This window comes from Devosia sp. 1566, from assembly GCF_004005995.1.
GTDB lineage: Bacteria > Pseudomonadota > Alphaproteobacteria > Rhizobiales > Devosiaceae > Devosia.
The window spans coordinates 2,838,062-3,068,747 of record NZ_CP034767.1; the positions used below are offsets into that span (position 1 = coordinate 2,838,062).

Annotated in this window: 203 protein-coding genes and 4 pseudogenes (2 of these 207 cut by a window edge); 93 read left to right on the plus strand and 114 right to left on the minus strand. The window is 63.1% G+C overall.

The genetic code is table 11. The features are described 5' to 3' along the window. From gltB to hpt, 4 genes are all read left to right on the plus strand, one after another. A protein-coding gene (gene gltB / locus ELX51_RS13685; RefSeq protein WP_348983132.1) for a glutamate synthase large subunit crosses the window boundary here: on the plus strand, positions 1-1,417 show its 3' portion. 3,269 nt of this gene lie to the left of the window's left edge; 1,417 of the gene's 4,686 nt are visible here — the last part of the coding sequence; its start codon lies off the left edge, out of view; the stop codon is at positions 1,415-1,417. A 12-nt stretch (positions 1,418-1,429) separates the two neighbouring features. Next, positions 1,430-1,738, plus strand: a complete 309-nt coding sequence (locus ELX51_RS13690) for a hypothetical protein (RefSeq protein WP_127754047.1) — start codon at positions 1,430-1,432, stop codon at positions 1,736-1,738. 73 nt (positions 1,739-1,811) lie between these two features. Further along, positions 1,812-3,239, plus strand: coding sequence for a glutamate synthase subunit beta (locus ELX51_RS13695; RefSeq protein ID WP_127754048.1), 1,428 nt, complete (start codon positions 1,812-1,814; stop codon positions 3,237-3,239). 52 nt (positions 3,240-3,291) lie between these two features. Continuing rightward, positions 3,292-3,831 (plus strand): hypoxanthine phosphoribosyltransferase, encoded by a 540-nt coding sequence (hpt, locus tag ELX51_RS13700; RefSeq protein WP_127754049.1) that lies wholly within the window; start codon positions 3,292-3,294, stop codon positions 3,829-3,831. 26 nt (positions 3,832-3,857) lie between these two features. Here hpt and ELX51_RS13705 read toward each other — a convergent pair whose 3' ends face one another. The 3 genes from ELX51_RS13705 to galE form a co-directional block, all read right to left on the minus strand. Then, positions 3,858-5,048, minus strand: coding sequence for a DUF459 domain-containing protein (locus ELX51_RS13705; protein ID WP_206524629.1), 1,191 nt, complete (start codon positions 5,046-5,048; stop codon positions 3,858-3,860). 98 nt (positions 5,049-5,146) lie between these two features. Continuing rightward, the gene (locus ELX51_RS13710; RefSeq protein WP_127754051.1) at positions 5,147-6,358 is read right to left on the minus strand and encodes a lytic murein transglycosylase; all 1,212 of its coding nucleotides are present in this window, start codon (positions 6,356-6,358) and stop codon (positions 5,147-5,149) included. Between the two features lie 13 nt (positions 6,359-6,371). Continuing rightward, the gene (gene galE, locus ELX51_RS13715; RefSeq protein ID WP_127754052.1) at positions 6,372-7,358 is read right to left on the minus strand and encodes a UDP-glucose 4-epimerase GalE; all 987 of its coding nucleotides are present in this window, start codon (positions 7,356-7,358) and stop codon (positions 6,372-6,374) included. Positions 7,359-7,410: 52 nt separating this feature from the next. Here galE and galU point away from each other — a divergent pair, with 52 nt between their 5' ends. Then, positions 7,411-8,340, plus strand: coding sequence for a UTP--glucose-1-phosphate uridylyltransferase GalU (gene galU / locus ELX51_RS13720; protein ID WP_127754053.1), 930 nt, complete (start codon positions 7,411-7,413; stop codon positions 8,338-8,340). A 3-nt stretch (positions 8,341-8,343) separates the two neighbouring features. On the opposite strand, the gene ELX51_RS13725 is transcribed toward galU, so the two are convergent. The 3 genes from ELX51_RS13725 to ELX51_RS13735 form a co-directional block, all read right to left on the minus strand. Next, entirely contained in the window at positions 8,344-9,549 is a 1,206-nt protein-coding gene (locus ELX51_RS13725) for an outer membrane beta-barrel protein (RefSeq protein ID WP_164854872.1), read from the minus strand. A 198-nt stretch (positions 9,550-9,747) separates the two neighbouring features. Continuing rightward, positions 9,748-10,224, minus strand: a complete 477-nt coding sequence (locus tag ELX51_RS13730; RefSeq protein WP_127754055.1) for an NfeD family protein — start codon at positions 10,222-10,224, stop codon at positions 9,748-9,750. A gap of 10 nt (positions 10,225-10,234) precedes the next feature. After that, positions 10,235-11,212, minus strand: a complete 978-nt coding sequence (locus ELX51_RS13735) for an SPFH domain-containing protein (RefSeq protein ID WP_127754056.1) — start codon at positions 11,210-11,212, stop codon at positions 10,235-10,237. Positions 11,213-11,350: 138 nt separating this feature from the next. Here ELX51_RS13735 and ELX51_RS13740 point away from each other — a divergent pair, with 138 nt between their 5' ends. Further along, positions 11,351-12,256, plus strand: a complete 906-nt coding sequence (locus tag ELX51_RS13740) for a Ku protein (protein WP_127754057.1) — start codon at positions 11,351-11,353, stop codon at positions 12,254-12,256. A 3-nt stretch (positions 12,257-12,259) separates the two neighbouring features. After that, positions 12,260-14,944: a DNA ligase D gene (gene ligD, locus ELX51_RS13745; RefSeq protein WP_127754058.1), complete on the plus strand. Its 2,685-nt coding sequence runs from the start codon at positions 12,260-12,262 to the stop codon at positions 14,942-14,944. Here ligD and modB read toward each other — a convergent pair. The 5 genes from modB to ELX51_RS13770 all read right to left on the minus strand — a co-directional run bounded on the left by modB (position 14,941) and on the right by ELX51_RS13770 (position 18,671). Next, complete coding sequence (gene modB / locus ELX51_RS13750; RefSeq protein ID WP_127754059.1) at positions 14,941-15,621, minus strand: molybdate ABC transporter permease subunit; 681 nt, start codon at positions 15,619-15,621, stop codon at positions 14,941-14,943. The genes ligD and modB overlap by 4 nt on opposite strands. A gap of 7 nt (positions 15,622-15,628) precedes the next feature. Then, on the minus strand, positions 15,629-16,363 hold the full coding sequence (gene modA / locus ELX51_RS13755) for a molybdate ABC transporter substrate-binding protein (protein WP_127754060.1): 735 nt from the start codon (positions 16,361-16,363) through the stop codon (positions 15,629-15,631). A 27-nt stretch (positions 16,364-16,390) separates the two neighbouring features. Further along, the gene (eda, locus tag ELX51_RS13760) at positions 16,391-17,026 is read right to left on the minus strand and encodes a bifunctional 4-hydroxy-2-oxoglutarate aldolase/2-dehydro-3-deoxy-phosphogluconate aldolase (protein ID WP_127754061.1); all 636 of its coding nucleotides are present in this window, start codon (positions 17,024-17,026) and stop codon (positions 16,391-16,393) included. A gap of 93 nt (positions 17,027-17,119) precedes the next feature. Continuing rightward, positions 17,120-17,626, minus strand: coding sequence for a hypothetical protein (locus ELX51_RS13765; protein ID WP_127754062.1), 507 nt, complete (start codon positions 17,624-17,626; stop codon positions 17,120-17,122). A gap of 64 nt (positions 17,627-17,690) precedes the next feature. Then, complete coding sequence (locus ELX51_RS13770; protein ID WP_127754063.1) at positions 17,691-18,671, minus strand: carbohydrate kinase; 981 nt, start codon at positions 18,669-18,671, stop codon at positions 17,691-17,693. Positions 18,672-18,886: 215 nt separating this feature from the next. On the opposite strand from ELX51_RS13770, the gene ELX51_RS13775 reads away from it, so the two are divergent. Both ELX51_RS13775 and ELX51_RS13780 read left to right on the plus strand, forming a co-directional pair. Further along, a complete protein-coding gene (locus ELX51_RS13775) occupies positions 18,887-19,435 on the plus strand; it encodes a TRAP transporter small permease subunit (protein ID WP_248305121.1) in 549 nt (182 codons plus the stop codon). After that, complete coding sequence (locus ELX51_RS13780; protein WP_127754065.1) at positions 19,435-20,823, plus strand: TRAP transporter large permease subunit; 1,389 nt, start codon at positions 19,435-19,437, stop codon at positions 20,821-20,823. Before ELX51_RS13775 ends, ELX51_RS13780 begins: the two co-directional genes overlap by 1 nt. Before the next feature lie 77 nt (positions 20,824-20,900). On the opposite strand, the gene ELX51_RS13785 is transcribed toward ELX51_RS13780, so the two are convergent. Further along, positions 20,901-22,001: a TRAP transporter substrate-binding protein gene (locus ELX51_RS13785; RefSeq protein WP_127754066.1), complete on the minus strand. Its 1,101-nt coding sequence runs from the start codon at positions 21,999-22,001 to the stop codon at positions 20,901-20,903. Positions 22,002-22,252: 251 nt separating this feature from the next. On the opposite strand from ELX51_RS13785, the gene ELX51_RS13790 reads away from it, so the two are divergent. Genes ELX51_RS13790 through ELX51_RS13800 form a run of 3 tightly spaced genes read left to right on the plus strand, consistent with a single transcriptional unit; the run spans position 22,253 to position 23,967 of the window. Continuing rightward, positions 22,253-22,645: a hypothetical protein gene (locus ELX51_RS13790; protein ID WP_127754067.1), complete on the plus strand. Its 393-nt coding sequence runs from the start codon at positions 22,253-22,255 to the stop codon at positions 22,643-22,645. Positions 22,646-22,663: 18 nt separating this feature from the next. Continuing rightward, positions 22,664-23,170: a sigma-70 family RNA polymerase sigma factor gene (locus ELX51_RS13795; protein WP_127754068.1), complete on the plus strand. Its 507-nt coding sequence runs from the start codon at positions 22,664-22,666 to the stop codon at positions 23,168-23,170. Beyond that, the gene (locus tag ELX51_RS13800) at positions 23,167-23,967 is read left to right on the plus strand and encodes an anti-sigma factor (protein WP_127754069.1); all 801 of its coding nucleotides are present in this window, start codon (positions 23,167-23,169) and stop codon (positions 23,965-23,967) included. The genes ELX51_RS13795 and ELX51_RS13800 overlap by 4 nt, the downstream gene beginning before the upstream one ends. A gap of 6 nt (positions 23,968-23,973) precedes the next feature. On the opposite strand, the gene ELX51_RS13805 is transcribed toward ELX51_RS13800, so the two are convergent. Both ELX51_RS13805 and ELX51_RS13810 read right to left on the minus strand, forming a co-directional pair. Continuing rightward, entirely contained in the window at positions 23,974-25,161 is a 1,188-nt protein-coding gene (locus ELX51_RS13805; RefSeq protein WP_127754070.1) for an alpha-hydroxy acid oxidase, read from the minus strand. Between the two features lie 105 nt (positions 25,162-25,266). Next, positions 25,267-26,817: an altronate dehydratase family protein gene (locus tag ELX51_RS13810; protein ID WP_248305122.1), complete on the minus strand. Its 1,551-nt coding sequence runs from the start codon at positions 26,815-26,817 to the stop codon at positions 25,267-25,269. A 124-nt stretch (positions 26,818-26,941) separates the two neighbouring features. Between ELX51_RS13810 and ELX51_RS13815 the strand changes: the two genes are divergently transcribed. Both ELX51_RS13815 and ELX51_RS13820 read left to right on the plus strand, forming a co-directional pair. Next, positions 26,942-27,691 carry a GntR family transcriptional regulator gene (locus tag ELX51_RS13815; RefSeq protein ID WP_127754071.1) on the plus strand — a complete coding sequence of 250 codons (750 nt, stop codon included), beginning with the start codon at positions 26,942-26,944 and terminating at the stop codon, positions 27,689-27,691. Positions 27,692-27,733: 42 nt separating this feature from the next. Further along, a complete protein-coding gene (locus tag ELX51_RS13820; RefSeq protein WP_127754072.1) occupies positions 27,734-28,582 on the plus strand; it encodes a fumarylacetoacetate hydrolase family protein in 849 nt (282 codons plus the stop codon). 110 nt (positions 28,583-28,692) lie between these two features. Here ELX51_RS13820 and ELX51_RS13825 read toward each other — a convergent pair whose 3' ends face one another. Further along, positions 28,693-29,067, minus strand: coding sequence for a RidA family protein (locus ELX51_RS13825; RefSeq protein ID WP_127755291.1), 375 nt, complete (start codon positions 29,065-29,067; stop codon positions 28,693-28,695). Between the two features lie 117 nt (positions 29,068-29,184). On the opposite strand from ELX51_RS13825, the gene ELX51_RS13830 reads away from it, so the two are divergent. Continuing rightward, entirely contained in the window at positions 29,185-29,481 is a 297-nt protein-coding gene (locus ELX51_RS13830) for a GNAT family N-acetyltransferase (RefSeq protein WP_248305123.1), read from the plus strand. 3 nt (positions 29,482-29,484) lie between these two features. Here ELX51_RS13830 and ELX51_RS13835 read toward each other — a convergent pair whose 3' ends face one another. Then, entirely contained in the window at positions 29,485-30,525 is a 1,041-nt protein-coding gene (locus ELX51_RS13835) for a DUF3298 domain-containing protein (protein WP_164854873.1), read from the minus strand. A 96-nt stretch (positions 30,526-30,621) separates the two neighbouring features. After that, positions 30,622-31,242 (minus strand): alpha/beta hydrolase, encoded by a 621-nt coding sequence (locus tag ELX51_RS13840; RefSeq protein ID WP_127754075.1) that lies wholly within the window; start codon positions 31,240-31,242, stop codon positions 30,622-30,624. A 97-nt stretch (positions 31,243-31,339) separates the two neighbouring features. On the opposite strand from ELX51_RS13840, the gene crtY reads away from it, so the two are divergent. The 3 genes from crtY to ELX51_RS13855 are packed head-to-tail and all read left to right on the plus strand — an operon-like array spanning position 31,340 to position 35,072. Beyond that, a complete protein-coding gene (crtY, locus tag ELX51_RS13845; RefSeq protein ID WP_248305124.1) occupies positions 31,340-32,659 on the plus strand; it encodes a lycopene beta-cyclase CrtY in 1,320 nt (439 codons plus the stop codon). Next, on the plus strand, positions 32,656-34,152 hold the full coding sequence (locus ELX51_RS13850; protein ID WP_127754076.1) for a phytoene desaturase: 1,497 nt from the start codon (positions 32,656-32,658) through the stop codon (positions 34,150-34,152). The genes crtY and ELX51_RS13850 overlap by 4 nt, the downstream gene beginning before the upstream one ends. Beyond that, a complete protein-coding gene (locus tag ELX51_RS13855; protein ID WP_127754077.1) occupies positions 34,149-35,072 on the plus strand; it encodes a phytoene/squalene synthase family protein in 924 nt (307 codons plus the stop codon). Before ELX51_RS13850 ends, ELX51_RS13855 begins: the two co-directional genes overlap by 4 nt. Here ELX51_RS13855 and ELX51_RS13860 read toward each other — a convergent pair. From ELX51_RS13860 to ELX51_RS13885, 6 genes are all read right to left on the minus strand, one after another. Further along, the gene (locus ELX51_RS13860; RefSeq protein ID WP_127754078.1) at positions 35,069-35,593 is read right to left on the minus strand and encodes a sterol desaturase family protein; all 525 of its coding nucleotides are present in this window, start codon (positions 35,591-35,593) and stop codon (positions 35,069-35,071) included. The two genes, ELX51_RS13855 and ELX51_RS13860, sit on opposite strands and share 4 nt — an antisense overlap. A gap of 80 nt (positions 35,594-35,673) precedes the next feature. Further along, positions 35,674-36,876: an ABC transporter permease gene (locus ELX51_RS13865; RefSeq protein ID WP_127754079.1), complete on the minus strand. Its 1,203-nt coding sequence runs from the start codon at positions 36,874-36,876 to the stop codon at positions 35,674-35,676. Next, entirely contained in the window at positions 36,873-37,829 is a 957-nt protein-coding gene (locus tag ELX51_RS13870; protein ID WP_127754080.1) for an ABC transporter ATP-binding protein, read from the minus strand. Before ELX51_RS13870 ends, ELX51_RS13865 begins: the two co-directional genes overlap by 4 nt. Further along, positions 37,826-38,725 carry a polyprenyl synthetase family protein gene (locus ELX51_RS13875; RefSeq protein WP_164854874.1) on the minus strand — a complete coding sequence of 300 codons (900 nt, stop codon included), beginning with the start codon at positions 38,723-38,725 and terminating at the stop codon, positions 37,826-37,828. Before ELX51_RS13875 ends, ELX51_RS13870 begins: the two co-directional genes overlap by 4 nt. A gap of 325 nt (positions 38,726-39,050) precedes the next feature. Then, the gene (locus ELX51_RS13880) at positions 39,051-40,040 is read right to left on the minus strand and encodes a sulfate ABC transporter substrate-binding protein (protein WP_206524751.1); all 990 of its coding nucleotides are present in this window, start codon (positions 40,038-40,040) and stop codon (positions 39,051-39,053) included. A gap of 219 nt (positions 40,041-40,259) precedes the next feature. Continuing rightward, entirely contained in the window at positions 40,260-41,048 is a 789-nt protein-coding gene (locus ELX51_RS13885; protein ID WP_127754083.1) for a sugar transferase, read from the minus strand. Positions 41,049-41,366: 318 nt separating this feature from the next. Between ELX51_RS13885 and ELX51_RS13890 the strand changes: the two genes are divergently transcribed. The 4 genes from ELX51_RS13890 (at position 41,367) to ELX51_RS13905 (ending at position 46,949) form a co-directional block, all read left to right on the plus strand. Beyond that, on the plus strand, positions 41,367-42,161 hold the full coding sequence (locus tag ELX51_RS13890; RefSeq protein ID WP_164854875.1) for a metallophosphoesterase family protein: 795 nt from the start codon (positions 41,367-41,369) through the stop codon (positions 42,159-42,161). Between the two features lie 179 nt (positions 42,162-42,340). Then, on the plus strand, positions 42,341-44,347 hold the full coding sequence (locus tag ELX51_RS13895) for a sulfotransferase (RefSeq protein ID WP_127754085.1): 2,007 nt from the start codon (positions 42,341-42,343) through the stop codon (positions 44,345-44,347). After that, positions 44,347-45,510 carry a glycosyltransferase family A protein gene (locus ELX51_RS13900; protein WP_127754086.1) on the plus strand — a complete coding sequence of 388 codons (1,164 nt, stop codon included), beginning with the start codon at positions 44,347-44,349 and terminating at the stop codon, positions 45,508-45,510. Before ELX51_RS13895 ends, ELX51_RS13900 begins: the two co-directional genes overlap by 1 nt. Further along, complete coding sequence (locus ELX51_RS13905) at positions 45,507-46,949, plus strand: hypothetical protein (RefSeq protein WP_127754087.1); 1,443 nt, start codon at positions 45,507-45,509, stop codon at positions 46,947-46,949. Before ELX51_RS13900 ends, ELX51_RS13905 begins: the two co-directional genes overlap by 4 nt. Here ELX51_RS13905 and ELX51_RS13910 read toward each other — a convergent pair. Then, positions 46,900-47,880, minus strand: coding sequence for a glycosyltransferase family 2 protein (locus ELX51_RS13910; protein WP_127754088.1), 981 nt, complete (start codon positions 47,878-47,880; stop codon positions 46,900-46,902). The genes ELX51_RS13905 and ELX51_RS13910 overlap by 50 nt on opposite strands. 210 nt (positions 47,881-48,090) lie before the next feature. On the opposite strand from ELX51_RS13910, the gene glf reads away from it, so the two are divergent. Further along, complete coding sequence (glf, locus tag ELX51_RS13915) at positions 48,091-49,242, plus strand: UDP-galactopyranose mutase (protein WP_127754089.1); 1,152 nt, start codon at positions 48,091-48,093, stop codon at positions 49,240-49,242. Positions 49,243-49,253: 11 nt separating this feature from the next. Here the strand turns inward: glf and ELX51_RS13920 are convergent, their stop codons facing one another. Together ELX51_RS13920 and ELX51_RS13925 are read right to left on the minus strand one after the other, a co-directional pair. Next, entirely contained in the window at positions 49,254-51,032 is a 1,779-nt protein-coding gene (locus tag ELX51_RS13920) for a glycosyltransferase (RefSeq protein ID WP_164854876.1), read from the minus strand. After that, the gene (locus ELX51_RS13925; protein WP_206524631.1) at positions 51,016-52,698 is read right to left on the minus strand and encodes a glycosyltransferase; all 1,683 of its coding nucleotides are present in this window, start codon (positions 52,696-52,698) and stop codon (positions 51,016-51,018) included. The genes ELX51_RS13920 and ELX51_RS13925 overlap by 17 nt, the downstream gene beginning before the upstream one ends. Positions 52,699-52,789: 91 nt before the next feature. On the opposite strand from ELX51_RS13925, the gene ELX51_RS13930 reads away from it, so the two are divergent. Continuing rightward, positions 52,790-53,734, plus strand: coding sequence for a glycosyltransferase (locus ELX51_RS13930; protein ID WP_127754092.1), 945 nt, complete (start codon positions 52,790-52,792; stop codon positions 53,732-53,734). Here ELX51_RS13930 and ELX51_RS13935 read toward each other — a convergent pair. Beyond that, a complete protein-coding gene (locus ELX51_RS13935) occupies positions 53,731-54,948 on the minus strand; it encodes a glycosyltransferase family 4 protein (protein WP_127754093.1) in 1,218 nt (405 codons plus the stop codon). The genes ELX51_RS13930 and ELX51_RS13935 overlap by 4 nt on opposite strands. A gap of 66 nt (positions 54,949-55,014) precedes the next feature. Here ELX51_RS13935 and ELX51_RS13940 point away from each other — a divergent pair, with 66 nt between their 5' ends. Then, the gene (locus ELX51_RS13940) at positions 55,015-56,187 is read left to right on the plus strand and encodes a nucleotide disphospho-sugar-binding domain-containing protein (RefSeq protein WP_127754094.1); all 1,173 of its coding nucleotides are present in this window, start codon (positions 55,015-55,017) and stop codon (positions 56,185-56,187) included. Here ELX51_RS13940 and ELX51_RS13945 read toward each other — a convergent pair. Next, positions 56,184-57,038: a sulfatase-like hydrolase/transferase gene (locus ELX51_RS13945; protein WP_127754095.1), complete on the minus strand. Its 855-nt coding sequence runs from the start codon at positions 57,036-57,038 to the stop codon at positions 56,184-56,186. The genes ELX51_RS13940 and ELX51_RS13945 overlap by 4 nt on opposite strands. A gap of 71 nt (positions 57,039-57,109) precedes the next feature. After that, positions 57,110-59,269, minus strand: a complete 2,160-nt coding sequence (locus tag ELX51_RS13950; protein WP_127754096.1) for a calcium-binding protein — start codon at positions 59,267-59,269, stop codon at positions 57,110-57,112. A gap of 416 nt (positions 59,270-59,685) precedes the next feature. Here ELX51_RS13950 and ELX51_RS13955 point away from each other — a divergent pair, with 416 nt between their 5' ends. The 3 genes from ELX51_RS13955 (at position 59,686) to ELX51_RS13970 (ending at position 63,300) form a co-directional block, all read left to right on the plus strand. Then, on the plus strand, positions 59,686-61,299 hold the full coding sequence (locus ELX51_RS13955) for an AMP-binding protein (RefSeq protein WP_164854877.1): 1,614 nt from the start codon (positions 59,686-59,688) through the stop codon (positions 61,297-61,299). Between the two features lie 415 nt (positions 61,300-61,714). Further along, positions 61,715-62,362 (plus strand): alpha/beta fold hydrolase, encoded by a 648-nt coding sequence (locus ELX51_RS13965; protein ID WP_164854878.1) that lies wholly within the window; start codon positions 61,715-61,717, stop codon positions 62,360-62,362. A gap of 83 nt (positions 62,363-62,445) precedes the next feature. After that, positions 62,446-63,300 (plus strand): calcium-binding protein, encoded by an 855-nt coding sequence (locus ELX51_RS13970; protein WP_127754100.1) that lies wholly within the window; start codon positions 62,446-62,448, stop codon positions 63,298-63,300. Between the two features lie 54 nt (positions 63,301-63,354). On the opposite strand, the gene ELX51_RS13975 is transcribed toward ELX51_RS13970, so the two are convergent. Continuing rightward, on the minus strand, positions 63,355-64,680 hold the full coding sequence (locus tag ELX51_RS13975; protein ID WP_127754101.1) for an HlyD family type I secretion periplasmic adaptor subunit: 1,326 nt from the start codon (positions 64,678-64,680) through the stop codon (positions 63,355-63,357). A 21-nt stretch (positions 64,681-64,701) separates the two neighbouring features. Then, positions 64,702-66,480 (minus strand): type I secretion system permease/ATPase, encoded by a 1,779-nt coding sequence (locus ELX51_RS13980; RefSeq protein WP_127754102.1) that lies wholly within the window; start codon positions 66,478-66,480, stop codon positions 64,702-64,704. A gap of 268 nt (positions 66,481-66,748) precedes the next feature. Here ELX51_RS13980 and ELX51_RS13985 point away from each other — a divergent pair, with 268 nt between their 5' ends. From ELX51_RS13985 to ELX51_RS14000, 4 genes are read left to right on the plus strand one after another with little or no spacing between them, the layout of a single operon-like run. Continuing rightward, positions 66,749-67,534 (plus strand): ABC transporter permease, encoded by a 786-nt coding sequence (locus ELX51_RS13985; protein WP_127754103.1) that lies wholly within the window; start codon positions 66,749-66,751, stop codon positions 67,532-67,534. After that, a complete protein-coding gene (locus tag ELX51_RS13990; protein WP_206524632.1) occupies positions 67,531-68,295 on the plus strand; it encodes an ABC transporter ATP-binding protein in 765 nt (254 codons plus the stop codon). The genes ELX51_RS13985 and ELX51_RS13990 overlap by 4 nt, the downstream gene beginning before the upstream one ends. After that, positions 68,292-69,200 carry an NAD-dependent epimerase/dehydratase family protein gene (locus ELX51_RS13995; protein WP_127754104.1) on the plus strand — a complete coding sequence of 303 codons (909 nt, stop codon included), beginning with the start codon at positions 68,292-68,294 and terminating at the stop codon, positions 69,198-69,200. The genes ELX51_RS13990 and ELX51_RS13995 overlap by 4 nt, the downstream gene beginning before the upstream one ends. A 32-nt stretch (positions 69,201-69,232) precedes the next feature. Further along, a complete protein-coding gene (locus ELX51_RS14000) occupies positions 69,233-70,588 on the plus strand; it encodes a phenylacetate--CoA ligase family protein (RefSeq protein WP_127754105.1) in 1,356 nt (451 codons plus the stop codon). 129 nt (positions 70,589-70,717) lie between these two features. On the opposite strand, the gene ELX51_RS14005 is transcribed toward ELX51_RS14000, so the two are convergent. Further along, positions 70,718-73,891, minus strand: a complete 3,174-nt coding sequence (locus ELX51_RS14005; RefSeq protein WP_248305125.1) for a calcium-binding protein — start codon at positions 73,889-73,891, stop codon at positions 70,718-70,720. Between the two features lie 532 nt (positions 73,892-74,423). On the opposite strand from ELX51_RS14005, the gene ELX51_RS14010 reads away from it, so the two are divergent. The 8 genes from ELX51_RS14010 to cysN all read left to right on the plus strand — a co-directional run bounded on the left by ELX51_RS14010 (position 74,424) and on the right by cysN (position 83,098). Further along, a complete protein-coding gene (locus ELX51_RS14010) occupies positions 74,424-75,461 on the plus strand; it encodes a glycosyltransferase (RefSeq protein WP_127754107.1) in 1,038 nt (345 codons plus the stop codon). Positions 75,462-75,704: 243 nt separating this feature from the next. After that, positions 75,705-76,577 (plus strand): glucose-1-phosphate thymidylyltransferase RfbA, encoded by an 873-nt coding sequence (gene rfbA / locus ELX51_RS14015; protein ID WP_127754108.1) that lies wholly within the window; start codon positions 75,705-75,707, stop codon positions 76,575-76,577. Between the two features lie 11 nt (positions 76,578-76,588). Continuing rightward, entirely contained in the window at positions 76,589-77,140 is a 552-nt protein-coding gene (gene rfbC, locus ELX51_RS14020) for a dTDP-4-dehydrorhamnose 3,5-epimerase (RefSeq protein ID WP_127754109.1), read from the plus strand. A gap of 29 nt (positions 77,141-77,169) precedes the next feature. Next, positions 77,170-78,228, plus strand: coding sequence for a dTDP-glucose 4,6-dehydratase (gene rfbB, locus ELX51_RS14025; RefSeq protein ID WP_127754110.1), 1,059 nt, complete (start codon positions 77,170-77,172; stop codon positions 78,226-78,228). 3 nt (positions 78,229-78,231) lie between these two features. After that, positions 78,232-79,113, plus strand: a complete 882-nt coding sequence (gene rfbD / locus ELX51_RS14030) for a dTDP-4-dehydrorhamnose reductase (protein WP_127754111.1) — start codon at positions 78,232-78,234, stop codon at positions 79,111-79,113. Positions 79,114-79,438: 325 nt separating this feature from the next. Beyond that, a complete protein-coding gene (gene cysQ, locus ELX51_RS14035; protein ID WP_127754112.1) occupies positions 79,439-80,263 on the plus strand; it encodes a 3'(2'),5'-bisphosphate nucleotidase CysQ in 825 nt (274 codons plus the stop codon). A gap of 28 nt (positions 80,264-80,291) precedes the next feature. Further along, positions 80,292-81,200 (plus strand): sulfate adenylyltransferase subunit CysD, encoded by a 909-nt coding sequence (gene cysD / locus ELX51_RS14040; protein WP_282567557.1) that lies wholly within the window; start codon positions 80,292-80,294, stop codon positions 81,198-81,200. Then, a complete protein-coding gene (cysN, locus tag ELX51_RS14045) occupies positions 81,200-83,098 on the plus strand; it encodes a sulfate adenylyltransferase subunit CysN (RefSeq protein WP_127754113.1) in 1,899 nt (632 codons plus the stop codon). The genes cysD and cysN overlap by 1 nt, the downstream gene beginning before the upstream one ends. Before the next feature lie 913 nt (positions 83,099-84,011). Here the strand turns inward: cysN and ELX51_RS14050 are convergent. The 7 genes from ELX51_RS14050 to ELX51_RS14080 are packed head-to-tail and all read right to left on the minus strand — an operon-like array spanning position 84,012 to position 92,817. Further along, on the minus strand, positions 84,012-86,102 hold the full coding sequence (locus ELX51_RS14050) for a hypothetical protein (protein WP_127754114.1): 2,091 nt from the start codon (positions 86,100-86,102) through the stop codon (positions 84,012-84,014). A 13-nt stretch (positions 86,103-86,115) separates the two neighbouring features. Beyond that, entirely contained in the window at positions 86,116-88,317 is a 2,202-nt protein-coding gene (locus tag ELX51_RS14055; RefSeq protein ID WP_127754115.1) for a hypothetical protein, read from the minus strand. Next, entirely contained in the window at positions 88,314-88,880 is a 567-nt protein-coding gene (locus ELX51_RS14060) for an HAD family phosphatase (RefSeq protein ID WP_127754116.1), read from the minus strand. The genes ELX51_RS14055 and ELX51_RS14060 overlap by 4 nt, the downstream gene beginning before the upstream one ends. Next, positions 88,877-90,790, minus strand: a complete 1,914-nt coding sequence (locus tag ELX51_RS14065; protein WP_127754117.1) for a lysylphosphatidylglycerol synthase transmembrane domain-containing protein — start codon at positions 90,788-90,790, stop codon at positions 88,877-88,879. The genes ELX51_RS14060 and ELX51_RS14065 overlap by 4 nt, the downstream gene beginning before the upstream one ends. Continuing rightward, positions 90,790-91,554 carry an NTP transferase domain-containing protein gene (locus ELX51_RS14070; RefSeq protein WP_127754118.1) on the minus strand — a complete coding sequence of 255 codons (765 nt, stop codon included), beginning with the start codon at positions 91,552-91,554 and terminating at the stop codon, positions 90,790-90,792. Before ELX51_RS14070 ends, ELX51_RS14065 begins: the two co-directional genes overlap by 1 nt. Then, on the minus strand, positions 91,541-92,434 hold the full coding sequence (locus ELX51_RS14075; RefSeq protein WP_127754119.1) for a glycosyltransferase family 2 protein: 894 nt from the start codon (positions 92,432-92,434) through the stop codon (positions 91,541-91,543). The genes ELX51_RS14070 and ELX51_RS14075 overlap by 14 nt, the downstream gene beginning before the upstream one ends. Continuing rightward, positions 92,365-92,817, minus strand: coding sequence for a GtrA family protein (locus tag ELX51_RS14080; protein ID WP_127754120.1), 453 nt, complete (start codon positions 92,815-92,817; stop codon positions 92,365-92,367). The genes ELX51_RS14075 and ELX51_RS14080 overlap by 70 nt, the downstream gene beginning before the upstream one ends. Before the next feature lie 181 nt (positions 92,818-92,998). Here ELX51_RS14080 and ELX51_RS14085 point away from each other — a divergent pair, with 181 nt between their 5' ends. Then, positions 92,999-94,039: a glycosyl transferase family 4 gene (locus ELX51_RS14085; protein WP_127754121.1), complete on the plus strand. Its 1,041-nt coding sequence runs from the start codon at positions 92,999-93,001 to the stop codon at positions 94,037-94,039. Here the strand turns inward: ELX51_RS14085 and ELX51_RS14090 are convergent. The 12 genes and pseudogenes from ELX51_RS14090 to ELX51_RS14140 all read right to left on the minus strand — a co-directional run bounded on the left by ELX51_RS14090 (position 94,036) and on the right by ELX51_RS14140 (position 108,653). Next, on the minus strand, positions 94,036-95,889 hold the full coding sequence (locus ELX51_RS14090) for a nucleoside-diphosphate sugar epimerase/dehydratase (protein WP_127754122.1): 1,854 nt from the start codon (positions 95,887-95,889) through the stop codon (positions 94,036-94,038). The two genes, ELX51_RS14085 and ELX51_RS14090, sit on opposite strands and share 4 nt — an antisense overlap. A gap of 236 nt (positions 95,890-96,125) precedes the next feature. Continuing rightward, positions 96,126-96,902, minus strand: coding sequence for an SDR family oxidoreductase (locus ELX51_RS14095; protein WP_127754123.1), 777 nt, complete (start codon positions 96,900-96,902; stop codon positions 96,126-96,128). Positions 96,903-97,079: 177 nt separating this feature from the next. Further along, positions 97,080-98,309, minus strand: a complete 1,230-nt coding sequence (locus ELX51_RS14100; RefSeq protein ID WP_127754124.1) for an OpgC domain-containing protein — start codon at positions 98,307-98,309, stop codon at positions 97,080-97,082. After that, positions 98,296-100,053 carry a glucans biosynthesis glucosyltransferase MdoH gene (gene mdoH / locus ELX51_RS14105; protein WP_127754125.1) on the minus strand — a complete coding sequence of 586 codons (1,758 nt, stop codon included), beginning with the start codon at positions 100,051-100,053 and terminating at the stop codon, positions 98,296-98,298. Before mdoH ends, ELX51_RS14100 begins: the two co-directional genes overlap by 14 nt. A 41-nt stretch (positions 100,054-100,094) precedes the next feature. Next, positions 100,095-100,232, minus strand: a complete 138-nt coding sequence (locus ELX51_RS20080; protein WP_164854880.1) for a hypothetical protein — start codon at positions 100,230-100,232, stop codon at positions 100,095-100,097. Next, entirely contained in the window at positions 100,222-101,829 is a 1,608-nt protein-coding gene (locus ELX51_RS14110; RefSeq protein WP_206524633.1) for a glucan biosynthesis protein G, read from the minus strand. The genes ELX51_RS20080 and ELX51_RS14110 overlap by 11 nt, the downstream gene beginning before the upstream one ends. 186 nt (positions 101,830-102,015) lie before the next feature. Then, positions 102,016-103,083, minus strand: coding sequence for a glycosyltransferase (locus tag ELX51_RS14115; protein WP_127754126.1), 1,068 nt, complete (start codon positions 103,081-103,083; stop codon positions 102,016-102,018). Beyond that, positions 103,080-104,171, minus strand: coding sequence for a glycosyltransferase (locus tag ELX51_RS14120; protein ID WP_127754127.1), 1,092 nt, complete (start codon positions 104,169-104,171; stop codon positions 103,080-103,082). Before ELX51_RS14120 ends, ELX51_RS14115 begins: the two co-directional genes overlap by 4 nt. Then, entirely contained in the window at positions 104,168-105,298 is a 1,131-nt protein-coding gene (locus ELX51_RS14125) for a glycosyltransferase (RefSeq protein ID WP_127754128.1), read from the minus strand. The genes ELX51_RS14120 and ELX51_RS14125 overlap by 4 nt, the downstream gene beginning before the upstream one ends. Before the next feature lie 9 nt (positions 105,299-105,307). After that, entirely contained in the window at positions 105,308-106,441 is a 1,134-nt protein-coding gene (locus ELX51_RS14130) for a glycosyltransferase family 4 protein (RefSeq protein ID WP_127754129.1), read from the minus strand. Positions 106,442-106,518: 77 nt separating this feature from the next. Then, positions 106,519-107,490: pseudogene (locus ELX51_RS14135) on the minus strand (NAD-dependent epimerase/dehydratase family protein); the annotation flags it as partial. A 56-nt stretch (positions 107,491-107,546) separates the two neighbouring features. Beyond that, positions 107,547-108,653 carry an SDR family NAD(P)-dependent oxidoreductase gene (locus ELX51_RS14140; protein WP_127754130.1) on the minus strand — a complete coding sequence of 369 codons (1,107 nt, stop codon included), beginning with the start codon at positions 108,651-108,653 and terminating at the stop codon, positions 107,547-107,549. Between the two features lie 770 nt (positions 108,654-109,423). Here ELX51_RS14140 and ELX51_RS14145 point away from each other — a divergent pair. Beyond that, positions 109,424-110,410: a zinc-binding dehydrogenase gene (locus ELX51_RS14145; RefSeq protein WP_248305127.1), complete on the plus strand. Its 987-nt coding sequence runs from the start codon at positions 109,424-109,426 to the stop codon at positions 110,408-110,410. 42 nt (positions 110,411-110,452) lie between these two features. Here the strand turns inward: ELX51_RS14145 and ELX51_RS14150 are convergent, their stop codons facing one another. Both ELX51_RS14150 and guaD read right to left on the minus strand, forming a co-directional pair. After that, the gene (locus ELX51_RS14150) at positions 110,453-111,379 is read right to left on the minus strand and encodes a Ku protein (RefSeq protein ID WP_127754131.1); all 927 of its coding nucleotides are present in this window, start codon (positions 111,377-111,379) and stop codon (positions 110,453-110,455) included. An 89-nt stretch (positions 111,380-111,468) separates the two neighbouring features. Further along, complete coding sequence (guaD, locus tag ELX51_RS14155; protein ID WP_127754132.1) at positions 111,469-112,869, minus strand: guanine deaminase; 1,401 nt, start codon at positions 112,867-112,869, stop codon at positions 111,469-111,471. A 70-nt stretch (positions 112,870-112,939) separates the two neighbouring features. Between guaD and ELX51_RS14160 the strand changes: the two genes are divergently transcribed. Next, a complete protein-coding gene (locus ELX51_RS14160; RefSeq protein ID WP_127754133.1) occupies positions 112,940-113,197 on the plus strand; it encodes a hypothetical protein in 258 nt (85 codons plus the stop codon). 12 nt (positions 113,198-113,209) lie between these two features. Here the strand turns inward: ELX51_RS14160 and denD are convergent, their stop codons facing one another. The 5 genes from denD to ELX51_RS14185 all read right to left on the minus strand — a co-directional run bounded on the left by denD (position 113,210) and on the right by ELX51_RS14185 (position 119,565). After that, a complete protein-coding gene (denD, locus tag ELX51_RS14165; RefSeq protein WP_127754134.1) occupies positions 113,210-114,196 on the minus strand; it encodes a D-erythronate dehydrogenase in 987 nt (328 codons plus the stop codon). Positions 114,197-114,285: 89 nt separating this feature from the next. Continuing rightward, positions 114,286-115,041 carry a glucosamine-6-phosphate deaminase gene (locus ELX51_RS14170; RefSeq protein ID WP_248305128.1) on the minus strand — a complete coding sequence of 252 codons (756 nt, stop codon included), beginning with the start codon at positions 115,039-115,041 and terminating at the stop codon, positions 114,286-114,288. Between the two features lie 109 nt (positions 115,042-115,150). Further along, complete coding sequence (locus tag ELX51_RS14175; protein WP_127754135.1) at positions 115,151-116,962, minus strand: ABC transporter ATP-binding protein; 1,812 nt, start codon at positions 116,960-116,962, stop codon at positions 115,151-115,153. 21 nt (positions 116,963-116,983) lie between these two features. After that, the gene (locus ELX51_RS14180; protein WP_127754136.1) at positions 116,984-118,429 is read right to left on the minus strand and encodes a M81 family metallopeptidase; all 1,446 of its coding nucleotides are present in this window, start codon (positions 118,427-118,429) and stop codon (positions 116,984-116,986) included. Between the two features lie 14 nt (positions 118,430-118,443). Beyond that, positions 118,444-119,565, minus strand: coding sequence for an ROK family transcriptional regulator (locus ELX51_RS14185; RefSeq protein ID WP_127754137.1), 1,122 nt, complete (start codon positions 119,563-119,565; stop codon positions 118,444-118,446). A gap of 104 nt (positions 119,566-119,669) precedes the next feature. Between ELX51_RS14185 and ELX51_RS14190 the strand changes: the two genes are divergently transcribed. From ELX51_RS14190 to ELX51_RS14215, 6 genes are read left to right on the plus strand one after another with little or no spacing between them, the layout of a single operon-like run. Continuing rightward, complete coding sequence (locus tag ELX51_RS14190) at positions 119,670-121,211, plus strand: ABC transporter substrate-binding protein (RefSeq protein ID WP_172124394.1); 1,542 nt, start codon at positions 119,670-119,672, stop codon at positions 121,209-121,211. Positions 121,212-121,268: 57 nt separating this feature from the next. After that, complete coding sequence (locus tag ELX51_RS14195) at positions 121,269-122,189, plus strand: ABC transporter permease (protein WP_127754138.1); 921 nt, start codon at positions 121,269-121,271, stop codon at positions 122,187-122,189. Further along, positions 122,190-123,056: an ABC transporter permease gene (locus tag ELX51_RS14200; RefSeq protein ID WP_127754139.1), complete on the plus strand. Its 867-nt coding sequence runs from the start codon at positions 122,190-122,192 to the stop codon at positions 123,054-123,056. It abuts the gene before it with no gap. After that, positions 123,053-124,027: an ROK family protein gene (locus tag ELX51_RS14205; protein WP_127754140.1), complete on the plus strand. Its 975-nt coding sequence runs from the start codon at positions 123,053-123,055 to the stop codon at positions 124,025-124,027. The genes ELX51_RS14200 and ELX51_RS14205 overlap by 4 nt, the downstream gene beginning before the upstream one ends. A 4-nt stretch (positions 124,028-124,031) precedes the next feature. Then, positions 124,032-124,757 carry a copper homeostasis protein CutC gene (locus ELX51_RS14210; protein WP_248305129.1) on the plus strand — a complete coding sequence of 242 codons (726 nt, stop codon included), beginning with the start codon at positions 124,032-124,034 and terminating at the stop codon, positions 124,755-124,757. A gap of 11 nt (positions 124,758-124,768) precedes the next feature. Next, positions 124,769-126,196, plus strand: coding sequence for an amidohydrolase (locus tag ELX51_RS14215; RefSeq protein ID WP_127754142.1), 1,428 nt, complete (start codon positions 124,769-124,771; stop codon positions 126,194-126,196). Positions 126,197-126,233: 37 nt separating this feature from the next. Here ELX51_RS14215 and ELX51_RS14220 read toward each other — a convergent pair whose 3' ends face one another. The 4 genes from ELX51_RS14220 to ELX51_RS14235 form a co-directional block, all read right to left on the minus strand. Then, positions 126,234-127,022 carry an aspartate dehydrogenase gene (locus tag ELX51_RS14220; RefSeq protein ID WP_348983117.1) on the minus strand — a complete coding sequence of 263 codons (789 nt, stop codon included), beginning with the start codon at positions 127,020-127,022 and terminating at the stop codon, positions 126,234-126,236. Between the two features lie 70 nt (positions 127,023-127,092). Further along, on the minus strand, positions 127,093-127,443 hold the full coding sequence (locus tag ELX51_RS14225) for a DUF2200 domain-containing protein (RefSeq protein WP_127754144.1): 351 nt from the start codon (positions 127,441-127,443) through the stop codon (positions 127,093-127,095). A gap of 60 nt (positions 127,444-127,503) precedes the next feature. Further along, positions 127,504-129,126: an ABC-F family ATP-binding cassette domain-containing protein gene (locus tag ELX51_RS14230; protein WP_127754145.1), complete on the minus strand. Its 1,623-nt coding sequence runs from the start codon at positions 129,124-129,126 to the stop codon at positions 127,504-127,506. Between the two features lie 159 nt (positions 129,127-129,285). Further along, a complete protein-coding gene (locus ELX51_RS14235; protein ID WP_127754146.1) occupies positions 129,286-130,146 on the minus strand; it encodes an alpha/beta hydrolase in 861 nt (286 codons plus the stop codon). 153 nt (positions 130,147-130,299) lie between these two features. Between ELX51_RS14235 and ELX51_RS14240 the strand changes: the two genes are divergently transcribed. Then, positions 130,300-130,881, plus strand: a complete 582-nt coding sequence (locus tag ELX51_RS14240; protein WP_127754147.1) for an isoprenylcysteine carboxylmethyltransferase family protein — start codon at positions 130,300-130,302, stop codon at positions 130,879-130,881. Positions 130,882-130,908: 27 nt separating this feature from the next. On the opposite strand, the gene ELX51_RS14245 is transcribed toward ELX51_RS14240, so the two are convergent. The 3 genes from ELX51_RS14245 to ELX51_RS14255 are packed head-to-tail and all read right to left on the minus strand — an operon-like array spanning position 130,909 to position 134,652. Next, entirely contained in the window at positions 130,909-132,381 is a 1,473-nt protein-coding gene (locus ELX51_RS14245; RefSeq protein WP_127754148.1) for an NAD-dependent succinate-semialdehyde dehydrogenase, read from the minus strand. Positions 132,382-132,397: 16 nt separating this feature from the next. Next, positions 132,398-133,621: an iron-containing alcohol dehydrogenase gene (locus tag ELX51_RS14250; protein WP_127754149.1), complete on the minus strand. Its 1,224-nt coding sequence runs from the start codon at positions 133,619-133,621 to the stop codon at positions 132,398-132,400. After that, positions 133,618-134,652 (minus strand): Ldh family oxidoreductase, encoded by a 1,035-nt coding sequence (locus ELX51_RS14255; protein WP_127754150.1) that lies wholly within the window; start codon positions 134,650-134,652, stop codon positions 133,618-133,620. Before ELX51_RS14255 ends, ELX51_RS14250 begins: the two co-directional genes overlap by 4 nt. Positions 134,653-134,807: 155 nt before the next feature. On the opposite strand from ELX51_RS14255, the gene ELX51_RS14260 reads away from it, so the two are divergent. The 3 genes from ELX51_RS14260 (at position 134,808) to ELX51_RS14270 (ending at position 138,070) form a co-directional block, all read left to right on the plus strand. Continuing rightward, a complete protein-coding gene (locus ELX51_RS14260; protein ID WP_127754151.1) occupies positions 134,808-135,998 on the plus strand; it encodes a pyridoxal phosphate-dependent aminotransferase in 1,191 nt (396 codons plus the stop codon). Between the two features lie 42 nt (positions 135,999-136,040). Then, entirely contained in the window at positions 136,041-136,919 is an 879-nt protein-coding gene (locus ELX51_RS20430; RefSeq protein WP_127754152.1) for an extensin family protein, read from the plus strand. Between the two features lie 68 nt (positions 136,920-136,987). Next, positions 136,988-138,070 carry a L,D-transpeptidase family protein gene (locus tag ELX51_RS14270; protein WP_127754153.1) on the plus strand — a complete coding sequence of 361 codons (1,083 nt, stop codon included), beginning with the start codon at positions 136,988-136,990 and terminating at the stop codon, positions 138,068-138,070. A gap of 68 nt (positions 138,071-138,138) precedes the next feature. Here ELX51_RS14270 and ELX51_RS14275 read toward each other — a convergent pair whose 3' ends face one another. Beyond that, positions 138,139-138,987, minus strand: coding sequence for a helix-turn-helix domain-containing protein (locus ELX51_RS14275; RefSeq protein ID WP_248305130.1), 849 nt, complete (start codon positions 138,985-138,987; stop codon positions 138,139-138,141). Positions 138,988-139,140: 153 nt separating this feature from the next. Here ELX51_RS14275 and ELX51_RS14280 point away from each other — a divergent pair, with 153 nt between their 5' ends. The 5 genes from ELX51_RS14280 (at position 139,141) to ELX51_RS14300 (ending at position 145,323) form a co-directional block, all read left to right on the plus strand. After that, complete coding sequence (locus tag ELX51_RS14280) at positions 139,141-140,418, plus strand: ABC transporter substrate-binding protein (RefSeq protein ID WP_127754154.1); 1,278 nt, start codon at positions 139,141-139,143, stop codon at positions 140,416-140,418. Positions 140,419-140,495: 77 nt separating this feature from the next. After that, positions 140,496-141,356 (plus strand): sugar ABC transporter permease, encoded by an 861-nt coding sequence (locus tag ELX51_RS14285; protein ID WP_127754155.1) that lies wholly within the window; start codon positions 140,496-140,498, stop codon positions 141,354-141,356. Then, complete coding sequence (locus ELX51_RS14290) at positions 141,353-142,186, plus strand: carbohydrate ABC transporter permease (RefSeq protein WP_127754156.1); 834 nt, start codon at positions 141,353-141,355, stop codon at positions 142,184-142,186. The genes ELX51_RS14285 and ELX51_RS14290 overlap by 4 nt, the downstream gene beginning before the upstream one ends. Positions 142,187-142,196: 10 nt before the next feature. Then, on the plus strand, positions 142,197-143,285 hold the full coding sequence (ugpC, locus tag ELX51_RS14295; RefSeq protein ID WP_127754157.1) for a sn-glycerol-3-phosphate ABC transporter ATP-binding protein UgpC: 1,089 nt from the start codon (positions 142,197-142,199) through the stop codon (positions 143,283-143,285). Between the two features lie 25 nt (positions 143,286-143,310). After that, positions 143,311-145,323, plus strand: coding sequence for an aldo/keto reductase (locus ELX51_RS14300; protein WP_127754158.1), 2,013 nt, complete (start codon positions 143,311-143,313; stop codon positions 145,321-145,323). A gap of 40 nt (positions 145,324-145,363) precedes the next feature. Here the strand turns inward: ELX51_RS14300 and ELX51_RS14305 are convergent. The 5 genes and pseudogenes from ELX51_RS14305 to ELX51_RS14325 form a co-directional block, all read right to left on the minus strand. Next, positions 145,364-146,482, minus strand: a pseudogene (locus ELX51_RS14305) (glycosyl transferase family 1); the annotation flags it as partial. 280 nt (positions 146,483-146,762) lie between these two features. After that, positions 146,763-147,770 (minus strand): annotated as a pseudogene (locus ELX51_RS14310) (glycosyltransferase); the annotation flags it as partial. Positions 147,771-148,293: 523 nt separating this feature from the next. After that, positions 148,294-151,416: an efflux RND transporter permease subunit gene (locus ELX51_RS14315; RefSeq protein ID WP_127754160.1), complete on the minus strand. Its 3,123-nt coding sequence runs from the start codon at positions 151,414-151,416 to the stop codon at positions 148,294-148,296. Further along, positions 151,417-152,625, minus strand: coding sequence for an efflux RND transporter periplasmic adaptor subunit (locus ELX51_RS14320; RefSeq protein WP_127754161.1), 1,209 nt, complete (start codon positions 152,623-152,625; stop codon positions 151,417-151,419). It lies immediately after the preceding gene. 320 nt (positions 152,626-152,945) lie between these two features. Further along, complete coding sequence (locus ELX51_RS14325; protein WP_206524634.1) at positions 152,946-154,724, minus strand: hypothetical protein; 1,779 nt, start codon at positions 154,722-154,724, stop codon at positions 152,946-152,948. Between the two features lie 149 nt (positions 154,725-154,873). Between ELX51_RS14325 and ELX51_RS14330 the strand changes: the two genes are divergently transcribed. Genes ELX51_RS14330 through ELX51_RS14345 form a run of 4 tightly spaced genes read left to right on the plus strand, consistent with a single transcriptional unit; the run spans position 154,874 to position 158,310 of the window. Next, the gene (locus ELX51_RS14330) at positions 154,874-155,977 is read left to right on the plus strand and encodes an inositol-3-phosphate synthase (protein ID WP_127754162.1); all 1,104 of its coding nucleotides are present in this window, start codon (positions 154,874-154,876) and stop codon (positions 155,975-155,977) included. Further along, positions 155,974-156,570 (plus strand): histidine phosphatase family protein, encoded by a 597-nt coding sequence (locus ELX51_RS14335; RefSeq protein WP_127754163.1) that lies wholly within the window; start codon positions 155,974-155,976, stop codon positions 156,568-156,570. Before ELX51_RS14330 ends, ELX51_RS14335 begins: the two co-directional genes overlap by 4 nt. Positions 156,571-156,619: 49 nt before the next feature. After that, complete coding sequence (locus ELX51_RS14340; RefSeq protein WP_127754164.1) at positions 156,620-157,378, plus strand: TIGR04290 family methyltransferase; 759 nt, start codon at positions 156,620-156,622, stop codon at positions 157,376-157,378. Further along, complete coding sequence (locus ELX51_RS14345; RefSeq protein WP_127754165.1) at positions 157,375-158,310, plus strand: beta-xylosidase; 936 nt, start codon at positions 157,375-157,377, stop codon at positions 158,308-158,310. Before ELX51_RS14340 ends, ELX51_RS14345 begins: the two co-directional genes overlap by 4 nt. Positions 158,311-158,327: 17 nt before the next feature. Here ELX51_RS14345 and ELX51_RS14350 read toward each other — a convergent pair whose 3' ends face one another. The 4 genes from ELX51_RS14350 to ELX51_RS14365 all read right to left on the minus strand — a co-directional run bounded on the left by ELX51_RS14350 (position 158,328) and on the right by ELX51_RS14365 (position 162,781). Beyond that, on the minus strand, positions 158,328-159,749 hold the full coding sequence (locus ELX51_RS14350) for a Coenzyme F420 hydrogenase/dehydrogenase, beta subunit C-terminal domain (RefSeq protein ID WP_127755302.1): 1,422 nt from the start codon (positions 159,747-159,749) through the stop codon (positions 158,328-158,330). Continuing rightward, complete coding sequence (locus ELX51_RS14355) at positions 159,736-160,800, minus strand: polysaccharide pyruvyl transferase family protein (RefSeq protein ID WP_127754166.1); 1,065 nt, start codon at positions 160,798-160,800, stop codon at positions 159,736-159,738. The genes ELX51_RS14350 and ELX51_RS14355 overlap by 14 nt, the downstream gene beginning before the upstream one ends. Positions 160,801-160,923: 123 nt before the next feature. Beyond that, entirely contained in the window at positions 160,924-161,715 is a 792-nt protein-coding gene (locus tag ELX51_RS14360) for a ZIP family metal transporter (RefSeq protein WP_127754167.1), read from the minus strand. Positions 161,716-161,719: 4 nt separating this feature from the next. After that, positions 161,720-162,781, minus strand: a complete 1,062-nt coding sequence (locus tag ELX51_RS14365) for an ATP-dependent DNA ligase (RefSeq protein ID WP_127754168.1) — start codon at positions 162,779-162,781, stop codon at positions 161,720-161,722. A gap of 89 nt (positions 162,782-162,870) precedes the next feature. Between ELX51_RS14365 and ELX51_RS14370 the strand changes: the two genes are divergently transcribed. Next, complete coding sequence (locus ELX51_RS14370; protein WP_127754169.1) at positions 162,871-164,274, plus strand: dipeptidase; 1,404 nt, start codon at positions 162,871-162,873, stop codon at positions 164,272-164,274. 22 nt (positions 164,275-164,296) lie between these two features. On the opposite strand, the gene ELX51_RS14375 is transcribed toward ELX51_RS14370, so the two are convergent. Beyond that, complete coding sequence (locus ELX51_RS14375) at positions 164,297-165,181, minus strand: PfkB family carbohydrate kinase (RefSeq protein WP_127754170.1); 885 nt, start codon at positions 165,179-165,181, stop codon at positions 164,297-164,299. Then, positions 165,178-166,125: a pseudouridine-5'-phosphate glycosidase gene (locus ELX51_RS14380; protein ID WP_127754171.1), complete on the minus strand. Its 948-nt coding sequence runs from the start codon at positions 166,123-166,125 to the stop codon at positions 165,178-165,180. The genes ELX51_RS14375 and ELX51_RS14380 overlap by 4 nt, the downstream gene beginning before the upstream one ends. A 401-nt stretch (positions 166,126-166,526) precedes the next feature. Between ELX51_RS14380 and ELX51_RS14385 the strand changes: the two genes are divergently transcribed. The 4 genes from ELX51_RS14385 (at position 166,527) to ELX51_RS14400 (ending at position 170,850) form a co-directional block, all read left to right on the plus strand. Further along, positions 166,527-167,618 (plus strand): polyamine ABC transporter substrate-binding protein, encoded by a 1,092-nt coding sequence (locus ELX51_RS14385; protein WP_127754172.1) that lies wholly within the window; start codon positions 166,527-166,529, stop codon positions 167,616-167,618. Positions 167,619-167,678: 60 nt separating this feature from the next. After that, a complete protein-coding gene (gene potA, locus ELX51_RS14390) occupies positions 167,679-168,827 on the plus strand; it encodes a polyamine ABC transporter ATP-binding protein (RefSeq protein ID WP_127754173.1) in 1,149 nt (382 codons plus the stop codon). A 261-nt stretch (positions 168,828-169,088) separates the two neighbouring features. Beyond that, complete coding sequence (locus ELX51_RS14395) at positions 169,089-170,039, plus strand: ABC transporter permease subunit (RefSeq protein WP_127754174.1); 951 nt, start codon at positions 169,089-169,091, stop codon at positions 170,037-170,039. Position 170,040: 1 nt separating this feature from the next. Beyond that, positions 170,041-170,850, plus strand: coding sequence for an ABC transporter permease subunit (locus ELX51_RS14400; RefSeq protein ID WP_127754175.1), 810 nt, complete (start codon positions 170,041-170,043; stop codon positions 170,848-170,850). 236 nt (positions 170,851-171,086) lie between these two features. Here ELX51_RS14400 and ELX51_RS14405 read toward each other — a convergent pair whose 3' ends face one another. Both ELX51_RS14405 and ELX51_RS14410 read right to left on the minus strand, forming a co-directional pair. Beyond that, positions 171,087-171,515, minus strand: coding sequence for an Rrf2 family transcriptional regulator (locus ELX51_RS14405; RefSeq protein ID WP_127754176.1), 429 nt, complete (start codon positions 171,513-171,515; stop codon positions 171,087-171,089). 861 nt (positions 171,516-172,376) lie between these two features. Then, a pseudogene (locus ELX51_RS14410) lies at positions 172,377-174,158 on the minus strand (cation:proton antiporter); the annotation flags it as partial. Between the two features lie 298 nt (positions 174,159-174,456). Here ELX51_RS14410 and ELX51_RS14415 point away from each other — a divergent pair. Beyond that, on the plus strand, positions 174,457-175,296 hold the full coding sequence (locus ELX51_RS14415; RefSeq protein WP_127754177.1) for a transglutaminase family protein: 840 nt from the start codon (positions 174,457-174,459) through the stop codon (positions 175,294-175,296). 26 nt (positions 175,297-175,322) lie between these two features. Here the strand turns inward: ELX51_RS14415 and ELX51_RS14420 are convergent, their stop codons facing one another. Genes ELX51_RS14420 through ELX51_RS14435 form a run of 4 tightly spaced genes read right to left on the minus strand, consistent with a single transcriptional unit; the run spans position 175,323 to position 179,035 of the window. Next, positions 175,323-176,213, minus strand: coding sequence for a transglutaminase family protein (locus ELX51_RS14420; RefSeq protein WP_127754178.1), 891 nt, complete (start codon positions 176,211-176,213; stop codon positions 175,323-175,325). Continuing rightward, entirely contained in the window at positions 176,210-177,298 is a 1,089-nt protein-coding gene (locus ELX51_RS14425) for an AAA family ATPase (RefSeq protein WP_127754179.1), read from the minus strand. Before ELX51_RS14425 ends, ELX51_RS14420 begins: the two co-directional genes overlap by 4 nt. Beyond that, the gene (locus ELX51_RS14430; protein ID WP_127754180.1) at positions 177,298-177,981 is read right to left on the minus strand and encodes a fumarylacetoacetate hydrolase family protein; all 684 of its coding nucleotides are present in this window, start codon (positions 177,979-177,981) and stop codon (positions 177,298-177,300) included. The genes ELX51_RS14425 and ELX51_RS14430 overlap by 1 nt, the downstream gene beginning before the upstream one ends. Continuing rightward, entirely contained in the window at positions 177,974-179,035 is a 1,062-nt protein-coding gene (locus ELX51_RS14435) for an aldo/keto reductase (protein WP_127754181.1), read from the minus strand. The genes ELX51_RS14430 and ELX51_RS14435 overlap by 8 nt, the downstream gene beginning before the upstream one ends. A 122-nt stretch (positions 179,036-179,157) precedes the next feature. Between ELX51_RS14435 and ELX51_RS14440 the strand changes: the two genes are divergently transcribed. The 3 genes from ELX51_RS14440 to ELX51_RS14450 all read left to right on the plus strand — a co-directional run bounded on the left by ELX51_RS14440 (position 179,158) and on the right by ELX51_RS14450 (position 181,755). Beyond that, complete coding sequence (locus ELX51_RS14440; protein WP_248305131.1) at positions 179,158-180,021, plus strand: EamA family transporter; 864 nt, start codon at positions 179,158-179,160, stop codon at positions 180,019-180,021. A 73-nt stretch (positions 180,022-180,094) separates the two neighbouring features. Then, a complete protein-coding gene (locus tag ELX51_RS14445; RefSeq protein ID WP_127754182.1) occupies positions 180,095-180,472 on the plus strand; it encodes a YciI family protein in 378 nt (125 codons plus the stop codon). Beyond that, entirely contained in the window at positions 180,469-181,755 is a 1,287-nt protein-coding gene (locus ELX51_RS14450) for an RNA polymerase sigma factor (protein WP_127754183.1), read from the plus strand. The genes ELX51_RS14445 and ELX51_RS14450 overlap by 4 nt, the downstream gene beginning before the upstream one ends. Before the next feature lie 66 nt (positions 181,756-181,821). Here the strand turns inward: ELX51_RS14450 and ELX51_RS14455 are convergent, their stop codons facing one another. The 5 genes from ELX51_RS14455 to ELX51_RS14475 all read right to left on the minus strand — a co-directional run bounded on the left by ELX51_RS14455 (position 181,822) and on the right by ELX51_RS14475 (position 183,559). Then, positions 181,822-182,169 carry a DUF2934 domain-containing protein gene (locus ELX51_RS14455; protein WP_127754184.1) on the minus strand — a complete coding sequence of 116 codons (348 nt, stop codon included), beginning with the start codon at positions 182,167-182,169 and terminating at the stop codon, positions 181,822-181,824. 45 nt (positions 182,170-182,214) lie between these two features. Then, complete coding sequence (locus ELX51_RS14460) at positions 182,215-182,418, minus strand: hypothetical protein (RefSeq protein ID WP_127754185.1); 204 nt, start codon at positions 182,416-182,418, stop codon at positions 182,215-182,217. A 5-nt stretch (positions 182,419-182,423) separates the two neighbouring features. After that, positions 182,424-182,612: a hypothetical protein gene (locus ELX51_RS14465; protein WP_127754186.1), complete on the minus strand. Its 189-nt coding sequence runs from the start codon at positions 182,610-182,612 to the stop codon at positions 182,424-182,426. A gap of 77 nt (positions 182,613-182,689) precedes the next feature. Further along, complete coding sequence (locus ELX51_RS14470; RefSeq protein ID WP_127754187.1) at positions 182,690-183,208, minus strand: metallophosphoesterase family protein; 519 nt, start codon at positions 183,206-183,208, stop codon at positions 182,690-182,692. A gap of 45 nt (positions 183,209-183,253) precedes the next feature. After that, a complete protein-coding gene (locus tag ELX51_RS14475) occupies positions 183,254-183,559 on the minus strand; it encodes a hypothetical protein (RefSeq protein ID WP_127754188.1) in 306 nt (101 codons plus the stop codon). Positions 183,560-183,690: 131 nt separating this feature from the next. On the opposite strand from ELX51_RS14475, the gene ELX51_RS14480 reads away from it, so the two are divergent. The 4 genes from ELX51_RS14480 to ELX51_RS14495 all read left to right on the plus strand — a co-directional run bounded on the left by ELX51_RS14480 (position 183,691) and on the right by ELX51_RS14495 (position 186,663). Beyond that, a complete protein-coding gene (locus ELX51_RS14480; RefSeq protein WP_127754189.1) occupies positions 183,691-183,978 on the plus strand; it encodes a hypothetical protein in 288 nt (95 codons plus the stop codon). Positions 183,979-184,087: 109 nt separating this feature from the next. Further along, positions 184,088-185,461, plus strand: a complete 1,374-nt coding sequence (locus tag ELX51_RS14485; RefSeq protein ID WP_127754190.1) for a hypothetical protein — start codon at positions 184,088-184,090, stop codon at positions 185,459-185,461. Beyond that, on the plus strand, positions 185,458-186,336 hold the full coding sequence (locus tag ELX51_RS14490; RefSeq protein WP_127754191.1) for an ATP-dependent Clp protease proteolytic subunit: 879 nt from the start codon (positions 185,458-185,460) through the stop codon (positions 186,334-186,336). The genes ELX51_RS14485 and ELX51_RS14490 overlap by 4 nt, the downstream gene beginning before the upstream one ends. A 30-nt stretch (positions 186,337-186,366) precedes the next feature. Continuing rightward, entirely contained in the window at positions 186,367-186,663 is a 297-nt protein-coding gene (locus tag ELX51_RS14495) for a hypothetical protein (protein WP_127754192.1), read from the plus strand. Between the two features lie 3 nt (positions 186,664-186,666). Here the strand turns inward: ELX51_RS14495 and ELX51_RS14500 are convergent, their stop codons facing one another. Further along, positions 186,667-187,677 carry an LLM class flavin-dependent oxidoreductase gene (locus tag ELX51_RS14500; protein WP_127754193.1) on the minus strand — a complete coding sequence of 337 codons (1,011 nt, stop codon included), beginning with the start codon at positions 187,675-187,677 and terminating at the stop codon, positions 186,667-186,669. A gap of 196 nt (positions 187,678-187,873) precedes the next feature. Here ELX51_RS14500 and ELX51_RS14505 point away from each other — a divergent pair, with 196 nt between their 5' ends. Together ELX51_RS14505 and ELX51_RS14510 are read left to right on the plus strand one after the other, a co-directional pair. Continuing rightward, positions 187,874-188,479 carry an acyloxyacyl hydrolase gene (locus ELX51_RS14505; RefSeq protein WP_127754194.1) on the plus strand — a complete coding sequence of 202 codons (606 nt, stop codon included), beginning with the start codon at positions 187,874-187,876 and terminating at the stop codon, positions 188,477-188,479. Between the two features lie 83 nt (positions 188,480-188,562). Beyond that, positions 188,563-189,099, plus strand: coding sequence for an acyloxyacyl hydrolase (locus ELX51_RS14510; protein WP_127754195.1), 537 nt, complete (start codon positions 188,563-188,565; stop codon positions 189,097-189,099). A gap of 2 nt (positions 189,100-189,101) precedes the next feature. Here the strand turns inward: ELX51_RS14510 and ELX51_RS14515 are convergent, their stop codons facing one another. After that, complete coding sequence (locus tag ELX51_RS14515; protein ID WP_127754196.1) at positions 189,102-190,292, minus strand: NAD(P)/FAD-dependent oxidoreductase; 1,191 nt, start codon at positions 190,290-190,292, stop codon at positions 189,102-189,104. Between the two features lie 421 nt (positions 190,293-190,713). On the opposite strand from ELX51_RS14515, the gene ELX51_RS14520 reads away from it, so the two are divergent. Both ELX51_RS14520 and ELX51_RS14525 read left to right on the plus strand, forming a co-directional pair. Further along, entirely contained in the window at positions 190,714-191,757 is a 1,044-nt protein-coding gene (locus ELX51_RS14520) for an aspartate-semialdehyde dehydrogenase (RefSeq protein ID WP_127754197.1), read from the plus strand. Between the two features lie 92 nt (positions 191,758-191,849). Then, positions 191,850-192,743, plus strand: a complete 894-nt coding sequence (locus ELX51_RS14525) for an EamA family transporter (protein WP_127754198.1) — start codon at positions 191,850-191,852, stop codon at positions 192,741-192,743. On the opposite strand, the gene ELX51_RS14530 is transcribed toward ELX51_RS14525, so the two are convergent. Then, entirely contained in the window at positions 192,724-193,365 is a 642-nt protein-coding gene (locus ELX51_RS14530; protein ID WP_127754199.1) for a carbonic anhydrase, read from the minus strand. The genes ELX51_RS14525 and ELX51_RS14530 overlap by 20 nt on opposite strands. Before the next feature lie 72 nt (positions 193,366-193,437). On the opposite strand from ELX51_RS14530, the gene ELX51_RS14535 reads away from it, so the two are divergent. Next, the gene (locus tag ELX51_RS14535) at positions 193,438-193,644 is read left to right on the plus strand and encodes a DUF1737 domain-containing protein (protein ID WP_127754200.1); all 207 of its coding nucleotides are present in this window, start codon (positions 193,438-193,440) and stop codon (positions 193,642-193,644) included. Here ELX51_RS14535 and ELX51_RS14540 read toward each other — a convergent pair. Then, complete coding sequence (locus tag ELX51_RS14540; protein WP_127754201.1) at positions 193,641-194,210, minus strand: NUDIX domain-containing protein; 570 nt, start codon at positions 194,208-194,210, stop codon at positions 193,641-193,643. The two genes, ELX51_RS14535 and ELX51_RS14540, sit on opposite strands and share 4 nt — an antisense overlap. 209 nt (positions 194,211-194,419) lie before the next feature. Between ELX51_RS14540 and sdhC the strand changes: the two genes are divergently transcribed. The 4 genes from sdhC to ELX51_RS14560 all read left to right on the plus strand — a co-directional run bounded on the left by sdhC (position 194,420) and on the right by ELX51_RS14560 (position 197,880). After that, a complete protein-coding gene (sdhC, locus tag ELX51_RS14545; protein WP_127755304.1) occupies positions 194,420-194,809 on the plus strand; it encodes a succinate dehydrogenase, cytochrome b556 subunit in 390 nt (129 codons plus the stop codon). Further along, entirely contained in the window at positions 194,809-195,201 is a 393-nt protein-coding gene (sdhD, locus tag ELX51_RS14550; protein WP_127754202.1) for a succinate dehydrogenase, hydrophobic membrane anchor protein, read from the plus strand. Before sdhC ends, sdhD begins: the two co-directional genes overlap by 1 nt. A 6-nt stretch (positions 195,202-195,207) precedes the next feature. After that, on the plus strand, positions 195,208-197,010 hold the full coding sequence (gene sdhA, locus ELX51_RS14555; protein WP_127754203.1) for a succinate dehydrogenase flavoprotein subunit: 1,803 nt from the start codon (positions 195,208-195,210) through the stop codon (positions 197,008-197,010). 87 nt (positions 197,011-197,097) lie between these two features. Further along, positions 197,098-197,880, plus strand: coding sequence for a succinate dehydrogenase iron-sulfur subunit (locus ELX51_RS14560; protein WP_127754204.1), 783 nt, complete (start codon positions 197,098-197,100; stop codon positions 197,878-197,880). Between the two features lie 62 nt (positions 197,881-197,942). Here the strand turns inward: ELX51_RS14560 and ELX51_RS14565 are convergent, their stop codons facing one another. Both ELX51_RS14565 and ELX51_RS14570 read right to left on the minus strand, forming a co-directional pair. Further along, positions 197,943-198,857 carry a hypothetical protein gene (locus ELX51_RS14565; RefSeq protein ID WP_127754205.1) on the minus strand — a complete coding sequence of 305 codons (915 nt, stop codon included), beginning with the start codon at positions 198,855-198,857 and terminating at the stop codon, positions 197,943-197,945. A gap of 92 nt (positions 198,858-198,949) precedes the next feature. Then, the gene (locus ELX51_RS14570; protein ID WP_127754206.1) at positions 198,950-199,879 is read right to left on the minus strand and encodes a tyrosine recombinase XerC; all 930 of its coding nucleotides are present in this window, start codon (positions 199,877-199,879) and stop codon (positions 198,950-198,952) included. 96 nt (positions 199,880-199,975) lie between these two features. On the opposite strand from ELX51_RS14570, the gene ELX51_RS14575 reads away from it, so the two are divergent. The 6 genes from ELX51_RS14575 to ELX51_RS14600 all read left to right on the plus strand — a co-directional run bounded on the left by ELX51_RS14575 (position 199,976) and on the right by ELX51_RS14600 (position 207,391). Further along, positions 199,976-202,144: a primosomal protein N' gene (locus ELX51_RS14575; protein WP_127754207.1), complete on the plus strand. Its 2,169-nt coding sequence runs from the start codon at positions 199,976-199,978 to the stop codon at positions 202,142-202,144. Positions 202,145-202,405: 261 nt separating this feature from the next. Beyond that, positions 202,406-202,966: a F0F1 ATP synthase subunit delta gene (locus ELX51_RS14580; protein ID WP_127754208.1), complete on the plus strand. Its 561-nt coding sequence runs from the start codon at positions 202,406-202,408 to the stop codon at positions 202,964-202,966. Then, positions 202,967-204,502 (plus strand): F0F1 ATP synthase subunit alpha, encoded by a 1,536-nt coding sequence (atpA, locus tag ELX51_RS14585; protein ID WP_127754209.1) that lies wholly within the window; start codon positions 202,967-202,969, stop codon positions 204,500-204,502. 24 nt (positions 204,503-204,526) lie between these two features. Continuing rightward, the gene (locus tag ELX51_RS14590) at positions 204,527-205,417 is read left to right on the plus strand and encodes a F0F1 ATP synthase subunit gamma (protein ID WP_127754210.1); all 891 of its coding nucleotides are present in this window, start codon (positions 204,527-204,529) and stop codon (positions 205,415-205,417) included. Between the two features lie 21 nt (positions 205,418-205,438). Next, positions 205,439-206,878, plus strand: coding sequence for a F0F1 ATP synthase subunit beta (gene atpD / locus ELX51_RS14595; RefSeq protein ID WP_127754211.1), 1,440 nt, complete (start codon positions 205,439-205,441; stop codon positions 206,876-206,878). A gap of 87 nt (positions 206,879-206,965) precedes the next feature. Beyond that, positions 206,966-207,391, plus strand: a complete 426-nt coding sequence (locus ELX51_RS14600) for a F0F1 ATP synthase subunit epsilon (RefSeq protein WP_127754212.1) — start codon at positions 206,966-206,968, stop codon at positions 207,389-207,391. A 46-nt stretch (positions 207,392-207,437) separates the two neighbouring features. Here ELX51_RS14600 and ELX51_RS14605 read toward each other — a convergent pair whose 3' ends face one another. From ELX51_RS14605 to ELX51_RS14690, 17 genes are all read right to left on the minus strand, one after another. Then, positions 207,438-208,127 carry an aspartate/glutamate racemase family protein gene (locus tag ELX51_RS14605; RefSeq protein WP_127754213.1) on the minus strand — a complete coding sequence of 230 codons (690 nt, stop codon included), beginning with the start codon at positions 208,125-208,127 and terminating at the stop codon, positions 207,438-207,440. 6 nt (positions 208,128-208,133) lie between these two features. Next, positions 208,134-208,670 carry an RNA pyrophosphohydrolase gene (locus ELX51_RS14610; protein ID WP_127754214.1) on the minus strand — a complete coding sequence of 179 codons (537 nt, stop codon included), beginning with the start codon at positions 208,668-208,670 and terminating at the stop codon, positions 208,134-208,136. 9 nt (positions 208,671-208,679) lie between these two features. Further along, positions 208,680-209,792 (minus strand): divergent polysaccharide deacetylase family protein, encoded by a 1,113-nt coding sequence (locus ELX51_RS14615; RefSeq protein ID WP_164854881.1) that lies wholly within the window; start codon positions 209,790-209,792, stop codon positions 208,680-208,682. Between the two features lie 73 nt (positions 209,793-209,865). Next, complete coding sequence (locus ELX51_RS14620; RefSeq protein WP_282567558.1) at positions 209,866-211,329, minus strand: S41 family peptidase; 1,464 nt, start codon at positions 211,327-211,329, stop codon at positions 209,866-209,868. 7 nt (positions 211,330-211,336) lie between these two features. Then, positions 211,337-212,809: a peptidoglycan DD-metalloendopeptidase family protein gene (locus ELX51_RS20435; RefSeq protein ID WP_127754216.1), complete on the minus strand. Its 1,473-nt coding sequence runs from the start codon at positions 212,807-212,809 to the stop codon at positions 211,337-211,339. A 101-nt stretch (positions 212,810-212,910) separates the two neighbouring features. Next, complete coding sequence (gene rlmH / locus ELX51_RS14635) at positions 212,911-213,393, minus strand: 23S rRNA (pseudouridine(1915)-N(3))-methyltransferase RlmH (protein WP_127754217.1); 483 nt, start codon at positions 213,391-213,393, stop codon at positions 212,911-212,913. 210 nt (positions 213,394-213,603) lie between these two features. Beyond that, positions 213,604-213,996 (minus strand): ribosome silencing factor, encoded by a 393-nt coding sequence (gene rsfS / locus ELX51_RS14640; RefSeq protein WP_127754218.1) that lies wholly within the window; start codon positions 213,994-213,996, stop codon positions 213,604-213,606. Between the two features lie 182 nt (positions 213,997-214,178). Beyond that, positions 214,179-214,817 (minus strand): nicotinate-nucleotide adenylyltransferase, encoded by a 639-nt coding sequence (locus tag ELX51_RS14645; RefSeq protein ID WP_282567559.1) that lies wholly within the window; start codon positions 214,815-214,817, stop codon positions 214,179-214,181. A gap of 157 nt (positions 214,818-214,974) precedes the next feature. After that, on the minus strand, positions 214,975-216,255 hold the full coding sequence (locus ELX51_RS14650; protein WP_127754220.1) for a glutamate-5-semialdehyde dehydrogenase: 1,281 nt from the start codon (positions 216,253-216,255) through the stop codon (positions 214,975-214,977). After that, on the minus strand, positions 216,242-217,384 hold the full coding sequence (gene proB, locus ELX51_RS14655) for a glutamate 5-kinase (RefSeq protein WP_248305133.1): 1,143 nt from the start codon (positions 217,382-217,384) through the stop codon (positions 216,242-216,244). The genes ELX51_RS14650 and proB overlap by 14 nt, the downstream gene beginning before the upstream one ends. 102 nt (positions 217,385-217,486) lie before the next feature. Next, entirely contained in the window at positions 217,487-218,530 is a 1,044-nt protein-coding gene (gene obgE / locus ELX51_RS14660; protein ID WP_127754222.1) for a GTPase ObgE, read from the minus strand. Beyond that, on the minus strand, positions 218,527-219,063 hold the full coding sequence (locus tag ELX51_RS14665; protein WP_127754223.1) for a GNAT family N-acetyltransferase: 537 nt from the start codon (positions 219,061-219,063) through the stop codon (positions 218,527-218,529). The genes obgE and ELX51_RS14665 overlap by 4 nt, the downstream gene beginning before the upstream one ends. A 28-nt stretch (positions 219,064-219,091) precedes the next feature. Next, positions 219,092-219,619: a GNAT family N-acetyltransferase gene (locus tag ELX51_RS14670; protein ID WP_127754224.1), complete on the minus strand. Its 528-nt coding sequence runs from the start codon at positions 219,617-219,619 to the stop codon at positions 219,092-219,094. A gap of 116 nt (positions 219,620-219,735) precedes the next feature. Next, on the minus strand, positions 219,736-220,002 hold the full coding sequence (rpmA, locus tag ELX51_RS14675; RefSeq protein WP_127754225.1) for a 50S ribosomal protein L27: 267 nt from the start codon (positions 220,000-220,002) through the stop codon (positions 219,736-219,738). A gap of 12 nt (positions 220,003-220,014) precedes the next feature. Continuing rightward, positions 220,015-220,578 carry a 50S ribosomal protein L21 gene (gene rplU, locus ELX51_RS14680; RefSeq protein ID WP_127754226.1) on the minus strand — a complete coding sequence of 188 codons (564 nt, stop codon included), beginning with the start codon at positions 220,576-220,578 and terminating at the stop codon, positions 220,015-220,017. Positions 220,579-220,814: 236 nt separating this feature from the next. Continuing rightward, a complete protein-coding gene (locus ELX51_RS14685; RefSeq protein WP_127754227.1) occupies positions 220,815-221,603 on the minus strand; it encodes an MBL fold metallo-hydrolase in 789 nt (262 codons plus the stop codon). Between the two features lie 117 nt (positions 221,604-221,720). Further along, positions 221,721-223,349 carry a Na+/H+ antiporter gene (locus tag ELX51_RS14690; RefSeq protein WP_127754228.1) on the minus strand — a complete coding sequence of 543 codons (1,629 nt, stop codon included), beginning with the start codon at positions 223,347-223,349 and terminating at the stop codon, positions 221,721-221,723. Between the two features lie 268 nt (positions 223,350-223,617). Between ELX51_RS14690 and ELX51_RS14695 the strand changes: the two genes are divergently transcribed. The 3 genes from ELX51_RS14695 to ELX51_RS14705 all read left to right on the plus strand — a co-directional run bounded on the left by ELX51_RS14695 (position 223,618) and on the right by ELX51_RS14705 (position 227,222). Further along, the gene (locus ELX51_RS14695; protein WP_127754229.1) at positions 223,618-224,562 is read left to right on the plus strand and encodes a substrate-binding domain-containing protein; all 945 of its coding nucleotides are present in this window, start codon (positions 223,618-223,620) and stop codon (positions 224,560-224,562) included. Between the two features lie 72 nt (positions 224,563-224,634). Next, the gene (locus ELX51_RS14700; RefSeq protein WP_127754230.1) at positions 224,635-226,209 is read left to right on the plus strand and encodes a sugar ABC transporter ATP-binding protein; all 1,575 of its coding nucleotides are present in this window, start codon (positions 224,635-224,637) and stop codon (positions 226,207-226,209) included. Beyond that, positions 226,206-227,222, plus strand: coding sequence for an ABC transporter permease (locus ELX51_RS14705; protein WP_127754231.1), 1,017 nt, complete (start codon positions 226,206-226,208; stop codon positions 227,220-227,222). The genes ELX51_RS14700 and ELX51_RS14705 overlap by 4 nt, the downstream gene beginning before the upstream one ends. Positions 227,223-227,228: 6 nt before the next feature. Here the strand turns inward: ELX51_RS14705 and dinB are convergent, their stop codons facing one another. The 3 genes from dinB to ELX51_RS14720 form a co-directional block, all read right to left on the minus strand. Further along, complete coding sequence (gene dinB, locus ELX51_RS14710; RefSeq protein ID WP_282567560.1) at positions 227,229-228,308, minus strand: DNA polymerase IV; 1,080 nt, start codon at positions 228,306-228,308, stop codon at positions 227,229-227,231. A gap of 71 nt (positions 228,309-228,379) precedes the next feature. Next, entirely contained in the window at positions 228,380-230,449 is a 2,070-nt protein-coding gene (locus ELX51_RS14715; protein WP_248305134.1) for an ATP-dependent helicase, read from the minus strand. Positions 230,450-230,546: 97 nt separating this feature from the next. Next, positions 230,547-230,686 carry the final stretch of a DUF3224 domain-containing protein gene (locus tag ELX51_RS14720; RefSeq protein ID WP_127754233.1) on the minus strand. Its footprint extends 265 nt past the window's final position, so only the last 140 of its 405 coding nucleotides appear in the window; its start codon lies beyond the right edge, outside the window; it ends in the stop codon at positions 230,547-230,549.

Here is a 230,686-nt window from a genome sequence, read left to right on the forward strand (position 1 = left end):
CGGTCCGTGGGAGATCGGCCTCGCTGAAACCCACCAGACCCTGGTGCTCAACCGCTTGCGCGCCCGCGTCAAGCTGCAGGTCGATGGCGGCCTCAAGACCGGCCGCGATGTGCTGGTGGGTGCCCTGCTTGGCGCCGACGAGTTCGGCTTTTCTACCGCACCACTGATCGCCGCTGGCTGCATCATGATGCGCAAGTGCCATCTCAACACCTGCCCGGTTGGCGTTGCCACGCAGGATCCCGTGTTGCGCAAGCGCTTCAAGGGCACGCCTGAGCACGTCATCAACTACTTCTTCTTCATCGCCGAAGAACTGCGCGGCCTGATGGCACAGCTGGGCGCCCGTACGCTGAACGAGTTGGTCGGCCGCTCCGACCTCATTGTGCAAAAGCCTATGCCCGAGCACTGGAAGAGCGAAGGCGTCGACCTGTCGCGCCTCCTGTTCAAGCCCGAGCCGCTTGGTGGCGACACGCTGTTCCAATCCGAACGCCAGGATCACCACCTTGAAGCCGTGCTCGATCGCAAGCTGGTCGAACTGGCCCAGCCAGCTCTCGAACATGGCAAGGCTGTCCAGATCGAGCTGCCGATCCGCTCGCGCGACCGCTCGGCCGGCGCCATGCTGTCGGGTGCCGTTGCCAAGCGCTATGGCCATGAAGGCTTGCCGGAGGACACCATCTCCATCAAGCTCAACGGCACCGCCGGCCAAGCCTTTGGCGCCTTCCTCGCCCATGGCATTTCGATCGATCTCGTGGGCGATGCCAATGACTATGTCGGCAAGGGTCTTTCGGGCGGGCGCATCGTCGTGCGTCCATCCCCGACCACGGGCATCATCCCGGAGAAGTCGATCATCGTGGGCAACACGGTGCTTTACGGTGCCATCTCGGGCGAATGCTACTTCCGTGGCGTCGCCGGCGAGCGCTTTGCGGTCCGCAACTCCGGCGCCCTTGCCGTCGTGGAAGGTACGGGCGATCATGGCTGCGAATACATGACCGGCGGCGTGGTCGTGGTGATCGGCCAAACCGGGCGCAATTTTGCGGCTGGCATGTCGGGCGGCGTGGCCTATGTGCTCGATGAGGACGAAACCTTCCGCTCGCGCTGCAATCTGGCAATGGTCGAACTAGAGCCGGTGCCCGAGGAAGAATCCCTGATGCAGCGCCTGCACCACCACGGCGGCGATCTGGAATGGCATGGCCGCGTCGACATCTCGGGCGATATAACCAAGCATGACGATGAGCGCCTGCACCAGCTCATCTCCAACCACCTGCACTATACCGGCTCGACCCGCGCCAAATATGTGCTGGACCACTGGGCCGAGATGCGGCCGAAATTCGTCAAGGTGATGCCGGTGGAATATCGCCGCGCCATCCTTGAAATGGAAAAGCGCCGCGCCGGCACCAACACCGTCGTGGCAGCGGAATAAGGCACAAGGATCATGTTAAGAATCGTTGTACTCGCCGCTTCCCTCTGCTTGACCACCTGGCCCGTCGCCGCTGCAGAAAAGGAAATCGCCATTGTCGCTCAGTTCTTGTCGCCCGATGGCGAGCAGCGCATCGAGCTGACCTTTGGTCGACCCGGACTTAGTTTGGCGGATTGCCGACGCGACTACTACGCATCCCTGCGTTCGATCAAAAGCCAGATTGCCAACGGCTTTGTGCATCCTAATCTGCGCCGTTTCACCTATGTTGACGGCAGCTGCCAGGACGTAACCGGCCAGGGACGCGGATCGCCAGCAGTACGCTAGGGCAGGTTCGGCAGCGTCAACGGCGACATCCACTTCTGACGACCATCGATAGACGGTCAGCTAAGGCTTAATAATGGGCAAGGTTACAGGCTTTCTTGAGATCGAACGCGAAGAACCGCGTTACGAGCCGGCATCCGATCGGGTGCGCCATTTTGGTGAGTTCACCATCCCGATGACCGAAGGGCGCGTTGCCGATCAGGCCGCGCGCTGCATGGATTGCGGCATTCCGTTCTGCCACGGCGATACGGGCTGCCCGGTGCACAACCAGATCCCGGATTTCAACGACCTCGTTTACCACGGGGATTGGGAGGAAGCCTCGCGCAACCTCCACTCCACCAACAACTTCCCCGAGTTCACCGGCCGCATCTGCCCGGCGCCTTGCGAGGAGGCTTGCACCCTCAATCTCGAGGACACCCCGGTCACCATCAAGACCGTGGAACAGGCCATCGCCGACAAGGCCATCCGCTCGGGTTGGGTCAAGCCACAGGTCGCGGCCATCAAGACCGGCAAGTCGGTCGCCGTGGTCGGCAGTGGCCCGGCCGGCATGGCCGCGGCCCAGCAACTGGCCCGCGCCGGTCACGATGTGCATCTTTATGAGCGCGAGCCCAAGGCCGGCGGCCTGATGCGCTACGGCATCCCCGACTTCAAGATGGAAAAGGACCATATCGACTTCCGCGTCGAGCAGATGACCGCCGAAGGCGTCACCTTCCACTATGGCGAGAATATCGGGATTAGCCGACCCTTATCCGACCTGCAGGCGCGTCACGACGCAATCCTGCTGTGCGGTGGCGCCGAAAAGCCGCGTGACGTCTCTGCTGAAGGCGTTGAACTCAATGGCGTGCACTTTGCCATGCCTTTCCTCGTGCAACAGAACCGGCGCCTGGGTGGCGAGCCCATCCCCGAGGACGCTGTGCTGAGTGCCGCGGGCAAGCATGTGGTCGTTGTGGGCGGCGGCGACACCGCTTCGGACTGCGTGGGCACATCCTTCCGCCAGGGCGCCATTGCGGTGACCCAGCTTGATGTGCGCCCCATGCCGCCGGAAATGGAAAACAAGCTGACCAACTGGCCCAACTGGGCGGTCAAGATGCGCACCTCTTCGTCCCAGGCTGAAGGCGCCATTCGGGAATTTGCCGCTGGGACGATGAAGATCATCGGCAATGCCAAGGGCCAGGTCACCGGCGTTGAATGCGCCCGCGTTGATCGCGCGCGCCAGCCGATTCCCGGCACAGAATTCGTGATCAAGGCTGATCTGGTCTTGCTGGCGATCGGCTTTGCCGGTCCGGTCCAGGAGGGTATGCTGACCCAACTGGGCGCGCAGCTCGACAAGCGCGGCAACCTGTTTGCCGATACGTTCAGCTACAAAACCAGCGTCGACAAGGTTTACACCGCCGGCGATATGCGGCGTGGTCAGTCCCTCGTGGTCTGGGCGATTCGCGAGGGTCGTCAGGCCGCTCGCGCCATCGATCTCGATCTCATGGGCAAGACCGCCCTGCCCCGCTAAACTCTGGTGGGCGGGAGCGATCCCGCCTCATCAACCTGCTTCGGACCTGCCAATGACTTCCCCGGCCTATGTTGTCGATGAACTGATTTCCGCCAAGGCCATCGCTGCCCGGGTGGAAGCCCTCGCCAAGGAAATCTCGGCCTATTTCGCCGACACCGACAAGCTTGTGGTCGTGGGTCTGCTCCGCGGATCGTTCATCTTCATCGCCGATCTCGTGCGCGAGCTCGACCTGCCGGTGGAAGTGGATTTTCTCGAGGCCTCCTCCTATGGCAACTCCACCCAGTCGAGCCGGGAAGTGCGCATCCTCAAGGATCTGCGCGGTGAGATTGCCGGCCGCGACGTGCTGGTCGTCGAGGACATCGTCGATACCGGTCACACGCTCAAGCATGTGCTCGAAATCCTGCAAACGCGCCATCCCCGGCGCGTCGAGGTTTGTGCCCTGCTCAACAAACAGAGCCGTCGCGAAACCGATGTGCACGCCAAATGGATCGGCTTCGACATCCCGGACAAATTCGTTGTCGGCTACGGCATCGATTATGCGCAACGCAATCGCAACCTGCCCTATATCGGCGCGGTGCGTTTCCTCGATTAGATCAGGCCTGCTCTGAAGTGGCGATCCTAGAGCGGGCTTGCGCCATTATCGGCTGGTACTGCTTCCGGATCGATGCCCACGCCGAACGCATCCACCCGCCCCATCGGGGCATTCATCAACTGATCGAGCGTGAACGCTGGCGCGGGGCTCGGCGCACCGGTTGCCGTTAACAGATCGCCGGCGCGAGCCGGGGCGCGGTTAAGCGGGATAATGGCCCCTGCCACTTCAAGCAGCCGGATTTGCCCCAAGCCCTGAAACGGAGGCCGCAGCATCGCCGCGGCATCGGTGCCGGCGAGCGGATCGGCAACCGCCACGCTCACTCCACCACCCCGGTAAAAGGTGCGCAGTGACTGGCTGACGTAAAAGGCCAGCTTGTCCGCTCCTGCCGAGGAGAAATGGATGCCGTCATCCCGGCGCATGCGGGCGTTCTGTCCGTTCACATCTGGACCATAGGTGGCGTACTTGCCGTCCTCACCCACAAACCGTTCATAGATGTCGAGGAACTCGGCGCCGCCCGAGAAACTGGCCAGCCGCTGAATGGCATTGATCTGGCTGATCGCGGTTGAATAATCGTTCTTGGACATCGGTGGCAGTCCCACCCACAGGACCGGCTTGCGCGCTGCACGCAGCTTTTGCAGGAACTCGGTAATCCGCCCTTGGTAGAGGCGGCTCCACTGCTCGCTGAGCGGCTCCAGCGTCTCCCCTTCCGCCTTGATCTCCTGGCGGTCATTGAGCCCGATAATCACCACCGCCAGATCGAAGCTGCCCTCGGCGATCTCCTCTTCGACCTCTGCCGTCCAGTTGAAATGATCCTGTCGCACAAAGCCGGAATCACCCACACCCTGATCGATCACCACCAGGTTTGGGTCTTCGGCGTAGAAGCGCTCCAGCGCCTTGGCGAGATCAACAGCCATGGAGTCGCCGAACACGGCCAGCTTGGTGGCATCCGCCGCTTTCTCGACGGTGGGTTTCGGCGGTGGCGCAGCTGCCGCGGGCGCCTCGCGACGCCTTTGCTGCTGCTGTGGCTCCTGGCGCGGCTGCTGGCGTTGCTCCTGCTGGCGCGGCTGCACCCGGCGCGGTTGCTCGACCGGGGGAGCAGCCTGAGGCTCCTCGCCAAACAACAGGTCAAACAAGGTGCGTCGCTTTTGCTGCTGGGCGACTAAGATGTCGGGCACAGGTTGTGCCAAGGCCGGCGCCACGTCCACGAAGATGAACATGGCGATCCACAGGGCCACAGCAACACGGACAAAAGGAGCCTTGATACGCATGGCGCTATATTAGCCCAGGCGCAGTGTCAAAACCATGGCCCTCGATGTCAGCGTTCTGCAGACACCAAGGCTTGATAAGCAGCGCGCGTGATGAAGCCGTCCGCCACCTCACCGCGGCTCGCCTGAAAGCGCGCATAAGCCTCCTGCGTGATCGGCCCTAGTCGTCCGTCCACCGCCCCGTCATAGAGCCCCAGGGCCTTGAGCGCCGCCTGCACCGCCTCGCGCTGCTGCAGATTGGGGAACACCGTGTCGCGCGGCCAGGCTGCCGCAAAGGCGCCTCCTCCCTTGAGGCGATCGGTGAGATGCGCTACCGCCAAAGCATAGCTATCGGAAAAGTTATAGCCCTTGAGCACCAGATAATTCTGCGTCAGCAAAAACTTGGGCCCGTTCTGCCCTGCCGGCACATACAAAAACACCGGCAGGCTCGGATTGGCGAAGGCCCGCCCACCGGCCCGGGTAATCCCCCGTTCAGCGAAAAACGCGATGGGCCGCATCTGGGTGCGCGACGCCAGCAAATAGTCGAAGCCCTGTGGCACCTCGACCTCAAAGCCCCAGTCTACTCCCGGCTGGTAACCCAGCCCGCGCAGATAAACCGCACTGGTCGCAAGCGCATCGGTCAGCGAGTTGTGCAGATCCACCCGGCCATCGCCGTCCCCATCCGTGCCGAACTTCACGACATTGGATGGGTTCACCTGCAGGTGCCCGATCGCCCCCGCCCAGGAGCCAACAAGGCGCTGTGCATCCAACGGTCCGCGCTGCACCAGCAGCAGCGCCGCAATCAAATCGCCCTCATCTTCCAAAAGCCGCGAGCGACGCTGGTGCACAAGGGTCGCGAGCGAGCGCACCACCGGCCGGATCAGTGAGTTGTTGCCCAGCACCGTGCCATAATCGGTTTCCATGCCCCAAATGGCGCCAAGCAGATAGGGATCAACCCCGTATTGCTGCCCCACTGCACCGAACAGCGCCGCGTTGCGCTCGACCGCCGAGCGGCCACGCGCCACCCGCTCGCCGGTCACCCGTCCATCAATATAGTCCCAGATGGGGGTAGCAAACTCGGGCTGGCTGGTGACCAGACCAGGCGTACGCGGGTCGGGCGAGAGCCCGTCCATGGCCGCCGCGTAGGTTTGAGCACTTACGCCGGCAGCCAGTGCCTTGGCGCGAAAGCTCGCCACAAAGCTGTCAAAGCTCTCCGCCGGCTGCCCCCATGCCGTGGACAGCCACGCCAAGCTCAACACCAGAACCGCCAGCAGTCGCTTCATCTTTGTTCCGATCCTAGCGATTGCGCATCATCAGGTGCTTTTCCCAGTCATAGGCCGTCCGCACGATTTCGGTGAGATCGTCGTGCTGCGGCGTCCAGCCCAGCAGCGAGCGCACCTTCTCGCCCGTTGCGGTAATGGAGGCCGGATCGCCCGGACGGCGCGGCCCCTCCTCCACCTTAAAGTCTACGCCCGACACCGATTTGACAGTGTCCACCACTTGCCGAACCGAATAGCCTTGCCCATAAGCGCAGTTCAGCGTCGTGCTCTCGCCACCCCCGCGCAGATGCTCCAGCAGCAGCGCATGGGCCTCGATCAGGTCGGTGACATGAATATAGTCGCGCACGCAGGTCCCATCGGGCGTTTCATAATCGGTCCCGAAGATGTCCATCTTGGCCCGCTGCCCCAATGCAGTCTGGCAGGCAACCTTGATCAGGTGGGTCGCGAGCGGCGTCGACTGGCCCGAACGCTTCTCGGGGTCGGCGCCAGCGACATTGAAGTAGCGCAACACGCCATGGGTCATCGGATGGGCCGCCGCCACGTCCTGCAGCATCCACTCGGTCATGAGCTTGGAGCGGCCATAAGGCGACATCGGGTTGAGTGGAGTGGTTTCCACAACTGGCGCCAGTCCGGTCATGCCGTAAACTGCCGCCGTCGAGGAGAAAATGAAGTGCTTGACCCCGCCCGCAACCGCAGCCTCGATCAGATCGCGCGAGGCGGCGGTGTTGTTGGCGTAATACTTCAGTGGATTGCTCACCGATTCCGGCACCACAATCGAGCCGGCAAAATGCACGATCTCGGTTATGCCATGATCGGCGAGTATCCGACCGACCAGTTCTTGGTCGGAGGCGGAGCCTTGCACGAAACTGGCACGCCCATCGATGGCCCAGTCAAAGCCGGTAACCAGATTGTCCAGCACCACGACGGCTTCGCCAGCATCGGCAAGCTTGAGAACCATATGGCTGCCGATATATCCGGCGCCTCCCGTTACCAGAACGGCCATAGATTAACTCCTGTTGGGCAACCCACTGTTGCACGATGGGGTTATGTGGCAGATGTTGCCACCCCTTCATAGCCTTTACCCTTTCGGGAGTGAACGATTGCACAAGCGCGTACGAACAGCGGTTTTTCCGGTTGCAGGTTTGGGGACCCGGTTCCTGCCGGCAACCAAAGCTCTCCCCAAGGAGATGCTCACAGTGGTAGACCGGCCGCTGATCCAGTATGCGGTTGATGAAGCACGCGAGGCCGGCATCGAGCATTTCGTCTTTGTTACCGGGCGCAACAAGGGCGTGATCGAAGACCATTTCGACCGCCAGTTCGAGCTCGAAACGACCCTTGAGCTGCGCGGCAAATCCGCCGCGCTCGACGAGTTGCGCAAGGACCTGCCTTCGGCGGGCCACACCAGCTTCACCCGCCAGCAGGAGCCTTTGGGCCTTGGTCACGCGGTGTGGTGTGCCCGTGACATCGTCGGGAACAATCCCTTCGCCCTTCTGCTGCCCGACATGCTGTTCAAAGGCACGCCCGGCGTGCTCAAGCAGATGATGGATGCCTATGAGGAAACAGGGGGCAATGTCATCGCCGTCGAGGAAGTGCCCCATGAGGAGGTTTCCTCCTATGGCGTCGTTGCCCGTGGCCCAGGGGAGGATAATGGCTTCCGCATCACCCAGATGGTCGAAAAGCCCAAGCCCGCCGATGCCCCGTCCAACCTCATCATTTCCGGGCGCTATATCCTGCAGCCCGAAATCTTCTCGCTACTCGCCGAACAAACCAAGGGTGCGGGTGGTGAAATCCAGATCACCGATGCCATGCAGACGCTCATGCAGGGCCAGCAGTTCACCGGCGTGAAGTATGAGGGCAAGTCCTTCGATTGCGGATCCAAGAACGGCTTCCTGATGGCCAACATCGTCTACGCCCTTGACCGCCCCGACATCCGCGACGGCTTCCTCAAGGAATTGCGCAAGCTCGACCTGTCCGATCAGCTCTGAGCCTTAGCGGCGCAGGGTGACACCCAGGCTGAGCTGATGGCTGCGATCGCGGCCATCGGCAGTGCTGTCCGTCCTTGCATAGCCATAATCGACGCTTGCGGCAGTATGCGCGTTTACCCGATAATCTGCTCCGGCACCGAGACCATAACCGGTTTCCGTGTCGGCGCTCCCCTCGAAGCGGGCCGTGTGCCATCCCGCTAGCGCGCGCAGAGCCAGCCATGAATTGACGGTGTAACCCAGATCGGCGCTGGCGCTATATTGCACCCGGGTCGTGCCGCCATTGTCCGGTCCCGATGGCTGCACATCGGTGGTCAGAGCCCCTGTCAAGCGCCAGGTGGAATCGGGCCGGTAGGTGACAGCAGCTTCAAACAATTGCGCCGTCACTTCCTCCAGGTTCTCATCATCGAAACGCCGTAACGCCAAACCGGTCGAGGCGGAGGCCTCAAGGGTTTCGTTCCAGCGCCCCACCACCCCGACACTGACTGAACTATCGGTGGCATCGCGCGTCGGCATGCCAGTCTGACGTGCAAACAAGTCGCGGCCGAGATTGCCCTCCCCGAAGACTTCAAGAATCGGCGTGGCTTGGAAGCCGAGGCGCAACCCGCCATCGAGCGTCCAGTAGTTGTCGTCCTCGTTGTCCTCGACTGTCCGGTCCACCAACTCGGTGGGACCATAAAGATACCGGGCTACTGCGCCGGTGACGCCGATATTGAACCTGCCGAACTGCCGTGTGGCGCCACCATTGAGGCTGCCCACCAGCGTTGCGGCGGGCTCGGCAATATCATTGGCGAGCCCCGGCGTGCTTGCCGGCTCCTGCGCGTAGGACAGGTCGGCGGCCCCGCTCAGCGCCGTAACGCTGTCCAGCGCGTAACCGCCCTCAAGGTTAAGCCGCAACCCGCTAACATCCACCTCGTCGGTATCGGAGGGCCGGATAAGCTCCAGCTCTCCCGAGGCTCCGAGCTGGGATCTCGACCCCTCATGCTCGAGCGCGAAGCTCGGGACGAACCGGATATCGAAAGTCTCGTCATCCGTAGACTTGGTATAGGTTCCCCGCAGCGCAGTTGCCCAATCCACGTCGAAAAACGGATGCGCGGGTTCAGCTAGCCCCGCACTGCTCGCCAGCACCGGCTCGGCTGGATAAACATTGGGTAGCAGCCGCTCATTGCTGGTCTCGGAGCCATCGCCGGTGGCATGGTCAGACGCAGCCATGACCGGTCCGGCAGCCAACAGCACGCCAAGCAAGCATGCTCCTGCTGATCGCCGCCGCTGCATTTTGAACCGCACGCTCAAATCCCGCTCCACCCGCCTGTTCGCGGCGCCCGAGGGTTGTCGCTGCGGCCAACCTGTCAGTGTATGGTTAAAAAACCGTTCGGCGCGGCGTGTCGGCAACAGGTTGAAAGCGGGCGTCTATGCGTTGGTTGAGGGGGCAACCTGGTCGGCTGGCACTACCCGCAGCACCGGACCATTGCTGCCGGTCACCCGCACCCGTGTGCCCTGCGGCAAATCGGGGCCGGACACCCGCCACACACTATCGCCAAGGGCTACGCGCCCGAACCCGCCCTCAATCGGGGCCTGGAGCGCCACGACCTGCCCCACCAGGCTTTCGGCGCGCTCGTTCAATTGCGGGTGGTCGTTTTCAGGCGGGCGCGAGCGGCTCCAGCGCACCCAGACAAAGATCGCGATCAGGGACAGGCTCCCGAACAGCAGCCATTGCAGCGGCCCGGAAATCGGCTGGAAAAACAGCATCAGCCCGGTGACGATACCGGCAATGCCCATCCAGACCAGGAACCCGCCCGGCACCACCAGTTCCAGCGCCAGCAGCACCAGTCCCGCGACGATCCAGGACCATGGTCCATAGCTCGCGATAAAAGCGATGACTTGCATGGCCTGTTTCTCAGCTCTGGCCGGCGCTAGGCGGCCGTGCTGACCGCGGCGGTGCTGCCGGCGCACCAAAAGTCTCGCGGGCGATTTCCGCAATGCCGCCAATAGAGCCGATGACGCTCGCGGCCTCCACCGGCAACATCAACACCTTCTGGTTGGGTGAAGTCGCGATCTTGCCTAGTGCTTCGATGTAGTTGTTGGCCACGAAATAGTTGATCGCCTGCACGCTGCCCGAAGCGATGGCATCACTGACCATCTGGGTGGCCTTGGCCTCTGCTTCAGCGGACCGCTCGCGAGCCTCCGCGTCCCTAAACGCGGCTTCCTTGCGCCCCTCAGCTTCCAGAACCTGCGCCTGCTTGGCGCCTTCGGCCTGAAGGATCGCGCTTTGCCGCCGCCCTTCTGCCTCGAGAATGGCCGCGCGCTTCTCGCGCTCCGCCTTCATCTGCCGGCCCATGGATTCCACCAGATCCTTGGGCGGATCGATATCCTTAATCTCGATGCGGGTGATCTTGACGCCCCAGGGCGACACAGCCGTATCCACCACCCGTAGCAGACGCTCATTGATCTCGTCGCGATGGCTCAACAATTCGTCGAGATCCATCGAGCCCATCACCGTGCGGATATTGGTCATGGTGAGGTTGAGAATAGCGTTTTGCAGGTCGGTGACTTCATAGGCAGCCGCCGCCGCATCCAGGATCTGGTAGAAGGTGACGCCGTTCGCCGTCACCGTGGCGTTGTCACGGGTGATCACTTCCTGATGGGGAACATCAAGCACTTGCTCCATGACATTGATCCGTTTCCCCACGCCATCAATGAACGGCACGATGAGGTTTAGACCCGGCTTGAGCGTGCGGGTATACTTCCCGAACCGCTCGATGGTGTAGTTGTACCCTTGGGGTACCGTCTTTGCCCCGGCGAACAGCACGAGCAGGGCCAGGATGCCCAGGACGATCAGTGTGATGCTGAGCCCATCAAGCGCAAATCCGTCCATCGATCCCATCCTTGGTTCCGCCTCGTCTCTCGGTCATGGACCTTAGGGGGCGCACCGGCGTGACGCAATTGGGTGGGCGGGAACAAAGCCCATCACCGACTCGTTTACCGCCAAAGTTTCCCCGCGCGCGAGTATCCCATGGCAGCGTCACGTCCCGTCTGGAAAGGTCAGCTTCGTTTGTCGCTCGTGTCGATTGCCGTCGAGCTCTATACGGCCACCAAGAGCAACGCCAAGCCATCCTTCCATCAGATCCATGAGCCGACCGGCCAGCGCATCCACTATGAAAAAGTGGTCGAAGGCGTGGGCCCGGTCGATCCCGACGAGATCATGAAGGGCTTTGAATACGAAAAGGGCGACTATGTCCTCCTCACCGACGAGGAGATCGACGCCGTCAAGCTCGACACGCGCAAGACGCTGGAGCTGACCCAGTTCGTTGGTGCCTGCGAGATCGACCCCATCTATTTCGACAAGCCCTACTTCGTGGTCCCGGCCGACGACCTGGCCGAGGATGCCTTCCGCGTCATCCGCGATGCGCTGCGCGAAAGCCAGAAGGTCGGGCTCGGTCAACTCGCTCTGCGCGGCAAGGAATATCTCGTCGCCATCAAGCCCACCGGCACGGGCCTCCTCATGGAAACGCTTCACTACGAAGAGGAAATCCGCAAGGCCGACCCGTTCTTCGCCGAAATTTCCGCCAAGAAGGCCGACCCGGACCTGCTCGAGGTCGCGACCGCCCTTATCGACAAGAAAACCGCCAAGTTCGACGCGGGCGTGTTCAAGGATCACTATCAGGCGGCGCTCCGCGATCTGATCGCGCAAAAGCTCAAGTCCAAGGGCAAGAAGGTCGAGGCCAGCGATGACGCGCCCGACGACAAGCCGAATACCTCCAATGTGGTTGATCTGATGGCCGCGCTCAAAAGCAGCCTTGAGGGGAGCAACGGCTCGGACAAGGCTCCGGCCAAAGCGACGGCAAAGGCGCCGGCCAAGACCAGCAAGTCACGCTCTACGGCGGAAAAACCCGCAGCCTCTCGCAAAAAGGCGAGCTAACCAATGGCTACCAAGTCCGACACGCTGCTCAAGGACTACCGCGCCAAGCGTGACTTCGCCAAAACGCAGGAGCCATCCGGCGAAAGTGCCGCCAAGCAGGAGCAGGCCGGCGCCCCCCTGAGCTTTGTCGTGCAAAAGCACGATGCCACCCGCCTCCACTACGATTTCCGTATCGAGCTCGATGGCGTGCTCAAGAGCTGGGCCGTCACCAAGGGACCATCGGACAATCCTGCCGACAAGCGGCTGGCTGTCCATGTGGAAGATCATCCGCTCGACTATGGCACTTTCGAGGGCACGATCCCAGAAGGCGAATATGGCGGCGGCACCGTGATGCTCTGGGACGAAGGCACCTGGGAGCCGATCGGCGATCCCCATGAGGGCCTCGAAAACGGCGACCTCAAAATGCGCATAAACGGCAAGCGCATGAAGGGCGAATGGGTGCTCGTGCACATGAAAGGGCGCGATACCGCCCGCAAATCCGGCCCGGCGCGCGAGAACTGGCTGCTGATCAAGCACAAGGACGACTACGCCAAGCCCGAGGAAACCCTCACCACCCGTTTCACCACCTCCGTCTCGACCGGTCGCGACCTTGCCGGCATTGCCAAAGGGCTTAAGCCCAAGAAAGCCAGTGCCACACCGGCGGACGCCGTCTGGCATTCCAACCGCGAACCCACCCCCGACGCGGCACCAAAAGCCAAGCCGACCAAAACCGCCAAGCCCGCGCGCAAATCATCCGCCAAATCGCTCGCCCTGCCCGAGTTCCGGCCGCCCCAACTCGCCACCCTGGTTGACGAGGTGCCGCAGACCAATGGCTGGGTGTTCGAGATGAAATATGACGGCTACCGGTGTCTCGCCGCGCTGTCAGCCGACCAGGTGCGGCTCTACACCCGCAACGCCAATGACTGGACGACCCAGTTCGCTGCCATCGTTCCAGCACTCAGCCAGGTCACCTCCGGCTCGGCTCTCATTGATGGAGAACTCTGCGCCTTGGACGATAAGGGCCGCACCGATTTTTCGACCCTCAAAAACGCGCTGTCCACCGGCGAGTCCCTGGTTTACTTCGCCTTCGACCTGCTTGAGCAGGACGGCGAGGATCTCACCGCGCTCCCGCTGACCGAGCGCAAGACCCGTCTGCAGGCGCTGCTCGGAGAAACCGGGCCCGATAGTCCCATTCAGTTCTCCACCCACGTCGTCGGCAACGGCCTGCGCGTGTTCCAGAGCATCTGCAGCGCCGGCCATGAAGGCGTGATCGCCAAGCAGGCCGACGCGCCCTATCGCGGCGAGCGCTCCCGCTCCTGGCTCAAGGTGAAATGCTCCAAGCGGCAGGAATTCGTCATTGCCGGCTGGAGCACCTCGACCAAGAAGAAATCCTTTGCGTCCCTGCTGCTAGGCACTTGGGAAGACGGCAAGCTGATCTATCGCGGCCGCGTCGGCACCGGCTTCACCCGCGACGAAGCCCAGGCCCTGCAGCAACAGCTCGATGCCCGTGCCAGCAAGACCAACCCCTTCAGCAATATCCCCCGGGCGGCCACCCGCGGCGCCAATTGGGTCAAGCCCGAGCTGGTGGGCGAAGTTGCCTTCACCGAATTCACTCCCGATGGCGTTTTGCGTCACCCCTCCTTCATGGGCCTGCGCGAAGACAAGCCGGCCAGCGAAGTTGTCATCGAAGCCCCCGCCGCGCTGCCGGCCGAGGCGAGCAAACGCAGCGCGGCCAAATCGGCACCGGCGGCCAAAGCCGAGGCTCAAGAGCCCGCTGAGCCCGCCAAACTCGATCGCGAGGCGGGCCTTGCCGCCGCCGAAAAGGCCGGGCTGCACATCACCTCGCCCGATCGCGTCATCTATCCCGGCCAAGGCGTGACCAAAGCCGATCTGCTCGCCTATTACGCCGCGGTCGCCGATCGCATGCTGCCCTATATTGCCGATCGCCCGCTCAGCCTCGTGCGCTGCCCGCAGGGACGCGCCAAATACTGCTTTTTCCAGAAGCACGATTCCGGCGGCTTTCCCGATGCGATGAAATCGGTGTTGCTGACTGAAAAGGATGGCAGCGAAGAAGATTACTTCTATATCGACTCGGTCGCGGGCCTGCTCGCCGGCACGCAAATGAACGTCATGGAGTGGCATCTCTGGGGCGCCCGCAAGGACGACGTGGAGCGGCCCGAACGCATCATCTTCGACATCGACCCCGATGAAGGCCTGGCCTTTGCCGATGTGCGCGCCGCCGCCCGGGACATCGCCAAACTACTGGAAGAGCTGGGCCTCAAGACCTATCCGCTGGTCAGTGGCGGCAAGGGCATCCATGTGATCGCCCCGCTGACCCCAAAGGCGCAGTGGCCCGAGGTCAAGGCCTTCTGCAAGCGTGTGGCACAAGTGCTGTCCGAGCGCGAACCCGAACGGTTCATCGCCAATATGAGCAAGGCCAAGCGCAAGGGGAAATTCTTCGTCGACTATCTGCGTAATGAGCGGGGCTCGACGGCCGTGTCGCCCTGGTCCAGCCGCTCGCGTGAAGGAGCTCCTGCAGCGGTGCCTGTCACTTGGGACGAACTGGAAACCGTTGAAGCTGCCAACCAGTTCACCCTGGCGCTGGCAGCGCAACGGGCGAAACGGCCCGATCCCTGGACGGGTTATTTCGACGTGGACCAGGCCATCACCCCGGCCATGCGCAAGGAGGTCGGCACCCCCGACGCTTAGGGGGCGGTTTGCGCCCGAACGCGCCCAAGCGTCGTGGTGAGCACGATCGCGACAAAAGCGAACACCACCATACCCGCCGCCAAGAGGTGGGCGGTGTTCCAGTCGAGCCGCTCGACATAGTCATAGATGGCGATGGACAACACCTTGGTCTGCCCGGGAATATTGCCCCCGATCATCAGCACGACCCCGAATTCTCCCACCGTATGGGCAAAGCTGAGCACGGCTCCCGCCACATAGCCCGGCCGCGCCAATGGCACCGCCACCCACCAAAAACGCTGCCACGGACTGGCGCCCAGGCACAGCGCCGACTCCAGCGGCTCACTGCCGATCGCGGCGAAGGCCCCACGCAGGGGCGCAATCATGAACGGCAGCGACGACAGCACCGATCCGATCACAAGCCCGGTAAACGAAAAGGCGAGCGTCCGCCCACCCCAAAGGGCGGCGAGGCTCCCGCCTGGCCCCTTGGGCCCCAGCGCCAGCAACAGGTAAAATCCCAGAACTGTCGGCGGCAGCACCAGCGGCAGGGTCAAGAGCGCCGCTACGGGCTCCACCCAGCGCTTGCGGCTGCGCGCCAGCCACCAGGCTATTGGCGTGCCGGCAACGAGGAGGATGGCGGTTGTCACCGTCGCCAGCGCCAGGCTCAACCCGACCGGTTGCAGGATCTCGGCCCCGTTCATCGCCGGCTCACTGCTCGATACGGTAGCCCGCCGCCTCGATCAGCGCCACAGCTTCATCGCTGCGCAGGAACTCGAGAAACGCCGTTGCTGCCGGATTGTCGGCACCCGGCTTGAGCAACACGGCGCCTTGGCGGATCGGCGTATACAACTCGCTCGGAACAATCCACACGCCGGACTGGCCCCGCACCTGGCTCAAACCCACAAAGCCAAGCTCGGCATTGCCGGTTTGAATGAACTGCAGGGTTTGGCTGATGTTCTCGCCCACAACGAGCTTGGGCCGGAGCGCGTCATAGATGCCCAAGGACGTCAGGGTTTCAACCGCCGCTTGCCCATAGGGCGCCGCCTGCGGATCGGCTATGGCGAGCTTTTCAAAGCCACCGCCCAGCCCCGCTAGGCCGTCCGTCACATCGAGCGTCGTACTGTAAAGCGCCAGCACACCGGCCGCATAGGTAAAGACGCTGCCCTCAACGCCAAAGCCTTCATCCACCGCGCGTGCTGGCCGCTCGTCATCGGCCGCCAAGAACAGGTCGAAGGGCGCACCTTGCGTAATCTGGCCGTACAACAAGCCCGTAGCGCCAAAGCTGAACTGCACTTGGTGCCCCGTTTGCGCGGCAAACACCGGGGCCAATTGTTCGGCAACGCCGGTGAAGTTGGCCGCAACAGCGATCCGGGCCAACTCGGCCTGGGCCGGGCCGGCCAACAGCGCTCCCCAGGCGGCGACAACCAGCACCATCCGCTTCATTGCCGCCGCTCCCGTTCTTGGTGCTGCTTAGCCGCGCAGTGCCGAGGCTTCGCGGGCCAGCGCTTCGATCCGGCCAAAATCATTGGCGGCCAGCGCATCCGCGGGCATGATCCAGGAGCCCCCGACGCAGATCACATTGGGCAGCCCGAGATAAACCTTGGCCTTGGCCGGATCGATGCCGCCTGTTGGGCAAAAGGTGATGTCGGGGAGCGGCGAAGCGAAGGCCTTGAGCACCGGCGCGCCACCCAGCGCCTCGGCCGGGAAAAACTTCAGGAAGCTATAGCCGCGTTCTGCCGCCGTCATGGCTTCACTCGGGGTGCCAATGCCGGGCAACAGCGGAATACCCATATCGTCGGCCGCATCCAGAATACGCGGCGAGATGCCCGGCGAAACCATGAAGCGACACCCGGCATCCACCGACTGCTTCATGTGCTGCGCGGTTCGCACCGTGCCCGAGCCGACAATGGCGCCAGTAACCTTGCCCATTTCCTCGATCACCTTGAGCGCATTGGGCGTGCGCAGGGTGACTTCGAGAATGGGCAGTCCACCCGCTACCAGCGCTTCGGCCAGGGGCCGCGCCAGCGCCACATCATCGAGGATGATGACCGGCACCACGGGCGCGAGCGACAAAATGGAGCGCATGGCTTGTGCGTCTTGCGGCATGGGAACTCTCACGGCAAAGGAACGATAGCACAGGGTTATGAGCTTGCCGGCCCGCCTGCAACCCCGTTGCGCAGCAAACGAGGGCGATTCGACCTATCGCGCCGCAGCTCGCAAAAAAACCTGCATCCGGTGAAATGCCAAACCTTCGGGATCGGGAGCCGCCTCGGGGTCACTGGGCAAGGCGAGCCGGCCATCGGGATTGAGCCTGGTCAGCAATTCACGATCTAGCCGGCTGAGATCAACAATGATCTCGTAGCCCGGCCCAATGGTCAGATGCCCCGCTTCAAAGGCCCGATGCGCCTCCGTGCTGAGGCAAAGGAAATTGCTGGCCTGCAAACTGCCGCCGGCGTCGCGCGGCCGCAGGGGCGTAACCTCCAACCGAGAATGGGCACTCTCTGGCCCCGCTGCGAGTCCGGTCAGCGCGCAATGATGACCGTAATGGGCGAGCACGCTCTGGAAGAGGCCGGCATAGCTCTCTAGCGACTCAGCTTCGAAGCCATCAAAGGGCACCGCAGCCTCTTCAAGCCCGCGCAGCCAGTAGGCCGGGTTGCCGGGATCATCGATCCCTCCATTGCTGTCATCATCGCCGCCGTCAACCACGTACCGAGCTTTCCGGATTGGATTGCCGGAGCTTATACGTAATTAGCCGAAGCTAAAAGGCGGATCAGAATTGTGCCTCTGCGAGCACCCGGTCCACCTGGCTGCGAACCGGCGGCCGGCAGCCTTTTTCGGCGCAGTTGAGACCGGCCACCACTGCGCCAAAGCGCAGCGTGGTTGCGAGCGCCGCATCATCGAGCCCCTGCAACGCGCCTGCCCGCAGGGCGCCGGTTTCGTCCAGCCAGGTCAGGATACCTGCCATCAAGCTGTCCCCTGCCCCCACCGTGTCGCCAAACACCGGCGGCGCATAAATCCCGACCTGCGCGGTGCCAGATGCCGTAAAGGCGCGCGATCCCTTTTCGCCTAGGGTGACCACCACCAGCTCGCAATTGGGCCGCGCCAACAACTCGGCGCCATGCGCCTCGATGCTCTTGCCGGCATCCAGCGCTTCCAGATCCTCTTCCGAAACCTTGATCACGTGGGCAAGATCGAGAAAGGACGACAGCCGCTGCTTGTAGCTTTCAAAGTCATCCACCAGCGATGGGCGGACATTGGGGTCGATCGAGATTGTCGCCCCCTTGGCCACAGCCGCCTGCACCACCTTGATCCAGGCTGCCGCGTCCTCGGGCAGGATCGGGCAGAAACCGCCGATCTGATACAGCGACAAGTCTTCAGGCAGGGCCGCGATCATCCCTTCCGCAGTAAAGGCCCGGTCCGCGCCGCGGTAAAACTCATATTGCGCCTTGCCCTGTGCATCGAGGGTCACCACCGCCAGCGTCGTCGGCGCAGCCACCCGCTCTTGTAGCAGGGTCTCGACCCCAGCCTCGGCCAAGGGCTCGAGCAGGTAGGAGCCGAAGCCGTCCTTCGAGATCGGGCACAGATAGCCCGTCGAATTGCCTAGCTTCGCCAGCGCAATCGCGCAGTTATAGGGTGATCCGCCCGGATGCGCCTGCATTCGGATCCCCTCGCCGCCCTGCCGCGGCTCGGATACGAGATCGATCAGGCTTTCCCCACCCACAACAAACATGCGCACTCCTTTGCCGGCCATTGGCTGCCGCTCTGTAGCGCCATAGCATTTGAGGCGGTCTTGTCACCAGCAGAGTGCAGTTTTGCCCGCACTATCGTTTACTTACAAGTTGACGCAAAGCGCTGATGCTGTTCAATCGCTCCACCAAAATTTCCGTACCCGGCAACGAGTTGGATCCCCAAGATCCACAGCCGAGCGGAAACTCTGCTGGGGGAAATCGATTGCAAGTGCTCGCCATGCTCGTCAGGGGCATCAGCGCCATCAATTGGCTTGTGGGACAAATCCTGTCCTGGCTCGCCTTGGCCTGTGTCCTCGTTTGTTTCACCGTCGTGGTGCAACGTTATTTTTTCAATACCTCCACCCTCTGGGTGCAGGATCTCTATGTCTGGGTGAGCGGGGCCATGTTCACGGGCGTCGCCGGCTTTGCCCTGCTGCGTGACGATCATGTGCGCGTCGATATCTTTTATCGCCCCGCTTCGGTGCGCTGGAAGGCGGCCGCCGATTTGTTCGGCGTGGTCTTTTTCCTGCTGCCCTTCATGTATGTCGTGCTGGCCTACACCTATCCCGCCGTCGCGCGCTCCTGGGGCTACCATGAGGGCTCCAGCAATATCGGCGGCATGCCGGGCCTCTTCATTCTCAAGAGCTTTGTGATTGTCTTCGCGGTTCTGGTGGGGCTGCAGGGGATCGCCATGGCCCTGCGCTCGATCCTCGTTTTGACCAACAACGAGAACCTCCTGCCACCCGACCTGCGCTACGGCGCCAACGACGTCAAGGAAGCGCATTGATGGACCCTGTTCTTATCGGGGAGATTCTCTCCGCCTTGATGTTCGTGGGCGTTGTCGGCGTCCTGATGCTCGGCTTTCCAGTGGCCTTTTCGCTCGCCGGCACCGCGCTGATCTTTGGCCTTGTCGGTTGGTGGCTGGGTGTTTATGACCCCTCCAACTACGGCTCCCTCGCTGGCCGCTATTTCGGCCTGATGACCAGCGAAACGCTGGTGGCGGTGCCACTCTTTGTGTTCATGGGCGTCATGCTCGAGCGCTCCGGTATTGCTGAGCAATTGCTCCTCACCATGGGCAAGCTGTTCGGCAATCTGCGCGGCGGCCTCGCCCTTTCGGTGATCGTGGTTGGTGCCCTCCTCGCAGCTTCCACCGGCGTGGTCGGCGCAACCGTTGTCACCATGGGCCTGATCTCCCTGCCCGCCATGCTGCGCGCCGGCTATGATCCCAAGCTGGCCACCGGCGTGATTTGCGCTTCCGGCACACTGGGCCAGATCATCCCGCCCTCGACCGTCCTGATTTTCATGGGCGACATGCTCTCGGGCATCAATGCCCAGGTGCAGATGGAAAAGGGCAATTTTGCCCCCGAGCCGGTTTCGGTCGGCGCCTTGTTCGCCGGCGCCATTCTACCTGGCCTGCTGCTGGTCGGGCTTTACGCTATTTGGGTCATCATCAAGGCAATCATCGATCCAAAGTCGGCGCCGGCTACGCCCGTGCCCGAAGATGAGAAAAAGCATCTGCTGCGCGAAGTCTTTGTCGCCCTGGTGCCGCCGCTCCTGCTGATCATCGCGGTTCTGGGCTCGATCCTGGCCGGTATGGCGACCCCTACCGAAGCGGCATCGGTCGGCTCCGTCGGTGCCATGATCCTGGCGGCAATGCGGTGGCGCTTGAGCTTCTCGGTCCTCAAGCAGGCGGTGATCTCGACCGCCACCATCACCTCGATGGTGTTCATCATCCTGTTTGGCGCGGCAGTGTTCTCCGTCGTGTTCCGCATGATGGGCGGTGACAATTTGGTGCATGAATTCCTGTCCAACATGCCGGGGGGCGCAATCGGCGCCACCATCATCGTCATGTTGATCATGTTCATGCTCGGGTTCATTCTCGATACCTTCGAGATCATCTTCATCGTGATCCCGATCACAGCGCCAGTGCTGCTGGCCTTGGGTGTGGATCCGATCTGGCTCGGCGTCATGGTTGGCGTGAACCTGCAAACCAGCTTCCTGACCCCGCCCTTCGGCTTTGCCTTGTTCTATCTGCGCGGCGTGGCCCCACCGCGGGTCAGCACCGGCATGATCTATCGCGGCATCATCCCCTTCGTGCTGCTACAGATTTTGGCGCTGTTTATCCTGTTCTTCTTCCCCCAACTGATCACCTGGTTGCCCAGCATGCTGTATTAACCTGTGGTCGATCACTGACCCACAAACAAAAAGCCCGGGCAAATTGCCCGGGCTTTTCTGCATCCAACCGATGCCGCTTAGCTGTACTGGACGTATTTTTCGCGCGCTACGAGATAAGGCATGTCGGTGTTCTCGGTGCGGGTGCGCAGCAGGTTGAACGCGGCGATAAAGCTCTCCGCCGTCTTCTTGGTCAGCGGGTCGCCGCCTTCACGGATTTCGGTCAGCAGTTCAACCGACGCCTTGGCACCAGCCTCGACGATCTCCTCGGGGAAAGCGCGGACCTGAACGCCATGTTCGCTGACCAGCGCCGCGAGCGAGCGAGGCTCATTGGCATACATGTCCGAAGCAACGTCGTCGTAAGCCGCCTGGGCGCAGGTGGCGACGAGTTCCTGCAGGTCTTCCGGCAGTTCGGCGAGCTTGGACTTGGACACCACCAGTTCAGTGGCAAGGCCCGGCTCAACGAAGCTGGGGAAGTAGTAGTTCTTGGCGATCTGGTAGAGCCCCAGCGCCATGTCGTTATAGGGCCCGACGAACTCGGCAGCATCAAGCGTACCCGACTGGAGGGCGGCAAAGATTTCGCCTGCCGCCAGATTGGTCACCGAAGCGCCCAGCTTGGCCCAGACCTGACCACCGAGGCCCGGCGTGCGGAAACGCAGGCCCTGCACATCGGCAACCCCGGTCAACTCATTGCGGAACCAGCCACCGGCCTGCGTGCCGGTATCGCCCGACATGAAGCCCTTGACGCCGAACTGGTCGTAGATCTCGTCCCAGATTTCCTGGCCGCCGAGATAGCGCATCCAGGCGGTGTGCTCGCGGCTGGTCAGCCCGAACGGCACGCCGGTAAAGAACGACAGGCCCTGGCTCTTGTTCTGCCAGTAATAGGGCGTGCCATGCATCATCTCGGCCGAGCCATCGATCACGGCGTCCAGCGCCTGTAGGCCCGGCACCATTTCGCCGGCGGCGAAAACCTGAACGTTGAGCCGTCCGCCTGAAGCGCGGCCGATCCGGTCCGCCAGCCTTTGCGCGCCGACACCCAGGCCCGGAAAGTTCTTGGGCCAGGTGGTGACCATGCGCCAGTTGATCGTGCCCTGCGCAATGGCGGGCGCAGCCAGCGTCGTTGCCGCTGCGGCACCGATCGTCGCCACTGATGCGGACTTGAAAAACTCACGTCTCTTCATGCACTTCCTCCCCATAGGTGCAGCTTTGCTGCACAAATACCGTTGTCGCGCCGAGGCCAGCCTTTGGTCGCGTCCGTGACAAGTTGAAGTAAAAAATCAGCCGGCACGCCGCCTGTCCAGTATCTTGTTGCAATCCCAGCAAGATCGTCTCTGCAAAGGTTTTTTTGGCCCACCGGGATTAAACCGCTTCGGGCGGTGTTGACGCTGCTGAGGGCCGCTTTGCCGCCCCGCCAAACAGGAAGGAAAACTCCATGTCGATCCGCATGTTTGTTGCCACCGCCTCCGCGCTCGCCTTGTTCGCCACTCCTCTTGCCGCCGCTGAATATCTGGGCGGCGCCGTTCAATCCACCGATATCGGGGGCAAGATGGTCCTGACCGATGCCGACGGCATGACCCTTTATATCTTCGATAAGGACGAGCCCGGCGTCACCAATTGCTATGAGAAATGCGCCACCAACTGGCCCCCGCTTATGGCCGAGGACGGCGCCACGCCTGAGGGCGAGTTCACTCTGGTCGATCGCACCGATGGCGGCCAGATGTGGGCCTATAAAGGCTGGCCGCTCTACTACTGGAAGGACGACATGGAGCCCGGCGACATCACCGGTGACGGCGTCGGCGGCGTCTGGCATCTTGCTGTTGAATAAGGACGGCGGAAGCCTGGGGTGACCGAGTTCCTCGACGATGTCGAAGCCTGCGTGCCAGCTCTCCGGCGTTATGCCCGGGCGCTGACGCGCAGTGCCGACCTCGCCGACGACCTGGTGCAGGATTGCCTCGAGCGCGCCATTTCGCGCCGTGGCCTGTTCCGCCCTACCGGCCCGATGCGGGCCTGGCTGTTCACCATTCTGCTCAACCTGTACCGCAATGACCTGCGCACCCGGCACCGCCAGGGTGCGATGATGCCGCTCGATGCCATTGCCGAACCCGCGACCGCGGCGCCCCAACCCGGCCATCTAGCCCTGGCCGAAATGGCCAGGGCCATTGAAACCCTCCCGCCCGAACAAAAGGAAGCCTTGCTGTTGATTGCCCTTGAAGGCCTCTCCTATGCCGAGGCCGCTGCTGTCCTTGGAGTTCCGCTTGGCACGCTGATGTCTCGCCTCGGCCGCGCCCGCGCCGCCCTGCGCCTTCTGACCGGCACCCCGGCCGAGCCGCATCTGAGGACGGTGAAATGAACGCCCCCAGCCGCGATACGCTGATGGGCTTTGCCGACGGGCAGCTCGATCCCACAACGCGCGAGCAGGTCGAAGCCTATCTGGCCGCCAATCCTGACGTCGCGGCTGAAGTCTCAAATTGGGCTCGCCAGAACGACGCCATTCGCACCTTATTCGAGCCAGCAGGGGCGGAGCCGGTACCGGTGAGGCTGCATCCCCGGCGGATGGCCGCCGAGCTCACCACCCGCCGCCACCGCCTCTGGCGGCAGGCCGTCGCCGCCGTCCTCCTTGTGGGTTTGGGCCTGGGCGCCGGCTGGTTCGCCCGTGCCTGGTCGCCTGCCCCGCAGCCCAGCACTGTGCTGATCGCCGATGCCGTGCGCGCCCATGACGTGTTTGTGGCTGAGAACCGCCACGCCGTGGAGGTCGCCGCCAGCGAAGAGGATCACCTGACTTCCTGGCTTTCCAACCGGCTGGAAACGCCCCTCGCCGCGCCCGACCTCGCGGCCGAAGGTTTCACCTTGGTGGGTGGCCGTCTGCTGCCCGGCACGGCCGCGGCCGGCGGTCGCGCCGCTCAGTTGATGTACGAAAATGCTGGGCGTGACCGGGTAACCATCTATGTCACCGCAGCCCTGCCCGACCGCGAACACGCCTACGAATTCGCCAGCCTGGAAGGGGCGGAAGCCTTTTACTGGGCCAATGCCCGCATCACCTGCACCGTAGTGGGCACCCTGCCCGAGCCACAGATGCAAATCGTCTCGCAGGCGATCTACCGGCAACTGACCGGTGACGGCGAACCTGAAGAACACTATCGCAGCTAGCGGCGGTCAGCCATTCGCCCCTAGGGGCGAATTACGGGGCGGCAGGTCGATGGAATAGATATTGTGCAGCCCCACCGCCTTGATATCCCGTTCCCCGCAAAGGGCCATGGTGATGTCGAGCTCGCGCCGGATGATCTCGAGCGCCCGCGTCACCCCGGCCTCGCCGCCCGCCCCCAGCCCCCACAGGAACGCGCGGCCGATAAAGGTGCCCTTGGCCCCCAGCGCCATGGCCTTGAGCACATCCTGGCCCGAGCGAATGCCGCCATCGACATACACATCGGTGCTGTTGCCAACGGCATCGACAATTTCGGGCAGCACGCGGATCGAGGATGGTGCGCCATCGAGCTGGCGCCCGCCGTGATTGGACACGATGATCCCGTCGGCTCCATGCGCCACCGCCTGGCGCGCATCCTCGGGGTCGAGAATGCCCTTGACGATCACCGGCCCGCCGAAGCGCTCCTTGACCCAGGCGATCTCCTTCCAACTCAGCGCCGGATCGAATTGCGACGCCGTCCAGGCCGACAGCTTGGAGAGATCCCCCGCCGCATCCACATGCCCCACAATATTGCGGAAGGTGTGCCGCTTGGTGCCCAGCATCTGCATGGCCCATTGCGGCTTGCGCGCCATTTCAAAGACGAACCGCGGTGTGAATTTCGGGGGCGCCGACATGCCGTTGCGCAAGTCCTTGTGCCGCTGCCCAAGGATCTGCAAATCCATGGTCAGCACCAGCGCCGAGCATTTGGCCGCCTTGGCCCGGTCGATCAGCCGCTCGATAAACCCGCGGTCCCGCATCATGTAAAGCTGAAACCAGAACGGCTTGCCCGTGTTCTCCGCCACATCCTCGATCGAGCAGATGCTCATGGTCGATAGCGTAAACGGCACGCCGAACTTCTCGGCCGCCCGCGCCGCCTTGATTTCCCCGTCGGCGCTCTGCATCCCGGTAAAGCCGGTGGGGGCCAGCGCCACCGGCATCGAGGCCTGCTCGCCGCAAATCGTGGTGGCGAGGGTGCGCCCTTCCATGTTCACGGCCACCCGCTGGCGCAACTTGATCTGGCTGAAATCCTCGCTATTGGCCCGATAGGTCCCCTCGGTCCAGGAACCGGAATCGGCATAGTCGAAGAACTGCTTGGGCACCCGCCGCTTGGCGATTGCCATCAGTTCATTGATGGTAAGGGCTTTGTCGAGGGCGGACATGGGTAAAAGCTCCGGGCGAGCGGCGTGGCCGAGCAACTTGGATTTCGGGTGGTTCATCAAGGCCGTCCGGCTAGGGGCGGCTACTAGGGGGGACGCAGCGCGCCCCTACATGGTCGCGCCGACCTGCCAGGGCACGAACTCGTTGTCGCCATAACCCAGCTGTTCGGACTTGCTCTTTTCGCCCGAAGCGATGCGCAGCAGCAGATCAAAGATTTGCTGCCCCTTCTCTTCGATCGAGACGCCCTCGATGATATCGCCGCAATTGATGTCCATGTCCTCGGTCATGCGGGCATAAACATCCGAATTGGTGGCCAGCTTGATCGAAGGCACCGGCTTGCAGCCATAGGCCGAACCACGCCCCGTGGTGAAAGCGAGGATATTGGCGCCACCGGCTACCTGTCCCGTTGCCGAAACAGGGTCAAAGCCGGGCGTGTCCATGAACACAAAGCCCTTTTCGCGCACCTGCTCGGCATATTCATAGACGGCCGTTAGCGGCGTGGTGCCGCCCTTGGCGGTGGCACCCAGCGATTTTTCGAGGATGGTGGTCAACCCGCCCAACTTGTTGCCCGGCGAAGGATTGTTGTTCATCTCCCCGCCGCTGCGCTTGGTGTAATCCTCCCACCAATGGATGCGCTCGATCAGCTTTTCGCCCACCTCACGCGAAACGGCACGGCGCGTGAGCATGTGCTCGGCCCCATAAACCTCAGGCGTTTCGGACAGGATCGCCGTGCCGCCCTGCTGCACCAGCAGATCGACCGCATAACCAAGCGCCGGATTAGCGGTGATGCCCGAATAACCGTCCGAGCCACCGCATTGCAGCGCCAGCATCAGCTCGGATGCATCCACCGTTTCGCGCTGCGCCCGCGCCGCCACGGGCAGCATTTCCTTGATCCGCTCGACGCCCCAATCGACCATTTTGCGGGTACCGCCGATCTCCTGGATCGTCATGGTCTGGAAGGTGTCGGTTTCGCTCAGCCCGTAGCTTTCCTTCATCTTGCCGATCTGGAACGCCTCGCAGCCCAGCCCCACCAGCAGCGCTGCGCCCAGGTTCGGGTTGGCAGTATAGCCCCATTGGGTGCGCCGGAAGATCTGATAGCCCTCGCCCTGGATATCCATGGCGCAGCCCGTGCCATGCACGAACGGGATCACACCATCGATATTGGGGTAGTCGGCCAGAATGCCCGAGCGATTGATCTCCTCGGCCATGAACTTGGCGACGGTCGCCGAACAGTTCACCGAGGTCAGGATGCCGATATAATTGCGCGTTCCCACCCGCCCATTGGCGCGGCGGAAGCCCTGGAAGGTCGCCCGCTCGGCCACCGGCACCATCTCGGGCGCCACCGCCCCCTCGGCAAAAGCGTAGTCGTGATGCAGCGTGCCATCGGCGCCACCCATCCCGCAATTGTGCTCATGCACCCAGTCGCCCGCCGCGATCGCGTCCTTGGCAAAGCCGATGATCTGCCCGAACTTGGTGACGGCCTCGCCGGCGCGGATCGGCCGCACCGCGAATTTGTGCCCCTTAGGCACGCGCTTGCCGATCACCACGCCCTGCGGCGTCACCGTCCCGGCTTCCAGATTGGACAGCGCCACGGCCGTGTTGTCGCGAGGGTTCAGCACCAGGGTCCTGGCTTCCGGACGAATCATGGTCTCAGACATAATTGGCTCCACTCATGGGTCTCTGGGCGCTCTCGCCTGCGGACTTGCCGCCAGACTGCGGCACGGGAAAACCGCTCCGCGCGTTGGATTTGCCAGGAACCTCGACTGCGACTAACATGTTAGCATGAGTTCGGAAGCCCGTCCCTACCAATTTCTGCAGCGAAGCCATGCCCCAGCGCGTGGCAGCGTCACCCTTGATGTGACCAATTCGCTGCGCCAGGCGATTGTCTCGCTGCAACTGGCTCCCGGCGAAACTCTCGACAAGGCAGCCATCTGCGAAGAACTGGGCGTTTCGCGCTTTCCGGTCAGCGAAGCCCTGGGCCGCTTGCAGATCGAGGGCCTCGTTGAAATTGCCCCGCAACGCGGCTCCACCGTGTCCCTCGTACGTATTGCCGATGTCCGGGAATACATGCTGATCCGCAAGGGCCTCGAAAGCGAAGCCCTGCGCGTGCTGATCGGCAATCACGACGCCGAAGTAATCGAGGCGCTGCACGCCAATATGGCGGCACAACGTGCCGCCGCCCTCGAGGAAGACAGCGAGCGCTTCCATGGGCTCGACATTGATTTCCACGACATCATCTTCCGCTCCATGCGGTTCACCAAGATCAAGGGCATCATCGATTCGGCCCGCGCCAATCTCGACCGCGCCCGCCGCCTCATCATCACCCCGCGTCGCCTCGCCCTCACCATTGCCGAGCACCAGGCGATCTTTGATGGCATCCTGTCGGCCGACCAGAAGGGGGCCACATCAGCCATCCGCGCCCATATCGATGCGGTCATGGTTGAACTCTTCGCCTTTGCCCGCGAATACCCACACCTCTTCGCCGACAGCGACGAGAGTGCCGACACCCCCGACACCTTTCCCTATGGCTGAACGCAATCCGCGCAAAGCCACTTACAACCATGGAGTTCGCCGATGAAACTGCTGCGCGTTGGGCCCAAGGGCGCCGAAAAGCCCGCCATTCTGGCCGAAGACGGCACGGTTCGTGACCTGACCGGCGTTGTGGCCGATATTGGCGGGCAAACCCTGTCCGATGAAGGGCTGGCGCGTATCCGTGCGGCTGACATCAACGCCCTGCCCCAGCTGCAAAGCGATCGTATCGGCCCTTGCGTCGCCAATGTGGGCAAGTTCATCTGCATCGGCCTCAACTATGCCGACCATGCCGCCGAAACCGGCGCGGCCATTCCCGAAGAGCCCATCATCTTCATGAAGGCCACCAGCGCCATCATCGGCCCCAATGACGACGTCATCATTCCCAAGAACTCGATCAAGCCCGATTGGGAAGTGGAACTGGCCGTCGTGATCGGCAAGGAAGCCCGCTACGTCGAAGAAGCCGATGCCATGGACTATGTCGCCGGCTATTGCGTCTGCAACGACGTGTCCGAGCGCCACTTCCAGACCGAGCGTGGCGGCACCTGGGACAAGGGCAAGGGTGCTGACACCTTCGGCCCCATCGGCCCTTGGCTCGTGACCAAGGACGAAGTTGCCGATCCGCAAAACCTCAAGATGTGGCTCGAAGTGGACGGCAAGCGCTACCAGGACGGCTCTACCAAGACCATGATCTTCGGCGTCGCCCATGTGGTCAGCTATGTCAGCCAGTTCATGAGCCTGCAGCCCGGCGACATCATCACCACCGGCACCCCTCCCGGCGTCGGCATGGGCATCAAGCCCGAGCCCGTCTGGCTCAAGCCCGGCAACGTCATGCGCCTCGGCATCGAAGGCCTCGGCGAGCAGCAGCAGACCGTCAAAGCCTATACCGCCTAAGCCCACCGGACCCGCAGTCGACACCCTCCCCCTAGCGGGGAGGGATCAAGGGTGGGGGACGAGAGCCCCGACGCAAGGCACTCTTCACCGATGCCCCGCCAACCAACGTCCTAAGGCCGCCGTGCCACCAGATCGATCTCGACCAGCGCCCCCACCGCGAGTGCCGTCACCCCCACCGTGGTGCGCGCCGGCAGTTTCCCGGCCTCGAAAAATGTCGGCCACAGCGCATTGAGTGCTGCGTAATCCCGCTCGAACTGGGTGAGGTAAATCCGCGCCATGGTGACATGCTCGAGTCCCAGCCCGACCCCGGCCAGCACCACCCGCAAATTCTCCACCACGCGACGCGTCTGCGCCTCGATGCCCTCCGGCAGCGGTGCATCGGGCGCCGCCGGGTCGGTCGGCATTTGCCCGGTGACGAACACCCAGCCATCGGCCTCCACCGCATGGGAAAACGGCGCCACCGGTTGCGGGCCGGCGGCAATCATGTGGTGAATAGGCATGGACATCTGCATCTCCAGTTTCTCGCGGCCACCCCGCCGGCAACTTGCCGGCGCCCCGCGGCGTTTTATGATCCGAGCCCAATCCAACCAAGGACGAGCCCCTTGAGCGACACCCAATACACAGTGGAACGTGAAGATGGTCCCAAGAGCGGGCGCTACCTCGTGCGCCTCGACGGCGGGGCAGAGGCGGAAATGACCTACCGCACCGGACCCGATGGCTCCATGGTCATCGACCATACCGGCGTGCCACCGCAATTCGAAGGCCGCGGCATTGCCGCCCGCCTCGTCAATGCGGCGATCAGCGATGCGCGCGCCGAGGGCTTCAAGATCACCCCGCTATGCTCTTATGTGGTGGCACAGTTCCGCCGCCATCCCGAATGGGCCGACCTGCGCGCCTGAGCCTCAGGAGCCGTAGCGCACCGCATTGGCATTGGGGCCGAGCAGGTCCTCGAGCTTGTCCCAGCCGATCGTGACCGTCGGGGCGCCATAGGCGTAGGCGGCCACCTCATAGGGCTCGAACTGCATGGTGAGCCCGCGGTCATTCTCAAAGCTCCACCGGCTGGGATCGATCACTACCTCGGCCAGGTCCTGCGGCCCCTCGAGCTGCAGGTTTTCGCCATGCTCTTGTTGCAGCTGCTGCCAGACCAGGTCGAGCAGCTTGCCCCGCCAGCCCTCACCCGTGAACAAGTCGCTGGCCTCCAGCGCGCGGTTCTCGGGCACATAGTAATGCAGATAGGTGGTCGCCCAATTGCCGTGCGCCGCGCCATGCCCATACCAGAAGGTCGACACATCAAGGCTGATCCGGCTGGGCGTGACCTCCTGGACCGTAATCGCGACATCGCTGTCGCTGCTGGTTTCCAGCGCTTCGGCTTCCCCCTCATCCACCAGCGTGCGCAGCGGCGTCAGCTCATTGGCTTGCGCAACCACGAACTCATTGAACCCCGCGGCCAGGGGATCGTCGCTGTCCAGCAGGGGCAGGGCCAGCGAATGGGTGGCCACCTTCCAAAAGGAATCCGGATCGCCTGCCGCTTCCGGATCGGGCAGCACCGCGTAGTTGCTCGTCGGATAGAACCGCTTGCCACCCAGCATGCGGCTGCCTTCCAGAACCTTGCCCCGGTTCTCGAACAGGGTGCGCAGGCACGAGACCCCTTCTTCGTCATAGCTCCCCGTGGTCAAGGGCTGCGCATCATCGCTGCAGGCGCGCTGGGCAAAGTCGAGCCAGCTCCGCTGGTCGGCGCGCAGGGCATCCGTTGCTTGGGTGGTCAGCCCACCGGTCGCCGTGGCAAAGCTCTTGGCAAGGGTCTCGTCGGCGCGCGACAGTTCGGGGTTCTCGCAAATGGCGCGCTCGAAAGGCGTGCTCGCCTTGCTGCAATCAAAGCTGGCGGCCGATGCCGGCACGGCCAGCACGGCGATGGTCAAGGCTGTAACAGCGATACGGCTCATCGAAGTCCTCCCCCGGATCGTCATGTGCTAGCACGACAATCCGGTCCGGCAAATCCGGGCCTTTGACAAGCTTAATCGGGCGGCTTAGGGCGTCGCTCAGGCCTCCCGGGGCGCGAAAGGGCTGAGAAAATCCCGGGCTTCCAGCAGTTCTTCCTGCCGCAGCTCGTGGCCGCCTTCGTGCCAGAAGAGGCGTGTCTGCGCGCCCTGCCCGGCGAAATACTGCTCCAGCGCCTCGGTCGCCCCGGCCGGCACCATCGGGTCACGCCGGCCCGCCGTCAGCAACACCTGCCGCCCCGCCAGACCGGGGTTCGGTTCCGGCGCAAACGGGATCAGCGGGTGCATCAGCACGCTGGCATCAAACAGGTCGGGCCGGACAAACTGCAGCGCCGCGAGGATATTGGCGCCATTGGAATAACCCAGCCCGACGAGCTTGCTCGGCTGGCTTTCCGCCCGTCGCGCCTCGATAAACGCGGCCATATCAGCCACCCGTGCCCAAAGATCGTCCATGTCATAGACGCCCTCTCCAGTGCGGCGGAAAAAGCGCAGCGCCCCGCTTTCACTGACATCGCCCCGAGGCGTGACCACCCGCGCACCCGGCAGCAGCTGGCTCCCAAGCGCGAAGAACTGGTTCTCGTCCCCGCCCGTGCCATGAAACAGCACAAACAGCGGCGCCTCCGCTCCCGCACCCGGCGCATCCCGATAATGTTCGATAGCCATGGCCACACTCCTTCTTTTCTGGGCCTGAATATCGGCTACCGACCCGCGGCGGCGCAACAGCGCGATGGCGCTACACTCTGTTGCCCCAGCGGCAACGATGGCTGAACTCCGGCAGCTCTGCGGCTCCTGCGCCTTCGCGCTCGAAGATGTTAGCGCCGCTGCAACGAAGCTTGATGACTTTGCCCGCCAATCCCCTATTGTCCGCCCGCAACACCGAGCGGACCCCACCATCTTCATGCAGCATGGCACCACCACCGATCCGCTGATTCTCGTTGGTGCGGGACTGGCCGGCGGCTTGATTGCGCAACGGCTCGCCAAGACGCCCAATCCCCCGCCCATCGTCATGCTCGAAGCCAGTGACCAGCCCTTTGGCGAACATACCTGGTCGTTCCACACCGGGGATGTCAGCGCTGCCGACCTGCATTGGCTGTCCCCGCTCATCGCCCATCGCTGGGCTGGCCAGTCCGTCCGCTTCCAGGCCTTTTCACGCGATCTCCGCTCCGGCTATGCGAGCCTGTCCTCGGCCTCGGTGGCCGCGGCCATGCAAGCTCTTCCCAACCTGACGATCCGCAGTGCCGCCCCCGTGGCCGATCTGCGCCCGGAGGGAGTGACCCTCGCCAGCGGCGAAGAGCTGCGGGCCCAATGCGTCATCGACACCAGCGGCTTCACCCCCAGCCCCGCGCTGGCGCTCGGTTTCCAAAAATTCGTCGGGCAGGAAGTTGAAACCACCGAGCCGCACGGGATCAAACTCCCTGTGATCATGGATGCCTCGGTCGACCAGCGCGACGGCTACCGCTTTGTCTATCTCCTGCCCTTTTCGCCCACGCGCATCCTCATCGAGGACACCAGATATTCGGATGGCGACAACCTCGATCGCGATGAACTTGCCCGCGACATAGCTGGCTACGCCCAGGCGCAGGGCTGGACCATCGCCAGCGTGGTGCGCGAGGAACATGGCGTCCTGCCGATCGCGCTCGCCTATGATGCCGAGCAATTCTGGGCCGATCGTCCTCGCGACATCCCGCAGGCGGGCATGCGGGCCGCGCTGTTTCATCCCACTACCGGCTATAGCCTCCCCGAAGCGGTGCGCGTTGCCAATCTGGTGGCCGAGACCTGGCCGTCCGCCAGCCCCGAACTGGCCGCACGCATCCGCGCCCACGCCATTGCACGCGCCCGTGCGCAAAAGTTCTACCGCCTGCTGAACCGCATGCTGTTCCGCGCCGCCAGGCCCGAGCGCCGCCACCTCGTCCTGCAGCGGTTCTATCGCCTCGGCGAACCGCTGATCGAGCGCTTCTATGCCGGCCAGACCACGCCGGCCGACATGGCGCGCATCCTGATGGGCAAGCCGCCCGTCCCCATTCATCGCGCCCTGCCCTGTCTGCGGGAAGCGCCCTTCTTGTCCCAGGAGCCCTCGTGAGCACCAAGCCCAATCAAACCGCGGCAGTGATCGGAGCTGGCTTTGGCGGGCTGGCCCTTGCCATTCGCCTGCAAAGCGCCGGCATTGCCACGACCCTCTATGAAAAGCGCGACAAGCCCGGTGGGCGCGCCTATGTCTATACCGACGATGGCTTCACCTTCGATGCCGGCCCCACCGTCATCACCGATCCCGACTGCCTTGAGCAGCTCTGGGCGCTGAGCGGACGCAAGCTCTCGGACTATGTCACCCTTTTGCCCGTAACCCCATTCTACCAGCTCTGCTGGGAGGACGGCTATCGCTTCGACTACGCCAATGATCAGGCCGATATCGATCGCCAGATCGCCGCCAAGTCCCCCGAGGACGTGGCTGGCTACCACCGCTTCCTGCGCTATTCCGAAGACCTGTATCGCGAGGGCTACGAGAAGCTGGGCACCGTGCCGTTCCTCAACTTCTGGTCGATGATCAAGGCCGCCCCCCAGTTGGTGCGCCTCGAAAGTCATCGCAGCGTTTATTCCAAGGTCGCCCAGTTCATCAAGGACGACCAACTGCGCCAGGCCTTCAGCTTCCATTCGCTCCTGGTTGGCGGCAATCCCTTCGAGACCTCTTCCATCTATGCCCTGATCCACGCCCTTGAACGCAAGGGCGGCGTCTGGTTTGCTCAAGGGGGCACGGGCGCCCTGATCGCGGGCATGGTGCGCCTCTTCGAGGATCTGGGCGGCAAGGTCCATCTCAACGCCGCCATCGACCGCATCGAAGCCGAGGGCGACCGCGTCACCGGTGTATCACTCGCAGATGGCACCACCCAGCGCTTCGACATGGTCGCCTCCAATGCCGATGTGGTGCACACCTATAAGCACATGCTGCGCGCCACCCAGCGCGGGCCCGCCCAAGCCAAGGCGCTCGAAAAGAAGCGCTTCTCCATGTCGCTCTTCGTGATCTATTTCGGCCTCAAGACCGAACATCCTGAACTGCGCCACCACATGGTGCTGTTCGGGCCCCGCTATCGCGAACTGATCTCGGAAATCTTCAAGGCCGATGGCCTCGCCGATGATTTCTCGCTTTATCTGCACGCCCCGTCAGTCACCGACCCCAGCCTCGCCCCGGCCGGCTCCAGCGCCTATTACGTGCTCTCGCCCGTACCCCATCTGGGCACTGCCGATATTGACTGGGACGTGCAGGGGCCGATCTATCGCGACCGCATCCTCCAATACCTCAACGATCACTACATCCCCGATCTCCTCAAGGATCTGGTGACGGTTCGCCACTTCACCCCCTTCGACTTCCGCGACGAACTCAACGCCCATCTCGGTTCCGCCTTTTCGGTCGAGCCGATCCTGACCCAGAGCGCCTGGTTCCGGCCCCACAACCGCGACGACAACTTCGCCAATCTCTATATCGTGGGCGCCGGCACCCATCCCGGCGCTGGTATTCCCGGCGTGGTCGGTTCGGCCAAGGCCACCGCCGGCCTGATGATTGCGGATGCTGCCCCATGAGCGATGCGGTCGTTACCCAAAGCGAAACCGCCATTGCCCAGGGCTCCAAGAGCTTTGCCGCCGCCGCGCGCCTGTTCGATCGGCAAACCCGCGACGACGCCGTCATGCTCTATGCCTGGTGCCGCCACTGCGATGACGTCATAGACGGGCAGACCCTGGGCCATGCGCAGGACCCCGAATTCCGGCGCGGCCAAGCCGAGCGGCTGCATCAGCTGCAGGAACAGACCGCCGCCGCACTGCGGGGCGAAACGGGAAACGATCCAATCTTTGAAGCGCTGCGCCGCGTCGTCGAGCGCAACCAAATCCCGGCGCGCCACCCCCAGGAACTGCTGGCCGGCTTCGCCATGGATACCGCCGAGCGCCATTACGCTACCATCAACGACACCCTCGATTATTGCTACCACGTGGCTGGCGTCGTTGGCGTGATGATGGCCATGATCATGGGCGCCCGCGACAGCCGCGTGCTGGATCGTGCCTCGGACCTCGGCATCGCTTTCCAGCTCACCAATATCGCCCGCGATGTAGTTGAAGACGCCCGCGCCGGCCGGGTTTACCTCCCCGCCGACCTGCTCGCGCGCCATGGCATCACCACCATCGAGGCCGATAATGCCGAACAGCGCCCGGCGCTGCATCGTGCGGCTCTTGAACTGCTGGACCTGGCCGAGCGCTATTATGCGTCCGCAGGATCGGGAATGGCGGCGCTGCCGCCCCGTTCGGCCTGGGCCATTGCTGCCGCGCGCCGGGTTTATCGCGCCATCGGCACCCAATTGCGCCAGGGCGGCCCCAAGGCTTGGGACGCCCGGGTCTCGACCTCCGGCACCCGCAAAGCCCTGCTGGTTCTCGCGAGCCTCGCCGATGTGGCCGCCTCCCGCCTGCCCCGTCCCCAGGCCGATCGCGACGGGCTCTGGCAGCGCCCTTAGGCGGTGGGACGTTCTTCGTCCTTGAGCGCCTCGGCATCGAATGGCCGGCGCCCCGTGTTGAGCTTCTTGACCAGCTTGTCGACCGGTTCGGCATAAACAAAGCCGAATGAAACACATCCGTCCTTGCCCTGCACGGCATGGTGAAGGCGATGGGCCTGGTAGACCCGCTTCAGATAGCCTTTGCGGGGCACATGCTTGAACGGCCAGCGCTGGTGCACCAGCCCGTCATGCATGAAAAAGTACAACGCGCCGTAGATGGTGATGCCCAGCGCAATCCAGGTCAGTGGCCACCAGACAAAAGCCCCCAGCGCGAACAAGGCGATGGCAAAGCCGGCAAACACGACCGCAAAGAGATCGTTCTTTTCCAGCGCGTCGTCGTGCGGCTCGTGGTGTGACTGATGCCAGCCCCAACCCCAGCCATGCATGATGTGCTCATGCGACCAGGATGCGAACCATTCCATGAAGGCGGTGGTTGCCACCACCAGCACGGTCGGCACAAGAAAGTGGAGAAGCGTGTCCATGTTCAAACTCGATCAGGCGCCTGTGTCTAGTCTAGCATAGCCCAGAACGCGGCTGAAGTGAGGGCAAGAGCTCGCGCGGCCTAAAAGCGCAGCCGCAACCGCGAGATCCCCACCGCCAACGACACCCCGACCAGCCCGGTCCCGACCAGAACGGCGAGGCTCGGCGCCAATGCCGCTAGGGCGTCCCCCCGCCACATCGCACCCTGATACGCCTCGATGGCCCAGGCATTGGGGGTGAACCAGCCCAGTTCCTGCAGCCAGGGCGGCATCATGAACCGAGGCACCATCGAGCCACCCACCGCCGAACACACCAGCACGAGGAAGGTCGCGATGGTCTGAGCCTGCTGCTTGCTGGTGCAAAATGCGGCTACGGCCAGCCCTAGGCCCGCCGCCGCCACGGCCGCGGCAACAGTGGTCAGCAACCAGGGCCACCAATGCTGCAGCACCGGCACCTGGTAAAGCAGGATGGCGAGCCCGAAGATCAAGCCGGCCTGCACCACGCCCTGCCCGATCAGGAACAGGAACTTGCCGATCACGACGACATCGGTTCCCGCCGGCCCCACCGCCAATCGATCGACAATGCCCGAATTGCGCTCCTCGATCAGCGTCGCCGCCCCTTGCATGGCCGAAAACAGCAGAAACAGGATCGCGACGGCACCCGCATAATAGGTGACCGCGGCGCTGCCATCGCTGGCCTCACCCACGGTATGGATCTCGCTGAGCTCGGCGCTCGCACCGCCCTCCGCCGGCCCTGCGGCCAGCGCGTTGAGAGCCGCGGTGAGACGCTGGGATTGTTCTGGTGAAAAGCCGCCCACGAGCTCACCCACCAGGGGTGCCGTTCTCGACACCGCGACATCGGGCAGATCCTGGGCCAGGATGCGCTGCACATGGCCCATCAATATGGCCGGGGCCATGCTCTTGGCGGGGTCGGCAAAGATCACCACTGGTGCGGCATCGGTGCGTGCCAGCCCATCACGCAGAAACAGCCCCACATCGGCGTGGCCTGCCTGCACCAATGCCTGCATCTCGGCTTCCGAGCCAATGCTGCCCTCCAGCACCCGTAGCGCGGGGATTTCACGTAACGCCGCCTCGAACCGGGGATCGACGGACGCAGCATCAGCCACCCCGAACCCCACCTGGAGGCGCATTTCCTCCCCCCCGGTCCCTGCAAAAATTGCGGCAAAGATCACAAAGATCATCGGCGGCAGCACAAAGGCCATCGCCAGCGCACCGCGATCGCGCACAAGACTGAGCACCATGACGCGCAGCATGGCCAGGATCACGCGGCTGCCCCCGGCACTGCTTGCCCTTGCCGCGACAGGTGGAGAAAAAGACTGTCCAACCCTGGCTCCCGCAGCCGCAATTCACGCGTTTCGATGCCGGCATTGGCCAGCCATTTCGCCAGGTCTGCAGCCGGTATCGGCGTCGCCCCGCTCATGCGCGACCAGATCATCGCTGCCTGCACCGGCTCAAACCCACGCTGATTGAGGAAGTCGATCTGCTCTGGTGTTGGGGCGCGCCGCAACTCGACAATGATCTGTTGGCGCCCTTGAAACACCTCATCCACCAGCGCCCGCGTCGCGCCCTGCGGCCCGATCACTCCGCCGCGCAAAAAGCCCACCCGGGAACAAATGGTTTCGGCCTGATCGAGATCGTGGGTCGCCAGCAGCACTCCCATGCCCGCACCCGCCAATTCGGCAATCACTTCGTGCAGATGGTTACGTGCTTCCACATCGACGCCGACGGTTGGCTCATCGAGGATTAGCAGCGCCGGGCGATGCAGAATAGCCGCCGCGATATTGACGCGGCGCTTCCAGCCACCTGACAGGATCCCCACCTGATCGGCCAGTCGTGCCTCGATATGGGTGGCAGCACTCGCCCAGACCACAGCGGCCTTGGCCTCGGCGGCCGAAAGCCCCATCAAGCGCCCGAATACCAGCAGGTTTTCGCGCGCGGTGAGATGGGGATAAAGCGCGATCTCCTGCGGCACGAGGCCGATTTGGCGGCGCACATCCCTGCCCCGGCCCACTTTGCCGGCGATGGAGATCTGCCCCGCATCGGGTTTGCAGCGCCCGCAGATCGACCGGATCAACGTTGTCTTGCCCGCGCCATTGGGCCCAAGCAAGCCGAAGATCTCGCCCGCGTTCACCACGAGGTCGACCCCGTTAAGGACCTGTCTTTTGCCATAGCTGATGCGCAGCGCCTGGACTTGTAGTGCCGCTGGCTGCGAGATCACGGCGTCGGGGTCTCGCGTCGTTCAAACAGGCGCGCGATCATGGCCATCAATGGCGGGGCATTGACCCGCGTCTGCAACAGCGCAGCTTCCGCCTTGTCCAAATGCTCGCGATAGCTGAGCAGCGCCGCCTGTTCGCCAAACAAGGTCACGAGCGTGGTCTTGTTGCCATCCTTGCCGACATCCTTGCCTGCCTCGTCGGCCGTCGCATTGCTGTCGAGCAGGTCGTCGGCAGTTTGAAACGCCAGTCCCAAATGGGAAGCAAACAAGCCAACGGCCTCCACCTCCTCATCGGGCAGGCCGCGCAGCATGGCGCCCATCCGGGCGGCTGCGACAAACAACACGCCTGTCTTGAGCCAATTCAGCCGCTCGATTCCATCCACGGCAACAATACTGGCGCGCTCATTGACGTCGAGCTCCTGGCCCGCCACCAAGCCGGTCCAGCCTACCGCCGCCGACAACTCCGCCGCCAGTCGGGTCTTGGTGGCATCGTCAACGCCGGCAAGCGCCGCCAATATCCCAAAGGCCTGGCTCAAGAGGGCAATAGCCGCCAGAATGGCGGTCGCCTGCCCAAACGCCATATGCGTTGTCGGGCGTTGCCGGCGCATCACCGCATCGTCCATGCAGGGCAAATCATCCAGAATGAGCGAGGCGGTGTGGACCATCTCCACCGCGCACCCCAGGTCGAGCGCGCCGGCAATCTGCGCGTCCTGGGGCTCCACCACATGATAAACCAGCAAGGGCCGGATGCGTTTGCTGGGGGCAAGCAGCGCATGACGCAACGCCGCGCTCAAATTGGGCGGCACACCTGTTGGACTGGCAAGCAACTGCTCCAGCCGACCCTCGATTGCGTCCCGTGCGGAAAGCATCCCTGCGAGTTGCTGATCAGGGAGCGGCATGCTGTGTCTGTTCCCGGCCGCGCTCATGCTTGCTCCCGCTTGGCCCGCGGGCCCACTGCGACAAGGCTACGGCTGTCGGCTACTGGGAGGCTGGCGCAGTAAGCCGATGGCCGATCGGCAATTACGAATGATTCCTCGGGCACTCCCGTGCCGACGCCGCCGTCTTTGATCATGCTCTTCGCCTTCTCGCCCGACGCTTATGCGCGAGATACCTTAGTCGGGCATAGTGACGCAAGCGAATGGATAGACCCGCACCACCTCGGGATGGGCGAAAAAGGGATCAACAAGGCGGGGATCGGCCGGCTGCCCGGCCGATCCTCCAAAACTACTGTGTAGGGCCTGAGTAAATTTGGTCGAAGATGCCCCCATCGGCAAAGAACGCCGGCTGCGCCTCGCGCCAGCCGCCGAACTCCTCGATAGTCACAAGATTGACCTCACCAAACCGCGCAACATCCTCGGGAGCCGCAGCCTCGGGGCGGAATGGGCGATAATAGTTCGCAGCGGCGATGGCCTGCCCTTCGTCTGAATAAAGATATTGCAGATATGCCTCCGCAACGTCCCGCGTCCCCTTGCGGTCCACATTGCCTTCCACCAGGGCGACGGGCGGCTCGGCCAGGATCGAAACGGAGGGGGTCACGATATCGAACGCATCAGGGCCAAGCTCCTCCATCGCGAGGTAGGCCTCGTTCTCCCAGGCCAGCAACACATCGCCGATGCCGCGTTGCACAAAGGTCGTGGTCGCGCCACGCGCGCCGGTGTCGAGCACGGGCACATGCCGGTAAAGTTCGGTGATGAAGGCCTTCGCCGTTTCGTCGCTCCCGCCCTCCTGGGCGCGCGCCCAGGCCCATCCAGCCAGAAGATTCCAGCGGGCGCCGCCCGAAGTCTTGGGATTGGGCGTAATCACTTCCACCCCCTCCTTGATCAGGTCACCCCAATCAACGATGCCGTCCGGATTGCCCTTGCGCACCAGGAACACGATTGTGGACGTATAGGGTGCGCTGTTGTTCTCGAACCGCTCGCGCCAGTCGTCGGGGATGAGATCGGTTCCGTCGGCGATGGCATTGATGTCGCTCTCGAGGGCCAGGGTGACCACATCGGCCTCAAGCCCGTCGATCACCGTGCGTGCCTGTGAGCCCGAACCGCCATGGGTCACCTGTACGGCAATGTTTTCGCCCGTGGTTTCCTGCCAATGGCGCACAAAGGCTTCATTGAACTGCCGGTACAGCTCACGCGTCGGATCATACGAGACATTGATGATGGTCCGATCCTGCCCATGCGCCGTAACGGCAAAGCCCAGCACCAGAGAAGCGCCCAAGGCGCCATAGGCAAGCAGTCTGGCTGTCGTTCTCAATCTGAGTCTCCCTGAAGACGTTGCGCGCAATACTCTAGCAGGAGAGTAGAGTTAAACGAGATCGTCGCGTGGCGCGCGCAGCAGCCCGGGTAAAATTTCTTGCCCTTGGCTGGCCCTCGCACGCACACCAACTGCTCTCACCGCTCCGCCACGATGAGGTCACCCCCGCCATTCACCACCAGCTTAGTGGCCGGACCCGGTCAAAAACTGGTTTCGCAGGGTAAGACCCAGTATCTTGAGATCAAGCCACACGGACAAGTTCTGCATATAGGCCAGGTCGAACTCGATGCGGGACCGTGCCGCCTCCGCATCACCCGTCGGCCCGCGCAGGCCATTGGCTTGTGCCCAGCCAGTGATCCCCGGCCGCACGGCAAGCCGACAATCGTAATAGGGCACCAGATCCTTGTAGGGCATGCCGCCGGCAAACATGCCCGGCACATGCGGACGAGGCCCGACCAGGGACATCTCTCCTCGCAGCACATTGAGCAATTGCGGCAGCTCATCAATGCTGGTCCGGCGGATAAAGGCGCCAAAAGGCGTGAGCCGCGGATCATTCCGCCTGGTTTGCTGCAACCCGCTCTTGTCACAGCGATCCACCGGCATGGATCGGAACTTCAATGTCCAGAACAAGCGCCCACCCAGCCCTTCGCGCCGCTGCCTGAACAGGATCGGGCCCGGGCTGGTGGCGGCCACAAGGACTGCGACAAGGAGCAAGAGCGGAGCCAGCCCAAGAAGCGCTGCGAGGGCGAGGGTTACATCGACCACTCGCTTGATCTGCAACTGGGACGAGCTCGGAACAGCCGCGACGGGACAGCCGTCTTCCCAGAGCAGCGGCAGGCCTCCATGTTCCGTTTGTACGGGCAGTTCATTGTCGTTTTCCGGAACCACTTGAACAAGAGCACCCTGAGCGCCCGCATCCTCCAGCAAAAGTTCGGTAATGTACTTTGCTGTCTGGGTATCAAGAGGACGCATGACATTGTTCATGGCAGGCCTGATAGCTCGCGTGGTAAACAGAGTATTGCGTATGTAGAACTCCTAGCCAACTTGAATCTTCAAGACTCTGCTGTTCCAGTTAATCTTGCGCGCTTGCACTGCTAAATGTGAGCCAGCGGGTGACCGCATCGCCGTCGGCACGATGTGATAAACAGTCCTGCCCGATTTTGAATCATCGCGTCGGCACGATCTCCTTGGCAGCCTTTGCTGCAATACTGGTGTTACAAGAGAACTGGCTCACCCAAGCCGGACCGCCCCCGACCCAAGCCGGCACTTGTGCCGCGGATGGTGCACAAGATGAAGTTCCTGCAGCGGCTGCTCGATCGATCTGCACTCACCGCCGAAGGGGAGCGGCCAAGGCTGCGCGCTTCAACTGATCCGGCAGTCGTCTATGCCGTGGGCGATGTTCACGGCTGTCTTGATCTGCTCGAGCAACTGGAAGGCATGATCCTTGCTGACGCCGCATCATATGCGGGCGAGAAATGGCTCGTGATGTTGGGAGACTATGTTGATCGCGGTCCCCGCTCCGCCGGCGTGATCGAGCATCTGCTCGCGCCCCCGCCGGATGGCTTCACGCGGCTGGCCCTGGCAGGCAACCACGAAGCCATGATGCTTGATTTCCTGGCCGCCCCTTCCGAGCGGCACCATTGGCTGGGGCTTGGCGGGACGCAAACACTGCAGTCCTACGGGCTGACTGCCGGTGCGCTTCGCGGCCTATCCGGCAAAGGCGCCCGCGCCATATTGGAAAGCTCTATTCCCTCGGCTCACCGACGGTTTATCGAAGCCGCCCCCAGCGTGATCGAAACACCGACCACCATCTTCGTGCATGCAGGCTTGCGCCCCGGCCTGCCCCTCGAGCAGCAAAGCGAAGACGACCTGCTCTGGTACCGCCCAGACGCCGCCACCGATTACACCGCCTTCGGCAAGGTCGTGGTGCATGGCCACACTCCGCTCCCAACTCCCCTCCTCTTACCCTCCCACATCAATATCGACACCGGAGCCTTCGCCACCGCCCGCCTCACCGCCGTCCGGCTCGTGGTGGGCCATCCCCCAGTCACGCTGACTGCAACGGGAGCCTATCGTCATAGCTAAGCAGACTAGGCCGAAGGGATGACGAAGGTTGTCTTAAGGCAATCTTGGTCTTACAAGCGCTAGTTCGTCGCCAGCGCTCGCACCCCCATAAATGAGGCTCCGGCCCATGCTGAATTTTGAACGAGCGACGCAAAGCAGCATAGTCGCTGCAGTCTTGCTGTAGAGGAGAGCAAACCAGCATGCGCACCTGCATTCTTGTTCTTGGAATGCATCGTTCTGGAACCAGTGCGCTTACGCGTATCTTGAACCTTTTGGGCGCCCAGCTACCCACAAACCTGCTTGGGGCCCAATTGGGCAATGACGCGGGACATTGGGAGCCCAGAAAACTGCTGGCTCTCCATGACGAGTTGCTGGAAGCCGCAGGGAGCCGCTGGGACGACTTAGGTCCACTCGATCTTTCGCGTTTGGGGCTACGCAGGCTCGATGAGTTTAAGACGCGCGTTAAGACGCTGTTGCTTGAAGAATACGGCAATGCCCCCGTCTTCATCGTCAAGGACCCGCGAATCTGCCGTTTCGTACCCTTTTTCATCGAATTGCTATCTGAGATGGACGTCTCTGTACGGATCGCGCTGACCTTGCGCAATCCGCTGTCGGTCGCCGCCTCGCTGGTACACCGTAACGGCTTCTCCGAGGGTTTCGCCTCCCTGCTTTGGCTACGCCACCAATTGGATGCAGAAGCACACAGCCGTAGCTTCAAGCCGTTCCATGTGGAGTTCGAGCAACTGCTAGCTGAGCCCGCAGCACATATCGGCCACTTGCGAAGCTGGATGGAGGAGGCGCGTATCACCTCTAGCACTCCTGATGCTGAAATTGTTGCTTCGCTGCGGTCCGATCTGGCTCACTTCAATTACGCCCCCGAAGATCTGGCACGCTTGCCCGGTCCGGTCAGTGACGCTTATCTCGCCAGCAGATTGCTGAGCGACATAGGGCAGCGCCCTCAGGCTCAGCATCGATTGAGCGAAATTCGGGCGCAATTTGATCCTGCATCAGCCCTGCTTGGGCCTGTGCTCGCCGAGGAAGCGACCGCCCGCCTGAAAGTTGCAGCCGATGAGGCAAGTCGTCGCGAAATTGCGTTGGGGGAGGAAGTGGAAACAGCACGCCGGCAAGTCCATGAGCTTTCCATCCGCGCCGAGCGTGCCGAGCGTGAACTAGCGCAGATGCGCGCGAGCACCTCTTGGCGCCTCACGGCACCCGTGCGGCAGCTTAAGCTTGGCCTCGTGCGCACCGGGCAGGCTCTAAAAACCGGCAAAGGATCCAGCACGGCTGCGGAGCATCAGAAACCCGAGCGCTGCCTTGTTGCCACGACGGCGCATGCGCTTTTCACCGCTGAGCTTATCGCAAGGAACCTCCGGCAGGCGGGCTTCGCGGTCGACATGGTTCGTGATCGCGTCGGGGACCCCAGCCCGTACCGAGCCGTGTTCGTGGTCTGCCCGCAAAACTTCCCCGATCTGCCGGACGGGTATTACGCCGTGCAGATGGAACAGCACGTGGCTAGTCGCTGGTTCACATCAGGTTACTTCCGGTTGCTCTCACGCGCCGAACTTATTCTCGACTATTCCCAACAGAACATTGCCTACCTGGAGGCACAAGGCGTCCCTGCTCAACAGCTTGCCTTCATGCCGCTAGACACCAACCCGGAATTACTGCTCGACACCGCTCAGCAAAAAGACATCGATGTTTTGTTCTACGGCAACGAAAACTGCCCTCGAAGAATCCGAATACTCGAGACGCTCGGACGGCGCTTCAACGTGACGATCATCAATGATCTCTTTGATGATGCCATGCGCGACACAATCCGGCGCGCCAAGCTGGTGCTCAACATCCACTTCTACGAGAACGGTCTGCTTGAAACCAATCGGCTGCTAGAGGCTCTTTCGCTCGGCACGCCGGTGATCAGTGAAGTGGGAGCAGACCAAGCGGAGCATGGTACCTTGGCCGGTATCGTCGACTTCGTGCAACTCGGCGATGTAGATGCGATGGCCCAGGCCATTGAGCCACTGCTGAACGATGCGGCGCATTATGCCACGAGGGAAGCTGCCATTCGCCAGTTTGTGGCGCACAAGGACAATCGGTTTGAGCGCGCCATGAGCGGCATTCTTCAAGCGCAGGGCCTCATGCCCGTAAGCTCCAAATCGATCAAGACCAAAGACACTTCCACTCTGTTCGAAGGAACTGTTACCGGCTAATGGCGGATCTAAGCTTCATCGTTCCCGCACGCAATCTGAGCGGCTATATCGAAGCCTGCCTTGCCAGCGTCACGGCTCCCATGGTCATCTCAAGCGAAATCATCGTTGTGGATGATGCATCCGCCGATGATACGGCGCTCAAGGTGCAAACCTTTGCCGCCGCTCATCCTAATGCAAATATTCGTCTGCTGAACACTGGCTCGATGGAGCCAAAAGGGCCCGGCTTTGCCCGCAATTTGGGCTTAAAACACGCCACGGCGCCTAGGATCGCCTTTGTGGATGGCGATGATTGGATAAACGCGGCTGCCTACGCCAATCTCGTGATACTGATGGATCGGCACAAAGCCGACTTCGGTTGGCTCCGAGCGGTTGTCTTCCATGAACGCAAAACCGAGTTCTGGCCCTTTTATGATGAGGGCATTAGAGCAGCCGTGCTGAACGGGCGGCAACTGGCGGTTACCAACATTGAGGCACACCCCATCTTGGGTGGTATGGAGCCGCAGTGCTGCAACAGAGTTTATTCAAGTGCCTTCCTGCGCGAGAGGGTGGCACGCTTTCCCGAAGGCATCGTCTACGAGGATCTGCCATTTCACTTCGACGCCTTGTTTGCTGCAGACCGCATGGTGCTTACTGGCGAGACCGGCTACTTCTATCGAACCCAACGACAGGGCAAGATCACCGACCGCAACGACCTGAGCCGCTTTGACCTGGTGCGGTCGATGGCAATCATGAATGAGGGGGTGTTCGCAGAACATCGTCACTCCCTCGCCGGCGTTCATGCTGTGTCATTCCTCGCCCAATTCGCCCTTTGGTGCGCCGTGTCGGTGCCGCCGGTTCTGCGCACCAACTTGGTGGCACTACTTGGCGACCAGTTCGAAAAGCTGCCCGATGAGTGGATAGCGGCCGCTCTGCAACCAGGGGCGCTGCCAACTGACCGTGCCTTTATGACATGGCTGTTCCTGCAAAAAGATGCTGCACGTCTTGAGCAGGTTCACTCCCGCACCGCCGAGCCGGAAACTCAGGCTGACTTCATGATCGCGACACACCGCCGCGAGCCCGAGCAAGTTGAGCCGGAAATTGCTTTAGGCCCGGAGAACCGCGCTGGGACGAGCCGACTGCTACAGCGTGCCCTCACGCGTGCGCGGCAATGGAGCCGTCCATGACCGCCCTTTCCGATCATCTGCCCGCCCTTTCCTCCCATTCTGCCCGTAGCTTGTGGTTGCCGGAACAGCTAACTGCACGGGTTCATGACGCCACCAGTTCGATGGCGGTTTCTTACAATGGTGAGGCATTCCTGGACGCGAGTGCCGCCCAAATTCTCGTCCATCTTGGCCCCGCAGGCGCGGAACGAGCCATAAACTTTGTCCATGCGCGTCCAGGCTCGCAGGCACTGCTATTCCACCCAAGCCCCTATGTAAGGGCTGAGCAGCGCTCCTACCTTGAGGCAATTCCGGGAATTACGATATTGGGGAGCCTTTCCGAGCTAGAAGCCTTCAAGAACAAGCTGGTCAACGTCTATATCGATGAGAGCTGCTTCGATTTGGCCATGGTGGAAGAGATTGCGGCGCACACCACCATTGATTGGCTGATTGGGGCTTTTGAGTCGCTCCGCTACCCGACAGGCGGTATTTACCCGCGCCTGAAGTCCCTCGCGCGCCACTTCCGCCTCCGCGATGCAAGCCTGCACACCTTGATCCATGCCGGGCCCGCTGACGCGATCGACATCTCGTTGATCCTACCCGCTGCAAACGCCGACAGTCTTCTGGCTCTCGAAGACGAGCCGACCGCCTTCACCGTCGAGCTGGTTCTTGCTGCAACTGATCTCAACCAGGAAACCCGGAGCCGGCTGGAATCTCGTGCGTCCGAACGCCTCAAGATCGTGATTGCAGAAGCGCCGACAACGGCCGAAGCGCTGGCTAAGGCCGTCCCGCTCGCCAGCGGCCGATATCTTGGTTTTGGGATGTTGGCACACCATCTCTCCCTGCCGCTAACAGCGCGACTGTTCGAGGCTGCGATCATCGGCAATGCGGATCTTGCGGTCCTTGGCACCGCTCAGGGCAAGGAGCATCTTGTCGTGGATGTTCAACGCAGTGCAGCCGAGAGCCTGTGCACCGAGCCGTTAGTCCGACCAGCGCTGTTCCGCCGCTCCTTTTTGGAGTTCCACAATCTGGAGCCTGACCTCGGCAACGCCGAGAGCGCCGCGCCAGCACTGCTTGCGGAAACCTTGCTCTTGAACCCCGAAGTCGTGCGAGTAAGGCGCAAAGGGGAAGAGCCGTCCCACCGCCCCATGTCCGGCAATGAACTGGCAACAACAGCTGCGGCCGTATCTCGGCGAGCACTACAACTGGGTACGCGTTTCTGCGATGACTGCTGCCTGCGCCTGATCCTAAGCTCACTCCTGGCAAGCCGTCCCGATCCTGGAGACGCCGCCTTCTCCGCCTATGACAATGAGGCGAGCAGCATTCTGCAGAGCTTACCCGACAGAATTAGTGACGGGGGGTCGCTGATCGAGGATCTACCGGAAAGTCTTCGGCTCTATGCCCAAGCCCTACTCACTGAGCCCGGGAAGAAGGCGTCTGCTGATGAGCAAGTTGAGGCATAGGCCGCCAGTTTTTCTCCCGGCGAATCCGTCGCGCCGCTCGCCAGCCCCGCCACAAGGGAATGACCCCTTCGGCCCGCCGTTCGATCGCCACAATGCGCGTCAGCTCCTTGAACGCTGTCAGCATAGTTCCCAGGGCAAAGCCAAAGGGCCTGAACACGCCAGCTTGCGCAAAATAGTTGGCTACATATGCGCGGTTGCGCATCACGTGGAAGCGCGACAAGTCGCTGCTATCGTTAAGATGCCTTATGCCTAGGCTGATCTGCCGCTGCTGCCGAAGGCGTTTCAGCACGAAGTCGTTGACCAGGACGACAGGTGTGATCCTGGACGCGAGCCATCCATAAACCGCGTCATCCCAAGTGATAAAGAACCGGGGATCAGGCAGCCCGACCTGCTCCACTACGGTCCGGTGAACGAACATGCCCTCAAAACACCCGGCATTGATGGTGATGTGGTCGGCGTCGGCGAATGGATCGCCAAGCCGCGGCAATGGCACGCCGAGCCATTCGCTGAAAACTGGCTGAAAGAAGAAGGGCTGGCCGTTCGCATCGTAGCGCCGCCCATGGATGCATTTGAACCGCTCGCCCCAGTTGAGCAGCACTTCCACTGCCGAGGGAAGCGCCTCCACATCATCATCCATCAACCAAAGCCAGTCGGCTCCGAGCTCGACGGCCTTGCTCACCCCCACTGAGAACCCGCCTGCCCCGCCGATATTGGCGGGTTGAGGCAGCGAGACGATTGGCGTCCTGCTCCCCTCTGCCGCCGCAGCCGCAGCCGCAACGACCTCCGGAGTATGGTCAGAACTAGCATTGTCAACCACGATGATCCATCGTGGCGCCACGGACTGAGCCTGCAGCGAGGCCAGCAACTGACGGAGGAAATCGGGCCTATTGTAGGTGACAACCACAATGGCGACGTTGGCGGTAGGCTGCATGGTAGGCTCTGCGCCGCTCCGTGTTTCGCCGATGGAGTACGCTATTTGCGCTGCGACGTCAAAACCGCCAGCCCCTGCGACTTGCCAAGCTCAAGTGGCCCCTGTATCGCAACTTACGTGGCGCAACCGCCGCTTTGTTCTTTGTCAGTGCGCCTCACCGCCAACTTAGCTCGGCCCGTGGCGCCTCCCCAATCCAACAGTCGGTTATAAATGGCTCCTCACTTCTATGATATCCTTGTGGTCGGCGCGGGTTTTTACGGCGCGACCATCGCTGAGCGCGTCGCCAATGTTCTGGGCAAACGGGTGCTGGTGATCGACCGGCGCGACCATATCGGGGGCAACGCTTATTCCGAGATCAACCCCGAAACCGGGATCGAGGTGCACCGCTATGGCGCCCATCTGTTCCATACGCCCAACAAGCTCGTATGGGATTATCTGAACGGCTTTACTGCCTTCACTGGCTACCAGCACCGGGTGTTCACCTCCTTCAAGGGGCAGGTCTACCCTATGCCCATCAATCTCGCGACCATCTGCCAGTATTTCGGCAAGCAGATGTCGCCCGACGAAGCGCGGGCGCTGGTGCGCGAACAATCGGCCGAGCTCGGCGACGCTGCCCCGCGCAATCTCGAGGAAAAGGCGATCTCGCTGATTGGCCGGCCGCTTTATGAGGCGTTCATCCGCGGCTACACCGCCAAGCAATGGCAGACCGATCCCACCTTGCTCCCCGAAAGCATCATCAGCCGATTGCCGGTCCGCTATAATTTCAACAACCGTTATTTCAGCGACAAGTATGAAGGCCTGCCGGTTGACGGCTACACCGCCATCTTCGAGCGCATGCTCGACAATCCCCTGATCGAGATCCAGACCGGGGTCGATTATTTCGCCATCAAGGACACCATCCCCAAGGACAAGCTCGTTGTGTTCACCGGACCGATCGATCGTTACTTCGATTACCGGGCGGGCGAGTTGAGCTGGCGCACCATCGATTTCGAACCCGAGATCGTGGGTGTCGGTGACTACCAGGGCACGGCAGTGATGAACTATGCCGACGAGGATATCCCCTTTACCCGCATCCTCGAGTTCCGCCACTTCAATCCCGAGCGGAATTACCAAACCGAAAAGAGCTATATCGTGCGCGAATATTCCCGCTTCGCGCGGCACGAGGACGAGCCCTATTATCCCATCGATACGCCCGAGGATAAAAAGGTCTACCAGGCTTATCGTAGCCTCGCTGAAGGCGAAGAGAACGTGATCTTTGGCGGTCGCCTCGGGACGTATCGTTATCTCGACATGCACCAGGCGATCGGCGCGGCGCTCAAGGCCTTCGACACCGAAGTGCAGCCCCGGCTTAGCCGGGCCTAGGCCTTGCGAGGTCAGGCGGCCCGCTGGAACGTCTGATCCCACCAAGCCTTGGTGCCGAAGCGGCCGATCGCCGCTCGGTACTCCTTGCGCAACCGGTCATAGGAGAACACCAGTCGCGTGAGCAGAATGGTCAGGCGGACCATGAGCTCCAAAGCCCGCGCAGTGTCCTTGACGGCTAGGAACACCTTGCCCTGATGCTCGTCCACATAGCGCACCTGCTTGCGCCCGAAGGCAAAACGAGGCTGCGGCGCGTCGACGCGAGGAAGGCTGACTTCCTCGGTGACGCTAGTCCCGACCAGACCTCGCGGCAGCAGATGCCCGTTCAACGTCAATAGCCGGAGAGCCGTCTTGGTCCGCCGTTCCGGGCGTGATGCGCGCGCCAGCACGTGCTCGCCCGCATCTGGCAGCGGTTGCAGGATTTCGGCCTTGACCATTCCCCTCAACTCCCCAAGCCGCTTGCCCAATGCTGCGTTCTCGGCCCAGAACTCGGGGCCCTTGAGCACATCGCTGATGGCTTCGCAGTTGAGTTCAGCCCGATCGTAGCAATAGCCGAAGATGTTGCGCAGAGCCCAACGGCCAAAGAACCGCGCCGTCGCGAGCGGATTGGGTGGATCGCGCAAGATCAGTTCGGCAACAAGGAACGCCTTGGTTGCGAGATATTGTTCTCCCGGGCTGATCTTGCCTTCGAACCCCTCTTGCCAGGAAGCGACCCCGAGCATGGTCTCGAGGCTGAAATTGTTGAGGTAGGAGAACAGCCAATCATCGCCACGCACGAACATGGGGTACGGAAAGACCAGTTCACCCCGGATGGGAAACGCGAAGAACCACCAGCCGCCATAGCTGAAGGGTTCTTGCCGCAGTGCCTCGGCTAGGTGTTCGCGCTTGAGCAGATCAAGCCCGTTTTTGCGGGAGATGATCCGGTGATTCTCGCCCCATTCGAACAAGGCACCTTGTTCATGCATCATGAAGCTGGTTTCCGCGCGCAGCATAGCTGAACTCACCGCGGTCCGCTCGTTCTGGGCATAGGCGAGAAGGCGTCGAGTACGCAGCAGACACTCGTCCTCAGTCGCCGCGTCATCATCCATGAAGCAAACATGGGTGGTCGCCGATGTATCGACGTAATGGGAGAGCCCGCGTGCGAACCCGCCTGCTCCACCTAGATTGGCATTCGGCAGCACCGTGGCGCCAGGATAGGATGCTGCATCAAGCTCACGGCCGTTGTCGACCACAAGCAGCGAGAACGCACCCAATTCCGGCTCGGGATCACGCTCGATGAAGTGCGTAAGCTTGTCGATGGTTTGCGCCACCATGGCTGCGCGCCCGAACGTGGTAATGGAAAGGCCTAGCTCGACGCGACGCCGTGGGGCGTCCTTCGTCACGAAAGCCGCCCTGCGGAGCGAAACATCGGAACGGGCAACGATTTCCAGGTAAACGCCTTCCGCCTCGGCTTGGGCAAGCACCCCGGACACGTCGATCATCCCGGATCCGAGCTCGATGTTGAGCTCCAGCAGCACCGGATCTTCTGCTGCTGCGGGATCGAGTGCCCGCAGCAGCAGCGTAGCTGCCCCCTCGCCCATCACGACGATGCCATAGCTGCGCAAGGCAGCTACTCTGCGCCATTGTGCCAGAGGAAATAACCCAAAATAGGTGTCGCCTCGCACACCTTGTCCCGGCTCCAGCGCAATCGCTTCCCCTTGCAAGTCGGGAACCCGATCACCAATCGGCCGCAGGTAAAGTGCTTCCGCCTTGTCGGTGTTGTGGGGAAAAGCGAGCTTATGAAGCGGATACATCAAGGGCTTTCGGTGAGGTGACGCTGTTGTAAAAGGCGAGGCAAACCTCGGTCCCTGTGGGCTGATCGAGATTGGCTTTGAGCAGTTCGTCCTGCTGAGCCAGGATACGGGCGGCATCTCGCCGGCCCTGAACGATCTCGCCGATCAACTTGACGGTCTGTGATACACAGGAAATCGGATGCCGCGGCACCAGCATCTCTGGCGCAACGATCTCGCGCTGCGCGCCAACATCGGTCGAGATAATGACTGCCTGTGCGCGAGCGGCCTCGAAGCCGACCAGCGTCAGCCCTTCGTTGTCCGAGCAGATCACCAAAACATGCGCACGCCCGAGCACATCCGCGACCGGCGTTCCGGCCGGCAGAAAGGAGATGGCATCGGCAACGCCAAGCTTTTGCGCCAGCGCCCGCACTGATGGACCAAGAAGTCCCTCTCCGACCGCCTCGAACACGAACTGCTGCCGGCCGAAGCGCTTGATCAGCTGCTGCACCATCTGCACGAAGAGATAGGGCCGTTTTTGCTGCGTGAAGCGCCCCACGAACGAAACATGCAGCGGCGTCATACTGTCCCACTTGCCCGGGGCCGGGGCAAAATTGCGCGACATGTCGTGCAATTTGCCTAGCCGTACCTGGTCCGCGGGAATAGCGGCCCTCTGGGTCATGGCGTGCTGTAGATCGGCGCTGATGACATGGTGCTGGTCGATATAGGGTGAATAACGGATCGATTCTGAGACGAAATCGCCAAAACGGTATTCAAGAATATGAGTGCTGTCGATCACCGCCTCTACCAGGCGCAGGGCGCGCAAAGCGGGCAGTAAGCGGTACAACACCCAGGAATGATGAATGTGAATTACGTTTGGCTGATGCTTGCGGATGATCCGTAACATCGCCTGTTCCTTGCTGCCTCCGAACTGGCAAGTACCCAGCAGGTAGACGGCATCAGCAAACTGTGCGGCCTGCTCGATCACTCGGTGACGCCCGGCTTCATCGCAGGTAACGACCACCGTGTAGCCTGCAGCCTTTGCTGCCTGCATCATCTTGAGTGCGAACGCCTCGGCACCGCCGAAGTCCAGCCAATACAGTGAAAATAGTATCGTTCGGCCCTCACCCTCGGCGGATGCCGGCGACCCCGCGTTGAACGACACTGGTGCTACTGACCCGCGCAAACCCGGAAGCTCGGCCATCTTGGCCGCGTGCTTGCGATCAGCCATCCGCTGGCGGGCCTCATCCATCAGCCAAGGATAACGTTCGAACGCCAGTGCCTTGACGCCCGTGTAAAGGGCGAGATTTTCCGGCTCCGCCACGCTTGGATCATCGATCCACAGCAAAATCGGGTCGATTCCGAGCATTTGCGAACTCGAGGGAAGCGGGGCAATTTCCAGTGTGGCAATCTGATTGTTGCCGATCTGGCGCGCAACGCCTTCGACCAACATATTGGCAGCATGCCGAGGCTGCCCATCAGTAGCGAGCGCAAAAACGACGCTCTGCGGCGCGCCCCCGGTGTAGATCAGCAATGTGCGCAAAGCAGATTCGAACTGCGCCACAACGGCAGCCATTACGCGGGCGCTAGGCTCGCCACGCAGTCCGATCTGATCCGCCACCATTCCCCACGTTAGGGTTACGCCGAACTCGCGGGCAATCGGGTCTAGCCGTTCCTGAACGGCCTGCATGCTCACCATCTGCTTTCCCTTTCCTGGTCGGTCATGTAACCAACCTTGCCGGCGCTCCCTAACCGATGACAGACCGCGCGGAAAGGGCTGAATGGCTGAAAAGGAAGGAGTGTGCGCCGTGTCGCATGATAATGAAAACGGGTCAACAAAGCCTCATTCCGTTGCTGCGGCCCTGCTGACCAATAACCGCCCCGAGGACCTTGTCCGCGCCCTGCAAGCCCTCTCGAGACAGTCAGTGCCCCTGCAGGACATCATCGTTGTAGACACCGCCGCGACCCCTCAAGCCGAAGAGATCTGCAGTCGCCATGGCCAAGTCCGATACGTGCCGTCCCTCAGCAATCTGGGGGGAGCCGGTGGCTTTTCTTTGGCTATGTTGCTGGCGATCGCGACGGGGGCAGAACATATCTGGATCATGGACGACGATGCGTGCCCCGAGGGTCCAGACTGCCTGGCGACCCTCCTCGCAGCGATGTCGGAGCGAGAGCTTCAGGCCGTATCGCCGATCATCGTGGCGCCTGTCGATTCGAGCCGGCTGGCCTTCCCTTACCCCCAGGCGGGCGGGCCAACTTACGATCGCAAGGAAATCGAACAAACGCCGTTCATCCCCAGCTTCGCCCAACTCTTTAATGGCCTGCTGATCCACAAGGACGTGTTCTTCACCGTCGGCCTGCCGGATATGAAATTATTTATCCGCGGCGACGAAGTGGACTTTCTGCTCCGCATGCGACGGGCGGGGATTCGGTTTGGGACTGTTACCGGTGCGGCGATGAGCCATCCTCCGGGGTGGGGAGAGGTCCACAAAGTCACCAAGGGCATGCAAGCCCTTGTTCCGGAAGGCGAATTCAAGCGCTACTACTTTTTCCGCAATCGGGGATACCTAGCGAGAAGGCACCGGCGAATCCGCAGCCTTTTGGTAGATTTGGTCGGCTATCCCATTGTTTTCGTTGTAGTTCGTGGCGGGGATTACTCGGGTTTGCGGCAGTGGTGGGGGGCGTTTTGGGATGGGTTGAATTACCGGTTTGGACCGCCGCGCTAGTGGGTCATAGAGGACAGTAACGCTTTTTGGCGTGGCAGGCAGACGCGGTGGAGGTCGTAATGATCCACAATGGTCTGGCGGGCGGCGCGGCGGATTTCGGTGTATTGATCGGGGTGGGTGAGAGCATCGGTCACGGATTTTACTAGCGCGTTGTGGTCGAAGAAGTCGACCAACATGCCGTTGACACCATGCTGGATCACTTCTTCTACCGGCGGGGTGGCGGAGCCGATGACGAGACATTGGCAAGACATGGCTTCGAGCATCGACCAGGACAGAACGAAGGGGTAGGTCAGGTAGATATGCGCACTGGAGATCTGCAGGATCTTCTTGAAGACGTCATATTCCACCCGGCCCATGATATGGACGCGCGACAAGTCTCCCTTGAATTTGGCAAGTTCCTGATCCTTGTAGGACTTGCCATCTGCGGGCTTCGCTCCATAGCTTACGCCTTCCGCGCCAACAACAACTACATGGGCATCGGGATTTTGCTCGAGGATTCCCGGCAGCGCCTGCATGAAGATATGAAATCCTCTATACGGCTCGAGGTTTCGCGCCACATAGGTGACCACTTTACTTGCGGCCGAAAGGGTCAAATCCGGCGACACCGCAACCGTTGCCGTGTTGTCGCCACAAAGATGAACGGTGTCTACGCCTTCATGAACGACATTCATCTTGCCTTGGAACACCTTTGGAACCTGGCTCTGCTGCCACCAGGTCGGCGCCAATCCCTGATCGGTTGATTCGAGGCAGGACAGGGTCACCTGATTGCGCAGACGCAGCTTGAAGGCGATCTCCGGGTCGCCGGGATAAGCGGGGTCGAAATTGACGTCCGAGCCGAAGGTGTGGAAGTAAAATTCAAAATAGCTCAGCAGCGGCACATCGGGAAAGATGTCCTTGGCAAAGAGCGTTTCCCCCCAGCCGGAATGGCCGATGATGAGGTCAGGAGTTATCCCCTGCTGCTTGAGCTGGAGGAGAATGCGCGCAACGGCTTGACCATGCAGGACATTGTCCTCCACCGGGCGCAAATAGGCATGGGTGTCAGGCTTGACTTGGCGATGGGGCTTATAGGTGAGGAGCTTGACGCCTGGGATACGGTTGGCATTGGGTTTACTGATGAAGTAGACGCTGTTTTCGCGCACCAGAGTACGGACCAGATGCTTGAACTGGCCGGGAAAATTCTGGTGAATGAACAGCAGCGTCTTGTTCTTGAGCATCACAACATAGCCTTTAAGTGCAGGCCCTGCTTAGCGGGCATACTCGGATTTGCCTAGGAGGGTCTTTTGGCTGGTAAGCGCATATTGTTAGCTTGGGAAAATGGTGCCGGGCTCGGCCACGCCAAGCGCTTGCTGCGCATGGCTGTGGCGCTGCGTGACAACGGTTTTGACCCCGTCGTGGCCGCGCGCGATATCAGCGCGGCGCAACGGGATTACCGCGACGCTGGAATACCGATCCTGCAGGCGCCGCGTCACCGTGGATTTCAAGGCGACCCCAAGACGTGGAACGCCCAGAGCTATGCCGACCTGATGGCCAGTTGTGCCTGGGACGATGCTGAAGCGCTTGAGCAAACCGTATTTGCCTGGGACGGACTGCTTGATCTGCTGCGCCCAGCTTTGGTGATTGCGGATTTCTGCCCGATCCTGCCCCTGGCAACCTTGGGCCGCATCCCCACCTTGGTGGTAGGCGACGGATTTGTGGTCCCCCCGCGCGAAGGCGAAGTTCTGCCAGTCATTCGCGACACCAAGGCGCCTCGTGCAGATGATGCAAACCTACGCGCCAATGGCGAAGCGGTACTGGTTCGGCGGGGTCGGCCGCGCCATCTACCGTCGCTCGGCGCCCTGATGAACGCCGATCGAAGCATTGTCTGCACTTATCCTGAACTCGATGTTTATGCCGATTACCGGAACAAGCCAGCCTCCGGCTCACTGGAAACCGCGTTCCCCCTGCCCCCGCCGAAGGGACAGAGCCTCTTCGTTTATCTGGCCGCCGATTACCAGGACACCGAGAAGGCCCTCGATGGGGCCAGCTTGGCGGGGATGCCGATACGGGCTTTCGTGCGCAGCGCGCGGCCAGCCCAGCGTGATGCCTGGCGCGCCCGCGGTATGTTCATCCACGATGAGGCGCCACCTCTGCTTGAGGAACTGCACCAGGCCAGCGCCATCATGCATCACGGCGGCATCGGCACGGCCGAACTGGCGCTGGCGACGGGAAGAGCCCAGCTGCTGGTGCCCCGTCACCTGGAGCAAACGCTCAATGCAAAGCGACTTGGCACCCAGGGCGTCGCAGCGCGACTTGCGGCTCCATTCAAGCCAGAAGATGCAACGGCCGCCGTGCGGCATGTATGTGGCTCCACCCGCCTGCACGCTAAGGTGACAGAGGTAGCCGAACAAATCGCCGCGCGGCCCGGCTCGGTGCTCAGCGAGATCGTCGCAACGGCGAGCGAAATGGTCCGCTAGCGGGCAAGCGTTCGCCGCAGGCGGGACCACATGCCGGCTGCCGCTCGCGCGGGAGTGTGACGGGCAACCGGCTCGCCCTTGAAGCGTATCAGCAGCGGAACGGTCGTGGTCATCGGGTGGGCGATGCCGTGCTCCCATAGCCCGTCCTCGCCCCAGCAATCGCCATGGTCGCCGCACACCAGGATCGTCCCCTCCCTGTGGCGCTCAAGCAGCGGGCCGAGCTGCGCATCTACCCATTCCAGGCACGCCCGCTGACGGGAGCGACAATCGGCTGATCGGTCCACCGTCTGGTACGGCACACAGGGATTGTCCTCCGCCGACCATGGGGCGCCTTCATGCCAATAGGGCACATGGGTTTCCCCCACATTGAGAAAGGTGAAGGTGGGTCCGCTGGCCTCGGCGAGGCGCTGCTCGATCCAGTTCAACTGCTGGCGGAGATGGTAGGGCCCCGGAATAAAGAAGTGGTCGAAGCTCTCGCTCAAATGCTTGCCGGTTGGGGTATTTGGATCGAACCAGCCCATGGCCCCGGCCCCGATTGTCGTAAAGCCGGCATTGCGGAAGCCCTCGATGATGTTGCGGCCCTGCAGGGTATAGCCCTCGGTGCCCTTGCCGGCGTGCCCGCCGGCCGTGAGCTTGAACAGCTTGCCGTATTTTGGATCGAGGAAGGATTGCGCGCTGCCGGCAATGCCAGGCGTGAAGCCGACGAACATGGCCGAATGGGAGCCATAAGTGAAGTAACTGGGCGCCTGGGCGCAATGTAGCGGCGCAACGCGGGTCAGGTTGGGCGCCTGAGCAGCGGCAAAGGTGTCGAACCGACAGGAGTCCAGGGTGATGAAGAGGACGTTTTGCATGGCGGCTGTGTGCCACAAAAGCAAAGGGGGGGCTAGTGCCCCCCCTTCGACCATCTGAGATCAGACTTTGATTAGACGGGGATGTCAGAAGTGCCGACCAGATTGCCACCCACGATGGTGATGTCGCCATCAAAGTCGTTGATGTCGATCAGGTTGCCTTCGAAAGCGACGTAGGTGCCGCTCGCTGCACCGGTGACCGTGATCACCGAGGCGAAACCTTCAACCGTCGAGGCAAAGGCTTCCACTTCCGCAAAAGTATCGGCCTCGCCGCCAGCGATGGTGACCACGCCGGTGACATCATTGAGGAAGTCAATGGTGTCGTCGCCCGTGCCGAAGTCGGTGATCAAGTCAACCGAGTCATCACCCACGCTCGAGGCTGATACCGAACGATAAACAAACGTGTCGTCTCCGGCACCGCCCGTCAGCTCGTCGGCGCCTTGGCCACCAACAATGATGTCGTCGCCTGCACCACCATAGATCACGTCATCGCCCAGATTGCCGTAGAGCGCGTCGTCGCCATCGTCGCCGACGATAGTGTCGTTGCCCTGACCACCATAGACTACGTCGTCACCGGCACCACCATAGATGGTGTCGTCGCCGCCATTGCCGTAGATCAGCTCATCGCCGGCGCCGCCGGTGATCGAGTCAGCTTCGTCGTCAGCCGAAGCGTCGGAGCTGCCGCCATAGATGGTGACCGCATCGTCTGCAACACTGTTGCTGATGATCGTATCCCCACCGCGGCCGCCGTAAACAACGCTCTCGTCGCCGGCGACGGTGATGCTGTCACTACCCTGGCCACCATAGACGATGTCCTCACCGGTGCCGCTGACAATGATGTCATCGCCAGCATTGCCATAGATTACGTCATCGCTGGCGCCGCCGGTGATGCTGTCAGCATCGTCCGCGGAGTCGGCTTCACCATTGCCGCCATAGATGGTGACGGAACTGCCAGCAACAGCCGCAATAGCCGAGATCGTGTCGGAGCCAAGGCCGCCGAACACGAGAGCCTCGTCTTCCGCAGCAGTCGCAGCAAGCGTGATCGAGTCATCGCCAGCACCACCATACACGGTGTCCGCGCCGCCAAAGCCCAAGATGACGTCATCGCCGCCATTGCCGTAGATCAGGTCATCGCCCAGGCTGCCGGTGATGAAGTCTACGCCATCGGTAGCAGCAACATCGCCATTGCCGCCATAGATGGTTACGCCTTCGCCAGCAGCGCCAGCCGCTGCAGTGATGACTTCGCCTTCGCCGTCAGCGGCATTGAGCCCGCCATAAACAACCGAGCCTGCACCGAAGCCGGTGATGGAGTCATCGCCAGCGCCGCCATAGATAACGTCCGCGCCGCCATACCCGTCGATGACGTCATCGCCGCCATTGCCGTAGATCAGGTCGTCACCCAGGCTACCGGTGATGGTGTCTGCGCCATCGGTAGCAGCAACATCGCCATTGCCACCATAAATGGTGACGCCTTCGCCAGCCACGCCAGTGGCTGCAGTGATGACTTCGCCTTCGCCGTCAGCGGCGTTAAGCCCGCCATACACCACCGAACCGGCAGCAAAGCCGATGATGGTATCGTCGCCAGCGCCGCCATAGATGGTGTCCACACCGCCATTGCCGTCGATGGAATCATCGCCAGCATTGCCGTAGATCAGGTCATCGCCCTCGCTGCCGGTGATGTCGTCGTCACCGTCTGCAGCACCCGCAACACCGCTGCCGCCATAGATGGTCACGCCGTCTGCGTCTGCTGCGGCAGTGATTTCATCACCGTCCACGCCGCCGTAAACAACCGAACCAGTGCTGAAGCCAGAAATGGTATCGCTACCCTGGCCGCCGAACAGCTGCAGATCGTCCAAACCGTCACCATTGATAGTATCGTCACCTTCATTGCCGTAGATGATTGCAAAATCACCAGCGGCAGTCAGGTTGTCATCGCCAGCCTTGCCGACGGCGATGTTGGCAGTCTCGGTATCACCCTCACCATCACCAAAGAAGAACTCCACGCCTTCGCCGGTGGGCGATTCAACGAGGTTAGGTGGGGTCAGGTCGGTCAGCGCAACACCGCCAAGGAACAGCTCGGCACCGCTCCGCAAGGTCAGCGTGACGCCCGACTCATCCTGAGTGAACGATGCAACGTCCTCGCCGGTGAACCCATCAACAACCACGGTATCGTCCGTGATGCTGAACTCTTCAATCGACAGATCTTCCGATCCGTTAAATACGTAAGTAGCCATTTTGCCTCCTTAGGGGGTCGCGCATGCTGGATTGCAACCTGCGCAGCGCAGACCCAGCCATTCGCGACATAATGCATTTTTGACTCGGCGAAACAATCGCCTTCCGCATACACATAAATAACAATGGAGCTTGCGCAGAGATTTTGTGGCTTTGCAGCAACGACTCACTCCGTTTGGCCTGGCTGGTCTTAAGCTGCGTTAACGCAACGGAACCCTGCTGGGCAAAGCGTCCCGCGGCGGTTCAAGGTTTACTTCGGCTATGCGGCCGCGGAAGTTCTCGCAAGATGGGCCCGGATTGTTATGCGCCGCAATTGCCTTCTGAATGCTCTGCACAGTTTGGCTTCCGGGAGCTTGTACTTACCTCAAGCTTTGGATAGCAGTTGTTTGGTCTTGGGGCGATGAGGAGCGGCGCGAGTATGATGGAGCGACAGGCAACACCATTGCTCACCTGGCTTAGCGGCCCGGCTCGCGCTCCTGATGCGCTCCACCGTCCAGGTTTCCAGCCCTTTGATCTAGATTGGACCGACCAGGACCTTTTCGCAGCGGCGGCAGCAATTGCGCAGGCGCGGCCCAACGACATCTTTGCCGATGATGGCGCCCAGCAGCTCAGCTTTGGCCAGCTCTGGACAGCGGTTCTGGCGCTGGCCGCCGATATCAGGGCCAGCGTGCCACCGAATGCCTTTGTGTTTAATCTGTGCAGCAACACTATATACCTGCCCATCATCACGCTGGGCGTGCTGTTGTCTGGACGGGTACTGGTGCGCCAGGATGCCGGCACTGATGCGCTTAAATTGCGCGCGGTGCTCGCCCAGGTGCCGGTTGCCGCTGTGCTGCTGCCCGAAAACAGCCTTCTCGACGAAACATTGGCAGAGCTGGGGCTGCCCCAAATCACCGTTCGCGCCTTCCCGCCAGGTGCCGGGATGCTTGCCCCTGTCCCCTCCGATGTTTCCGATCTGGCTGCGGTCCAGTTCACCTCAGGCAGCACCGGCCTGCCAAAAGGATTGGGCATTTCCCGCTCCTTGTTTGGCGGGGTGCTTGTCGGTTCGGTGAACGCCATCGAGCCCGACCGCGACGATGTGGTGCTCGCTCTGGCGGCGGCCAGCGGCATTGGCAGCCTTGACGTCGTTGTCGCACTCCTCGCCGGCGCCCGCCTTCACCTGGTGGACCTCAGAACGGGAGGCCTGCAGGAAGCCTTTCGCATCATGAAGGAGAAGCGGATCACCCTGTTCCGCTTCGTGCCTAGTGTTGTGCGCTCCATGATGCAGCTGCCAGGCGCCAAGCAGGCCTTTGCCCATCTGCGCGTCCTTTCGCTGATCGGGGAACCGATGAGCCGGGACGACGTGGCTCTGTTCCGCTCGGTGCTGCCGCCCGGCTGCCAGATCAACTTCTCACTCGGATCGACCGAAGCGGGCGGACTCACCCGCTGGTTCGTGCGCGAGGAGATGATCACCGGCCTCCGCGCACCAATTGGCTTTGTGGCGCCGGGACGCCGAATCGCCATCGTGAACGAGGCCGGCAACTCCGTCGCTTCTGGAGAAACGGGGGAGATGATCATCTCCGATGCTTTCGTCGCATTGGGCGATTGGCGCAACAACAAAGTCGATGCCGGCCGTTTTCCCACCGACCCGGATACCGGATGGCGCCTCTACAGCAGCGGCGACCTTGTGCGTGAGCGCGCCGACGGGCTGATCGAGTTTGTTGGACGGCGCGACCGCATGGTCAAGATCCGCGGTTTGCGAGTTGAACTGGGCGAGGTCGAAACTGCGATACGGGCCGCCCCTGGGGTAGCCGACGCTGTTGTGGTTGCCAAGGACCGCGAGGATGACCACACTACCCTGGCGGCGTTTGTGGTGCCAATGCTAGGCGCGACCGTCAGCAATGCCGATCTGCGCGCATATGTGAGCACTTATGCATCACCACAAGCGGTGCCAACCGAGTTCGCAATTGTCCCCAGCATCCCAAGGCTGTCGAACGGCAAACCAGACCTGATGCAGCTGCGCCAGCGGACTAGCCCCCAAGGGGTCCCATGAACACAGCGCTAACACTCGACGATTACCTTGTTATCGTTGCGCAAGCCTGGCGCGAAACCCTGCCAGAGGTTGAATTTAGGGCCGACCGAAGTTGGGCTGACGGCGGCGCCGATTCGCTTAAGTCGCTACAACTGATCATGCGACTGGAAGACAGTCTCTGCATGAGCATTCCCCTCGATCTCTTGCGACCGGAAACTACCCCTGCCATGCTATCCACTCTCTTGCATTCCAGCGGTCAGGGATAGCGGCCTAGCTGTGTCAGCACCATGGAGTTCTGCCAATGACCAACGCCAGCACAGCTACACCGCCGGTTGTGAGCTCTGGCCCGCCGCTTGCCAGATCCGGATCAGCAACGGGAAAGGCCCGCCGGCTCGTTCCCGTTAGAACAGCAGGGGATCGACCCGTCGTACTAGCCGTGCACGGACTGCTGTGCGACCCAGGCTTTGCGTCCATTCTCGGCCGCGCGCTTCCGCATGACCAGCCAGTCTACACCTTTCAGCCCGTTGGCATCGACGGCGCCGAAGAGCCCCTGCTGACGATCGAGGAAATCGCTCAGCATTATGTAAACGCCGCACGGAATGTCGTCGCCGACCGCCCGTTCTGCATCGCCGGTTATTGCGCGGGCGGCCTTATCGCCTTGGAAATGGCTCATCAGTTCACCGCCATTGGCTTGGCGCCACAGCGCCTCTTCATTCTCGATCTTGCGCGCCTGCCCGACACGCCGCGAGCCATGCAGTTGGCAGAAGCCTATGAGGCCAACCAGATCTCAACTGTGCACCGGCATATGCGGGACAATGAGTTTTTGGCGCAGAACTGGTCTGGCTGGCCGGCAACCGTCCGCGCCACCATCAGGGCCGCCAGAAGCTATCATATCCGCCCATATGCCGGGAGCACCTGCATATTCAGCAGCAAACAAATGCTGCCATTGGTGCGATCCAGCTTGTCCGGGTTTCAGGGACTGGTGCCCGAGGACACACCCATCATTGTGTCTGGAGCGACACGCGATGACCTGCTAGCCGGCGGGATGGCCAAGATCGGGCGCGTCATGGCAGGAACAGTGTAGTTTGAGTATCGAAGCGCCGGGCGGTAGCCGCCCGGACGGCGCCGTGGAAACCTGTGGGATAGCGAACTGGCTGGAAAAAGCTCATGCGCCTGTTGTTCGCCATCCCCCACTATTACAAAGCCCGTGAAGGGCTATACGGATCAGAGCGAGCCGACCCGGAGCCCAGAAGGCAAGCGCTCGCCGCTACCCTCCTCAGCCTGCATCAAACTTTTGGGCCCCTGCAGACTACGCTCGGGCATAAGGGAGAGCGCGCCAATGCGGGACAGGCAGCCGCCCTTGATATCGTAGTCTGTACCACCGTACAGGATCATATTCTTGCCTCTCTAGCGCCGGACCTTTACCTGCACGAGATTTGCACCAGCCATCCTCGCCTGCTCGGATACGAGTGCCACAGGGTTCTGCGGGACCGGCTTGGACGTTACGATTACTACTGCTTTCTTGAAGATGATATTGTAATCAGCGATGCCTTATTCTTTCGGAAGCTGGCCTGGTTCAGCGATGCGGCGGGCCAGGATTGCGTGCTGCAGCCCAACCGCTTCGAGGTGAGCGGCTCAGGGCCGGTCCGCAAGCTTTATGTCGACGGCCCGCTCAAGACCGGGCTGGTCGATCCGACGCTGCTCCAAAGCACAGGACGCCCAACCTTGCAGGCCCGGGTCATGGGTGAACCCATTCACTTCCAGCTGGCCCAAAATCCCCATTCCGGCTGCTTCTTCCTCAATGCCGGGCAGATGCAGCAGTGGGCTGACCAGCCCTATTTTCTCGACCGATCAACGGAATTCGTTGGCCCACTGGAAAGCGCCGCGAGTCTGGGCATCATGCGCAGCTTTTCTGTCTACAAACCCGCGCCGGGTAACGCAGGGTTCCTCGAGGTCGAGCACCACGACCGGCGGTTTCTGGAAGGCTTGGTCAAGTTCCCTGATGGCTTTCGGGTGCACTAAGCGTAGATCGGACGCACGAGGCCGACAGCAAACCCCGTCAACTGATAGGCTGGATTACTCCTCTCGCATGCCGCGGAACATGGCCTCGCTAAGCGGACGAGTGAAATAGTCCATCACCGTGCGCTCTCCCGTGGTCATCACCACCTCGGCGGGCATGCCAGGCTGCAGTTTGCCGCGGAACTCCGTTGGGATGGAGTCAGGGTCTACGTGCACCTTGGCCAGGTAGTACATATTTCCAGTCTGCTGGTCCGTGATCGCGTCCGCCGAAACTGATGCTACGGTGCCTAGTAGGATCGGAATGGAACGTGAGTGGAATGCCGGGAACTTTACCTCCGCAACCATGTCGGCGTGAATAGAGTCCACTGCTGTGGTGGGAACCTGAGCATTGACAATCAAATCATCCCCGATCGGTACGATTTCCATCACTGCGTCACCCGCCCCGATCACGCCGCCAATGGTGTGAACTGCTAGATTCTGGACGACGCCGTCCTGGGGCGCCTTGATCTCCAGCCGAGCCAACGCATCATCGGCTACAGTAAGTCGCTCGCGCAAATCGGTGACCTGCGGGCGCAAGGTCGCAAGCGCATCGGCCGCGCCGCGTCGATAATCCTGCTTGAGCTGGTCGATCTGCAAGCGCGATTCCTCAATGTTACCCTTGGCGGTCGCAAGGTTTGCCGTCGCCTCGCCAAGGCTGCCGCTCAGTGCTGAAAGCTGCCGCTCGGCGTTGCGCAGATCATTGGTGGCGTATAGGCCGCTTTCATTGAGGCCGGATAGCCCCGCAGTTTGCTCGGTGAGCGAATCGATCTGCTGGTTGAGCGCATTGATTTGCTGTTGCCAACCAATCACCTGCTGGTCGAGCTGAACAATGCGATTGTTGAGAATGGCGATCTGGTTGTTTAGGGATTGGCGCCCCTGCTCAAACACTTTTTCTTCATCCGCCATGATGCGAGCAGCTTGGGGATTGTTGACCGAGGCGGCAAGGAACGGGGGAAAGCTCACAACGGGCGCCTCGACTTGCTCGGCCTCGAGGCGCCCTTGGGCGCCCAGCATGGCAAATAGCTGCGCCCGGTAAAGATCAGCGGTCGCCTTAGCCTTGATCGGGTTAAGGCGGATCAAGACTTGGCCAGCCTTGACCGCATCGGCATCCCTGACCAGGATCTCATGGACTAGGCCGCCTTCAAGATGCTGCACAACCTTACGGCTAGACTCTACTGCCACCACTCCGCTGGCAAATACCGCCGACGAAATATTCGCATAGGCGGCAAAGGTGCCGGTAAACACCATCCCGACCAAGATAACGGCATAGCCGGCCCGCACGAAGAACCTGGGGCCTCCCCGCACCTGCGGAATACCCGGCGCTTTGAGTAATGCATTGCTCATGGCTGGTTTCTCCGAAGGATTTTATGCACTGGCTGACTGCGGCGTTGCCGCTGGGTTTGGGGCTGGTATTGGTTGCGGCTGCGTCCCGGGCGAGGGAACCGCTCGAGGCCCGGTGAACTTCTGCAGCACCTGATCGCGTGGGCCAAACGCTTGCACGCTACCATCCTGCAACACCAGCACCTTATCGGCATTGGCCAGCAGATTGCGCTTATGGGTAGAAACGATCACCGTCGAGCCTGCCTGCTTGATTGCACGGATCGCCGCGGCAAGTGCATCCTCCCCACTGGAATCAAGATTAGAGTTGGGCTCATCGAGCACCACAACGGCGGGCATATTGTAGAGGGCACGGGCCAGACCTACGCGCTGGCGCTGTCCTCCTGATAGGGTGCCGCCGCCCGCACCCATTACCGTATCATAGCCCTGCGGCAGGGACTGGATCAGTTGGTGCACACCCGCCAACTCGGCTGCCTGGACGACTTTAACCGGATCGGCCTCGGAAAACCGCGCTATGTTCTCGGCAATGCTGCCGGCAAAGAGCTCAACATCCTGCGGCAGATAACCAAGATGTTTGCCGAGTTGCTCCGAATCCCAGTGAGGCAACGCCGAGCCGTCTATGCGAATGGCACCACTGATTGTTGGCCAGACGCCTACAAGTGCGCGCAACAGGGTAGTTTTGCCTGAACCGCTCGGCCCGATGATTGCCAACACTTCCCCTGGCGCAACGGCAAAACTCACATTGCGCAAGGTCGCCTTGGGTGCACCTGGAGGCGCGACAAAGGCCGACTCGGCACTAACGGCACCCTTTGGGCTGGGTAGCGCCATGGCCTCGGTCTTGGTGGGAGTTGCCAAGAACAGATTGCTCAGTCGGCCATAGGCGTCACGAGCGGCAACAAAGCCCTTCCATTGACCAACGGCTTGCTCCACTGGTTGCAGCGCGCGCCCCATCAGCATGGAAGCTGCAATCATCGCGCCCGGAGAAATCTCCTGTCGAATCGCGAGCCACGCACCGGCGCCCAGGATTGCCGTCTGCAGCGCCATGCGCATAAATTTCGTCAAGGTGTGAAGCCCACCCGCCCGGTCACTCGCAGAAGCCTGCCAACCGATCACACCGCGATGCTGGCTGAGCCAGCGATCACGCACGGCGCCGCGCATGCCCATAGCATGGATGACTTCCTTATTGCGCAACGTCGCCGACACATATTGCGCGGCCGCGTTGGCAGCGTCTCCAGCGTTGCGAAGATGTTGGCGAGTCATCATCTCGTTGATGAGCGCCAACCCGAAAATCACGATCGCACCCACGAGCGCAACGGTGCCGAGCAGCGGGTGAAGAAAAAAGCCCAGCGCAATAAACAGGGGCGCCCATGGCGCATCGCACAGCGTGATGAGCCCTCCCCCCGTTAGGAACTCACGCACGGAGTCCATGTCGCGAACGGCCTGTACCGATTGACCTTGGGGGGAGTTGATCTCGGTGGAAATGGCGGCATCGAACAAAGGGCCTGATAGCACCTCATCAAACTGCATGCCCACCCGAACCAGCATGCGGGAGCGCACATACTCTAGCAACCCGTAGATCACCATGGCCATGACGGCGATCACCGAGATCATTACTAGGGTCGGCTCACTGCGGCTCGACAGCACCCGATCATAGATCTGCATCATATAAAGGGGCGTCACAAACAGCAAAATGTTGATCGCAAGACTGAACACCACGGCGGCGGTGAGCACCGGCCGGTAAGTGGCCAAAGCCTCCTTGAGCGGCTTAAGTCGCTGCGCGCGGGCACTACGATGGGGATCAGCCATAAGCAATCAACTCAAGGAGTAAAGTGTTGGACAGTGGGAACAGAAATGAACCCAAGTCCTGTGGATAATGGCCTTTAGCACAATTTTTGCCCCAAAGCATCAGCGTCTCGGCTTATTTCGCCCCATTGTGGCGGCAGGGTGTCCACGCGAACATGTGGCTCCATGGCTGAGCCTCGACGGTTGACACCGTGCAGCACCTTCGCCATTGACGGGGCCGGCGTTGCGTCGCCGGGCCACGAGAACACTATAACGAGTGAGTGGAGCATTCATGGCGGTTTCGCCGCTGCAAGATGTTTGGCAAGGCCTGCGCCAGCGGGAATTCTGGACGACCTTTGCGTGGAACGACGTCAAGGCGCGCTATCGGCGTTCGCGCATTGGCCAGTTCTGGATCACCATCAGCGTGGGCTTGTTCGTGCTGGGAGTAGGCCTCGTTTATAGCGGCATCTTCGGCATCCCGATGGCCGAATACATGCCGCGGGTCGCGGTGGCCTATGTGGTGTGGACCTTTATTTCCACCGTGATCATTGGCGGCTGTCGCACCTTCATCGATGCCTCCGCGATCATGCAGCAGCGGGTGTTTCCGTTTAGCGTGCACGCTTATCGGCTGGTCGCGCGCGAGCTGCTGATCCTCATGCACAACGCCCTTGTGGTCGTGGCGGTCTGGCTGGCGTTCGGCATCGGCCTCGGACCTGAGGCACTCTGGGTCATTCCGGGGCTGTTCCTGCTTGCCTATGTTTCGTTCTGGCTCTGCATGATCTTTGGCATTGTCAGCGCCCGCTATCGCGATGTCCCCCCCATTGTCCAATCGCTGGTGAGCGTCTTGTTCTTCGTCACCCCGGTATTATGGACCGGCGACCGGCTGGGCGACAATTCCGAGTTGATCCTCCATCTCAATCCCTTTGCTTATTTGATCGCCATTATCCGCGATCCCCTCCTGGGCCGCCCCTTTGATCCGGCGACCTGGCTCGTGGTACTGATGATCGCCGCTGTTGTCACCGCACTGGGCCTGCTGGCCATGCGAATGACCAGCAAGAAGCTGGCTTACTGGCTGTGAACACCTTCTCTTCGACTTCCCCGGCAAGCCTGTCGCTCGACAAGGTCTCGATCACCTTTCCTGTCTTTGATTATCAAAGCCGGTCGGTGCGCCAAACTGCTCTGCGTCTTGGCAGCGGCCGCTCGGCGGGGCCGGCTCATGTCCACGCCATCCGCGATTTGAGCCTTCAATTCCATCCGGGCGACCGGGTTGGCCTGATCGGCCATAATGGTTCGGGCAAATCCACGCTGCTGCGAGTCCTGGCGGGGGTTTATCCGCCCACAACCGGGGTCGTCCACTCGCGGGGCAGCAAGGCCAGCCTCTTCAACGTGCAGGCCGGCATGGACACCGAGGCCACCGGCATTGAAAATCTGGTGCTGCTCGGCGTTGCCGCAGGATTGTCGCGAGCCGAAATCGCGGCTTTCACGCCCGACATCGTCGCCTTCGCCGATCTGGGCGACGCACTTGCCCGTCCGGTGCGCACCTATTCCTCGGGCATGCAGTTGCGCCTAGCCTTTGCGGTGGCAACGGCGCGCCCCGCCGATATCTTGCTGATCGACGAAGTGATCGGCGTAGGCGACGCGGCGTTCCAGCGGCGGGCGCGAGTACGCATGCATGGACTGATGAGCCAGGCCGACCTTCTGGTCATGGCCAGCCACGACAACCAGGTGCTCAAGAGCAACTGCAATCGGGGCCTCGTCATGGGGGGGGGCGAAGTGCTATTCGACGGCCCCATCGCCGAAGCGGTGGAGTTTTCCAAGAAACCGCGGGCAACCTCATGAGCACCCCATCCCTGCCCGATCCCAGCATCTTCTTTAACGGCGCGCGAGTCGGCATTCTGGGCGCCACGAGCCCGGTCGCCCAGTTGCTGATCCCCCAGCTTAATGCCTGGGGCGCCGCCGTGATCGCCTTTTCGCGCCAGCCTCACGAAACCATCGAGAAAACGCTGCGCTGGCGCACCATGGACGAGATCTATCCGCCGCCCGAACGCCCGCCCATTCCCCTGTGGCTGAGCTTTGCGCCGGCTTACATCCTCACCAACCACCTTGATGCGCTCAGCGCCGCCAAGGCCGAGCGCGTGATCATGCTGTCCTCCACGACGCGTTTCACCAAGGTCAATTCGGGCGACCCCACAGAACGCCACGTGGCTCAATCGCTCGCTGTTGCCGAAGAGCGCTTGCATGCCTGGGGCGAAAGCGAAGGCATCGACACCCATGTGCTCTGGCCGACGCTGGTTTACGGCAATGGCCGGGACAAGAATGTCTCCCAGATTGCTCGCTGGATTGGCGAGCATGGCTTTTTCCCGCTTTACGGCGCCGGCTCGGGCTTGCGCCAGCCGGTGCATGCCCGCGACGTAGCCGACGCGGCGCTCGCCGCTCTCATGGCGCCAAGGCTCACCGAGCGCGGCTACGTGCTTTCGGGCGGAGAAACCCTGAGCTACCGCGCCATGGTGGAGCGCATCTTCGCCGCCATGGGCCGCCAGCCCAAGGTGGTGAGCATCCCGCCCCTTCTCTACCGTGCCGCCTTTGCTATCATGCGCCGTCGCGCCGGGTTTGAAAGGCTGTCCCTCGAGATGGCGCGTCGCATGAATGCCGACATGGTATTTCCCCATACCGAAGCGGCGCGCGACCTCGGCTTTACACCGCGCGGCTTCAACTTGGGCCCGCAAGACTTGCCACCCGCCTGACCCCGCTCGTTTCCTGATCAGGAGCATCTCCGATGGCTAATGTCCCACACGCCAACCCCGTGGTGGCGCCAGCAACCGGAGGTGGCTGGCCATATCAGCTTGATAACGGACTGGCTCGGCTGCTGGTGGACTGCCACATGATCGCGTTTCACGACCGTCAGTCCGGGGCAGCCATGCGTGACTACCAGTTCAAGTGCATTGCTCACCTCCTGGGCCACGCTCGCAAGCACTCTTCCTGGTGGCGCGAGCGCCTAACGGCGCTGGATAGCGGCTCACCTATTAACCTGATCGATCTGCCCCTGATGGGGCGTGCCGATTTCCGCGCCTCCCTACAAGCAGCCGGTGGGGCGCTGCCGGTGCCGCCGAGCCACGGCCAGGTGTCCTCGGCCTCCACATCCGGCTCCAGCGGCATTCCACTGACCTTCCACAGTACCGGTCTCGTAGCCCGGCTGAACCAGGCCCAATACTGGCAGGACCGTATCCGCCAGGGTGTTGATTCCAGCCGCACCATTGCTCGGTTCAGCGTGCATCTTGCCGACCATGATGGTGAGCATGTGACCGGCCGTCCCAATCCGGTCCTCGCGATGGGGGTGGAGTTGCAGCGCCGGGCGCAGCAATTCACCATCGAGCAACATGCACGCTGGATCAGCGAGGTGGCTCCGGCCTATATCATCTCCCATCCCACTGTCCTTGTGGGCGTCATGGAGGTCTTCGAGGACGGCAAGATAGCGCCGCCGCGGCTCGAAGCCCTGCTCACCTATGCTGAAAGCCTGCCGCCTGATTTTCGCGTCCGGGCGCGCCAGATCTTTGGGGCGAAGACTCTTGATCGCTACTCCAGCCAGGAAGTGGGGCCGATTGCCTTTCAATGCCCCAGCAGCGATGAGCACTACCATGTTGCGGGCAGCCACGTGCTGGTGGAGGTGCTCGACGAGAACGGCAAGCCCATGCCATCCGGGCAACTCGGCCGAGTTTACGTCACCAGCCTACACAACTTTGCCGGCCCGATCCTGCGCTACGAACTGGGGGACCTTGCCGCCTTGCTGCCCCGTTGCCCCTGCGGGCACGGCCAGCCTACCCTCACCAATATTCTCGGGCGTGAACGCTTCCTGATCCAACTCCCCAGCGGCGAGCGGGTTTATGTCAACTTCGGCGCAAGGCACTGGCTTAAGATTGCACCGGTCATGGAGCACCGATTGGTCCAAACCGAGCCCCTGGTTGTCGAAGCGGAATATGTAATGGATCGGGCGATGACGCCCCAGGAGGAGCAGGCCCTCCTCTCGCTGCTGCGCCACGAGATCAGCCCTGAGATAGCGTATGTGGTCAAGCGGCTGGACGCCATCCCGTGGGGCCCGTCCTATAAGCGCCAGGACGTCGTTAGTCTGGTCTGAGCGCAATTGAGGAGTGGTGATCTGCGCCCGAGGTGGCGCTCGGCCCACCGGGGATGCGATTGCCTCGGGCGTGATGCATAATAAAAAAGGCCCCGCCAAAGCGGGGCCTTCGTTTTGGTGCAATCTGACTTAGGCGAGGAAGGGGCCGTCGCTGTCCACGCCCACCAGGGTGATGGTGCCGCCATCGCCCAGGGTGATCAGCAGATCACTGCCCGAAGCGCTGGTGCTGAAATCCTGGCCGCCCAGATCCAGGCGGTCGCCCTCGTCGAAGCTGAAGCCTTCGATCCGGTCATTGCCGCCATTGGGAGCGAACACAAACAGATCGGAGCCAAGGCCACCATTCATCGTGTCGTTACCCACGCCGCCGACCAGGGTGTCATTGCCCTGACCGCCATGCATGAAGTCATTGCCCTGGCCACCAAAGATCAGGTCGTCGTCCTGGTTGCCGAACAAGGAGTCGTCATTGCCGTTACCATAGATGGTGTCGGCGCCAACGCCCCCATAAAGCAGGTCGCTACCGTCTTCAGGGCTCAATTGGCCGGTGCCGCCATAAATGACGTCGCCACCCTGGCCACCAAAGACCGTGTCGTCACCAGCGCCACCGAACAAGCGATCCGCGCCGCCATTGCCGTATAGGACGTCGTCGCCGACACCGCCGTAGAGGATGTCCGCGCGGTCGAGCCCGTCGGCACCGTTGCGACCGCCATAGATCACGTCATTGTCCTGGCCACCGTAAACGATGTCAGAACCGAGGCCGCCATAGACGACATCGGCGCCCTGATTGCCATAAACGGTGTCGTTGCCGGTGCCGCCATCAACGGTGTCGTTGCCTTCACCGGCAGTAACTTCGTCGTTGCCGGCTCCGGCTATAACTACGTTGGCGCCGTTGTCGCCGAAGATGACATCAGGACCTGCGGTGCCGCCGCCAGTCTCTGGGTTGCTAATGGTGCCGGTACCGGTGCTGTCCGTGATTGTAGCATCACCAGTGGCATTGCTAAGTTCGACCGTGAAGGTTTCGGGCGTGTTGTCTACCCGAGCCGCGAGGAGTGCGGCCGTTGCGACGTCCATATTTGCCTGCTGACGCAATAAATCGGCATCGGTCTCATCCGCTTCTTCCTCTGCCGCAACGGCATTGGCTTCTGCCGTGTTGGCGGCAGTGCGCAGCGCCACCGCATCGGTCTCGTCCGCCTCTTCCTCTGCCGCAACGGCATTGGCTTCTGCCGTGTTGGCGGCAGTGCGCAGCGCTACCGCATCGGTCTCGTCCGCTTCTTCCTCTGCCGCAACGGCATTGGCTTCTGCCGTGTTGGCGGCAGTACGCATCGCTACCGCATCGGTCTCGTCCGCTTCTTCCTCTGCCGCAACGGCATTGGCTTCTGCCGTGTTGGCGGTGTTGCGCAGCGCCACCGCATCGGTCTCGTCCGCTTTTTCCTCTGCCGCAACGGCATTGGCTTCTGCCGTGTTGGCGGCAGTACGCAGCGCTACCGCATCGGTCTCGTCCGCTTCTTCCTCTGCCGCAACGGCATTGGCTTCTGCCGTGTTGGCGGCAGTGCGCAGCGCCACCGCATCGGTCTCGTCCGCTTCTTCCTCTGCCGCAACGGCATTGGCTTCTGCCGTGTTGGCGGCAGTGCGCAGCGCTACCGCATCGGTCTCGTCCGCTTCTTCCTCTGCCGCAACGGCATTGGCTTCTGCCGTGTTGGCGGCAGTGCGCAGCGCTACCGCATCGGTCTCGTCCGCTTCTTCCTCTGCCGCAACGGCATTGGCTTCTGCCGTGTTGGCGGCAGTACGCAGCGCTACCGCATCGGTCTCGTCCGCTTCTTCCTCTGCCGCAACGGCATTGGCTTCTGCCGTGTTGGCGGTAGCGCGCAGCGCTACCGCATCGGTCTCGTCCGCTTCTTCCTCTGCCGCAACGGCATTGGCTTCTGCCGTGTTGGCGGTGTTGCGCAGCGCTACCGCATCGGTCTCGTCCGCTTCTTCCTCTGCCGCAAGGGCATTGGCTTCTGCCGTGTTGGCGGTGTTGCGCAGCGCCACCGCATCGGTCTCGTCCGCTTCTTCCTCTGCCGCAACGGCATTGGCTTCTGCCGTGTTGGCGGCAGTACGCAGCGCTACCGCATCGGTCTCATTGGCCGTCGCAACAGCAGCATCAGCAGCCTCGCGGTCTGCCTCAGCTTGCGCCCTAAGATCTGCTTCCTCAGGGGAGCCGGCAGCCGCGTCTGCCGCAGCCTCACTCTCTTCAGCAGTCGCTAGTGCTGCCTCTGCAGCCTGATCGTCCGCCTCGGCCTGGTCAGCAGCAGTGTCGGCTGCGGTTGCGGCATTGCGTGCCGTCACCGCAGCAGCATCGTCCGCCTCGGCAGCATCAGCAGCAGTGTCAGCTGCGGTTGCGGCATTGCGTGCCGTCACCGCAGCAGCATCGTCCGCCTCGGCAGCATCAGCAGCAGTGTCAGCTGCGGTTGCGGCATTGCGTGCCGTCACCGCAGCAGCATCGTCCGCCTCGGCAGCATCAGCAGCAGTATCAGCTGCGGTTGCGGCATTGCGTGCCGTCACCGCAGCAGCATCGTCCGCCTCGGCCTGGTCAGCAGCAGTATCAGCTGCGGTTGCGGCATTGCGTGCCGTCACCGCGGCAGCATCGTCCGCCTCGGCCTGGTCAGCAGCAGTATCAGCTGCGGTTGCGGCATTGCGTGCCGTCACCGCGGCAGCATCGTCCGCCTCGGCCTGGTCAGCAGCAGTGTCAGCTGCGGTTGCGGCATTGCGTGCCGTCACCGCGGCAGCATCGTCCGCCTCAGCCTGGTCAGCAGCAGTGTCGGCTGCGGTTGCGGCATTGCGTGCCGTCACCGCGGCAGCATCGTCCGCCTCAGCCTGGTCAGCAGCAGTGTCAGCTGCGGTTGCGGCATTGCGTGCCGTCACCGCAGCAGCATCGTCCGCCTCAGCCTGGTCAGCAGCAGTGTCAGCTGCGGTTGCGGCATTGCGTGCCGTCACCGCAGCAGCATCGTCCGCCTCAGCCTGGTCAGCAGCAGTGTCAGCTGCGGTTGCGGCATTGCGTGCCGTCACCGCAGCAGCATCGTCCGCCTCGGCAGCATCAGCAGCAGCATCGGCATCATTGGCGGCAGCGCGAGCCGTCACCGCAGCAGCATCGTCCGCCTCGGCAGCATCAGCAGCGGCATCGGCATCATTGGCGGCAGTGCGAGCCGTCACCGCAGCAGCATCATCAGCCTCCGCCTGATCCGCCGCAGCATCACTCGCCTCAGCAGCCTCAGCAGCCGCCGCCGCATCAGCAGCGGACGTTGCCGGCTCTGGAGTCGTCTGCACTGAAATAGTCCTTGTGGACTCGCCGGGAGCAAATGTCAGCGTCCCGCTGGTTGGGGTGTAATCTGCGCCCCCTGTGGCGGTGCCGTTTACCGTCGCAAAATCAACCGTCGACTCGGATGACAAGTCCCCCGTGCGGGTGACTGTAAATGTTGCAATGCCGCCCTCGGCTACCGAAACGTCGCTGATTGTGAAGCTGGATGGCATACCTATTCCCCAAAGAAATTGGCGAGCCGACCCGGGCCGCCCGCAGAACTAATCCAAACTATGTATCGCGAGACACAGATTAATGAAACGTGAGAAGAACGAGTTTGCTTGAATTTTTAATAACGTGCCGAGGAGCGCGACAAAACTGCAACATTCGCTTTGGCGGTTCTTGGCAGGAGCAAAGCGTGTAAGACAGCGCCAAATGAAAGCTCAGGGCGAAAGCTGCGTTCCGCCCATGATAACACCTGTCACGGAGCGGCTAAGTGGCGTGTGGCTCTAATCCCTCCGACGATCCTAAGTAAAAACTCGCTACTGCTGGAGCCAACTGATGCATGTCGCGCCACCAAGCAATCAGCCCCTCGTTTCCGTTATTATGCCGGCCTTCGACGCGCAGGACACCATCATCGAGGCTCTTGTTTCGGTCCGCGAAGGTGGCATCGGCTCCGACGATTTGCAGATTGTTGTTGTGGATGACGGTTCGACCACGCCGCTGAGGGATGTTCTGGCCCGATCGCCTGAGGCAGCCGGGGTAGAACTCATCACCCTGCCCTTCAACCACGGCGTGGCCACGGCGGGAAATGTCGCGCTGCGGCAGGCGAAAGGCCGCTATGTCGCCCGCATGGACGCCGACGACATCAGCCTGCCGGGGCGGCTGGCGCGGCAGATCGCCTTTTTGGAGGCGCGCCCGGACCTTGCCTTTTGCGGCACCCAGGCGCAGCTGTTCGGCGAGGCCGACGGCTGGGGCCGCGATGGCAAGGTTCCGACAAGCAAGCAGAGCTGCATCGCCGCCCTGCCGATCATGTGCCCTTTCTATAACCCGTCGGTGGTGTTCCACCGGGCGCGCTGCGGCTCGAGCCTGTTTTACGATCCGGGCATGATGACCTCGGATGACTACGAGTTGTGGGTGCGCCTGTTCGAAAACGGCAAGCTGGGTGAAAACCTGGATTGGGCAGGTATCAAGTACCGCATCCACCCAGACCAGATGACCTCGCGCCTGCGCGCCAAGTTCGTAGTCGATGATGTGCGCATCAAGGCACGCGCGCTCGCGAAGATCCTGCAGGATGACGGCGGCCTTGAGCACCTGGCCATCGCGGTGGTACTGGCGCTGCAAACCGGCATGCGCAAGAAGCTCGGCTATCGGTCCGCCATCCGCGACCTGTTGCAGCGCGCAATGGCTATGCCAGAGTATCGCGCCGAATGGTCGATCACCCGGGACACACTGCTCAGGAACTTTGCAGCAGTGCAAGCTGAACAAAGTGTATCCACCACTAATCTTGTTGCCGAACTGGTGCTGTGGTTTGGTCGAATGACAGCGGATGCCCGGGCTGGCGCGGAGCGCACAGTGCATTTTCAGCCCGGCGGTTGACGTTGCCCTTATGAACACGGATCCTCACGCCACCACGTGTTAGCTAGGCGCCGTCACTGGCCGCATCGCAGCAGCAGTGCCTAAACAAAACACCCTCCAAATGGACGATACCCATACTCCAAAAGGGTCGTTCCATCGGACCGACCAGTGAGGGCATCCTCGTAGCCGGTCTGCTTGCCTTGACCATCCAACCCCTGCGCCGTATCAGCTTTGTGGAAGGCGGGGACCGCCGAGGAGAAGGCGATGAAGGGCATTATTCTGGCTGGCGGCAGCGGTACCCGGCTTTATCCGGTGACCCAGGCCGTTTCCAAGCAGCTGATGCCCGTCTACGACAAGCCGATGATCTACTACCCGCTGGCCACCCTGATGCTGGCGGGCATTCGCGAGATCCTCCTCATCACCACCCCCGATGACCAGGCCAGCTTCCAGCGCCTCCTCGGCGATGGTGCGCAATGGGGCCTCTCACTCCATTACGCCGTCCAGCCGCAGCCCAATGGTCTCGCCGAAGCCTTTGTGATCGGTGCGCAGTTCCTCGCCGGTGGCCCCTCCGCCCTCGTGCTGGGCGACAACGTGTTCTACGGCCACGGTCTGCCCGAATTGCTGCGCTCCGCCGTGTCGCGGCCCGCTGGCGCCACGGTGTTTGCCTATCATGTGGCCGATCCCGAGCGTTACGGCGTGGTGGAATTCGATGGCGCCAAGCAGGCCCTTTCCATCGAGGAAAAGCCGCGCGCGCCCAAATCCAACTGGGCCGTTACCGGGCTTTATTTCTACGACAGCCAGGTGGTCGACATTGCCGCCAATCTTTCGCCCTCGCCCCGGGGCGAGCTCGAGATCACCGATGTCAACCGAGCCTATCTCGAGCGCGGCCAGCTCGCGGTCGAGCTGATGGGGCGCGGCTATGCCTGGCTCGATACCGGCACCCCCGATAGCCTCCTCGATGCCTCCCAATTCGTGGGCACGCTGGAAAAGCGCCAAGGGGTCAAGATTTCCTGCCCCGAGGAAGTGGCCTTTCGCATGGGCTATATCGATCGCTGCGGCCTTGAACGCCGCGCCCAAGCGCTGGGGAAGAGCGATTATGGGCGCTACCTGTTCAAGATCCTGGCCGAAGACAGCTGAGGCCGCATCCCATGCAGATCCAGAGCCTCGCCATCCCAGACGTCAAGATCATCACGCCCGTTCGCCATGCCGATGAGCGCGGCTTTTTCTCGGAAGTTTATAACAGCGCTGCGCTCCTCGCCCACGGCATCGACATTCCGTTTGTGCAGGACAACCAGTCCCTCTCAGTCCCCCAGGGCACGGTGCGGGGCCTGCATTTCCAGACCGCCCCCTTTGCCCAGGCCAAGCTCGTCCGGGTGCTGCGCGGCGCCATCTTCGATGTGGCGGTGGATCTGCGGCAGAACTCCCCGACATTTGGCCAGCATGTGAGCGCTGTTCTTACCGCTGCCGAGGGCAACCAGATCCTTGTGCCAATCGGCTTTGCCCATGGCTTTGCCACGCTCGAGCCGAACACCGAAATCCTCTACAAGGTCAGCGCGCCCTATTCGCGCGAGCATGACAAGGGCTTGTTGTGGAACGATGCGGCGCTGGGCATCGCCTGGCCCGTCGCGCCCGAGGCGGCGGTGCTGTCGGCCAAGGATCGGGCGCAACCGACCCTGACGCAAATCGGCAATCCGTTCTAGGGCGCCGCGGGCGCGAAGGAGGCAAGACCATGCGGGTTCTGGTAACGGGAGGAGCGGGCTTTATCGGCTCGGCCGTGGTGCGCCATCTGGTGCTCGATCGCGGATATGAGGTGCTCAATGTCGACAAGCTCACCTATGCCGGCAATCTGAGCTCCCTCCGCGCCGTCGAGGACCACCCCGGCTATCGCCTGTTGCGCGCCGATATTGCCGACCACGCCGCCATGGCTGACGCCTTCACGAGCTTTGCGCCCAACCGCGTCATGCACCTGGCCGCCGAAACCCATGTCGACCGCTCCATCACCGGGGCCGCCGATTTCATGCACACCAATGTCATGGGCACCTTTGCGCTGCTCGAGGCGGCGCGGGCATACTGGTCGGGGCTCGAGGGCGACGACAGAGAAAAATTCCGCTTCCTCCATGTCTCGACCGACGAGGTTTATGGCTCGCTCGGGCCTGAGGGCCTGTTCAGCGAAACCACGCCCTATGATCCCTCCTCCCCCTATTCCGCGTCAAAAGCCGCTTCCGATCACCTCGCCCACGCCTGGCATCGCACCTATGGCCTGCCGGTCGTCGTTTCCAACTGCTCCAACAATTACGGCCCGTTCCACTTCCCCGAAAAACTCATTCCCTTGACCATCCTCAAGGCGCTGCGCGGCGAACCCCTCCCGGTCTATGGCAAGGGCGAGAATGTGCGCGATTGGCTTTATGTGGAGGACCATGCCCGCGCCCTCGACCTCATCGCCGAGCATGGCCGCCCCGGCCAGACCTATAATGTCGGCGGGCGCAATGAGCGGCGCAATATCGATGTCGTCACCCGCATCTGCGTGGTGCTCGACACGCTGCGCCCCGAAACCGCACCCCATGGCGAGTTGATCCAGTTCGTCGAGGATCGTCCCGGCCACGACCAGCGCTATGCCATTGATGCCACCAAACTCGAAACCGAACTGGGTTGGCGGGCAGAGGAAACCTTCGACACCGGGATCGAAAAAACCGTGCGCTGGTATCTCGACAACAGCTGGTGGTGGCAGCCCCTTGAAAACCGCTATGCCGGCCAACGCCTTGGCGTCATCGCCGGCGGCAAGGCCTGAGCCATGCGCCTGCTTGTTACCGGCAGCAAAGGCCAGCTGGTCACGGCCCTGCTCGAGCGCGGCGCCGCCGCCGGGGTCGAGATTATCCCCGTCGGGCGTCCTCAGCTCGACCTCGCCGACCCCACCACCATCGCGCCCGCGATCGCCGCGGCAAAACCCGATGCCATCATCTCGGCCGCGGCCTATACCGCGGTTGACAAGGCGCAAAGCGAGCGCGAGCTGGCCTTTGCCGTTAATGCCATCGGGCCAGGTGCTGTTGCCGGAGCCGCTGCGCAGCTGAACCTGCCGGTGATCCATATCTCCACCGACTACGTCTTCAACGGCGCCGCACCCCGGCCCTGTCGGGAAACCGACCTTACCGCGCCGCTCGGCATTTATGGCGCTTCCAAGCTGGCCGGCGAACACGCCGTGGCCGCCGCCACCCCCAACCACGCCATCTTGCGCACCGCTTGGGTTTATTCCCCTTTTGGCGCCAATTTCCTCAAGACCATGCTCCGGCTCGCCGCCGAGCGCCCCGAAATCAATGTTGTCGCCGACCAGTTGGGCAACCCCACCGCCGCGCTCGATCTGGCTGATGCCATTCTCCGGGTCGCGGGCAATCTCGTCGCCAGCCCTGATGAGGCGCTGCGCGGGATCTTTCATTGCGCCGGCACGGGCGATGCCAGCTGGGCCGATTTCGCGACTGAAATCATGGCCATCTCGGAAGGCCTGGGCGGCCCCGCCGCCACCATCCACCCCATCCCTACCAGCGCCTATCCGACCCCGGCGCCCCGTCCCGCTAATTCACGTCTCGATTGCAGCAAGCTGCGCGCGACGCACGGCGTTGTCATGCCCCCCTGGCAGCAATCCACCCAGCACACCGTTGAGCGGCTCCTTCATGCCTGAACCATTCCTGCTCATCCCGCCATTGTTGCAGCGCGGCGCCACCGCGACCCCAATCCGCGCTCCGCACCAAATGGGGACAAGTTTCTACAGCTGGCGCCGGGGAGAGGCACAACCGGCCTCGGCCGCGCACCCGTTGTTCAGGCCCAGTGCGCCGCTCGCCCGGTCGCCGAAATTCCATGCCGCGCCGGAGTGGCAAACCAGGGCTCGGCGCTGCTCCGTCAACTTGACAGCCCCGCGGGGCAGGTCTTGATGCGGTCACGAACCTGCCTTGCGACCACCAGCTGCCGCCCCACTCCTGCCCCCTTGAGGGATCAACGATTGCGCCATGACTGAACCTAGCCTTGATGCCCTGCTCGATCTTGCCCTCGCCGCCGGGCGCGAGATCATGGCCGTTTATGGCGACGGCCCGATTGCGGTTGCCGGCAAGCCCGATGGCACGCCCGTCACCGAAGCCGACAAGCGCGCCGAAGCCGTGATCCTCGCCGGGCTCAAGCGTCTGGCGCCTTCCATCCCCGTGGTCGCGGAGGAAGAAGCCTCTGCCGGTCGCATTCCACCCACGGGCGAGACGTTCTTTCTGGTCGATCCGCTGGATGGCACCAGGGAGTTCATCGCCCGCAATGGCGAGTTCACCGTCAATATCGCCCTGATCGAACGGGGCATCCCGGTCCTGGGCGTGGTGTTCGCACCCGCCCTCGGGCTCATTTACGGCGGCGCCCATGCCGAGGCGATCGCCGGAACGGTGGTTGATTTCACCATCGCCGAGCGCCACCCCATCCGGGTGCGCCCGGCCAGTGGTCCCGCCATTGCCGTGGCCAGTCGCTCGCATGCGACACCCGAAACCGACCGATGGCTGGCCGGCCATGATGTGGCCTCCTATGTCACCCGCGGCTCCTCGCTCAAATTCTGCATGCTGGCCGCCGGCGAAGCCGACATCTATCCGCGCTTCGGGCGCACCATGGAATGGGACACTGCAGCGGGTGACGCCGTGCTGCGCGCCGCGGGCGGCATCGTCACCCGCCCCGATGGCAGCCCTTTTTTGTACAACAAGCGCAATCAGGCCGATGACGTCGATTTCGCCAATTGCCCTTTCATCGCCTTTGGCGATCCCAAACTTGTTGCCCGATCGGCCCTTGCCCCTTTGGGTCAGTGATCGGCGCCACCCGCCCCGGAGCTTTTACGTGTCCGACCCCAAAGTGACCCATCTCAAGCGGCTCGAAGACGAGTCCATCCACATCATGCGCGAGGTGGCGGCCGAGTTCGCCAACCCGGTGATGCTGTATTCGATCGGCAAGGACTCCTCGGTCATGCTGCATCTGGCGCAGAAGGCCTTCTTTCCTTCCCCGCCCCCATTTCCTCTGCTCCATGTCGATACGACTTGGAAGTTCCGCGAGATGATCCGCTTCCGCGACGAAGCGGCCGCCCGCGCCGGCATGAAGCTTATCGTCCACACCAATCAGGATGGCCTCGCCCAGGGGATCACCCCGTTCACTCACGGCTCCTCGCAATATACCGGGGTGATGAAGACCGACGCGCTCAAGCAGGCGCTGACGCTGCACAAATTTGACGCGGCCTTTGGCGGCGCCCGCCGCGACGAAGAGAAAAGCCGCGCCAAGGAGCGCATCTTTTCCTTTCGTACCGAAAACCACGGCTGGGATCCCAAGAACCAGCGCCCCGAGCTGTGGAACCTCTTCAATGCCCGCATCAAGCCGGGTGAATCGATCCGGGTATTTCCGCTCTCGAACTGGACCGAGCTCGACATCTGGCAATACATCCTCAAGGAAGCCATCCCCATCGTGCCGCTCTATTTCGCCGCCGAGCGCCCGGTGGTGGAGCGGGGCGGCCAGTGGATCATGGTCGATGACGAGCGCCTGCCGCTCGACGCTGGCGAACAGCCCCAGCTCAAGCGCGTCCGCTTTCGCACCCTTGGCTGCTACCCGCTGACCGCCGCCATGGAATCCGACGCCACCACTCTTCCCGACATTGTTGAGGAAATGCTGGTCGCGCGCACCTCGGAGCGCTCCGGCCGGCTGATCGATCATGACGAATCCGGCTCGATGGAAAAAAAGAAGCGCGAGGGCTATTTCTGATGAACGAGCTTGCAGTCCCCGGCAGCGATTTCGCGCAATACCTCACGCGCCACGAGGAAAAGGACCTGCTGCGCTTTTTGACCTGCGGCAGCGTCGATGATGGCAAGTCGACCCTGATCGGGCGGCTGCTCTTTGATACCAAGCTCCTGATGGAAGACCAACTCGCCACTCTCGAGCGCGACTCGCGCAAGCACGGCACCGTGGGCGAGGACATCGACTTCGCCCTCCTCGTCGACGGGCTCGAAGCCGAGCGCGAACAGGGCATCACCATCGATGTGGCCTACCGGTTCTTCGCCACCGACAAGCGCAAGTTCATTGTCGCCGACACCCCCGGCCACGAGCAATATACCCGCAACATGGCGACCGGCGCGTCCACCGCCGATCTGGCCGTGATCCTCATCGATGCGCGCAAGGGCGTTCTCACCCAGACCCGCCGTCATTCCTTCATCGCCTCGCTGCTCGGCATCCGCAACATCGTCCTGGCCGTCAACAAGATCGATCTGGTCGATTACTCACAGGACGTCTTCAACCGCATCGTCGCCGAATATCAGAGCTTCGCGGCCGGGCTCAACTTCGCCTCCATTGTCCCGATCCCGCTCTCCGCCCGCTTTGGCGACAATGTCCTGACGCGCAGCGCCAATCTTGGCTGGTACACCGGCCCTACACTGGTGGAGCATCTGGAAAGTGTACCGGTGAGTACGGCCGCCGCAGACGCGCCCTTCCGCATGCCGGTGCAGTGGGTCAATCGGCCCAATCTCAACTTCCGCGGTTTTGCCGGCACGATCTGTTCAGGTACCGTTCATCAAAATGGCGAGATTGTGGTTTGTGGCAGTGGTCGCACCTCCCGCATCCGCTCGATCGTCACTGCCAATGGCGAGTTGCCCAGTGCCTCTGCGGGCTCCGCCGTCACCCTGACCCTTGAAGACGAGGTCGATATCTCCCGCGGCGACGTGCTGGCAGATGCCACCCAACCCCCTGAAATCTCTGATCAATTTGCCGCCCACGTCATCTGGATGAGTGACGAGCAACTCAATCCCGGCCGCTCCTACTGGATCAAAATCGGCACCCGCACGGTCAGCGCCAGCTTCACCGAGATCAAGCACAAGATAGACGTCAACTATTTCAGCAAGTTAGCCGCCAAAACCCTCGAGCTCAACGAAGTCGGCCTTGTCAATCTCTCCACCCAGGAACCCATCCCCTTCGAGCCCTACGCCACCAACAAAACCATGGGCGGCTTCATCGTCATCGACCGGCTATCCAACCTGACGGTCGGCGCGGGGATGATCGAATTCGGCTTGCGCCGCGCCACCAATATCCACTGGCAAGCCCTTGACGTATCAAAGGAACTCCGCGCTTCCGCCAAGGGCCAAAAGCCAGTGGTACTGTGGTTCACCGGCCTCTCGGGCGCCGGCAAATCCACCATCGCCAACCTCGTCGAAAAGCGCCTCGCCTCCCTGGGCAAGCACACTTACCTCCTCGACGGCGACAATGTCCGCCACGGCCTCAACCGCGATCTTGGCTTCACCGAAGCCGACCGGGTGGAAAACATCCGCCGCGTCGCCGAAACCGCCAAGCTCATGGTCGACGCCGGCCTCGTCGTCCTCGCCTCCTTCATCTCCCCCTTCCGCGCCGAGCGCAACATGGCCCGCGAAGCGCTCGAGCCGGGCGAGTTCATCGAGATCTTTGTCGACACGCCGCTTGAAGTGGCAGAAAAGCGTGATCCCAAAGGCCTTTACGGCCGCGCCCGCGCCGGCCTGATCAAGAACTTCACCGGCATCGACAGCCCCTATGAAGCCCCCGAAAACCCCGAACTGGTCCTCGCCGGCGGCACACGCGACCCCAGCGACCTCGCCGAAGAAGTGGTCGCCCATCTGCAGGCGCAGGGCTATCTCGATTAAAGCAATTAAAGGGGGCGGACCACTCGGCTCTGCCTCACTTGTTCCAGCTAAGTCCTTGTCACATCAAGGCCCGATCGAGATCGGTATAGCCGCCATCCACGAACAGCCAGCTCGATCTAGGCCGTGACCAGGGCAACGCGCTGCAGCGCGAGAGTTCGATAGCCGCACTATAAGGGTGCGCCATTGATCAGGAAAATATCCGGCGGGCGGTCAGCGACGCGTCAGCATGCGTCTAAGAGCCCGGCCCCGTTGGTGGACGGGCTCTGCTCTGATGTTATGGCGCGGCTCCATTGGCCGCCTAAGATATTTTCCCTTTACGCAGTAGACACCTTGCTAAGGCAAGCCCGGCTAAATGCCCAGGAACGCTGGTGTGGCAGATCGAGTCAGCCTTAGCCCGAACTCATCGGCAACCATGGACACCGGCTACGTGGTGCGGTGGTTTGGTGGCGTATGTCGAACGGAATTATATCCGCCTTTACCAAGATCTCACCGTCCGCCCATGGTGTGTGCGGGCGTCTCGATCTCGTGACTGACCTGCGCCTTGTGAGCAAACCTGATGCAGCCATTTAAGACGCAAGCCGGCGTTGTTGCCTCCTAGCGGGCGCCGGTGGAAGGAAGGCCTTGGTGCTTCAAAGCTGCCAGGGCCTTTCCCATGAGAGCTGCGCCACGGTTAGCGTGGGCGCGGTGATAGACGCTTCGCGTAACCCCGACCCGCTAACCGACGCTTTTTCGCTCGAGGACGTGTTCCGCGTATAGCCCTGGATGCCGAAGAAATTGCAGCATTGGGGGAGTCCGAGATTGCTGACGAACTTGCCAGCATGACGATGGACATCCATCACCCCTACCTATGACCGCCTGGGTCTCGGCCATCACGTGCTGGCATTCGGCAGCTCTGGTCGGCACTGAGCCGGGGCTAAGCCCCGACTGGCTGAGGGGTGAGAACCAAAGTGCGCAGGCGGCTCTGCTCCCTTGCTAAAGCCAACTCTAGTGCCAGACAGGCTGGAAGCAATGTGCCCCAAACCGGAAGGATCAGGATATAGGCCCAATTCACCGTGGGAGACAGGGCGGTATTCGCCAGGGTGATCACGAGAATCGAGAGGCTGACCGCAGCGGCGAGTGGTGCTCGTCGTACCAGCGCAAACGAGAGCCCGATCAACATCAGCGAAGCAATCATCAAAGCGGAGGTATGTGACAGAGCCTTGTACAAGGCTATCATGGCGCGGTGAGCCCTCTCTAATAGAGGAAGATCATGCACCAGCCCGAAATTGTCCGCAGTTGGAACGGCAGCGCCGATATTGGGCTGGTTTTCGCGAACTTCATATTTGTCGTAGATCTGCCAGATTTGATCGCTGCCGAGCCTTTTGCCCCTGTTGAAGATCCGCACCAGAGTGGCGGTGGGATCCGCAAGAACCGCCGCGATGACTCCCGATCGCAACTCACGGGCCAAGCTGGCCGCTGCCTCATCGCTAAGTCGGCCTTCATGGCTCCAGAAGAACTGCTCGGCGCCTTTCTCGCAAAGCTCATTGACCGGCCCGAACTTGGCAATCACCCCCTGGAGTCGCCCGGGCTGTTCACGGCAGCCGGCATAGGGCCGGGCAACGTCAACCAAGCTCGAAAGCAGGTAGAGGCTGCGCTCTCGCGGCAGGTTGACGCCATGAGCAAGCGGGAGTGCCATGTTCAGGCCAAACGCGGCAATACCAGTGGCAATAACGATGGCCCCAAGTGAACGAAGTCCGCTCCAGTGCCGTCCTTGCCAAAGGCTGCAGGCAATCAGGATGAAGGCAACTACCAGAATAAGCACGTATTCGGTGCGAAGCAGAGCCGCGACGCCAATTACGCTAAGACCAAGCGCTGCGCCGAACCCCAGTCGGCGCTCAAGGAGCACCGGTCTTAGACCACTGAAAAGGATCGCCAGGCCAGCCATCGCGAGAAGGCCCGCGAGAAAGTAGCGCTGAACTGAGTAAGTAAGAACAAACAGCAGCGGGCTCAAGCCAATGCCGGCCAGCATCAGAGTGGAGACCAGCTTTCCTCGTTGCGGATAAGCGGTCTTTAGCTGCTGACCCAGATAAAGCACGGTGAGAAACACCAGCAGCACCGCGGGCAACTGAATTAGATCATAGCCGATGAAGTTGAACAAATAGAGATAAACAACATAGGCGCCCGAGAACCAGGTCGTGAAGCTATCCCCGCTGACACGCCAGATGATCAAGTCCGAAATGATCAAGGCTGGAAACACCAGAAGATAGGTGCCGCCAAACAGCAAGGTCGCGGCAAAGGCAAACAACTTTTGTTGGGTGAACAGGCACACCACGCTGCGCCATCTGCCGCTCAGTAGCAGCCATGTGCCCAGAAGCGCGGCCGCCACAGAGAAGGCTAGAGCGTAAGCGATGCGGATGCGCGACCATTGGCCGAACTGCTGGAATGATGCTCGCGTGGCTTCCCCAGCCTTGGCGGAAAATACGTCGAGACGTGTCACGCGATCATCAACAACGATCACCTCGAAATCGCCGGAGGTCCGGAACGCCACTTCCCCCGGGGCCCGGGAAGTCATCCCCACCATCACTGCGTTCTGAGTGGTCCAGCTGGTTAACCCATCACGCGATCGCGCAACCAGATAGCTTCCTGAGCGCACGGGCGTGCAGTTATGTTCAATGCAAGCCAAGTCTCCGGCCGTGACCTGGTAGACAGCATAATCGGCGTCTGCCTTGGTGAAGTGCGCGAGCGCTAGAAGAGGCTGATTTCCCCGCCGAAGCAAGAGCGGCCCCGCCCCTTCTCCATACATCCGGTCATGAACCTGCAGTTCGGATCCTGGATAACGGTCGAAAAACGAACCGAGCCATATCTGGGGATGATCGGCCCCTAGCGGGAACATGCGAACCAAGGGAATGCTTTTGGCTCCCCCTAAAGCCAGAAGAAAGCAGGCTCCGAAGATCAAGGAAAAAGTGATCAAGCCCTTCCAAAGCACCGCGCAAGAAACAGGGAGAAGGCGCATGCGCTGGGTCATGAAAGACGTAAGCCTACTGAGGAGATGGGAGGCGGCGTGTCCGCCGCCCTGGTCCGAACAGCCTCGGGTGGGCCAACGACACCCCCATGGCAAGCAATGCGCCCATAGCCGAGACCATCAGCCCCAGGGTCTGCCTCGGTGGCCAGAAGAACAGCTCAAGGGTGCCGGTAGCGCCTGGGGGCAGGTCTACGGCGACGAAGATCCCGTCCAGGGCACGCACGGGGATGAACTCCCCGTTGAACCGGGCGCGATAGCCGGGCCACCACAGACGGGCAAAAACTAGGGGGGCGCTTTGGGCAGTGCTGTTGCGGACGTTGAGTAGTTCCCCCCCGAGACGGGGCTGAGAAGCTTGCTCTGCCGTGGCGCCAGCCGGCAGCCATGACAAGGTGCCGGGCATTGTGGACAAATTTCGCTCGAAGCGCTGCCCGAACTGGCCGTCCTGGACCATGGTCCATTCACGTCCCAACAGGGGGCGCAGCTTCTCCAGATGTTGGTCCTTGGCTACGGTGATTTCATCCACGCGGAAGAGATCGAGGTAAGGTGCACCGGTCTCGGGCTCAGATTGGACGACGCGTACGGCACTTTCTGGACAGGTTTCCGCACGCCAGTTGAAGCACAAGATGGGATCAAGGCCCCGGTGCCCGATGCTGCTATAGCCATTGATCATGGCGAGGCCTGATTCAAGGAAAGTGTACCCGTTGGAGAACCGCTCGAGCCGTAGATCGCGCCCCTCATTCCCCTGCGCGCCCAAGGAAAGAGAATAGGTCTCGGGCGGTAGGGCTGAAAACGCCGCCATAGCTGTCGAGGTTTGCCGTGGCGTGTTGAGCTCGCCAAAATTTCCATGTCGCGTAATCAGCAGATGAGTGCCCACAAACAAAGCAAGCCCCACGCCCACCAGCACTGCGACAGCCCTGCCGGGGCGCCGGCGTGTGAGCAGAAACAGCCCAAGGCCCACACACGATATTACCGCGAAAGCCAGATGCACCAGAGCACGATTGGGCGTGACCTGCAGTGAGCCCACAAGTACCAACAAAAGCAGAAGGACGCTGATGAGAATCCGGCGCCGGGTGAACTCTAGTCCGGCCTGTTGCACCATGAGGCAGAAGACTAGGAGCATGGCCAAGTGCAAATAAGGCAGCCACCGCAGGAAGTAGCGGATCATCAGCAACTGCTCAGGACCCTGCATCACGAACAGCATGAAGCCTGAAAATGCCAGCAGGGCGGCAAGCGCGGGTCTGGTCCAATCGATCCGCCGCCAGTTAAGCAAGGCCATCATCGGCACAATGAACCACGCCAGGTAGAAGATTGGCACCTGCACCCGGCCAAAGCCGCCATAGATGTTCATGAAACCCAGATGCGATGCCGAACTGATCTGCAGCAAGTCGCGCAAATTGGGCGTGAGGAAATCGGCATTATAGATATGGTTCTGCCGGTCTCCCGCACCGCCAGTCCCCAGCACACCCAGCAGCGGCAAAGCGGCCAGCAGGGTCGCGGCCAAGACCGCTGCGGGCGCCGCCAGCGCGACGCGCCACCCTCTTTCCCGCCATTGCTCATAGATTGTGAGCAGGCACACGAAGCCGAGCATAAGGATCGTATGGGGAAAGCCGGAGCTGATGGTCAGATAGCTAAAGAGCACAGCGCCAAGAAAATGCAGCCGCGACCGCGGCGCCATTCGCAGTAAAGCCCAGGACCAAACCAGCCAGGCGCTTGAGGAAAAAATCGGAAACCAGTTGGAAGCCGCCCAGTAACTCAGGAAGTTGCTGCAAGCCATGGTAATGGCCACGAGCCACGCCCAACGCATTTCCAGCCCAAAGCTGCGGGCCAACACATAGGTGCCCGAGGTCAGCACTCCATAATAGAAGCAAGCCTGGAAGGCCGCTGCCGCTTCGAAGTCCTGAATGGAGGGCAGGATCGCGTACAGGGCTAAACTAACAGGATTGTAGATGGCGAACTGAAATTCCGCCGCGATATTGCTGCCCCACCAGCTGTGCAGCGTCAGATACGGGAACTCGCCCGCACGCAACAGTCTGCCAATATGGTAGAATATCGGCATAAACTGGAACTGCATGTCATCATTGTAGTAAAAACCGTGGCGGGTAAGAAACGGCACAATTCCGATTACCACGCCCACGGCAAACAGCAGGGGCAATACCAACCACAGGCGCTCGCCCGTGCCGCTGCCTGCTGTATTTCTATGTTCGAGGCGAACCGTCACGCCAGCACCACGCGAATAGCCTGCGCGCCGAAGGCGCTGGCGCTGGCCATGCCGATGTCAGAATCCTCAAAGATCAGGCAGTCCTCGGGCAGGACTTCAAGGCGTTCGGCGGCAAGTTGATAGGCTTGCGGGTCAGGCTTGTGGCGCTGCACGTCGCTACCCGTGACAATGGTATCGAACAGATCAACGAGGCCATGATGAGCCAGAATTGCGCCAGCGTTAGCGGCGGAGGCTGTGGTCACCAACGCCGTGCGGCAGAGTGCGCGATTGAGTTGTAACAGCCGCACGAGCGGGGTGTTGATGGCTACCATGTCCATCATACCTGCATAAAGCTGTGCCTTGCGCGCTGCGATCACCGCCGGATCGGAGCCTACGCCCGCTTCTTCCAGCATGACCGGAAGAAACTGGCGCCAGTTACGGCCAAAGCTGAGTGCGTGAAAGCGCTCCTGTTCAACTGCAACGCCATGCTCGGCTAACGCAGCGGCGTAGGCGGCGTGATTAGCCGCAGCGGTATCGGCGAGCGTGCCGTCGAGATCCACCAGAATGGCACGGATTGGCGTCACAGCGCCATCTCACGGTAGCGACGCAGCAGCAGGCAGGTGCAGGCGAAAAAGGTCAGCCCTTTAGCCGCGTCCTGGCGGATCTTGTAAGGGGTCAACCGCAGATAATGCATCAATTCATGGAAATACACTTCGCGCAGCCGCTCCGGCCCGCCCGCCCGCTCGAGGATGGCCTCGTAATGGCTGTGGAGCGCACTATAAGCATGCGACTTAGTCTGACCCAGGCTGATGCTGGCTCCGTTCACCGTGCACAGCACGCCCCGATTGAGGGTCTCATAGCCCAGGTGCAGCGACTGCATCAGCTTGGCCCAGTCGATCAACGGAGAGTCAAAGACGTTTTCGGGATTAGGATCGATAATGAACCAGCCTTCCGGGCGGTCGGGCGAAACAATTATGTTCTCGATCGTAAGATCACCATGAATGGTGCTGGTGCGCCGGTCGGTAACCTGTTGGGCCAGCCATCCGGGATCGAGCAGGCACTCCCACTCCCCCAGATCGTGGGGTGTGCCGTTGATCTCAAACTTCTCATCGGGGAGCATGGTGCGGACAAAATCCAGGATTTTGCGCGCGTTCTCGCTTCCCTTCTGCTCAAGATAGGCGGCAATCAGCTTGGGATCAGCATCAGGCCCGCTGTTGAGGTCATGAAAGGCTGCAACCCGAGCCGTGACTTGCTCGAGCAAGGCCTTGCTATTCGCGAGGGGGGTGGTGTGAATGGCGTCGTAAAGATCTGCCGTGGGCACGACCAAGGGCATGTCGTAGCGGTAAAAGCTTTCCCCATCGCGTTCACCAACCACATCCACCAATGAGAGCTGGTCGTGCCGGTGCGCTTTGAGCCAGTCGGCCTGCACCTTGAGCTTACGACCAGGCACTCCCAGCGCGAACTTCCGGATCAGCAAACGGTCATCCACTTCGACCAGGGCGGTGATGGCGTCGGAGCCGCCATTGAACAGCTTGTGCACCAGCCCGTCTTCCACGGCGCGCAAGCCAAAACCGGTGACCACGTGATCATCACCGCTGAACAGCGATGCCAGGAAGTATTCGTATTCCGCTTCCCGCTTGAACCGGTTGCGGCTTTGCGGCGGCGAGCGGTCGGCGGGTGTGCCACCATAAAAGCGTAGCGCCAGGACCAGACGGCGGATCACCGACCCCTGCCGCACCATGCCGTAGCCCAGAATGCCGAGCAGCGGCAGCACGGTAAACAGGAACATAGCCAGTTCGCGCCGATCGAGGCTGCCGTTCAAAAGATAATCGGCCAGCGAACGTAGCGGGGTTCCAAACACCGCATAAAGCGTACTGCCAATGTTTTCTCCGGCCACCGCGCCAAAAACGAGATAGGCGGCGCCATAAAGGATCCACATGCCAAGGGTTGCCAGCAGGAAGCGCGGCTTGAGCAGCGTCCCGGCGGCAATCAACTCGCTGAAGCTCCACACGAAATCCACAAGGGCGAAGCGCACCCGATCGTTGAAGGCCGAGGCAACCCACCAGACGAGGCGGCGCACATCGCGCGAAGCCCGCAACAGAAACGCAAAGGCCACCGCCAGCGCGCCAAAAGCCAGCATGCTGAACGCGACGGTGACGATCGGAACGCTCGGCTGCATTCCGGCGAGCCCGAGCACGGCAGCCACGATGCCAACTGCGAACAAATCGCTGACCCGCTCGGCCAGCACGGTGCCGCCGATATAGCCCAGCCGCACCTGCTCGCGCAGGCTGACATAATATGCTCGCAGCAATTCCCCGAGGCGAAACGGAATAAGTGCATTGACGGCGTAGCCGAGCCCCAACCCAACCAACAGGTTGAAACGCTTGACGTGATCGCGTGGAAACAACAGTCCCCAGCGCAGTGCGCGGGCAAAATGCCCCAACAGCAGCAAAACGCTGGCTGCAACCAGCAAAAGCGCATCAACCCCGCTCATCAAGACAATGATCGCCAGGCCATGTGGCGACGCAGCACCGCAATATCCACCCCCTCGAGTTCCTCGGGCGTGCCAAAACTGAGGTGCAGATCAAGATCAGTCTTGGTGATGCTGTCCCCGCTCTGCAGAATTGTGTTCATCAAGCCGCTGATAAAGAGCTCATCATAAGGGCAGGATGCGCGATAAGCTTCCATCGCGCCACTTGCCGTCTGCGGGCTCGCAAACAAATAGCACCCGGCGATCGCAAAGGGACTAACCACCTGCTTTTCCACCGTGTCGGCGACAAAGCCTTCGTCATCCATTCGCGCATAGGAATAGGCCGGACTATCGGAGCGGAAGCACACTAACCCGGCCGCAGCGTTGCTGCTCAAAGCTGCTACCGCGTCAGGCAGGCCCGAGCACAGGAAAGCGTGATCGCAATCATTGACGGCGAGGGGTCCAGTACCTGCAAGTTCTTCAATTCCCACCATCGCAGTTTCAGCGGCGCCCGCCGTAACCTCGGGGAGCCGCACTAGCTTGGCGTCAGGATAAAAAGCTGCGATCCGCTGATCGATGGCGAAATCACGACAATGCTCTTCGAGCACAACGAACACCATCTCGCCCACCGGCGCGGCGCGGCGCACGCTCTCGGTGGCCCACCAGAAAAATGGCATGCCATCAAGATCGATCAACGGCTTGGGCTGCAACTGCCCCGCCCGCGAAAACCGCGAACCCCGCCCCGCCATCGGCATCACGAGCGACAGCCCGTCCTTAGCGCTGCGCACTGAGCACCTGCGACTGGTTATCCAGCATCTCGAAACGGTATTCTGCAACGGGCGTCGCGCGATGGTCGGTATTGCGCATCACCTTGCGGCGAAAAACGTAGTCGAACAGGATCGTAAGGGTCTTAGTCGCCTGTGACATCATCTTGACGTTGGAAACCTGATCGTCCTCCCGCCAGCTGATCGGAAAGAACATCAGCTTGCGCCGGGCGTCAAATGCGCCCAGCAGCAGAAATACGTTAAACGGCAGATCATCGGAATACCTTGCGATCCGGGCATCATCGAAGAACGGGCGGGAAAAAATGTTGAGACCTGATCCCAGATCATAAACCGCCCTGCCCGAGCCAATGCTGAACAGCGTGTTGAAGACGTAGTTGCCAAAAATCCGGAACTTCGAATAGCCAGCAAGCTGGGAGCCCGCCATGAAGCGCGCGCCAAGGCAGGCATCATGCGAACGATGCGCGCCGCGCGCCAATATCGGCAGAAGATCCGCTATACTGCCCTGATCGTCCCCATGCAGCACCACCACATGGGTGAAACCATGCTCACGGGCATAGGTGAAAGCCGCCTTGTGCGACCCGCCGAGCCCATAATTGGCAACATTGCGACCCACTATGCAGTTGTGCAGCCCTAGCGCGTCCCTAGCTTTGATGGCCGCAGCAGCGGTGCCGTCGCGGCTTTGGTTGTCGAGTATAAGAATGGTGTGAAAATGCGCGCGCGTCTCGGGAGCACTGAACTGCCCCAGCACGCGTCCGATCTGTGCGGCACAGTTGTAGGCGGGAACAAACACGAGGATTTTGTCAGACGACAAGACTAGCTCCGCTGCATAATAAAGCGGGCGACAAAGAAATTCGTGGCCAGCAGAAAAGGTGTAATAGCGCATTTTGCCGCAAAGGCTAGCAAAGTCAGGGCATAATTCATCTTCTGGGCTCCTGCCAGCCCGACCAAGGCACTGGTGACGACTTCAGCAGCAGCAGCACCGGCCAGGATCATGCCGATCGAATACACCAGATAAACAATGAGCTTTCTCGAGAGCCCTCCGCCTTCATGGGCGAACACATAGCGGCTGGAAACAAGGAACGAGAAGCTTGCGCCACAGAGCCCCCCAACGAGCCCCGCCCAGAAGACACGCGCGCCCAACATCACCAACACCGTGTAAACGCCGGTATCCAGCAGCCAGCCCACTCCGGAAACTGCCACAAACCGCACCAGCTTGGAGCCTCGCGCCGCTGGAGCTGTGCCGGCCGGGGAAGTGGAGATCGCCATGAAAAACCTTGGGCACGGATCAGCAAACTGCGTGGGCCGCGACTTTCATCGCGCCCCAGATAACGGGCGAGGCAGTGTTGGGCAAGACAAACCTTGGGTGCGAGGCTATAGCAAGAGCAGATTTGAGCCGCTTTGGCGGATGGGCTAAAGAGGCGGCTTTCCAGCAACAGAAAACCCGCTCTTGCACCCCATCTTCGCTACGCTCATCGTTCTCGCCGCCGGCATTGGCGCCTGGCTTGGCACCCGGCTGGTGGAACGCCATGCCAGCCGCTGGGGCCTTGTCCAGGCGCCCAATGTCCGCTCGTCCCATGCCCTGCCGACGCCACGCGGCGGGGGTATAGCCATAGCCGTGGCGGCCGTTATGGCCGGGTTGACCTTTGGCCTTGGCGGCACCCCGCTGCTCGTGCCTGTAGCAGCTCTGGCTGCCGCGGCGGCGGCGCTGGGTTTTGCCGACGATCTGTTGGATCTTTCGCCTGCCCTGCGCTTTCCGCTGCAGATCGCGCTCTTTGCCCTGTTATACGTCCTTGTTTCACCCTTACCCGCACTGGCCCTCGGCCCCCATTGGAGCCTTGCCGGCGCTCTGCTGGCCATTCTGGTTGTTCTGGTGGGCGTCTGGTGGCTCAATCTCTTCAACTTCATCGATGGCATTGACGGAATAGCTGCAAGCCAGGCCATTCTGGTGCTGCTGGGCGCAGCTTGTATCTGGTGCCTGACGGCCGGTGCGACGGCGCCATCCGCGGTGTTCTGGCTGTCTCTCGCGATCGCGGCGGCGGCGGCCGGGTTTTTGCAGCGCAACTGGCCACCGGCCCGCATTTTCATGGGCGATGCCGGCTCCTATGGCCTCGCCTTCCTCGTGTTCGCCATTGCCCTGCTCACAATTGCCGACGGAGCCCTGCCCTATGCCAGCTGGCTGATCCTGCCCGCAGCCACGGTAACAGATGCGACGGTTACCCTGTTGCGCCGGCTGGCGCGCGGGGAAAAGCCGTGGCAGGCACACCGCCGCCACGCTTACCAACAACTGGCCCGGCGCTGGGGCCACCAAACGGTGACGCTCCTGTTTGCCGCTCTGACCGCGTTATGGACCGCCCCCCTTGCGGCAGCGGCGGCTATGCTCCCCGCATGGCAATGGCCGCTGGCGCTGCTGGCTTATGCTCCCCTGATCGTAGTTGCCACCGCAGCCGGTGCCGGCAGCGCCGCAGAAACTTCGCTCCGGGTGGCCTAGGCGATCATCCGGATCGGCGCAGTCTCCGTAATCCGACCAAACAGCTCTGTGCGCGCCGCGGCCTCGTCGCCGCGCTTGATAGCGGCTTGCAGCGCTTCGAGGGCGTCGGGCACTTCATGGGCGCCGTTGCGCAGCGTGGCGCGCAATATCTTGGGGTGCCGCGTGGGATGGGCGCTGCTGGCGTCGTAGAACAGTTCTTCGAACATCTTTTCGCCCGGCCGGCTGCCGACCGTCACGATCTCGATGCTGCCCCCCGGATTGTCGCCGTCGCGCACCGTTTGACCCGCAAGTTGGATCATGTTGCGCGCCAGATCCGAGATTTTGACCGGCGCTCCCATTTCGAGCAAGAACACGTCCCCGCCGTCGGAAAGCGCCCCGGCCTGCACGATCAGCTCGGCCGCCTCGTGGATGGACATGAAATAGCGCGTCATCGCCGGATCGGTCAGCGTCACCGGCCCGCCCTTGGCGATCTGCTCGCGAAACAGCGGCACCACCGAGCCGTTGGAGCCCAGCACATTGCCAAAGCGCACCGCACAAAAGCGCTGCCCGGTGCCGGCCGCTTCGGCCAGCCCCGCATAATGGCGCATGATCAGCTCGGCCCAGCGCTTGGTGGCGCCCATCACATTGGTGGGCCGCACCGCCTTGTCGGAAGAAATCAGCACGAACTGCTCCACCCCTGCCTCAAAGGCAGCGCGGGTGATGCAAAGCGAGCCAAACACATTGTTGCGCATGCCTTCGAGCGCATTGGCTTCCACCAGCGGCACATGTTTGTGGGCAGCAGCGTGAAACAGCACATCGATCCGGGCGCAGTTCAGCGCGCGGCGCACCGCGGCTTCGTCGGTAACGGAAGCCAGCACCGGCACGATCTCGGCATCGGTCTGCTCGATCAGTTCGCGGTGGATGTTGTAAAGCGCAAATTCGTTCTGCTCCAGCAGCACCAGCCGCTGTGGCGACCAACGCACGACCAGCCTGCACAATTCCGAGCCGATCGAGCCGCCCGCCCCGGTGACAAGAATGGAGCGCCCGCGGATCATCTCCCCCAAAAGCTCTGCATCGGCCGGCACCGAGGAGCGCCCCAGCAGTTCATCGATGTCGATCTCGCGGATCTGGTTGACCAGATATTTGCCCGCCAGCAGATCGGCGATATGGGGCAGCGTGCGGATCTTGATGGGGTGGCGCGTCAGATCGGCCACGATGCGCTGCCGCTGGGCCGAAGTCACCGAAGGCATGGACAGGATCACTTCCTGAATGCCGAAATTGGCGATCAGCTGGGGCAGATAGTCCGGCGAATAAACCCGCAGCCCCGCTACGTCACGTCCCTGCAGCGCGCGGCTATCGTCCAGAAATCCGGCGATCAAGCGCCGCCCTTGCGAGCGCAATGCCATGGCCAACTGCGAGCCGGCTTCCCCGGCGCCATAGATCAGGATTTGCCCCGATTTCAGCTGGTCGTCGCGCGGCGCCCAGATGAACTGCTTGGCGGCAAAGCGGCTGCCCGCGATGAACAGCAGCCCGATCATCCAGTAAAAAAACGGCACCGATCGCGGCACAATGCCATTGCCGGCCATTTCGGTTACGAACACCACCGCCACCCATGCCATCGCGGCGAGGGTCATGGCCTGCAGCATGGTCCAGATTGCCCGCTCGGGCAGGTAGCGGATCACGGCGCGATAAAGGCCGTGCCGGATGAAGATGGGAATGGCTACCAGTGGCGCAGCCGCAATCAGCAGCCATTGCGCGGGCGTGGGCACAAAGGGGGCGCTGTAGCGCAGCGAATAGCTCACCCAAACCGCGCCGGCCAGAACCACGGCGTCAAAGCCGATCAGCAGGACCCGCTTTGCCGGACGAGGCATGGCACCTAGGGCCGTTCTGAACCGTTCCAAAAGCGCCAAGATCAACTCAAATTCCCATGCATACGCCAAGCCGCCGACGCACCACCTGGCCATTAGTTACCCCGACGGGGCGTCCAGGAGAAGTGTATGCGGCACACACCTGGGCTTAAATAGGACGCAGCCGCCGCTCAATGCCGCGGTGGAAGCGCTGAACCTGCGTCAAAAGAGCTAGTCAGGGCGGGCACCGGCCCCTGGCTTTATGGCGTATTGAGCACGTCCTTGATGAAGCGGTAGTGGCCGGCAGTCAGGCCCCCATCCACGGGGATGGTGACGCCGGTAATGCCTGACGCGGCGTCCGAAGCCAAGAACAGCACGGCATTGGCCACTTCCTCGGGCACCACCATGCGCCCCATCGGGTAATGCGGCAGCACCTTGTCGAGCAGATGCGGGTTCGCCTCCAGTCGATGGTCCCAGGCAGCCGTTCGCACGGAGCCGGGCGCCACCACATTGGCGCGCACACCGCGCGCACCCAGTTCCACTGCGATCGCCTTGCCATAGGCGATTAGCCCGGCCTTGGCCGCGGCATAGGCCGGATTGCCGAAATGCTGCAGCCCGTTGACCGAGGAAATCAACACCACATTGCCCGCGCCCCGCTCGGCCATGCCAGCAGCGATGGGGTCAACCAGTGCATAAGCGCCATTGAGGTTGATGGCCATTTCGCTGGCCCAAACCGCATCATCGAGCTGCCCGAAATGCTCGGCGCGGGTGTAGCCGGCATTGGCGATCACCGCATCGGGCACGCCATTGGTCGCCAGGTGCGCCTGGACGGCCTGGCGCGTGCCCGCGGAATCGGTCTGGTCAAAGAGGATGCGAGCGGAGAGCGGCAGGCCTTCCAGCATCCCCAGATCGCGATCGGCGCCAACCACCTGCGCGCCCGCCGCAGCGAATTTTTCCACCAGTACCCGGCCAATGCCGCCGCCAGCGCCCGAAATCAGCACCGTCTTGCCCCCAAGCCCCAAGAAAGCCTGCGTCATCCCTGCCATCTCCATCTGGTCTGCGCGAAACCGGCGGCCATAGGTGCCGGTGCAATCAACGTTCTGCACGCGCGGTGATATACGGCCGATCAGGGAGCGTGAAAGCGTCTTTTGCACCCGCCGCGAGAAATTCGCTGCGCAAGAGCTCAGGCTGCGGCGGCGGCTTTCGCCAAGAACTCAGGCGGGAGCAGGTGATGACCGGCGCCGCAGCCGGGCTGTTTGCACCAGCGTCCAGGCCAGCAGCAATTGCATGGCCAGGCCCGCCAGCAACATGGCCCCATCCAGCAGCGGATCGGGCGAAACCCCGGTCTTGATCGTTTGCAGCGCCATGCTGATCAATGTGCCGGTGGCAAAAACCGCAAGACCCTGCTGGCCCATCCAGCGCAAGGGCGCGGCATAGGGCGACCCCGCGATCTGTCGGGTCCAGGGCAGGCAGGCAAAGACATAAAACAGCGCCAGGGCATGCAGCAGCCGCGGCAGCGCCAGATAGGTCTTGTCGAACCAGGTGATGTAGAACGGCAGCCCGGCCCGGCTCAGCGCCCCTAACACCCCGCGCCCCGCTTCCGCCAGCGCCGGAATGCGCGCCCACAGCAGCACGAACAGCACAAAGCCGAGCGCCACGCGGAACAAGGTCTTGTTGGCCGGCACCAAGCTTTCCCCCACTTTCATCGCCGCGCCCGAAAGCAAGCCGACGATAAAAAGGATCTGCCAGGACAGCGGCCCCAGGAACCAGCCGCCTGGGGCGGGATAGCTGGGGAAATTGAGCCGGAACTGCCCCGCCACTATCCAGACCAGCACCGAGCCCGCCATCACCCAGAGCGGTTTGCGCAGCCCGGCCCAAAGCAGCGCCGGCGTCGCCAGGAGCAGCACAAAATATAGGGGCAAGATATTGAGATAGCCCAGCTGGTGGCTCAGCAGCGGAATGCCGATCATCACTCCGAGCGGCTGCTTGAACAGCGCCGCCACATTGTTGGTGAGCAACATATTGGGCAGGCCGAACCACAAGGCGCCCGCGGCAAAGATCGCCAGCGTCACCACCGTCATAGTCAGGTGCACGAGATAAAGCTGGCGCGCCCGCGCCCAAACCTTGGCCAGCCCCGCCCAGAACGAGCCGGTGCGAAAGCTATTGGAATAGGCCAGCCCCGCCGCCAAACCCGACATGAACACAAAGGCTTCCGCCGCGTCGGAAAAGCCGAAATTGCGGCTGGTGAAATTCTCGTAGATCGTGCCCGGCACATGGTTGATGAAGATCATCACCAGCGCCAGGCCGCGAAACATGTCGAGCCGCGGATCGCGCCGGCTGGCGGGGGCACTCGCCTCCCGCGCCAGCGCTCCGCTGGCAGTGCCCCTGGTCCTTAAGGTGTGCCCTGCCTGGGTCCGGCTGACCGCCGGCTCAAGCGTGGACATGCTGGCCGATCTTGCTCGCTGTCAGGTCCGTTTCCGGCTTGCCCTGCCATTGCTCCATGATGGCCACATGCTCCTTCATCACAGGGGTGATGCACTGCTCGGTCGGCGTGCGGAACAGCCTTGGCAGTTTCGATTTCGTCGAGGCATGCGAGCTCGCGGCAATCAACACTGGCGCAAGGATCGCGGGCAGCATGGCAGGCGCCAGCCAGAGCGCCGCCCCGGGCGCGAGGGCGAGGGTCAGCCCCAGCGTCACCACGCCCGTCAGCACGATCCACCAGCTTGCGGACCAGGCCTGCCGCAGCGTCAACCCGGTTTGCGCCCGGTGGGTGGCGGGCCAGCCGCCATCGATCCCCAGCAGCACCTGCACCACCGCCCGGCTTTGCAGCAGCAGCATCACGGGCGCGAGGACCGTGGAAAACACGATCTCCCCCAGCACCGACAAGAGGGCCACGCCCGTGCCCCCAACACGCCGGTTCTGCCCGTCCACCATGCCACGCAAGAGGATCAGCAGTTTTGGCAGGACCAGCACCAGCGCCACGGCAAGCCCCAGCCCCCAGATGCCGCCCGTCGCCTGCGGCAGCGCCGGCAACACGATCGGCTGGCGCGGAAACACCGCTGCAATAATGCTTGCCGCCAGCAGCAGCAGCCAGAATGGGGAAGCCATGTAAGCCATGACCCCCTGCACAAAGGTGAACCGGCTCCACCATTTCAGCCCTGGCGCCGCCAGCAGCCGCCAATGCTGCAGATTGCCCTGGCACCAGCGCCGATCGCGCTTGGCATATTCGATGAGGTTTTCCGGCCCCTCTTCATAGGAGCCCTCGAGCGCGGGATCGACCATCACGGTCCAGCCGCCGCGCGACAGCAGCGCGGCTTCCACATAATCGTGGCTCAAAATATGCCCGCCCAGCGGCGGCTTGCCCGACAACACCGGCAGCCCGCAATTGGCGGCAAAGGCGCTTACCCGCACAATGGCATTATGCCCCCAATAGGGCCCTTCGCGCCCCTGCATCAGCGCCGCGCCACGCGCAAAGGCGGGCGACAGATAGCCGGCCGAAAACTGCATGCAACGCCCGAACAGGGTCCTGGCATTGATGACGCGCGGCACGGTTTGCAGCAGCCCCAGGCTCGCGTCCGCATCCATGCGCCGCGCCAGCTCGCCAATGGTTTCCCCTTCCATCAGGCTGTCGGCATCCAGGATCAGCGCATAATCATAGGCGGCGCCGGAGCGGGAGATGAAATCCTCGATATTGCCGGCTTTCTTGCCGACATTGTTTTCGCGCCGCCGATAGAAAATCCGCCCAGCCGCCCCGGGCTCGCGGATCAACTGCTCGAACCACACCGCTTCTTGCGTCGCAGCTTCCAGTGAATTGCTGTCGCTGAGCACGGCGATATGGAAGCGATCCGCGATGCCCAGCGCCACAAGGCTGCGGTTCATCGCGGCAATGCGCGCAAACACCGCCACGGGGTCCTCGTTATAGATCGGCACCAGGATTGCGGTCAGCCCCTTGGGCTTGGCGCGAGCATCGAATGCGGGCCGCCGCGCCGGCGTGAACACGCCCAGCACCGCCGCCGTCGCGCCCCAGACCAGCCAGAACCCGCTCAGCCCCACCAGCGCCACGCGCACCAGATCGAGCACCGAAATGCCGTCCGCGCCCGTATACTGGAGAAAAAGATAGCCGCCCCACAAGCTGGAGCCGGCAGCAACCAGGAGCGCCAGACCCCGCACCAGGACTGGCCTCATCATCGCAGGTAAGCCATGAACCGCATGGTTGGCGCCAGTTCCCCTCAGAGCCACGAGAAGGCAGTTATGGCATTGCGGAGGGCCTGGAACAAGGAGCGGCGCCGCTCCAGCTGCTGCTTGGGCATGGGGAGGGGAGCGTCAGGCAAGGCACTGGCAAAGAAGAGGTCGCCATCATACTTCATGGGTTGGCCTCCACTGATACAGCCAGGTTTCGGTCAGCTTGCGGCCGGAGCCCACAAGATAGGCCATGATTTCCATCGGGTTCAAAGCGTCCGCCTCGATATCGAGCACCAGCCGCCAGGTGCCATTGGCCGGCACTTTGGACAGCGCGGAATGGCGCACCACGCCGCTCGAGACGGTCGCGAGCACGTCGATACGCGCGTCCTCGGGCATGCCGGCGAGTTCACCGCCTTTGAAGTCGACGACGAATTTGCGCAGATTGGCGGCATTGGCGACACCCGAGACCCCGCCCTGCCCGGCCCGCGTTTCGGCGACATAGGCGATTGGCGCGTCTTCACTCGGATCAAGATCGCCCCAGATCAGCTTGTAGCTGAATTCGCGTTCCGACCCCGCCACAACGGGTTCGGCCGGGATCCAGAACGAAACGATGTTGTCGTCCACCTCGAGTGTCGAAGGAATTTCGATCAACCTGACCGTCCCTTCGCCCCAATTGCCAATTGGCTCGATGCGCACCGAAGGGCGGCGCTCGTAATGGGCGCCGGCATCCTGGTAAGTCTCGAAATCGCGGCCGCGCTGATAAAGACCGAACGCGCGTGGATTGTTTTCCCACAGATAGGAATTGCCCAGCGCATCGGTATTGCTGAGCGCGCGCCACAGCACTTCCCCGTTCTCGCGCTCGATCAGCAAGCCATTGCTGTCATGCACTTGCGGCCGGTAATCGTCAAAGCCGGCGCGATTGGCTTCGGCATAAAGGAACATCGAGGTCAGCGGCGCTATACCCAGTTCCTTGACGTCCTCGCGGAAGTACAGGCGCGCCGTCACATCCATGGCCGTGGCCTGGTTGGTGTCGCTGCCCGGGGTGAACACAAAGCGGTAAGCGCCGGCAAGGCTCGGGCCCTCAAGCGCGGCATAAACCACCAGCGGCTCGTCGCCTTGTGGCTTTTGCAGGTAGAACTCGGAAAAGCGCGGAAACTCCTCGGGCCCCTCGACCCAGGAATTAAGCACCACACCGCGTGCGCTCAGCCCATAAACATTGTCCCGCCCCAGCGCGCGGAAATAGCTCGCGCCCAGAAACGAAATCAGCTCATCCCAGGCTTCGGGGCGGTTGAGCGGATAGTTGAGGCGAAAGCCCGCAATGCCGGGGAATGGCTGAGCGTGGGCGGCGGCATCCACTTCGGTATCGTGGTACTCAAAATCGTCGGCGCTGAATTCCATGGGGTGCGCCACCCCGCCTTCGATCTCGTAGATGCGGATCGGCTCGGCAAACAACCAGCCCAGATGGAAGCCATGCACCTGGTAGCCGTGGTCATCGCCGGCCCACTTGGCGCGCTCGCCACGATATTGGATGCGCCGATAAGCGTCGTAATCAAGCCCGGTAAAGCTTTCCGGCAGGTTGAACACCGGCTTCTGGTAAGGGGCTGCGCCGATATCCTTCATGCGCGCGCTGAACGCGTCGAAATCAAAGGCAAATTCCTGCCGCTCCTCGAGTGCGGCATAAGCCGTGCTCGAAAGCGAAGTCGTCGACAGGAGCGCCAGGCCGGCGCCCATGATGTGCAGAAAATGGCGTCGATTCGGCAGCTCAAGGCGTGAACGCGTCAACTCAGTACCCAATAGGTTTGGCTCTATGCTCTTTCGGCAAATTCCGAATGGCGCATAGCCGTAAAAGTTGACGCATGGATGATATGCAACATCGGCATAACTTGGGCGGACCAGTCACACCCGTTTGCAAGCCCCAATCTGTGGCAAGAAGGACACAGTTTCGTGAGCCAAGCGCTGCCCTGCCCGCTAGAGTGAGGCCAGCGCCGCCAGCAATTCGCGCGCCCGCGCTTCTCCGGTATGACCCGCCAGCACCAGGCTCTGGGCCTTCGCCGCCATGGCTTCGCGCTGCGCTTCACTCAGCGATTCCAGCGCATCGATCACATCGTCGCTCGTGCGGGCGAGCACGATGGCTTCCCCTTCCGGCAACAATTCGGTCAGGCCCGGCCAGATATCGCTGATGATCGGCGTGCGGCACGCCGCCGCCTCGAACAAGCGCACGCTGGGCGACCAACCCGCCGCAATCATGTCGGCGCGCGTCACATTGAGGGTAAAGCGTTGCGCGCTGTAAAATGCGGCATGTTCGGCCGGCGGCAAGTGCTCGATCCGCTCCACATTGGCCGGCCAGTCGATCTCGGCCGGGTATTGCGGCCCTGCCACCACAAAGCGCCGCTCCGGCAATTGCCGCGCCGGCTCCAGCAGCAGCCGCTCCAGCGTCGGCTGCCGATCCGGGCTATAGGTGCCGAGATAACCGAGGTCCCAGCGCATCTCAGCGCCAGTGGGCCCGTAACGCTTGGCATCCACCGAGCAATACAGGGCTTCAGCCCGCTTGGCACCATATTCGGTTTCAAGGCGCGTCAGCACCGGCCCGCCCGAAAACGAGAAATAGATGTCAAACAGCGGGATCTGCCGGCGCGCCAGATATTCCTCGTCGCCCCGGTCGAGCTTGGCGAGGGTCACCGGCGTGTCGATGTCGTAAAAGCAGAACCGCGTCAGCCCCAGGCTCGACAGCGCATCGATAGCGGCAACACCCTCGGGCACATAAGAGCCCACCAGCACCGCATCGGCCGCTTGCAGCGTCGCGCCAAAGCGCGCGAGCAGGTCATCGACGCTGCTGTAATAGGCCAGTTCGCAAAAGTCCGGGTCTGGCAGGTCGCGGTTATTGGCGTACCAGGGCACGTCGCGCTCCAGGAACAGCACGCGCTTGCCCTCGGCGGCAACGCCGCGCAACAGCGCCCGGAAGGTCGTTGCATGCCCATTGCCCCAGGACGAGCTCAGGGACAGCCCGACAACGACCAGATCGAAATGCTCGGTCATTGCGCGGCCTCGCCGACCCGCTCGCTATACTCCCGGAAGATCCGGTCCGCTTCCACCGCCCGGTGGTCATAGGTGTGCTTGCGCAGCACCCGCGCCAGCGCCGCCTGCCCGATCGCCTGCGCCCGCTCGGGAGATAGGGCTGCCATGATCTCGGCCACGTCCTGCCCGTCCCGCGCGACCAGCACTTCGGTTTCGGGCTCGAGGAACAACTCGATTCCTTCCCAGAAATCAGTGATCAGGCACGCTCCGGCGCCTGCCGCCTCGAACACGCGCGTTGCCGGCGAAAAGCCATTGCTGGCCATGCTTTCGCGCGAAATATTGAGCACGGCCTTGGGCGTCACATTGAACGCATTGTGCTCGCCCGTCGGCACATGACCGATATAGTTGATATTGCTGGCCATCGGCTTGTCGTGCCAGCCCGAGCCACCCAGCATGAAGCGCTGGCCGGGCGTGCGCGCCGCCGGCTCCAGGAAGAAGTGTTCCACCCGGGCTTCGCGGTCCGGCAGGCGATTGCCTAAAAATCCGAGATCGGCGGTGAAGCGCGGATTGGGCGCCACCGGATGATGGGTCTGCGGATCGAGCGCGTTGTAAACCGGGATACATTCCTTGGCACCCACCGCCTTATAGGCCGCAACCACCGGGTCGCCGCCGCCATAGGTCAGCACCAGATCAATCTGCCCCAGCGCGCGGCGCAAGGGGTGTTCGGGCGCGGCGCGCAGCTCGGCCAGGGTCGCCGGCGCATCCACATCCCAGAAAATCTTGAGCGCGCCCGGCCGCGAGGCCTTGAGCACTTCATCGAGCAGCAGATCGTCCTCGTAGCCAACGCCGCTGGCCTTGACCACGATATCGGCTTCCACCGCATGGGCGGCCGCTTTTTTCAGCGCCTCGATCGTGCCGTCATAAACGACGACCTTGCACCATTCCGGTGGATCGATGTCGCGGTTCTTCTGGCGGTCATACACATCGGGTTCGTAGAACGTGATGTCATAGCCGCGCGCCGCCAGCGCCCGTAGCAGGCCGCGATAATAGGTGGCGGCGCCGTTCCAGTAAGCGGACAGCAGGCTCGAGCCATAAAATGCGATCTTCAAGAGGCGGCCTCCCCGGGGGCAAGTTGGTTGGAAACGCGGGCCGTGCCGTGCTGGCCGAGGATGGCCAGCAATTCGTCGACCCGGTGCCGGCAGGTATGGCGCGCCTGGATGGTTTCGAGACCCGCCACCGCCAGCGCCGCCGCCCGGTCGCGGTCGGCCAGCACTTCGGCCAGCAGGCGCTGCATATCCGCGCCATCGCGGGCAAACAGGAAATCCGTGCCCGCCCGGAACAGCCCCTCAGCATCGCTCCAGGGCGCCGAGATCAGCGGAATGCCGCAGGCCAGCGCCTCGAACATGCGAATGGTCGGGATGCCCGGCAGGTTCTGCACATAGGGGCGGCGCGGAATATGGACGGTGACGCGGTGCTGCGCAAAGGCGCGCGGTGCATCGGCATTGGCGATCCAGCCGCCATAATCGAGCCCGGCCGCATTAAGCGCGGCGAGCGCCGATTCCGGATAGCGCACGCCGCGCACCGTTCCCGTCAACTTGAGCTGCCGCGCTGGCTCGACAAGGAAACTGGCGATCTCGGCGGTGCGCTCATCGTCCCCCCAATTGCCGATCCAGATCAGGTCGCGCGTCCGCTCGATCTCGGGCATGGGGTGGAACAGCGCATCGTCCGCCGCTTCGTGCCAGGTGAACACCTGCTTGCCCCAGCCCGCCCGCAAATAGCGCTCGCGCAGCGTTTCGCCAAAGGCGAGGATCGCGTCGTAATGCTCGAGCTCGAGCCCGGCAATATCGCCTTCGGCCGAAACCGCGCGGTGATGGGTGTCATGGAACAGCAGCGTCCAGGGCGCACCATCGCGCCGCAACTCCCCGATCCGCGCCACCAGCGCCGGCTCGGTCCATTCATGCACGACAACCACATCGGCCTCGGCCAGCGCCGCTTCGTGGTCGAACCCGGCCCCATATTGCTCGGAGCGCAGCATCGGGAAATCGCTGGCAAAGCGCTCGACCGCCCCTGCGCCCTGCTGGGCCAGCAGGTTCTGCCGGCTCCAGGCATCGGCGGGCTCGAGCGCCAGCGCCTCATGGCCGCGCCGGACCAGGTCGCGCATCACCCCGCGCAGGAAGTGGGCATTGCCGTGGTTCCAATCGGAAACCAGCGAGTGGGTATAAAAAACAAAACGCATCAGAAATCCTTAGGCACGGCCCGCAACGGCACCGGCCGACAACAGCTGGCGATACAGCTCGCCCATCGCGCCCGCTTGCGCGGCAACGCTGAAGCGCTGGGCGCGCTCCTGCCCCTTGGCCGCCAGGTCCGCCCGCAGCGCGGGATCGCCCGCCAACTGGTTGATGCGGTCGGCGAAGGCCTTGGGGTCATGCGGGCCGGCAAACAGCGCCACCCCATCCCAGAGTTCGCGATAGGTTGGGATATCGGCCAGCACCAGCGCCGCCCGCGCCCCCGCCGCTTCCAGCGGCGCCAGCCCGAATGGCTCATAGAGCGAAGGCGACGCGACAATGGCGGCTTCCGCCATCAGCGCCTTGACCCCGCCATGAGTTAGCTCGCCCCGATGATCGGCATGCTCGATGGCCAGGAACTGCCCATTGGGCCCGCTATTGGCCCCCGCCATCACCACCGGCCACACCGTGTGCTCAGCCGCCTCGTCCAGCACCCGGCCATTCTTGCCATCGTCCCACCAGCGCCCGGCAGCAAACACCAGTTCGGCCTTGTCGATCTCGGACGGCGTCGGATGGGCGCCATTATAGATCACCTGCAGCCCCTTGATCGGGCCATAGCTGCGGCGCAGCATGTCGGCATGGGTTTCGCTCGGCGCCACCACCGCATCGGCATGGTCGAACCCGCCCCGGTTGAGCCGCTGCTGCCAGTGCCAGTCCAGCGGCACCGGCCCATTGCGCACCGCGGCAAACCAGGTGACGACGCAGGAATGGCTCACCACCAGCACCGGCACATCCAGCTTGAGCCCATAGGCTTGCGAGGGCAGGTTGAGATGCACCAGATCCACCTGATGCTCTTCGGCCAACGCGGCGATCAGCCCCGGCACACCATCCAGCGCTGCCTCGTTTTGGGCGGTCCAGTCCAGCGGCGCTTCGAGCCACACCAGCGTGCCCAGCCGCTGGGCCTCCTCGACCTGCGCCACTGAAGGCCCCGGCCCAAACCCGGCAAACACAAAGCTGAAGCCCTGCTCGCGCAGCGCCGAAGCCAGGTCCATGGCATAGCGCCACACCCCGCCCACGGCATCCAGCGACATCAGCACCCGCCGCGGCTGCGGCCCGGTGCTGTTGCCATTGGCGGCCCCGATTGCCTCGGCCATTACGCCCGCACCCGCTGCTGGCTTGCCTTGGGCACCGCAATGGCGTGCTGTGGCGCCAGCCAATTGCACAGATCCACGATCCCCTCGCGCCAGCCCATCCGCGCGCTCCAGCCCAGTTCCGCTTCGAGCCGGCCGGTATCGGCCACGAAATACAGCTGATCGCCGGCCCGCCAGTCGCCATAGCCGATCTCGACCTTGCGCCCGACCAGCTGCTCGATTTCGGCCAGCACCATGTTGAGGCTGACCGCATTGCGCGGCCCCCCGCCCAAGTTGAACGCCCGGCCCGAAACCTTGCCGATATTGCTCAGAACGTTGCGATAAGCCGCCACGGCATCGCTGACATGGAGCACATCGCGCACCTGCTTGCCGTCACCATAAAGCGTGATCGGCTCGCCCTTGAGCGCCCGGATCAGGAAATGGGCGACCCAACCCTGGTCCTCGGTGCCGAACTGGCGCGGCCCATAGATGCAGCTCATGCGCAGCACCGCCGTAGGCAAGCCAAAGCTCTTGGCATAATCGAGCACATATTGGTCCGCCACGCCCTTGGAGCAGCCATAGGGCGTGCAGAAATCGAGCTTGCGGTCTTCCGACACGCCGCGGGCCCGCATCACCTCGTCGACAGGCAGATAGCGCCCGTCGCTTTCGGCCATGGCCATGTCCTCGAGACCACCATAAACCTTGTTGGTGCTCGAAAACACCACCGGGGCATTGCGCCCTGCCGCGCGCACGGCCTCGAGCACATTGATCGTGCCGCGCGCATTGACCTCAAAATCATCGAGCGGATCGACAAGACTCGTCGTCACCGCAGTTTGCGCGGCTAGGTGAAACACCGCCTTGGCCTCGGCAAACACCGGCTTGATGGCCGCCAGGTCGCGGATATCGGCGCGCGCCAGCTGCACGCGCTCGCCATGGTTCTGCTTGAGCCAGGCCAGGTTCTGCTCGACGCCGGGGCGGCTGAGATTGTCGAGCACCACCACCTGTTCGCCATCGCGCAAAAAGCTGTCGGCGAGATTGGAGCCCACAAAGCCGCTCCCGCCCACCACCACGATGGTGCCGGCAGCAGGGGCCTTGCTCATGGCGCTGGCGCTGAGTGGTTTGCTCGCTGTCACGAAACCAAACCCCGCTCCTCCAGCTGGCGCTTCATTTCGGCGCCCCGGTCGATCGCCTGCGCCTCGCGCACCCAGTCCGCCAGCTCGCCCAGCGAATCTTCGAGCCGATGCTGCGGCTCAAAGCCGAGCAGCTCGCGCGCCTTGGAGATATCGGCAAAGCAGTTGCGGATATCGCCCGAGCGCGCCTTGCCCATGATGTCTGGGGCGATCTGGGGCACGCCCATGGCTTCGGCCAGGAGCGTTGCGACCTGGGTGATCGTATAGGCATTGCCGCTGCCCACATTGATGACATGGCCGGGTGCTTCGGCCCCTTCGAGCGCCAGCCGGAAGGCGCGGGCCACATCGCGCACATGCACGAAGTCGCGGCGCTGCTCGCCATCCTCAAAGATCATGGGCGGCTGCCCATTGGTGAGGCGCGAGGCGAAATTGGCTAAAACGCCGGTATAGGGATTGGACAGCGCCTGGCCGGGGCCAAACACGTTGAACAGGCGCAGCGCCACGGCGTCGACCCCATAGGCCTCACCAAAGATCAGCACCTGCCGTTCCTGGGAATATTTGGTCAGCGCATAGATCGAGGCCAGGTCCACCGGCTTCTGCTCGTCAGTGGGCGCGGGCGTCAGGGTTTCGCCATTAGGGCCCGTGGGGTTCCAGGCGCCGGTCTTGACGCTGGCGGCGCGGCGGCGAATGCTTTCGAACCGCTGCCCCTCGGGGCCGACATAAACGCCTTCGCCATAAACACTCATCGAGGAGGCCACGACTATGCGCTTGATCGGGCGATCGATCATGGCTTCCAGCAGCACCGCGGTGCCGAGATCATTGCCCCCGACATAGCGGGCAATTTCATACATGGATTGACCCACGCCCACTTCGGCGGCCAGGTGGACGACGCTGTCGATGCCCTCGAGCGCCGCGTTCACCGCATCCTTGTCGCGCACATCGGCGCGGATCACCTCGACCCCGGCGGGGGTTGGCGCTGCGGCATCCCCGTGCACCTGGTCGATCATCGCGTCCAGAACGCGCACCTGGTAATTATTGGCCAGCAATTCCTGCGCCACATACCGGCCGATAAAGCCGCAACCACCAGTGATAAGAACGTGAGTCATGTGCACCTGACGCTTGAAGATCCGCCGAGATTTCGGCAGAAAAGAACAACCAAAGCCAGTTTCCCCCGATTGCGGCAACCGGGCAACCCTGAGGGGCTGCATGAACCGGAAAATCGCCGCCAGGGAAACCAGCGCAGCAGCAAAGCTGCCTCAGCTTCATGTACTTAGATGATGCTTTCAGGTCAAGCACACCAGCCCGCTCCGCACCCCTCAAGGCAGTCAAATTAACCCAAGTTACTTATCACCTGTTTTATTTACCGGGTGGCGGAACCAAAGAATACCAACCCGCATTTATGCTCCTTGGTGTCGGGCGCGACCTTCCCTCCGCGCCCCCGATTTTATCTCTACGATGTCCTGCGTGTAAGCTCATTTCCCGCCAGCCCGCATCCAGTCCCCTCCCCCTTGAGGGGCTTCGAGCCGACCGCAGGGCAGAAGGCTCGGAAGCGATTTGACGCAATTACACCCCTCTATTTGAACCGAAGCCTGGCACTATCGTCCCCTCCCCCTTGAGGGGCTTCGAACCGACCGCAGGGCAAATCGCTCCGGTGGAGCGATTTGAGGTGAGAAGGCCATGAGGGCTATGCCCGAATGGCTGCTAGGGAGGGGGTCCCTCCGCTAACCACCCACCCAAGAGCGGCCCTCCTCCCCTGACCCCATCTGACGCAGTTCCCTCGCAGCAAAACTTGCGGACAACCGCCCCGCCTTGCGCTACCAAGACACCCCTGATTGCGCCCCTTTGGGCGCCCCGAAACTCAACCGAAAGGCAGGTCATGAGCGAGATCGAGGCAGCAGCACCCGAGATGGCGGCCGCAGTGGTTACCGGCCCCGGCGCCATCCGCATTGATCGCCAGCCCGCGCCCCAGCCCGGCCCCGGCCAGGTCCGCGTAGCGCTCGAAGGCTGCGGCGTTTGTGCGTCCAATCTCACCCCCTGGGCGGGCCCGGAATGGATGCAGTTCCCCACCGAGCCGGGCGGGCTTGGCCATGAAGGCTGGGGGCGCATCGATACGGTAGGCCAAGGAGTGACCGGTCTGGCGGTCGGCGACCGCGTGGCCGCGCTCTCCTATCATAGCTACGCCACCCACGACGTGGCCGAAGCCGATGCTGTGGTCAAGCTGCCCGCCGCCCTCGACAATCAGCCCTTCCCCGGCGAGCCGCTGGGCTGCGCCATGAACATCTTCAAGCGCAGCGACATCCAGCCCGGCCAGACCGTTGCCATTGTCGGCATCGGTTTTCTGGGCGCGCTCCTCACCCAGCTGGCCTCGCGCGCCGGCGCCCGGGTCATCGCCATTTCGCGCCGCCCCTATTCCCTCGATATCGCCAAATCCATGGGCGCCGCCGAAGTGATCCCGATGAACGATCACTGGCAGATCATCGAGCAGGTCAAGGCACTGACCGACGGCCAGTTCTGCGATCGCGTCATTGAAGCGGTGGGCAAGCAATGGCCGCTTGATCTGGCGGCCGAGCTGACCCGCGAGCGCGGCAAGCTGATCGTTGCCGGCTATCACCAGGATGGGCCGCGTCAGATCAACATGCAGCTCTGGAACTGGCGCGGGCTCGACGTGATCAACGCCCATGAGCGCGATCCCAAGATCTACATTCAGGGCATCCGCGACGCCGCCGACGCCATCATGGCTGGCAAGCTCGATCCATCGAGCCTTTACACCCATGATTTTGCGCTCGAAGAGCTCGACACCGCCCTCGACACCACTCGGGATCGTCCCGATGGCTTCCTCAAGGCGCTGATCCGCTTTGGCTGAGCCAATTTCTGTGCCAGCCGGGCACTGCTGACCCGCTGAACGCTAGCCCGCCTTTTTGGCCGGCGCGCGTTTGGCAGGGGCGCGCTTGGCGGGCGCCTTGCTCGATGTGGAAGGCGCCTTGGGTGCCTTCGCCGCCGCCGCCCGCCGCGGTGCGCTCGGCTTGGCTTCAGCCGCCGGCGCCTGCTCGATCGAGCGTTTGAGTGAAGCCATCAGATCGATCACATTGCTGCTGCCCTTGATGGTCTCGGCCGGCTCCGCCTTGGGCTTGGTGCGCTTGGTATGCGTCTTGAGCTTGGCCGTGATCAGCTCCTTGACGCTGTCCTCATAATGATTGTGGAAGGCGGCGATATCGAATTTTTCGGTTTGCCGTTCCATCAGCGCCATCGCCATCTTGACGGCCGCCTCATCGGCGGGCGCCGCGTCGATGCGGCCAAAGAACTCGCGCTCATCCTTGAGCTCTTCCTTATAGTGCAGCGTATTGAGCACCAGCCCCTCGCCCGAAGCCTGCAACGCTGCCAGATGCTCCTTGCCATTCATGGTGATCTGCCCAATCCCAACTTTCTGCCCTTGCTGCAACGCGTCCCGGATCACCACATAGGCATCCTCGGCCAGATCGTCCGCCGGCTGCACGTAATAGGCCTTGCTGAAATACACCGGATCGATTTCGCTCAGTTCAACGAACTGCGACAACTCGAGCGTGCGCTTGGTTTCGAGCTTGACCGCGTCGAGCTCGTCTTCGCTCAGCAGCACATGCTCGCCCTTTTCATATTCAAAGCCCTTGATGATGGTTTCGGGCTCGACCGCGCCAATCCCATCCACCACTTTTTCATAGTGGACCGGCTGCATCGTCGGCTGGTGGATCATTCGGAATCGGGTGCGTGCTTCGGTTTGGGCCGGATAAAGCTCGACGGCAATCGAGACCAGGGAGAGGCGTATCTGGCCCCTCCAGGCCGGGCGCGAAGCAGGCATGGCGGGTACTCTCGAATCACTAACAGGCCGACTCAATCCCGCGCCCGGTGATTCGTTCCGACTCCAAAAATGAATCTGCGCCCAATGGTTTAGGCGTGATTGCCGCCGCTCCCGGCACCCTCCCGCCGGCCCCGGTCGACACGGCAAATCCCGTCCACCCAGACGGCAGCAACATTGCTGCGATTGGCGCCATAAACGATCTTTTCGAACACTGCCGCGGGCTCGGTTTGCCCGAAGAGGCGTATCCCGCCATCCACCGCCCGGGTGTCGATGGCGAGTGCATCGAACCGATAACCCTCCGCAAACACCCCGATCGGCAGGTCGAGCGCCACCCCGCCCCCGGCCGTTGCCAAGTGAAAGGCGGTGACGAGATCCACCCGTCCCGTGCCACGCCCGCGCTCGGCCGCCGGCAGCGCCGGGTCCACCCCTTCTTCGAGCATGCGCGACACCTGCACCGTTGTGCGGCACGCCTCCCACATCGAGGCACTGGGCCCACCCGAAATATCGGTCCCCAGCCCCACATGCAGCTGCTTTTCCAGCGCCTGGCGCAGCGGAAAGACGCTGTTGGCGAAATAGATATTGGAGAGCGCGCAATGGGCCACCGCCGATCCCCGCTCGACCAGCAGGTCCATATCCGCTTCCGATAGGAAAGGCGCATGCGCCACCACGGATCGCCGCCCCAGCAACCCGAACCGGTCCAAGACAGCCGCATCGCTGATGCCGAACCGCTCAAAGGCATAGTTGTGCGCCCAGTCGCTTTCCGAGCAATGGGTCTGCACATGGCAATCGCAATCGCGCGCCAGCTGCCCCAGCCCCTCGAGCGCCGCATCGGTGCAGGAGGGCACGAAGCGCGGTGTTACCACCGGCAGCACCCGCCCCTCGCCATTGTCGGCATGCCCACGGATATAGTCGATCACCGCACGGGTATCGCGCACCGCCGCTTCGGCACTCTCGTCGCGGTAATCGGGCGGGCACGCCGCCGGATCGTCCATCGCCACCTTGCCGATCAGCGCCCGCTGCCCCGCCGCGATGCACAGATCGGCCAGCACTTCCGTCGCCGCCCGATCCTGGGTGGCGAAGTACAGCGCCGTGGTCGTCCCACCCGCGAGGAGGTCCGCCACCAGCACGCTATAGCGCTCGCGGGCAAAGTCGAGGTCGCGATACTGCGCTTCGAGCGGGAAGGTATATTTTTGCAGCCACACTTCGAGCGGCTCGTCGAGCGCCAATCCCAGTTGCGGATATTGCGGCGCATGCACATGCAGGTCGACCAGACCGGGCAAGCCATAATGCCCGTCCGGCAGCCGAATGACGCGCTCGCCCAACTCGTTCAGAACCCGTTCACCTTCATGGCTGAAAGCGGGCAAAACACGGCTGATCACCCCCGCCTCGTCCACGCAGATCAGCGTATCAACCAGTACGTCGAGCCGCTCCGGCCTCGGCGCATGCAGGAAAGTCCCCAACACCGCACCGCCCCGCACATCCGTTGTCATGACCTTCTTGCTCCTTTGCTGCCGCCCTCGGCCCCGCTATGCTGGCCCACCTTCTTGAGAACCTACACCCATGACCAACGACCTCGCCTTCCTCGATGCCGCGACCCTCGCCGCGCTCGATCGCTTCATCGACAAGACCGACGAGCCCCCCACTCCGCGCTTGTCCCGCGAGGAAGCGGTCAATGTCGTGGTCCAGGATTGGCTCATGGCCCAGGGCTATATGCCCATTCCCCAGGAGCCCGGCGAAGGGGTCGAGACCAACGAAGCGGCGGTCCCGGCAGCCCATGTGCTGGACGACACCAAGACCACCTTTGGCGAAGAACCCTGATCGGAGAGGCGGTTAGCCGAGCTTCGGCCTGCCGCCCATTTCGTCCTCGATGAACACCTGAACGATCTCGTCGAACGAGTTTTCGGCCCGGAAGCCCAACGCCTTTGCCCGCTGCGGATCGAAATTGCGCGCCCAGCCGCTGACCATGCCGGCTACAGTCGGATCGGGCTCGCGGCGGATCAGCGCCACCGCCTCGTCCCCGGCTACCCGTTGCAGCGCCGCGATTTCTTCCGCCACCGTGGCGCTCACGCCCGGCATGTTGAGCGAGCGCCGATTGCCCAAGGCCGCCGTATCCATGGTCGCCGCATGCAGCAGGAACCCCACCGCCGAACGCGGGCTCGCGAACCAGTGGCGCACGCTTTCATCCACCGGCAACACGGCTTCCTGCCCATTGAGCGGCTCGCGCAAGATTCCCGAAAAGAACCCGGACGCCGCCTTGTTGGGCTTGCCCGGCCGTACCACGATCGTGGGCAGGCGAATGCCCACGCCATCGAGAAAGCCGCGCCGGGAATAATCGGCCAGCAGCAATTCGCAGATCGCCTTTTGCACGCCATAGCTCGTGAGCGGCGTCAGCATCTGTTCGTCCCCGATCACATCGGGGAATGGCATGCCAAACACGGCGATCGAGGAGGTGAACACCACGCGCGGGCAGTAGCCGCCACCCGCGCCCGCTAGCCGGATCGCTTCCAGCAGCGCCCGCGTGCCATCGAGATTGATGCGATAGCCCTTCTCGAAATCCGCTTCCGCTTCCCCCGAAACAATGGCGGCGAGATGAAAGATCAGGTCCGGCCGGCCCGCAATCAGCTCTTCGGCCACGCCGGCATCCGACAGGTCCGCCGCGCGCAGCTCCACCGCCAGCCCCTCGGGGCGCGCCGGCTCGATCACATCCACCAGGGTCAGCTGCTCGATCGCTTGCTCGCCCACCTTGCCGGAGCGCACCAATTGCTCCGTCAGCTTGCGACCGACCATCCCCGCCGCGCCAATCACCAATACCCGCATGCCTAAGCCTCCTCCGGTAAGAGGCTATTGGCTAGCGATATTGTGGCGCCCTGTCACGGCCTTCCTGCACCGGCTGGCCCCGGTTGAGGCTAGCCGCGCAACTGGGCCGGCAACAGCGCCGCTGCCGCCTCGTCACAGACCAGGGTGACGCGCGGATGGGTCTGCAGGAACGAGGCTGGGTTTTCGGCCCGCACAGCTCCCGTCATCGCATCGGCCAGTGCTTCCGCCTTGGCCGCGCCCGTTGCCAACAGGATGATGCGGCGCGAGTCGAGAATGGTGGCGATACCCATGGTCACCGCGTGGTGGGGCACCTCGGCGCCGGGCGGGAAATCGGTAGCATTAACCTCGCGGGTGCGCTGCGCCAGCTCGACGATCCGCGTGCGCGAATTCTGCGGCGAGCCGGGCTCGTTGAACCCGATATGACCGTTGCGGCCAATGCCCAGCAGCTGCAGCTCGATCCCGCCGGCTGCCGTGATGGAGGCCTCATAGGCGGCCCCGGCCTCGGCCGAGTTGCCATCCGGCAGGTGCAGCTTGCTGGTATCAGCATCCACCAGGTCGAACAGGTGCCGGTGCATATAGGCGGCAAAGCTCGACGGATCGTCCGCTGCCAGCCCGCAATATTCATCGAGATTGAAGCTCGTCATCCCCGCAAAGGACAAACCTTCGTCGCGGTGCAGCCGCACGAGCTCACGATAAACCCCGATCATGGAATTGCCCGTGGCGAGGCCCAAAACGCTCGCCGGAGCCGCCCGCAGCTGCGCCCCGAGCTCCGCTGCAACACTGATCTCGGCTTCCTCCGCTGTCGGGAACACACGAATATCCGGCATCGGGGTCGAACTGCTCACTGCATTGTCTCCAAAATCTGGTCGTCCCGCGCTTGGAAAGCCTTTCGCGCGGCAAATCAAGCTGGTTAGGCCAGCCGGAGGGGCAGACCAAACAAATTATTCGCCGTCCCTAGGCGACCTGCACCACATGACCCGGCGCCACTTCCTCGTAGCGCCGCTTGGGCGGCACAAAGCCGGCCGGCCGGACCGGGCTGGGCAATTCGTCGTTGGATACGGGCCGCCGTACCTGCCGGCGCGCCGGATCGGGCACCGGCACCGCCGCCATCAGCTTGCGGGTATAGGCGTGCTGGGGATTGGCAAAGATCGCCTGGCGCGGCCCGATCTCGACGATCTCGCCCAGATACATCACCGCCACGCGGTGGCTCACCCGCTCCACCACCGCCATATCGTGCGAGATGAAGAGATAGGAAAGGTTCAGCCGCTCCTGCAGGTCGAGCATCAGGTTGATCACCTGCGCCTTGATCGACACATCGAGCGCCGACACCGCTTCATCGGCCACGATCACCTTGGGATCGAGCGTCAGCGCCCGGGCAATGCAGAGCCGCTGGCGCTGCCCGCCCGAAAACTCGTGGGGAAAGCGCTTGGCCATTTCGGGCGATAGTCCCACTTCCTCGAGCAGGTGCAGCGCCTTGTCGCGCGCCTCGGCCCGGGTGCCCAGCTTATGGGCGAGAAAGGGCTCCATCAGCGCTTCCCCGATCCGCATGCGCGGATTGAGGCTGGCAAACGGATCCTGGAAAATCATCTGCACGGTCTGGCGCAGCTCGCGCAAATTGCTGCCGGAGAGGCTGAGGATATCGCGCCCTTCCACATCCACTTCCCCGCTGCGGGGTGTGGTCAGCCGGGTGATGGAGCGGCCGATCGTTGACTTGCCGCAGCCCGATTCCCCTACCAGCGAGAGGGTTTCGCCGGGATAAAGCTCAAAGCTCACATCCTCGACCGCATGCACGGCGCCCCCGGGTCCGCGCAGGAAGCGGCCGCTGAGATCGTAGCGGGTCACGAGATTCTTGACCTTGAGGATCGGGGCGGTTCGGTCCACTTCCCGCGTGGTCGGGGCCGACTCGCTAGCCGCGCCGGTTTGCGGGTCGATAATGGCAAAGCGGCGCGGCTTGGGCTCATCCTTCATCGCGCCCAGCTGCGGCACGGCGGCCAGCAGCGCGCGCGTATAAGGATGCTGGGCGCCCCGGAACAGGTCAGCGGTGGCACCGGTTTCCACCGCGTCGCCCCGATACATCACGACGGTGCGGTCGGCGATCTCGGCCACCACGCCCATATCGTGCGTGATGAAGAGCACCGACATGCCCTCTTCTTCCTGCAGCGCCTTGATCAGGTCGAGGATCTGCCCCTGGATGGTCACGTCGAGCGCGGTGGTCGGCTCATCGGCGATCAGCAGCTTTGGGCGGCTCGCGAGCGCCATGGCGATCATCACGCGCTGCCGCATCCCCCCCGAAAACTGGTGCGGATATTCCTTGAGGCGCCCCGCGGCATTGGGAATGCGCACCCGCTCGAGCAGGCGAATGGTTTCCGCCCGCGCTTCGGCCGCGCTCATCGGATTGTGGCAGGTCAGGGCTTCGGCGATCTGCCGCCCCACCGTGAACACCGGGTTGAGCGACGTCATCGGCTCCTGGAAGATCATCGAGATCTCGTTGCCGCGCACCCGCCGCATGTCTTCTTCGCTCAATGGCAGCAGCGAGCGGCCATTGAGCAGGATTTCGCCCTCGATCCGGCTGCTGCCCGGGGGCAGCAACCGCATCACCGACAGCGAGGTCACGCTCTTGCCCGACCCCGACTCCCCGACAATGGCCACGGTTTCCCCCGGCATGACGTCAAAGGATACATTGCGCACAACGCTGTTCCACTCCCCGCCAGTGCGGAAGGATGTGGTCAGGTTGCGAACGGACAGGACGGGCGCGGGCGTAGTCATGGGCAAATAGCTCCGAATTGCTTAGCGCTTGGCGCGCTCGGCGCGGGCGGAAGGCACGGCTTCCGGCACGAACGAGAAATCCTTGTCGAACGGATAGGTCGGGTGCGGCTTGTGGTTGCGCTCGAGGCGCTCCACGAACTGGTCCACCACCCCCGGCGACAGGGCCATCAAATTGGGATTGGCGATCGGGCTCAACTCGGGCGAGAGATATCCCGATTTGACCACCACGATCTTGGCCGCCACGGGATCAAGCCCGAGCTTGGTGAAGTCAGCGATATAGTGGAAGGGCCGCCGGCGCGAGGTCAGCACCAGCTCGATCCCACCGATCCGCACCACCGCTTCCCGCAGCCGCTCCTGCTCGACTTCCAGCAGCTTGACGACCTCGACCTCGGCCTCGACCGGCGTGCTCGACACATCAAGGCTCGCCCCGATGCGAAGATGCAGCTTGGCGCCGATCCCGGCCGCATAGGCGGCATCGGTCGCCGCCTTGTCGGTGATCCCGGCAAATACCACGCCTTCGGCGTTGCGCTCGATCAGCGCCGCCAGCACTTCGGCGCGATCGCCGACGCCGCCGCCGGTGGGGTTATCCCCCGCCTCGGCCAGCACCACCGGCGCCGTGGGCGAACTAACCGCCCAGTCGACGCATTCATCAATGCTGCCGGTTTTGGGGCCGAAGCGGAACTCTTCGCGCACATTCCAATAGTCCTGCGCCAGATGCTTGGCCGCTTCGTCCATTGCGGGACGATTGACGCCCGTCACCACCGCGCAAGCCGTAGCGCGCGGCTCGTCGGCCCAGACATAGCCCACCTGGAACGACGCATCCCAGATGCCCGTGGGGTCTTCCACCGCCTGCATCTGCGCATAAAAGGTCTTGGCGGGCTCGTCCTGCGTGCTGGTCCGCTCGCCGGGCAGCAGCACCGGCACCGGTGCCCAGACGATATGCGGCCGCTCGCCGCTCGAGAGAGCACGCACCAGCATGGTCACCGCCCGGCGCATCGTGTCGGCCACGTCGATATGGGGTGCGGTGCGATAGGTGGAGAACATGTCGAGGCTGTCGATGATGCGCTGGCTGACATTGCCATGCAGGTCATAGCTCGCCGAAATCAGCACATCGGGGCCCACCAGCTCGCGTACCGCGCTGATCAGGTCGCCCTCGGCATCCTGCAGGCCCTCGACAAACATCGCGCCATGCATGGCGAGGTACACCCCATCGAGCGGCAGTGCCGCGCGGATGCCCTCGAGGATCTCCGCCTTCCAGGTCGCATAGATCGCGCCCTCGACCGGACCACCCGCAATGGCGCGGGCATGCAGCACGGTGATGAACTCAGCCGGGAAATGGGTCAGGAACTCGAAATAGCCGTCCTTGATCATCGAAGGCCCGCGCAGCACGCGGAAATCGGCCTCGCGCGCCAGAACGGGATTATATGTGCTACATTCGACATGCAGACCGGCAACGGCAATGCGCATGCATCTTCCTTCCATTAGATAAGACCATTCAAGAAGCTTTCGGCCACCACGCTCGCGGCGCCCCGGCTCCACACATCATTGTCCACCCGCTCGGTGCGGATGGGGGTGCGGCCCGACAGGCGCGGCAGCACATTGGCTTCGATGGCCTGCTGCATCACCGTGGCAAACAGCCCCGAAAAGCTCTTTTCCTGATGCGCGATCAAGATCATCTGCGGATCGTTGATCTGGATCACAGTGGCGATCGCCAGCCCCAGCGCCGAGCCCGCGCGATGCAGGATCCGGATGGCGGCCGATGACCCATTCGTCGCCTCGTGCTCAAGCTCGCTCAGCGAGGAAATCTGCAGCCCGTCCTCACGCGCCAGTTCGGCCAGCGCATTGAGCGAGGCGACGGTGTCGAGGCACCCCACCTTGCCGCAGCGGCAGGGCCGTCCCTGCAACTCGATGGTGCAATGAGCGATCTCACCCGCCCCGCCATGCGCCCCGCGATAAAGCCGCCCATGGATGAAATGGGCCGAGCCGATCCCGCCCCCCAGCGAAATCACGCTGAAATTGTTGAACTCGCGCGCTTCCCCGAAATGCTTTTCGCTGATCGCCAGCGCCTTGGCGTCGTTCTCGACAAAGGTGGGCACCCCGACGCGCTTGCCGATCAGCTGCGCCAGCGGCACATCCTGCCAGCCCAGGAGCGTCGATTTGATGCAGCGCGCCTGCTCTTCATCCACGAGGCCCGACAGCGCCACCCCGATCCCGGCCAGCCGCTCGCGCGCGATGCCATCGATCAAGCTCGGCACCGCGGCCGCAACATTATCGGCGAATCGCTCGGGGTCGGGATCGAACTCCAGCGCTGCCCGGGCAAAGATATTGCCCTTGAGATCGGTCAGCGCGATCTGCGCGGGCCGGCTCAACAGGGAAATGCCGATGAAATAAGCCCCATCCGCCCGCAGGTCGAGCAGCACAGCCGGCCGCCCCTGGCGCTGCACGCTCGTGGTTTCCTCCACCAGCGCGCCCTCGATCAGCTCGCGCGTCAGCCCGCTCATCGCCGCCTTGCTGAGCGCGAGTTGGCTGCCCAGCTCCGCCCGGGTGAGCGGACCCGACGAATTCAGGCTGCGCAGAATGCGATGGTGCGTGGGTGTGAGCAAATGAACCTCTATCCCTTGACACTAAGTCCTATGAGTGAACTACTCAAGCCAGGTTAGTTCACTCACTAACAAAACTTTCATAGGTCGATCCCGGAGCGCGTTGGATGAAGTTTGTGCCTACTACCCGCAGCCTCATGGCTCGCATTGCCCTTGCCGGCGTGCTTGCCTTCACCCCCAGCCTCGCCATGGCGGACGTTCTCAACGTCATGCAGAGCGAAGCCCCCCGCTCCATGGATCCGGGCGATCAAAGCGCGACCTTCACCAATGCGCTGCTCCGCCCGATGTTCGAAGGGCTGACCGATCGCGACGCCAACCAGCAGATCGTGCCCAAGCTCGCCACCGAATGGACTTCGGACGAAGCGGGCCTTGTCTGGACCTTCAAGCTGCGCGAAGGCGTCGTCTTTCATGACGGCACCCCCTTCAATGCGGAAGCCGCCGCCTACAACTTCAACCGCCACCTCGATACCGAGCGCGGTCTTGCCGCCAGCGGCCGTCTGCGCACCTTCATGGCAGGCGTGCGCGCCGTTGATGAATACACCCTCGAAATCACCCTCAAGTCGCCCTACCCCGCCTTTCTGGCCCTCCTGACCACCCAGGCAGGCTGGCAGGTCAGCCCGGCAGCCGACGAAGCCGGCAATCTTGGCTCTTCCTCAGTCGGCACCGGCCCCTATCGCCTCGCCGAATACCGCTCGGGCGACTATGTCCTGCAGGAAAAATTCGCCGACTACTGGGGCGACAAGGAAGCTGGCGAAGACCAGATCCGCTGGACCTGGTCGAGCGAAACCTCCGTGCTCAACATGGCGCTCCAGACCGGCGACGCCGACATCATCAACCCCGTTCCGGCCGCCTTTGCCCGCCAGATCGAGGGCAATCCCGAGCTCTCGCTCAATGTCTCGGACGGCTCGGCCGTGTTCTGGGTCGCGCTCAACACCGAGTCCGAGCCCCTCAACGATGTCCGCGTCCGCCAGGCGCTGAACTTCGCCACCGACAAGAACGGTCTCGTCCAGGCGATCATGGCGGGCTACGCCATCCCCGCCACCTCCCCGCTCGCCAGCATCACGCCCGGCTTTGATCCTTCGCTCAACCCCTACCCGCTCGATCTCGAGCGCGCCAAGGCGCTCCTCGCCGAAGCCGGCGTTGCCGATGGCTTCGAGATCGATGTCGTGGTCCAGGAACCCGAAGCCCGCATCGGCGAAGTGCTCCAGGCCATGTGGGCGCCGCTAGGCGTCAAGCTCAACGTGCAGCGCATGGAAAGCGGCGTCTGGTCCCAGGCCGCCTTTGGCGATGTCGCCCAGAAGGCCGACCAGAATGTCGACGCCGTGATCGCGTCCTGGTCTTCGGGCGTCAACGGCGCTGACCTGCAGCTGCGCCCGCTCTACCACTCCTCGAGCTTCTCGCCCGGCGGCGCCAATCTCGGCTTCTTCAAGAACGACGACTTCGACGCCCTGCTCGACAAGGCTGCTGCCACCACCGACGAAGCGGCCCGCAACGAAGTCTATGTGGAAGCCCAAAAGCTCATCAATGACGAGGCGCCTCACGTCCTCCTCTATGTGAACCAGGACCTCTATGCGACCCGCGACGGCGTGTCGGGCGCCTGGATGGTGCCGGGTGGTTTCGTGCGCGTCGAAACCGCGACCAAGGACTAACAACCGTCTCCGGCCGGGCGAGCATTTCACTCGCCCGGCCCTTGCCTCGAGAGCCCAATGCAATCCTATTTCCTGCGCAAGCTGGCATCCTTGCCGCTGATCCTGATCGGCGTGTCGCTGCTGGTGTTTATCGCCATCCGCGCCCTGCCGGGCGAGCCCGCCCGCGTGCTGGCCGGGCCTGAAGCCACCCAGGAAGCGGTGGACGCCATGACCGTCAGGCTGGGGCTCGATCGCTCCATCCCCGAGCAATATCTGCTGTTTGCCACCAATGCGCTGCAGGGCAATTTCGGCAATTCCATCCGCTCCAATCTCCCCGTGGTGCAGGAAATCGCTGATCGCCTGCCCTATACGCTCTCCCTTGCCGCGCTCGCCTATCTGCTGGCGGTAGCCGTGGGCGTTCCGGCCGGCATGGCCGGCGCCATGAACCGCAACCGCTGGCCCGATTACCTCGTGATGATCCTGGCTATTGGCGGCGCCTCCATTGCCAATTTCTGGCTGGCGCTGATGGCGATGAACTATTTCTCCGTCGAGCTCGGCTGGCTGCCCCTGCTCGGCGCCACCTCCTGGCAAAGCTATATCCTGCCCGCCGTCACCCTTGCCGTTTTGCCCACCGCCGTGATCGCCCGCATGACGCGCTCGAGCATGATCGAGGTGCTGGGCCAGGATTATGTCCGCACCGCCCGCGCCAAGGGCCTGCCGGCGCGCCAGGTCTATTGGAGCCATGCCCTGCGCAATGCGCTCATTCCTATCGTCACCATTGTCGGGCTCAATTTCGGCAGTCTCATCGGCGGCGCCGTGGTCACCGAGTCCGTGTTCAACTGGCCTGGCCTCGGGCGCCTGATGGTCGATTCCGTGCGATACCGCGATTATCCCGTGATCCAGGGCGTGGCGCTCGTTGCCGTGTTCGGCGTCGTGATCGTCAATTTCCTCGCCGAAATGCTGATCGCTGTTCTCAATCCCAGAATAAGGTTCGAATAGATGTCCGCTCCCATGACATCACCGGCTCGTCGCCCCAACGGGACGGCGCGGGCCTTGAGCTGGATTGCCGGCAACGCCAACCTCGTGATCGGCGGGGTCCTCGTGGGCCTTATCGTCGTCGCCGCCATCTTCGCCCCGTGGATCGCTCCGGCCGATCCTTTTGCGCAGAACCTGCTCTCGACCCTCCTGCCTCCCTCTTGGGAGCATCCCTTCGGCACCGATGACAATGGCCGCGATATTTTTGCGCGCGTCATCTATGGCGCCCGCATTACGCTGCTTGAAGTGGTGCTCGCCGTCGCGCTTGCCGTTTGCACCGGCGTCCCCCTCGGCATCATTGCCGGCATGGGCGGTCGCGTGCTCGATCAGACCATCATGTGGATCATGGACGTGCTCTTTGCCTTTCCCGGCATCGTGCTCGCCATCCTCATCGTCAGTGTGCTCGGGCCCAGCCTCATCAACCTGTTGATCGCCATCGCCATCTTTTCCGTACCGGTTTACGCCCGCCTCAGCCGCAATCTGACGCTTGGGCTCAAGCGCATGGAGTTCATAGAGGCGGCCCAGGCCCTTGGCATCCCGCAGCACCGCATTCTGGTGCACTACATTCTGCGCAATGCCATCGGGCCCATCATCGTGCAGTCAACGCTCACCGCCGGCACCGTGATCCTGTCGGCCGCGAGCCTGTCCTTTCTCGGCCTTGGTGCCCAGCCGCCAACGCCTGAATGGGGCGCCATGATGAGCGTTGGCCGCAACTATCTGGGCGTCAACATCTACATGTCGCTATTCCCGGGCCTTGCGATCATGCTGACCGTTCTGGGCTTCAACATCCTCGGCGATGGCCTGCGCGACCTGCTGGATCCGCGCAAATGAGCACACCAACAAGCGTCTTCCTGCGCGATCCGGCTGCGCCAGCCACTGCGCTTTGCGCCGATATCGGTGGCTCCTTCATCAAGTTCGGCCAGGCCTTCGGGCCCGGCCAGGTGCAGCGGGTCGACGAAGTGCCAACGCCGGCCGACAACTGGCCCGCCCTCGTAGAGGCCCTCACCGGGCTCTCCACGCGTTGGAACGGCCCGGGCGCCGCCGTGCCCTTGGCCATATCGACTACTGGGCTCTTTGATCACCGTAACGGCACCGTCAATGCCGCCAATATCCCCGCATTCAAGGGCCATGACGTAGCGGGCGAACTTGCCGCCGCCCTGGCCCGTCCGGTCGTGATCGCCAACGACGCCGACACCTTTGCGCTGGCCGAAGCCAATCTGGGAATCGGCCGCGGCCATGACGTGGTGTTTTGCGCCATTCTTGGCACCGGCGTCGGCGGCGCCCTCGTGGTCGATGGCCGCACCGTGCGCGGGCATCGCGGCGTCACCGGCGAATGGGGCCACGGCCCCATCACCCAGACCCGGCTGACCCTGGCCTCGGGCGAAACCCTCACCATCCCCCGCTTTGCCTGCGGTTGCGGCCAGATCGGCTGCACCGACACGATCGGGGGCGCGCGCGGCATCGAACGGCTGCATTCCCATTTGCACGGGCAAGAACAGACCAGCCACGAAATCCTCGACGGTTGGGAAGCCGGCGACGCGACTGCCGCCCGCACTGTCGAAGTCTACCTGGCGCTGCTGAGCGAACCTCTGGCCTTTGCCGTCAACATCACCGGCGCTTCGGTGGTGCCCGTTGGCGGGGGCCTTGCCGCCCGCACCGCGCTGATCGCGGCGCTCGATGCGCAGGTACGCACCCGCACCCTCAACAGCTTTGCCGAACCGCTGGTCCGTCCGGGGCAGTTCCTCGACAATGGCGGTCTCGTCGGCATGTCGGTGCTGGTCCAACAAACCCCAAGGGCTTGAATCCATGATCCTCGAAGTTTGCGTCGATAGTCCCCGCGGCCTGCACAGCGCGGTTGAGGCCGGTGCCAATCGCATCGAACTCTGCTCGGCCCTGGCGCTCGGTGGCCTCTCACCAAATCCGGGCCTCATTGCGCTCGCGAGCAAGGCCGCGGTTCCCGTTTACGCCATGGTCCGGCCCCGCCCCGGCGATTTCATCTTCGATGCCGCGGACGAAGCCGCCATGCTGGCCGAGATCGACCAGCTGCGCGCCCACGGCATTGCCGGCGTTGTGCTCGGCGCCAACCGCCCCGATGGCACGCTCGATGCCGACCTGCTGGCGCGGCTCATCGCCCGGGCGCAGGGCATGGGCACGACCCTTCACCGCGCCTTTGATCTGACGCCGGATCAACCGGCGGCGCTGGAAGCGGCAATCGAGCTGGGCTTTGATCGTGTCCTGACCTCGGGCGGCCAGCGCTCGGTGCTCGATGCAGCCCCCACCATCGCCCAGTTGCTGGCGCAGGCCAGCGGCCGCATCACCGTCATGCCCGGCGGCGGCATCAAGCCGGCTAATGTCGAGCAGATGCTGGCCGTGCCTGGCATCACCGAGATCCACGCCTCCTGCCGCAGCCCGCTCGGGCTTGATCCGCAATCGCTACCGGTCCAGTTCGGCTTCCAGCCCGCCGACGAAGGCGAAACCGATCCGGCACTTGTTGCGCGCATGCGCGCCATTCTTTCCCAACACTCGGCCTGAGGAACCACAAAATGAAAAACACCCAAGCCATCTGGGACCTGGTCGACCAGCACCGCGCCTCCTTTGTGGCGCTGGCGGACACCGTCTGGGCCACGCCCGAAACCTGCTACATGGAAACGCGCTCCGCCGCGGCCCATGAAGCGGCGCTGCGCGAGCACGGCTTTTCGGTTCGTACGGGCCTCGCGGACATCCCGACCTCCGTTGTCGGTGAAGCCGGCAGCGGCGGACCGGTGATCGCGTTCCTCGGCGAATTCGACGCCCTGCCCGGCCTCAGCCAGGAAGCAGGCAACGCCACCCACACACCCCTCCAGGCGGGTGGCAACGGCCATGGCTGCGGCCACAATCTGCTCGGAGCCGGCAGCCTGCTCGCCGCCCGCGCCGTCAAGGATTATCTGCAAGCCAACGACCTGCCCGGCCGCGTCCGTTACTACGGCTGCCCCGCCGAAGAAGGCGGTGGCGCCAAGGCCTTCATGGTCCGCGCCGGCCTCTTTGATGATGTCGACATCGCCATCACCTGGCATCCCGGCATTTTCGCCGAAGTGACCCGCCGCTCGAGCCTGGCCAACACGCGCATCGATTTCACCTTCACCGGCCGCGCCGCGCACGCCTCTTCCGCCCCGCACCTGGGGCGCAGCGCCCTTGATGCGGTGGAGCTGACCAATGTCGGCTGCAACTATCTGCGCGAGCATGTCCCGACCGACACGCGCATGCACTACGCCATTCTCGATGCCGGTGGCATTGCCCCCAATGTGGTGCAGGCCCGCGCCAAGGTGCGCTATTCCGTGCGCTCCTCCACCGTCGACAGCATGCTCGATGTGCTCGCGCGCGTTCAGGATGTCGCTCGCGGCGCCGCGCTGATGACCGGCACCAGCGTTGAGATCAAGATCATCAGCTCGGTGGCCAATCTCATCAACAACGCCCCCCTCCAGGGCGCCATGTCCGCCGCTCTCGCCGAACTGGGCCCGCCCCAGTTCAGTGCCGAGGACGAAAGCTTCGCCCGCGCCATCCAGGCGACCCTCTCGCCCGAGCATATCCGCCACGATTACGAGCGCTATGCCATGCCCCCGCGCGAAGACAAGGCGCTGGCCGATTTCCTCATCCCCGCCGATATCGCGGTCCCCACCGCCGGCGTCGCCTCGACCGATCTGGCCGATGTGAGTTGGGTCGTGCCAACGGTCCAGCTGGACGGCGCCAATTTTGCCATCGGCACTCCGTTCCACTCCTGGCAGCTGGTCGCCCAGGGCAAGAGCGCTGCGGCCCACAATGGCATGATCCACGCCGCCAAGGTCATGGCCGCCACCGCCGTCAAGGCGCTGGAAGACGCCTCCTTGCGCGAGGCCGCTGCCGCCGCGCTCAACCAGGTCGCCGGCCGTGCCCGCTACAAGACGGCGATCCCCGATGGCGCCCTGCCCCCCATCGCCGACATGACCGCCAGCTGATCACAACAAAAAGCCCCGGCAAACCCGGGGCTTCTCTTTATCCGATCGGCGAAGCCGCAAAAAACTCCCGCACTGCCGCTTCCACGCTCAGCGCCGCTAGCCAAGAGGTGCGCGGATTATCCGGCAGCGCCGCATTCTCCAGCGCGATCTCGAACTGCCCGAACGCCCCCCGCGCCAGCACCTGATGCCGGTTACCCCCGGCCGCCGGGTCCGCCACCAGCCGCACCTGCGTTGCCTCGAACCCCAGCCCGCTCAGCGCTACCGCCGCACACACATTGGCATTCTTGGGAAACAGCCGCGCCGCTTCCGCCGCCGTGCCGCTGAAGAACTCCGTTGCTTCCGTAATCGAGCCGAGCGCCACCAGCGTCTCGGCATGGCTGCCCGCCCAGGCCTGCGGCGGCTTGGTGCCGCGATAAACCACCTCGTCGAGCCCCGCCAGTCGCGCCGCCCGCAGCACATCGAGCCCGCCGATCGCCCCCGGCACCAGCGTCAAGCGCCCCGTTGCCGTCACGCTCTCCGCCACCCGCGCCCGCAGTTCGGGATCGGCCAGTGCCCCTACCGAAGCCACCACCACCGGCACCCCCGCCGCGAGCAAAGCCGGCACGTGCCGCGCCACCGCCTCATGCCCGGCACATTCCACCACCAGTGAGGGCCCCCAGCCGATCAGCTGCTCGACCGTGCTGAACACCTGCAAATTGCCCGCGCTCGCCGGACTGCGCACCAGCGCCGCCCCCACCGCCAGCCCCTCGCCACGCGCCTCCAGCGCCCCGATCAGGCTGCGGGCCATTGCCCCCAGTCCGATCACCGCAATCCTGTGCCGATCCACCCCCAAACACCCATCTCCGCCTGCTGCCTAATGCAGCGGGCATAGCTGTCCCCGCCCCGTCGGGCAACCGTCAGCTGCGCAGGATCTTTTCCATCGGCCGACCCTTGGCCAGTTCATCGACCAGTTTGTCGAGATAGCGGACTTCGCGCATCGTGGGCTCCTCGATCTCCTCCACCCGCACGCCGCAAACAACGCCCCGGATCAGCGCCCGATCCGGGTTCATCCGCGGCGCCTGGGCAAAGAAATCCTCGAAATTGGTGCCCGCTGCCAGCACACCCTCGAGGCTCGCTTCATCATGCCCGGTTAACCAGCAGATGATGCGGTCCACCTCCGCCTTGCTGCGGCCCTTGCGCTCCGCCTTGGCGAGATAGGCGGGATAAACGCTGGCGAAGCGCATCCCATAGATCCGATGCCCCGGCATGGCTGCCCTCCCCGAGCTGCACTTCCTGGAGGCAAACCATAACCCAGATCAGGCCATCGGTCAGCTGCGCAGCCCTGGCGCCTCCTGGCCGGTGCTTTGCACATATTCCGTATAGCCCCCGCCATAAACATGCACACCCTCGGGCGTCAGCTCCAGCACCCGGTTGGACAGCGCCGCGAGGAAATGCCGGTCGTGCGACACGAACAACATCGTGCCCTCATATTGGCTGAGCGCCGTAATCAGCATTTCCTTGGTGGCGATGTCGAGATGGTTGGTTGGCTCGTCGAGCACGAGGAAGTTCGGGGGATCGAACAGCATCATCCCCATCACCAGTCGCGCCTTTTCCCCGCCCGACAGCACCCGGCACTTCTTGTCGATCTCGTCGCCCGAGAACCCGAACGCTCCCGCCAGCGCGCGAAGGGGCGCCTGCCCCGCCTGAGGAAACGAGCTTTCCAGCTGCTGGAACACGGTCAGATCGCCATCGAGCACATCCATGGCATGCTGGGCGAAATAGGCCATCTTGACCGATGGCCCGCGCGACACCGTGCCGGCGTCCGGCTCGGTCGTGCCGGTCACGAGCTTGAGGAGGGTCGATTTACCCGCGCCATTGACCCCCATGATGCACCAGCGCTCCTTGCGCCGCACATGAAAGTCGAGCCCGTCATAGATCGAGCGGCTGCCATAGCTCTTGCTCACGCCTTTGAGCAGCGCCACGTCCTCGCCAGAGCGGGGCGCGGGGCGGAACTCGAAATCCACCGTCTGGCGCCGCTTGGGCGGCTCGACCCGGTCGATCTTGTCGAGCTTTTTCACCCGGCTCTGCACCTGCGCCGCGTGGCTGGCGCGCGCCTTGAAACGGGCGATAAAATCGAGCTCCTTGGCGAGCATCGCCTGCTGGCGCTCGAACTGGGCCTGCTGGTTCTTTTCGGCAATGGCGCGCTGCTGCTGATAGAATTCGTAATTGCCCGAATAGGTTGTGAGCCCGCCCGCATCGATCTCGACGATCTTGGTGCAGATCCGGTTCATGAATTCGCGGTCGTGCGAGGTCATGAACAGGGCGCCCTGGTAGTTCTGCAAAAACGCTTCCAGCCAGATCAGCGATTCCAGGTCGAGATGGTTGCTCGGCTCGTCGAGCAGCAGCGCATCGGGGCGCATCAACAGGATACGCGCCAGCGCCACGCGCATCTTCCAGCCGCCCGACAGCTTGCCGACATCGCCGTCCATCATCTCCTGGGAAAAGCCCAGGCCATCGAGCACTTCGCGCGCCCGCCCATCGAGCGAATAGCCGTCCAGCTCTTCGAACTGATGCTGCACTTCGCCATAGCGCTCGATAATGGCGTCCATCTCGTCGGCCTTGTCGGGGTCGCCCATATCGGCTTCGAGCGCCCGCATTTCGCTGATCAGCGCACTGACCGGCCCAGCGCCGTCCATCACTTCGGACACGACGCTGCGCCCGCTCATCTCGCCGACATCCTGGCTGAAATAACCGATGGTGATGCCGCGATCCGCCGAAACCTGGCCCTCGTCGGGCTGCTCCTCGCCGGTGATCAGGCGGAACAGCGTGGTCTTGCCGGCGCCATTGGGGCCAACCAGTCCCACTTTTTCGCCCTTCAACAAGCTGGCCGAGGCATCGATAAAGACGATCTGCTTGCCGTTTTGCTTGCCGATATTGTCGAGGCGGATCATGCGCTGTGGTGTCCAAACTAATCCGCCGCCATGAATGGCGGCGGGGAAAAAACTTTGGCACCGATTACAGCAGATTGGCGCGTCCCGAAAGCCACCCCGGCCATGGCACGTTGCCGCTCCGCCGCTTCGTGGTTGGCAACTGCTGAAAGCTGGCGCCCCTCAGGCGCGCCTCGCCTTGCGCAGACCGGCGGAAAACTGATGCGCTTCCACATCCCGCACGAACCGCGCCAGCAGCCCGTTGAAGAGTTCGGCCTGGCTCCAGAACGGCGAATGGCCCGCCGCTGGAATGGTCAGGCATTTTCCGGTCCAGAGCTGGGGAACGGCCAGGGTTTCGAGGTAATGCAGGCGCACCACCGGATCATCGCTGCCATTAACCAGGGCGATGGGGATCTCAGCCGATTCCACGACCCTCTTCTGGTCGGCGCCATCGCCTCGCATCATGCTCCTGAAAAAATTCTGCCGCAGCCGCCCGTCGGCGCGAGCCAGCGCCTGCCTGTTGAGCTCATCTGGCTCGCCCTCGCCATAGCACATGGCAAGAAAGCGCCTTGCGTCGCGTGGGGTAAACTCAGGCTTGCTGGCCAGCAGCATATCCCAGCTTGGTCGGAACCCGCGCAGCATGCCAATCGGGCCCTTGGCCACTGGCGGCGTGCCGACCAGCATGGCGCCGCTGATCCAAGCACTGCGGGCGATCATTTCGATGGCGATATGGCCGCCCAGCGACCAGCCGCACACCGCGACCTGGTTGAGATTGAGCTGGCCCAGCACCTCAAGAACCGCCTCGGCCAGATGCGTGAGGCTATAGCCGTCCAGATCCACTGCATCGGTGGAATGCCCATGCCCGGGCAGGTCCACCGCGAGGAGGCGGAGCGGCTGCAGCATTGGGCTGTCGAACTGCCGGCGGAACGCATCGGTCGAAGCGCCGGAACCATGCAGCAACAGGAGCGGGTATCCGGCGCCCCCGCTGTCGCGCAAGGCAATATCAGAATAGCGTGTCCTGATGACTTTGCTTCTGGCCCGCATAGCAGAGGCTCCCTTCGGACCACCAATGCCCCTCTAAGTTTGCGGAAGCCTTAAGCGGCATCCTTAACCGAATTATTCGGTCCGGAGCCGATCATAAGTTGACACTCCCCCGGCCTTGTCGGCAAATGACAGTCTCCAAACCGAGAGGTCCAATTGAACTCCGCGCTTGATCTTATCGTCACTGTCATCAGTTGGAGCGTTGTGGCCCAGCACATTTGGGCAACAAGAGGACACTTTGTTTCGGACAAGATGCAGTGGCCCGCAGCTTTGCTCGCGGCGCTTGTTCTGCTAACCGCGCTCATCTACACCGTCATTATTTGGAGCGATGAACAGCCTATATTGGCAAAATCGGTCGGCTTACTTCTGGAGCTGGCGGCCATGGCTTTGTTCTGGTCGGCCATTCACGCCTCACGCTACGCGCAGCTGCGCTTTGCCTTTGACGCAAATCAGCCCAGGACGCTGTTGCAGAGCGGCCCCTATCGCTATGTGCGGCACCCCTTCTACACATCCTATATTATGTTCTGGGCGGGGTGGGCGATAGCGGCCTGGTCGCCCCTGGCCATTCCGACCCTGGTTGCCATCATCCTCATGTACATTCTGGCTGCACGGAGCGAGGAGCGGCATTTCGCCGGCACGTCCATGTCCAGCGACTACGAGGCCTATCGGGCCCGAGCCGGTCTTTTCTGGCCCCGTTTGTCGCGGTCCGGGGATCGCAACCAGCAAGTGGGTAGCTAGCGGCGGGCCGTGCCCGCCGCTCGGGACTTACCAGGACGTGGCGATATATTTGGCTTCGGTGAATTCCAGCAGGCCATGATGGGCGCCTTCACGCCCAAGCCCGCTCTGCTTGACCCCGCCAAAGGGCGCCGCCGGGTCAGACACCAAACCCCGGTTGAGCGCGATCATGCCGCTCTCGATCCGCTCCGAGACCCGCAGGCCCCGGGCCAGATCACCGGAATAGACATAAGCGACAAGCCCATATTCAGTGTCATTGGCCAGCCGGATGGCTTCCTCTTCGCTGTCGAAGGCAACGATTGGCGCCACCGGCCCAAAGATCTCTTCATGCACCATCGCAGCCTCGGGGCTCACATCGGCCAGAATGGTAGCTTCGTAATAGAACCCCTTGCGCTCGGGAGCCGAGCCGCCCGTCACCACGCGCGCACCGCGCGACACCGCATCGCTCACCAGCGAAGCCACCTTGTCGCGGCTCTTGGCATTGACCAGCGGTCCCAGCTGCGTTGTGGGATGATAGCCCGGCCCAACCTGCAGCGCCTTCATGCGCGCCGCGAACTTGTCGGCAAAGGCTTCCAGCACGCCGCGCTGCACATAAAAGCGGTTGGCGGCCGTGCAGGCCTCCCCGCCATTGCGCATCTTGGCGATCATCGCGCCGTCCACCGCCGCATCGATATCGGCGTCGTCGAACACCACGAACGGGGCATTGCCGCCCAGTTCCATGGAGCAATTGATCACCTGGTCGGCCGCTTCCTTGAGCAGCACGCGCCCGACTTCAGTCGAGCCGGTAAAGGACAGCTTGCGCACGCGCGGATCATGCAGCATGGCGCTGATCACCGGCCCCGACTTGCTCGTGGTCACTACGTTGACGACGCCATCAGGCACGCCGGCTTCGGCAAGGATTTCGGCCATGGCATAGGCGGTCAGCGGGGTTTCGGTGGCGGGCTTGAGAATGCAGGTGCATCCCGCGGCCAGCGCCGGCCCGATCTTGCGGGTAGCCATTGCCGCTGGGAAGTTCCACGGCGTCACCAGCACGGCAATGCCCACCGGCTGGTATTGCACGATGATCCGATTGTTGCCGCTCGGCGCCATCGAGATTTCGCCATTGAGCCGCACGCCTTCCTCGGCATACCAGCGGAAGAACTCAGCCGCATAGGCGACCTCGCCCCGCGCATCGGGCAGCGCCTTGCCATTCTCGCGCGAGATCAACTCAGCCAGCCATTCGGCGCGTTCGGTCATCAGGCCATAGGCCTTCATCAGGATGTCGCTGCGCTTGCGCGGTGCAGTTGCGGCCCAGCCAGCCGCGGCGGCAGCGGCAGCATCCACCGCCGCTTTGCCATCCTCGATGCTGGCATTGGCAACGCTGGTGATCACCTCTTCGGTGGAGGGATCGAACACATCAATCCGCTCCCCGCTTGAGGCGGGACGCCAACGGCCGCCAATAAACAGATCGGTGGCGAGATTGTCGTAATCGCCCTGGGCGCGGATTGCTGATGACTGGGACATGGGAACTGCCTTTGGTTCAATGGCGGCGCAGGCGATCGCGATCGCCGGCATGAGCTGCTTGGACAATCTGCTGCATGGCAGCCAGATCGAGAGGTCGTGGATTGTTGTTGACGAGCCGGGCCGACAGCAGCGACTGCTCGGCGACCCAGTCGAGCCGCTCGACGGGAACGCCCAGCTCGGCCAGGGTACGCGGAATACCCAAGGTGGCAAAGAGTTCGGCAACGGCTTCGATCGCGGCATCGGCCAACTCGGCCTCCTCGCCTTGCGTGATGCCGAACAGGCGGGCGATCTCGGCGAATTCCGGCCCGCAGGCTGATCGGTTGAAGTCCATCACATAGGGCATCAGCACCGCCACCCCAAGCCCATGGGCGGTCTTGGTCAGCGCCCCCACGGGATATTGAATGGCATGGGCGGCCGCCGTGCCGGCCACGCCAAAGGCCTGCCCCGCGCAAAGCGCGCCATACATCACCTGCTCGCGCGCGCTCGCATTGCCCCCATCGGCCACCGCCGCCGCCAGATTGCCCGCCAGCGCGGCAATGGCGATCCGCGCCTGCGCGTCGCTCTGGGTGTTCTTGCCGATAAACACCTGCTGGAGGGCGCGCCCCGGGTCCGTCGGGTGCTTGATGGCGGTAAACGCCTCGATCGCATGGGTCAGCGCATCTGCCCCCGCCACCGCCGTCAGCCCGGGTGGGCAGGTCGACGTCAGCTCGGGATCACACACCGCCACTTCCGGGATCAGATAGGGGCTGGAAATCCCCACCTTGGAGATCCGCACCGGATCGGCCAGCACCGCCACCGGCGTCACCTCCGATCCTGTCCCTGCCGTGGTCGGCACCGCCACCACCGGCAACACCGGGCCGGGCACCTTGAACTCGCCGTAGAATTCGGAAAGCTCGTCGCCATGCGTCAGGGTCAGCGCCACCAGCTTGGCAAGGTCAAGGCAACTGCCCCCGCCAATGCCCACGATCACATCGGGCCCAAAATCGCGCGCCTTGGCTGCGGCCTCGGCAATGCACGCCAGCGGCAATTCGGCGATGGTGCCGTCATAAAGCTCGGTTCGCAGCCCCGCCCCTTCCAGCCCATCGCGGATCGCGCCCAGCATAGGGTCCTGGTTGAACCGTTCATCCGAGCACAGGAGAACCCGGCTGCCCAAGCCCGCCACGATGGCGGGCAGCGCATGCCGTTGGCCGGCGCCAAAATAGATCGCCCGCGGACTGCGGATGGCGCCATAAATGCTCATGTCAGCTCTTTCGTTGTGGAAGCCGGATCACCGGCCAATTCGCATAATTTGGCCCAAAGCGGTTCGGGCAAGGCAATACCTGTTTGGAGCCGCTCCGCCCGCACCCGCATCGCCCGGTCGCCCGGCACCGCTACCTTGCGCGCCCCCTCGGCATCGCCCGAAGCGCGCACCAGGTCGAGATAAGCGGCTATCCGCGCCGACGTGCCCGGCTGCAAATCTGGATCAATCAGGATGAACACATCGCCCTTGGTGGCGGGCCGGGTGGAATCGAGCGTGCCAGTGACGTCGCGCCCGATCGCAGAATCGGTCAGCGCCACCACCAGCAGTTCAAGCGCCAGCCCCAGCGCATAGCCCTTCGCCTCCCCAAATGGCGCAATTGAGCCCTTTTTAGCGGCCTCCGGGTCGGTAGTCGGCTCCCCCTCGGCATCCAGCGCCCAGCCCTCGGGCAGTTCCTGCCCGCGCTGCGCGTAATCATAGATCTGGCCCATGGACACAAGGCTCGTGGCCATATCCAGCACAAACGGATCGCCCGGCTGCGGCACCCCGATGGCCACCGGATTGGTGCCCAGCATGGGCGTGCGCCCGCCCCAGGCATGCACCAGCGCTTCGCTCGTGGTGAACCCGAGCGTTACCAGCCCTTCGCGCGCCAGCTTTTCGGCATACCAGGCCAGCATGCCCAGATGATTGCTGTGCGCAATCGCCACCACCACAACCCCGCTTTGCCGCGCCCGTTCGGCCGCAAGCTCCAGCGCCGCCATCGCCACCACCGGCCCCAGCCCATCCTGACCGTTGACCTGCAGGAAATTCTCGCTCCGCCAGGTCATGTTGCCGGTCGCGGTGGGGCTGGTCACGCCATTGGCCATGCGGTCGGTCAAGCGCGGCAACCGCAGCAAGCCGTGCGACGGGCGCCCCCGCAGCTCTGCCTCCAGCAGCAGATCCACCTGCAGCGCCGCTGCCTCCGGGGGAACCCCAGCTCGCCTCAGCGCCGCTTCACTCACCCGCCGAGCATCTTCCGCGGCAATATTGATCATAACTATATCCTATCCGATACGATTTAGCGGCAGCACACCCGCGAAGTCAAGCGCCTGCTCCGTGCTGGAAGCGATTGCCTTGGCCGCGCCAATCGGCATAGCTGCGCCTTGATTTGCGGGGCAACCCATCGCCCCACCCACCGTGGATTGATCTCATGCACCAACATCTCGCTTCACCACCCCAGGCCCGCCAGGCGGTGCTTGATTTGGCCCCTTCCCGCATCCGCGAGGTTGCCAATGCCGGCATGGATCGCAGCGATGTGGTTCCGTTCTGGTTTGGTGAAAGCGATCAGCCCACCCCCGCCTTTATCCGCGCCGCCGCGGTGGAATCGCTGGAGCGCAACAACACCTTCTATACCCAAAATTTGGGCCGTCCCGCCCTGCGCACCGCGATCGCGAGCTACATTTCCCGCCTGCGCAACATCACCCTCGGCCCCAACCGCGTCGGCGTTGCCAGCTCTGGCGTATCGGCCCTGATGCTGGGCAGCCAGCTCGTCCTGTCCCCGGGCGATCGGGTAGTTGTCGTCACCCCCATCTGGCCCAACATCGCCGAGATCCCCAAGATCCTCGGCGCCGAGGTCACCCGGTTCCCTCTCAGCGTCCGCAGTAACCGCTGGCAGCTTGACCTCGACCACCTGCTCGCTACCCTCACCGATGATGTGCGCATGCTCGTCATCAACTCGCCCAACAACCCCACCGGCTGGACCATCAGCACCGAACAGCAGGCCGCCATCCTCGCCCATTGCCGCCAGCGCGGCATCTGGATCTTGTCGGACGAAGTTTATGACCGGCTGGTGTTCACCCCAGGCCAAACCGCTGCCCCCTCCATGCTCTCGGTCGCCGATCCCGAAGATCGCCTCATCGTCGTCAACAGCTTCTCCAAGACCTGGCGCATGACCGGCTGGCGGCTGGGCTGGCTGGTGCTGCCCACCAACCTAGTGCCCCAGCTCGAAAAGCTCATCGAATACAACACGTCCTGCGTACCCGAATTCGTGCAGGCCGGGGGTCTCGCCGCCCTCACCGATCCGGCCAGCGCCGCCACCGTGACGCAGATCCACCGTGAACTGGGGGAGGCCCGCGCCACCCTGCTGACAGCCCTGCGCCAGCTGCCCGGCGTCACCCTGCCGGAAGCTGATGGCGCTATGTACGCCTTTTTCCGCGTCGACGGCCACGCCGACTCGCTGGCCCTTGCCAAGCGCCTCGTGGCCGAAGCGGGGCTGGGCCTTGCGCCGGGGAGTGCGTTTGGCGATGAAGGCGAAGGCTGGCTGCGCTGGTGCTTTGCCGCGGCGCCGGAACGCATCAATACCGGCGTCGACCGGCTGCGCTCGTTCTTGAGGCAAAGTTGAATCGCATTGGCAACGCGCGGCCTTCAGCCGCGTTCTGCCACCATGTTGCGCACCTCACTGCTTACCGTCATGCTGCTTTTGTCCTCGCTGGCGCTCGCCCAGGAAGCGCCCGAGGCGGTTCCGCCCATGCCGCGGGACCGGCCTGAAAGCCTGACCGACGCGCCCCCAGCGGATGCAACAGCGCCCGCCGACGCCGAGGCGGAAGCCCCCGACGCTGACGCAAACGCGCCCGAGGCCGGCGCCGAGCGGCCTAAGGCCGATCCGGACGCACCCGAAGCCGAGCAACCGCCCGCGGATGCCGCACCCGCCGCGCAAGAACCCCCCGCGCCCGCCAAGGTCGCCGAACCAGCCGAGCCGCCTCGCCCCTATCAGACCCAGTGCCCCGCTGTGATCGGCGGCCAGATCGAGGCCAAGCTGCTTCCCCCCATCGATGAAGGCGAATGCGGCACCCAGTCCCCCCTGGCGGTAACCGGGATCCTGGTGAACGGCCGCATGGTGCCGCTATCGAGCGAAGCCACCCTCACCTGCGAAGTAGCCACGACGCTGCCGCATTGGGGCGAGGCGATCGATGGCTATCTGCAGGCGCGCGAAAACACCGAACTGGCCAGCCTTGATGTCGGCACCAACTATAATTGCCGTGCCCGGGTTGGCGGCAGTTCCGATCGCCTTTCCGAGCACGGCATGGCCAATGCGCTCGATGTGGTCGGCTTTACCTTTGCCGATGGCCGCACCGTCACGGTCGAAGGCGATTGGCCCGCCGCCGACGCGCCCGAGGGCAAGTTCCTGCGCTTTGCCCATGATGCGGCCTGTTCGAGCTTTTCCACCACACTTGGGCCCGAAGCCAATGCCGAACACCACGACCATTTCCATGTGGATATGGGCTGCCATGGCGCGGCCTGTCAGGCCCGCCTCTGTGAATAGGGTTTAATCGGGGCAACTTGGGCTGACATGGGGCGTTGAGGTGGCAACTGCTTGTCCTGAGATCAATTATGAACTTTGCCGCCCGGCTCTCCCTCCCCCTGCTTCTCGTCGCCTTCTCCCTTCCAACCACCGCCCAACAGCTCCCTGCCGCTTCACCGCCTCCCCTGACGCCCGAAGCGATCAACGCTGCCAGCCTTGAGCCGCTGCTGCCGCTCTTTGCCGTCCCCTTGCCGGACGAAAGTGCCGAGCCGTTGCCACCGCCCCCGCAGAACGAGGGCGCCACCGACTTGTCAGCCGAGGCTGAGGGACCCAAGCTGCCCGACCCAGCAATCGCGCGCCTCCAGATTCTTCTCGACCGTGCCGGCGTTTCTCCTGGCGTCATCGATGGCTATGACGGCGCCAATGTCCGCAAGGCGGTGATGGCTTTTGCTGCAATTAATGGCCTGCCCGGCAATGGCGCACTTGATCCTGCAGTGCTGGCGCGCCTCGAAACCCCTGACCCGGCCGTAATGGCCTACACCATCACGGCCGAGGACGTTGCCGATATCGTTGAGCCGCTCCCCAGCGACTACGCCGAATTGGCCGAGCGCGAATCCCTCGGCTATACGAGCGTCGCCGAAGCGCTTGCCGAAAAATTCCACATGGATGTGAATTTCATCGAGACGTTGAATCCGGGCGCAAGCTTTGTCGAAGGCGAAGAAATTGCCGTGGCCGCCCCAGGCGCTGACCTGCAGGGCATGGTCGCCACCATCGAGGCCGACAAGCGCATGGGCATGCTGCGCGCCTATGATGCCACCGGTCGCCTTCTTGTCGCTTATCCCGCGACCATCGGCAGCGAGGACAATCCCTCACCCTCGGGTACGCACATGGTGGAGGTCGTCGTGCTCGATCCCGATTATACCTACAATCCTGAGGTCAATTTCCAGCAGGGCGACAACACCGAGGTGCTGACCTTGCCGCCTGGCCCCAATGGCCCGGTCGGTACGGTCTGGATCGACCTGTCCGAGCCCACCTACGGCATCCATGGCACGCCCGAGCCCTCCAAGATCGACAAAACCGGCTCGCACGGCTGCGTGCGCCTGACCAATTGGGATGCCCGCGAACTGGCCGCGATGGTTGAGCCAGGCGTTCCCGTCACCTTCATCGAATAAGCAGGCTTCTGGTCGTGCCGGCCCCTCGGGTCGGCGCGGTTGCCCTCGCGACCTGGATCCGTCTTCAATCAGTTCCGCCGCAGGCCCACTCCACCCGGCCGAGCCCGGGCATCGCGGCGAAAATCACTGGGTGCCATGCCGGCGATCTTGCGGAAGGACTTGTTGAAGGCACTGAGCGAGCCAAAGCCGCTTTCCATCGCCACATGGAGCACATTGGCGTCTTCCTGCATCAGCAGCGCCTGCGCATAGGAGAGGCGCAGGAGGTTCACATATTCGTTGAGCGTCATGCCGGTGGATTTCTTGAACACCGACATCGCGTATTTCGGGTGGATATCCGCCGACGAAGCGATATCGGCCGAACAGATATCGTGTCGGAAATTGCCGGCGATGAAGTCGCAGATGCTTTTGACATTACTGAACGACTGCTGGTCCAGCGCCTCAAGTGTTCCCTTGGGGGTGCCGTCCGGCTCCACGAGATACGAGGGCTCGAACTGCACGCGCTCGATGCGCAGCAGTAATTCGTTGATGGCGTGATCGGCGCGCTTCTCATCGCCCGGCTGCATATAGCGCGACCAGCGGTTGAAATTGCCGGCATCCGTGCCGTCGGGTGTGCTGGTCACGAGCGTCGCGCCCCGCATCAGCTTTTCCGACATATCAGCGGGCAGCCTTAGCCGGAAGAAATGCACCAGCGGCAGGTGGATCGCCACAAAGAACGCGTCTTCCGAGGTGTCGATCACCTGGTGCGGCAACCCGCCCCAGAACATGCAGAGGTCGTTGGCTTTGAGGGCTACATTATGCCCATGCATCCGGTACTCCACCGTACCGCTGAAGATGTAATTGATCTCCACCTGAGCGTGCCAATGGGGCGTGTTCATGATGCCTGGCTGCTCGTGGCTGACCACCAGAGTATTGGGCACGCGCTCCACCGCGCTTTTTGCAGGCTCCCAGAAGCGTTTTTCCAACTTCTTACTTTCCGGCAACTTGGCATTCCCTTTCGGAGGGACGCCGGGCACCACATGAGTAGCTTAGAAAGCGCTCAAGGGAAGAGCAAATAAAAAGGGAGGACTTTCATGCGCATTCATCTTGCCTGCGCCACGCTGGCGCTCGCCACCGCCATGGCGACTGGCTCGGCCTCGGCTCAGTCGGGCGAAATCACCATCTGGAGCTGGAATGTGGCAGCCTCGGCCCTCCAATCGGTGGTGCCCGGCTTCAACCAACAATTCCCTGACATCAAGGTCACGGTGGAGGACCTGGGCAACCAGCAGGTCTTTGACAAGACGCTGGCCGGCTGCGCCGCGGGCGGCGCTGGCATGCCCGATATCGTCACCGTCGAGAACTTCGAAGCCGAAGGCTTCTGGAACCAGTTCCCCGATTGCTTTGCCAATCTCAAGGAGCTCGGCTACACCCCCGAACTGCAGGCGCTGTTCCCCGATTTCAAGCGCACCGAACTCGAAGTGGGCGATGTGGCCTATGCCATGCCCTGGGACTCCGGCCCCGTTGCCGTGTTCTATCGCCGCGATTTCTATGAAAAGGCCGGCGTTGATCCCGCCACCATCCAGACCTGGGACGATTTCATCGAAGCTGGCAAGAAGATCGCCGAAGCCAATCCGGGCGTCGTCATGTCCCAGGCCGATTTCAACGGCGACAGCGAATGGTTCCGCATGATCGGCAACGAGCAGGGCTGCGGCTATTATTCGGTGGATGGCCAGTCCATCACCATCAACCAGCCTGCCTGCGTCGCCACGCTCGAAAAGATCAAGGAAATGAAGGATGCCGGCACGCTGACCGCCGCCATCTGGGATGAAAAGATCCAGTCCAACACTGCCGGCACCGTCGCCAGCCAGGTTTATGGCGGCTGGTTCGAAGGCAGCATCCGCGACGGCTCGCCTAATCTGGCCGGCAAATGGGGCGTCTACCCCATGCCCAGCCTCACCCCCGATGGTCCGCACGCTGCCAATCTGGGTGGCTCTTCGCTCGCCATCACCAACAACTCCGCCAACAAGGAAGCCGCCTGGGAGTTCGTCAAATACGCCCTGACCACCAATGACGGCCAGGTGACCATGCTGCGCGAGTTTGGCCTCGTACCCTCGCTGATCTCGGCTCTCGAAGACCCCTATGTCAGCCAGCCTCAGCCCTATTGGGGCGACCAGCCCATCTGGTCCGAGATCCTTGCGACCCTGCCCAACATCCAGCCCAGCCGCGGCACCGCGTTCCTGAACGACGCTGAATCGGTCTATCGCGCCGTCCAGACCCGCTACTTCAACGGCGAATATCCCGATGCCCAGGCCGCGCTCGACGACGCTGCCAGCCAGATCGCCAGCGCCACCGGCATGCCGATCGCGGAGTAATCACGCGCACGGGCGGCTCCCCGGGGCCGCCCCACCCCTTCACCCTCCACAACTGTCCGGAGCGGGAGAGTTCTTGCATGCGCCTGCGCAATGGCCCGGCCTATGGGTTCCTGGCTCCCTATCTGCTGATCTTTCTGGCCTTCTGGATCTGGCCGATCATCAATTCCTTTGTGATCTCGCTGCACAACACGCGCGTGAACCCCTGGGTGTTCAACCCCGCGTTCAACTGGACGCGCATGATCGGCGACCCCGCCTTCTTCAACGCCCTGCGCAACACCCTGGTGATCCTCGTCATCCAGGTGCCCGTCATGCTGGTGCTCGCCACCCTCATGGCCGTGCTCCTCAACTCCCCCAAGCTCAAGGCGCGGCCCCTGTTCCGCTTCGCCTTCTTTGCCCCGGTGGTTGTGGGTGAAGTCGCCTATTCCGCCATTTTCCGGCTGATGTTCAGCTTCGATTTTGGCATCGTCAACAAGCTGCTGACCGGGGTCGGCCTGCCCCGCGTCGACTGGTTCGCCAACCCCACCGCCGCGATGGCCGTGCTCATCATGGCCGTCACCTGGCGCTGGGCCGGCTACAACGCCATCATCATCCTCGCGGGCCTGCAATCCATCCCCGAAGACGTCTACGAAGCCGCAACCCTCGATCGCGTCAGCAAGGTGCGGCAGTTCTTTTTCATCACCCTGCCCCTCCTCAAACCCATCCTGATCTTTTGCGCCGTCCTGTCCATCATCGGCACCATGCAGCTCTTTTCCGAGCCCTTCCTCATCACCAATCGCGGCGGCCCCGGCCAGGCCACCGAAACCCTGGGGCTCTTCCTGTACCGGCAGGGATTTGGCTCGGGCAACTTCGGCTATGCCTCCACCGTCGCCTACGCCATCGCCGCGCTGGCCGTCGCCATCTCGCTGGCCCAGCTCTGGCTCGGAAGGGAGCCCAAATGAGCAAGTCCCGCCGCGAACGCACCCAAACCATCGCCCTCCACCTGCTGCTCCTGCCGCTGGCCCTGCTCTGGCTCTTCCCCCTCTGGATGATGCTGGTGTTCTCCACCATGCCCGACTACGGCATCTTCTCGCCCAATATCGAGCTCTGGTTCTCCGACCAGTTCTTCGCCAACATCGCCAACATGCAGGCCGATACCGATTTCCTGCGCGCGCTCGGCGTTTCGGTGGGTGTCGCCGTGATCTACACCGCCCTTTCGGTATTCCTCACCTCCATGGCCGGCTGGGCCCTCGCCCGCTACGAATTCGTCGGCAAGCCCCTCGTCCTTGCCATTATCCTCGGCACCATCACCCTGCCCTATTTCGTGGTGGTGATCCCCCAATTCGTCATGGTCGCCCGCGACTTCAAGCTCGCCAATACCTGGATCGCCCTGATCGTGCCGCCGCTGTTCAACTCCCTGGGCGTCCTCTTTATGCGCCAGGCTTTTTCCATGATGCCCAATGACCTTTTCGATGCCGCACGCGTCGAGGGCGTCAAGGAATGGAAGATCTATCTCTTTGTCGCCATGCCGCTCGCGCGCCCCACCATTGCCGCCCTCTCGATCATTCTCTTCCTTGCCTCCTGGAACAATTATCTCTGGCCCCTCCTGATCTCGACCGACCGCGCCATGTTCACCGCCCCCGTCGCCCTGGGCTCGCTGATCGGGCTCACCAAAGTCTCCTGGGGCGGCATCATGGCCGGCGCCGTGCTGCTGACCGCGCCCATGCTTGTCGTCTTCCTCCTCTTGCAGCGCCACTTCATTGCCGGCATCGCCGCCGGCGCCATCAAATAGGAGCGCCGCCATGGCCGAAGTCTCCCTGCGCAATGTCACCAAGCGCTTTGGCGCCGTCCCCATCATCCATGGCGTCAGCCTCGATGTGGCCGATGGCGAGTTCGTCGTCTTTGTCGGCCCCTCCGGCTGCGGCAAGTCCACGCTCCTGCGCATGATCGCCGGCCTCGAGGACATCAGCACCGGCGAGATCGGCATTGGCGGGCGCACCGTCAACGATGTCGAGCCCGCCGAGCGCGGCATCGCCATGGTGTTCCAGACCTATGCGCTCTACCCCCACATGACCGTCGAGCAGAATCTGAGCTTCGGGCTGCGCATGAACGGCAATGATCGCGCCGATACCGAGCGCCGCGTCAAGCGCGCCGCCGCGATCCTCCAGATCGAGCCCCTGCTCGCCCGCCGACCCAAGCAGCTCTCGGGCGGCCAGCGCCAACGCGTCGCCATTGGCCGCGCCATTGTGCGCGAGCCCCAGGCCTTCCTCTTCGATGAGCCCCTTTCCAATCTCGATGCCGAGCTGCGCGTGCAGATGCGCGTCGAGATCGCCCGCCTCCACAAGGAGCTGGGCACCACCATGATCTATGTCACCCACGACCAGACCGAGGCGATGACCCTCGCCGACAAGATCGTGGTGCTGCGCGAAGGCCGCATCGAGCAGATGGGCGCCCCGCTCGAGCTCTATGACGATCCCGCCAACCAGTTCGTGGCCGGCTTCATCGGCTCGCCCAAGATGAACTTTTTGGCCGGCCAGGTGGTGCAGAACGGCGCCGCTGGCACCGTGATCGAGCTCACCAACCAGAACAACGCCCGCCTGCCCATGCGCGTCGTCGCGCCGGGCCTGCGCGCGGGCGATCGCGTCACCCTGGGCGTGCGCCCTGAACATTGGGGGGAAGCGGGCGCGGGCGATCTCGACCTCCCCCTTGCCGTTGATGTGGCGGAGCATCTCGGCTCCACCTCCTATCTCTACGCCAACACCAAATCGGGCGAACCGCTGGTGATCGAGCGCGAGGAATCGCGCCACGAAACCCGCCGCGATCAGCTGCTGGTGTCCATCAATTCAGCCAAAGCCTTCCTCTTCGACGCTGCCGGCCAACGGCTGCGCTGATCAACTTTTCTGCAAAGGACCAACCATGACTACAACCAATCCCGTCCGCTGGGGCATTCTGGGGCCAGGCGGCATCGCCAAGGCCTTCGCGCTCGGCCTCGCCCAAGCCAAGAGCGGCACGCTCGTTGCCATTGGCGCGCGCAATCCGGGCAAGCCCGACCTCGCCGAGAACTTCCCGGGCGCGCGGATCGTCGATGGTTATCAGGCCCTCTTGGATGATCCCGAAGTGGATGCCGTCTATATCTCGACGCCCCACCCCTTCCATGCGCAATGGGCCATCAAGGCCGCTCGCGCCGGCAAGCATGTGCTGGTGGAAAAGCCCATGACGCTGTCGGCCGCTGCGACCGACGCGGTGTTCCATGCCCACCGCCAGGCTGGCACTTTTGCTGCCGAAGCCTTCATGTATCGCCTGCATCCCGTGACCCGCAAACTCGGCGAGCTCATCGCTTCGGGCGCCATCGGCGAAGTTCGGATGATTGAATCGAGCTTTGGCTTCCAGATGCCCCGCTTCATGCCCGAGCATCGCCTGTTCAGCAATGATCTGGCCGGCGGCGGCATCATGGATGTGGGCTGTTATCCTGTTTCCATCGCCCGCTTCATCGCCGGCGCTACCCAGAACCAGCCTTTCCTCGATCCCATCGAGGTCACCGGCACCGCGCGCCTCAATGCCGAGGGCACCGATGACTGGGCCGCCGCGACCCTCACCTTCCCCAATGGCATCATCGCCCAGGTCTCCTGCGCCGTGCTCGTCAATCTCGACAACACCCTGCGCATCATGGGCTCGGAAGGCCGCATCGAAGTGCCTCGCTTCTGGTTTGCCGGCGGCCCCAACAATGCCGGTGGTCCCGGGCGGATCGACATCGTCAAGCCCGATGGCAGCCGCGAAACCATCGACCTCGGCATCGACGCCCATCTGTTCTCGTTCGAAGCGGAAGCGGCGAGTCAGGCGATCCTTGCCGGCAAGACCCAACTCGATGCGCCCGGCATGTCCTGGGCCGATTCTTTGGGCAATGCGCGGGTCCTCGATCTCTGGCGCAAGGAAGCCGGCGTCGAGTTCGCCATCGAGCAATCGACCCGCGCCACCTCGACCATTTCTGGCGAAGCCTTGCGCGCGGGCGGCACCACCATCCCGCGCCGCAACCTGCCGGGCCTCTCCAAGGCGCTTTCGGCTGTGGCGCTGGGCTTTGAGGATTTCCGCACCTTTGCCTCGGGCTCGGTGCTGATGGATGCCTATTGGGAAAAGGGCGGCAATCTCTTCGATACCGCCTTTGTCTACGGCGCCGGCTATACCGAAACCCTCTTTGGTCAATGGCACACCAGCCGCGGCACCCGCGAACAGGCCGTGCTGATCGGCAAGGGCGCCCACTCCCCGCTTTGCTATCCCGACCAGATCGGCAAGCAGCTGACCCAGTCGCTCGACCGGCTGCAAACCGACTATGTCGACATCTATTTCATGCACCGCGACAACACGGACGTGCCGGTTGGCGAATTTGTCGATGCCATGGACCGCGAGGTCCACGCCGGCCGCATTCGCGGCATCTTTGGCGGCTCCAACTGGACGCGCGAGCGCATGGACGAGGCCATCGCCTATGCCGAAAAGACCGGCAAGCAGAAGCCCGGCGCCCTCTCCAACAACTTCGCCCTCGCCGAAATGCAGGACGTCATCTGGCCCGGCTGCGTGTCCTCGTCGGACGATGCGTGGAAAGCCTGGTTCCGTGACCGGCAGATCCCCAACTTCGCCTGGTCGAGCCAGGGGCGCGGCTTCTTTACCGACCGTGCCGGTCGCGACAAGCTCGACAACGAGGAACTGGTCCGCGTCTGGTACAACGAGAAGAACTTCGGCCGCCGGGACCGCGCCGTGCAACTCGCGCGGGAACTCGGCAAGAGCCCCATCCATGTGGCCCTGGCCTATGTGCTGCACCAGCCCTTCCCCGTCGTGCCGCTGATCGGGCCGCGCACCCTCGCCGAACTCGATGACAGCATGTCGGCCTTCGACATCAAGCTGACGCCCGAACAGGTCCGCTGGCTCGAAGGCTAGGACCTCCTGCAACTGAGGGGAGCCCCCCGGGCTCCCCTTACTAGTGCCAATCGGGATGCGCCGCGCGTTGGCGCATGATTTCGTCGGCGAGCGGCTGATACACCCGCCGCCCATCGCCCTCGCGATGATGCTCCAGCAAGCCATTGTGGCACGGCCGGTCATCGTCCCAGCCGAAATGATTGAGCACGGGATAAAGGCAGATGCCTTCCATCGGCACGCCCATGGTGCGCGCCGCCGCCACCTCATCGGCCACATAGGCAAACCACGCCGGCCGGCGCTCATCCTCGATGCCCGTTTCCGCCACCAGCATGGGCCGTCCATAGCGTGCATGCGTGTCGGCCAGCATCTGCCGCAGCGGCCGGTAATGGGCCGAGTTCATCTTGATCGTGTGCCCTTTATGGAACCACTGATTGTTGTGGTAGTAATTGACCCCCACGATATCGAGCAGATCAGGGCTACCGCCAAGCTCCGGCAGCAGGCGCCCCGCCAGCATATCCCACGCCTGGAACTGCGCCTGTGTATGCCCTTGCGCTATCTTGGCCTGCTCCGGCCGGCGGGGGTAAGCCACGATGTTGATGATGGGGTCGCAATGCACGAACCGGGCTCGCGCGTCCACCTGGCGAATGGCACGCATCGCCGCCAGTGACGCGCGCGCCAGTTGTACCTTGAGCTCGTATGCGCGCTTGCTGGCAAAGGGATTGAGATAGCGCGCATCCCCACCTGCCCAGGCAAAAAACGAGATTTCGTTGACCGGAGCATAAAACGGCACCGCATCGCTTTGCTCACGCACCAGTTGCGCCGCAGCCCTCGCGAAATGGGCGAACCGGTCGACAAAGATCGGCTTCCAGATATCGATATCGTCGGGCCAGCCATAATGCAGCAGGTCCCAAACGACCTGGGTTCCAGTCGCTTTGGCCGCTTGCAGCATTCCCAACCAACTCGACCAGTCATACTGGCCCGGGCTGGTCTCGATCCGGTACCAGCGCACGCCATCTCGCACAGTGCGAATGCCGAAGTCCTGCAACTGCCGGTAATCCTCAGCGGCAAATTGGTCATGTTCGCTGGATGCAATGATGTCGAGCCGCAAACCGCTCTTGCGCTTATGCGTCGAGCATTCGAACCCGCCTTGCATAAAGGACTGGAACAGCTTCGGCGCTGGCGCCGGCGCTGGGGCGCTCACGGGACCGCTCCAGCGGCATCAAGGTCTTGTCCGAGCATGGCTTGTTCTCCCCGCCAGCCGGGGGCCTCCTTTGCAATAGGGGGCCAGCCCGACAGCCCGGCACGTGGCCTGTCGGCGCTGAATCCGCAGGCAGGCTCGAAGGTTAAGATCGCCCGGTAGGTCCTGGCCTGCGCCAGGCCTCCGGCGGTCAAGCCGATACCGAGCTCACCCCGAGCGTTGTCCGCCCATTCATCAGCCGCAATGGCACGCTGGCAGCTTCGATTGCCTCCTGCACCAATGCATCCATATTCATGGCGGTCTTGTCCCAACTCATCTCGGCCAGGATCCTGTCGACGCCGGGCAGCCATCCGGCGGGAGCCGCGGCGAGCTCAAGTGCTTCTTCGCAGGCCGCCACGAATTCCGCGGCACCCGCCGCAATGCTGACGCCCCGCACCTTGCCATATTGGCGCACCACATCGGGCACCGGCGTTGACACCACCGGCTTGCCCGCCGCTAGATATTCCGGCGTCTTGGTGGGACTGATGAACTTGGTGGCTTCATTGACCGCAAAGGGCATCAGGGCCACGTCCCATTTCGCCACGATGCCCGGCAGATCGGCATAGTCACGCTGGCCCACAAAGCTGATATTGGATGCTTGGGGCAGATCGGCCGCGCTGATCTTGACCACCGGCCCGACAATCTCGAAGGACCATTCGGGTCGCAAGGCTGCAACCTCCGCCAGCAGGTCCAGATCCATCCGCTCGTCGATCACCCCATAGAAGCCGAAGGTCTTGCCCAGCTGCCGTGGGCGGCGGGCTTTGGCAAAATGGGCGGTCTCAACGCTGGATGGAAATGGGTGAATATTGGCATGGGCATGCCGTTTGGCCTCGTAAAGGCTGTAGCCGCCGGTAAACACCGCATCGGCCCGCTTCAGCAGGTCGGCCTCCAGTACCCGCAACCGGGGCGGAGCAAAGCGGAAATTGGCCAGCTCGTCCATGCAATCATAGATCACTGCCGCTGCGTCCACATGCCGGGCAAAGCCAAACATCATGGGCGTATAGAACCACAGCACCGGCTTGCTTATGCGATTGACCTTGAGCATCAGATCGAGCAGCGCCGCAAGGCCCTGCTCCCGCTCCGCTTCGCTCCAGGACCGCGGCAGCCTTGGCCGCACGGCAATCACTTCCGTGCCCGCAAAGGGATGATATTCCAGATAAGGCAGGTTGTGGTCGGTCGGGATGTATTCTTCAAAAAAGAACACCCGCCGCTTGGCCGAAAATCGTTGCATCAGGTGCTGTGGCCGCTGCAGCACGAAGTCCCATCGCAGATGGGAGAAACAGATCAGCGGGTTTTCATCCGCTTCGAACCGGGACGGATAGGCCTTGGACTGCGCGAGGGGGGCTGACATTGAGTCTCCTATGCCAAAGCTGCCGCCAAGCGGCTATGTAAAGCGAAACGAACGGCGCCGGCTTTTGGATGCGGTGCCGCCAACACCAACATCAGTCATAAATCGAGCGCATTACGAGCTCGGCCGGGTGACAACTTCCCGGTCTCTTGGCAGCCCGCTCCAAGCCCTCCGCCACCGGGCGAATGGGCTGGCTCCCGCGCGTTCAGAACCCGTTCAGAATCGGTTCATCTAGATGAACAAACAGCGGTTTTGCCTCGCCTCCGCCCTCCATCAGTCTGAAAAGGAACGCGGCGGAGAGGCGGAAGCGCACACCCATTGGCTGGAATTGTCGCTGCCACGCCTTGGGCCGGCTTACCCTCACAACGGGCAGCAGTACGAATGGTTCCCTACTAACCCTTTATATTTACGTAACAATTTGCTCAGGTTCATCGGATGGCGCCTTGGGCAGGAAGCGCCGGCTGAACCGCGCAAAGCTATCGAGATAGGTCAACATCACCGGCACCACGACCAGCGTCAGCGCCGTGGAACTCACCAGCCCCCCGATCACCGCCTGCGCCATCGGCGCATTCTGCCCACTCCCCTCATGCAAACTTAACGCCAATGGCAGCATGCCAAAGATCATCGCGAGGGTCGTCATGATGATCGGGCGGAACCGGGTGCCGCCCGCTTCCACCAGCGCCTCGTAAAGGTTCCAGCCTTCTCTGACATGCTGATTTGCGTTGTCTACCAACAAGATAGCGTTCTTGACGACAAGGCCCATCAGCATGATGAAGCCGATCACCGAGAACATGTTGAGCGTGGACCCGCCGATCAGCAGCCCCACCATCACGCCAATCAGCGCCAGCGGCAACGACACCATGATCGCCAGCGGTTGCAAGAAACTGCCAAACTGGCTGGCCAACACAAGATAAATGGCAATCACCGCCAGCAGCAGCGCCGAACCGGCCGAACTCGCGGTTTCGTTGAGCTGTTCCACATCCCCGCCCAGTGAAACACTATATCCTGCTGGGAGAACTAAGCTTTCCGTCGCGGCCTGAACCGCTGGCATGACGTTGCCGAGTTCAACACCAGCGAGGCCGGCCTCAACACTGACCTGGCGCGACAAATCCTGCCGCAAAATCTCGCCCGGCCCGGTGGACTGGACGATCTCAGCGACTTGATCCAGCCGCACCATACCATTGGAGCCCGTGGCCCCGCTCTGGGTAATCGGCAGCGACCCCAACGCGGTAACGTCATCGCGCGCCCACTCCGGCAGCCGGACGGAAACCGTGTAGCTGTCGCCATCAGGCGCGGTCCAATCGGTCACATCCTGACCACCCAGCATGGGACCAAGCGTATTGCCGATCTGCTGCAAGCTGACTCCAAGATCACTGGCGCGATCCCGATCAATGCGCACGCCCAGGACGGGCTGGGCGGCATCGAGGCTGGATTGCACGTCAACTAGGCCCGGGATTTCCTCCATGCGCGCCTGCAACTGGTTGGCTAGCCGCTCCAGCACAGCGAAGTTGTCGCCATAAATTGTCACCGAGATCGGCGCACTTAGCCCCCCAAGTCCCCCCGCAGCACCCACCATGAACGTCGCTCCCGGAATTTGCGCCAGGGCCTCGCGCACCGGGATGGTCATTTCTGTTGGCGTGCGCTCACGCAGTCCCTGATCCACCATGGACACCACAATCGTCGCGCGGTTGTCACCTGTGGTCGTACCCGCATTGATTGTCGCATAGGTGCTTTCGACCTCGGGGAAGCGCTTGAGCGTTGAATCCACCTGCAGCACCTTGCTGGCCGTGTATTCGATGGAGGAACCCGGAGGCGTCTCGATCTCGACCTGGAATTCACCCGTATCAGTCGCCGGAACAAACTCCACGCCCACAAGTGGGAACAAGAAGAAGGTGCCGACAAAGGACAGCAATGCAATCCCAAGCGTGATCTTGCGGAATTTGAGGCACCAGCGCAACAGGCCACGGTATCCCTGTGCGATCCACTCAAAAAACCGGTCGAACTGCGCCACTGCGCGCCCCACCGGCCCGCGCTTGGCGCCCGGATGGGCGGCCGGATCATACCAGACGCTCGACATCATCGGATCAAGAGTGAAGGCCACAAACAGTGAGATCAGCACTGCAACGGACACGGTGACTCCGAACTGCAGGAAGAACCGGCCTAAAATGCCTTCCATGAAGGCGACCGGCATGAACACGGCAACAATGGATAGCGTGGTGGCGAGCACCGCCAGGCCGATCTCGTTGGTGCCATCCAGCGCTGCCTGCCGGTGCGACTTGCCCATATGCAAGTGCCGCATGATGTTTTCGCGCACCACAATGGCGTCATCGATCAAGATGCCGACGGCCAGAGACAGTGCCATCAACGTCATCATGTTGAGGGTAAAACCCAGGAAATACAGCACGATCATCGTGCCGATGATCGAGATCGGCAGCGTCAGCCCCGTGATCACGGTCGAGCGCCAGGAATTGAGGAAAAGGAACACGATAACGACGGCGAGAACCGCGCCCTCGATCAGCATGTTCTGCACCGCATGGAAAGACTGCTCGACCGGAATGGCGTTGTCCCTGACGATGTCGATGCGCACGCTCTCTGGCAGTTCGTTCGCCTGCAGATCGGCCAAAGTGGCGCGCACCTGCTCGGCGACCTGCACCGTGTTGGCGCCCTGCGTCTTGACAACGTCAATCGCCAGCGCCGGCCGCCCGTTCAGCAGCGCGAGGCTTTCCACCTCCGCCTGCCCATTCTCGACGACGGCGACGTCGCGCAGATAAACTGGCTGACCACCCTGGCGCCCCACGACGATGTCGAGGAAATCGGCTTCCTCGCCGATGCGGCCCTCGACCTGGATCGATTGCACCTGCGCACCTTCGGTAATGGAGCCTGCCGGTAGGTTCTGGTTCTCCTGGCGCAGCGCCTGCAGCACCTGGTCGACCCCAATATTGAACGCGTTCAGGCGATCAGGATCGACCAGCACATTGAGTTGGCGCGGCACGCCCCCGACCACAGTCGCGCGTCCTACGCCGGGAATATTGGATAGCCGCGTGACAATCTCGTCCTCAGTAAGCGCCGTCAGATCGCGCGGCGACATTGTTTCCGAGCTGACTGCCAGCGAGATCACCGGCAACTCGGAAGGATCGAAGCGAAGCACCTGCGCATCCCCGGCGTTGTCGGGAAAGTTCGCTTCAACCGTGGCCAACCGGTCGCGAACATCCTGCGCCGCCGTCTGCGAGTTGACGTTCATGTCAAAGATGATGATCACGAGGGCCTGCCCGGCCTGCGAGGTCGACTGGATGGTGTCGAGCCCACTGATCGTGTTCACTGCCTCTTCGATCGGCTCGACAATGTCGTTTTCCACGGCCTCAGGGGAAGCGCCGGGATAACTCACCACCACGGCAACCACTGGCAGGTCGATATCGGGCAACTGCTCGATGGGCAGTCGTTGATAGGAGTAGATGCCGAACACCAGCATCGCCACCATGATCATGGTGGTAAAGACGGGCTGATTGACGCTGATTCGGGTAAGAAACATCTAGCCCTCCACCATCTCGACGCGATTACCCGGCTGCAACTGGCTCAGGGGAGCGGTAACGATCATGTCGCCAGGCTGCAGACCCGCTGTGATCTGCACCAAACGGCCCCCGTTCCAGGTGGACCCTTGCTCGATGGCTTGACGCACGACGTGATCGCCTTCGACCTTGAGCAGGAAGAACCCTTCGGCATCCTCGCGCACCGCACCGGTAGGTACCGCCAAGGCGTCGACCGCTTCGGCAACCACGATCTGGCCGGTGGCGAACATACCGCCGCGTAACAGGCCATCGGGATTATCGAGGCCAATGTAAACCGGGATGGTCCGAGTGCCTGCTACGGCTACGGGGTTGACCCGATCAACCGTGCCGTCAAAGGTCCGGTCTCCAAACCCTTCCACGTTGATCAACACCGGCTGCCCGGCGGCAACGAGGCTGCTCGCGCCCACCGGGGCGGCCGCATCCATTTCCATCTGGCTGAGATCGACAATGGTGAAGAGGGGCGTTCCAGGTTGCACGGTCTGACCCGGCTCCACCGCGCGCTCTGAAATGATACCGCTCATGCTGGCGCGCAGGGTGGCGTTTTGCACCGCAATGCGCGCCGCCTCCACCTGACCTTCCAAGGCAGCAAGATTGGCGCGTAGCGCATCCACACTCGACTGCGCCTCTTCAAGGCCGGATGAAGCGGACAGTCCGCGCTGGATCAGATCAGTGGTGCGCGCCAGCTGACTTTCAGCGAGCTGCAACTGGGCACGAGTGGCTTCGGCGGTGTTGGTCTGCTGGTCGAGCTGAATTTGCAGGCTCTCGGTGTCGAGCTGCATGAGCACATCGCCCTCGTTCACCGTGTCGCCCGGCCGGGCCAGCACGGCCACAACCCGGCCCGCCACCTGCGAACCCAACTGGGTCTGGCGCTGTGGTGCAAGGGAGCCCGTCACCTTGACCAATTGCTGCAGCGTCTGAGGCTCCACCTGGGTGATCTCGAGAGGATTGAGCTGCATCACCGGCTCGGCCGCCTCAGCGACCGGTGCCTGCTCAACGGGAGCCGGTTGGGCTCGCATCCAGAGGAAATAGCCCACCCCGCCCAGCACAAGCAGGGCCAGCACGATCCAGGGTCCGAGCCGCCGACGCGGTTTTAGCCCTGCGGTTTCCCGGGCCGCATTGTCGCGCTCACGTTTACTTTGCGCCCATTCTGGCTTGGGTGTGTGCCCAGTCATGGTGTGTTCCCGTCTTGATGGGGCTGGCCCCGATATCTTCCGCAAGAGCCCGGTTCTCGCGCCCCTTTGAACCGGTCGGCGGCCAAAGCAAATGTCAGCCTATCTCAGACGCAACGCGGCGTCCTTGTCCCCCATCAATGCTTAAGCCCGCCAACCAGCACCGCCCGAGAGTGCAGCCCTCGTTCACGCTTTCGAGTTTCGGCCGACTGGGCTACTGCCTCTGGCCACCCCTTCGGTGTCATTCCGGTTGGAGACCGTCAACCTTCCCTGCTCACGTCAAGTGATTTGGTTTACGACACATTTCGGCAGCCCTATGGCATTCACCTTGCCCCAGCAAATTGGTTCGGCGTGGGAGGTGAATGACCAGATAAGCACGCGGCCGCTAATTTGGCGTAGCGTTGCACCATTGCGCGGGCGGCCTCGGCATCCGCACCACCATTACTGCCGGCAGCAAAGCTCCAGAGGCCGATCTGAAACCCCAGATAGCACAGCTCCATGGCGTCGAGCAGTTCCAGATCGGCAGGCCGGCCCGCGGCTGCTGCCACCTTCTGGGCGAGGCTGGTGCGTTCGGCCGCCGTGAGTTCCAGCTCGACTGCCGCCCCGGCGAGATCCCAGGCAATGTCCTGACAGCCCACCAGGTCGTGGGCCGAGTCGTGATCCAGTGCATCGGTCTTCAACAATCGCCCCTGCGGGGTGACCAGCCACTCCCACCAGTGCAGGCGATTGTCGGTATGAGCCGGTTGCACTCGGTCAGCGAGCGCCTCCGGAGCGCCCAGTGCCATGCTGACCCGCTTGGACGCATCCTCCCCCAGCACCACGCCGATATTGTATCGCGCCATCTCGTACAACTCGCCAAGCGATGCCCCCGCAGCGTCGGCGGGAAAGGCGCGCGCGCGAAAGCTAAGGTACTCGCCGACCTGCTCCAGCAGCCAGCCCCGTTCTGGCTGTGCTTGGCGCAGACTGCTGCCCTCGGCCCAGCGCTGCACGAGGAAGCCGTGGCACATACCCGCGATTTCCGGGGTCCATCCCGCTTCGACCAACTGGTGCCCGCGCCGCAGCTTGTCGTCCGCCATGCGGCCCAGCCCGGCCCATTTCACCAGCCAGGTGCCCGTTGCCGAAACCGCCAGCAGCTTGCGTTTTTCTAGCCCCGTGTCGACAGGCGGCCAATTGGCCGCATCAGCTGCTCCAAGCTGCCGCCAGCCGCCTCCCGAGATATCCCGCAATGGCTCCTGGAGCGGCCCGATCAAGGTCTTGACCCAACCCGCAAGGCCGCCCATGAAACCAGTTCTGTTCAGCACGACACTGTCAAAACCGACGCTGTGGCGTTGTGCTCGGGCCCAGCGTTCGCGATGACGGGACTCGGCCTGAGGTCCTAAATCTCCTGTATGGCTGGGGAAGAAGTGGATCTGCTCGGGCGTAATGCCGGCAGCCTCCAGCCAATCGGCAAAGCTGCCGAAGGAACTGCCCGATAGCCCCGGGCCTTCGTCTACTATGGCGAAGTGGGCTTGCGGGTCTGCGAGAATTCTGGCGGCAAGCCCTGGTGCGACGGTGATCTGCCGATGATAGGGGTGCCCATGAGGGCGCAGCGTGAACATGGAATCGGCGCCCAGGCCTGCCGCAACCATGGCGGCGAGACCCGTGCCAATGCTTCGTATGCCGAGCACCACCGTTTGGGGACCCAACCCCGATCGTTGCGCTGCCAGGAGATAGCCTTCGGGAAAAAGGGCGTAGAACGCATAGCCCTCACCTTGTTTGGTGCGGATCGAAACCGAACGGCTGAGTTGGTTCAGCTGTTCGACGGGAACTTCGCCGCATTGAAGTTCGCAACCGGCCCAGGACCGTCCCACCATCCCGGCCAGCCCGATCAGCAGGGTGCTGCTTGCTAGTGCATCAGCGCTCCAGTCGTCAGCTTCATCCATCTTCCAGGCGATATCGAGCAATCCTTGCGCCAACTCGCCGGCACGGATGAAGGCACTTACCAGCGCCGCATGCCGGGCAATTCCAGGCGGCATCCCTTGCAAACCCAGCAGCTTCTGGGTAATTTCCGCCCCCAGATCCCGAGCATTTTCGAGCCGCTCGGCGTCGCCATAAACCAGCATTTCCCCAGACTCCCTTTACTCACGGCGCTCGGCAACGCACAATGCAGCTCTGTGTTAGGCGCCAGGAGGCGTTCCCGCGCAACGGGAACCAAGCCCCCGGGGCGCCGTTTTGCACCAGCATTGTAGATGCTTAGCGAGGAATATAGGGCATGGCTTCAAAGAAGATTCGCATCGGGCTCGTAGGGGTGGGCAACTGCGCATCTTCATTGGTTCAGGGACTCACCTATTATCGCGACGCCGACGGCAATGAACCTGTGCCGGGGCTCATGCATGTGGACCTGGGCGGCTATCATATCCGTGACATCGAAGTTGCGGCGGCTTTCGACGTTGCCGAGGGCAAGGTCGGGCGCGATGTCGCCGAAGCCATCGGCGCCGAGCCCAACAATACCCATCGCTTTGCTCAGGTTGCTCCCACGGGGGTAACCGTTGAGCGCGGCCCCACTCTGGATGGCATTGGCAAATACCTCGCTGACGCAGTAACCGAGTCTGATGCGCCGGTTGCCGACGTGGCCGCTATTCTGCGGGACGCGCAAGTGGACGTGCTCATCTCCTACCTACCGGTGGGCTCGGAAGAGGCGACGAAGTTCTATGCCGAGCAGGCCTTGGCTGCCGGCTGCGGCTTTATCAACTGCATTCCCGTTTTCATCGCCTCGCGCGCAGAATGGGAACAGAAGTTCGCTGACAAGGGCCTGCCAATCATTGGTGATGATATCAAGAGCCAGGTTGGCGCCACCATCGTGCATCGCATGCTCGCGAACTTGTTCCGCGAGCGCGGCGTCAAGCTCGACCGCACCTATCAACTCAATTTCGGCGGCAACACCGATTTCCTCAACATGCTGGAGCGCGAGCGGCTGGAATCCAAGAAGATTTCCAAAACCCAGGCGGTCGCGAGCCAGATCGACGTTCCCCTTCCCGCCAACGACATCCATGTCGGCCCCAGCGACCATGTGCCGTGGCTGACCGATCGGAAATGGGCCTATATTCGGTTAGAAGGCACAACTTTTGGTGGTGTCCCGCTCAATGCAGAACTCAAGCTTGAAGTCTGGGACTCGCCCAATTCGGCTGGTGTCGTGATCGATGCCGTGCGCTGCGCCAAGCTCGCGCTCGACCGGGGCATTGGTGGTGCTCTCGTGGGCCCCTCGAGCTATTTCATGAAGTCCCCGCCCACCCAGTTCACCGATGACGAAGCGCGGCAGCGCACGATGGCCTTTATTGCCGGCACGGAGGACGGGCTGCTCGGAGCGGCCGAGTGACCACCACTTTTTATCTGGTCCGCCACGCAGCCCATGACAATGTCGGGGGGTTTCTGGCCGGACGGACGCCAGGCATCCGGCTGGGTGAAGCAGGCCGCGCCCAAGCTGCACGGCTTGGCCAGCGCATGGCGAGCGAGCAGTTCGATGCCATTTATGCCAGCCCGCGTGAACGGACGCAGGAAACCGCGGCGGCGATAGCAGCTGAGCGCGATTTGCCGGTCCATACTGCGCCAGAACTCGATGAAGTGGACTTCGGCGCCTGGTCAGGCAAGACTTTCGACGTGCTCAATACCGACCCAACCTGGCGGCAATGGAACACGATCCGCAGCCTCAGCCGCACGGCCGGTGGAGAATCCATGCTGGACGTGCAACGCCGGGCACTCACATTGCTGGAGCGCCTTGTCGCGGAGCATGAGAACGGGCGCCTCGTGCTTGTCAGTCATGCCGATATTATCAAGACATTGGTCAGCTATGTTCTGGGCCTTCCCATTGACGCCTGGCCCCGTTTCGATATCGGCCCGGCATCCATCACGACAATTGTCGTCGGTGACTGGGGCGCCAAGCTCTGGACGCTGAACGAAGTTATCTCCTAGCCAGCGTGCCCGTATCATCAGCATCCAAGCGCAGCAACAAGGAACAGTCATGGCTTTGTCGGCCGATGAGTTGAAACAAAAGATTGAAACCTTGGGGCCGTGGTTCCACAATATCGATCTGGGCGGCGTTTGGACTGCGCCTAACCACTTCCTGGGCGATTATCCCGGCCGCAAGTACCGCAGATTTGCTGACGCGATCCCCGCTGACCTAACGGGCAAGAGTGTGCTCGATATTGGCTGCAACGCCGGCTTCTATTCACTCGAAATGAAAAAGCGCGGCGCCGACCGCGTCCTGGCGGTCGATTTCGATGACCACTACCTCGACCAGGCCCGCTTTGTCGCCGAGACAGCGGGAGCCGATATCGAGTTCCGCAAGCTCTCGGTTTACGATGTCGGGGCGCTGGGCGAGAAATTCGACGTCGTCATCTTCATGGGCGTGCTCTACCACTTGCGCCATCCGCTCTTGGCGCTCGATTTGATCCGCGAACACGTGGCCAAGGACCTCCTGGTGTTCCAATCCATGCAGCGCGGGTCGACCGAGATCCTGCCGCTCGAGAGCGACTACCCGTTCACCGAAACCGCCATTTTCGACCAGCCGGGCTATCCCAAACTCCACCTCATTGAGCAGCGCTACAGCAACGACCCAACCAACTGGTTTGTGCCCAATGCCGCGGCCGCCGAAGCTTTGCTGCGCAGCGCGGGTTTTGAGATCATCAGCCACCCCGAGCAAGAGGTCTATATCTGCCGCACTGCGGCACAATCCCCCTATGCCAAGCCGGTCTACCCGGCCACAGGAGCCACTGCATGATTGAAGCCGCGATGATCTGGAACGAGCCCAACAACAAATCGCATTGGGACCCCGAGATCGACCCCGATTGGAGCCGTTTCGGCCAGATGGTCAATTTGGCGGCCGACGCCATCAAGGCACAGAACCCGGCGATCAAGCGTGTGCTCGGTGGCATTTCCCCCATCGATCCCGGCTTCATCAATCGCATGAAGGGCTATGGCGTGCTCGACCGGCTCGACGCCGTCGCGCTGCATGGGTTCCCTCTCGACTGGAACTTGTGGCAGATCGGGGAATGGCCAGCCAAGGTCGACGAAATCCGCGCTGTGACCGACTTGCCGATCTGGATCAGCGAAGTGGGTATTTCCACCTTTGGCGCCGAGGAGGTCCAGCTTTGGGGCCTGCAGCGTACCGCCGAGCTGCTCAAGGGCAAGGTTGAGCGCATCCAGTGGTACAGCCTCTACGATCTTCCCCGCGAGTGGGAGGCCACCACTCGCCACCGCGAGGCCGAGGGCTCATCCTATTACCGGCACTTCTATATGGGGCTGCTGCGGGAAGACGGCACGCCCAAGCCAGCCTACGAGGAGTTCCGCAAGCATACGCCCGATATGGGCGTGGTGCAGTGGTTTCATTACCACGATCACCGGCTCGATGATGCCGTGCGGCACATGAAGGATTTGGGCGTCACCTATATGCGCACCGGCCTGTCCTGGGCCGATAGCTTCCGTCCCGATGCGCTGGATTGGTTCGACCGCCAGATGAAGGCGCTCGAAGACTTCAACGTCACGGTGACCTTCTGCTTTACGCCAGAACACCGCGGTATCGCGCCCCATCACACCAGCGCTCCGCAGGTGCCCGAGGAGTTTGCCGAGTTCTGCCGCCAGATGATCGAGCGATATGCGCCCGCTGGCGCGACCAAGGTTAGCGACTCAACCGCTGCACCGCTGCGTGTTTGATCCCTTGGGGGCGGCTGTTAGCCGCCCTCACCCTTGATCTTGAGCTTGTCCACGAGCTTGCCGATGCGCCCCCGCCCATAGGCCACGCCGTGGTAGACCGCCAGCGCCGCCCGGCTCCAGCCCACATAAAGCCGAGGCTGGCCGGTCTGCTTGGCAAGCCAGGCCATGCGGTGGCTCCAGGCACTGATACCAAAACGCATCATGTAGATGAGCTTGCGCCGCGGCGCGATACCATGCTGGTTCGGTGCGACACGCTTTTTAGGCCGAAGGCCCGGTTTGGGCCAACTCAGCCGATATGCGAGCCCCTCGCGCCGCTGCCGGAACCCCGCAGCCTGCGTTTGCACCACAAACTCGTGGTCGACCGGCTGCAGATCCAGCCGCCCTTCGCCGATGGCGTTCTTCACCAGACCATGCACCAGCGGCGAGCGCACGATCACCACATTGGTGCCGCGCCCGTCCGATGAATAGGGCTCCACCCAGGCGTCGCCAAAGGCGATGTCGGCGGTTTCCGCCACCACGTCGTCGCAGTAATTGCAGGCCGAGTTCATGAAGAAGCCCGAGCCCCAATCGCCATCCACGAGGTGCCACCAGTCCTGCGTGCGGGCGCTGCCATCGCGCTGCGTCAGCTGTGCCGTGTACCAATTGGCAGGCCGGTCAGGGTTCTTGAGCCGGTACTCGACTTTTTGCACCTCGCTCCACTCCGCCCCCATCTGCCAGGCAAAGCTTTCGATCATCCGAGCGCTTTTCATGTGGCCGCAAAACAGCCCCAGCACGAAAACGATGCGCTCCTTGAGGACAGGATCTTCCTCGCGGAGGAGATTTACCGCCTTGATAAAACAGGGGATGCCCACCACTGCATAGCGTCCGGGCACGGCACGAATTTGTGCGATGACCCCGGCCATATCCACGGGGTAATAGCGCGACTTGGCGCCGCCCCGCAGTTCGTCAAGATCACGCGAGATGCGATAGCGGAAAAAGCCATTGCCGGTTTCGGGAAGCTCGGGCGCGACATGGGCGACGCCTTCCACCAAGCCTTGGCGCAGCAACTCCGCCGCAACCCAGCTGACCATTCCGCCCGAACTGCCTTCGGCCCGGAAATCGGGCTCGGCGACGGCGCCAACATAAGCCGCCTCATAGCGCCCGATGCGCGGATCGCTGAGAGGCGCCTCGGCAAAACGCTCCAGCGCCAACTGATCCTCGTTGCGCGCCAGCGGCGAAAACGGACAGGTGCGCGAGAACGCCTCGGTGGCCTCGCCCATGAAACTAGCCGGACCGATGGGCTTTTTCTGCCCATAGGCATCCCAATCCATCGCCGCCGCACCGTTATTCGCCTGCGCGACGCAACTGCCGCAACCGATGCACAGCCCCGCGCGCACAATGGCGTCAGGACTGACCAGTTTGGGCTCCGCCCGCTTGGGCGCCGGATCAAGCAAGGACATGGTCGAGATAGCCGTTGGAATGGACACGCAAGGCTTCGATCCGCGCTGCCACCATGGGGTCGAGAGCTTCTCCCAGGATGGCAGCATATTGCTCAGCCGACGTCTCGGCACTGGCGAGGTGCCGTTCGGCCCCCACCGTCGCCATGAGATCCCGGACCTTGTTGGAGCGGTAATCGGACAGCGCGGCGGCAAATGGCTTGTTGTTCAGGAGCGCGAACACGCAGCCATGGAAGAAATTGGTGGCGACTGCGCTGGCCCCAGCAATGAAGCGCGCGAACTCCTCGGGACCCGCTTCGATCCAGCTTTCGTCGGCCCAGTCATTGCGATAGCCAATGCTGACGAGCCGGAGCCCCTTGTCCTCCGCGAACCGGCGCACGCCCTCCCGGAACCATCCGGACAATCCATGACCATAAACCGCCAGATAAGGCGCCTCAGCCACAAGCGGCTCCGCCGTTGGCGGGAATTGCAGGCAAGGATCGAGCACCAGGGTTGGCTCGAACCCCAAGGCTTCGCTGACGAGGCGATGAGAATTGGCGTCACGCACCGCGATGGCATCGAACTGCCGCAACTTGTCCGCCCAAACCGGATCAAGGCCATCGCCAGCGGGGTAATTGCCAAAACTGGCGGCGTAAGACGCTAGTTTTCCCGCGCGCAGCCCATCGCCATAAAACAGGGGCACCGCGCCGTACCAGGGGTGACGCAGGTTCCAGACTTCATCGCTGCCGACAAGGATCAGGTCGAAGATTTCCATGGTTTCGGCCGCATCGAGGGCAAAGCGCTGCGACAGCGGCAGCGTGTCAAAGGCGGCAAAGAACTTGCCCATCTTCTCGCGATAGCGCGGATAATCTTCGGCCGAGGTCTTGATCGGCAGGAGCGGCTGCAGTGCGCAGCGCCACTCCAGGCGATTGACCCGGGCGGATTCATGTTCAAGCAACACGGCGTCGAGGCCGCGCGCGCGAAGACCTTCCACCAGTTGCCGCGCCTGCCAGTATGAGCCGTAATTGATACACCGATGAAAGGTGAGAACGCCGATCCTTTGCGGTGCAACCATGCTTAGACGATACCTGAAACAATAAAGAACGCTGCCTTAAGAACACGAGGGACCGTGCGAAGGCAATGGTGCCCCCTCTCAGCCGGCGTCGAACTCGTCATCGACCGGGTGGCGTTTTCAACGCTAGCCTGCCCCAGCCTCAAGGTTGGACAGAACCATCACGAGGACGAAGCCAAGTCCGATCGCAATAGCGGCCGACTGCTGGAACTGGTGGCTTTCCGCTTCGGGCAGCAAACTACCGATGGTCAGATAAAACATGGCGCCCGCACCCAAGCCGAGAAGGCTGCCCAGAACGGGTTCGGGTAGGCCTTTGAGCAGGAACCAGCCGACCATTGCCGAAACAAACAGCGAAACGCCGATCAGGCTGGTCCACAGCAAGGTCTTGCGGGCGGCGCCTTCCTCTCCCGAAGCGGCATCAATGGCTCCGAGGCTCAAGCCCTCGCTGATATTGTCGAGAACGATGGCCAGTCCTACGATCAGTGCCACCCGCAGATCCGCAGCGGCGCTGACCCCGATCGCCAGTCCCTCGATCAGTTCTTCAGAACTGGTCGCCGCCCCGATCACTGCGACCTTGCGCGCTCCCTTGTTGTGGCGCTTCTGCTTGGCGTCAACTGCCGGCTTCTGGTCTGCCTCAGGCCCGGCCAAGGCACCGTGGTTTACCAAAAGATCCAGCCCGTAGACCAAGGCGAACCCTACGGCAAAACAGACCGCAACCAAGGCCAGCGGCGCCCGCTCCAAAGCGCTGGGCACCAGTTCGAAGGCAAAAGTGCCCAGCAGCACGCCCGCGGCCAGGCCCACGGCCAGGCTCAGGAACAGCGATGACGGGCGGATTCGCGTGGCGATGAAACCGCCGAGTGGTGAGGCAAGGCCCGCAACCAAAGCCACGCCGAGTACAGGAAGCAAGCCGTCCATGATGTTCCTAGAGGTTCAGCGCAGCCAAGCTCTCGGCCGAAGCCGCCGGGGCGATCTGCTCGAAAGTGCATTGGCGTGGCGCTTTGTCCGGACGCCAGCGATGTAGCCGCGTGCCATGCCGGAACCGGCCGGCCGTAACGTGGTCGTAGAACACCTCGACCACGAGTTCGGGTTTGAGCGCCACCCATTGAGTCGAGCGCTCTGTGCTCCAGCGGCTGGGGCCGCCTGGAGCGTCGCCGGTAAAGCCCTCGCCGCCGGCAAGCGCCTCTACCCTCGCGGTGATTTCGGCACGGTCGCGCGAAGCGATGCCCGAGGTAAAGCCCACATGATCGAGCAAGCCTTGCTCGTTATAGAGCCCGAGCAGCAGGGAGCCGACCTCGTGATTATTGCTCCCGTAGCGAAAGCCACCAACAACGCAATCGGCGGTCCGGATGCGCTTGATCTTGAGCATCGCCCTCGTGCCACTCTGATAGGGTTCGTTACTGGGCTTGGCGATGACCCCGTCGATTGCTGCGCCGGTCTGCCCCAGCCAGCCTTCTGCAACGGCTCGATCTTGGGTACGCGGGGACAAGCGCAGCCGCGCGGCCTCCGGGGCATGTGCCAGCAAGGCTTCGAGCTTTTGCCGCCGCTCCGAAAATGGCGCGCCGATCAGACTGGCGCCGTCTTCATCGGCCAGCAGGTCAAAGGCCACGAGCAGGGCTGGGGTATCCGCCGCAAGCTTGCGCACGCGACTTTCCGCGGGATGCAGCCGCATCTGCAGGGCATCAAAGGACAAGGTGCCGGCGGCGGGAATTACCAGCTCGCCATCGAGCACGAACTGCTCGGCAGGAACCTCCGCGAGCGCAGCAACCATCTCCGGGAAGTACCGGCCCAAAGGCTTGCCCGACTTAGCAAAGAGCGCGACCTCACCTCCGGCCTTAACGGCAATGCAGCGAAAGCCATCCCATTTCGGCTCGAACTGCCAGCCCTCGCCTTGCGGCAAGTCCTCGACGAGCTTTGCTTCCATGGGCTCAATGAAGTCAGAAGGCGGGGGTGGGGACGGTGTCGCGATCTTGTGCACTTTGGGCATGGGGGATACTCCGCTTCTTCAAGCGGACTCCCTTGCCCTTGGTTCCCGCAAGCCGCATGGTCCGGCCAATTGCCGCGAAAGGATTACCTATGATGAACACCAGTGCGCTCGACGCCGTCCTCGCCCAGGTTGACCAGGGCCTGGACGCTAGCCTAGAACGGCTCAAAGCCCTGCTGCGCATCCCCTCTATCTCGACCGATCCAGCCTTTGCGCAGGATTGCCAGCGCGCCGCCGATTGGCTGGTCGAGGACCTGCAGGGCCTCGGCTTTGAGGCCGCTGCCCGCCCCACGCCCGGCCACCCGATCGTTGTCGCCCATGGTCCACAAACACCCGGGCCGCATGTGCTGTTCTATGGCCACTATGACGTGCAGCCGGTCGATCCCCTCGCGCTCTGGCACACCGACCCCTTTGAGCCCGTGATCAAGGAGGGTCCCGAAGGCCGCACCATCATTGTCGGCCGCGGCGCCTCGGACGACAAGGGGCAGTTGATGACCTTCCTCGAAGCCTGCCGCGCCTGGAAGGCGGCTACCGGCAGCCTGCCGGTGCGCGTCTCCGTCATGCTGGAAGGCGAGGAAGAAAGCGGCGGCAAGAACCTGCCCGGCTTCATGCAGGCCAATGCCCAAGAGCTGCGCGCCGACGTGGCGCTCGTGTGCGACACCGATATGTGGGACCGGCAGACGCCTTCCATCACCTCCATGCTGCGCGGCCTGGTGGGTGAGGAGATCACCGTCACCTGCGCCAACAAGGATTTGCACTCCGGCATGTTCGGCAATGCCGCGCGCAATCCCAACCAGGTCGTCGCCGATATTGTCGCCTCCCTGCGCGCTCCCGATGGCAGCGTGACGCTTGAGGGTTTTTACGACGACGTCCCCGAAATCACCCCCGAGCTGCGCGCGCAATGGGAAGGTCTTGGCTTCGACGAGGCCGCGTTCCTTGGCAGTGTCGGCCTGTCGATCCCGGCCGGGGAAGCGGGTCGCTCGGTGCTGGAAACGATCTGGTCGCGCCCGACCTGCGAGATCAATGGCATCTGGGGCGGCTATACCGGCGACGGCTTCAAGACAGTGATCCCCTCGCAAGCAAGCGCCAAAATCTCGTTCCGGCTCGTTGGCAATATGGATCCGGACAAGATCCGCGCCGCCTTCCGCCGCCATGTGGAAGCTCGGATCCCGGCCGATTGCACCGTGACCTTCAAGGAACATGGCGGCTCGCCTGCGGTAACCGTGCCCAGCGAGGGCATCTATCTGCGTCAGGCGCTCAAGGCGCTGTCGGACGAATGGAACAAGCCGGCCGTTATCACTGGGTCGGGCGGCTCGATCCCCGTGGCGGGCGAGTTCAAGTCCATTCTCGGGCTCAACACGCTACTGATCGGCTTTGCCCATGTGGACGATGCGATCCACTCGCCCAACGAGAAATATGATCTGGAAAGCTTCCACCGCGGCATTCGCGCCTGGGTGCGGGTGCTCGCCGCCTTTGCCGATTCCGCCAAGGCCTAACGTGTATTGGACAGCCGGCAGTTCAGGCCGCCGGCTGTCCGCCCAAGAACTGCACCGCCTCGGCACCGGCCACAATGGCGCGCGCCAGGGCATCAGCCGGCTCGGCCCCCCCCAGATGGGCCGCCACAAAGCCCGCGGCAAAAGCATCGCCGGCCCCCGTGGAGTCGACGACCGGAACCACGGGCGCGGGTAGCGCCAGCCGCAGGCCGTCCTTGCCGCCTAGGGCGGCGCCATAGCGGCCGCGCTTGATCACCACATTGCTGAAGTGATCCCCCAGCAGCCGCATCTGCGGCTCAAAGCCAACCACCCCGCAAAGGGTTTCCGCCTCGGTGTCGTTGGCAAATAGCCAGTCGGCGCCACTGGTCCAGCGCAGGAACTCGGCCGGCCCAACCTCATCGAGAAAGCCGATGGACGCGGGATCGATAGCTACCTCGATGCCGCGCGAGCGAGCGGTGGCGAGCAGCGCCTGAACGGCATGGCGCGGTGTTGCAGCAAAAAAGCTGTAGCCCGATACCATTACCATTCCGACACCCTCAAGCAGGCTTGGGGGCAAGTCTTCAGCACACAGATGCAGGTTTGCCCCGCGGTCGGTCAGGAAGCTGCGCTCGCCGTCTGGGTCGAGCAAGGTCACCAAGACCCCTGAGGGCAGGGATTTGTCGGCACCAAGCGCCGGGATCACTCCCAGACCGCGGAAGTAGTTCTCATACATCGGCTGGTCCGCAACCCCCACCCGAGCAGCAAACAGCACTTCTGTCCCCATGGAACCCAGCCACACGGCCTGGTTGGCGCCCGAACCGCCGGGGCGGCTGCGAATAGTGGCGCGGCGGTCCGAGCCTTGCACGACAGGGCCTTCAGGCTGGACGATGACGTCCGTCATCACGTCCCCGATCACCAAGACCCGGCTCATGCGCGATGCAGCGTCGGCTTGGGCGATGCGCGCTCGGCCAGTGCCACGGCAATCTGGGCGGCAACGGCGGCGTTGTTTTTCACCAGCTCGATATTGGCCTCGAGTGACTTGCCTCCGGTAAGCTCGAACACCCGCTTCAGGAGGAACGGAGTGAGGGCCTTGCGGCTGACGCCTTCCCGCTCGGCATCGGCGATGGCTTCGGCGATGCGAGCTTCAATGGCTACAGGGTCAAGGGCTGCAGCTTCCGGGATGGGATTGGCGATCAGCACGCCGCCGAGCCCGAGATCGGCCTGCATGGCGATGACGCGGGCCAGTTCGGCAACGTCGTCAAAGCGGTGATCCACCTTGTGCCCGCTTTGACGGGCCCAGAAGGCAGGAAAGTCATCGGTGCGATAACCCAGCACCGGCACGCCATTGGTTTCCAGCACTTCAAGGGTCTTGCCGATATCAAGAATCGACTTAGCGCCGGCACAAACAACGGCAACTGGCGTGCGGCTCAGTTCCTCGAGATCTGCCGAGATATCAAAGGTTTCCCCCGCGCCCCTATGCACCCCGCCGATGCCGCCGGTGGCAAACACGGAAATGCCAGCGAGCGCGGCGATCTGCATCGTGGTGGCAACCGTGGTGCCGGCCATCACGCCCTTAACGAGGAGCGAGGAGACATCGCGTCGCGAGGCCTTGGCGGCAGTGGCGCCTTCCTGGGCGAGGCGCTCAAGGTCTTCCCCGCTCACCCCCACGCAGAACCGGCCATCCATGATGGCGATGGTAGCAGGCGTTGCGCCATGTTCGCGCACCACGGCTTCCACCTGCTGGGCCATGGCCAGGTTTTGTGGATAGGGCATGCCATGGGTGATGATGGTGGACTCCAGCGCCACCACGGGTTGGCCGGCTGCGAGGGCTTTTTTGATGCCGCTGCTGACTGAAAGATAGGCTCTGCCGTCCATGGGAAATCGTTCCGCTGCCAGAATAAAGGCGGTTTTGCGCCAGTGTGCGCGGCGGCTTGTGCGCCTTGTCGACGCAGGGCGTCAAGTGGGTCTGCGTGTGGCGCCATTTTCCCTTGTCGCCCCCGGCATTTGGCTCTAGTTTGGCAGCAATTCCAGCGTTGAAAGGGCACTTCGCTGTACACGGTTTGGGTTGATCGCGCCGTCTGCGCGGACCGATTTGCTCCCGGCTTTGGGCTCACGGCAGCAGTTTGTTTCAGCGTTCCAGCGCGCTTGTTCGCCATGCCGGCAGGGGCTCTTGCCTCGCCGGCGCCACAAAGATGAACGCCCTCTGAACATTTGTTCAGGCGGCCAGTTCGCCTCCCTTTTCTATCTCTATTTCCATCTCACAGGAGCTCCATCACATGAACAAGTCGCTCGCACTTGCCCTCGGCACGCTCATGGTCGCGGCACCCGTCCTCGCCCAGGAAGAGCCCGTGCTCAATGTTTATAACTGGTCGGACTATATCGCCGAGGACACCATCGCCAATTTCGAGGCGGAAACGGGGATCAAGGTCAATTACGACGTTTACGACACCAACGAGATCGTCGATGCCAAGCTTTTGGCCGGCTCGTCGGGCTATGACATCGTGGTGCCGAGCGGCAATTTCCTGCAGCGCCAGATCCAGGCCGGTCTGGTGCGTGAGCTCGACAAGTCGCAGCTGACCAATCTGGGCAATCTTGATCCCGCAGTGATGGCGACTGCTGCCGACTTCGACCCGGACAATGCCCATGCCGTGCCCTATATGATCAACACGATCGGGCTGGGCTACAACACCGCCAAGGTGGCGGAAGCGCTGGGCGCCGATACGCCGATCGACAGCTGGGATCTCCTGTTCAAGCCCGAGAACGCGGAAAAGCTCGCGAGCTGCGGCATTGCCGTGCTCGACAGCCCATCGGAAGTGGTGGGAATTGCCCTTCATTATCTCGGGCTCGATCCCAATTCGGAAAGCGAAGAAGACCTGGCCAAGGCCGAGGAACTGCTGACCGCAATCAAGCCTTCGATCCGCTACTTCAACTCGTCCCAGTATATCGATGACCTGGGCAATGGCGAAATCTGCCTGGCGCTGGGTTATTCGGGCGACGTATTCATTGCTGCCGATGCGGCAGAAGAAGCCGGCCAAGGCGTGGAGGTGGGCTATCTCATTCCCAAGGAAGGCGCGGGCACGCTGATCGACTTCATGGCCATTCCCGTGGATGCGCCCCATCCCGAAAACGCCCACAAGTTCATCAACTACATCCTTGAGCCCGAGGTCGTGGCCGCGATCACCGATTACGTGTTCTATGCCAACCCCAACCTGCCCGCGACCGAGTTCGTGTCCGACGAGGTCAAGAACAATCCTGGCATCTACCCGCCAGCCGAAACCGTCGCCAAGGCCTTTGCCCTCACCGCGCATAGCCCCGAGTTCGAAGAACTCTTGACCCGCACCTGGACCCGCATCAAAACCGGCCAGTAACAATTCCCACCCATCGGGGGGCGGCCGCTGCGCCGCCCCTTCTGACTTTTCGAGTGCGCCATGGCCAAGAAACCCCAGATCGCCGCCGACACCCGACCCTGGCGCGACCCGGCAGCCAAACCCTTCGTGCGCATCAAGGACGTGACCAAGCGCTTCGGCGATGTGTACGCGGTCAACGAGGTGTCGCTCGACATCTTCCAGGGCGAGTTGTTTTGCCTGCTGGGCGGATCGGGATCCGGCAAATCGACGCTGCTGCGCATGCTGGCCGGTTTCGAGCAGCCAACCAGCGGCACCATCGAGATCGATGGGCAGGACATGACCGAGGTGGCCCCCTATAACCGCCCCGTCAACATGATGTTCCAGAGCTATGCCCTGTTCCCCCATATGAGCGTGGAACAGAACATCGCCTATGGCCTCAAGCGCGACCACCTGCCCAAGAACGAGATCGCCGACCGGGTCGAGGAACTGCTCAGCCTCGTCAAGCTCCAGGATTACGGCAAGCGCCGGCCGCACCAGCTCTCGGGCGGGCAGCGCCAGCGCGTGGCTCTCGCCCGTTCGCTGGCCAAGCGGCCAAAGCTGCTGCTGCTCGACGAGCCGCTGGGCGCGCTCGACAAGAAGCTGCGCGAGGAAACCCAGTTCGAGCTGGTCAAGATCCAGGAATCGCTCGGCGTCACCTTCATCGTCGTCACGCACGACCAGGAGGAAGCGATGACGCTGGCCACCCGGATCGGGGTGATGAACTATGGCGAGATCGCCATGATCGGCGAGCCGACTGATATCTATGAATTCCCCAATTCGCGCTTCGTGGCCGGCTTTATCGGCTCGGTCAACATGGCCGAAGGCGTGGTGATCGACGACGAGCCCGACCATGTGCGCATTCGCTCGGCCGAGCTCGGTTGCGACATCTATGTCAGCCACGGCGTCGACTGCGCGCCCGACCAGATCCTGTGGTGGGCAGTGCGTCCCGAAAAGATCAGCCTTTCGCGCGAACAGCCCGAGGATGAGCACGACGCCAATGTCACCAAAGGCATGGTGGAAGAAATCGGCTATCTGGGGGACATGACCGTCTACCAGATCCTGCTCGCCAGCGGGAAGCGCCTGCGGGTGACGCAAACCAATACGGTGCGCGGCAATCCCGACGCGATCACCTGGGACGAGGAAGTGTATTGCGCCTGGGGTGGCAATGCCGGCTCGGTGCTGACGGTATGATGGCCAACCCAGCCACAGCGGGGGTCGGTTCGATTGCGGCATTTGGCCAGCCGCCGAGCTTGGCGATGAGCCGGAATCCCCACCCCGTCCCTCCCCTCAAGGGGGAGGGTGTGGATCGGGGCTTGCTGTTATCAGTGCCCCACAGGCCGACCCCCTCCCCGGCCCTCCCGGCAAGGGGGAGGGAGGGCAGAGCACCGGCATTGAGGCCGGGCAACATAGCGGCATCGCCGCACCTTGAGGACGTTCGCACCGGAGTTGGTCATGTCCAGTTTTGACATCGACAATCCCGCGCCGCGCCGGCGGACCTGGACCATGGTGGAGCGGGGGCTCGCCGCGGTTGGGATTTCTGGCAAGATGCTGGTGATCGCGGCACCTGCGATCTGGCTGACCGTTTTCTTCCTTGTGCCGCTGGTTGTGGTCTTCGGCATTTCGCTGTCGATCAAGCAGTTCGGCCGCCCACCTTATTCCGACCTCATCACCTTTGATGAGGAAGGCACGGTGCAGCTGACGCTGCACCTGACCAATTACCTGCGCCTGTTCACCGACAATCTTTATGTCGCCGCTTACCTGTCCTCGATCCGCATTGCCTTTATCTCGACGATCATCACGCTCCTGATCGGCTACCCTATGGCCTATGCCATTGCCCGGGCGCCTGATCGCTGGCGCAATATCCTCTTGATGCTGGTGATCCTGCCGTTCTGGACCTCGTTTTTGCTGCGCGTTTATGCGCTGACCGGCTTCATGCGCGGCAATGGCGTCATCAATCAGTTCCTTGGGCTGTTCGGCATCGAGCCGCTAGTGATGATGCAGACCGATTTTGCCGTTTATGTCGGCATTGTCTATACCTACCTGCCCTTCATGATCCTGCCGCTCTACACCAATCTGGTGAAGCTGGACGGCGCCTTGCTGGAGGCTTCGGCCGACCTCGGCGCGCGGCCCTGGCGCACTTTCCTGTCGGTGACCATGCCGCTTTCCATGCCCGGCATCATTGCCGGCTCCATGCTGGTGTTCATTCCCGCCATCGGCGAGTTCGTGATCCCCTCGCTGCTGGGCGGACCCTCGACCCTGATGATCGGGCGCGTGTTGTGGGACGAGTTCTTTGCCAACACCAACTGGCCCCGGGCCGCGGCGGTGGCTGTTGCGATGCTGGTGGTTGTGGTGATCCCGATCATGCTGCTGCAAAAGGCGCAAGACGCCGTGGTGGAGAAATAAGATGCGGCGCGGCTGGTTTTTGCCCATCGCAGCTTCGGTGGGTTTCGTATTTCTCTACGCGCCCATCATTTCGCTGGTGGTGTTCTCGTTCAATGAATCCCGGCTGGTGACGGTCTGGTCGGGCTTTTCCTTCAAATGGTATGGCGAGCTGTTCCGCGACCCACAGATGCTGGGTGCCGCGTGGCTGAGCCTGCAGATCGCCGCTGTCAGCGCCACCATCGCCTTGTTCCTCGGCACGCTTTGCGCCGTGGCGCTCGTGCGCTTCAAGCGTTTTCGCGGCCGCACCGTGCTCGCGGGCACGGTATCGGCGCCGCTGGTGATGCCCGACGTGATCACGGGCCTCGCATTGCTGCTCTTGTTCGTGGCCATGGAAGGCACGCTGGGCTGGCCGGCGGGCCGGGGCATGCTCACCATCATCATCGCCCATTCCGTGTTCTGCATGGCCTATGTGACGGTGGTGGTGCAATCGCGCCTGTCCGACCTCGATCTCAGCCTCGAGGAAGCGGCGATGGACCTGGGCGCGACGCCGGTGCGGGTGTTTTTCGACATCACCCTGCCCATCATCGCCCCGGCCCTGGTTTCGGGCTGGCTGCTGGGCTTTACCCTGTCGCTAGATGACTTGGTGATCGCGAGCTTCGTGTCCGGCCCGGGCTCGTCCACCCTGCCCATGGTGATCTTTTCCAAGGTGCGACTGGGCGTGTCGCCCGATGTCAATGCGCTCGCGACCATCATCATCGGCATCGTGGCGCTGGGTGTGCTGGGCGCAACGCTGTTCCAGCTACGCTCACGCCCACATGCGTCAAGCCGTTAAGTTCTCGTTCAGCAAGCCGTGATTGGACAAACCGACCCGGGCACCCCATCTTTCTCATATGTTCAACAAATGTGAAGGAGGTGATCCAATGTCTATTGAGATTACGGCGCTCAACGAGAGCCTTGGATTTGGTGGTCTGGCAGGCGAGGTACGCCTCGGCTAACAACACCTCCTCCGGCTTTGAGGCCGTTAAACTCAAGAAGGGCTGCCGCAAGGCGGCCCTTTTTTGTTGCCCGTTAGACCGGCAGATCTTCCAGCTGCAATGAATCGGCAAGGCTGGTCCGATCGAGCACTGCCCGGGTAGCAAGGGTGACCCGCTCGAACACGTGGCGGATTTCGCATGACGCCTCATCGCGACAATCCTCGCAACGCCGGTACGCCGTCAGCGACAGGCAGGGCAAGGGCGCGAGCGGCCCATCGATGAGGCGCAGCACTTCGCCAAACATCACCTCTTCGGGGGAACGCGCCAGCACATAGCCGCCAAGCCGGCCGCGACGGCTGGTGACGAGCCCGGCCCGCTTGAGCTCAAGCAGGATCTGTTCGAGGAACTTCTTGGGAATGCCCTGTTCCCGCGAAATCTCGCCAATCATGCGCGATTCACCGCGCGCCGCCCGGCTGAGGGCAAGAAGGGCTCGCAGCGCATATTTGGCCTTTTGCGAGATCATCGGGCTTGGCGCTTAGCCTCTCGGCTCGGGAGTCACAGGCGGCGCAACCGATGGACGGTCGGCTTCCCCGTCCTCGGGTTCCGGCGGCAGTTCGTCCAGTGACGGCAGGCTATCGCGGGGCTCGGGGGTAACCTCGGGCGGCTCGATGGGCGCGGCCGGCTCAGCGGGCAGCGCCGGCTCAGCGGGTGCGGTCGGCTCAGCAGGCATCGCGGGCCCACCGGCAGGCAACAGCGGCTCGGGAGCCTGGGGGGTGGACAGCATCGCACCGTGCTCGTGAGTCTCGGCCGCAGCGTCGTCGACGGGCGGCACCAGCAGATCAAGCGGCTCGGCGAGCGAAGCCGGCTCACCAACCTCCACCAGAGGCTCTTCGCGAACAACAGCCGCTTCGGCTGCGGACGGGTTGGCGGCGGGCGGCACAGCGGGCGCAGTTGCGGAACCGCCACCATCAACCAGCACCGGCGGCACCTGAGCCGTCTCCTGCGTCTCGGCAGTGGCGCTCGGGGCCCCAACAGGATGGGCGGCAAGCGGCTCGACAGGACCGAGTGCCTCGGCGAAAGCATCGGGCGCGTCAACATCGGTAAGGCTGTCGTTGAGCAACTCAGGCTCGGTTTCCATGAAATCGGGTTCGAGGGTTTCCCCGGCAAGGGTTGTGGCCAGCGGCTCGGTTTCCGTGGCTTCGGCGGCGGGGTCCGACTGGAGGCTCGCAGCCTCGAAATCGCCCAGCACCGGCTCGGCACCCGCGGCGAGCGGAGCGCCCGCGACCTTGTGGAGGATGTTTTCGGTGGGGGCGAGCCGCGCTTCGGCCGCGCGCGCCTGGGCCGCGTATTCCTGGGCAACGAGCCCATCATCGGCGCGCGCGCCACTGAGCCAGGCGAGCATGCCGGCGGCAATTTCGCGCTCGCCCATGATCACCGTATCGGCGCCATGGCGCGTGAGGTGCTCGACCTCCTCGTCCGAATGGGCGCGGGCGATGATGCGGATGGCGGGATTGAGCTTGCGGCCCTGCTCCACCACAGTGCCGGCCTCGAAGCCATTGGGAATGGCGATCATCAGCGCTTCGGCGGCACCCAGATTGGCAAGCTTGAGCACATCAAGGCTCGCAGCATTGCCCACCACGACCGCTATGTCCTTGGCGCGGGCAGCGGCCACGGCATGGTCGGTGTCTTCGATCAGCACCAGCTTGCCGGTAGGCTGCAGGGCGTCGGCGGCGACCCGGCCGACCCGGCCATAGCCCACCAGCACGGTGTGGCCGGTCAGAGTAACAGGCTCGGGGGCGTCATCGAGGTCCTGGGCGTCGCTTTCAACGCCAACCGCATTGGGCCGGTCGGTGGTCAGCGGGCCATCGGAAACGACTGGCCCCTCGCCCGGCTCGATGCGGATGTCGTCGTCGCGTGCCGAGCGGCGGCCGAACTGGGCTTCGAAGGTTGGCTTGAGCAGGTCAGCGCCCCAGAACACCAGTGGATTGAGCACGATGGAGATCAGCGCGCCGGCCAGGATCAGGTCCTGCCCTTCGGGCGGAAGGATCGCCAGCGACACGCCGAGCGAAGCAAGGATGAACGAGAACTCGCCGATCTGCGCCAGCGACGCCGAGATGGTCAGCGCGGTGCCCACCGGGCGGCGGAACAACAGCACGATGCCAAAGGCGGCGGCGGATTTGCCGATCAGGATGATGAACACGGTGGCCAGCACCGGCAGGGGATCGGTGATGATGATGGAAGGGTCGAACAGCATGCCGACCGACACAAAGAACAGGACGGCAAAGGCGTCGCGCAGCGGCAGGGTTTCCTGGGCGGCGCGGTGGCTGAGCTCGCTTTCCGACAGGATCATGCCGGCAAAAAATGCACCCAGCGCCAGCGACACACCGAACAGCACGGCTGAACCCAGCGCCACGCCCAGTGCAATGGCGAGCACCGCCAGCCGGAACAGTTCGCGCGAGCCGGTATGGGCAGTGGCGTGCAGGGCCCAGGGGATGAGCCTCCGGCCAACGATCAGCATGAAGCCCACAAAGGCCGCGACCTTGACGAGGGTCAGGAACAGCACGCCCCAGATCCCGACTTCGGTGCGCAGCACGCGCTCGACAAACGACACGAAGGGATCATGGATGCCGCTATCGGTGCCATAAAGGCTGGCAATGGCGGGGATCAGCACCAGCGCCAGCACCATGGCCAGATCCTCGACGATCAGCCAGCCAACGGCGATGCGGCCCCGCTCGGTTTCAATCAAGCGGCGGTCCTGCAGGGCCTTGAGCAGCACGACCGTGGAGGCCACCGAAAGCGCGAGGCCAAACAGCAGGCCCGCGCCGATGCCCCAGCCCAGAACAATGCCCAAACCCAGTCCCAACAGTGTGGCAAAGCCGATTTGCACCAGCGCGCCGGGGATGGCGAGCGCGCGTACGCTCATCAGGTCCTTAAGGGAGAAATGCAGGCCCACCCCGAACATGAGGAGGATCACGCCCAGCTCGGCCAGTTCTGCCCCCAACGCCTGGTCGGCGACAAAGCCGGGCGTATTGGGGCCCACCAGAATACCGGCAAACAGATAACCCACCAGCGGCGGGAGCCGGAAGCGATTGGCAATCATCCCGAAGATAAAGGCCAGCACCAGACCCGCGACGATCGTCGAGATCAGGGGGGTATCATGGTGCATGAAAGAACTCCGGGCTAACAACAAGGACAAGTGCAGGAATGACCCTGCTGCAAATTGGGGCATCACTGCGTGATCCGCAAGCGCCCGCTATCGGGAAAAGTGCAGCAATTAAATCGGTTTGGTCAGTTTGGCTGCAGCCCTCTCTTTGTTGATCAAGTTTGTCAGCGTGATGGCGAGCTTGACTAAAGCGCAGGGGGCTCGCAAGGGTTGCGGCGGTGGCGAGGTTCAAGCGCCAGCGAACCGCGCGATCCCACCGATTGCCGCCGGGTTTCGCACCCTGGGCAGACACGGAGTGGCGATGCGGTTATCCATTGGCTGTGAGATCGATTATGAGGTTTTCGACAACGCCACCTTGATCTTCAATGTCGAGGCGATGCATGGCGGGCGCCAGCGAATATTGAACGAGCGCATTGTGGTCACCCCACCATTCGTGACCGAGCAGTTTACCGCCAACGACACTGGCAACCGGTTCCGGCGCCTGACGGCATCGGGTGGGGCGCTCAAGCTCCGCTATGACGCCCAGATCGTGCTTGATCCAGTGCTGGCGAACCCGGCCGATATTGGCGAAGTTCCGGTGGCGCAGCTGCCGCCCGAAACCCTCGGGTTTCTCAATCCCTCGCGATATTGTCCATCGGACCTCCTGGCCCGCTTTGCGTCGCGCCAGTTCGGCGATGTGGAGCCTGGCTTTGTCCGGGTGACCGAGATCTGCAACTGGATCCATGAGGAGGTCGATTACCTCGCCGGCTCCAGCGACACCTCAACAACGGCGGCCGACACCTTTGCCACGCGCGCTGGCGTGTGCCGCGACTTTGCGCATCTGGGCGTGACCTTTTGCCGGGCGCTCGGCATCCCCGCCCGCTTTGTGTCCTGTTATGCCTGGCAGCTGCAGCCGCAGGATTTCCATGCGGTGTTTGAGGCCTATCTCGGTGACCGCTGGTACTTGTTCGACCCCACGCGCATGGCGGCGCTTGACGGGCTGGTGCGGATCGGCTCGGGACGCGACGCAGCCGACACGGCCTTTGCTACGCTTTTTGGCAATGTGCAGTCGCGCGGAGTGCGCGTTTGGGCCGATGCGCTCGATGCGGATACGGATGAACCCTGGACAGTGGATGCGGTCAGCGTCGCCGAACTCAGCTGAACCAGACGGCGCCCAGGGCCGAGCCTTCAGCCCATAGAATCCTGCAGCGAGGTCACGCGCTCGACCCGGACTTCCACATCCATGCCCAGGTAATCCCCCGCAGCGCCGGTATAGGTGCCGGCAATGGGAATGGCCTGCCCGGGCTCGCGCGCCACCCCGACCCGGATCAGGTCGCGGGTGCCAATGATGCCATTGGTTGGATCAAATTCCACCCACCCGGCTCCCGGCAGGAAGACCTGGCACCAGGCATGGGTTGCGCCGCCGCCGCGATGACTGCCATCGCGGTCTGGGGAGTAAAGATAACCCGACACAAACCGGGCGGCGAGGCCGAGCGAGCGGACGGCCTCCATCATCAGCAGCGCGAAATCCCGGCAGGTGCCGCGCCGGCTTGACAGGGTGACGGACGGACGCTGCGTGCCTGGCTGGGTGCGCCGGATATAGGCAAAGCTTTCCTTGATGGCATAGGTCATGGTCATCAGCAGGTGACCGGTATTGGTGCTGCCCCGCGGATCAAGGAAGCGCCGGGCCCAGCTGTCGACTTCGGTTTCTTCGGGAAACTGGCGTTGGCTGGTGGGCCCCAGATCCACCGCGTCCGTGCCGCCATAGTCAAAGGGATACAGCTTGGCGCGCGGATCGATCTCGAAATCGGGCGAGCTTTCGGGCGCATGATCGAGCACCATGCTGGCGACGATGCGCAGCTCGTCAGCGGGCTTCTCGAAGCGCGCGAGGGCGATGCAATTGCCAAACACATCATGGATCCAGCGCACACCGACCGGCTCAGGCGAGATGCGAAGGGCAAAGGATTCCAGCGTTTGTTCCATGCTGTCACGCGGGCGCACCAGAAGGCGGTGCTCCCCGAACTGGACAGGACCGGCGTAGCGGTAGACCGTCTCGTGCCTGACCTGGAGCAGGGTCATGAGACCACCGTGATCTTTTCGGCCGCGCGGGTGATGGCGGTGTAAAGCCAGCGCGCGCGTTCCTCACGGAACACGAAGCTTTCGTCGAACAAGTAGACATTGTCCCACTGGCTACCCTGCGCCTTGTGCACGGTCAGGCAATAGCCAAAGGTGAATTCATCAAATTGCCGCCGCTCGGGCCAGCTCATGGCGTCTTCTTCGCCCGAAAAGAACGCCTTGTGGGTCATTACCTTGGCTTCGCCCTTGCCCTCGTCAGCGCCCAGCAGCAGCGAATATTTGCCATTCGCCTTGCGCGCCACTTCGGTGACGATCCAGATCTGGCCATTGAGGAGGCGCTTGCGCGGATTGTTGCGCAGGCACACCATGCGATCGCCCACCACCGGCTCGTGAAATGGCAGGCCGCGCAACTCGCGCAGGCGGTCATTGTACTGCAGCCGCGTCTTGTTGCGTCCCACCAGCACCTGGTCGGCCTGAAGCACAGCATCACGATCCACCGAGTCACGCCCGACCACCAGTGACTCGCCATAGCGGCCATGTTCGAGATAGCCGCCTTCGCGCACATCCATGGACAGCCGGATGATCGGATTGTCGGCAGCCTGGCGATGGATTTCGGTGAGCATGATATCGGGCTCTTCGGCAGTGAAGAACCCGGCGCCCTGCACGGGGGGCAACTGGAACGGATCGCCCAGCACCAGCACCTTGACCCCAAAGGACAGCAGGTCCTGCCCCAGCTGCTCGTCCACCATCGAGACTTCATCGATGACGATGAGATCGGCATCGGCTGCGGGGGATTCCGGATCGAGCACGAAACGGGGCTCGCCTTCCTTTTCGCTGACCAGCGAATAGATCAGCGAATGGATGGTCTGGGCGCCCTTGCAGCCGCGGCGGCGCATGACCAGTGCGGCCTTGCCGGTGAAGGCGGCATATTTAACGTTCTTGACGTCACTGCCCAGATGCACGGCAAGCGTCGACTTGCCGGTGCCCGCCCAGCCGAACAGGCGGAACACCTGCGGCCCGTCCCGATCCTTGAGCCAGCTGGACACGGCCTTGAGGGCCGCGTCCTGTTGTGCCGACCATTGCGTCATCAGCTGATCGTGGTCGCGATGGTGCCCACGCCTTCAATTGTGCCAACCAGCTGGTCGCCGCGCTGAACCGCGCCGACGCCGGCTGGCGTGCCGGTCATGATGAGATCGCCCGGCTCGAGACGAACCAGGCCCGAGAGATAAGCGATGGTTTCAGCCACGCCCCAGAGCTGGTCACCCAGATCGCCACGCTGCCGCTCGACGCCATTAACGCTCAGAGTAATGGCACCCGTGCCGGGATGCCCGATCCGATCAACCGGCACGATGGTGCCGATGGGGGCGGACTGGTCAAAGCCCTTGGCCATGTCCCAGGGCCGGCCGGCCTTCTTGGCGACGGCCTGCAGGTCGCGCCGCGTCATGTCGAGGCCGGCGGCATAACCGAACACGTGATCGAGGGCCTGGCTTTCCGGGATGTCGACGCCGCCGGTGCCGATGGCCACCACCAGTTCGATCTCGTGGTGCAGGTCACTGGTTTGGGGGGGATAAGGCACCGCGCTGCTATCAGTCACCACGGCATCGGCAGGCTTGCAGAAAAAGAACGGAGCTTCGCGCGCGTCATTGCCCATTTCACGGGCGTGTTCGGCATAGTTGCGTCCAACGCAGAAAATGCGTCGCACCGGAAACATCCGTCCGTCATCCACAGGAAGGCCAACGGGTGCCGGTGGCGAAAACACAAACTCAGTCACGCTTGAATTCCTCTACATAAGAGCCCAGCAAATCCTGGTCGATGGGCCCAAGCCGGTCGTTGGCGGTAAAAGTCTGGTGCCAATAGGGATAAAGCAGCGGCGGCCGGCTGACGGCGTCGAGCCGCGCCCGCTCCTCATTGGAGAGCTTGAGCTCGGCGGCAGCGAGATTGTCGCGGAACTGCTCTTCGCTGCGCCCGCCGATGATCACCGAAGTGACGCCCGGCCGGCCCAGCAGCCAGGCCAGCGACACCTGCGCGCCCGACACATTGCGCTCTTCGGCAATGGCGACGATCACATCGATGATGTCATAGAGCCGGTTCCAATCAGGCACCGGCGGCTCGCGCCAGCCCCCCACATGGCGGCCGGCATCGGGGCCGCCTTCGCGCCGGTATTTGCCCGACAGGAGTCCGCCGGCAAGCGGAGACCAAACGAGAATGCCCAGCCCCTGATCCTGGCTGATCGGCACCAGCTCATATTCGGCTTCGCGCGAATGGAGGGTGTAATGGATCTGCTGGGAAATGAAGCGTTCATTGTGGCGCTCGCCGGCAGCCTGGAGCGCCTTCATGATGTGCCAGCCAGAGTAATTGGAGCAGCCGATATAGCGGACATGGCCGTGCTTGACCAAGATGTCGAGCGCTTCCATGGTTTCTTCGACCGGGGTCATCCCGTCCCATTCATGGACCTGGTAAAGATCGATATGGTCGGTCTTGAGGCGCTTGAGGCTGGCCTTGCACTGCTCGATGATGTGATGGCGCGACAGACCCGCATCATTGGGACCATCGCCGGTGCGGAAGCGCACCTTGGTGGCAAGCAGGGTGCGCTCGCGGCGCCCGTTTTCGCTCAGCGCCACCCCGATCATCTCCTCGGACACGCCCTTGTTGTAGATATTGGCGGTGTCGAGCAGGTTGATGCCGTGATCGAGGCAGAGATCGATCTGGCGGGTGGCTTCGTCCTGGGGCGTGTTGCCCACCCGCTCGGAGCCACCAAAGGTCATGGTGCCCATGGTCAGGCTTGATACGCGAAGTCCCGAACGGCCGAGATAACGATACTCCATGGCGGAGCTCCTGTTGTGCTGGGTCGTTAGGGCTAGTGCGCAAACGCGGTCGGGTCAATGCGCGCTATGCGCGGGCACCCCAAAACTGCTACGAGTCTGGCCTCCACTGGAAGCCTTGTTGTTTGCGGCCCGCCAATCCATTTGTATCTGTTTCGCTGGTGACGCTGGGCATGGTGGCCACGCAGATCGGCGCTTCGCTCGCCAAGGGGCTGTTCCTCCTGATCGGGGCAAGCGGCACCACGGCGCTGCGCCTGCTGCTTTCGGCGCTGGTGCTGGCCATCCTGTTCCGGCCCTGGCGGTTCCGGCTCGATCGGGCGCAGTGGCGCGCCGTGGGTTTTTATGGCGCGGCGATGGGCGCCATGAACCTGTTGTTTTACAGCGCGCTCGCCACCATTCCCCTTGGCGTCGCGGTGGCGCTGGAATTCACCGGCCCCCTGGCCGTGGCGCTGGCGGGCTCGCGCCGCGGCATTGATTTTGGCTGGGTGGCGCTGGCGGTGCTGGGGCTGCTGTTCCTTTTGCCGCTGTTTGGCTTGTCCGAGCCGCTGGACCCAATGGGGGTCGTTCTGGCACTGGCCGCCGGGGCGTTCTGGGCGGGCTATATTGTTTTCGGGCAGCGCGCGGGTACGGGTGGCGGGCCCCATACGGTGGCGCTGGGCGTGGGGCTTGGGGCCGCGCTGGTGCTGCCCTTCGGGCTGTGGAGTGCGGGCGCCGCCATGTTTGACCCGGCCATCCTGCCACTGGCGCTGGCCATGGCGCTCCTGTCCAGCGCCATTCCTTATTCGCTCGACATGCTGGCGTTGCCCCACCTGCCGGCGCGCACTTTTGGCATCCTGATGAGCGCACAGCCGGCGCTGGCCGCGTTGATGGGGCTGGTGCTCCTGGGCGAGCAATTGAGCGCGTGGCAATGGGCCGGCATTGGCGCGGTGATGCTGGCGTCGCTGGGCAGCACCGCCACAGCCCATCGCAACCCGCCGCCGCTGGCCTGAACCCGACGAAATCGGCTGCAAGGCCTGTCGGCTTTTGGCATAGTCCCGCGTCATCAATCAGAAGGGACGCGCCATGCTCTACGCCGTGTTGTGCTATAGTGACGAAAATGTCGTCGGCTCCTGGACCAAGGAAGAAGACGATGCCTGCCTTGCCCGCCTGGCCCAGGTGCAGGACCGGCTGGATCAAAAGGGCAAGCTCGGTCCAGTGGTGCGCCTGCTCCCCACCACCGCCGCGACCACGCTGCGCAAATCGGGCTCGGGCGAGCCGCTGGTGATCGACGGCCCCTTTGCCGAAACCAAGGAACAGTTCCTGGGCTTTTACGTCGCCGATTGCGAAACCCTCGATGAAGCGATCACCTTTGCCAAGGACCTCGCCAAAGCCAATCCGGTGCAGGGTTCCTATGAAATCCGGCCGCTTTCCATCTACAAACCCAGTGGACTCAAGCCATGACCGACAGCGCCTGGATCGCAGCAGCCCTTTCGGCAGCTCGCCCCCAGGCGCTGAGCGCCCTGCTGCGCTATTTCCGCGACCTCGATCGCGCCGAGGAAGCCTTTCAGGAGGCGAGCCTGCGCGCGATCAAGACCTGGCCCGAAAAAGGCCCGCCGCGCGAACCGGTAGCGTGGCTGGTTTTCGTGGGCCGCAACAGCGGCATCGACCAGGTGCGCAAGACCCGGCGCAATGTGCCCCTGCCCGCCGACGACATCCTCTCCGATCTCGACGATGCCGAAGCCGACATGGCCGAGCGGCTCGACAACGAGCATTATCGCGACGACATCCTGCGGCTGTTGTTTATCTGCTGCCATCCCGAACTGCCAGCTACCCAGCAGATCGCCCTGGCGCTGCGCATCGTGGCGGGGGTGCCCACCAGGCAGATCGCCCGCGCGTTTCTTGTGGGGGAAGCGGCGATGGAGCAACGTATCACCCGCGCCAAGGCGCGCGTCGCCGCCAATGCCGTGCCGTTCGACCCACCCGATGCGGTGGCCCGCGCCGAGCGGCTGGGGGCGGTGGCGCTGATGATCTACCTCATTTTCAATGAAGGCTATTCGCGCGGCCACTCCGATGAAGCGGCGGCGCGGCTTTGCGACGAGGCGATCCGGCTCGGACGCTTGCTGTTGCGCCTCTTCCCCACTGAACCCGAGATCATGGGCCTGCTGGCGCTGATGCTGCTGCAGCATGCCCGCAACCCCGCGCGCGCCGACGCCGCTGGCAATCTGGTCCTGCTGGAAGACCAGGATCGCAGCTTGTGGAACGGCCAGATGGCGGCCGAGGGGCTGGCCTTGGTGCAAAAAGCGCTGCGGCACGGGGAGCCCGGCGCCTATCAGGTGCAGGCCGCCATCGCCGCCCGGCACGCCGTGGCCCAAAGCGCCGCTGAAACCGACTGGGCCAGTATCGAGCAGCTATATGGCCTGCTCGAAGTGCTCCAGCCCTCCCCGGTGGTGACGCTCAACCGCGCGGTCGCCGTGAGCAAGGCGCGTGGGCCCGCCGCGGCGCTGGCGCTGGTGGAGCCGCTGGCCGAGCGCCTTGATGGCTATTTTCATTTCCATGGGGTGCGGGGCGGCTTGCTGCTGCAGCTGGGCGAACACGCCGCAGCGCGCGAAGCGTTCAACCGGGCGATTGCACTGGCCGGATCCCCCGCGGAAGCGGCCCATATTCGCGGCCACCTCGATCGGCTGGGAACGCTGTCAGATGGTGGTGACGATCCGGCGCCGCTCAACCAGCACAGTTCAAGCTAGCAAGCGAGGCTTCGTCGGCTGCAAGGGCGCAAAAAAGATGCCGGCGCGGACGCCGGCATCGGTTTGTTATTTGGCGGAATTCCCTCGGGCTCCGGCCTGACCGGCCGAGGAGCCTGCGCCCCCTGACTGCCGGGCACCGGCTTGCTGTTCGCCGATGGTGCCGCCGACCGGTCCGTCAATCCCGGTGGGCTGACTGCCAGGCGGCAAGGCCTCTGCAGGCGGAACGCCGATGGGATTGGGAACCATGTCCTCGATCCCGCCGCCGCCCTCGTCATCCTGCTCGCCCTGGGCGGAGAACTCATCGCTGGCCTGGCGCCAGTGATCCTCGTGGCGCCCTTCGGGGCGGCCTTCCTGCTCCCAGAGCTGGTAAGCGCGGTCCCGGGTCTTGCCTTCTTTATGCTCGTCCTGGTCCATCGGATTGCCTCCTCGGGCAGTTGTCAAAGGGGGTGTAAGCGGCGCCTAACCCTTGTCGCGGTTGTTGTGGGTGTGATGGCTGTCGCGCACCCCGCCCCCGCCTGAAACGTCGGACTGCCGCCCATTGGTCGGCTCCCCTGGCGCTGGACCGCGACCCTCAGTGGGGTCGGGAAGGTCCTCACGTTGGTGGCTGCTGCCGGGACCGCCATGGTGGCGATTGGCTTCCGGGATTTTCTGAGATGTAGACATGGCGCTCACCGATCGTGCTGCAGACCCTGATTGGTCGTGTTCTGCTTGATGTTGCCTTGGCGACCCTGCTGATCATAGTTGCGTTCGGCGCCATTGGCGGCGGCGTTGCTGGTATTTGGATCCAGGGTGGCCTCGCCGCCGGGGCCTTTGGTGCTCCGGTTGGCGGGTGGCACGGGAGGCAGATGTTTGCTCATCGTTGATCTCCTTTTGCGTAAGGGAAAACGTGCAAGCCCCCAGCATGTTCCCCAATTGGTGCCGACAATAACGGGAGCTAAGCGGGAAGCTTGGCCGCCCGGCGCGCCTTGCGGCTGGCCAGCACGGTCTGCAGCGGCACCGGCGCCCAGCCCTGCGGATCGACGCCCACGTCGTATTGGCGCGTGACCGGGCTTAGCCGTCCATGGGAGTGGCCATGCAGGTTGATGGACTTCTTGCCCTGCGCGTTCCAGGTGCGGAACGGATAGTGGCAAAGCACCAGCATATGGCCCTCCAGATGCAGTTCGGCATAATGTTGCACGCTGGCCCAGCCGTCGGCGGCCAAGGTGGCCGGCCCGTCATTATTGCCAATGATCAGGTGCTTGCGGCCGGGGAGCGCAGCTAGCAGGGCCGCAACGGTGGCGCTGTCGCCGCGGGAAAAATCGCCGAGATGCCAGACTTCATCCTCGGGGGAAACCGTCTGCGCCCAGGCGGCAACCAGCGCCGTGTCATGTTCGGCAACCGTGCTGAAGGGGCGCCGGTCGATGCGCAACACGCGCGGATCGCCAAAATGGCTGTCGCTGGTAAAGAAAATCATCCCGCCTCCCCGCCTGGCCGCGTCGAGCCTTGAGCCAAACACGCGTTAATAGGGTCGGGAAAGCGCGCCGCCACCATCGGCGAGCAGGGCGCGCCATTGCATGTGGTCCCCAAGAAAATTGGCGGGCGCAGCCTCGAACTCGACGATCACCCGCAACATCAGGCGATAGGCTTCATTGGACACGGCGAACACCAGCCGCAAGGGCCCCTGCTCGGGGATGAGTTCGGCGGCCACCTCCATGGCCGTGCGCAAGGCTTCCTCGCGCGCAGCCGGAAGGTCCTGCAACTCGACGCCGGTGTGATCGAGGCTGAGATCACCATTGGCCATCATGTCAAAGTAAAATCGGGGCATGCACTTAATTCCTGCTCGCACCAAGCAATGCTCAGCTCTCGCGATTGTTTCCGTCCGCTTCGATCACAATCTGGAACTCTGCTGCAGTTCTGCGCCTTTGTATCAATGGCAACAAAGGTCGGAGAGGTCCCATGCCCCGTTTTCAAACCTGCCCACCCCATGCGGCACCCGCCGACGCGGTTGTGGTCAATATCTGGCATGCACTGGGCCGGGTGGTTGGCGATGTGGGCTGCGCCCATTGCCCCAATGCAAGTGATTACATAGTCCCCGACTTCCCCCGACCGGTGCCGCTGGCGTTGGAACGCGCCGAGGAAGTTCGCGCCCATTGCGGGCTTGCCCGGGTGGTCATCGCCATTGATGATCCGAGCCTATGGAAAGCCGAATGGGGCGCATTGCTGCAAGCTGAAGGCGTTCATTGAACCCTGACGCTGTTTCGCCTGAATTCTTGACCTATTCGCCCTGATCTTGCCGGGTTAGGGCTATTGATTATGTCCGCAGCGGCTCCGTCGAGCCCCGGGGTCCTGATTCATGCAGCTCAAGCCGAACGCGTATAGGCTCAACGAAACCGTCAAGGGCGTTGAAACCATGACCCGCTTTGCCCTGGCCGTTTTGGCGCTGGCGTCGGGCGTTTACACCTATCTCGGGGTGCGCGGGCTACTGGATGGCTCGGCCACATTCGTGTTTTTCGCTGCCATCATTTATTCGGCCGCCGTCTCGGTCGCCATTTACGCCTTTTGGAGCTTCATGCTCCGTTTCGTGCCGCTGGTGACGTCGGGCGTGCAACGTGCGGGCCTGTTCGCCACCATGGCCGTGGGGTGCCTCATGATCATGGCCATGAGTTCATGGCTTAATGCCGCGGCATTGGCGGGCTCGGCGGCCACCGAGCAGCATATGGCGGTGACGCTCCAAGGCTATGCCGAGGACCTCGACCAGGCCCATGCCAACGCGCTGGCCGCCCAGTCGCTGCTGCCCGATGTGCAGCGCGCCGCGGAACGCTTTTCCGGGCTGGCCGCGGACGAGCGGGAGTCAGGCGCCCTGACCGGCACCACCGGCTCGGGCAGCGTCGTGCAATTGCTCACCCAGATGGGCACGCAGATGAACCAGTTGGCGGCCACCATCACCAGTTCGCGCGATGAAGTCGCCCTGCAGTTCGAACAAGGCTCGGCGCGCCTCGCCACCATGCGCGAGCTGGTATCAACGCCGGGCAGCATCGAGCCGCGACTGGATGGTTTCCAGGCCGAGGCCGTGCAACTGACCGCCGTGATCGCGGCGCTGCAGCAGACCGGCGTCGCCGCTTCGGTCAAGCGCGCTTCGGCCGATCTTTCCGCCGGCTTTATTGCTCCGGTCGCCGATGGGCAGATTGGCGATCTGGCCAATCGGCAGAACCAGGTGATGGAAACGGTGCGCACTTCGGTGGCGACCCAATCGGCGGCGCTGACCACCGCGGCCGACGAGATCCTGGCGACACCAGCCGTTGAGCAACGCCGCTTTGTGCCCCTGTCCAGCGCCGAAGCGGTGCTGCGCTATTGGCAGGACTTCATTCCTTCCTGGGCGGGCGCCATCTCCATCGATCTGCTGCCGGTGGTGCTGGTATTGGTGCTGATGATCGTCAACGATGCCATGCGGCGGGAATCTGAATCCCTCGAAGAAGCGGAAAACATCACTGCCGCCGAAATGCTGCGCGCCATGGCGCTGTATCGCCAGATGGAAGCGGCGGGCGTGGTTGTTCCTCAGGCACCACCGGCGGAGCGGACCGAGCCCGAGACTGTGCCCGAAGCACCGATGGAGCCATTGGCGCCCGCTGCGGCCAGCCACACCGATCCAGCCGACGGGGCGGATGCGACAGTGACGCCAATCGACAGCGCCCAGCGCAAGCGGGGCGACGGCCCCGCGCGCGTATGAGCACGAGCGTCGAAGCGTCCGAAGAGCCGCAGCGCGCCTCCTGGGGCCGGCGCCTGGTCCAGCGGGCCGCGGCGGTGGACGATGGCGCAGTGATGCGCACCGCGTTCTGGGCGCTGCTGCTGGGCACGGTTTCGGTGCTGTTCGTCGACTTTCGCGAATTGACGCAAAACCAGGCCGCGCCCCTGCCCGTGCCGACGCAGCCCATCCTGCCGCCCGCCCCCGCCACAAACCCCGAGGCATCGCCGGGCGCCGGCACCCGCCCGGCGATCACCACCAGCCCCGAAGTGCTGGAAGGGGCCCTCGTCATCGCGCTGCGGCCCGAGGGCGAGTTGAGCCTGACGGGAACGCTCGATGTCGGCTCGGCCGAGCGGTTTGCCGCCGAGATTGCCGAGCGGGGCGAATATGTGCAAACTGTGGTTCTCGACTCCCCTGGAGGATCGGTCGTGGATGCACTGGCGATTGGCAGTCTAATCCACCAAAGGGGCCTTGCCACCAAGGTCGCCGCGGGCTCGCTTTGCGCCTCCTCCTGCCCCATCATATTCGCCTCGGGCGCCGAGCGGATCGCCAGCCCCGAAGCGGCTATAGGCGTGCACCAGATCTATGCAGCGGCGCTGGGCGGCAATGCCAAGGATGCCCTTCGGGTCGCCGGCACCGCGATGAGCGACGCGCAAACCACCACCGCCCAGATCACCCGGCATCTGGAACAAACCGGGGTTGATCCCGCGCTGTGGCTGCATGCGCTCGAAACGCCACCGCAGCTTTTATACTATTTCACGCCCGAGGAGATGCTGGCCCTGCGCCTCGCTACTCGGCTCGATAACAAAGATTTGGCCGATGGAACCGGAAGAGAAACGGAGCCGTTACGTGCCAGATAAGCCGGAAACCGGCAACAAGGGGAGGCGAGCATGTCTACAAACCAAACATTGACGCGTCATCGCGACATCCAGGTCTGGGTGACGGGGCGACGCGGGCGGCCGGCGATCGCCCGGATACGCAATCCGGATGGCCAGCAGCGGGCGCAGCTGCGCCTGAGCTTTGGCAGCCCGGTGAGCGACAAGCGCGACCCGGCGGCCCTTGATGACGGGGTCAGCCCCTGTTCCTGGGCGGCGTGGCTAGCCGAGCTCGATCGCCAGCGCCTGGCGCTGCGCATCGACCCGGCTGCCGGCGCGTTCGAGCTGGTGGATCGTAACGCGCAGAACTGAGCCCTAGGAGCGCGGTTCAAGCCCAAGAGCGTCGGCGATCAGGCTATAGGAGCGCCGACGCAGTTCGTAGGAATGCATGGTCGTGGTGATCATCACCTCATCGGCCCCGGCCGCCTCGGCTTTCTGGCTGATGGCGGCCTTGACCGTTTCGGGCGACCCCACGATCCAAAGGCTCGATTGATGCTCGATCACCGCGCGCTGCTGGGCGGTGAGCGGATGGGCGATTGCCTGTTCGGGCGCAAACAAGCGGCGCTGTTCGCCCGAATGGAACAAGGCCCAGTTCACCTCCTGCGAGCTCGACAGGAACCGCGCTTCCTCGTCGGTTGGGGCGCAGATCACCGACAGGCATAGCAGCGTGCGCGGCTCGGGAAAGGCCGCGGTGGGCGTGAAGGCTTCTCGATAAGCGGCAAAGGCAGGCGCGGCTGGCGTTTGGCTGAAATGGGCGGCGAAGGCATAGCCGATGCCAAGCTGCCCGGCCGCGGTTGCGCTCGAGCCCGATGAGCCCAGGAGCCAAAGGGGCGGCAGGCTGATGCCACCGGGCGCGACGGCCACATGGGAGAACGGGTGTTCGGGCGGAAAGCCTTCTTCCTCGAAGGCCAGCATTTCGCTCAAATATTGCGCGAATTCCTCGCCGCCGCCGGTGCGCAGGGCGCGCATGGCATAGCCGTCGCCACCCGGCGCGCGCCCCAGGCCCAGATCAATGCGGCCGGGATGCAGGGCTTCCAGCGTCCGATAGGCCTCGACGATCCGCAGCGGCGCGTGATTGAGCAGCATCACCCCGCCCGAGCCGACGCGAATGGATTTGGTATGCGCGGCGGCGCTGCCAATGAGGATTTCGGGCACGGAGGACGCGATTGAGGGCATGCCATGATGCTCGGCATACCAAAGCCTCGTATAGCCCAGCTGATCGCCCATCTGCGCCAGCTTGATGGTCTCGGCCATGGCCTGGGGCGTGGTGGTGCCGTCGGCGATGGGCGCGAGATCCTGGATGGAAAGGGCGAAGGGGGCGGTCATGGGCTTTGGGCTTTCGCAGCTAGTCTTTGCGTCCTCATATCGGTAAATTACGATGAAAGCGAGACAGCGTGGCAGCGTAAGGGGCTGCTGAGGCGTGGCGCGCGCAGCACAGAGCGGGGGTAATCGGGCGGCAGTGGTTGACTCGGTGGGGCTCTTGCCGATTACTGGCGCCGATCAATACCTTCCGAGTGCGGCCATGACCAAATCCCTTCCAGCTTGCCTCGTGGCGGCTTTGCTGCTCGGCACTGCCGCTCCCGCAGTGGCGCAGACCGATGTCGCCGCCCTGCCCTCGGCCGGCGTGCTGGACATTGTCGATGAAGTGCGCGTGGGCCTGGCGTTCCACGGCGTTTATTACACGCTGATCCCGCAGGATTTCGGCGATTGGGATTATAGCCGGCTCGAGGACGTGACCTTTGACGTGCTCTTCACTTCGCCCGATCTCGATGCCTTCCGCTGGATCGGCGCACCGCGCCCTGAAGTGGGCGCCACCATCAACCTCGAGGGCGAGGACAGCCTGGTGCATGCGGGCCTGACCTGGCAGGCGCATCTGTTCGATAGCCCGGTGTTCGTGGAAGGCACCTTTGGCGCGGCGATCCACAATGGTTATCTGGGCGACGACGCGCCGGACGGCCGGCGCAAGTTCGGCTGCCGCGTCAATTTCTACGAGCGCATCGGGCTGGGCGTCGACCTGACGGAAAACGCCACCGCCACCTTGGCCTATGAGCACTCCTCCAATGCCGAGCTGTGCGACTATAATGCAGGCATCTCCAACCTCTCGCTCAAATTCGGCTGGAAGTTCTAGTCGGTTAAGCTGCGCTTAGGCATAGCAACGCAATGATGGGAAGGCCGGCGATCCCCGGCCTTTTTGTTTTGCGTAGGCCCGCCATGCTCCGTTTCTGCCTTCCCGTCCTTGCCCTGCTGGCCACCACTGCACCCGCCTGGGCGCAGGTGGATCTGCTGCCCGAAATCCGCGTCGGTGTTTTTGCGCGCGATGCGGGCGCCGATCTATTCGATGGCGGGCGGATCGAGGACGCCAATGTGGAGCTGCTGTTTGCACCCGATTGGGGTCAGCTGGGGCTCCTGGGCGAAATCCGGCCGCATATCGGGGCCACGCTCAATACGGCGGGGCATGAAAGCCTCGTTTATGCCGGGGCCAGCTGGACGGTGCATGTGCCGGTGCTGCCGGTCTGGGGCGAGGCGAGCCTGGGGGCCGCATTGCACAATGGCGAGTGGCTCGACGATGACGCGCCCCAGCGCTGGGGCTGCACCGCGCTGCTGCGCGCCTCGGCCAGCGTCGGGGTCAATGTCTTGCCCGGCGCGGCGGTGATGCTGACGGCCGAGCACCTGACCGATGGCGGTGCCTGTGGCGGCCCCGACGAGGGCGTCACCAATGTAGGCGTGCGGGCGGCGCTGCGCTTTTAGGCTCAGGCGACCTGCCCGGCGGCCCAGCCCGAGGCCCAGGCCCATTGAAAGTTGTAGCCCCCGAGCCAGCCGGTGACATCAACCACTTCGCCCACGAAATAAAGGCCCGGCACTTCACGCGCAGCCATGGTCTTGGCGTCGAGATCGCGCGTGTCGATGCCGCCCAGCGTCACTTCGGCGGTCCGGTAGCCTTCCGTGCCGACGGGCTTGAGCGTCCAGTCCGACAGGATCGCGGCGGCCTGGTCGAGCTTCTTGTCGGAAAAGTCGCCGACGATCCCGGGCAGGTTGAGCTCATCACCGAGGAGCTGGGCGAGCTTTTTGGGCAGGAAATTGCCCAAGACGGTCTGGATCTGCAGCTTGGGCGTGGTTTGCCGCGCCTGGCGCAACAGCTCCCCCGGATTGCGCCCGGGCACCAGATCCACCCCGATCGGATCGCCCTCGCGCCAATAGCTCGAAATCTGCAGGATCGCCGGGCCGGAAAGACCGCGATGGGTGAACAGCAGCGCTTCGGCGAACCGGGTTTTGCCGTGGCGCACCACGGCGTCGGTGGCAATGCCGGCTAGGGGTTTGAGGCGCTCCAGGGCACCGGTCTCGAAGGTCAGCGGCACCAGCGCGGGGCGGGTGTCGGTAACGCGCAGGCCGAACTGGGCGGCGAGCTGATAGCCGAAGCCGGTGGCGCCCATCTTGGGAATTGACTTGCCGCCGGTGGCGACGATGAGGCTGTCGCAGGTGACCGAGCTGGTCGAGAGCTGGAGGGCAAAGCCATTGTCCTCTTTGCTTACCGCTTCGATCGCGGTTTCCAGCACCAAGGTCACGCCGGCCTGGCGCATTTCGCTCAGGAGCATGCTGTTAATCTGGGTGGCAGGACCGTCGCAGAACAGCTGGCCAAGGGTTTTTTCGTGATAAGTGATGCCATAGCGCTGGACCATGGCGATAAACATTTCGGGCGTATAGCGGCTCAGCGCCGACAGCGCGAAGCGGGGATTGTTGCTCAAAAAGCGATCCCGGCCCTTGTCGGTCGTGGCATGCACATTGGTGAAGTTGCAGCGCCCGCCCCCGGAAATGCGGATCTTTTCGCCAGCATATTTGGCATGATCCACCACCAGCACGGTGCGACCGCGCTTGCCCGCTTCAATGGCCGCCATCATGCCAGCAGCGCCGGCGCCCAGCACCACGACGTCGTAGTGGATCATGCTCTGTCCTTTTTGGTTGGGCGCAGTTACCGCGATAGCCCAAGCGGGCGCAAGGCTTGCGAGGGGCGACGCAGTGGCAAGGGGCAACGGGCCGCAGGCGTCTGGCCCCGCCCTAGCAGCGGGGGGGCGCAGCAAAGGAAAGCCGCACAGCAGCCGTTGACTAAATCCTATTTGGGAGTATGACTTCGCCTGCTTTCCATTCAAGCAGTCAAACCATGCGCAGCATCAGCACATCAGTGACCTCTTCTCCCGCCCGGCTGTTCGCCGGCGGCGTTGCTGCGCTTATGACTAAAACCACCAAAACCGCCTGACGCTTTTCCCCGGGTCGCGCTCCCGCCGGGGAGAGGCCGAAACCGGATGACCATGGTCCCACCGGGATCGTGCGGGGCGGAAAATTGGTACAGGGACTGGAGTTCCATTCATGGGTTATCGCGTCGCAGTTGTAGGGGCCACGGGCAATGTGGGCCGCGAAGTTCTTGCCATCCTTGCCGAGCGCAAGTTTCCGGCCGACGAGGTGATCGCCTTAGCGTCATCGCGCTCCATCGGGCGCGAGCTGAGCTTTGGCGACAAGATCCTCAAGGCCAAGAACCTTGACGATTTCGACTTCACCGGCGTGGATTTTGCCATCATGTCGGCCGGCGGCGCCATTTCCAAGGAATGGGCGCAGCGCATTGCGGCCAAGGGCTGCATCGTCATCGATAATTCCAGCTACTGGCGCTACAACAGCGACGTGCCGCTGGTGGTGCCCGAAGTGAACGCCCATGTGCTGGACGCCTTCATGGCCAATCCGCGCCGCACCAACATCATCGCCAATCCCAATTGCTCGACCGCCCAATTGGTCGTGGCGCTCAAGCCCCTGCACGACTTTGCCAAGATCAAGCGCATCGTCGTGTCGACCTATCAGTCGGTTTCGGGCGCAGGCAAGGAAGGCGTTGACGAACTCTGGAACCAGACCAAGGGCATTTTCGTCAATGACAGCCCCGGCCAGGGCAACAAGTTCCCCAAGCAGATCGCCTTCAACGTTATTCCCCAGATCGATGTGTTCATGGAAGACGGCTACACCAAGGAAGAATGGAAGGTGCTGGCCGAAACCAAGAAGATCCTCGATCCAAAGATCCGCGTAACCTGCACGGCCGTGCGCGTGCCGGTGTTTGTGGGCCATTCGGAAGCGGTCAATATCGAGTTCGAAAACCCCATCACCGCCGATGAAGCGCGCGACATCCTGCGCGAAGCGCCGGGCATTTCGGTGCTCGATAAGCGTGAGCCCGGTGGCTATGCCACGCCGGTAGAATGCGTTGGCGAATACGACACCTTCGTGTCGCGCATCCGCGAAGACGACACGGTGGAAAATGGCCTCGCCATGTGGGTGGTCTCGGACAATCTGCGCAAGGGCGCCGCGCTCAACACCATCCAGATCGCCGAAACCCTGATCGAGCGCGGCCTGATGGCCAAGAAGGCCGCCTAGCCTTAAGACTTTTCGCCGGCCCCTACCCGGGGGCCGGCATTGTTCACGCGGCCGACGGGGATCCGCCAAGCCCGCAGCCTGCAGGGTCCTCCATGTCTCCGCGCGATATTTTGCTCGCCCTTCTGGTTGTGACCGTCTGGGGCGTCAACTTCACCGTCATCAAGCTCAGCGTTGCCGAACTGCCGCCGGTGCTGGTCGCGGCGCTCCGGTTTTTCTTTGCCGCCGTGCCGGCCGTGTTCTTCGTGCGCCGGCCCGATGCACCCTGGCGCCTCGTGATCGCCTATGGACTGTTCATGGGCGTGGCGCTGTATGCACTGCTCAATCTCTCCATTTACCTCGGCATGCCCGCGAGCCTGGCGTCGCTCGTGCTCCAGGTGCAGGCGATGTTCACCATCCTTTTGGGCTTTGTGGTGTTGCGCGAGCGCCCACGGCCGCAGCAATTGCTGGGCGTGGCGGTGGCCTTTGGCGGCATTGCCCTGATCGGCAGCGTTGGGCTCGAAGGGGTCGGCTTTTTGCCCTTCGCCCTCATCATTGCGGCGGCAATGGCCTGGGGCGTCGCCAATATCGTGTCCAAGAAAGCCGGCAATATCGATATGCTGAGCTTCACCGTCTGGGGGAACCTGGTGGCGCCCCTGCCCCTGCTCTTGTTGTCGGTGGCGTTTGATGGTCCGGGCGTGGTCGCCCATGCGCTGACCCATCCCACCTGGCAGGTCACGGCGATGGTGGCGTTCCTCGCCTATCCCAATACGCTGTTCGGTTTTGCGGTGTGGAGCAATCTGCTCAAGCGCTACCCCACCGCGAGCGTGGCGCCCTTCACCCTGCTCGTGCCCGTGGCGGGCATCGCCTCGGGCGTCGTGTTTCTCGGGGAAACTATCGGGCGGGTGGAGATCGCCGGGGGCGCGCTGATCCTCGTCGGCCTTGGCTTGGCGGTGATCCGCCGGCGCGAACCGGCGGCTTGCGCCGCGATCAGAGCTCCGGGCGGATAAAGTCGCCGGTTTCGCTGTCCATCACCCAGAGCTCGCCGGTTGAAATATCGAACCAGGCGCCATGTACCGCCAGCTTGCCCGCGCTTTCGAGCTCGGCCACATAGGGGAAGGTGCGCAGATTATTGATGGAGTTGCGGATGGAAATCCGCTCCAGCGCCGTTTGCCGCTCGGCCGAGGTCAGGAGCTTGTTGGCGCCCAGCTGGTTAGGCAACTCGCCCAGCATGCCGATCCACTTGCCGATGAAGTCGCCATGATCGAGCGGCTCGGCCGTGGGATCGAGCGCGGCGCGAATGCCCCCGCAGCGGCCATGGCCCATAATGACGATATTGCTGATCCCAAGCGCCTTGACGGCAAACTCGATGCCCGCCGATGTGCCGTGCTGGCCGCCATCGGGCTGGTAGGTGGGGACGAGATTGGCGACATTGCGCAGGACGAACAATTCGCCCGGTCCCGCATCGAAGATCATCTCGGGCGCAGCGCGGCTGTCGCAGCAGGCGATAATCATGGTGGTGGGATTTTGCCCAAAAGCGGCAAGGTCGCGAATCCGATCGCGCTCCCGGGAATAGCGCCCCGCCATAAAATTGGCGTGACCCTTCAAAAGGTGTTCAGGAAAGCGGTGCATGAGCTTTCAATTAGCTGTAAGAGCCAAAGAGATCAACTCCAGCGCAACAGCGCCAGCGCATCGGTGGCATGCATGATTATCTACCGGTTTTTGTCGGGTGAGGACGACGCGAGTTTTTGTCACAAGGTCACCAAGGCGCTTTCGGAAGGCTGGAGCCTGCATGGCTCGCCCACCTATGCCTATGATGCCTTCAGCAAGAAGATGCGCTGCGGGCAGGCGGTGACTAGGGTCGCCCCGGACCAGCCCTATGATCCCGACAAGAAGCTGGTGGACTACTAGCGCCGCTTAAGCGCCAGCCATTGCAGCATCATGATGGTCTTGCCATCGATGATCTCGCCCCGATCGATCATGGCGAGCGCTTCCGCGAGCGGCAGCTCGAGCACCTCGATATCCTCGCCCTCATCGGCGAGCCCCCCGCCCGCGGCGGCCGAGCCGGCGTGGTAAAGCCCGAGATAGCAGCTGACTTTTTCCTGCACCGAGCCAGGGCTCATATAGGCGTCGAACATATGCTCGACCCCGAAGGGCTGGTAGCCCGTTTCTTCCAGCGCCTCGCGCATCACCGCGGTTTGGGGCGGATCGTTGTCGACGAGCCCGGCACAAACCTCGACGAGGAAGGCCGGATCGCCGGCGGCGAACACGGGATAGCGGAACTGGCGGATGAGGATGACCGTCCGCGCATCCGGCTCGAACAGGAGAATGGCCGCGCCGTGACCATGGTCATAACATTCGCGAACCTGATGCTGCCAGGAACCATCGCTGCGCTGATACTCGAAACTGGCCTTGGTGAGCGTGCCCCAGTTGTTGGCCAGGGTTTCAACAGTAACGTCCTTGATCCGCTTGCTCACGCCGGCCCCTTTGATTCTGCTCCGGCGTTCTAGCCCATGGCCCTGGGCACCGCAAACCGGCCGGGATTGACGGAGGGGGCAACATTGGTCAATTGCGGCGAAAGTTTATCCCGTAAGACGTTTTCGGGCTTTGACCTTGCGACAGCTCGACGCTAGAAGTCTTGAACTATTCCAAACTGCAGCGGCTCTGCCGCGCCAGCGAGGCTGCATTGCCGGTTAGACCCCGTCCGATCTCCCCCCATCTGCAAATCTATCGCTGGACCATCACGATGACGATGTCGATCGTTCATCGTGCGACCGGCATTGCCAATTATGCGGGCTCGTCCCTGCTGGTGCTGTGGCTGGCAGCCGCCGCCTGGGGCGAGGAGCCCCTCAATGTCGTCAATGCCATCTACGGCTCATGGCTCGGGCAACTGGTGCTGTTTGGCTATACCTGGTCGCTACTCCACCACATGCTGGGGGGCTTGCGCCATTATGTGTGGGACCTGATCTATGGCCATGAGGCGGGCCAGCGCGAAGCGCTGAGCTGGGCCAATCTCGTGGCCTCGGTTGTCCTCACCCTCGTTGTCTGGACCATTTTCGTGTGGGTTGGCCGCTGATGCGCGAACAGATCGTTTCCAAGGCCACCATCGCCAATCCCAAAAGCAAATACGGGGACGCTAACGCCTCGACCCGGCACTTCATCTTGCAGCGCCTGTCGGGCGTCAGCAATATCGTGTTCCTGGGCTTTTTGATCTTCATCGTGGTGCGCCTGGCAGGCCAGGACCGCGCCGAGATGGTCGAGGTGATCGGCAATGCCTGGATCGGCCTGCCCTTTGCCGTGCTGCTCGTCATCGTGACCCTGCACATGCATAATGGCATGCGCGACATTCTCGAAGACTATTTCGCCGGCCGCACCTACAGCCTTTACATGATGCTCAACACCATGTGGACGCTGGCAATCGCGGTGATCGGCGTCTTCTCCATTCTCAAGCTTGTATTCTGGGGTTAGTGGCTGATGGCTTCCACCTATGAGATCATCGACCACGAATTCGACGTGGTGGTGGTAGGGGCCGGTGGCGCCGGCCTCCGCGCGACCCTGGGCATGGCCGAACAGGGCTTCAACACCGCCTGCATCACCAAGGTCTTCCCCACCCGCAGCCACACCGTGGCCGCGCAGGGCGGCATTGCCGCTTCGCTCTCCAATATGGGCCCCGATAGCTGGCAGTGGCACATGTACGACACCGTCAAGGGGTCGGACTGGCTGGGCGACAACGACGCCATGGAATATCTCGCGCGTGAAGCGCCCGCGGCGATCTATGAGCTCGAGCATTATGGCGTGCCGTTTTCGCGCACCGAAGCCGGCAAGATCTACCAGCGCCCCTTTGGCGGGCACATGACCGAATATGGCGAAGGCCCGCCGGTGCAGCGCACCTGCGCCGCCGCCGACCGCACCGGCCACGCCATTCTCCATACGCTCTATGGCCAGTCGCTGCGCAACGACGCGCAGTTCTTCATCGAGTATTTCGCGCTCGACCTGATCATGGGCGAGGATGGCTCGTGCCAGGGTGTGATGGCCTGGAAGCTCGATGATGGCACCATGCACCGCTTCCGCGCCAAGCTCGTCGTCTTGGCGACGGGTGGCTATGGTCGCTCCTATTTCTCGGCGACATCAGCCCATACCTGTACCGGCGACGGCAATGGCATGGTGGCACGCGCCGGCCTGCCGCTCCAGGACATGGAATTCGTGCAGTTCCACCCGACCGGCATCTATGGCGCGGGCGTGCTGATCACCGAAGGGGCACGTGGCGAAGGCGGGTACCTGACCAATTCGGAAGGCGAGCGCTTCATGGAGCGCTATGCCCCCAACGCCAAGGACCTCGCCTCGCGCGACGTCGTCAGCCGCTGCATGACGCTCGAAATCCGTGAAGGGCGGGGCGTGGGCCCCAAGAAGGACCACATCTTCCTTCATCTCGATCACCTCGACCCCAAGGTGCTCCATGAGCGCCTGCCGGGCATCACCGAGTCAGCAAAGATCTTTGCCGGCGTCGATCTGACGCGCGAGCCGATCCCGGTGCTGCCGACCGTGCACTACAATATGGGCGGCATTCCCGCGAACTATCATGGCGAAGTGCTCAACCCGACCGAAAGCGATCCCGATCGCGTCGTGCCCGGCCTGATGGCCGTGGGCGAAGCGGCCTGCGCTTCGGTGCATGGCGCCAACCGGCTCGGCTCCAATTCGCTGACCGACCTCGTGGTGTTCGGCCGTGCCGCCGCGCTGCGGGCCGGCAAGGTGCTCGATCGCACCGCACCCGTCCCGGCGATCAACAAGAGCCAGGACGACAAGATCATGGCGCGCTTTGATCGGCTGCGGAACGCCAATGGCGGCCAGCCGACTGCCGATCTGCGCGAAGCCATGCAGCGCACCATGCAGGAAGACGCCGCCGTGTTCCGCACCGGCGAAACCCTGCAATCGGGCGTGCAGCGCATGAGCGCCATCTACAACCAGATGGCCGATGTGCGGGTGTCGGATCGCTCGCTGATCTGGAATTCGGACCTGGTGGAAACACTCGAGCTCGAAAACCTGATGGCCAATGCCATGGTCACCGTGGTGTCGGCCGAAGCGCGGCACGAATCGCGCGGCGCCCATGCCCGCGAGGATTTCCCGTCGCGCGACGACGTCAACTGGCGCAAGCACACGCTGAGCTGGATCGACACCGATACCGGCGCCGTGCGGCTGGGCTATCGCCCCGTCCATGTGGACCCACTGACCGATGGCATTGATTTGAAGAAGATCGCGCCCAAGGCGCGCGTATACTAGGCGGGCGACGGGTAGCCCCGTGCAGCATACTGGATCGAGACCAAGCTCAGTGCCGCTGCAGCGGCGCTTAAGAGAGGAAGACGCATCATGGCCGAGCTGACGCTCCGAAAGGCCGATCGCCCGCTCAAGGGCAAGACCTGGCCCAAGCCGCAGAGCGCCAAGCGCCTGCGGGAATACCAGATCTATCGCTATGATCCCGATCTGGGCGACAATCCGCGCATCGACACCTATTTCGTCGATCTCGATGATTGCGGCCCAATGGTGCTCGATGGGCTGCTCTATATCAAGAACAAGGTCGATCCCACGCTGACCCTGCGCCGCTCCTGCCGGGAAGGCATTTGCGGGTCGTGCTCGATGAACATCAACGGGCTCAATACCTTGGCCTGCACCAAGGGCATGGATGACTCGGCCGGGCCGATCAAGGTTTACCCCCTGCCCCATATGCCGGTGGTCAAGGACCTGGTGCCGGACCTTTCCAATTTCTATGCTCAGCACCGCGCCATCGAGCCCTGGCTCAAAACCACTTCACCAACTCCGACCAAGGAATGGACGCAGTCGGTTCCCGAGCGCGCCAAGCTCGACGGGCTTTATGAGTGCATCCTGTGCGCCTGCTGCTCGACCTCGTGCCCGAGCTACTGGTGGAACGGGGAAAAGTATCTGGGACCGGCCGCCCTGCTGCAGGCTTATCGCTGGCTGATCGATTCGCGCGACGAAACCACCCAGGAGCGGCTCGACGACCTCGAGGATCCGTTCAAGCTGTATCGCTGCCACACCATCATGAACTGCGCCAAGGTCTGCCCCAAGGGGCTGAACCCCGCCAAGGCCATCGCCGAAATCAAGAAGATGATGGTCGAGCGCCGCGCGGCGTGACGCATGGCACTGGAATGAGAAAACGGCGGGTCATGGACCCGCCGTTTTGCATTTGAAAGAACCTAGTTCGGCTCCACCAGCGCCACGGAGCCGGCTTCAAAGGCGGCCTTGCAATCGGCGCTGTCATGCATGGCATGTTCTTCGAACCGGTTCAGCGCCGCCCCCGGCCCTTCAAAGCGCGGATCGTCGCATTCGTCGTCATTGGCGTATTCGGACGTGTTGTCGCCAAAATCGATGCCATCGGTGGGATAGGGTGCTCCGGCCTGGTAACTCGGCTGGTACACGGCGCGGATGGAAACCTTGCCCTCCCCTTCCAGCGTCCGGCAATCGGTGGCATCGGCCTGGATATCCTCAGGCAGCAGCTTCTTGCTCGTGCCTTCGCCGCGGAAGCGCGGATCATCGCATTCCCCGTCATTGGCCCAGCGGCTGGTATCGCTGCCATAATCGAACTGGGCGACGGGCGGGGGCGCATTGGGATCGCGCAGGGTGATGGTGCCGGCCTCAAAGGCGGCACGGCAATCGGCCGCGTCATGCATGCGGTCGACCTCGAGCAATTCGTCCGCGACACCGGCACCCTCAAAGCGCGGATCATCGCATTCGTGGTCATTGGCCCATTGGCTGGTGTTATCGCCAAAATCGGGCGCCGCGGGTGGATTGGCCGCATTCCCCTGCCGCAAGGTGATCCGCCCCGCTTCAAATGCCGTACGACAATCGGTGGCGTCATGCAGCCGGTCAGCCTCGAGCAGTTCGACGGCTACGCCTTGGCCCTCGAAACGCGGATCATCGCACTCGCCATCATTGGCCCATTCGCCGGCATCGTCCCCCCAGTCGATAGCGCCCGTATCAGCGGCGGTGCCGGCAGTGGGCGCGGGCTCAAGGGAATTGGAGAGCTTGTCGCCAAAGGCCGATCCGAGCGTGCTGCCCATCAGCACCAGGACGCAGGCGATGGCCGGCAATGGCTTGTTGATCGCTTTCACTGATCTCTCCTCTGTGCTCGCGGCAACTTAGCGCGAGTTGAGCCCGGCGCACAGCATTCGCGGGGCCGATAAACGGGCTAGCGACAGGCGGATCACCCGCGTGGATGGGCCTTGCGATAGCTTTCCAGCAGTCGATCGGTATCGACTGCCGTATAGATCTGGGTGGTTGAAAGCGAGGCATGCCCCAGCAGCTCCTGGATGGCGCGCAGATCCCCGCCCCGGCTGAGGAGATGGGTGGCAAAGGAATGGCGTAGCGCGTGGGGCGTTGCCGATTGCGGCAAGCCAAGAGCGCCGCGCAGTTGTTCCACCCGCAGCTGGATCAAACGGGGTGACAGCACGCCGCCTTTGACGCCCCGGAACAGCTGATCCTCGGGCCAGAGCTTGAACGGGCAAAGCTCGCGGTAAAGCGCGATGGCTTTGTGCACCGGTCCGATCAGCGGCACCATGCGCACCTTGCCGCCCTTTCCGGTGACGCGCAGCGTTTCCCCCTCAAGGTCGCCGGACTTGATCGCCAGGGCCTCGGAGATACGCAAACCTGCCCCGTAACAGAGCGAAAGCACGGCCATGTCGCGCGCCGCGACCCATGGTCGCTCTTCCATTTGCCCCGTGGTGGCAATGGCGTCGCGCGCTTCGGGCACGGTCAGGGCCTTGGGCAGGCCGCGCGGCTGCTTGGGCGTGCGAAGGACGTTGAGCGCCTCGGTCGTGAGCACGCCCTCGCGCTCAAGGAAGCGAAAGAAGGATTTAAGGGCCGAGAGCACCCGGGCGAGCGAGCGCGAGCCCAGGCTTTCCGATCGGCGCTGCGCCATGAAGGCGCGGATATCGGCGGCCCGCAACTCCTTGAGGGTGAGGAGGGTCACCGGACCGCCGGTGTGACCGGCCAGAAAACTCAGGAACTGATCGAGATCGCGGCCATAGGCCTCAAGCGTGTTTTCGGCGAGCCGCCGCACCGCGCCAAGCTCGCGCTGCCAGAGCGAGAGCTGCAGGCGCACGAATTCATCGGTGGCAAAAGCGGTGTCGGTCATGGCTTCAAGCTAGCCTGCGGGCGTTAGCAAAGGGTAGCGGCTTTGGCAGAATCACTTGCGCTTCCTATGTAGCGGATGCGAACAGAACAAGCACAAATGACCGAGCATCCAGAAATCGTAGCGGTGATGGTGGGGGTAGCCGTTGAGGGCCCCTATTCCTATAGCGTGCCGCAAGGCATGCGGGTTGAACGCGGCTCGATCGTGGCGGTGCCGCTGGGCCCGCGCCTGACGCTGGGGGTGGTCTGGGGTCCGCCCAAGGATACGATTGCCCACAATCGCCTGCGCTCGATTGCCCAAGGCTATGACGTGCCCCCGCTGTCGGAAGAACTGCTCAAGCTCGTTGATTGGGTGGCGCGCTATACGCTGGCGCCCCCGGGACAGGTGCTGCGCGCGGTGCTGCGCTCGAGCGAAGCGCTCGATCCACCCCGCCCGGTGATTGCTTATCGCCGCACCGGCTATGAGCCGGAAAAGCTGACCCCGGCCCGGCTGCGCGTGCTCGATACGCTGACCGATGACATGCCCCTGCCCCGGGCCGCCCTGCTGGGGGCGGCCGGCGTGTCGCAATCGGTACTGGATGGGCTCGAACGCGCCGGCGCGCTGGAAAAACTCGAAATCCCGCCCCCGCCCGTCGCCCTGCCGCCCAATCCGGATGAGGGTGTTGCGCGCCTCAACCCCGAGCAGCAAGCGGCACTCGAGCAGGTGACGGCGCTCGATCCCCATGCGTTCGGCGTGGCGCTGCTCGATGGCGTCACCGGCGGCGGCAAGACCGAAGTGTTTTTCGAGGCGGTGGCCGATACGCTGCGCGCCGGCCGGCAGGCGCTGATCCTCTTGCCCGAAATCGCGCTGACCCACACTTTCCTTGATCGCTTCACCAAGCGCTTTGGCACCCGCCCGGCCGAGTGGCATTCGGAAATGACGCCGCTGCAGCGAGCCCGGGTCTGGCGTGGCGTGCTCGATGGCACGGTGCGCGCTGTGGTGGGGGCGCGCTCGGCCCTCTTCCTGCCGTTCCGGGAACTCGGCATGCTGGTGCTCGATGAAGAGCATGACGGCGCCTATAAGCAATCGGACGGCGTCAATTACCACGCCCGCGACATGGCTATCGTGCGCGCGCGCTTTGCCAAGGCGCGGGTGATCCTGTCTTCGGCGACGCCTTCGGTAGAAACCCGCAACAACGCCAATGCCGGGCGCTACGCCCATGTGCTGCTGACCGCCCGCTATGCCGCGGCGAGCCTGCCCGATATCACCGCCATCGACATGCGGCTCGATGGCCCGGAAAAAGGGCAATGGATCGCCCCGACCCTGGCGCGTGAAGTGTTTGCGGCGCTCGACCGGGGCGAACAGGCGCTGTTGTTCCTCAACCGGCGCGGCTATGCCCCGCTGACCCTGTGCCGCTCCTGCGGGCACCAGTATCAATGCCCGGATTGCTCGGCCTGGCTCGTGGAACACCGGTTCCGCGGCGTGTTGATGTGCCACCATTGCGGCCACGAGATTCGAGCGCCAAAAAACTGTGCCGCCTGCGGCGATGTCGATGCGCTGGTGCCGGTGGGGCCCGGCATCGAGCGCATTGCCGAGGAAGCCGCCGCCCGCTTCCCCGATGCGCGCCGGGTGATCCTCTCGTCGGACATGGGCACCAATGCCCAGTTGCGCGAGCGGTTCAGCGAGATCACCCGCGGCGAATACGACCTCATCATCGGCACCCAACTCGTGTCCAAGGGCCACCATTTCCCCAAGCTGTCGGTGGTGGGGGTACTCGATGCCGATCTGGGCCTGGCCCATGGCGATCCGCGCGCGGCCGAGCGCACCTTCCAGATCCTGACACAGGTAGCGGGGCGCGCCGGGCGGGCCTCGCAAATCGGCAAGGCGTTCCTCCAGACCTACCACCCCGATCATGCGGTGATGCGGGCCATGGTGACGGGCGACCGCGAGGCCTTTTATGCTCATGAACTGGCGGCACGCGAAGCGGGGATCCTGCCCCCGTTCGGGCGGCTGGCCGCGCTGATCGTTTCGGCTAATGAGCATGACATTGCGATGAACTTCGCCAAGCGCCTGCTCTCGGCGGCTCCCATGACGGAGCGGGTGCGCTTGTTCGGCCCGGCCGATGCGCCGGTCGCCATGGTGCGCGGCCGCCATCGGGTGCGGCTGCTGGTGCAAAGCAGCAAGGAGTTCGACCTCTCGGGCTATGTGCGATTCTGGCTGCAAAGCGCCGAACGCCCGACCGGCAATCTGCGGGTGCAGGTGGATATCGACCCCGTCAGCTTCATGTAACCGTCACAATGATAGGCCAGACAAAGAGCCGCGACCAAGCGACACACTGATGGAATTGCCATACCTGCGACACTTTCGCAGTCGTGGAATCCCCAGGGGGAGCCTTGCAAGGCGCGCGCCCCTTATGGTAGAGCGGGCCTGACTTCCAGGGAGCAGGCAGATTGCTCCTTTTTCAAGCAAGAACAAGCCTTGGCACCGTCCGGCTTTCCCCATCGGGACAGGCGGCGGAGCGAACGGGTAAACCAAGAGGGTGATGCGGCATTGGCAGCGCAGAGTGGAGTGCTTACCCAGATCGCCCGGCCATACGCGTCGGCTTTGTTTGATCTGGCGCAGAGCGAGAACCAGCTCGCCTCGGTCGAGACGGGACTGTCTGACGTTTCCCGGCTGATGAACGAGAGCGAGGACTTTTCCCGCTTCCTGCGTTCCCCCGTGATCACTGCAGAAGCCAAGTCAGTCGCGCTCGACGCCCTGCTGACCCGGGCCACCGTCAATCCGCTGGTCGCCAATTTCCTGCGGCTGGTCGCCAAGAATGGCCGCTTGTTCGCGTTGGACGGCATCATCACCATCTTCCGGGAACTGGCCGCCGCTGCGCGCGGGGAAGTCACCGCGGATGTGGTTTCGGCAACCCCGCTCACCTATGAGCAGGCCAGTGCCTTGAGCGAGACGTTGCGCGCCCGGATCGGCAAGACCGTCACGCTCCATCAATCGGTCGATCCCTCGTTGATCGGCGGCCTTCAGGTGAAGGTCGGATCGCAGATGATCGATTCTTCGCTCAAGACAAAATTGACCGCGATGAAGATCGCCATGAAAGAGGTCGGGTAAATGGACATCAAAGCCGCGGAAATTTCTGCGATCCTCAAGGACCAGATCAAGAATTTCGGCCAGGAAGCCCAGGTTTCCGAAGTCGGACAGGTGCTTTCCGTCGGTGACGGTATTGCCCGTGTTTACGGCCTCGACAAGGTGCAGGCCGGTGAGCTCGTCGAGTTCCCGGGCGGCATCAAGGGCATGGCGCTCAACCTCGAAGCCGACAATGTCGGCGTCGTGATCTTCGGCAATGACCGCTCGATCAAGGAAGGCGACGTCGTCAAGCGTACCGGCGCCATCGTGGACACCCCCGTGGGCAAGGGCCTGCTGGGTCGCGTTGTCGACGGCCTGGGCAATCCGATCGACGGCAAGGGCCCGATCGAATACACCGAGCGCCGCCGCGTCGACGTCAAGGCTCCCGGCATCCTGCCGCGCAAGTCGGTGCATGAGCCGATGTCGACTGGCCTCAAGGCCATCGACGCGCTGATCCCCGTTGGCCGTGGCCAGCGCGAGCTGATCATTGGCGACCGCCAGACCGGCAAGTCCGCCATCATCCTCGACACCTTCCTCAACCAGAAGCCCGCGCACGATGCCGGCGCTTCCGAGAGCGAGAAGCTGTACTGCATCTATGTCGCCGTGGGCCAGAAGCGCTCCACCGTGGCCCAGTTCGTGCGCCAGCTCGAAGAATCGGGCGCCCTGCCCTATTCCATCGTGATCGCCGCAACCGCTTCCGATCCCGCGCCGCTCCAGTATATCGCGCCCTTCACCGGTTGCGCGATCGGCGAGTTCTTCCGCGACAATGGCATGCATGCCGTGATCGCCTATGACGATCTGACCAAGCAGGCCGTTGCCTACCGCCAGATGTCGCTGCTGCTGCGTCGTCCGCCCGGGCGCGAAGCTTACCCCGGCGACGTGTTCTACCTGCATAGCCGCCTGCTCGAGCGCGCCGCCAAGATGAACGAATCGCATGGTTCGGGCTCGCTGACGGCACTGCCCGTGATCGAAACCCAGGCCAACGACGTGTCGGCCTATATCCCGACCAACGTGATCTCGATCACGGACGGCCAGATCTTCCTTGAGACCAATTTGTTCTTCCAGGGTATCCGCCCGGCCGTGAACGTTGGTCTGTCGGTGAGCCGCGTGGGTGGTTCGGCCCAGATCAAGGCGATGAAGCAGGTTGCCGGCTCGCTCAAGGGTGAACTGTCGCAGTACCGCGAAATGGCCGCTTTCGCCCAGTTCGGTTCGGACCTCGATGCCTCGACCCAGCGTTTGCTGAACCGCGGTGCGCGCCTGACCGAGCTGCTCAAGCAGCCCCAGTTCAGCCCGCTCAAGACCGAAGAGCAGGTGGCGGTGATCTTCGCCGGCGCCAATGGCTATCTCGACTCCATCCCCGTTTCCAAGGTCGGCCATTTCGAGCAGACCGTGCTTGGCGCCATGCGCGGCAAGTATTCGGGGATCCTCTCGACCATCGCGTCCGAAAAGCAGCTCAGCGACGATACCCGCACCAAGCTCAAGTCGGCACTCGATGACATCAAGAAGACCTACGCGGCCTAAAGCCTGCAAGGAGTTGACTGGCCCATGCCGTCGTTAAAGGACCTCAAGAACCGGATCGACTCGGTCAAATCGACCCAGAAGATCACCAAGGCCATGCAGATGGTGGCGGCGGCCAAGTTGCGCCGCGCCCAGGACGCCGCCGAAGCCGCCCGTCCCTATGCCGAGCGCATGGGCCGGGTGCTGGCGAGCCTTGGCGCGGTCTACGAAGGCCAGACCAATGCCCCGCCGCTGCTGGCCGGCACTGGCCGGGACCAGACCCATCTGCTGATCGTGGCCACGGGCGAACGTGGCCTGGCTGGCGGGTTCAACTCTTCCATCGCCCGCCTTGCCCGCGACCATGCCAACCGGCTGCTGAGCGAAGGCAAGACCGTCAAGATCCTGACCGTGGGCCGCAAGGGCCACGACATCCTGCGCCGCCAGTTCCCTGATCACATCATCGATACGGTCAGCTTCCGCGAGATCAAGCAGGTCGGGTTTGCCCAGGCCAACCAGATCGCGCAGAACGTGCTGGCGCTGTTTGCCGCCGGCGAGTTCGACGTGGCAACGCTGTTTTATGCCAAGTTCGGCTCGGTGGTCAGCCAGGTGCCGACCGCAACCCAGATCATTCCTGCCCGGCTTGAAACCGTGGCGGGCGCCGAAGGCCAACTGGCCGCTCCCGGCGTGATCTATGAATACGAGCCCAATGAAGAGGCCATTGTCGAGGACCTGCTGCCGCGCAATATCTCGGTGCAGATCTTCCGGGCGCTGCTGGAAAACGGCGCCTCATTCTACGGCGCCCAGATGAGCGCCATGGACAATGCCACCCGCAATGCCGGTGAAATGATCAACGCCCTGCAGCTGAGCTACAACCGCCAGCGCCAGGCGCAAATCACCAAAGAACTCATCGAAATCATTTCGGGCGCGGAAGCGCTCTAACCTTCAAGCGAGGACGAACAAATGGCAGACACCAAGGTCGGTCGCGTATCGCAAATCATCGGTGCCGTTGTTGACGTCACGTTCGATGAGCATCTGCCCGCCATCCTGAATTCCCTGGAAACCACCAATAACGGTGCACGCCTGGTTCTCGAAGTTGCCCAGCACCTGGGCGAGAACACTGTGCGCACCATTGCCATGGACACCACCGAAGGCCTCGTGCGCGGCGCCCAGGTGATCGATACCGGTTCGGCTATCTCGGTTCCCGTTGGTGAAGCCACCCTCGGCCGCATCATGAACGTGATCGGCGAGCCCATCGACGAAGCCGGCCCGATCGGCGAAGTCGAGCGTCGCGGCATCCACCAGGAAGCCCCGAGCTTTGCCGAGCAGAGCCCGGAATCGCAGGTGCTGGTCACCGGCATCAAGGTCGTGGACCTGCTGGCTCCTTACGCTCGCGGCGGCAAGATCGGCCTGATGGGCGGCGCCGGCGTTGGCAAGACCGTGCTGATCCAGGAGTTGATCAACAACGTCGCCAAGGCACACGGTGGTTATTCGGTGTTTGCGGGCGTCGGTGAACGCACCCGCGAAGGCAACGACCTTTACCACGAAATGATCGAATCGGGCGTGAACAAGGACCCCCATGAGAACGGTGGCACCGCTGCCGGCTCCAAGTGCGCCCTCGTGTTCGGCCAGATGAACGAGCCCCCCGGTGCCCGTGCCCGCGTGGCGCTGACCGGCCTTACCGTCGCCGAGAACTTCCGCGACCAGGGTCAGGACGTGCTGTTCTTCGTGGACAACATCTTCCGCTTCACCCAGGCTGGCTCGGAAATGTCGGCTCTCTTGGGCCGCATTCCTTCGGCCGTGGGTTACCAGCCGACGCTGGCGACCGATATGGGTGCCATGCAGGAGCGCATCACCACCACCAACAAGGGCTCGATCACCTCGGTGCAGGCCGTGTATGTGCCCGCCGACGACTTGACCGATCCGGCACCCGCGACCTCGTTTGCCCACTTCGATGCTGTGACCGTGCTGAACCGCGCGATCTCGGAAAAGGGTATCTACCCGGCCGTGGATCCGCTGGCATCCAACTCGCGCATCCTTGACCCCAATGTGGTTGGTGACGAGCACTACCAGACCGCCCGCCGCGTGCAGGAAATCCTGCAGAAGTACAAGGCGCTGCAGGACATCATCGCCATCCTTGGCATGGACGAGCTTTCCGAAGAGGACAAGCTTACCGTCGCGCGCGCCCGCAAGATCGAGCGCTTCATGAGCCAGCCTTTCGACGTGGCCGAAGTGTTCACCGGCTCGCCTGGCGTGTTCGTGCAGCTCGAAGACACCATCAAGGGCTTCAAGGGCCTGGTGAACGGCGAATACGACCACCTGCCCGAGGCGGCCTTCTACATGGTCGGCACCATCGAAATGGCTGTAGCCAAGGCCCAGAAGCTGGCTGCACAGGCCGCCTAAAGCTAAACGGTCCGGGCGCCCTGCCCGGACCATTCTTTCTCCTCCTGCCCGACCAGTCGGGCGCGGACCGCCCAAAGGATTGCCGGCATGGCTGAAGGCCTCAAGCTCGAGATCGTTTCGCCCGAACGCCTGGTGCTGTCGCAGCAAGCGACCGCCGTTTCTGTTCCCGGGACCGAAGGCTATTTCACGGTGATGGCGGGCCATGCTCCGTTCATGACCACCCTGCGCACCGGTTTCATCACCGTCACCAGTGATGCGGGCGCCCCGGCCGTGTTTTTCGTACGCGGCGGCTTTGCCGATGTGTCACCCGAAGGGCTGACCATCCTTGCCGAAGAATCAGTGCCGTTTGCCGAACTGGGCCAGGACGACCTGCAGGCCCGCATCCGCACCGCCGAGCAGACCCTGGCTGCCGCCAACACTCCCGAGGAGCGCAGCTTCGCCCAGGAAGTGGTCAGCGGTTTGCTGAACCTGGCGCAGGAAGCGTCCTATCTCAACGGCGCCCACGCCAACTAAACCAAAGCCCGGCACTGCCGGGCTTTTTTGTTTCCTGGTTTTCGCTTCAGTCGGCTAAGGCCGCAGCAACAAGCGCCTTGGCGTGCAGTTCGGTCGTGTCATAGACCGGCAAGGGGCTGGTGCTGTCATCGATCAGCATGTTGATCTCGGTGCAGCCCAGGATCACCGCATCGGCGCCGCGCGCCGCCAAGAGCTCGATGGCCGAGACGTAAACACGGCGCGATTCCTCGCGCACGATGCCCCGGCACAGCTCTTCATAGATAATGCCGTGCAAATTGGTGCGCCCGACTTCGGGCACCAGCACCTCTAGGCCCCGCGCTACCAGCCGCTCGCGATAGAACGGCATTTCCATGGTGAAGCGGGTGCCAAGGAGCCCTACTCGCTCCATGCCGTCCGCCTGCAGCGCATCGGCGGTGGGATCGGCGATATGGACAAAGGGCACGGTGATGGCCGCCGTGATGGCGTCGGCGACATGGTGCATGGTGTTGGTCGCCAGCCCAATCAGCTCGGCCCCTGCTCCTTCGAGCGCGCGGGCGCTTTGCGCCAAGAGCTCGCCAGCGCGGCCCCACTCCCCAGCGGCTTGCAACTGGGCAATGGGGGCAAAATCAAGGGAATGCAGGAGAATGGGCGCTGAATGCAGCCCGCCCCGTAGCCGGGCCGTTTCGCGGTTGAGAGCCCCATAGTAATGGGCGGTGGATTCCCAGCTCATGCCGCCGATGAGGCCGATGGTTTTCATTGCCGCTTAGCCGTGGGTGAAGCGCTGCGGGATATCGGCAAAGGCCTCGACGACCTTGTCATAGGCGTCCTTCTTGAACGGCACGATCAGGGATGGCAGACGCGATAACTGCTCCCAGCGCCATTCGTCGAACTCGGCCGGATGCTTGCCACCGCCGGGGGTCAACACATCGATCTCGCTGTCATTGCCGGTAAAGGCAAAAGCGAACCAGCGCTGGCGCTGGCCGCGGAACCGGCCCTTGAGCGCGACGCCGAGTTCTTCATCGGGCAAATCGTAATAGATCCACTCGGGCGCTTCGGCGAGCAGGCTGACCGTCGTGATATTGGTTTCCTCATGCAGCTCGCGCAGCGCTGCGCGCAGCGGATCCTCGCCCGCATCGATCCCGCCCTGCGGCATTTGCCAGGGCGAGCCGTGTTCGGCCGACTTTTCCGGGTCGTTCTCGAACTTGCGGCGGCCGATAAAGACATTGCCCTCCGCATTGAAGACGGCGATACCGACGCAATCACGATAGGGCAGGCTTTCGCGCGTGGGACGCTCGGACATGGAACAACTCTACTTCATCAGGGCCGTGGCCGGCACCAGCACAACACCGCGGCTTTCCAGTTCGCTGGCCCATTGGGCAATGGTGGAAACCGAGATCGGCAAGGCGCTTACAATACCAATTGCCGAACCATTCTCTACCGCTTTGGCTTCAAGGCTCCCCAGCGCTGACAGAATGGCTGCCTGGGCGGGATTGGCGTCGACCAGGAGATCGGCGCGGGCAAAGGGTACCTTGTTGCTGCCCGCCAACTGGGGTGCGAGTGAGCGATTGGAGGAGCCGTCATCCAGATAGCCCAGGCCACGGGCGCCCAGTTCCTCGACAACGGGGGCGAAGTCGGCGCCCGAGGCGGTAAAGCGCGCGCCCATATTGTTGAGCACCCCGGCATAACCGCCAAAGCGCGCCATCAGCCAGAACAGGCGATCAAGGTTGGACTGGGTGGTTTCGCCGGTGAGAAGGGTGTGGGGACCCGGATCGTTCTGGGGGAAGTCAAAGGGCTCGAGCGGGATTTCAAGGAGCACTTCATGGCCCGCGGCGCGGGCAGCGGCGACGGTGCTTTGCAGCGTTTTGCCATAAGGAGCAAAACCGAGGGTGACCGCGTCGGGCAATTGCTCGATGGCCTGGAGCGAGCCCTGCTCGTTGATGCCAAGGCCCGTGACCACGAGCGCAATCCTGGGCTTGCCGCCCACCAGCGCATGGTCGACGGGGCGGGCATAGGCCTGGAACGGGGTTTGGCCGGTCGCTGAAATGCGCGGGATCGGACCTTCGGCCGTTTCTTCGCTGAGATCGGGCAGCACGCCGGCTGCACCAGGCGCGGCGGCGGTGGCGGGTGTTGGACTCGCGGGGGGCGCAGCGCCGGCGGCGAATTGTTCGGGATCGGCGGTGATGGTCACTGGACCCTGGGAGACCGAACTCGCGATGTCGTTGCCGGCGCGGGTATTGGTGATCGCCACTTCGCGGCTGGGGCGACCGCCCTCAGGATCATCAACCAGCAAAAGCCGGGCGCCAATGCCTCCCGCCGCCAGCAGCAGCACGCCAAACAGCACCCGTGCTACGGGAAAACCGGGCCTTGCGGCTCCTGCGCGGCGCTTGCGGCCGGTCAGCGGCGTGCTGAGATCATTGGCCATTAGGAGGGTCCGGATGGAAGGGGTGGCGGCAAGCGACGGGGCCAGATGCCCCGCCATTCACCCGAGTTGAAGTTTATTCGGCACGCGGCGGATAGGCTTCGTTGGTTTCCTCGCCATTGATCAGGCGCAGCGCGAATTGCAGTTGCGCATCCTCGGCCTTGTCCTGGGGCACATAGACCGAGGAGCCGACCGTGGTTTCTTCCTGGCCTTCGACGGTGATGTGACCAGCAAGGCCGGCTTCACCAATGATCTCGTCGCGGCCCTGCAGTTCCTCGGGAACTACCTGGCGCACTTCGATATCGGGGGTGATGCCCAGCGCCTGGATGGAGCGGTTATTGGGCGTGTAGTAGCGAGCCGTGGTCAGCCGCATCGCGCCATCGGGCCCGAGCGAAATGATCGACTGCACCGAGCCCTTGCCGAAGGAGCGCGTCCCCACAAGGGTTGCACGCTTATGGTCCTGCAGCGCACCGGCAACGATCTCGGAAGCCGAGGCCGAACCGCCATTGATCAGCACCACAAGCGGTACGTCGGCGATCTGGGCGTCCAGCGGATCAGGCTTGGCGTCGTAACGCGCGCTTTCCTGTGGCAGGCGACCACGGGTCATCACCACGGCACCCTGCTTGAGGAAGGCGTCGGCGACATAAACCGACTGATCGACGAGGCCACCTGGGTTGTTGCGCAGGTCAAGGATGATGCCCTTGGGCGCCACGCCATCGCGTTCGGCATAGATGTCCTTGATGGCATTTTCGATGCCGACAAAGGCCTGCTCGGAGAAGCGCGACAAGCGCACCACGCCGATATCGCCCTCGAGCGACCAGCGCACGGCCCGCATGGCGATCACGGCGCGGGTCAACTCGAACTCGAGCGGCTCGTCGATGCCTTCGCGCACCACGGTGATCTTGGTTGCGGTGCCGATCGGGCCGCGCATCTTGCCCACGGCTTCGTCAAGGCTGAGGCCCTGAACATCGGTGCCATCGATACGGACAATAAGGTCATTGGCCATGATGCCGGCCTGGGCCGCGGGCGTATCATCGATGGGGGACACCACCTTGATCACGTCTTCTTCCATGGTGACTTCGATGCCCAGACCCCCGAACTCGCCCGAGGTATCCTCGCGCATCTCGTCATAATCGGCTGGCGGCAAATAGCCCGAATGGGGATCAAGCGAAGTCAGCATGCCCTGGATGGCGGCGCGGATCAGCTCCTGCTCATCGGGGGCATCGACATATTCAGAGCGGATGCGATCAAAGATCTCCCCGAAGAGATTGAGATCGGCATAAACCTCGAGCGGATCGCGCGGCGCGGCCTTTTGCTCTTCCGGCGTGGGCTCGGGCTCTTCCCCGCTGGGGGCAGGCTCGGCGTCTGGCGCCTGCTCAGGCGACTGATCGGGAGCGGGAACAGCGGGAGCCTCTTCAGCCGGGGCCGCGGGCGTTTGCTCGGCGGGGGGCGGCACCGGTGTTTCCTGCGCCTGAAGCGTCGAAGCAGGCAGCAGCAGCGCCAGCGTCAGGGCAGCGGCGCGATAGGTCGAAAGGCGCATGGGGGTTTCATCCACTTTGTGTCGGGTTTGCCCACCAGCCGGTGGGATCGAGAGGTTCGCTGTTGTGTCGCAGTTCAATATAAAGCGTCGGCTGGGCGTTGCCAGCACTCGTGGTCACCGTTCGTCCAATTGTGCGTGATCCCATTGTGCCCACCGGCTCGCCCATCAGGACGAACTGGCCAATGGAAACGGTCACCGTTTCCAAACCTGCCAAGAGGATCGTATAGCCCTGCCCGCTATTGAGAATGACGATTTGGCCGTAATTGAGGTAGGGGCCGGTATAGAGCACCCAGCCATCGGCCGGCGCCACCACCTGCGCTTCGGCCCGCGTCATCAGCGAAACGCCCTGCGAGATGCCGCCAAACCCGTCGCCCGCCCCGTAATCGACGACCTTGACCCCGTTGGCGGGCAAGGTCAGGAACCCCTTGGCACTGGCAAAAGGCACCGCCGGCTCGGTGCGGGCCGTGTTGGCAAGCGCGGTCTGGACCGCTTCGGGAGTCAGCACCGCATCCTCTCCCTCGACCTGGGGTGGTGTCGGGCCTTCCTCGATGCGGGCCGAAAGCTGGTCGATCAGTTCGCGTAGCGTTGTCGCGCGGGCGGCCAGCGCCATGGCTTCCTGTTCGGTCGCCTCAAGATCGGCCGACACAGCAGCAATGCCCTGGCTGCGCGCGGCAATCAGCGTCGCGATGCGCAATTGCTCTTCTTCGAGCACGGAATAATTGGCGCGCAGCGCCGCTTCTTCGGCGAGCGCCGCTTCCTTGATCTTGGTGAGTTCCTGCAGATCAGCGGTGACCGCGTCGGCCTTGGCGCGCAACTGGGGCACGATCGCGGCGATGAGAATGGCCGATCGCGCGGAGCCCAGGGCATCGGCGGGATCGACGATCAGCGCGGGCGGCGGGTTGAGCGAGATGCGTTCGAGTGCCGCCAGCACATTGGCCATTTCGGCATCGGCACCATCGAGCCGGCCGCGCACTTCGAGCTCCTGCACAATCAGGCCCGACAAGCGCTCCTCGATATCGGCCACTTCGATTTCGGCCAGCTTGACGCGCTGGGCTGCGGCGATGAGCGCGGCATTTTGCTGAGTGCGATCCCCCTGCATGGCGGCGATTTCGGCGCGCAACTCGTCGGCGCGCTCCTTGCTCATGGTGATCGAGGCTTCGAGCTTGGCGAGTTCGGCCTGAGTGGTCACCGGATCAGGAGGCAGCTCGGCAGGCGGCGGCGGCACGGCGGCGGGATCAACACCCAGCTCCGGCGTGGTTGGCGCGGCAGGAAGCGCCGCGTCGGGCGCAGCTGGGGGGACCGGCGGGGCTGCGCCGGGCGAAATATCGGTGGAGGCAGCCGGAGGGGCGTCGGTGGGCAGCGCCGGGGCAAGCTCGCCCTGGGGCGCCGGGCCCTGCGCCAGCAGCGACGGGGCCGGGGCCAGTGCTGCGGCGACAACTGCCAGCACCACACCCCATCTCGCGCCGGAGGAAACCGACATTGACTCTCCTAGCTCGCTTGCCCGTGGGGCGAATCACTTGGCTGCACCATAGCAAGCCCGACAAAAAACGCAGGTTAACACTGCTTAAGGAATAGCAGCGCTCAGTCGCCGCGGTGATAGGGGTGACCCAGCAGGATGGTGGTGACCCGATAAAGCTGCTCGGCCAGCATGATGCGCACCAATTGGTGCGGCCAGGTCAGGGGGGAAAAGCTCAGCACCAGATCGGCTGATTTGACGAAATCGGGATCAAGGCCATCGGCGCCGCCCACCACAAAGCTGACGGCGGGGCGCCCCTCATCGCGCCAGCGCCCAACCAGGGCGGCAAAGGCTTCCGAGCCGATGGATTTGCCGCGCTCGTCCAGCGCAACCACGACGCCAGCGGGAATGGCGGCGCGGAGGGCGCGGGCTTCTTCGCTTTTGCGGGTGGCGGCGGCCGATGCGCGGGATTCTGTCAGCTCGGTCACGTCAAAGCCCGTCAGCGCCAGGGGCTTGCCGCTACCGACGGCGCGATCAAGATAACGGCTGACCATTTCGCGCTCAGGCCCCGCCTTCATCCGCCCCACGGCGGCGATGCTCACGCGCATGGGGCCATTCCGCCGGGCAAGCCGGGCAGATGCGAAGGAGCGAGCGGGGGAAGTGGCCGAGGCATAGAGAAGTCCATTGAGGCATTGGGGCGGTCAATGGACCAGTACCAAGGCGGGGTAATGGCAGCATGAAGGAGTTTCGCTCGGCCAGCGCTGGCCGAACTGGGCTGGCCGAGCGATCTCGGCCAGCATGAGCGGGATTGGTCCGGCTTAGTGAGCGTCGGCCGCGAAATCGGCCTGCCACATCTTTTCGATGTTGTAGAACTCGCGCACTTCGGGGCGGAAGATATGGACGATTACGTCCCCCGCATCCACCAGCACCCAGTCGCAATGGGGCAGACCCTCGATGCGCGGCTTGCCATAGCCAGCTTCGCGCAGGGCAGTCACCAACTGGTCGGCCACGGCTCCGACATGGCGCTGGGAACGACCCGAGGTGACCACCATATGGTCGGCCAGGGATGACTTGCCGGTAATATCGACGGCGATGGTTTCCTCGGCCTTGGCATCGTCAAGGCATTCCAGCACGACATCGATCAGCGCGCGCGTTGGCGCGGCTGGCGGCGTGGTCTGGGACGGGGAAAAGGTGTTGGGCAGCGTGGCCATCAGCAATGGCCTCCCGCCCATGCTCGCAGGGCATGGGTCATGCGTTGGGTCAGCATCCTTGGTTGTTGATCGGAATGTGCACGCGTCTTTGCAAACGGCAAGCAATCGTTCCTGTTCTTGGGTGATCTATATCACACCGGCCTAATATGCGCTTTTGCAGCCCTGGGTGCAAGGTCGGGTGTTTATTTTGCCGTTTCACGCCCTCGCGCCCGCAGTTGCGAGGAAGAAAGCGTGGATTGCTTGCCGTGCAAATAAACCCAGGCCGGTGGCGGACGCAGGGCCAAAGTGCCTGCCTGGCTTTCGGGAATCCGGAAGGGCTGCAGCGCAAGGGCAGCGCGCGAAGCTGGCGCCACCCGATCGGCGCCGGGGCGCACATAAACGGCAATGGGCATGGTGGCGGCAATTTCCGTCCAGCGCTCCCAGCGATGGAACTGGGCGAGATTGTCGGCGCCCATGATCCAGACGAAGTGCCGATCCGGCAGGGTTCGGGACAAAAAGCGCACGGTCTGCCAGGAATAGGCAAAGCCGAGCGCCGCCTCAAAGCCGGTGACCCGGACGCGCGGATGAGCCAGCACCTCGCGGGCGGCTTCCACCCGGTCGCGGAGGGGCGCGAGTTCAGCATGGTTCTTGAGCGGATTGCCGGGGGTGACCAGCACCCAAAGCGCATCGAGCCGCAGCCGCACCAGCATCTGCTGCATCACGAGACGATGGCCGGCATGCACGGGATTGAAGCTGCCGCCGAACAAACCAATGCGCATGCCGCGCGCGGAAGGCGGGATTTCGGTGACGCCGGCGATGCGGAGGGGCGGACGGTGGGTCAATCGACACCGCGCCATGGGCCTGGGGCTCCCTCCCCCCTGAGGGGAGGGTTGGGGAGGGGGTGGTGCAGTGGATCACTGATGGACCCCCTCCCCCGGCCCCTCCCCTCAAGGGGGAGGGGAGCAACAAGCTCCGAGGATGGTGCTAAGACCAGAAAGTTCACGGCCGCAGCTGGCCGTTGCCGCGGACGCGGTATTGAAAGCTTGTGAGTTGCTCGACGCCGACCGGGCCGCGGGCATGCATCTTGCCCGTGGCGATGCCGATTTCGCCGCCAAAGCCGAACTCGCCGCCATCGGCGAACTGGGTGGAGGCATTGTGCATGAGGATGGCAGAATCGATGCTGTTGAAGAACAGCTCCACCGCCGCCGGGTCCTCGGCGATAACAGCTTCGGTGTGGTGGCTGGAATAATGCTCGATATGGGCGATGGCCGCTTCGATGCTGTCCACCACCTTGACCGAGATGATGGCGTCCTCGTATTCGGTGCGCCAATCGCTCTCAGTGGCGGGCTTGGCGTCGGGGACCAGCGCGCAAACCGTTGCGTCGCCCCGGATTTCGCAGCCCGCCCCCTGCAGCGCGGCGATGATCGGGCGCAGATGGGTGTCCGCCACGTCGCGATGCACGAGGAGGGTTTCGGCGGCCCCGCAAATGCCGGTGCGACGCATCTTGGCGTTGAGGGTAATGGCGACGGCCTTTTCGAGATCGGCCGAGCGGTCGATATAAACGTGCACCAGGCCCTCGAGATGGGCAAATACCGGCACCCGGGCTTCCGCCTGCACGCGGGCAACGAGGGTCTTGCCGCCGCGGGGCACGATCACATCGATATTGCCATCAAGGCCCGCAAGCATTTCGCCCACCGCAGCGCGGTCGGTGGTGGGCACCAGTTGGATGGCCTCGACCGGCAGGCCAGCGAGGTGCAGCCCGTCGAGGAGGCAATCCACGATCGCCTGGGAGGAGTAAAAGCTGTCCGAGCCACCGCGCAGGATGACGGCATTGCCGGCCTTGAGGCAGAGCGCGCCCGCATCGGCGGTGACATTGGGACGCGATTCAAAGATGACGCCAATCACGCCCAAAGGGGTGCGGACGCGCTGGATATGCAGGCCATTGGGCCGGTCCCATTCGGCAATGACGCTGCCGACGGGATCGGGCAGTTCCGCAATGGTGCGCACAGCTTCGATCATGGCGTCGATGCGCGCATCGGTCAGCAGCAGGCGATCGAGAAAGGCCTTGGAGATGCCCTTGGCCTTGGCGGCTTCCATGTCGCGCCCATTGGCCTTGAGGATCTTGGCGCGATGGGCGTTGATGGCGCCCGCGGCGGTGAGGAGCGCGGTGCGCTTTTGCGCAGGCGTGGCGCTGGCCAGCACCCGGGCGGCGGCGCGGGCATTGCGGCCGAGCTCGGCCATGACGGCGGCGGTGTCGCCCTTAACTTTAGCCAGGCTCATTGACGGCTTCCTCCTTGGCGCCCACCAGCACGAGATTGTCGCGATGCACCAGCTCGGCCCGGTGGCCGATGCCGAGCAGTTCCACCACGGTGTCGCTGCGTTTGCCCATCACCAGCCGGGCTTCGTCGCTGTCGAGCCCCGCAAGGCCGCGCGCGATCTCAACGCCAGCGGGATCGGTGACGGCAATGGCATCGCCGCGCTCAAAGCTGCCGCTGATCTTGGTCACGCCAATAGGAAGCAGCGAGCGGCCGGTGCGCAGCGCGCGCACGGCACCGGCATCCACCTGGAGCGTGCCCGCGACATGCAAGGTGCCCATGATCCAGCGCTTGCGCGCCTGGGCGCGGCTGTGGGCGGGGGCAAACAGGGTGTGGCGCGCGCCTTGCGCAAGGGCGCGCAGCGGATGGGGCTCTGTGCCCTTGGCGATGATCATGGCGGTGCCCGCCTGGGTCGCGATCTTGCCGGCTTCCACCTTGGTGGTCATGCCGCCGCGCGAAAGGTGGCTGGCGGCGCCCCCCGCCATGGCTTCGATGGCCGGCGTGATGCTGGGAACGACCGGCAGATGGGTGGCACTCGGGTCCTTGGCGGGGGGGGCGGTGTATAGCCCGTCGACATCGCTGAGGAGCACCAGGCACTCGGCCTCGATCATGGTGGCAACGCGCGCCGACAGGCGATCATTGTCGCCATAGCGGATTTCGGCGGTGGCGACGCTGTCGTTTTCGTTGATGATCGGCACGGCCCCGAGGGTCAGCAGGGTCGTGACCGTGGTGCGGGCATTGAGATAATAGCGCCGCTCTTCGGTGATGTTGGGGGTGATGAGGATCTGGCCGGTGACGATGCCGTGCCGCCCGAGCGCTTCGGCCCAGGCCTGCGACAGGGCGATCTGGCCGGCGCTGGCGGCGGCCTGGGATTGCTCGAGGGTTAGAACCGGCGCTTCGAGGCCCAGCAGGCCCCGTCCCAGCGCAATAGCGCCCGAGGACACGATGACGATCTCGGTGCCGGCAGATTTAAGCTCGGCGAGATCATTGGCGAGGCTCGCCAGCCACTCCGAGCGTAGTTGGCCGGATTTGTCGACCAATAGGGCCGAGCCGATCTTGACGGTGAGGCGCCTGAAGGGGGCAAGGGGGTTCATGGTGCGACGCCCTCGTGGTTCGAGGCTCGCCATGGGGCTCGCCCCTCACCATGAGGGCTACCGGAGCAACTCGCAAACACCAGCGCCCTCCTCACCGTCATTTTAGGGGGCCCAATGGGGTTCTGCCTTGCGCCGGGCGGCTTCCGCCTTGGCGGCCTTTTCTTCGTCTAGCACGCCGATGACGCGATAAAGCACGGTGTCGACGCCCTGCCCCGTCACGCCCGAGACCTGGAGCACCTCGGCTTGGCTCAGCTTTTTCAGGAGCTTGACCTTTTCCTTGAGGTCGCCGGGCTCGATCGCATCGACCTTGTTGAGCACGACGATTTCGGGTTTGTCGCCCAGCAGTTCGTCATAAGCGGCCAGTTCGGTGCGGATGGTCGTATAGGCGGTCTTGATGTCGTCCTGGGTGCCATCGATCAGATGGATCAGAACGCCACAGCGCTCGATGTGGCCAAGGAAGCGGTCACCGATCCCCGCCCCTTCACTGGCCCCTTCGATGAGGCCAGGAATATCGGCCAGAACGAAATCGCGCTCGCCGATCGAGACCACGCCGAGATTGGGATGGAGCGTGGTGAAGGGGTAATCGGCAATCTTGGGCTTGGCGGCGGACACGGCCGCAAGGAAGGTGGACTTGCCGGCATTGGGCAAGCCCACGAGACCGGCATCGGCGATCAGCTTGAGGCGCAGCCAGATCCACTTTTCCGTGCCTTCCTGGCCCGGATTGGCGCGGCGGGGCGCCTGGTTGGACGAGGTCTTGAAATGGGCATTGCCAAAGCCGCCATTGCCGCCCGACAGCAGCACGACGCGCTGGCCAACCTCGGTCATGTCAGCGATGAGGGTCTCGTTGTCGTCTTCAAAGATCTGCGTGCCGACGGGAACGCGCAGGATCGTATCCTCGCCATCGGCGCCGGTGCGCTGCTTGCCCATGCCATGGGTGCCGGTCTTGGCCTTGAAATGCTGCTGGTAGCGGTAATCGATCAGGGTGTTGAGTCCATCCACGCATTCGATGATCACATCGCCGCCGCGCCCGCCATTGCCACCATTGGGGCCGCCGAATTCGACGAATTTCTCGCGCAGAAACGATACGGCGCCCGCGCCGCCATCGCCCGAGCGAACATAAACCTTGGCTTGATCAAGAAACTTCATGGCTTGTGCGCCTTCCAGACGCCCTGCGTCAATTGAGTGTCGATATGCTCCACCTCGGCCTTGCGTGCAAGGCATAGGAGGCGGGAACGGCCAATCTCGGTAAAGCCGAGCTTGCGCTGGATCGCCAGCGAGGCCGCGTTGAAATGAAACACGCCCGAATACACGACCGGGGCGTTGGTTGCGGGGAAGAACCAGTCAAGGCTCGCCCGCACTGCCTCGGTCATGATGCCCTGCCCCCAAAAGGGGCGGCCGAGCCAGTACCCTATAATGGGGCCTTTAGGGCCAAGATGAAAGCCCACATGCCCCGCCAAACCAAATCCGGGCAGGTCGATGGAGAAATTGGTGTCCTCAAGCGGCATCACCGGACGGCGCGTGCGCAGCCAGGCCTTGGCATCGCTGACGCGATACGGGTATGGCACCCGCGCGAGATTACCCGACACCGCGAAATCGTTGAGATAGCGCGCAATCAACTCGGCGTCTTCAGGCACGGGCTGGCGCAGCGTAAAGCGCGCGGTTTGCAGAGTAAGGCTCATTCGGCCATGCCCGAAAAATGATCGTGCATCATTGCGGCAGGTCCTGACCGAGGAGCACGACGGGTTGACCCACCAACGTGCCCGTTTCTTCGAACGCCTGCCCCAGTTCAACGAAGCCGACCTTGCGCAACACCGCGAGTGAGGCGCTGTTGCTGACGAGAGCTCGGGAGCGGAGCGCGGTAAAGCCGGCCTGCTGTGCGGTCTGCACCACTGCCCGCGCCGCTTCCGTGCCATAGCCTTGTCCCCAGAAGGGCTCGCCCAACCAATACCCCAGTGCGGGGGGTTGTCCGTCCAGCAGATGCAGCCCGATCGTGCCGATGAACCGACCCTCGAGCTCGATCGCCCAAGCCCATTCTTCAGCACTGCGGGCAAGCTCCTCGACAAAAAAGACCGCGTCGCTTTCCCCGTACGGATTGGGAAGGCGGGTCAACACGGCAAGAAGGCGAGGGTTGTTGGCCAGTTCTGCAATGGCGGGCACATGCGCGAGCGCAGGCGTGGTCAGCACCAGCCGGGTGGTGGTGAGGGTCGCCGGAAGACGCTGCCGTGGGCTGTCCATGTTGGGCTCCGAAAAAGCAAAAAGGGGAACCGGCGGACCGGTTCCCCTGTGCTTAGCTGTTGCGGCAGCGCCGAGGGGACCTGTCCCCCGGCAGCTTGCGTGCAAACGGCCGGTTCTTACTCGGCGGCCAGCGCCGGCTCGACCGACACGAACACCTGCGACTTGGCGCGGGTGCGGAAGGCCACCTTGCCGTCAACCAGAGCATAGATCGTGTGATCCTTGCCCAAGCCAACACCAGTGCCGGGGTGCCACTTGGTGCCGCGCTGACGAATGATGATGTTGCCGGCGATCACTTCTTCGCCGCCAAACTTCTTGACGCCAAGACGGCGTCCGGCGGTATCACGACCATTGCGGGATGAACCGCCTGCTTTCTTGTGTGCCATGGTGCTTGGTCCTTATTCCTGATCGGCCTTGGGAGCGGCCTTTTTGGCCGCAGTCTTGCGGGCCGGCTTTGCGGTTTCGCCAGCGGCGTCGTCGGCAGCAGGGGCTGCGGCGGCCTTGCGCGAGCTCTTCTTGGCAGGCGCGGCGGCCTCGGCCTCAAAGGTCTCGACAGCCGGGATGCCAGCCTGGTTCTGCTCGCCAGCCGGTGCGGCTTCGCTCACGCTGGGTGTTGCCGTTTCGGTACGGGCCGGAGCTGTCAGGTTCGGCTGGGCGCCACCGGTCAGGATCTCGGTGATGCGCACGGTCGAGAGCAGCTGGCGGTGGCCGTTGCGGCGACGGTAATTGTGGCGACGGTTCTTCTTGAAGATGATGACCGTCTTCTGCTTGCGCGTTTCCAGCAGTTCGGCAGCAACAATTGCGCCTTCCACCAGCGGAGCGCCAACTTCGCCATCAACCATCAGCACCTGGTCAAAGGTCACGATGGTGCCGGCTTCGGCATCGAGCTTTTCGATCTTCAATACGTCATTGGCGGCAACTTTGTACTGCTTGCCACCGGTTTTGATCACTGCGAACGTCATTCATCAACCGGGTGCGTCAAACATCCCGGTCCCTGTTGTCGCGCTTTGCGGCGCCGCGACTATTCCCCTGGGCGTTACACCCGGTGTCGCGGTCTTCATGCATGCCGGCGATCAAACCGGCGGGGAAGCCTTAAGCAGCGTTTTCAAACCAAAGCAGCGCACCGGTTTGAGCCGGCGCGCATCGGGTTGTGCTTATCATGGCAAATAACGGCAGAGTCAAGGCTTGCGGGGCGGCCTCACGCCGCCTCTTCCCCTTCGGGATACCAATTGGCCCGGCGCACTTCGACGCCTTCCTCGACCGCCGCTTCAAAGGCATCCAGATCGCTGCCGCGGTGATGATAGGGATACACAATGCCCGGCTTGAAGGTGTTCACGGCCTCGGCCGCTTGCTCGGGCGTCATCGTATAGGGCAGGTTCATCGGCAGGAAGGCGACGGCGATGTTTTCGAGCGCCAGCATTTCGGGCGTGGGCTCGGTGTCGCCGGCGACATACACGATGTCGTCCCCAAACTTGATAAGATAGCCGTTGCCGACGCCTTGCGGATGGTACTGCAGCCGGTCGGGCGAGGTGTTGTAGGCCGGGATGGCCGCGACGGGCAGACCGTTGAGAGAGCCCTCGTCGCCATTGGCCAGCGCCGTGGCATTAGCCTTGAGCGCCTCGGGCAACTTGTCGAACACTTCCTGGGTGGTCAGGATCGGAATGCCGCCGCCTGCAATGGCTTCGAGGGTGGGCACGTCGAAATGGTCACCATGACCATGGGTGATCAACACCGCGGTTGGTGCGGGCAGCTCGGCGTAAAGCTCGGCACCGCCCACGGGATCCACATAGATCACCTGGTCGTCATAGCCGAGCACGAGGCTCGCATGGCTGACGGGATGGATGATCACATCGCCGCCCGAAGTCGCCAGGCGATCGCCATCAAGCGTGCCTGCTTCCTGAGCAAAAGCCGGAGCCAGCGCCCCTGCCGCCCATGCCACCAGCGGCAACGCCGCCATTCCCGCCATCACTTCCCGCCGCTTCGCCATTCGCCGTCTCCCTTGGGTTCGTTGTCGAGCCTCAACGTGAGGGGTAGCCGATTTGTTCGTTTCCGCACGACAATTTGAGCTAGATGCCGGAAACCCGCCGGCGCTCATGGATGGAGCCTAGCGGGAGTAACGCATCTCGGCCAAGTCGAGGTCACGAATGAGTTGCCGCGCGACCTCGCTTTTGAGCTTGCCGGTGCGCAGGCGCTGGCGGATTTCGGCGCGCTCGGCCCGCAAGGCGACAAGAACCAGCTCTTTTTCCACCCGCTCGTATTCGCTGCGCGAAATATCGAGCGCTTCCAGCTGCGAGTGGCCATCGAGCCGGCGCTGGTAGAGCTCGGCGAGCCGGGTGCCGACCGCCGCATAAACCGGGGCGTCGCTGCGCTCCTCGGGCACCTGGTCCAACGCCTTGCTTAGGGCCGCCAGGGCGGCGTCGGCCGCGGCACTGCGCGCATCGTCTTCCTGGGCCCGCGCACCCGATTCGGCCGGGACATCCAGATCGCGCAACAGGATGGGCAAGCCGATGCTGGCCACGATCAGGGAGGTGATGATGACGCCCATGGCGAGCAAGATCGCCAGATCGCGGGCGGGAAAGGCCGCCCCATCCAGCGTCGTGAGCGGCAGGGTCAGAATACCCGCCAGGGTAATGGCGCCGCGCACGCCGGCGAAGGACATGGCGGCGACCACACGCCAGTTGGGCGATTTGCGCGGCCCGGGCCCGCGAAAAAGTGTCAGCCGGAACGATACCCAGACCCAGGCGAAGCGCAAGGCGGCGAGGCCGGCATTGATCGCCACGATGTAAATGGCGAGCCACCAGACTTCCGCATGGCCAGTCAGAGCCACGGTTTCATGCGCGGCGCGGGCGATGCCGGGCAGTTGCTCGCCCAGCAGCACGAAAATCACGCCATTGGCGGCGAACTGGATCATGTCCCACACGGCATTTCGTCGAATGCGGGTGGTCGCGCGGGTGCGCCCCGACGCCTCGAGCAGGCTCATGGTCAGCCCCGCCGCTACCGCCGCAAGGATGCCCGAGCACTGCATATGTTCGGCGGCGAGATAGGCGGCAAAGGGGATGAGGAGGCTCACCAAGACCTTCGAGCCGGTGTCCTCACCCCAGCGCCCCGAGACCCGATCCTGGAGCCGGGTGATGAGCCAGGTCACGCCCACGCCGATGGCGATGCCCCCGAGCGCCAGCCACAGGAAGGTCAGCCCGGCATCATAAAGCGAGAAGGTGCCAGTGAGGGCCGCGGCAATGGCAAAGCGCAGGCAAACCAGGCCCGATGCATCATTGAGGAGGGATTCGCCATCCAGGATGTGCATCAGGCGCTTGGGGATCGGCACGCGCTGGGCAATGGCGGACACGGCGATAGGGTCGGTGGGCGACAGCACGGCGGCCAGAGCAAAGGCCACCGCCAGCGGCATGGCGGGGATCAGCCAATGGATGAAAAAGCCCATGCCCACCACAGTAAAGACCACCAGCCCGAGGGCCAGTTCCAGCACGGTGGAGGCGTCCTTGAGCAGATCTTCCTTGGGAATGCGCCAACCATCGAGAAACAGCAATGGCGGCAGGAAGAGGAGGAAGGACACGTCCGGATTGATCGTGATCCCCTGCCGCGTGCCGATGCTGAGCACCGCGCCAAAGGCAATCTGCACCAGGGGCACGGGAATGGGCCAGGGCAGCGCACGCGAGATGGCCCCGCTCAGCACCACGGCTAGCAATAGAACAAGGACTAGGGTGACGTCTTGCACAGCCTTGGCCTTTCCCCTGACAGGGGCGAACGTCGCCGCCCCGACCCGCGTTGCACCAAAGGAAAGGCAAACGCACTGCCGGGCGGGCGCCCCGCCCATTTCGGCGGCAGTCCTTAGTGCCCCGTGAGTTGAATGGCTTGGTGTTTAGCGGATGGGGTGTGGCGAACTCCATCGGTTTGCTGCTTGCGGGGAGCAGAAGCACCACATAGGCTCCCCCTGCCGGACGGACACACAAGATGCCGCCGGCGACCCGTAACGGGAGGAACCCATGGATAGACGCAGTTTTCTGATGTCTTCGGTGGCGCTCGGCGCGCTGGCCGTTGCCAGTCCTGTCTTGGCGCAGGACCAATTGACCATTCTTGGATCGGTGCCCAACCTGGGCTTTCCGTTCTTTGTGCATATGCTCAACCAGATCAAGGCCGAGGCCGGCAACCAGGGTGTCGCGGTGATCGAGAGCGACGGGCAAAATTCTGCGCCCAAGCAGACCGCCGACATTGAATCGGCCATCGTGCAGCAGGTGGATGCGATCGTCATTTCCCCGCTTGACGTCAATGCGCTGGCGCCCGCCATCGAGCAGGCCATTGCGGCCAATGTGCCCGTGGTGACCATCGACCGGCGCGTGGACGGGGTGGAAGGCATTCTGGCCCATGTGGGGGCCGACAATGTCAAGGGCGGCGAAGCCGAAGCGCAGGCGGTGGTGGACGCCTTCCCCGATGGCGCGACCATCTTCCACCTGCAGGGCCAGCCTGGGGCGGGTCCCGCCATCGACCGCAACAAGGGCGTGCACAATGTGCTTGATGGCATGGCCGACAAATACAAGATCGTCTTCGAGCAAACCGCCAATTTTGCCCGCGACCAGGGATTGGCCGTGACGGAAGCCGGGCTCGCGGCCAATGGCAAGCCCGATGCGATCATCTGTGCCAATGACGACATGGCGCTGGGGGCGCTCGAAGCCTGCGCCGCTCGCGGCTTCACCGACGTCAAGATCTATGGCTTTGACGCGCTACCCGAAGCGCTGGCTTCGGTGCGCGACGGGGGCATGGCCGGCACGGTCGAGCAGTTCCCCGGCGAGCAATCACGCGAGGCGGTCAAGATCGCGGTGGCCTATGCCAAGGACGGAACCGAGCCGGCCGAAACGCTGGTGCTGCTGACCCCCGTGGTCATCACCCAGGCCAATCTGGACCAGGCCGAACGCATCGGCGAAGCCGGCTAAGCCGAATCCCGCCGGCCGGGGGCGAGGAGGCGCCCGGCCGGTTGCTTGCGCCAGACCCAGGAGGACAGGCCGATGGCAGCTCTTGCCACGTCACAGCCGTCGACGCCGCCCCTGCTCGAAGTGATGGGGGTATCAAAACATTTTGCCGGTGTCGCAGCGCTCAGTGATGTGTCGCTAAATGTGCGCCCGGGCGAAATCCTGGGGCTTTTGGGAGAAAACGGGGCGGGCAAGTCCACCCTGCTCAAGATCCTCTCGGGCGCGCAGCCGCCCTCGAGCGGGCGCATCGTTTTTGCCGGGCAGGATTATCGGCCCGCAACGCCCCAGGCGGCCAAGCGCGCCGGGATTGTGACGATCTACCAGGAACTGAGCCTCATCCCGACGCTGTCGGTGGCCGAGAACATCTTTATCGGTCGCGCGCCGGTCGGACCGCTGCGCATCATCGACTGGGGCCGCATGCGCCAGGAAACCCGCAGCATCATCGCGCGGGTGGGGCTCAGCATCGACCCCGATACGCCGGCTTCGGCGCTGTCGGTAGCCGAGCAGCAATTGGTCGAGATCGCCCGGGCGCTGTCGCTCGAAAGCCGACTGATCATCATGGATGAGCCGACCTCGGCCCTGACGGAGACCGAAGTCAGTCAGCTGCTCGCCATCATGGCCCGCCTGCGCGAGGAAGGCGTCGCCATCATGTTCGTCACCCACCGGCTCGAAGAAGCCTCGGCGATCTGCGATCGCATGACCGTGCTGCGCGACGGGCGACTGGCGGGGCATTTGCTGCGCGAAGGCGGACCCATCCCGCTGCTGCGGATCATCGAGAAGATGGTGGGGCGCGCGGCCTCCGAGCTTTATACGCGGCCGGCGCAGCGGCATGCCGCGGGCCAGGTGCGCCTCAGCGTGCGCGGCCTGCAGACCATCCGCGATCCCGAAGCGCCCCATGCCATCGTGCTGGCAGGCATCGATCTTGATCTCAAGGCCGGCGAGATCCTGGGGGTGGCGGGGCTGGTGGGCTCGGGCCGGACCGAGCTGGCGCGGGCCATTTTTGGCGCCGACCGCATTGCAGCAGGCACAATGAGGCTGGACGGCCAAACCATTGCCCCCGCCTCACCGGCCCACGCCATCGCGCTGGGGATCGGGCTGGTGCCCGAAGACCGCAAGCACCAGGCCATCTTTCCCATTCTCTCGATCCTGCAGAATTTTTCCATCGCCACGCTTGAGGCTTATTCCAATCGCCTGGGGATCATGACCGAGCGGCGCGAACGTCAGGCCTTGGGCGAGTTCAAGAAAATGCTCTCGATCCGCATGGCCTCTCCCGACCAGCCCATTGCCGGACTTTCGGGCGGCAACCAGCAAAAGGTGATCCTGGCGCGCTGGCTGGCGCGAGACCCCAAGGTGCTGATCGTCGATGAGCCCACAAGGGGGGTGGATGTGGGCGCCAAGGCCGAGGTGCACCAGATCCTCGTGCAACTCGCGGCGCGCGGGATCGCGGTGATGGTGATTTCATCCGAGCTCCCCGAGATCCTCGCGGTCAGCGATCGCATCGTCACCATGCGGCAGGGGCGCGTAAGCGGCACGATGCTGGCGACCGAGGCCACTGAAGAAAAGCTGATGGCGCTGATGGCGCTGGACCAGCCAGGGGGAGAACACCAATGAGCAGCACAACCGAACCAGTTCGGCGCAGCGGGCCCAATGGCTTTGCCATTGCCAAGCGCTTCGGCCCGCTGATCTTTCTCGTGGCGCTGATCGTGGTGTTCACCGCCATGAAGCCCAGCTTCATCGACCCCATCAATGTCTTCAACATCATGCGGCAAATCTCGATCACGGGACTGATCGCGCTGGGCATGACCTTTGTGATCCTGACCGCGGGTATCGATCTCAGCGTTGGTTCACTGCTGGCCCTCTGCGGCATGATCGCCGCCGTGGTGGCCAAAGGGGGCACGGCCAATTCGATGTCGCTGTCCGCTTCCGGATCGGCGGGTTTTGGCTGGTTCGCGGCGCTGCTTGCTGCGCTTGTGGTGGGCGCCCTATGCGGCGCGCTGCAGGGGCTGACTATCACCCGGCTCAAAGTGCCGCCCTTCGTCGTGACGCTTGGGGGCCTCACGATCTTTCGCGGGCTGACGCTCACCGTGTCCAATGGCGGGCCCATATCGGGGTTTGATCCGGCCATGCGCTGGTTCGGCACCGGCCTTGTGGGCCCCGTCCCCGTGCCGGTGATCATCTTTGCGGTGGCCGCGGTGCTGTGCCATCTGGTGCTGCGCTATACCCGCTATGGCCGCTCGGTATATGCGGTAGGCGGTAATGCGGAGGCAGCGCGGCTGTCGGGGTTGCGGGTCGATCGCATCCTTGTTTCGGTTTACGTGATCGTGGGGTTCTTCTCGGGCCTTGCCGCCTTTGTGCTGGCAGCGCGGCTCAATTCCGCCGAAGCGGTGGCGGGGGCCGGCTATGAACTGACGGTGATTTCAGCGGTGGTGATCGGCGGCACGTCGCTGTTTGGCGGCATCGGTAGCGTGGGGGGCACGGTGATCGGGGCGGCGCTGATCGGGGTGCTGCAGAACGGGCTGCAGTTCAACAATGTCTCGTCCTACACCCAGAGCATCGTGATCGGGTTGATCCTGATCCTCGCCGTGGCTTTTGATCGCTGGCTCAAATCGCGGGCGCGGCTCTAGGCAGGCTCAGTCCTGAATCGGCAGGACCATCTGCTTGGGTGTGGCGGTGTTGCTGGAAGGCGTGAAGGCGGAGATGGTGACGCCCAGAAGGCGCACCGGTTTTTTGGGCGGAAAGGCCTGCGCCAGCAATTCGTCGACGGCCCGGGCCAGTTCGGCAGCGCTGCTGACCGGCTCGGGCCGGCTTCTGGCGCGGGTGATCTGCTCGAAATCGGCGAACTTGACCTTCAAGGTGACGGTGCGGCCATAAAGCCCGCGCTTTTCGCCCCCCGCCCAGACCTTGTTGATCAGCGGCCGCGTCAGGGTGCGTGCTTCATCAAGGGTGGTGATATCCTGCCCAAACGTATCTTCGGCGCCGATAGATTTGCGCTCGCGATTGGGTTTGACTTCGCGGTGGTCGATTCCCTGGGCGAGGTCGAACCAATATTGGGCCGAGCGCCCGAAATGGGCGACCATCTCGTCCATGTTTAAGGCGGCAAGATCGGCACCGGTCATGATGCCAAGCCGGTGCATACGCGCTGCGGTGGCGGGACCGACGCCGTGGAATTTCTCGATTGGTAGGGCGGCCACGAACTGGGCACCGCGCTCGGGGGGAATAACGAAATAATTGTTGGGCTTGCGGTAACCCGAAGCAATCTTGGCGAGGAACTTGTTGTAGCTGATCCCCGCCGAGGCATTGAGGCCGGTGACTTCCTTGATCCGGCTGCGAATTGTATTGGCGATATCCCGCGCGAGGCTAATGCCCTGCTTGTTCTGGGTGACATCGAGATAGGCCTCGTCCAGCGACAGCGGCTCGATCAGATCGGTATGCTCGCGAAAGATCTCGTGGATCTGGGCGGAGACCGCGCGATAAACGTCAAAGCGCGGGGGCACGAAGATGAGCTCGGGGCATTTGCGCATCGCCGTGACGGAAGCCAGCGCCGAATAGACCCCGAAGGCTCGCGCCTCATAGCTGGCGGCCGCCACCACACCCCGCGCGGCGCCATGACCCACCGCGACCGGCTTGCCGCGCAGCTCGGGATTATCGCGCTGCTCGACGGAGGCGTAGAACGCGTCCATATCGATATGAATGATCTTGCGGATGCTCACGAGGACGGCCTTGTTTCACCTGCCGAGCATAGGGGCGGAGCGGTCAGCCAGTGTCAGCAGCCTGGCCATTGCTATTTCGCCCACATATTGCGCATGCGCGCGCCAAGATCGGCCTGAACCGGCGTGGGGATAAACCCATCAGGCTGATAGGGCTTTACCGGGGGCCATAAAATATCCTCGAAACTGCCTAGCGTCGCGCGGGGAATGAAGCGGGTGCGCTGGGCGTACAGGTGCCGGTCGCCATGGCGCGACTGCTGGGTGACGTAAAACCGTTGTGGCACCAGCAGATGCAGCTCGTCGCGGGCCCGGGTCATTGCCACGTAAAGCAGGCGCCGCTCTTCTTCCAATTCATGGGTGCTGCCGGTGCCCAGATCGGAGGGAATGCAGCCATCCACCACATTGAGCACATGCACCGCCTTCCATTCCTGCCCCTTGGCCGAATGGATGGTCGACAAGATCAGATAGTCTTCATCGAGCAGCGGCACCCCGGCTTGATCGCTGGTGGCCTCAGGCGGATCGAGGGTCAGATCGGTGAGGAACCGCTCGCGGCTGGGATAGCCTGCCCCAATCTGCTCGAGTTGAACGATATCGGCCTGCCGGATGCTGGCATCCTCATAGGTGTGCTCCATGAGGGGCTCGTACCAGAGGCGGGCATAGCCCAGCTCGGCCGGCCAGCCGGCATCACGCCGGGACAGGCGCGTAACGAGTTCCACGAGCTCCTTCCAGCCCTGACCCGATCGCGGAGGTTGAGGGATTTCTCCCAGGGCCCAGACCGGATCGGGGCCGGTGGCCAGCGCATCGAGCACCTTGCCGGCGGCCGCAGGGCCAATCCCCGGCAGCAGCTGGAGCACGCGAAATCCGGCCACCCGGTCACGCGGATTTTCCACCCAGCGCAGCAGCGCCAGCAGGTCCTTGATATGGGCGGCGTCGAGAAATTTGAGACCACCGAATTTGACAAAGGGGATGTTGCGGCGGGTGAGCTCGATTTCGAGCGGGCCGGAATGGCTCGAGGTGCGAAACAGCACCGCCTGCTGCTTGAGCAACACGCCGCCTTCGCGCGCTTCGAGCACCTTTTCAACGACGTAGCGCGCCTGGTCGGCCTCGTCGCGCACGGTGACGAGCAGCGGCTTGGCTTCGGACTGCCGCTCGGTCCAGAGATTTTTGGTGAAGCGCTCGCTGGCCTGCTCGATCACCGCATTGGCCGCGGCAAGGATGGGCTGGGTGGAGCGGTAGTTGCGATCAAGAGTGACGATGTCGGCCGCGGGCGAAAAGGCCGTTGGGAAATCGAGGATGTTGCGGACCGTCGCGGCGCGGAAGGAATAGATCGACTGGGCATCGTCGCCGACGACGGTCAGCCCCTGCCCCTGCGGCTTGAGGGCGAGGAGGATCGAGGCCTGAAGCTGGTTGGTGTCCTGATATTCATCCACCAGCACATGATCGAACCGACTGGCGAGATTGGCTGCGATGGCCGGCTCCTCCATCATCCCGGCCCAATACAGCAGCAGGTCATCGTAATCGAGCACGTTCTGTCCCTGCTTGGCCGAGACATAAGCGGCAAACAGGGCCCGCAGCTCGTTTTCCCACATGGCGCACCAGGGGAAAACGGTTTTGAGCACCTCGGCCAGATCGCCCTGCGCGTTGACCACGCGCGAATAGATGGCGAGGCACGTGCCCTTGGTGGGGAACCGGCTCTTGGCGCCGCTCAAGCCCAGCTCGTGGCGCGCGAGGTTCATGAGATCGGCGGAGTCATCCCGATCATGGATGGTGAACGCAGGGTCAAGCCCGATCTGGACGGCATGTTCGCGCAAGAGGCGCGCACCAATGCCATGAAAGGTGCCCGCCCAGGCGAGAGCATCCCCGGCGCCACCGGTATTGGTGCCAAGCACACGCGCGAGGATCCGCTCGACCCGCCGCGTCATCTCGCCGGCACCCCGACGCGAAAAGGTGAGGAGGAGGATACGCCGCGGATCGGCGCCATTGACGACGAGATGGGCGACCCGATGGGCCAGAGTATTGGTTTTCCCCGAACCCGCGCCGGCAATCACCAGCAGCGGCGAGGAGCGGTCAGCCCCGACGCCATGCTCCACCGCCCGGCGCTGCTCGGGGTTCAGGGTCTCCAGATATGAGGTATCGAACGCCACGAATCGTAAGGCTCCAGCTAGGCGGGCACCGAACCGTATTCCTGTTTTGTTCGCAAGAGCCGTGGCCAAGATGTCGCGGAAGCGCGGGTGTGTTGCGCTAGCCGAAGGTGTAATCAAACCAGATGTGATGCAGCTCCGCATCAATGCTGATGCCGCCCGTTCCGGTGATGCCCGCCAGCTCCCCGGTGCCACTGCCCTCGACAATGGCGAAGAATTCGTTGGCTCGATCGCTCCCCT

Excerpts from the sequence above, each read along its gene's own strand:
- potA (WP_127754173.1), top strand. The coding sequence starts at position 167,679 with ATGGCCAAGAAACCCCAGATCGCCGCCGACACCCGACCCTGGCGCGAC.
- ELX51_RS14285 (WP_127754155.1), top strand. The coding sequence starts at position 140,496 with ATGCGCCTGCGCAATGGCCCGGCCTATGGGTTCCTGGCTCCCTATCTG.
- ligD (WP_127754058.1), top strand. The coding sequence starts at position 12,260 with ATGGCTACCAAGTCCGACACGCTGCTCAAGGACTACCGCGCCAAGCGT.
- ELX51_RS14485 (WP_127754190.1), top strand. The coding sequence starts at position 184,088 with ATGCAGCTCAAGCCGAACGCGTATAGGCTCAACGAAACCGTCAAGGGC.
- ELX51_RS14195 (WP_127754138.1), top strand. The coding sequence starts at position 121,269 with ATGCAATCCTATTTCCTGCGCAAGCTGGCATCCTTGCCGCTGATCCTG.
- ELX51_RS14450 (WP_127754183.1), top strand. The coding sequence starts at position 180,469 with ATGACCGACAGCGCCTGGATCGCAGCAGCCCTTTCGGCAGCTCGCCCC.
- ELX51_RS13885 (WP_127754083.1), bottom strand. The coding sequence starts at position 41,048 with ATGCGTCCTCTTGATACCCAGACAGCAAAGTACATTACCGAACTTTTG.
- ELX51_RS14090 (WP_127754122.1), bottom strand. The coding sequence starts at position 95,889 with ATGCCTCGTCCGGCAAAGCGGGTCCTGCTGATCGGCTTTGACGCCGTG.
- ELX51_RS13695 (WP_127754048.1), top strand. The coding sequence starts at position 1,812 with ATGGGCAAGGTTACAGGCTTTCTTGAGATCGAACGCGAAGAACCGCGT.
- ELX51_RS14280 (WP_127754154.1), top strand. The coding sequence starts at position 139,141 with ATGCGCATTCATCTTGCCTGCGCCACGCTGGCGCTCGCCACCGCCATG.
- ELX51_RS13890 (WP_164854875.1), top strand. The coding sequence starts at position 41,367 with ATGAAGTTCCTGCAGCGGCTGCTCGATCGATCTGCACTCACCGCCGAA.
- rfbB (WP_127754110.1), top strand. The coding sequence starts at position 77,170 with ATGCGGGTTCTGGTAACGGGAGGAGCGGGCTTTATCGGCTCGGCCGTG.
- ELX51_RS14075 (WP_127754119.1), bottom strand. The coding sequence starts at position 92,434 with ATGCGCTATTACACCTTTTCTGCTGGCCACGAATTTCTTTGTCGCCCG.
- ELX51_RS14345 (WP_127754165.1), top strand. The coding sequence starts at position 157,375 with ATGATTGAAGCCGCGATGATCTGGAACGAGCCCAACAACAAATCGCAT.
- ELX51_RS14210 (WP_248305129.1), top strand. The coding sequence starts at position 124,032 with ATGATCCTCGAAGTTTGCGTCGATAGTCCCCGCGGCCTGCACAGCGCG.
- ELX51_RS14520 (WP_127754197.1), top strand. The coding sequence starts at position 190,714 with ATGGGTTATCGCGTCGCAGTTGTAGGGGCCACGGGCAATGTGGGCCGC.
- ELX51_RS13705 (WP_206524629.1), bottom strand. The coding sequence starts at position 5,048 with ATGTTCATCTTCGTGGACGTGGCGCCGGCCTTGGCACAACCTGTGCCC.
- ELX51_RS14065 (WP_127754117.1), bottom strand. The coding sequence starts at position 90,790 with ATGAGCGGGGTTGATGCGCTTTTGCTGGTTGCAGCCAGCGTTTTGCTG.
- ELX51_RS14340 (WP_127754164.1), top strand. The coding sequence starts at position 156,620 with ATGGCTTTGTCGGCCGATGAGTTGAAACAAAAGATTGAAACCTTGGGG.
- ELX51_RS14480 (WP_127754189.1), top strand. The coding sequence starts at position 183,691 with ATGCCCCGTTTTCAAACCTGCCCACCCCATGCGGCACCCGCCGACGCG.
- ELX51_RS13855 (WP_127754077.1), top strand. The coding sequence starts at position 34,149 with ATGAGCGATGCGGTCGTTACCCAAAGCGAAACCGCCATTGCCCAGGGC.
- ELX51_RS14130 (WP_127754129.1), bottom strand. The coding sequence starts at position 106,441 with ATGGCCGAGGCAATCGGGGCCGCCAATGGCAACAGCACCGGGCCGCAG.
- ELX51_RS14255 (WP_127754150.1), bottom strand. The coding sequence starts at position 134,652 with ATGATCAATATTGCCGCGGAAGATGCTCGGCGGGTGAGTGAAGCGGCG.
- rpmA (WP_127754225.1), bottom strand. The coding sequence starts at position 220,002 with ATGGCACACAAGAAAGCAGGCGGTTCATCCCGCAATGGTCGTGATACC.
- ELX51_RS13785 (WP_127754066.1), bottom strand. The coding sequence starts at position 22,001 with ATGAAGAGACGTGAGTTTTTCAAGTCCGCATCAGTGGCGACGATCGGT.
- ELX51_RS13930 (WP_127754092.1), top strand. The coding sequence starts at position 52,790 with ATGGCTGAAAAGGAAGGAGTGTGCGCCGTGTCGCATGATAATGAAAAC.
- ELX51_RS14505 (WP_127754194.1), top strand. The coding sequence starts at position 187,874 with ATGACCAAATCCCTTCCAGCTTGCCTCGTGGCGGCTTTGCTGCTCGGC.
- ELX51_RS14080 (WP_127754120.1), bottom strand. The coding sequence starts at position 92,817 with ATGGCGATCTCCACTTCCCCGGCCGGCACAGCTCCAGCGGCGCGAGGC.
- ELX51_RS13925 (WP_206524631.1), bottom strand. The coding sequence starts at position 52,698 with ATGCAGGCCGTTCAGGAACGGCTAGACCCGATTGCCCGCGAGTTCGGC.
- ELX51_RS14115 (WP_127754126.1), bottom strand. The coding sequence starts at position 103,083 with ATGACCGAGCATTTCGATCTGGTCGTTGTCGGGCTGTCCCTGAGCTCG.
- denD (WP_127754134.1), bottom strand. The coding sequence starts at position 114,196 with ATGCGGGTATTGGTGATTGGCGCGGCGGGGATGGTCGGTCGCAAGCTG.
- ELX51_RS14570 (WP_127754206.1), bottom strand. The coding sequence starts at position 199,879 with ATGACCGACACCGCTTTTGCCACCGATGAATTCGTGCGCCTGCAGCTC.
- ELX51_RS14435 (WP_127754181.1), bottom strand. The coding sequence starts at position 179,035 with ATGGAGTATCGTTATCTCGGCCGTTCGGGACTTCGCGTATCAAGCCTG.
- ELX51_RS13985 (WP_127754103.1), top strand. The coding sequence starts at position 66,749 with ATGGCGGTTTCGCCGCTGCAAGATGTTTGGCAAGGCCTGCGCCAGCGG.
- ELX51_RS14230 (WP_127754145.1), bottom strand. The coding sequence starts at position 129,126 with ATGATCCGCCTCGACAATATCGGCAAGCAAAACGGCAAGCAGATCGTC.
- ELX51_RS14465 (WP_127754186.1), bottom strand. The coding sequence starts at position 182,612 with ATGAGCAAACATCTGCCTCCCGTGCCACCCGCCAACCGGAGCACCAAA.
- ELX51_RS14270 (WP_127754153.1), top strand. The coding sequence starts at position 136,988 with ATGAACTTTGCCGCCCGGCTCTCCCTCCCCCTGCTTCTCGTCGCCTTC.
- ELX51_RS13730 (WP_127754055.1), bottom strand. The coding sequence starts at position 10,224 with ATGCAAGTCATCGCTTTTATCGCGAGCTATGGACCATGGTCCTGGATC.
- ELX51_RS14385 (WP_127754172.1), top strand. The coding sequence starts at position 166,527 with ATGAACAAGTCGCTCGCACTTGCCCTCGGCACGCTCATGGTCGCGGCA.
- ELX51_RS13710 (WP_127754051.1), bottom strand. The coding sequence starts at position 6,358 with ATGAAGCGACTGCTGGCGGTTCTGGTGTTGAGCTTGGCGTGGCTGTCC.
- ELX51_RS14145 (WP_248305127.1), top strand. The coding sequence starts at position 109,424 with ATGAGCGAGATCGAGGCAGCAGCACCCGAGATGGCGGCCGCAGTGGTT.
- rfbC (WP_127754109.1), top strand. The coding sequence starts at position 76,589 with ATGCAGATCCAGAGCCTCGCCATCCCAGACGTCAAGATCATCACGCCC.
- ELX51_RS14510 (WP_127754195.1), top strand. The coding sequence starts at position 188,563 with ATGCTCCGTTTCTGCCTTCCCGTCCTTGCCCTGCTGGCCACCACTGCA.
- ELX51_RS13835 (WP_164854873.1), bottom strand. The coding sequence starts at position 30,525 with ATGAGCCGTATCGCTGTTACAGCCTTGACCATCGCCGTGCTGGCCGTG.
- ELX51_RS14160 (WP_127754133.1), top strand. The coding sequence starts at position 112,940 with ATGACCAACGACCTCGCCTTCCTCGATGCCGCGACCCTCGCCGCGCTC.
- ELX51_RS13815 (WP_127754071.1), top strand. The coding sequence starts at position 26,942 with ATGAGTTCGGAAGCCCGTCCCTACCAATTTCTGCAGCGAAGCCATGCC.
- ELX51_RS14355 (WP_127754166.1), bottom strand. The coding sequence starts at position 160,800 with ATGGTTGCACCGCAAAGGATCGGCGTTCTCACCTTTCATCGGTGTATC.
- ELX51_RS13950 (WP_127754096.1), bottom strand. The coding sequence starts at position 59,269 with ATGGCTACTTACGTATTTAACGGATCGGAAGATCTGTCGATTGAAGAG.
- modB (WP_127754059.1), bottom strand. The coding sequence starts at position 15,621 with ATGAACGGGGCCGAGATCCTGCAACCGGTCGGGTTGAGCCTGGCGCTG.
- ELX51_RS13740 (WP_127754057.1), top strand. The coding sequence starts at position 11,351 with ATGGCAGCGTCACGTCCCGTCTGGAAAGGTCAGCTTCGTTTGTCGCTC.
- ELX51_RS14375 (WP_127754170.1), bottom strand. The coding sequence starts at position 165,181 with ATGAGCCGGGTCTTGGTGATCGGGGACGTGATGACGGACGTCATCGTC.
- ELX51_RS13775 (WP_248305121.1), top strand. The coding sequence starts at position 18,887 with ATGCTCGTCAGGGGCATCAGCGCCATCAATTGGCTTGTGGGACAAATC.
- sdhA (WP_127754203.1), top strand. The coding sequence starts at position 195,208 with ATGGCTTCCACCTATGAGATCATCGACCACGAATTCGACGTGGTGGTG.
- ELX51_RS13905 (WP_127754087.1), top strand. The coding sequence starts at position 45,507 with ATGACCGCCCTTTCCGATCATCTGCCCGCCCTTTCCTCCCATTCTGCC.
- ELX51_RS14530 (WP_127754199.1), bottom strand. The coding sequence starts at position 193,365 with ATGCACCGCTTTCCTGAACACCTTTTGAAGGGTCACGCCAATTTTATG.
- rsfS (WP_127754218.1), bottom strand. The coding sequence starts at position 213,996 with ATGGCCACGCTGCCCAACACCTTTTCCCCGTCCCAGACCACGCCGCCA.
- ugpC (WP_127754157.1), top strand. The coding sequence starts at position 142,197 with ATGGCCGAAGTCTCCCTGCGCAATGTCACCAAGCGCTTTGGCGCCGTC.
- ELX51_RS14260 (WP_127754151.1), top strand. The coding sequence starts at position 134,808 with ATGCACCAACATCTCGCTTCACCACCCCAGGCCCGCCAGGCGGTGCTT.
- ELX51_RS14125 (WP_127754128.1), bottom strand. The coding sequence starts at position 105,298 with ATGCGTTTTGTTTTTTATACCCACTCGCTGGTTTCCGATTGGAACCAC.
- ELX51_RS14475 (WP_127754188.1), bottom strand. The coding sequence starts at position 183,559 with ATGCCCCGATTTTACTTTGACATGATGGCCAATGGTGATCTCAGCCTC.
- ELX51_RS13955 (WP_164854877.1), top strand. The coding sequence starts at position 59,686 with ATGATGGAGCGACAGGCAACACCATTGCTCACCTGGCTTAGCGGCCCG.
- ELX51_RS14515 (WP_127754196.1), bottom strand. The coding sequence starts at position 190,292 with ATGATCCACTACGACGTCGTGGTGCTGGGCGCCGGCGCTGCTGGCATG.
- ELX51_RS14525 (WP_127754198.1), top strand. The coding sequence starts at position 191,850 with ATGTCTCCGCGCGATATTTTGCTCGCCCTTCTGGTTGTGACCGTCTGG.
- ELX51_RS14425 (WP_127754179.1), bottom strand. The coding sequence starts at position 177,298 with ATGACGCAATGGTCGGCACAACAGGACGCGGCCCTCAAGGCCGTGTCC.
- glf (WP_127754089.1), top strand. The coding sequence starts at position 48,091 with ATGGCTCCTCACTTCTATGATATCCTTGTGGTCGGCGCGGGTTTTTAC.
- ELX51_RS14350 (WP_127755302.1), bottom strand. The coding sequence starts at position 159,749 with ATGTCCTTGCTTGATCCGGCGCCCAAGCGGGCGGAGCCCAAACTGGTC.
- ELX51_RS14445 (WP_127754182.1), top strand. The coding sequence starts at position 180,095 with ATGCTCTACGCCGTGTTGTGCTATAGTGACGAAAATGTCGTCGGCTCC.
- ELX51_RS14470 (WP_127754187.1), bottom strand. The coding sequence starts at position 183,208 with ATGATTTTCTTTACCAGCGACAGCCATTTTGGCGATCCGCGCGTGTTG.
- ELX51_RS13840 (WP_127754075.1), bottom strand. The coding sequence starts at position 31,242 with ATGGCTATCGAACATTATCGGGATGCGCCGGGTGCGGGAGCGGAGGCG.
- ELX51_RS14225 (WP_127754144.1), bottom strand. The coding sequence starts at position 127,443 with ATGCCGGGGCATCGGATCTATGGGATGCGCTTCGCCAGCGTTTATCCC.
- ELX51_RS13820 (WP_127754072.1), top strand. The coding sequence starts at position 27,734 with ATGAAACTGCTGCGCGTTGGGCCCAAGGGCGCCGAAAAGCCCGCCATT.
- cysN (WP_127754113.1), top strand. The coding sequence starts at position 81,200 with ATGAACGAGCTTGCAGTCCCCGGCAGCGATTTCGCGCAATACCTCACG.
- ELX51_RS14590 (WP_127754210.1), top strand. The coding sequence starts at position 204,527 with ATGCCGTCGTTAAAGGACCTCAAGAACCGGATCGACTCGGTCAAATCG.
- ELX51_RS14650 (WP_127754220.1), bottom strand. The coding sequence starts at position 216,255 with ATGAGCCTGGCTAAAGTTAAGGGCGACACCGCCGCCGTCATGGCCGAG.
- ELX51_RS14560 (WP_127754204.1), top strand. The coding sequence starts at position 197,098 with ATGGCCGAGCTGACGCTCCGAAAGGCCGATCGCCCGCTCAAGGGCAAG.
- ELX51_RS14290 (WP_127754156.1), top strand. The coding sequence starts at position 141,353 with ATGAGCAAGTCCCGCCGCGAACGCACCCAAACCATCGCCCTCCACCTG.
- ELX51_RS14685 (WP_127754227.1), bottom strand. The coding sequence starts at position 221,603 with ATGGCGAAGCGGCGGGAAGTGATGGCGGGAATGGCGGCGTTGCCGCTG.
- rfbD (WP_127754111.1), top strand. The coding sequence starts at position 78,232 with ATGCGCCTGCTTGTTACCGGCAGCAAAGGCCAGCTGGTCACGGCCCTG.
- ELX51_RS20435 (WP_127754216.1), bottom strand. The coding sequence starts at position 212,809 with ATGTCGGTTTCCTCCGGCGCGAGATGGGGTGTGGTGCTGGCAGTTGTC.
- ELX51_RS14300 (WP_127754158.1), top strand. The coding sequence starts at position 143,311 with ATGACTACAACCAATCCCGTCCGCTGGGGCATTCTGGGGCCAGGCGGC.
- ELX51_RS13825 (WP_127755291.1), bottom strand. The coding sequence starts at position 29,067 with ATGATTGCCGCCGGCCCGCAACCGGTGGCGCCGTTTTCCCATGCGGTG.
- ELX51_RS14610 (WP_127754214.1), bottom strand. The coding sequence starts at position 208,670 with ATGTCCGAGCGTCCCACGCGCGAAAGCCTGCCCTATCGTGATTGCGTC.
- ELX51_RS14245 (WP_127754148.1), bottom strand. The coding sequence starts at position 132,381 with ATGTCCCAGTCATCAGCAATCCGCGCCCAGGGCGATTACGACAATCTC.
- ELX51_RS13975 (WP_127754101.1), bottom strand. The coding sequence starts at position 64,680 with ATGAGCAATGCATTACTCAAAGCGCCGGGTATTCCGCAGGTGCGGGGA.
- ELX51_RS14695 (WP_127754229.1), top strand. The coding sequence starts at position 223,618 with ATGGATAGACGCAGTTTTCTGATGTCTTCGGTGGCGCTCGGCGCGCTG.
- ELX51_RS14620 (WP_282567558.1), bottom strand. The coding sequence starts at position 211,329 with ATGCGCCTTTCGACCTATCGCGCCGCTGCCCTGACGCTGGCGCTGCTG.
- ELX51_RS14415 (WP_127754177.1), top strand. The coding sequence starts at position 174,457 with ATGCGGTTATCCATTGGCTGTGAGATCGATTATGAGGTTTTCGACAAC.
- rplU (WP_127754226.1), bottom strand. The coding sequence starts at position 220,578 with ATGACGTTCGCAGTGATCAAAACCGGTGGCAAGCAGTACAAAGTTGCC.
- ELX51_RS13800 (WP_127754069.1), top strand. The coding sequence starts at position 23,167 with ATGAACGCCCCCAGCCGCGATACGCTGATGGGCTTTGCCGACGGGCAG.
- ELX51_RS14500 (WP_127754193.1), bottom strand. The coding sequence starts at position 187,677 with ATGACCGCCCCCTTCGCCCTTTCCATCCAGGATCTCGCGCCCATCGCC.
- ELX51_RS13895 (WP_127754085.1), top strand. The coding sequence starts at position 42,341 with ATGCGCACCTGCATTCTTGTTCTTGGAATGCATCGTTCTGGAACCAGT.
- ELX51_RS14575 (WP_127754207.1), top strand. The coding sequence starts at position 199,976 with ATGACCGAGCATCCAGAAATCGTAGCGGTGATGGTGGGGGTAGCCGTT.
- ELX51_RS14215 (WP_127754142.1), top strand. The coding sequence starts at position 124,769 with ATGAAAAACACCCAAGCCATCTGGGACCTGGTCGACCAGCACCGCGCC.
- ELX51_RS14190 (WP_172124394.1), top strand. The coding sequence starts at position 119,670 with ATGAAGTTTGTGCCTACTACCCGCAGCCTCATGGCTCGCATTGCCCTT.
- ELX51_RS14095 (WP_127754123.1), bottom strand. The coding sequence starts at position 96,902 with ATGACGCAGGCTTTCTTGGGGCTTGGGGGCAAGACGGTGCTGATTTCG.
- ELX51_RS14050 (WP_127754114.1), bottom strand. The coding sequence starts at position 86,102 with ATGACCCAGCGCATGCGCCTTCTCCCTGTTTCTTGCGCGGTGCTTTGG.
- ELX51_RS14700 (WP_127754230.1), top strand. The coding sequence starts at position 224,635 with ATGGCAGCTCTTGCCACGTCACAGCCGTCGACGCCGCCCCTGCTCGAA.
- ELX51_RS14605 (WP_127754213.1), bottom strand. The coding sequence starts at position 208,127 with ATGAAAACCATCGGCCTCATCGGCGGCATGAGCTGGGAATCCACCGCC.
- ELX51_RS14455 (WP_127754184.1), bottom strand. The coding sequence starts at position 182,169 with ATGGACCAGGACGAGCATAAAGAAGGCAAGACCCGGGACCGCGCTTAC.
- rfbA (WP_127754108.1), top strand. The coding sequence starts at position 75,705 with ATGAAGGGCATTATTCTGGCTGGCGGCAGCGGTACCCGGCTTTATCCG.
- ELX51_RS20430 (WP_127754152.1), top strand. The coding sequence starts at position 136,041 with ATGTTGCGCACCTCACTGCTTACCGTCATGCTGCTTTTGTCCTCGCTG.
- ELX51_RS14705 (WP_127754231.1), top strand. The coding sequence starts at position 226,206 with ATGAGCAGCACAACCGAACCAGTTCGGCGCAGCGGGCCCAATGGCTTT.
- ELX51_RS13860 (WP_127754078.1), bottom strand. The coding sequence starts at position 35,593 with ATGGACACGCTTCTCCACTTTCTTGTGCCGACCGTGCTGGTGGTGGCA.
- ELX51_RS13910 (WP_127754088.1), bottom strand. The coding sequence starts at position 47,880 with ATGCAGCCTACCGCCAACGTCGCCATTGTGGTTGTCACCTACAATAGG.
- ELX51_RS14400 (WP_127754175.1), top strand. The coding sequence starts at position 170,041 with ATGCGGCGCGGCTGGTTTTTGCCCATCGCAGCTTCGGTGGGTTTCGTA.
- ELX51_RS14175 (WP_127754135.1), bottom strand. The coding sequence starts at position 116,962 with ATGACTACGCCCGCGCCCGTCCTGTCCGTTCGCAACCTGACCACATCC.
- ELX51_RS14000 (WP_127754105.1), top strand. The coding sequence starts at position 69,233 with ATGGCTAATGTCCCACACGCCAACCCCGTGGTGGCGCCAGCAACCGGA.
- obgE (WP_127754222.1), bottom strand. The coding sequence starts at position 218,530 with ATGAAGTTTCTTGATCAAGCCAAGGTTTATGTTCGCTCGGGCGATGGC.
- ELX51_RS14380 (WP_127754171.1), bottom strand. The coding sequence starts at position 166,125 with ATGGACGGCAGAGCCTATCTTTCAGTCAGCAGCGGCATCAAAAAAGCC.
- ELX51_RS14600 (WP_127754212.1), top strand. The coding sequence starts at position 206,966 with ATGGCTGAAGGCCTCAAGCTCGAGATCGTTTCGCCCGAACGCCTGGTG.
- proB (WP_248305133.1), bottom strand. The coding sequence starts at position 217,384 with ATGAACCCCCTTGCCCCCTTCAGGCGCCTCACCGTCAAGATCGGCTCG.
- ELX51_RS13735 (WP_127754056.1), bottom strand. The coding sequence starts at position 11,212 with ATGGACGGATTTGCGCTTGATGGGCTCAGCATCACACTGATCGTCCTG.
- rlmH (WP_127754217.1), bottom strand. The coding sequence starts at position 213,393 with ATGCGCGTGAGCATCGCCGCCGTGGGGCGGATGAAGGCGGGGCCTGAG.
- ELX51_RS13875 (WP_164854874.1), bottom strand. The coding sequence starts at position 38,725 with ATGCCGCTCCCTGATCAGCAACTCGCAGGGATGCTTTCCGCACGGGAC.
- ELX51_RS13690 (WP_127754047.1), top strand. The coding sequence starts at position 1,430 with ATGTTAAGAATCGTTGTACTCGCCGCTTCCCTCTGCTTGACCACCTGG.
- ELX51_RS14670 (WP_127754224.1), bottom strand. The coding sequence starts at position 219,619 with ATGGACAGCCCACGGCAGCGTCTTCCGGCGACCCTCACCACCACCCGG.
- ELX51_RS13810 (WP_248305122.1), bottom strand. The coding sequence starts at position 26,817 with ATGTCTGAGACCATGATTCGTCCGGAAGCCAGGACCCTGGTGCTGAAC.
- ELX51_RS14495 (WP_127754192.1), top strand. The coding sequence starts at position 186,367 with ATGTCTACAAACCAAACATTGACGCGTCATCGCGACATCCAGGTCTGG.
- ELX51_RS13970 (WP_127754100.1), top strand. The coding sequence starts at position 62,446 with ATGCGCCTGTTGTTCGCCATCCCCCACTATTACAAAGCCCGTGAAGGG.
- hpt (WP_127754049.1), top strand. The coding sequence starts at position 3,292 with ATGACTTCCCCGGCCTATGTTGTCGATGAACTGATTTCCGCCAAGGCC.
- mdoH (WP_127754125.1), bottom strand. The coding sequence starts at position 100,053 with ATGATGAGGCCAGTCCTGGTGCGGGGTCTGGCGCTCCTGGTTGCTGCC.
- ELX51_RS13920 (WP_164854876.1), bottom strand. The coding sequence starts at position 51,032 with ATGTATCCGCTTCATAAGCTCGCTTTTCCCCACAACACCGACAAGGCG.
- ELX51_RS13900 (WP_127754086.1), top strand. The coding sequence starts at position 44,347 with ATGGCGGATCTAAGCTTCATCGTTCCCGCACGCAATCTGAGCGGCTAT.
- ELX51_RS14395 (WP_127754174.1), top strand. The coding sequence starts at position 169,089 with ATGTCCAGTTTTGACATCGACAATCCCGCGCCGCGCCGGCGGACCTGG.
- ELX51_RS13780 (WP_127754065.1), top strand. The coding sequence starts at position 19,435 with ATGGACCCTGTTCTTATCGGGGAGATTCTCTCCGCCTTGATGTTCGTG.
- ELX51_RS14330 (WP_127754162.1), top strand. The coding sequence starts at position 154,874 with ATGGCTTCAAAGAAGATTCGCATCGGGCTCGTAGGGGTGGGCAACTGC.
- ELX51_RS13980 (WP_127754102.1), bottom strand. The coding sequence starts at position 66,480 with ATGGCTGATCCCCATCGTAGTGCCCGCGCGCAGCGACTTAAGCCGCTC.
- ELX51_RS13935 (WP_127754093.1), bottom strand. The coding sequence starts at position 54,948 with ATGCTCAAGAACAAGACGCTGCTGTTCATTCACCAGAATTTTCCCGGC.
- ELX51_RS14535 (WP_127754200.1), top strand. The coding sequence starts at position 193,438 with ATGATTATCTACCGGTTTTTGTCGGGTGAGGACGACGCGAGTTTTTGT.
- ELX51_RS14325 (WP_206524634.1), bottom strand. The coding sequence starts at position 154,724 with ATGCTGGTTTATGGCGACGCCGAGCGGCTCGAAAATGCTCGGGATCTG.
- atpA (WP_127754209.1), top strand. The coding sequence starts at position 202,967 with ATGGACATCAAAGCCGCGGAAATTTCTGCGATCCTCAAGGACCAGATC.
- ELX51_RS13790 (WP_127754067.1), top strand. The coding sequence starts at position 22,253 with ATGTCGATCCGCATGTTTGTTGCCACCGCCTCCGCGCTCGCCTTGTTC.
- ELX51_RS14460 (WP_127754185.1), bottom strand. The coding sequence starts at position 182,418 with ATGTCTACATCTCAGAAAATCCCGGAAGCCAATCGCCACCATGGCGGT.
- ELX51_RS14200 (WP_127754139.1), top strand. The coding sequence starts at position 122,190 with ATGTCCGCTCCCATGACATCACCGGCTCGTCGCCCCAACGGGACGGCG.
- ELX51_RS14250 (WP_127754149.1), bottom strand. The coding sequence starts at position 133,621 with ATGAGCATTTATGGCGCCATCCGCAGTCCGCGGGCGATCTATTTTGGC.
- eda (WP_127754061.1), bottom strand. The coding sequence starts at position 17,026 with ATGCCGCAAGACGCACAAGCCATGCGCTCCATTTTGTCGCTCGCGCCC.
- galE (WP_127754052.1), bottom strand. The coding sequence starts at position 7,358 with ATGGCCGTTCTGGTAACGGGAGGCGCCGGATATATCGGCAGCCATATG.
- modA (WP_127754060.1), bottom strand. The coding sequence starts at position 16,363 with ATGAAGCGGATGGTGCTGGTTGTCGCCGCCTGGGGAGCGCTGTTGGCC.
- ELX51_RS14235 (WP_127754146.1), bottom strand. The coding sequence starts at position 130,146 with ATGCGGGCCAGAAGCAAAGTCATCAGGACACGCTATTCTGATATTGCC.
- ELX51_RS14365 (WP_127754168.1), bottom strand. The coding sequence starts at position 162,781 with ATGCCCAAAGTGCACAAGATCGCGACACCGTCCCCACCCCCGCCTTCT.
- cysQ (WP_127754112.1), top strand. The coding sequence starts at position 79,439 with ATGACTGAACCTAGCCTTGATGCCCTGCTCGATCTTGCCCTCGCCGCC.
- ELX51_RS14150 (WP_127754131.1), bottom strand. The coding sequence starts at position 111,379 with ATGCCTGCTTCGCGCCCGGCCTGGAGGGGCCAGATACGCCTCTCCCTG.
- ELX51_RS14615 (WP_164854881.1), bottom strand. The coding sequence starts at position 209,792 with ATGGCCAATGATCTCAGCACGCCGCTGACCGGCCGCAAGCGCCGCGCA.
- ELX51_RS20080 (WP_164854880.1), bottom strand. The coding sequence starts at position 100,232 with ATGAAGTATGATGGCGACCTCTTCTTTGCCAGTGCCTTGCCTGACGCT.
- crtY (WP_248305124.1), top strand. The coding sequence starts at position 31,340 with ATGGCTGAACTCCGGCAGCTCTGCGGCTCCTGCGCCTTCGCGCTCGAA.
- ELX51_RS13725 (WP_164854872.1), bottom strand. The coding sequence starts at position 9,549 with ATGGCTGCGTCTGACCATGCCACCGGCGATGGCTCCGAGACCAGCAAT.
- galU (WP_127754053.1), top strand. The coding sequence starts at position 7,411 with ATGTTGCCACCCCTTCATAGCCTTTACCCTTTCGGGAGTGAACGATTG.
- atpD (WP_127754211.1), top strand. The coding sequence starts at position 205,439 with ATGGCAGACACCAAGGTCGGTCGCGTATCGCAAATCATCGGTGCCGTT.
- ELX51_RS14320 (WP_127754161.1), bottom strand. The coding sequence starts at position 152,625 with ATGACTGGGCACACACCCAAGCCAGAATGGGCGCAAAGTAAACGTGAG.
- ELX51_RS13805 (WP_127754070.1), bottom strand. The coding sequence starts at position 25,161 with ATGTCCGCCCTCGACAAAGCCCTTACCATCAATGAACTGATGGCAATC.
- ELX51_RS14180 (WP_127754136.1), bottom strand. The coding sequence starts at position 118,429 with ATGCGCATTGCCGTTGCCGGTCTGCATGTCGAATGTAGCACATATAAT.
- ELX51_RS14665 (WP_127754223.1), bottom strand. The coding sequence starts at position 219,063 with ATGAGCCTTACTCTGCAAACCGCGCGCTTTACGCTGCGCCAGCCCGTG.
- ELX51_RS14010 (WP_127754107.1), top strand. The coding sequence starts at position 74,424 with ATGCATGTCGCGCCACCAAGCAATCAGCCCCTCGTTTCCGTTATTATG.
- ELX51_RS14315 (WP_127754160.1), bottom strand. The coding sequence starts at position 151,416 with ATGTTTCTTACCCGAATCAGCGTCAATCAGCCCGTCTTTACCACCATG.
- guaD (WP_127754132.1), bottom strand. The coding sequence starts at position 112,869 with ATGACAACGGATGTGCGGGGCGGTGCGGTGTTGGGGACTTTCCTGCAT.
- ELX51_RS14490 (WP_127754191.1), top strand. The coding sequence starts at position 185,458 with ATGAGCACGAGCGTCGAAGCGTCCGAAGAGCCGCAGCGCGCCTCCTGG.
- ELX51_RS14100 (WP_127754124.1), bottom strand. The coding sequence starts at position 98,309 with ATGTCCACGCTTGAGCCGGCGGTCAGCCGGACCCAGGCAGGGCACACC.
- ELX51_RS14205 (WP_127754140.1), top strand. The coding sequence starts at position 123,053 with ATGAGCACACCAACAAGCGTCTTCCTGCGCGATCCGGCTGCGCCAGCC.
- ELX51_RS14420 (WP_127754178.1), bottom strand. The coding sequence starts at position 176,213 with ATGACCCTGCTCCAGGTCAGGCACGAGACGGTCTACCGCTACGCCGGT.
- ELX51_RS14370 (WP_127754169.1), top strand. The coding sequence starts at position 162,871 with ATGATGAACACCAGTGCGCTCGACGCCGTCCTCGCCCAGGTTGACCAG.
- ELX51_RS14140 (WP_127754130.1), bottom strand. The coding sequence starts at position 108,653 with ATGACTCACGTTCTTATCACTGGTGGTTGCGGCTTTATCGGCCGGTAT.
- sdhD (WP_127754202.1), top strand. The coding sequence starts at position 194,809 with ATGCGCGAACAGATCGTTTCCAAGGCCACCATCGCCAATCCCAAAAGC.
- ELX51_RS13995 (WP_127754104.1), top strand. The coding sequence starts at position 68,292 with ATGAGCACCCCATCCCTGCCCGATCCCAGCATCTTCTTTAACGGCGCG.
- ELX51_RS13770 (WP_127754063.1), bottom strand. The coding sequence starts at position 18,671 with ATGGCCGGCAAAGGAGTGCGCATGTTTGTTGTGGGTGGGGAAAGCCTG.
- ELX51_RS13945 (WP_127754095.1), bottom strand. The coding sequence starts at position 57,038 with ATGCAAAACGTCCTCTTCATCACCCTGGACTCCTGTCGGTTCGACACC.
- ELX51_RS14405 (WP_127754176.1), bottom strand. The coding sequence starts at position 171,515 with ATGATCTCGCAAAAGGCCAAATATGCGCTGCGAGCCCTTCTTGCCCTC.